The sequence below is a fragment of the Synechococcus sp. PCC 7336 genome (assembly GCF_000332275.1).
Classification (GTDB): domain Bacteria; phylum Cyanobacteriota; class Cyanobacteriia; order Thermostichales; family PCC-7336; genus PCC-7336.
Genome location: NZ_CM001776.1, coordinates 4,558,072 through 4,788,757, shown reverse-complemented (window position 1 = coordinate 4,788,757; position 230,686 = coordinate 4,558,072). Strand labels below are relative to the sequence as shown.

Below are 230,686 nucleotides of genomic sequence, written 5' to 3'. Positions count from 1 at the left end.
CCATGTTCGAGCTAGTTGAAGAACCGCTCGATCTGATGGTGGTGATTGGCGGATTTAATTCTTCCAACACCACCCACCTGCAGGAAATTGCCACCGCCAAAGGGCTCAAGTCCTTCCACATTGACGGTCCTGCCTGTATTCGCGACGACAATAGCATTCGCCACCAAACCCTGCACGGCGGCATTCAAATCAGCCAAAACTGGTTGCCCGCAGGTGCGATTGCGGTCGGGGTTACCTCGGGGGCATCCACTCCCGATCGCATGGTGTCCGATGCGATCGAACGGATTTTTCAACTCAAACAATAGGGCTTCTGCAGCCCTCCCTCCCCAAAACTCCTCGCCAATCTCGTCCGAGAGCTTGGTAGATTGAATCTGGCTCGGACTGACTCGGACTTAGGCCATGACAAAATCCACCTTTCACCGTCCTCCATCGGGGGCGCGGGATCTCCTCCCGCTGGACGTAGCGCAGAAGCAATGGGTGGAAAAACACCTCCGCCAAACCTTCCGGCAATGGGGCTATCGCCGCATTATTACCCCTACACTAGAGCGACTGGATACCCTTGTGGCCGGAGGAGCTGTCGATCCCGATACGGTGCTGCAGTTGCGCGATAGCGAAGGGACAACCCTGGGGTTGCGACCGGAACTGACCGCCTCGATCGCCCGTGCCGCCGCCACTCGCATGGCGGGTGCGGCCCTGCCCCTACGCCTCTACTACAACACCAATGTGTTTCGCAATACGCGCCACGAAAAGGAGTTTTTCCAGGCGGGGGTAGAACTGATTGGCGCACCGGGGTGGTTGGCCGATGCTGAAGTGATACTACTGTTGGCAGACTGCTTGCGGGCCTTGAATTTAGATAATTGGACGCTGATTTTAGGGGAGGTGAGCCTGACCCAAAGCCTGCTCGGTGCCATCTCTCCCTCCGCTCAGCCGCTGGTGCAGCGGGCCATTCTCGAGCTCGATCGCGTCGGTCTCGAAACTGCCGAAATTCCCGAGCGCGATCGCCAAGCCGCCTTGCAGGTGCTCGACTTGCGCGGTCAACCCCAACAGGTCTTCGCCCAACTGCAAGGGATGTCGTTACCCAGTCAGCAGCGACGGCGGGTGCGAGATCTCGAACGCTTGTGCGGGGTTCTGACCCAGCAGGAGGTGCCCCTCGTACTCGATCTCAGCCTGCTGGAAGGGTACCGCTACTATACTGGCATGATGTTCGAAGCAGTCAGCGGGACCGAACAATTGGGCTTGGGCGGTCGCTATGACTCGCTATTCGGTCTCTACAGCCCTGCAGGCGAACAACAGGCAGGGATTGGTTTTTCTCTCACTTTGGAGGCGCTGCAGCGGGTGTTGCAGTCTACGGGCCAACTGCCCGATGGCTTGACTGCACCCCAGACCCTGCTGGTGCCCCTCGACGCTGCCGCCGTCCCGGCGGTGTTGCGGCTGGCGGCGGAATGGCGATCGCAATCCCCCGAGCACAGCATTGAAATCGAATTATTGGGGGAGTTTGCCACTGCTCGGGGCAATCGCACCCCTGAAGAGATTGCTGCCTACGCCCGAACCTGCGGTATCGCCGAAATTACTTGGGTACAAGCTGACGGCAGCCACCACAGCACCACCACCCACCTGTCTGCCGTCACGCGCTTGCAGGAGGCCCTGTCATGACCGTCACTGTAGCTTTAGCGAAAGGGGAATTACTGGCAGGAGGGATTGCCCTGTTTCAACGGGTGGGCATTGACTTCAGCCAACTGCTCGACAAAAGCAATCGTCTTTTGCGAGTCACCTCCCCCATCAGTCCCGATGGCAATCGCTACGAAGCCCTGCTGGTGCGCACCCACGATGTGCCGGTCTATGTGGAATACGGTCAGGCTCAGTTGGGTGTGGCAGGTTACGACGTGTTGCGGGAAAAGCGAGCTCGTGTCGCTCAATTAGCCGATCTCAAGTTTGGCGGCTGCCGCATGTCAGTGGCGGTTAAGCAAGATAGCTCCTACACGTCTGCTCGGGACCTACCTCCCAACGCTCGTATTGCCTCCAAGTTTGTCAATTGTGCTGCCGACTATTTCGAGGGGTTGGATCTACCGGTGGAAATAATCCCCCTCTACGGGTCGGTGGAATTGGCTCCACTGACAGGAATGGCAGAGGCGATCGTCGATTTGGTGGCCACCGGCCGCACCCTACGGGAAAACGGGCTGGTGGAGCTGGAATGTATCTACGAGAGTACTGCCCGTTTAGTGGCCCATCCCATTAGCTATCGCGTCAACAGGGGCAACCTTGCCGCACTGGTGGCTCGCATTCGCGACAGCGCGATCGAGTCCAGCTACAGCAGTCTGCGTTGAGCAACCATCGGCTCGAACTGACTTATCGCGATCGCCTCAACGGCAATCGTTAGATTGAGCGATCGCTCGCACAACGTCTTTGCCCACCTCACTTGCCCTCCCGACCGGACGATCGCAGTGTCACTAATTGCTGCAATTCACTCTCATTCAGACTCTTGTCTAACGTCCGCAGAGGCGATTCAAACCAGATCGATCGCTGCGGGAACGGGATGGAGATGCCTGCGCGATCGAGGGCCTTTTTGAGTCGCAGGCGAAATTCTCGTGCCACCGACCATTGCTTGAGGGGTTGCGTATCGATCCAAATACGGATGGTGATGCTGTTGTCTCCAAAGGCATCCACCCCAAGCACTTGAGGGTCTTGGACAATCAGCTCTTTCCAGTCGGGATCGGCAGCCATGTCATTGGCCGTTTTGCCGATTGTGGCGATCGCGAGATCGAGATCGGTGTTATAAGCCACCTCAATGCTTAAATTGGCACGCGAAAACCCATTGGTCAGATTTTCGACAGTCGAGATATTGCCATTGGGAATCACAATCAAATTGCCATCGGCACTGCGCAGTCGCGTGACGCGCAAATTGAGATCCTCTACAAATCCAGCCACACCGCTCGTGGCAATCACATCCCCCACACTAAACTGATCTTCTAACAGAATAAAAAAGCCATTGATGACATCTTTGACCAAGCTTTGAGCGCCAAATGAGACCGCCAATCCCAAAATTCCAGCCCCTGCCAAGATGGGGCCGATGTTAATGCTGAGCACCGATAGACCCACTAGAATGCCGCCACCGACAATCGCGATCGTCGCAATACTTTTCAAGACCCCCGAAATGGTCTGAATGCGTTTGGACAGGCGATCGGAAGTGCTGTCTATCCTCCAGAGAGAGCCTTCGCTGATAGCGGCAAACAGCCGGTTAATCCCCACATAGCTCGACCGCAGCAAAACATAAACTACCAGGATAACGGCAGCGAGTTGAAACAGTGAGCCTTGAATCCAGCGCAGGGCAATTAACTGCAACGGTCGCGTTTGAACGAACAGCCCCAAACCATACAAAAGACCGACCAGCCAGATTGAAATTAGCGCGAGCTGAAGCCAAAACTGGAATAGATCGTCGTGCATTTGGATGCGTTTTTTCTGCTCCTCTCGGGCCTGTTCTGCCGCAACCCGCTTGACTTCGGTTGCTTCGTCAATATTGTCCGATGGGGGGGCTTCGAGATCTTCCGATGGCGCTAAATCTGCAGTTTCCTCTTCGAGTTGCGCGAGGGTGCGTTCGTGTTGCCGGCTCGATTGCTTTTTTAGCCAACAGATAAACAGACTCGATCCCGCTAAGCCCGCGACCAAAAGCCCTGCCACAATTCCCTGTCGAACGAGATAGCGGTGCGAGCGCTCCTGTCGAGCCCGCAATAATGCGGCATCTACACTTTTGACGATCTCTTGGGCTCTCACAGGCAAGGAAACCCCTGCGATCTGAGCATCCAGGTTCGTCACGCTCATGAGATATTGACCGTCCACTTCAATCACCAGAAAGCCGCGTCCATCCTCCCGAACGGCGCGGACCTCAGGTAGCGTCGGACTGGCAACGGCCTCGCGGGCGATCGCTCGCAGTTGCCTCTCAATTTGGCGAGCGCGGTTATCGGCTGGGGAAATGGGTTCGCTTTCCTCAGGACTGGTCATCGCTGCTGGGGCCGCCACTAAAATCACTTGGCGACCGTCGAAAACTACCCAACTGGTTTCAATCTCTGAATCGAACGACTCGAACCGCGGATTGACTAACTCGTCTAGCCCGAGATCGGGGAATTGGGCCACGAATTGAGGGGGATTGGCGGCAGGGGCAGGTTGCCAACTGAACGCCAAACTGGCGATCGCCCCCAGTAGTAAGCCCACAAGCCAACGTCGATCGCGAACTTTCATATTTCCACCCAAACAGATACCGATCCTGGCTGACAGACAAACTCCCCCCACCCAGACGGGTCCGAATATACCAGATGGGAAACCTGTTCGGTAATGTCGCGGTAGGCCGCATTGGGCCGAGCTACATCCATGCGCTTCATCCCTCCCGACCGATTGCTCATGGCCACCGCCATGGTTTTGGGGCGATCGCGATTGCCCCAGCGGGTCCACCCCACCAAATGGGACTCGTCAAAATAATCTCGCTGCTCGCCATAAGCGTAGTGGGTGCGGGCCTCCATCAAGCGATCGATGAACCACTGATGGGAATCCATCACGATGTGATAAGTGTGTCCGTCTCCCCCCCTTCCTTCATACTCCGCGCCATCATAATCGGCACAGAAAACACTGGGATACCCTCCCTGGCGCAGCAAGATGAGGGCATAGGCCAGCGGCTTGAACCAAGCTTCCACCACTGAGTCGTGTATCTCTAGCGGCTGGCTGTGGTGGTTGTCCACAAACGTGACCGCTCGGCTGGAGCATTCTTGCACTAGCGTTCCCCGAAAGATTTGGCGCAGATCGTACCGATCGCCTGCGCGACTGGCGTGGTGAAAGTTGTAGTGCAGCGGCACGTCCAGCAACGCCAAGCGGTGCTTTGTTTCGCCTAGAAACCAGCGCAGCGGCCCCACATCCCCCAACCAATATTCGCCAAAGTTGAACAGCGACTTTCCAGGCAACAGCCCTCGATCTCGAGCGGTGCGATCGAGGCTGTCGAGCCAAGCGGCGATCGCCTCAAACGGCAAATCGATCGCTGCATCCAACCGAAATCCGTTCACCCCCGTTACCTCTAAAAACCAGCGGCTCCACTCCGGCAGGCGATCGCGCACAATCCCCGATTCGCCGTGAAACACAATGTCGGCATAGACCTGCATTTGTTCGGCCTGCAGTGCCTTGACGGTCGCGGCCAATTCTCCCCCCTGGTTGTACTGCCGCAATGAGGCGGCGCTAGAACCGAAGTCAGGCGTTCCTGGGTGTAGCCACGCTTCGGACAACAATTCATCGAGACCGTCCATCTGACTGACGGTATGAGCCGGGGGCAACCAAAGGGCAGTGAATCCAACTGTCGCCAGCTGTGAAGCCCGATCGGCTAGCGATTGCCACAGCTTGTTGCTAGGGGGCGAGAAGCTGTGAAAGCACTGCAGCATAGTGCCGTTGATGTCAGACATACGATCGAACAGCAGAGGTGCCCAGCTATTATGACGCCTAGACCTCGCGATCGTCAGAATCGTTGCGAAAGCCAACCTCCTCGAAGGGCGTGCAACAATCTGTCAACTTCGGATATTCTCATCGTGCTTTTAGTCAGTCACCACAGTCGTAGAGTAGTCTGGTGTGCAATCGTATCGCGAGCTTCCCAAACGCATGAGCGATTACTACAAACCAGAGCACCTGCCCAACTTCAGCAAAATCGGCGAAGGTAATCCCGAGCTAGCCGAGAAGTTTTTTGCCTACTACAATTCAGTATTTGCCGGTGGAGCGCTCTCGAAGCGAGAAAAAGCATTGATTGCCTTGGCCGTCTCCCATACCGTGCAATGCCCCTACTGCATTGAGGCGTACAGCCAGGAATCGTTGCAGCAGGGGGCCGATCTGGAGGAAATGACCGAGGCGGTGCATGTGGCCGCAGCCATTCGCGGCGGGGCCTCGCTCATTCACGGGCTGCAAATGCTCGATCGCGTCAACCAGATCTCGATGTAAGCCAACCATTCATCTAAACCGCTTGAGGACCGTTTGCAATGGAAGATATCGTATCGACCCCAGCTTGGGCTTCTGTCGATCCTGCCGCGATCGATCTCGATTCGAGCGAGGCTGGACCCAAACGGATCCTGTCGCTATTGAGACGCCGATCGCCCCTGGCCTCCCCTCAACATCAACTGGCCGTCCTGCAGGAGCTAGAGATTGCCGAAAATAGCCAATCGAGTGACTTCAAGACTGCCTTAGCCAACAGCGATTGGGCACGGCTTTCCCCCGGTACTCTCGAAATTTTTCAGATCAACATCGGCAAGTTGTGCAACATGGCCTGCCGTCACTGTCACGTCGATGCCGGCCCCGATCGCACCCGCGAAAATATGGATCGCGCCACTATCGATGCCTGTTTGGCCGCCCTCGATCGCACGCAAGCCCATACCGTCGATATCACGGGAGGAGCTCCCGAACTCAACCCCCACTTCCGCTATTTGGTGGACCAATGCGTCGCCCGAGGCAAGCACGTTATCGATCGCTGCAACCTTACCGTGCTGCTGCTGCCGGGGCGACAGGATTTACCTGCATGGCTGGCGGATCGCGGTGTAGAAGTGGCTTGCTCGCTGCCCCACTACCGCCAGCGCAATACCGATGCGCAACGGGGGGACGGTACCTACGAGCAATCGATTGAAGCGCTCAAGCGACTCAATGCCGCTGGCTACGGTCAAGGAAACCCCAAACGACGCCTGACCTTAGTAACCAATCCCGTCGGCGCGTTTTTAAGCCGCGATCGAGAGCGCGCGGAGCAAGAGTGGAAACAAGGGCTAGAGCGCAACCACGGCGTCACGTTCGATCGCCTAATCGCCATCAATAACATGCCCATCTCTCGCTATTTGGAATGGTTGCAAGAGTCAGATAACTTGCAAAGCTATATGGAATTGTTGGTGAATGCGTTCAATCCGGGGGCGATCGAGGGGTTGATGTGCCGCAATACCCTCTCCATTGGCTGGGATGGCCGCATCTACGATTGCGATTTCAATCAAATGCTGGATTTGGAATTAGCATTGCCGGACAAACAGCGCCCCACCATCCACAATTTCGATCCAGAATTATTGGCCCAGCGAACTATTGTGACCGATCGCCACTGCTTTGGCTGCACGGCAGGGGCAGGCAGTTCCTGCGGCGGGGCAACTGAGAAGTAATTCATGGCTCCAGCTAAAATAGGCGGTTTGCAGCTAGAACTTCTGTATCCCGTTCGGCGGAGACTTCCTGTCGCCAAGCTCGAATGCCCCCAGCCAGACTGCTGGCATCTATACCGACTTCGGCCAAGTACTGCTGTGCCCGAGCGGACCGAACACCTCGCTCGCAATACAGCACTACCTCGGGTTGCTGTCCGGTTTCCCGTTGCACTTCTGCCACGAGTGCGCGCAATTGTTCTACTCCAGCCTTCGATCGCAATTGCGGCAGTGGAAGTAAGGCACTTTCGCCAATGCGATCGCGCTCGTATTCCCAACCAAAACGCACATCTACCAGCAGAATCGGTTGCGGCGCAGGGGTAGCAATTAGTGCGATCGCCTCGACCTCGGGCACGCCATTCGCATCAAACCGAGCCCGCACATCGTAGGCGGCTACCCCCGCAGAGAGTGCAGCAACGAGAACGGCTACGCTCAATCCGATGGTTAGGGGACGAGAGGTCCATTTCGTCACGGGCTTACCTCCAACTCCTGTCATGCCAGCAGATCGCGATCGCTGTTCGTGGGTACTCTCGCTAAGGTAGAATTCACCGGACGGAGATGTACTCAAGCACAGCCGACAGCCTAAACCTCCGTTCCGGTGCAATGAAATGTTAGGTGGCAAGCGAGAACCCTGTTTTTTGTCCCTCTGAGGAAAAGGTACTTGACGATACGGTAACGATGACATATGCTTATAGTACAACTCCCCAGTAATAGCTGGTTGGGTAGCCTAAATGGCTACCTCTAAGTTTAAGAAATTTAAAGTCTGCCCATTACAAGTTGGCAGGCTTTGTTTTTGGAAAGGCAAGCAACTTTGGCTAAACGTAGCATCATATATATAGATGGCTTCAATTTCTATTATGGTGCAGTCAAGGGCACTCCTCATAAGTGGCTAGATCTACAGAAATATTTCAAGCTGCTTAGACAGGCTGATGATATAAAAAAAATTTGGTACTTTACCGCAAAAGTCAGCGGAAACCAGCTAGCCAGGCAAGAAACCTACTTTGATGCGCTAGCCACTTTGCCGCTCATTGAAATGGTATTCGGGCTGTATAAACTCAAAACTTTGCGCTGCAAAATAAATGGGTGTGGCTATCAAGGCAAGAAATCCTATAAGGTTCCTGAAGAAAAAGGAACGGATGTCAATATTGCTCTACAAATGCTAGATGATGCATATCAAGGTGCCTGTGACCGCATAGTTCTTGTTTCGGGTGACTCCGATTTAGTACCAGCGGTGAAGCTAGTCAAGAAAAGACATCCAGCGATCAAAGTTACTGTCTATATTCCTGCGTCTGATCGTAGACGAGGAGCAGCAAGAGAATTGAGGCGGGTTGCTGACAAGCATAAAAGTTTACCAACAGTGCTGCTTTCAAAGGCTCAATTTCCTCAGAGTCTCACAGGAGCTTCAGGGCGAAACATCAGGAAGCCTGCAAATTGGTAGCCAGACACTAGATGAGAGTAGTTTGAGCCACCTAACATCACCTAGCGCAAGCTTCATCCTACTGGACCTCTAGGCTTCTCACCAGCCATGTCTTTTCGCCCACATGCCGGTCGCAATCCTCACTCGCTCGCCTTAGCTCGTCGCATTCGCGCTATACAGGTGTTTGGGGCTGCTGGGTTAACCTTCATTGCATCGTTTGTGCTCCACTACTATTTCCAGAACCTGAACGAGGCATTCAGGATCGTCGGGGAAACGCCCGTGCGGGTGCCTGTTTACGTTTATGCAATCTTTGCACTGCTGGCGATCTCTCAACTCGCTTACGGAGTTTTGCTGTGGCGGCAAGGCGATCGGGTTATCCAGGGGGCAAAGGGGGAGGAAGGCATTGCCGCCGAGCTCTCTCAACTCAAAACTGAAGGGTGGGCGATTGAGTACGGCCTCAAGATTCTGAGCGTGGGGGATGTGGATGTGGTGTGCCGATCTCCTCGGGGCAACGCCTATGCGATCGAGGTTAAATCCCATCGCGGCCACGTCATAAAAGACGGCGAGCGGCTGCGCAGGCAGTACGGTCAAGAGATCTACGACTTCGAGAACGATTTTCTGGCCCAAACGCTGAGGCAGGCAAAAGCGGTCCAGCAATTGAAGCAATGGCCATTTGTCACCCCTATTTTGGCTTTCTCGCGGGCCTCCGTCCGCATTGGACCGGGCAAGCTGCGCGGGGTCTATGTACTGCAGAAAAATCGCTTGGCGGATCTGTTGCGCGATCTAGGTTAGGTCGCGCCGGTTGCGGGCAAATGTCGAGGGGGTCAATGCATTGTCAGGCAAGCTTGCAGTGGGTTGATGCAGATCTATTCGATCTCTCGCATTTGCGCATCGTCAGGATTGAAGCCGTTGGGGAATTGAGTGTTGCGATCGTAAAGGGCATTGCGGAAGTTGGGCAACGGCGCGAGGGTTTCCTGAATTTGGGACTCGGCAATATCAGTGCCCTGAATCAGCGCTGAAATGAAGAGCATTTTGGCCAAATCTCGATCGTCGAGGTCGATCGCACCGTCAGGCTCGAAGAGCTGGTCTTCTTCCACCTCCGCTTGACGCATAATGGCTTCGCGAAGAACCTCCGCCCAGAGGGGAACCCCTGCGGCGATCGCACTGCCAATATCCTCCTGCCCCCACTCGATATCCCGCAGATCCGCCCCGGCTAAATTGGCCCGCTCGAAGTTCGTCCGCCGCAGATCCGCTCCCGCGAGATTGGCTCCGCGCAGATTGGCCCCCGAGAGGTTGGCTCCTGCCAAATTGGCATAGCGGAGATTGGCATTAGCCAGTTGGGCTCCCTCTAGATCGGCATCGACTAAATTGGCCGCCTGCAGATCCGCCCGCTCGAATTCTGCATCGATCAGATTGGCCCGATCGAGATCGGCCCCCTGCAAATCGACGCGGTTGAGATTGCAACCGGGGCAGTTGCCCGTTTTTTCCAATTGTCCGGTATCGTTGCAGGCTCCCAGAGCGATCGCCACTGCTGCCACCGCCAATACGGGCCAAGGTTTAGCACTCATAGCAGCTTCTCCTGCAGAATCTATCTCTACCTTAACGGGTCGACATCAGACCTACAGAGGCGATCGCGGCTCGCTTGCTGCGCGGTTGAGAACTCCAATTTACAGCAAGCAGCAATCGCCTCCTCCAGCCGGCGGCCAACACCAGCCTCAGCACGCGAATGGCATGCGATTGGGCATCTTGCCTAGGATGGGAATGATGCTGGAGTAAGGTCGTGCGAAATTTACTATTGGCGATCGTTGTATTGAGCTTATCGATCGCTCCGGCGATCGCTCGGACCGCCTTGGAGTTGCACCAGCAACTGGACCGTGCCGTAGGCGATCGAGCCTGGGGAGAGGCGATCGCCATTGTGGACGAGTTGATGGCAGCCGAGCCCGAGCGATGGGCAGAGCTGCAGGCATATCGCGATCGGCTCGAACAATTGGCTGCCGCGACTCCTACCCCAGTGCCCGAACCCGCTGAAACGCCGAGCCCTCAGATTTTGAGAGCAAATGTCGAACGCATCGAGGCAGCCGAGCTCGACCTCGGCAGTATCCAAATCCGACGAGTCCGCGTTGTCGCCACCGGCCCGCCCCCTCCGTTTGCAGGTCGTCCCCGCCGCAACACCTTCAGGCTCGGTTCGTCCTCGGGCATCCCCGCCAGACCCAGTGCCAGACAATACAACACCACATTTCCATCGGAATATACCGCCAGTGTGATGGTTGTGGCCCCTCGCGGCACTGAGGATGTAGTGCTGGAAGCAACGCTGCGCAGTGCAACAGGCCGCAGTCAGACCAGAAGGGCACGGTTGGGCGATCGCGATCGCAGCACCCTCACATTCACCTTTAGTGCCGCTGCAGTGTCCGCTCCCGTACGACTGGAGATTGCGGTCCCTGCCGCCAATCTGACGCGATCGTTCAGGTTGGATGTGCCCAGTCGCGACGAGCCCATTCGCCTCTAACAGCAGTAGGACGCAGCAGAAAACCCATCAGCTCGGGAAGCAGCAATGTTAGCTGCCTGCCCTCCAACCAGCAGCCAACATCGGCGTCAACACGCGAATGGCAGCGGCATATTGAGGATCGGTTTGGGTACCGATGTCGGCAGGCGTGAGATCGAGCTGGGCAATATCGGCGACAGTGAGTTCGACTTCCACATCGGGGTCGATCCCCACCTGATGAATATCCCGTCCTGAAGGAGTGCGATAGCGCGCCGTGGTGAGGGCCAAGCCCGCCCCCCCCGACAGAGCGTGAACCGCCTGGACAGATCCTTTGCCAAATGTCGTCGTGCCTACCAGTGTGGCGCGATCGTTGTCTTGTAGAGCACCGGCTAAAATTTCGCTGGCGCTGGCAGAACCGCCGTTGATTAAAACCACAATGGGCTTATCGGAAAGAGCGCGATTGTGGGCCAACACCTGTTCGCGCACCCCCTGGCGATCGACCACCTGCACGAGAGCCCCATCATCCACAAACATGCGGGCAATTTCAGTGCTGGAAAACAGCAGTCCCCCAGGATTGGAGCGCAGATCGAGCACGTACCCCTGCGCCCCGGCCTCCTCCAGCTCTTCCAGAGCGGCTCGCATCTCTCGGGCGGCGTTGCTGCTGAACTGAGAAATGCGAATGTACCCGATCGTGTCTGAGCCGATGCGACGCAGGTCGTGGCGAACGGCAGGTAACGAAATCACCTGGCGTACCATAGTGAAATCCAGTACTTCGCCCTGGCGGCGGACGGAGAGGGTGACGGATGTGCCCACCTGACCCCGAATCAGATTGACCGCTTCTAAGATGTCCATACCCTCTGTACTCACCCCATCCACAGCCACAATGGCATCCCCGCTTAAAATGCCTGCTTCCGCTGCCGGGAAGCCTTCGTTCGGGGCAATCACCACAATGTCTTCGGTGTCCGCATCTACCGCCAACTGCATTCCTACCCCCGTCAGTCGCCCGGAGGTTTCAATACGCATAGAAGCAAATGCATCGGGATCTAAAAAGCGCGTGAAAGGATCGTCCAGCGTTCCCAGCAGATCGCGAATGGTGTCGTAGGCGTCTTCGTCGGTGACGTACTCGCGCGCGAGTAGCTCGGCACGCTGCTGCAGCCAATCTTGACCGTTATAGCCAGTATCCACAAATTCTCGATTGACGAGCTGCCAAACCTCGTCCACGATCTCTTTAGGACTACTGCGCAATTCGGCCCAACTGGGGCTAGCCATCTGCATGCTCAGCAGGCTAGTCACGATCGCGATCGCCGCAAGTTTGAGGGGAGACATCGAGCTCATGGGGATGATGCTGGGGACTTCATGACTATCCTAGCGATTCGGCAATAGGGGGGCATACGCGAAAGTCCATAGTTTTGCGATGAGAAGATCTCGCCCTGGCTCGACGTGGGGGTCAATATAGAGATGAGAGTCAATATATAAGGTGTGACTATGGAGCTTCCCAATCTATCAGTGGATACGATTTGGGCCATTTTGAACGGCGATCTCGAAGACGAGGTGGTGAATGCTTTGGTCTGGAGATCGCTCAACTATAGCTACGATCCCGACACAGATCGGTGGGATGCATCAACTGCCGAGCCTCCTTGGCACGAGGTCGAAGCTCCCAACTTCATCGGCAGCCGCCCCGACACGATTGCGCTGACCCGCTCTATCCCAAAGGAATACAAACAACTCCTCAAAGAACGACTCGATTTTCAGGGCTACCAAGTCCACGAACTCACACCCCAAAAAACTCGGCGGGCGACTGCAGCGAATTGGCTACTCTTTCGCTTGACGGCGCAAATATCGCCTAGCGGCAAGGATGATAGTGACTAACGTTCAGCTTCAAAGAGATCCTTGATGCGTCGTTGAAACTCACAGGCCGTCTGATAAGGATTAGCCGCATACTTAATCGGCCTGCCGACAACAATATAATCCGCACCATTGAGAAATGCTGCTTCGATATCAACGGTGCGCTTTTGATCGTCAGTATTGTCGACTGGTCTTATACCTGGTGTGACGACCAAAAAATTTTTCCCTAAATCGCTTCTTAACTCCCTTGCTTCTAACCCAGAAGAAATAACACCGTCACATCCCAAGCTAAGAGCTCTTTTTGCTCTCGAAAGAACCAACTCTTCAACATCACACTGAAATCCCAAGTCATTCAGATCGCCCCTGTCTAGGCTAGTTAAGACGGTTACAGCTAAAATTTTTAATTCGCCTTTCGCTCGAACCGCTGCTTCCAAAATTGCATCGTTCCCATGCACTGTCGCAAATATGGCTCCCTTGTCTTTTAGCTGTTTAACAGCAGATCCAACCGTCTGAGGGACATCAAAAAACTTCAGATCGACGAAAACTTTCTTGCCGCGATCGACGAGCCAAGATACCATGTCATAGTAGCCGCCTGCCATGAACATCTCTAGACCGAGCTTATAAAATTCAACTGAATCTCCTAATGTTTCAACCATTGACTTTGCTGCTTCACGTCCATCAAAGTCAAGGGCAAATATTAGCCTTTCTTTAGTTTCAATCGGCTTCTCTGAAAGATAAGATTTTTGATTCATGAAGATTTTCAATAGCACTAAAAGTATGCTTTTTTGAAGAGCTACTCAGATTTGGTCGGAAGACAAACAAAAAGCTGCCGAATGGGGATAGTTTATCACTTTACCACAGGGAACAACCGACGACTGGGGATTAGGTTGGAGGTTGTCGACAGCATCACGCACCCTACAAGAGTGGCGCTCGCAATGTAAATCACTCGATAGGTATCCGAGAACAATTCTTCGTTAGACTCTATTTGGCTTCTCGGTACGCGACCGTTTGCCATTCTTCGATCGCCCCCACAGGCACCGCAATTGCCACATCTCCATCCAGCGTTGGCAAAACCAACTTCAACGGCGCATTCGCATCCACCTGCGACACAATGGCAGCAATATCGAATTGCCCCACATTCGCAGGCACGATATTATCCGCAAACACTCGCTCGGAGGCATCGGTCGCCACAAACGTTTGCCCGCGATAGTTCGTCAGCCTCAAGGCTTTTCCTCGCTGCACCTCCACCCCACCGGGAAACCCCACTAGCCGCAACAACATCCAAGCACTGCCATCGGGAAACGATCGTTTGAAGGCGATCGCCTGCCAAGGTCGTCCCGCATCGTCTTTAAGGGATTGAAACGACTTGTAGAGCATCTGCCCCGGAGCCTCTTGCACGAAATCCAGACGAGCGATCGCGGGCGAAGCCAGCCCATTCCAATAAACTGAGACCGTCAGTAGAATGGCGATCGCCCAGCAGACCCCGCACAAACTCCGCTGGAAACTCAAACAAGGCGCAAACTTGGTGGAGATACATACCATTTTGAAGCTCGGCAATCTTTCTCTATACACCTGTTGTACACCAGTTGAATGCCCTCGACAGCACGGGATGAGCAAAGGAGTTAGAGATATGGGGCAAATCAAATTTGAGCTGAGCCAGACAGAAATTTTCTAATTTTTTTCAATCTTTTTTGACATTTATGATAAGATTATTAAATGAGTAAAAGCAAAGAAAAGGCGCTCGAACAGACATATTAGGTAATCTTATGAAAATCGCCATCTTATCCCAAAAGGAATCGCTCTACTCGACTCGTCGCCTCAAAGAAGCTAGTGAAGAGCGCGGACATACAGTCAAAGTAATTGACTACTTGCGCTGCTATATGAATATTACTGCCCATAACCCTAAAATTATTTATCAAGGCGAACCTTTAGAAGATTTTGATGCAATTATTCCCCGCATTGGAGCCTCTCAAACCTTTTATGGAACGGCGGTGGTTCGGCAATTTGAAGTCATGGAAGTTTTTGTAGCCAATAGCTCTCAAGCGATCGCCCGTTCGAGAGATAAACTACGCTGTTTGCAAATCCTAACTCGCCAGGGAATTGGCTTGCCCGTGACTGGATTTGCCCACTCCACCAAAGATATCGAGGGTTTGATCGATACAGTGGGTGGAGCTCCACTAGTGATTAAACTGCTGGAGGGAACGCAGGGCATTGGAGTCGTGCTGGCAGAAACGAGATCGGCAGCTAAGTCAGTAATTGAAGCCTTTCGGGGCTTAGATGCCAATATTTTGGTACAAGAGTTTATTAAAGAGGCAGGAGGAGCCGATCTCCGCTGCTTTGTGGTGGGGGAAAAGGTAATCGCTTCTATGCAGCGTCAGGGTGCTCCAGGAGAATTTCGCTCGAACATCCATCGCGGGGGCTCGGCTTCTGCCATCAAGCTCACCCCAGAAGAACGCAGCACGGCAGTTCGGGCTGCCAAAGCGATGGGACTGCAAGTTGCTGGAGTGGATCTGCTGCGCTCCAACCACGGCCCTGTGATTATGGAGGTCAATTCTTCCCCTGGATTGGAAGGGATCGAGGCTGCAACGGGGGTAGATGTTGCGGGCAAGATCGTTGCATTTATTGAGAAAAATGCCGCTCCGGGGAACAAGCGCGATCGCGTCCAATACTGAGGCGTGAGTTGATGAAAGCCCCTGCCCCCATATTTGAAATTGCTGGAGTGACCGTGACTCCTGGCACCCAGCAGCGCTTCGAAATTCCTGTTGCCCGCCTGCCAACCCAGACGATGCTGTCTTTGCCCGTGACAGCGATCAATGGCCGCTACGAGGGGCCTCGACTGTGGCTGAGTGCCGCCATTCATGGCGATGAAATCAATGGTGTCGAGATTATTCGACAGGTTTTAGCTCGCATTAAGCCCAAACGACTGAGGGGTGCCCTGATTGCCGTTCCGATTGTGAACGTGTTCGGATTTATCGAACAATCTCGCTATCTGCCAGATCGGCGCGATCTGAACCGTTTGTTTCCAGGCTCGGCCAGAGGATCGCTAGGCTCTCGCCTCGCACACTTGTTCTTGCAAGAAGTGGTCAGCCACTGTACCCACGGCATCGATTTACATACAGCATCCCATCACCGCACCAACTTGCCTCAACTGCGGGCTGACTTACAAGATCCAGAGACCTATCGTTGCGCCCGAGCCTTTGGAACTCCCGTCATTATTCACGCCGCGACGAGGGATGGTTCCCTCCGTCAGGCAGCAGCCCATCGCGGCAATTCTATTTTGCTCTACGAGGGAGGAGAAGCTCTCCGCTTCGATGCCAAAGCGATTCGGGCCGGAGTAGAAGGCATTTTTCGGGTGATGTCAGTACTGGGAATGTACGAGTCAGACTTGAATGAGTTATCTAAACCTCCTCTGGAAGTGACCCAAACAAAATGGATTCGGGCTTCTCGCGGCGGTATTTTCCACAGAGAAGTAGAGCTGGGTCAGACAGTCGCCAAGGGGCAAACTTTAGGATTTATTTCCGACGCCTTTGGCGAAAAAAATGTCAAGATCCGTGCTTCTTTGCACGGATTAGTGATTGGTCACGCACAGAACCCCCTAACAAACCAGGGAGATGGTTTATTTCATTTGGCAGATTTGAGTCACTCTACATCAACTTAGGGCTTGTCAGTGAATCAGTTAGCGTGGAGAGCGATCGCCTAAGCCAACTCGGGGTCGGCAGACTTCTCTAAAGACTCGAATTCCAATACAGGCGAGAGTTCGACATTGAGACGACCGACACGAACTAACTGGGCGTAAGTCTCAGCTTCTACCGCTATCAACTCCTCTTTAAACCGCTCGTTCGCTAACTCCCGCAATGAGGGATATTCCTGCCGCAAGGTGTTCAGAGTAGCCTCGATTGCTTCAATTTGTCCCTTCACCAAAGAGGTCTGATAGCGGCAAACTTCAGTGTCGATGTCCTGTCGGTTGCGGGCTGCTTGCAAGTAGTCCAAGACGCGATTGAGGGCCACCAGCCGAGCCAGATTTTCAGTGTATTGAGACTGTAATGGTCCATCTCCCAAGAGATTCAATCGATCTAGCAGGGGCTTCACGGTCAGGCCCTCCACTAGCAATGTGAACAAAACCACACCGAACACGATCGCGAAAATCGTTTCTTGTTGGGGAATGACTGCTGGCACACTCAGGGCTAGGGCGATCGATACCGATCCCCTCAATCCCCCCCACCACAACACCGTTTGTTCGGCGAGCGGAATGTTTGACTTGGCAATGCCATTACTGATGGCCCCCAATCCATAGGTGGAGATCGCGCGGGAGGCCAAGGCAGCGGCGATCGCCACGGCGATGGGAACGATATTCTCTGCCAAACCGCTAAAGCTAATGCGATCGCCAATCAGCAAAAACACAATCGAGTTGACAAAAAAGGCAACAAAATCCCAAAACTCCGTCACCACCAGCCGCGTGCGCGGGTTCATGCCAATGCGGGAGCCAAAGTTGCCCAAAACGATCCCGACGGTGACCACTCCAATCACCCCCGAGCCCCCCAACTCCTCCACCAGCAGATACGTCCCGTAGGCTGCCACCAATGTGAGTGACTGTTCCACCATGGGCAAATCGAACCGTTGAGTGAGATAGGAAATGCCAAATCCCACCACGGCCCCAAGCCCCACCCCAACTCCAACCACCACCAGAAAACCGGAGATCGCCGACGCCACCGTAAATTCCCCCTGTCCGAGGGGGATGCCCACCAGCAGGCCAAAGGCTACAACCGCAACGCCGTCATTAAACAGGCTTTCCCCTTCCATCAAGACTGTTAGACGCTTGCTGGCCCCCAGCTCTCGAAACAGTGCAATCACCGATACGGGGTCTGTAGCCGAGAGACTGGCTCCAATCAGCAGGGCAATGGGTAGCGGCAAGGCCGCCCAGCGATTCAGGCCCAATCCGATCCCCAGCACCGAAATCACGACTCCGAAGATCGCATACAGCAGGATGGGTACCCAATCTTGCCTGAGTGCTTTCCATTCCAAATTCCAAGCCGCCTCGAACAGCAGGGGAGGGAGAAAGATTAACAAAATCAGCTCGGGGGACAGATCCACTAGCCGCACGTCCAAAAAGGCCAGACACAAGCCCACAATCACCAGCAATAGGGTGTAAGGCACCTGCCGCAGCCAATTGGAAAATCGAGATATCGTCGCAACGCTTAACGATACTGTCAGGACCAGCAGAAAGCGCTCTAACCCCCGTTCGACCGTGATTTCGGTGGCAGATTCTAGAACGTCTGGGGCAGCTTGGGCGAGAAAGAGAGGCAACATTGTGGATAGAGAATCGCGATAAACCGATGGACTGGAATAGAAGCGCTACAGTGAGTCTAGAGTGACGAGGCTAAGTCTGCCACTGCGCTCTCTACCGTATCGTCTCTGACAAGACTTGCTCCAGATATCTTTGTCTTCCCCTTCAATCTCTTGCCTGCCATGACTGAGACCCCGACTGCCCCCCAGCTGGCCATCGATGCCGATTTGCAAGCCAAACTCGATCGCCTCAGAGCTATCTTTACTGACATGGACCGCGTGCTGGTGGCCTATTCGGGCGGGATCGACAGCACGCTAGTGGCCAAGGTGGCACTGGATATGTTGGGGGACGATGTATTAGCCATTACGGCAGTTTCTCCTTCCTTGATGCCGGAGGATTTGGACGAGGCGATCGCCCAAGCGCAATTCATGGGATTGACCCACGAGCTGGCGAACACCCACGAAATGGAGAACCCCAACTACGCCAGCAACCCCGTCAATCGCTGTTACTTCTGCAAAAGCGAGTTGCACGACACCCTCAAACCGTTGGCCAAAGAGCGAGGATATCCCTATGTGGTAGATGGGGTCAATGCTGACGATTTGCAGGATTATCGACCGGGGGTGCAGGCAGCCAAGGAGCGGGGAGCGCGATCGCCCCTCGCTGAAGTGGGTATTACCAAACTGGAAGTGCGGCAATTGTCGCAATCTCTCGGACTGTCGTGGTGGGATAAGCCCGCTCAGCCCTGCTTGAGTTCGCGGTTTCCGTATGGCGAGTCGATTACGCTGGAAAAGCTGGCACGAGTGGCTGCTGCGGAACGATATTTGCGCAATCTGGGCTGGCGTCAGGTGCGGGTGAGATCGGAGCAGGAGACGGCTCGGATCGAGCTGCCACCCGAACGAATTGGAGAATTTGTGACATCCACCGATCTCGATGCCCTCGTGCAGGCGTTTAAGGCGGCTGGTTTCGCCTACGTTGCCCTCGATTTAGAAGGCTATCGCAGTGGTAAATTGAACCGAGTTTTGTCTTCAGAGCAGCGACAAGAGTATGTCAGAGCTTAGAAGTCGCGATCGCTAGCCTTACGGCTAATGCCTGCCGGCATTATGCTGGAGGGAACCTAAAGGAGAGGTGCCGATGGCCTTCGATTGGTTCCGACGCAAAAAAAAAGCCGAGCCCGAACAAGAATCCCAAAAAGCGCCCGATGTCGCACCATCGAGCAAAACTCAGCCTGCGCGCGAACCTGAAACCCAAGCGACTCCGGCTCCAGCTAGCAGCGAAGATTACTTAGCCTTCGCGAAAGCCGCCTACGCCAATCTCAAAACCAAAGAAGCCACCACTGTCGCTCCTTCTGCGCCAGCTCCTTCACCTGCAGTTGCGCCCCCCAGCCTGCCCGAGCTGCCCGCCACCCCCAAAGTTGCCGAGAGCCCCGAACCCGTTGCTGAAGCACCTGCTGCTGTAGATCCCGCGCCCGAGACAGACGAACTCAATCCAGAGATTGCAACAGTTGACTCTCCAGAGGCGATCGCCCCCGAACCTGTTGCTGCCCAAGAATCTGCGATCGCCCCCGAACCCACCACAGAGCAACTGACCGAACTGGCTGCCACTGCCACCGCATCTGCAGAACCCTCCGCTCCTAAAGCCTTCTTCGAAATGGCCCCCAAAGCCTCCGAACGGTTGGAGGTGTTGGAGGCAGAAGCTCTCGAAGAACCCGAGCCCGCAGTTGAGGCCCCCGAGCCCAGCCTGCAAGCTCCAGCAGCCACAACTTATGTGCCCGACTTTGACGATGGTTTTGTTTGGTCTGCCGAAGTGCTTGCTTCTCAGGGTCGCGGCATTGAGGAAATCACGGTTGAGGAAATCACTTGGCTGCAGAAACTGCGGCGCGGTCTGGGCAAAACTCGTCTGTCGCTGATTAACCAACTGAAAGGTCTGGTGGGTAAAGGCCCCATCAACGACGAAGCGGTCGAGGAAATTGAAGCCCTGCTATTGCAAGCAGATGTAGGCATTTCCGCTACGGATCGAATTGTGGAAGCCCTGCAAAATCGCATGCGCGACGAAGTACTTCCCCCCGAAGAAGCTGTCTCCTACCTCAAGCAATTGCTGCGGGAGATTCTCTCTGTGGGCGAGCCCAGCTTTGCTCCTCAAGAAGATGGACTCAATATTTGGTTGATGGTGGGGGTCAACGGTGCAGGCAAAACCACCACCCTCGGCAAAATTGCCAATCTGGCTCAAAAGTCCGGTTATAAGGTTTTGGTGGCTGCTGCGGATACTTTCCGTGCTGCTGCGGTGGAGCAGGTCAAGGTGTGGTGCGAGCGGGCGGGTGTGGAGGCGATCGCCAATCCCGGCCAAAATACCGATCCGGCGGCGGTGGTGTTTGATGCGATCGCGGCTGCTAGATCTCGCAATGTCGATCTGCTGTTGGTGGATACTGCCGGACGCCTGCAAAACAAGAAGAATCTGATGGATGAGTTGACCAAAATCCGCCGCATTGTGGATAAAAAAGCCCCCGACGCTAAAGTAGAGTCCCTTTTAGTGCTCGATGCCACCCTCGGCCAAAATGGTCTGCGCCAAGCCCAAGTTTTCTCTGAAGCTGCCAACCTCAGCGGTGTCGTGCTGACTAAGCTGGATGGCACGGCTAAGGGGGGGGTGGCGCTGGCTGTTGCTAATGAAATGAAGTTGCCCATTCGCTTTATTGGTGTGGGTGAAGGGCTGGAAGACCTACGCCCCTTTTCCAGCTATGAGTTTGTCGAAGCTTTAGTCAGTGAGTATTAAAAAGGGTTGGGTTAAGGCTCTTAAGTAGAGGTACTTAAAACTCATCCATGTTAAGATCTGGAGTTTTCAGGCATTGCACTCGGCCCCCTAAATCCCCCACCAGTGGGGGACTTGTGAGAGTCTGTTGGCTTCGCTCTACGCCTTTAATGTCCACGATTCACAGGGTCGTCTTCCTTGTCTCAAAACCCCAGCTAGTACTGTGCTCAAGTCCCCCAGAATGGGGGATTTAGGGGGCGAATGCAGTGGTTAACAGCGTTAGTGAGGGGGACTAAAAGGTGCCTCATTAAAACTACAGGTTTCTGACTGGGTTTGGTTTATATATATCCTAGAGAGTTCGTTATGATGGCAATCTCATACCATTCCTATGTAACCTTGCACTTAATTTTCCTGGATTATTACAGTGACTAGCCTATTGTGGCAAGTTTTCGGGCGATCTAGTGACGAATTATTAAGCGTAGCTTCATATAAGATTGGTATCAGATCAATACACTTTTTAATGAAAAACATAAAATGAAACCCTTACCCTATCAAACTATTGCCGACTAACTACTGTTGGGTCTATGAAGGAGGGAGGCGATATACCAAAGATTGGATCAAAATTAACATTTGGATTGGCATCAATACCCCCACTAGCATTCAGGTCTCCTTCAGTGTGAGCAATTCCAGAGAGTGATGAATTGGACTGCAAGTTTATGCCCCCCTTTGAAAGAATTGCAGCTTCAATACTTACTCCATTTGCAACGGTAACAGTGCTTTGGGAGGCAAAAACTGTATTAACTAAGTCTTCATTGGGATCGACAATTATACTTCCGCTTATGTTGATATCGCCCCTATTGCTTGCAAAAACTAATTCACCTGAGGCATTAAAATTGCCATTTAGACTTATTGTTTTGTCTGAAATAACATTGGAACCATCAAAGGTAGACACCCCATCGAAGGTGATTCCACCGTTGTTAGTGATGACTGTAGAATTTATTAAAGTCACATCATTAAAATTTATGTCACCACCTCTAAGCTCAATCATACAATTTTCGATTGTTGCTCCTGAGGGGACTGGAAGGCCACTAAAATCGAGGAATATCACCTCATTAGCAGAACAATTCAAGTTGCTTATCGCGGTCTCAAATTGAGTAGCACTATTTTGGGTGTCTAATGTGTTGTTGCCAGTAAACTCATTTCTAGAAACAGTCACTTGGGTGACACCATCTGGCAAAAGGTTCGTGGTCACTTCAGCGTGAGTTGGTACGACAACATCAATATCATCAACTCGAACACGAGGGCCATTATCCGTCCTGCCGGTACCATCTCCAATGTCGGCTGAACTTCTGCAGTACTCTACCGATCTAACATCTACATTACAATTTGTTGCATCAACTCCTGCTGTAATATCGATGGCCTCAAAAGGATCGAGAGCATCATTCATTCGAAATTCGCCATTTTTAAGATTGAATCCGTTATTGCCGTGAACTCCTACCGTAAGCATTCCACCACCATCTAGAGTGATAACTTTCTCGCTGATGATTTCATCTGAAAATTCCGGCGTAGAATCTGTATCTACAGTCAATTGAACTGTCGCATCGCTTTGAGAGCTCGTAATCCCTTCTGTATAGGTTGATGTAATGCGTATAAATGTAGTATCACCATCGACCAAAGTTGCCAGTGGTGTACTTACGGCAGCAGCAGCCACCTGAATCTGTCCGCTACCCACGTTGGATGGAACTGGGATCGCGGGCATCGCGTTAATGGCAGCAACAATAGCTACTTCTGTATCGTATGTTCCAGGGCTATCCACAAATGCAAGCGCTGCATCAATCCCTGAATCTGCTAGGTATTTGGCTTGGGTATTAGCTGAAATGTTACGAGCAATGTTCGCATTTGAAACCACTAACGAACTAGCTCCGGCCCCTAGAACAAGAAGCACTGCCATGATCAAGAGCGAGGTCACCAATAAATAGCCACGTAAGTTGGGGCGAGAACCGAGTTTAGGCAGAAATTGTTTAGAGTACATGAGATGTCTAGCTCCAATTGTGAAAGTGTCTCAAGTCTAGAAAATATCGACAAAGTCTAGTAGATCGAACACATATCAATCAAACCTGAGGGTTAAACAGTACAATATCTAGCCACTTCTCGATACGTCGGAATCTGGGGTCAAATGTTCCACCAGAGACATCAGGAGCGACTCCGGCAGGTAAATCAATGTCTACAGAATCATATGGATACTGACGGTCTAGTTCTGGCTGTACCGATCGACCTCTTAAATAGATACCGACACGGCGATTGGAGCCTGGCGTCATAGTAGATGTCTCCCAATCAAACCAGTTGGAACCATTAGACCAATACAGGCGAAAATCTTCGATGCCTTCAGCTACTTGACCTGCTCCTGCTGGATTGTCGATCGTGCATTCAAAGGGATCTGCTGGAGCAGCCACCATAGCATCTGAACTGGTACAGGTATAAGTATTATTTGCCCTCATTAAAGTGGGACGACCAGTGGCTGTTGCGCCTGTAATCCAGTAGCGAACGTAATCAATAGTAAAAGTTGTGGGAAAGATCTCATTCAGTGAAATAATTTGGATGCATCCACTGCCCATTGCATTACTCGAACAGGTTCCTCCATCATCTGCTGCAGCACCAGCAGCCAATCGAGTGACTGTCGGGAGTGGATTTGCCGGATTGCCAGTGTGGAAGGGCCAGCCACCTGCATTGAAGAGCTCTTCAATATTGTTTTGCAAGACAACTGGATTGGCACTTCCGGGCAAATTACCAACTCCGTTACCCAAGTAGCCCGCCAATCGAACATCGCTTTGGAGTAAGGCAGTGGCGACTTCAGTACTCTGGGTGACTGAAACAATCTGTTCGTTCGTGCGATAGCTAGTAACTCCCGAGGAAAACAATACCCCTAAAGAGGCCAACACAAAGCCCGACATAATCGTGGCTACCAATGCTTCAGCTAAAGTAAAACCTCGTGCCGTTGCTAGAAGCGCAAGTTTTAGACGCGGACGATTCACGTACATTGGGGAAGCTCCCGCAGACATTTCAACAAATCATGTTCAAGGCTTTCAAACAAGCGATCGCATGAGCGAGATCGCGGCAGTCGGACAGATGAAAAGGCAGGCAAACTCGGTATATAACTGCGAGTTGCTAAGGAACTCTTAACGTAGAAACGGTGTAAGGCTCTATAGAGCCATTTGGGTCAGTCACTGTAACGGTTAACTGCTCTAAATCAGTGCCGGCACCTGCACAAACCAAAGTAGCTCCAAACTGGCAGCCGGTTCGAGTGGCATTCACGATATAGCCATTCACGGTTGGATTAGGGGCTTGGCCAGATGCCAAAACTTCTATAGTTTCTCTTGCAATGATGGCAGCCTCTTGAGAATTTACTGGAGCGAGATTAGCACTCAAAGCTGTCGCCTGCATTCTTGTTGCAGCCAAGATTCCGAGGGATAAAATCACTATTGAGGCCATCACTTCGGTAAACGAAAATCCTTGGGTCGATCGATTTCGATTAGACAATATCATTGCTTTTGTACCCTCCCAGCAGTTCCACTAATAGTGAGTTGCTCAGCATTTCCATTAAAGTTAAGATTGATGCTTTGATTTGCCAATCCGCCCCCACACGATGCAGCCAAACCATTAGCCTGCCAAACTACGCCATCTGTGCTAGTGCCTGAAGTGTTCCAAATTACTGTCAGTCCGTCAATAGAATCATCCAGATCGAGTCGATCGATGATAGGGTTAGCTGGGTTATTACAAATCGGTGTGGTTGAATTAACGACTTCAGTTATGACCCTATTTGTTCCAGGCGAAAGGTAGACAGCCACAGGTTGATTGCGCCTGATAGCTTGAAATCGGCCTGCCTGGAGAACTCCACTCAGTTGGCTAGCAGCATTGTCTAATGCCAAGCGATCGCGACCAGAATTCCACCCTGCGAAAACCACTGTCGATAGAGTTGCCCCTAAGACAGCCAACACCGCTAATTCCAGCATGGTAAATCCCCTCTGACGAGGCAGACTTTTACCAACTCTCGAAACTTTCTTCTGCCAAAACCAGTTGAGATACACATTCATGCCGCTGCACCTGAAAATCACACTTCAAACCAACATTAGATAGTCCTCAAGGCAACAGGCGATAAATGACACTATTGCGGGGAGGATACCCATATCAGGCTATAAAGTTACTCTGTTGCGTTAATTTCTATGAGCTTTAAAGTAACTTATGCGTACTATGATATACGGATTGCTCTGATTCCCTGCTCAGTTCTTCCACTGAAAAGATATGAGATCTTCATACAGGTTTTAGTTATTCTCCGTAAGTTTATGGAAACATCACGCGATCGCGCTCCTTCTCGACTGAGCCACGATCGCAGGCAGCCCGATCGCCCGATCGCTCAAAAGTCTAAATCGGCTGTTAGCTCCTCTGCATCCGTAGCATCTAGCGAGTCCGGGGATTCGCAGGGAAGCCCCCGATCGCCTTTCAGTTGAATTTCAGTCACGCTTTGCTCGGCGGTAACCAAAAAATGGCGGCATTGCTCTGCTAAGTGCATCCCTTCTTCATAGAGCTGTAGCAACTCGGCTAAAGGGAGCGTGCCTCGCTCCAACAAGGTGGCGATTTTTTCTAGACGAGCCAGTTGCTCTTCAAAGGAAGGGGGAGTAGAGCTATTCAAGGATTTTGAATTCGGGGTTGGCAATCTCGTCAATCGTAGCGCGAGCAGTTTGGTTGGCGCGCAAGATTTCGAGGCGATCGCCACTGGCGAGTCGACGATCGGGGGCAAGCCACTGACCGTTACTGCGCAAGAGAGCGAAGCCCCTTTGCAAGGGGGCTAGAGGATTTAGAGTCTGGAGGCGAAGCGCTCCAGTATCGAGTTGTTGGCGTTTTCGCGTCAGGCCGAGGTGGATCGCAGCATCTAATTGAAGTTTGGCTTCGTCGAGCTGTTGTTGAGCGGTGTGGAGGCGATCGCCAATGGAGCGGAAGCCGTAACTGCGGGTCAGGGTTGCGAGGCGATCTCGATGGCGTTCTAGGGTAACGGCGACGCGATGGGCGAAGTGCTGCTGGAGGCTGTCGAGTTGCTGGAGAAGATCGGTTTGGGGATAGGGGGTAGCCAGTTCGGCGGCGGCGGTAGGAGTGGCTGCGCGGGCATCCGCAACAAAGTCGGCGATGGTGTAGTCGGTTTCGTGCCCCACTCCCGATATGATTGGGGTTTGGGCGAGATAAATGGCTTCAGCGACAGCGGGGGTGTTAAAGGCCCAGAGATCTTCGAGCGACCCGCCGCCGCGCCCGACAATAATCAGCTCGTTGCTCCCCTGTCGGTCGAGGGCAGTAATGGCGCGAGCGATTTCGAGGGGAGCGCGATCGCCTTGGACAGCAGTACCGACAAAGTTAATGTGGCAGGCGGAGAAGCGGCGGTTGAGGGTGCTGAGAATGTCTCGGATGGCGGCTCCGGTGGGGGAGGTGGCCACGCCAATCGTTAACGGCAGCGAGGGGAGCGGGCGTTTGCGATCGCGATCGAAGTAACCTCTATCGGCAAGATCTCGTTTGAGGGCTTCGAAGGCAAGATAGAGTTCCCCTTGTCCGAGAGGGGTGAGATGCTGGCAGTCAAGTTGATATTGACCTCGGGGAGAATAGATGGCGAGATCTCCCGTAACAATAACCTGCATGCCGTCGCCGGGTAAGAAGTTGAGCGGTCGACCGCGCCAGAGGGTGCAAGCCACCTGACCGCCTTCGTCTTTCAGGGTGAAGTAGCGGTGACCCGAACTGGCCCGCTTAAAATTGGAGATTTCGCCCGTGACTCGAACAGTCCCGACTGCATCGGTCAAGATCGCGGCGATCGCCTGATTGAGTTCTGTAACGCTGAGGGGCTGCATATGCTGAGGAGCTTTATGTCTGGGGCACTGGGGAACGTGTTTTACCATAGCCTCTCGAGCTGCAAGCGCGATCTTGTGGAGCGATCGCGCGTGGCACAGCGCTTCGCTCTGTCAAAACTTCGTCTCGAACTCCAACGACAGGCGATCGTTACCCTCAAAATCCGTCCCCGATCGCAGCAGCAGGCGATCGTTGAGGCGGAATCTCGTATTGAACCGCAGCGCTTCTTGCGTGTCGGTGAGACTCTGCTGAACTGAAACAGACACCCCCGCCCCCAAATCCTTAGCTGCTTCTAACCCCACCTCCAAACTGCCGCTTTCCCCCGTAAACGGAGCCACCCGCAGCTCGTCGAGACCAATCAGGTTGCCTATCGCATTCTGGGCCCCAAACACAAAGGTAGAGAGAGCAAAACCCGCAATACCGCCCTGACCGATGCCCCCCAAACTGGCTCCGCCCAGCAAGGCGACAATTTCGTCGGGAGTGCGATTGGGGGAGCTACTCAGTTGAATGATGTTGCGGTTAGCAGCATCGTTGCCAGCGAGTTCGCTGGCTCGCCCCTGAAGATCGGCCCGGATTTGAATGGTGTCCTGTTCGGTCAAATTATTGGGAACGCTAGTATCGCTGCTGCCGAGCGATCGCGTCACCACCCGTTCCTGCATTTCCCGCACTTCGGTGAAGACCCGCAGATCGAGCAAAGGATCGATGCCTCCAGCACGATCGAAAACAACGGTGTTGGTGCGACCGCGATCGACCCGCAGGTTAGTAATGCCTAAGTTGACATACCCCTGCCGAATATCAATCGTTCCTTCCGGCTGCACGTCGTCCGGGGTGCCATTCAGAATTAAGTCTCCACGAGCACTGAAGGCAAATAGTGGAATGCGGGCCACCTGAACCCGATCGTCCAAGGTCAGGGCTAACTGGTTGAAGCGAGGGGTCCAGGGTAGGGCTGGCTCTTCGGAGCGATTCGAGCCCGATGGAATTGAAATGGTACCGTCGCGGAGGGTAATTTCACCGCCCAGTTCTGGCGCGGTTAGGGTGCCGCCAATCGCCAGCAGGCCATTCACCTCTCCTTTATATAGGTCCGGTAGGTCCAGCTCGAGTTGCTCCAAAGTGACGGATAGGGGGGCTTCGTGGACTTGTAAGGCGCCGTGTCGATTGATGGCGAGCAGACCGCTGGCAGACACTCGGCCGTCGCTCAAACTGCCGCTGAAGGATTGCACGTTGAGGCGATTGGAGTTAAACGCGATCGCCGCTTGCAAGTGCTGAATGGGCTCGGGCAGGGCGCTGAGGGCCACAGTGGCATCATCCAGTTCGAGTTTGCCCCGCACGGTGGGGTCTTGCAGGGTGCCTCCCACCCGGATATCTAACTCTCCCCGTCCCGATTGCCAAGCGATCGCGTCCGTGAAGAAATTGACCAACCCCAACTGTTCGTCGCGGGCCGAGATGGCAAGGGAAATTTCCTGCGAGACGGGTTCGATATCTGTAAAGGGCAGAGGGGCGGGCAGAGTTCCGATCGCGGTGACTGCAGGGGGGGAGGGGATGGCGATGGGAACGTCTGCAGCCGCTGCAATGTGGCTGGCGGTCGGATCGGCAATGGGAAAGTCTGCCGACGCGACGATCGCTCCATCGAGATGCAACATGCCTTGGCGGTATTCAAACCTGCCCCCTGCAGCGTGGATGGATTTGTTGTCGATCTCCACACTTTCTAGGTCAAATTGACCGCTGGCAGCCGGATTGGCGAGGGTGCCACTAATATTGGCGACGGCGTCCAGTTCGCCACTGAAGCTGTAATCGCCTGGGAAGAAACGATTCGCCAGCGCGAGGGGGAAATTGCGTACCGTTAAATATCCCTGTTGGCGATCGTCGCCAAATTGACCCTCTAGAGAGACCACCCGATCGGCAGCACGGGCATTGAAAGCGTTCAGCTCCAGTTCCCCTTGTCGGTAGCGCCCTCGGGCGGCAAGGCGGTCTAGCTGAAACTCGGCTAAGTGCCACTCTTGTCCGTTCAGATCGAATTGGATGGCAGGGTTGTCGAGAGAGCCTGTCATGCGGACGGTGCCCTGAAAATCTCCCTGCAATTGAGACAGATCGGGAATTTGTCGATTCTCTAGAGCGGCGAGGCGAGCAGCATGTTGGCTGGCGATCGCGGTATAAGATTCGAGACGCTCGAGCAGCGATCTCGCGGCTAGCTCGATTCCGGGGACGACTAACGAGCTGGCAGACCCCAAGTCGGCACTGGGTAAACCGGAGATCGCATCCGTCCACTCCTGCCAGCGCAAGGCGGTTAAGACATTCTCTACCTTGCCATTCTCAGTCGCAATGGCGAGATCCACCTGCAGCGGGATATCGGCCAATTGCTGTCGGCGACCGCTGCGGATGACAACTTCACCGTCGGCGGGCAGACGGACAGAACCATTGAGGGTATACAGACTATCCAGCAAGCCCATCTGACCGTTGGCGATCGCCAGCGTCCCGTCGGCAAAGGTAAACTCGCCCTCCAGGCGATTGGCCTGAATGCCTCGCCAACTGGGATGGTTGGCACTAGCACTCCCCACCACCGTTCTGGCTGCCAAATCCACCACAAACTGACTGTCGAGGGTGCCCCCCCAGCCTTCTAGCATCACCCCATTCAGGAGCCCGAGGGGAAAGCGATTCAGGGTCGCGTCAAACCGATCGCCATTGCGTTGCCCTGCGGCAGTCGTTATCCCCCGCCGCAACACAAACGACTGAGGTGCCCAGTCAGCATCCAACTGTAGCGCAATCCGATCGCCACTCTCGTCTGCAGGGGCTCGACTGTCACGTAGGTCCAACAGCACGCCTGCGCTACCCGGTTGCCATTGCAATGGCCCCTGCAGCGACGCAAACTGCAACCCCGCCGCTTGCAAATTCTCCAGACCGAGCTGCCCCACCCACTGCAGTTCATCCGGCCTGCCTGTAGCTTTGCCTTGCAAGCTTGCGGTTCCTTCTAGCGGAAATCCTGCCGGGAATAGGGGCAGGCTGGCCAGTGGCAAATTCTGCGCGGAGAGGGCGAGATCGATCGCCCCGACTTGTTGCGTTTGGGCATCGAAGGGAATCGTCCCCTCAACCGTAACAGCCTCCAACCAGAGACCGTCCGACACCGCGAGGGTGGAACCATCCCAGGCCACTCGGGCGGAGACGGCACCGGCAAGGCGATCGATGCCATCTGGCAGTTCCATCGTCCCTTCCAGTTCTAGGCCGGCTAAATCGAGCCGAGCGCTGGACCCGCGCAGGCTGAAATCGCCCCGCACAGTTCCCGGCTGCTCCGGTACAAAGAAGTCGAGAGCCACCCCCTGCGGCATCACCCGAGCGCTGAAGGCCCGCCCCTCCCCGGTCAGCGGCATCACCACCGCCGACAGCGTCGCTGTTCCTCCTGCCAATTCCAGCTCCGCCTGCGGAATTGTAGTGGTGTCGTTCTGCCAGTCCAGACGCCCCGTCCCTTCGATCTCGCCGCCGCGTGCCTGCCAGTCTGCCGCGATCGCCGGTTGGTCGGCGACGGTCAGTATTCCTTGCGACGCAAGTGTCCCGAGGGACTTTGGCAACTCTGGCAACTCGTAGCTCGCCGCCACAGACCCGATATCTATGCCGGTCAGTTGAAAGGGGAAACGGGCGGGTTGCGAGGTCGAGAGCGGTATCGTGCCCCTGGCTCGAACTGTGCCTCCCCCCTCTAACTGCCCCACCATGTCGGTAAAGGCAACAGCGTCGCCCTCGACCGCAAAGTTACCCCTGTAGGTGGCGACAGAAAGACGATCGATGCTGGCAGGCGATCGCTGCTTGAAATGACCGGATAACCTCGGATTGACGACAGGACCGGTCAGCTCGGCCTCGCCCTCCAAAGAGCCTGCCACCGGGAAAGGTAGCTCCAAAGCGAAGGTATTCTGCAATTGCGATAGTGTAAGGCGATCGGAATGGCCCTGTAGGTGAAATTCTGCTGCGGCCAACTGAGTTTCGATCTGTTGGGGCGTCAGAGGTTGGGGGATTGTGACGGTGCCGCTGGCGGCAAAGGGAACCTGGCCGTACCGACCGGTAACCGCTTGCAAGGAGAGAGTCTGGCGATCGCTAAAGTTTAAGCGGCCATCGATCGATTGCAACCATTGCGGGACTGAAGTGACCGAAAAGCTCGCGTTTGCTACATCCACCCAGCCGCCCAAATCAAAGGGCTGTCCGGGCTGCCAACCGATCTCTACATTGAACTGAGCGGTTCCCCCATGCAGTTGGAAGACATGCTCGATCGGCAAGACTGAAAGCAGCGTAACGGGCAAGCGATCGCCCTTTAGCGTTAGCTGGACTTCGCGAGATTGCAGGCGAACGTCACCGTCTATTCCCACTGGGCGACCCTCGAATTTCGCGTCAACATCCAACGAGATCGCAGGATCTTTAGGCTCCCCTAAGGGCAGCAATACCCGCGCGCGAAGGCGATCGAACGGATAGGAGTTCCCCCCCAGCGACAGCAAGGTTACCTGTCCTCCCTCGACCTCAATAGCCACTTCAGAGAGAGGCAGCCCCTGCTCCGCTCCGTTTAGATCGAGATCGAAATCCATCCAACCGCGATCGAGGCTTTCCGCAATGAGGATATTGGGCTGATTGAGTTGTAGGGCGATCGCCAATTCCCGCCGCCACAGCCAGCGCCAGACATCTACCCGAATGTCGATACTGCGAATCGAGGCCAAATTTTCGATTTGGCTTTCTCCGACAGTCACCTGCCAAGGCAAAACCCACTGCAGCTCCCCCAGAGCAACCTGCCGCTGCAGCGAAGTCTCCAGTGCTTGCTCCACCTGAGGCACGACCGTACGCTCCACGTAGGAGCGAGCCCCAAGCGAGCCCCCCACGCAGACTGCGCTCACCCCCACCAAGCCCCCCGCACCGAGGCAGGACAAACGCCCCCCATGCTGTCGAACAATCTGGCAGCCATTGGATAGCAATTTGCCCGCCGCCCCCACTGCTTTATGCCATCGCTTCAACGTTCACCACCTTCCCGCCGAGTAAACCGACCGATCCCCTCCGCCGAGTCGTGCAACTTGGGAGGCTGGGAGATAAAGTCGAGGGGAGACTTTCGAGTAGACTCCATATATAGCGTAATATCAAAAAATAACCCCTATAGGTAGGGGGACTCTGCTAAACTTTGCTCAAGTCCAATCTTTTTGAGAGTTTGAGGACGGGGAGATTGGACCGATCGGGACTGAACGAGCACTCTCACGATCGCAATAATCTGTTACAAGGGTATGTAAAGAGGCATCGATCTAGATATTTAGGGCTGTTTGAAAGCTCGTCGCCTACCGGGCGAGCTTGTGGGATGCAGATTTGTTTACAAATTTCATCCGCATTTTCTCGAATATCCCCTGCAAGAGCTATGCTTCATGATGATAATTCAGTGTTTCCTTCAGCTGTGCGCTACTCCTTTCGGGCCGAACAACAAACGGCAGTTCATTTAGCCGGAACGCGATCGCAAGTGCGTGCGTTTTTGAGCAACCCCAGCAATTTGGTGGATGCATTGCTCGAAAGCGATCGCGTCAAACAGCTCGACGATCGCCACTTTCAGGTTTCGATGGCTCCCATTCAGGCACTCGGCACGCAAATTCAGCCGGTGGTCGAGTTACAAATCTTCACAGACCCATCCTCGCGGGTGAATTTATCGGCGGTGGGCTGTTGCATTCGAGGCAATGATTGGGTCGATCGCAATTTCGATTTGGAGTTTGAGGGAAGCTTGAGTCCCGATTTAAAGGTCAGCACCGCCAATCGCATTCGGCTGGCAGGCAATGCCAACCTCAGGGTTCACATTGGCGTCCCCCCTTTGCTGCAGTTCACTCCCCAAGCAATCGTGCGCACGGTGGGCAATACGATTACCCGCAGCGTGTTGACGGCGATCGAGCGATCGCTGTGTCGGCAATTGCCTGTCAGTTTCGAGCAGTGGCAACAGCGGGTGGAGATTGCCGAAAACGTTGAGATTTCTACTTTAGATCGAGGCGAAACGGCGAGCCCCCCCGTGTCGCGCAAGGCCAGTTAGCGATCTAAAGGGCTAATCTTCCCAATCGGGCAGGCGAGGCTGACGCGCCCAATCCATTTGGCTCACTTGTTGCCTGAGTTGTCTGAGAACCTTGGCACTGCCCACCTGCAAGGCCCGTTCCACTAACGCAGGAATCCAGTCTGCGATCGCAAGGTTGCCAAATGTGGGACTGCAGTTTGTCTCAATATAGCGATTGTCTTCGAGAACGTAGATCGCCAGCTTTCGATTCGCGTAAATCCACACTTCAGGAACCTGTAGCCCCACGTAGGCCTCTAGTGTGGTGATGGAGGTTACATCAGTTTCGATCGCGAGATCGGGAGGAGGATCGATATCGAGATTGATGCGATCGCAGTCTCGAACTCTGGCAGCGTTGTCAATATAAAAACAGGTATCGGGCTCTAGCCCCACAGCCATATCTCTGCGCTTGAATGTAGTTGCGCCGAAATCCTCCCAATCCCGTTCCTGGGCATCTAACAGTGCGGTTGCAATATATCCAATCATGCGGTTGGGGCGTTCGTGGGCTGGGAGGGGAGACATCAGTTCTAGGGTGTTGTGGCTATAGGCCATGCGGATGTTGCGACGATCTCCCAGCTCGGCCAAGATGGCCTCGAACTCCGGCCAAGTGATATTGGGGATGCGAATTTTGCTCCCTGGCTCCAGCTCGATCTGACTGACGGGTCTAGTCACAACCATGAAGTGACGCCTCCAGCGACAAGGGCTGGCGAGTGGCGATCGCCAACATACCCCTTCAAATTCAATTGTGGCAGATTTATCGAGATCGCTTCTTTAAGAGGGTGGCGGATAAACGATAGCCAAATTGTTGTTCGAAAACCGACTTTTTAAAATCCAAGGCCCATAATTCCAAGCTGCAATCGTCGTTCGAGCGAATGGGAGTCAGTCGTAGGTCCACCTCCTTTGCGCGATCGTCCACCTCGACATCCACCGACAGAATGGCAGGGGTGGGGCGACGGTGCAGGGCGGTGGCAAGACGCAATAGAGGACTCAGTTCGGAGACCATCTGGCGATGGTTGTCATCGGGCAAATTTTGAAACCCTTCGTGCCTCTTCTTGGGAGTAGATTTGCGATGGTAGCGGGCCAAATTGGCGATGGTCTCGATTTCCTCTTCGGTAAACCCCAAGAGTTCGCCGTTCCGAATCAGGTAGTAGGTATGTTTGTGGTGGGCCGAATGGCTGACGAAATGGCCGCAACTGTGCAATATGGCAGCCGCCCACAATAGCTCCCGAGCGCGAGCGCCCCACTGGTGCAGTTTAGCCCGACCCATCTGGTCGAACAGACTGAGGGCGAGATCGGCCACCCGTTCGGCAAACAGAATATCGACCCGATATTTTTTAGCCAACCGGTAGATGTGCCGCTGTCGCACCTGACTTTGGTATTGCAGGCGATCTTCGATCAGATCGTGGTTCAACATCCAGTCCACAATCAGCCCTTCCCGCAAGGCCCGCTCGCAGACAGAGATTTCGCTAGCTCCGAGCCGTTCCAAAATCTCCAGGAGCACCGCCGCACCGGCCACAATAATTTCTGCCCGACGTTCGCTCAATCCGGGCATCTTACTCCGTTCTGCCACAGTCATCTTGCGCATTTGGGCGATCGCTTTACGCAGGTCGTCAAGCTCAAAACTGTAACCTTGCAAGCTGGCGGGGGGCCCCTCGTGCATGTATCCGCTCACCATCGCCAAGGCTTCGATCGTGCCCGAGGTACCAATAACGCGGACGGGTTCTCCGGGCGCAAGTTTGTGGAGCAGGTCGCGAATCCCTTCCGCTGGCAGCTCTGCTTTGCCTCGGACATATCCTTGCAAGTGATGGAAGTCTTTACTGCTAGGAGGATCGCCAGAGATAAATTGCTGCGTCAGGCGCACTGCCCCCAGCTTGAGGCTGCGCAGGAAGAGGGGCTCTTCCCCCGTGCCGAGAATGAGTTCGGTCGAGCCACCACCAATATCGATGATGACGTGGGGGCGATCGTTTAAGGCAACAGCAGACAAGACTCCCAAATAAATGCGTCGAGCTTCTTCTCGACCGGAGATCAGGTCGATCTCGATGCCCAGCTCCCGCAGCACTCGTTCTAGAAAGACGTGACCGTTGGGGGCCTCCCGAACGGCACTGGTGGCCACCGCCACGATCGCCTCAGCTCGATAAGACTGGGCTAATGCTCGAGATCGCTCTAGGGCGTCAAATCCCCGTTGCATAGCTTCTGGGGTCAGGCATCCCGTTTCTGGGTCTGTTTCCCCCAGTCTGATGGTGGCCTTGTCTTTGGCAATCGTCATAAAGCTGGGAATCGCGGGATCGACTTTAACGATGAGGGTATGGATGGAGTTGGTGCCCACATCGATCGCCGCCATCACCCGCTGCTCTTGAATGGTGAGAGTCGTCAATGTCGGCAAGCTAACCAAGCTCGTGTCGGTAACCATAGCGAATGGTGTTGTGATGGAATTGAGTGAATCTTACCGTGCTATGTGGAGCGCGGGCCAAGATACGCAAATGTCGGGTATCGGAGCAACGCTATGACTGAGTCGAACCCAATCTCCCGAGGCCAAACCGATTCTGCGATCGCAAATGGAATCAAGCTCAAGAGATAAAAAATGACGATTTTAGCTGCCATTGTTTACTCTTTAAGAAAATTTCCCCTCCCATTCTAGCCATAGTCCAGTCAGGATTTTTGCCAAATACTTGTTTTTTCAGAAATAGTTGAATAAAAATTGCTAAGTTCTAGAAAAATGGGATTTTTGCTCGTTATGTTGGAGACAGAATTGCATATCACTTACTCAGGCTGAATGATGAAAGGTCTTCTAAGATATCTGTCGCGAATTCTCTGTGTTGCGATCGCCACGATTGGAGTGCTCTCATTGCTACTCGGCATGCCGGCGATCGCTCAAAACTCTGCTCCTTCGGACCCACCCAGCAGCCGTACTTCGGAGGCCGCTAGTTCTCCCACTGAAACGGACACTGAAACGGAGGCGAATCGGCCCCGGCAGACTGTTCGTGCGAATCGAGGCAGGGATCGGACTCCCCCTCACGTCTATAACTTCAGGGCCATGAAAAAGTACAACACCCAGACCTACCGCGAGGATACAGTCGGCCCGTACCGCGCAGATGAAGAGGAATAGGCGAGAGGAACGTAAAGGCTCACAGTCCCCCTCTCTCATTGCTGCCTCCTGGGCTAAGACCTCACCATAAATTTCAACGATTCTTTAGCTCTGCATAGCTCGTTTATGGCCCATACTTTGCCTATTGACTGCGACTCGTTACGATAAAACCGCTCGTAACTTCCTCGGAGCCATTTATTGAGCTGCTTTGGTTATCTGACTTAACTGATGACAGGCCCTAGGAATTCGCAATCCATCAAATTGGGCAGGAGCGCTAAATTGTAGTGTATGCTACAGCTTTGCCAGCTGCAGGCATGTAACTGTGCAAACCAAGTCAGTCGCTAGACAACCATGGGAATAGGGTTCAGTTCTCCATCGCACTATGACTGATACCGTGTAGAGATGAAATTATGTGGTTAAGAGAATACGATCCAGAAGATTTTTATGATGAACTATTTGTTGCCAAAGGTGTAGCACGACCTCAAGCAAAATCTTTAATTGAGTGGATGCAGAAGTTAGGTGTCGATCGCTTGGAGCGGCAGCGAAAAACAGCGGAGATTGCCCTACTTAAAATGGGTGTCACTTTTAATGTCTATGGCGACAATCGCGGTGTCGAAAAGGTTTTTCCATTCGATATTATTCCACGCATTATTTCCGCCCAAGAATGGCAGTGGCTAGAGGGGGGGCTGCAACAGCGAATTAAAGCCCTCAATCTTTTTCTAAGTGACATTTACGACGAGCAGAAGATCGTCCAAGATGGGAAAATACCGGCTGAGCCGATCCGTACGGCTTCTGGTTTTTGCCAGCCTTGTGTTGGTATTAAACCTCCTAGCGATACGTGGTGTCATATTGTCGGAACTGACCTAGTGCGAGATAGTGATGGGCGTTGGTATGTTTTGGAAGATAATCTCAGAGTGCCCTCGGGAATTTCCTATGTATTAGAGAATCGCCGGGTGATGAAAAGCACCTTTCCCGAAATTTTTCAAACTATGGCAATTCAAGCAATTGATGAATATCCCAGCTATTTACTAGAGACCTTATTGGGATTGGCTCCTGCCCACTTACCCGATCCTGCCGTGGTGGTTTTGACGCCCGGAATTTATAATTCAGCCTACTACGAACATTCTTTCCTCGCACAGCAAATGGGAATAGAGCTGGTGGAAGGAAGAGATTTAGTGGTAGTGGATGGTTACGTGCAGATGCTGACCACCCAAGGTTTGCGCCGAGTTGATGTCATCTACCGCAGAGTTGACGATGAATTTTTAGACCCCAAGGTATTTCGATCGGACTCTCTGTTAGGGGTTCCCGGTTTAATGGAGGTGTTCCGACAAGGCCGAGTGGCGATCGCGAATGCGCCAGGCACAGGAGTGGCGGATGATAAAGTGATTTATGCTTACGTTCCCGAGATGATTCGCTATTACTTGGGAGAAGAACCGATCTTAGACAACGTCCCTACCTATCTTTGCTGGCAGGACAAAGATAGAGACCACGTGCTCAAAAACTTAGATCGACTGGTTGTGAAAGCAGCCAATGAAGCCGGAGGGTATGGCATGCTAATCGGAACGCAAGCAACAGAAGCACAAAGGGCAGAATTTGCCCAAAAGATTATTGCTAGTCCGCGCAACTACATTGCCCAGCCGACACTCAGTTTATCCAGAGTTCCCACATTAATTGAGGGTGTGGTCGAGGGACGGCACGTCGATCTGCGGCCGTACGTTCTCAATCGCGGCAACGAAGTTTACGTTCACCCAGGGGGATTAACCCGCGTTGCCCTTAAAAAAGGCTCTCTTGTTGTCAATTCTTCCCAGGGTGGCGGCAGTAAAGATACTTGGGTACTCACTCACTAGGGATAGAAAGTATAACGATCGACAGCAGAACATCAAACAATCAACAATGCAAAACCAATGTTAAGTAGAGTAGCCGATTCGATTTTCTGGTTAAACCGTTATATAGAGCGAGCTGAGAATGTATCCCGTTTTGTGGATGTAAACCTCAACCTGATGCTCGATTTGCCATCAGATATCGATCATCAATGGGATCCTTTAGTCTCTATCACAGGAGATGTAGAACACTTTAACAAATACTACGAAGAAGCTAATGCTCGCAATGTCATCCGCTTCTTAACCTTTGATGAGGACTATCCCAATTCAATCATCTCCTGTTTAAAAGGAGCTAGAGAGAATGCTCGCTCGTGTCGCGAGACCATTTCCTCCGAAATGTGGGAGGAAGTCAACTCGTTTTACCTCATGGTCAAAGAAGCAGCGCCAGAGCAACCCTTGGACGATCTGCCGAGCTTTTTAAGTCAAGTCAAGTTGGCCAGCCACAGTTTTGCTGGGGTCATGGATGCAACCATGGCTCATAATGAAGGGTGGCAGTTCGGACAAATGGGAAGATTTCTAGAACGGGCAGATAAAACCACTCGACTTCTAGATGTTAAGTACTTTCTTTTGCTCCCTTCTGTCGAATGGGTGGGTACACCTTTAGATCGAATTCAGTGGATTTCATTGCTGAAATCAGCGAGTGCTTACGAAATGTACCGAAAATTCCAACATCGCATTATTCCCAGTAGTGTTGTAGAGTTTTTGGTTCTCAATCGCCAGTTTCCGCGCTCGATCTATTTCTGTCTCCATCAATCCGAACAATGCCTGCATGCAATCACAGATACTCCCATCGGAACTTGGTGCAACCGAGCAGAAAGATCTCTAGGCAAATTATGTGCTCGCTTGGGATATACTACAGTAGACGATGTGATTGAATCTGGTTTGCATGAGTTTTTAGATGAGATGCAAAGTGAAATCAATAGTGTAGGCGATCGGATCTATACCACCTTTCTGACTGTGGAGAATAAAGTTCTAAGTTAAGTCAAGATTATGATTGCAAAAATACAGCCAATTCTATTGGTAGAACTTATTCTTCATATTCTCTTCGATCTGTTCGCCTCCATTCAATGTTGTACCAAATTAGTCATCAAACCTCTTACACCTATAGCCAATCTGTCAGCTTAAGCCCACACCTCATCCGACTGCGCCCCCGCTCTGATAGTTGGCAAAGACTACACGATTTTTCCTTGTCGATCGCTCCTCAGCCCCAAGGATGCTCGGAATTCATCGATCTCGATGGAAATAACTTAACTAAAATTTGGTTCGATCGATCAACCAAGCAACTCGCCTTACAGGTTCTTGCTAAAGTAGAAACTCTGGAAACCAATCCATTTGATTACCTTGTAGAACCTTGGGCAACAACAATACCCTTTGATTATCCAAGTTCTATGCTGAAGCAACTGCAGGCTTACTTGCAACCTTATAGCCCCATGCCCGATGCTTCTGTCTTAGAGTTAGCTCGAGATCTCGTACATGAAGCACGAGAAGATGTGCTGAGTTTTCTCGCAAGCATCAACCAAAAGATTTATGCAAATTGCGATTATATTACTCGAGAAACTGGACAACCTTGGCCTGCTGGGCTGACGTGGAAAAAAAAGCAAGGTTCCTGTCGCGATTTTGCCGTTCTGTTTATGGATATTTGTCGAGCTGCTGGTTTGGCCACTCGGTTTATTAGTGGCTACCAAGAAGGCGATCTCGATCTCGATGACGGAGATTTACATGCCTGGGTTGAAGTTTATCTGCCAGGGGCCGGATGGCGCGGATACGATCCCACGCATGGTTTGGCGGTTTGCGATCGCCATATTGCTGTGGCTGCTTCTGCCTTGCCTAAATATACTGCGCCAGTTTCTGGTGCAGTCAATCCCGCTTCGGGTCTGAGGGGCGATCGGCAATTACTGTCCTCTACCCTGCACACGCAAATCTCGATTTCGAGGGTATGAGTACTGGCGACAGATGCCGATCGCCCCTGCCCATTGTGAGGGGTGAAGGGCAGGAGTAAAATTGACACCCAAAGAGTCGAATGACATTGCGGGGTATCGATTGTGAGATTGGCTATTTTTGGCGCAGGCGGTTTGGGTCGCTCGATGCTGGATCTCGTGCAGTACAAGCAAGGGATGCGGGCGGTAGCGATTTTGGATCGATCGGGATATGTGTTTAACCCCGCAGGAATTGCTCCCCTTGCTGCTGACTTTGCCGGCTGCGCTCTGCACCCCGACGGTCAGTTGTGCGATCGCGCCATCGACCAAATTCTCAGCGATCGCGGCGATCGGATCGATGCCATTTTCCTTGCCTTGCCCAACCTGCCCAATCACTTCATCCCGTCAGTCATCGATCGCATCATCGCCTCCGGCTACAAAGGGGTTGTCGCCGATGCCCTCAAGCGCACGTCGGCGATGGCAATGGTGCTAGAGCGCTCCAAAGCATTGCAGCAGGCAGAAATCACCTATATCGCGGGAGCGGGAGCGACCCCCGGCCTGCTGACGGCTGCAGCGGCGATCGCCGCCCAAAGCTATGTCGAAATCCTCTCAGTGGAGATCGAATTTGGCGTCGGCATTGCCAATTGGGACCAATATCGCGCCACCATCCGCGAAGACATCGCCCACATGGACGGCTTCGATGTGGAATCCGCCCGTGCCCTCTCGGATGAAGAAGTGAAAGCACTGCTGGATAAAACCGACGGCAAGCTGTACCTGTCTAACATGGAACATGCCGACGATCTGATGCTAGAGTTGGCAGGCATTTGCCCCCGCGATCGCGTCACCGTCGGCGGCATTATGGATACTCGCAATTCCCGCAAACCCTTGCAAACCAACGTGCAAATCAAAGGCATTACCTTTGAGGGCAAGGTCAGCACCCATACCTTTACCTTGGGCAACGAAACCAGCATGGCCGCCAATGTCAACGGTCCCGCGCTCGGGTATTTGAAAACAGCCCAGTGGCTGCACGATCGCCATCTCTACGGCTGCTTCCATGCCGCTCAGGTGATGCCCCAATACAGCCCCGTCGTGGCGACTAAGCTGCCTCAACTGCAAGCACTAGCCAGCGTCACCGCTTAAGCACCTTCTATCCCTAGCTGACATCCTTCCGACACGATCGGGAGGATTTTTTAGTGTGAAATCCCCAATTGACCTGAGTTCGATAGCTCTGCATTGCCCTCACCCCCGGCCCCTCTCCCGAGGGAGAGGGGAGAAATAGCCTCAAACCCTCAACCTACCGTTCAATTCCTCCAAAGACTTGACTGTTCGATGTCCCGAGCCAAGCGATCGATTTAAGTATCGATTTAAGTAATGTTTTACCGGTCAAAATCTGTGCATTTCTGGGCAGAGTAGATTCAGCGCACTCTCATGTAGTTTTCAATACTTCTTAAGGTGGCCGTTGCGTGATACTTCCTTCTCAGTAAGAACAAACTATTTATCTCTCCACTCGCAGCCCAACTGTCACTTCGCGGTCGGGCGATCGCAGCAGCACTGAGATTATCTTTGCAACTGGATCGGCGATTCCCATCCCTTCGAACTCCCACCCCTATGAGATTGACCGACTTTTTGCTCTCTAGCACGCTCTCCGCGATCGCCACCGTCTTACTGACCGTCCCCTTCACCGCCCGCAGTTGGGCCAGTCCCCCCCTTTCCCCAACGGAACTGGTGGCGGAGGTGGCAGACATCGTGGATGCCGACCATCTCAGTGCTCGCGCCAGCGATAGCGCTTGGGCACAACAGCGGCGAACCTTGCTATCGCGAGACTATGCCACCTCCGAGCAAGCTTATGCCGCCATTCACTCTGCTCTCCAATCTTTTGCAGACCCCTACACCTACTTTCTCGAACCCGAGCATTTCCAACACATGCGGATGGCCAGCCGAGGGGATCTGGCAACGGTGGGCTTGAGCTTGAAGCTTGACGAGCGGGGACGTCCAACGCTCGCCTCCCCTCCCCCAATCGATTCCCCCGCGTTTGCCTCGGGGCTGCAGCAATACGACATTATCTTGGCTGTGAACGACCGCAGTACTGCGGACCTGACTGTTTACGAAACGCTACGTCGCATTCGCGGCCATCGCGGCACCGCAGTCACCCTCGAAGTGGAACGGCAAGGAGGCGATCGCTTAGTCGTAGAGATGCAGCGGGAGGCTTGGCAGCGACCTGCCGTGAGTTACGAACTCCACCGCCAGGGGGATCGCGAGATTGGCTATATCCGACTGACCAAGTTTACCGACCGAACTGCTGCCGACATGCAAGAGGCGATCGACACCCTCGAAGCCCAGCAGGTAGACGCATACCTCTTGGACCTGCGCTCCAATCCGGGGGGAATGCTGGAGGCTAGTACCGACATTGCCGAGATGTTTCTCGATGGCGGCACGATTGTGACGCTAGAAAATCGCGATCGCGTCCGTCGGATTGTCGATCGCCGCGAGCCCCTGACCGATAAGCCCCTAGCAGTCCTGGTCGATCGCGGTTCTGCCAGTTCTAGCGAAGTCTTGGCGGGAGCACTCCAAGCTGCCGACCGGGCCACAATTGTGGGAACCCCCACCTTTGGTAAAGGCATTGTTCAAATGATGTACCTCCTATCCGATGGCTCCTGTTTGACGGTTACCTCCGCCCGCTATCGCACGCCAGACGGTCGCGACATCCACCAACAGGGACTGATCCCCGATTTAGAAATCGAACTGTCCGATTCTGCTCGGCTGCAGTTGGCCCGCGATCGCGCCGCCATCGCCACCCCCTCCGATACCCAATATGCTGCCGCAGTGCGAGCCCTGTTTGAAACGCCAGAGACGAGCGAGGTGCTGACGGCAGTAGAACTGGCCGCAGTACAGTAAAGACAACCCTTGCCCTGCCTGGGAAATAACCTACTGCCCCGCCCGAAATCTCGGTGAGAGAAAAAGCCCCGAGCAGGTTACCCTGTTGTTGTAAACTTTCTTCACGATTCGTAGCAGGAGGACCTCACCGATGAGCGTACAGTCCCCCGAGACTATCGCCCCCCATGGCGGTACGTTGGTCAATCGCATTGCCAGCTCCGAGCAGCGGGCCGAAATTCTCGCTCGGGCGGACTCCTTGCCGCGCGTGACCCTCGATGCCCGTGCCCAGTCGGATTTAGAGATGATCGCGATCGGTGGCTTCAGCCCTATTACCGGCTTTATGGGCCAAGCGGATTACCTCTCCGTCGTCACCGACATGCACTTGAGTGACGGTAACGTCTGGTCTATCCCCGTTGTCTTGCCCGTCACAGAAGCGATCGCCGACAGCCTCAGCATCGGTCAAACCATCGGCCTGCAAGACGCGACCGGTCGCCTGCTCGGCACCATGGAACTGAGCGAAAAATTCACGCCCGACAAAGAAAAAGAAGCCTTTTACGTCTACCGCACTAAGGAAGAGAAGCACCCTGGCGTTAAGGTGATTTACGAACAGGGCAACGTCAATTTGGCCGGTCCCGTCACCCTCTTGCAACGGGATCCCCATCCCCTCTTTCCCAGCTATCAAGTCGATCCTGCCGCCTCTCGTGCCGCCTTTACAGAAAAGGGCTGGGAAACCGTTGTGGGTTTCCAAACCCGTAACCCCATCCACCGCGCCCACGAATACATTCAAAAATGCGCTCTAGAAATTGTCGACGGTCTCTTCCTGCATCCTCTGGTGGGAGCCACCAAGAAAGACGATATTCCTGCTGACGTGAGGATGCAGTGCTACGAAATCATGATGCAGCACTACTTCCCCCAAGACCGCGTCATTTTGGCGATTAATCCCTCGGCTATGCGCTATGCCGGTCCTCGCGAAGCCATCTTCCACGCCCTCATCCGCAAAAATTACGGCTGCACCCACTTCATCGTCGGTCGCGATCACGCAGGCGTAGGCGACTACTACGGCACCTACGACGCCCAACATATCTTCGACGAGTTCCAGCCGGACGAATTGGGCATTATCCCCCTCAAGTTCGAGCATGCCTTCTTCTGCAAAAAGACGGGTACGATGGCCACCAGCAAGACCAGCCCCAGCGGTCCCGAAGATCGCGTGCATTTGTCCGGCACCAAAGTGAGAGCCCTGCTGCGAGACGGCAAGACCCCTCCTCCAGAGTTTTCTCGTCCCGAAGTGGCTCAGTTACTGGCCGAGGTGATGTCGGCTCGGGAAGCTTAGACACCCGGACCGAGCGGCGATCGCTGCTCTGTGCTGACTCGTCCCTGCTGGGAGGATAGCGGCGCGAGCGACAAATTGTAACCTCGATGACTGCTCTAAGCGGCAATTGTGAGTAATATACCTTCGATAATCTCCTCAGCCAATTGAGAAAATTTTCACGGCCACATGCTCCTCCGAGATAGATATCTGAGGGACAATATCGAGCATTTGCACTGGGTACTTTCAATCGCTTGCCAGGAGACTGACTATGTCATAAATTACTCGCTCCAGAGGCGTTTTCGATTGTACGCAATGCCAAAGAGTTCACGTTACTTTCGGTGCTGCTAATCGAGAAGCTGTGTTTTTAACTGCATTGTGACTGTGCTGTAGTATACAATTCAGTATCCTGACTGATGCAGCGAAAACTTTCAGCAGCGAAAAAATTGTCGATTTCGTCGAGCAATGCTTCCATGACAACCGCTTTACCCCTTCCCTCGCCGAAGGGCAGTATCCTGATTGTGGATGGCGGACCAGAAAATTTGCCTTTCCTCTCCGTCCAACTTGCGGCCACAGGTTATGAGATTCGCAAGGCAACCAGCGGAGAGATGGTACTCGGGGTATCGCGATCCGCTCCGCCCGATCTGATTTTGCTCGGCATCGAGCTGCCGGATATAGATGGTTACGAGGTCTGCCAACAACTCAAAGCTTCTCCCTCCACCCGAGAGATTCCAGTCATTTTTCTCAGCAGTTCGGTAGAATCCTTCGACACCGCGCGCGCGTTTGCAGTCGGAGGCGCTGACTACATTGCCCAACCAGTTCAGCTCGAGGAGGCGTTGGCTCGCATTCGCCACCAATTGGACTTGCGCGAGGCTAGGGCCGAGCTGCATTCCCTCAAGTCTCGCTCGGAGGAGCGAGTCTGGCAGCGCACCAGTCAGCTCCAAGCCCAAGTCGAACGGGAACGCATCCTCAACCGAGTCGTGCGCGTCATGCACCAGTCCCTCGACCTGTCAGAGATTTGCGCCACTGCCGCTACGGAGATTGGCCAGCGATTGCAGTTGGAGCGGGTGGAGATTGCGCAATATCGGCCCCAGGAAAGCCTCTGGCGCGGATTGGGCGGCTACCGCCGCGATCGCGATTCCTCAACTCCCGCCGGTTTCGAGATCCCTGACGAAAGCAATCCTGCAACCGAGAAGCTCAAGCAGTTGCAAAGAGTGTACATTCGCAATGGGAGCCGCTGCCGAAAGCTGGTTAGCCAGCCTCTAGCCCAGCAGTTTCCGGGGGCTTGGCTATTGTTGCCGCTACAGAGCGGGGCAGGAGTTTGGGGGAGTTTGGCTTTGATGCGAGAAGTGGGGCCTTCAGTCTGGCCGAAAGCGGATGTGGAACTGGCCGAAGCGCTGTCCGATCGCCTATCGATCGCCATTCAACAGGCGGAGTTGTATGCCCGAGAGGTTCAGCTCAATACCAGTCTAGAACAGAAGGCTGAAACCCTCGCGCAGCAATTTCAGCAGGCTTTGCGTTTCGAGACCGCTCGATCGACAATTGCCAATAAGATGCGCAACAGTCTGGACCAAACGCAGATTGTCCAAACCGCCGTGCAAGAGGTCGCGCAGGTGTTAGGAGTGCAAAACTGCTATGCGGGGCTGTACGACTTACAGCAACGCCGCGCCCAGGTGACTTACGAGTTTTCCACTTCCTCCTATTCCTACCGCGATCGCCGCATTGACATGGATTCTTGTCCCGAGATTTACGATCAATTATTACAGGGGCAGTCGTTTCAATACTGCCCGCTGCCGGTGAATGGCGGCCCGCCAGCGATCGCGAAATTGGCCTACCCGATCGCCGACGAGCGGGAGGTGATTGGCGATTTTTGGGCTATCCGCGCTGCTGGAGAAGCGTTTAGTGAATTGGAGCAGCATTTGGTGGCGCAGGTGGCCGACCAATGCGCGATCGCGGTACGTCAATCCCGTCTCTACCAAGCGGTCTGTCACCGCAGCGACGAACTCGAAGAACTCAATCGCTTGAAGGATGACTTCGTCAGTACCGTATCTCACGAATTGCGATCGCCGATTGCCAACGTACACATGGCCCTGACCATGATGCGCACGATTCGGTCTGAGAAAAAGCGAGAGCAGTATTACGCCTTGGCTTTGAGCGAATGCAACCGCCAGCTCGAACTGGTGGGCGATCTGCTCGATTTACAGCGATTGGAAGCCTATCGCTATGCCTTTCAGATTGAATCGATCGAGCTTCAGCCTTGGCTGGAGGAGATGCTGCTGGCGATCGAGGTTGAGGCTGGCAGCAATACTCAGCGCTTGATTGCGAATGTGCCGGAGATTTTTTTGGACTGCGATCGCGCCTGTCTGGCTCGCATGCTGCGGGAACTGTTACACAATGCGGTCAAGTACGCCCCTCCTGAGGGGGAGATTGACTTGACGGTCACAGAAACGAACGATCGCGTCTCTTTTGCAGTGCGCAATGGGGGCGAACTGCCTGCAGAAGCCTTACCCCGCCTGTTTGAAAAGTTTTATCGCGTACGCGACAGCGATCGCTGGCAGCACGGCGGCACGGGGCTCGGTTTGGCGCTAGTCGAGCAAATGGCAACACAATTGCACGGCAGCATCGCAGCCCAGAGTGCAGGGGGATGGATTACGTTCGTACTCGAGCTGCCAAAAATACAGCCGATCGCAGCAGCAGGCTCGGCCCTCGACCCATGACTGGCGAGCCGACGCAGCGGAGTGGTTCCTGCTGCAGGGGATTCGCTAGACTGAGGCAAGCTTAGCTCAACTGGGCAACTGAGGCTGATGAAGCGCCACCTGCGACAGTTAGAACACATCCTCAACCAGCAGCTCGATGCGCTGCACTGTCTCGCACGCGTGCAGCAAAAAGGCCCTATCTTAGAAGTGCTCGTGCGGCACATCCCCGGGGAAACCCTCAACAGCCAACAGCTCGCCGAAATCGTGCATGCCGCTCTAGATGCAGCCTTTGCCCCCGATATTCGCAAAGTCAATCTCTATGCCCAACCCCTGCGCGATCGCGATGGGGAGCCCAACTGGCTCGCATCGTTTTCTTACGAAGGCATTGACGATGATGAGTTCTCCAACCGTCGCGAGCTGCTGCGGCAAGACTTTATCACCTTTCGCATTATCCTCATTGCCCTTGGCATTTTGGCCGTCGGCCTCTATGTCTTCGACCCAACTCCCATCAATCTAATTCCCTCGATCCTTGCCCTGGGACTAGCCTTCGGCTTCACGCCCCTCAAACGGGAACTCGATCGCAGCGGTCGCCTCTTCGCTCAAAAAGTCTTGCTATTGGGGGGCAGTATTTTGCTGGGTATGTCAGTTGTGTTTTTGGTTCAAACCTTCACCGACACCCTCAGTCTGGTGGCGATCGCCCTTTTGCTCGGTTTGTCTGCCGTTCGCCTGGGCTGGCGCTCGTAGCAATTGCGTCGAACCTCTACGACACCACAACACCTCGTCAAAAGCTGCGGAACCGAGAACAAGACAGGCCAAAACATCTTCTGAAGGGGAAGCCCGACCGACTGAACGCACCCGCCCTAGAGCGCGATTCCAGTGTCAGTGCCCGCAAAAAATCTTCTTCAGCCAACTGCAATCGCTGGCGATTGCGCCGTTCCTGTCTCTCCTCTAGGCGATCGCGCCGTTCCTGAATGGAGGCTTGAAACTCCAGACGAGCCAAATCGGTGGAGTTCTGAGTCTGTAACTGCTGCTCTTGCTGTGCCAATTGTGCTTCCCGCCGATCTAAATCCTCTTCTCGCCGATCGAGCTCGGCATGAGCCCGCAGCAGTTCCAAATGCACGCGATACTCCAATAGGGATAGCGTCGGTCCTTCCTCTTCGGCGATCCGATCGACCATGCCGATGGCATAGTCCCAATCTTGCCGCACCACCGCCTGCTCCAGCAGTGCTCTAGAGGCTTCGTTAGCGCGAACGGGAAGTACCATCAGGACGGCTGCCACGATGCCGAGGGTCAACGATCGCTGAAACATGGCTTGAAGCTCCCAATCAACACAACTCTTGCAGACAGACACTCCCACTCTATTTCTATTGTGCGATCGCCTTGCCCAATCTAGGCTGCTCCATCCCGCAGCTTTAAAGATTCTTTGGAGAGCTGCGAGAAGATAAACCTGAGGCAATGGCAGCCTGAGAATGCCCGTCATTGAGTTGCATTCTGACGATCGACAGCCCGCGAAGAGAGCTCGGATCGGAGATACTAAAGATGCGCAGGACTCAACAGGATATCCTGACGCGATCGCATTGCACCTCTGAGTCGCTGCCAATGATTTGAAAGGAGGCAACATGAGTACTTCCCTTCACCATCCTTCTCGCCACCACCCTACCCCCGCCAATGCTCCTCGCCATTGGTACGGTACTCCGACTAGCGTTGGAGATTGGGACGAAATCAGGCTCTCTCCACAAGAGATGTTCGATGTTCGACCTCAGTTAGACATCGGTCGTGAGTACGATCCCGAGCGCCAATTCGACGACGAGGACGAGCGCCATTAGGGGAGCTGCGCTAAAGGGCTATTCAGCAGGCGGATAGCCTGCGGCAGAGAGGGTCTGACGGACTGAGAGTTCTGCTTGCTCTGGGGCGGCAAAGTCTGCCGAGAGGGCGATTTTGACCTGCTTGGTTTTCGGATCGGCGTCTACCGACGCTCCGGCATCGAGAGCGGCGATCGCCTGAGTGATGTTTTCTACGCACACCGCGCAAGCTAGTTTCGGCACGGTGAATTCTAAGACTGCAGCCATCAGTTTTGTATCGCTAACAATTTGCTCGCCATCATATCTCTGTTTTGGCTGGGGCGGCCGGGAAATTGAAGGGGTCTAACCTGAGTTCGAGAGCTCTGCATTGCCCTCACCCCCGGCCCCTCTCCCCAGGGAGAGGGGAGAAACAGCCGCAAATGCTGCTTGCTGGGTTTTGAGCCTCAAGTTACGGCTGATGCCACGCTTTGCGAGGGGGCTTGGGAATGAAGGGCAAGCACTTGTCGAACTGACATGTTCTAGGTTTGACCTGGCTGTATCGTTCGGGGTGGAGAGGGCGATCGCTAGAATGTCAGCGTGCCTTTCTTCGCTTTCCATATGCCAATTCCACAGAGTTTCCAGCCACTACCTCCCATCGACCCCGAGCGGGATATCAGCCAAAACCATTATTGGAGCTATCACGGTCTCGATCGCTTGCTGCAGTGCAAGCAGCCGGTGACGGCATCGCGGGATGAAGATCTATTTATCGCGGTTCATCAGATTTGCGAGTTGGCTTTTCACCAAGCGATTCTGGATTTGGAGCGGACTTTAGAGGCGATCGCTGCTGCTCTGCAAGATTCGGGCGATCCAATTATCAGCGATACGACTGAAGCTTGCTATTTTTTTCGTCGCGTCCTCGACCTCTACGCCATTGCCAATCGGGCTATGCCTACTCTGGGCACGATGCGCGCTTTTGTGGAATTTCGGTCTAGCATTGGCCCCACCAGCGGCTTTCAATCGGTCCAATTTCGCCGCCTCGAAATTATGAGTGGGGTGGGGGAGCCTTATTGGCGGGGCGGCACTCGCGATCGCGCGGGGAATTTGCATCCGGCTGAGCTGGAGTTCGAGCGTCGCTATGGCGATCGGGTGGGGGAGTGGTTCGAGCGCTATCGCGACTACAATCTGGTGTATTTTTTCGAGCAATTATGCGATCGCGCTGCTGGAGAGACTCGGACGGAGCGAATTGAGGCTCTCAAACGTCACGGATTTGCCAAGCCCTTGTTAGAGCAATTGGCTGATTACGATGAGCAAAAGCGTCGCTTTCACCAGGGACATTTGGGACTGGCCGTACAGCAACTGTCGAAAGTGGGAGTAGATACAGGGACGGGGGGGACTAATTATCGAGAGTATTTATCGAAATACAACCGTGAAGTAGCCCCTCTTTTTACTGGACTATAATCACACACCGACAAATGTCAATGCACTACTCTGTAGTGAAAAATCATCAAGCACTCCATCTAAATTAAAGAGTCGAGCAACTAAAACATGGCCTGTAGGAATACCATTGTCGATCTCAAATATTGCTGGCAGGGAGATAGATCCAAACAAATTTGTCTCGTATAGAATATCAACCCCTGATAGACTTCCATCCCCATTCGTGAATGGATCTAATGCAAACGATCCTTTAGAGCCCGATAATTGAATTCTATCTCCCTCAGCAGGATTAAAATCTTGTATGATTGCAGTTCTTGATTGATCGTATAAACGACCTTCAACTGAAGAAGACTCTATTAATTCAAAAGTATCTCCATCCTCACCTCCTACAAGGATATCGACAAACGCCTCCAATGGACGATCCATTATAAAACTTCTACCAATTGCTCGGAGTGTATCTTCGCCCTTGCCTCCATGTATGATATTGCTATCGTTTAAAGGATCGTTTCCAAAGAAATTCCCATTGATTAATAAGTCATTTCCATCATCACCTTGTAGGATATCCATCCCACCCCCTCCAATAAGGGTGTCACTATGGGAGCCTCCAACAAGGAAGTCGTCATTACTTCCACCAATCAAAGTGTCTCTTCCTGAGCCTCCGATTAAGGTATCTCTACCTATTTCTCCATATAGAAAATCTGCATCATTTCCACCAATTAGACTATCGTTACCAACTCCGCCGAAAAGAAAATCTCGCCCAGATCCTTCTTCGAGTGTATCTTCGGTTTGGTCATCTAAATAATTGCGATCGCCAAATAGAGTATCATTGCCACCTCCACCGACGATGGTGTCACTACCATCTCCTCCATATGCTGTGTTACGGAAAGTAGTTAAAATACCACCAACTATCTGGTCAAAGGTAAGTGAGAATGTGAATTGAGTGTCGAGAAGTTCTGCATTAAATCCAAGCCTAGATTCGACAAATAATAGATCGTTACCAGTACCTCCATCGATAATATCTACGCCAAGGCCCCCAATGATTTCATCATTTAATTGACCACCGAAGATAAAGTCGTCTCCACTTTCACCTCTTAGAAGGTCTTCACCAGCGCCAGCTTCAGATTCGTCATCTCCTAAGCCCATGCCTCCAGTGCGATCGCCAAAGATCCTATCTGCGTGAGAACCACCAGAAATTTCGTCGTTTCCATCGCCACCAAAAATGATATCGAGGTCAGCCCCGCCATCAATTACGTCATTTCCATCATCTCCAAAGATAGTATCTAGACCTCCACCTCCCCGGATGATATCGTCATTATCCCCTCCCTCAATGGTATCGTTTCCACCATTACCGAATAAAAGATCTTCACCCTCTCCGCCAAATAATTCATCGTTGTTAACTGTACCGCTTAGAGTGTCATTTCCTTCGAGACCATTTAAAGAAACTCTGCCGCTAAAGGCTCTGGCAAAAAGGCGATTATTACTTTCGCCACCAGTTAGATAGACTTCTTCAACTCCGATGAGTCTGTCGCGGCCAACTCCTATCAAGAAGCCATCAACTGCATCACTAAACAAATGGAAATTGACGTCGGCCTCCTCAATAACGCGATCTATACCTTCGCCACCATTGATTATGTCAGCCCCCAATCCTCCGCTCAATGTGTCGTTATTTGCACCGCCGCTCAAGTTATCAGCCCGCTGGCCACCAATGAGTAAATCTCGACCGAGACCGCCCTCAATCGTCACGTTGCCGGTAGTGAATGCAGAGGCATTAACAATCGAACCAGGCTCGTCGCCTGTGTCGCTATCCGCTTCACTATCTATAGTAATCCGAATTCGTTCGATACTCTCCAGCTCGTCCCGTTCGGCGATCGTTGCCAGTGGAGTTGCCTCAGGAAGTTCTCTCAGATCGAGTAGGTTCTCGATAGGCTCTACAACTCCTATCGCTAAAGCATCATCAGTCAGGACAAAATCTGTAGTGCCAGAAACTTCTAGGTAGTCTCTACCTTCGCCTCCTTCTAGGCGATCGTCTTGACTACTTCCTACTAGCGTGTCAGCTCCCCCTCCGCCACTGAGGGTTACACCTGAGACAGTAAATTCAGAAGCGTCTAAAAGATTCCCTCTTGCGCCACCCGACAACTGAACCTGTTCGATATCGATCAGTTGGTTGATTGTATCCCCACTAATCAATTCCCCATCAAGGAGATACTGATTCTCATTTGACTCGTGGTAAAGCAGATCGATGCCACCTCCACCATCGAGTACATCGCTACCTTCCCCATCTGTAAAGACATCATCTCCAGAACTACCAATTAACGTGACTTCGCCACTAAATTGCGAAATATCGAAGGTTCCGTTGATTGCAGCAAATTGGCTGAGAGTCAGACGAGCATTTTCAACTCCCGACAAATCACTGGTTAGAATTTCACCCGATATAGTCGTCAATGCTAGTACATCATCGGTCAATTCATAACGAATAAATTCCTCGTCAACGACGAGCGTATCGTTCCCAGATCCGCCTCGAATCTCTTCGGAACCTCCTGAGGTGCTAATTTCGTCGTTTCCCCTGCCGCCATCGAGAATGAGATCGCGATCGAATCCTTCAATCGTATCGTTTCCACTACCACCAAAAATTCGATCTTCTCCTCCTCTTCCTCTTAGTGAGTCGTCTCCTCCATTACCTCGAATAATTTCAGATCCAACACCGGCAAAGACTGTATCGTTGCCATCGCCTGCAAAGAATCTGTCGCGATCCCCTTCAAACGAAAGACTAGCAAAAAGAAGATCGTCTCCACTGCCACCAAATACTGTGTCATTACCTCGATCTAAGGTAACAGTATCGTCTCCACTTCCCAGATCGATACGATCGTCTCCATCACCTGCAAGAACATCATCATTTCCTCCTCCAGTTTTGATGGTATCATTTCCACCATTTGCTCTGATTGAATCGTCACCATCGTCACTAGTTTCCCCAAACTGACTGTCTCCAAAAAGCATATCGTCACCATCAAATGCAACGATAAAGTCACTACCATTGCCTCCAATCAGCGTGTTTTGGCCTACACCACTAGCAAAAATATCATCCTTTCCATCACGACCTTCAACTAGATTATCACCACCGTTAACAAAAATTCGATTGTTACCGTGATTGCCTAAAACAGTATCATTACCATCAAGGGCAAAGACATCGTCATCATTATTCCCTTCACCAACATCAACATAGTTATCGCCTTCACCAGCTGATATACTGTCTTTTCCTAGACCTCCAAAAATTCTATCACTGCCACTTTCTCCAAAGATATCGTCGTCACCATCACCACCAATAATGCTGTCGTCACCTTCTTCCCCAACGATAAAGTCATTGCCATCTCCTCCGTCCAGTGTGTCATTTTCACTTCCACCTCGAAAGAAGTCATTTCCTTCTCCACCCACAAGGAGGTCTGCACCGCCTTGGCCTTGCAAGTTATCGTTTCCACCTTCCCCCTTTAGAGTGTCATTGCCATCGCCAGCAAAAAATGCGTCACTATTAGGCGATCCTAAAAATTCATCATTTCCACCACCATTGTCTGTAATTAAGGTTTCAAGCTCTGCAGTAACGCCAGATGCACTATGAGTATTATCTGCACTGTCAGATGTCGTAACAAGAATCACAGTCACATTGGAAAGAGTATCAGTCTCTATACCATCAGTAACTGAGCCATCAGTTATGATTACAGAGCCGTTGAGAAAAACCTCACCATTGCCGTTCGACAATACATCATCACCTTGACCTCCTACTAATAGAGTAGGAACTTCTAAAGAGCCAGTTAAAGTGTCGTTTGCAGTACCGCCACGAAGAATGACTAAGCCTGTTCTATCGGGAAAAAACTGACTGTTAAGCGAGACGGCACTGATTGAAATAGGCCCTCCAACGTTAGTGACTTCAATAGCATCAAAATCAAAAACTAATCTTCCGTCTAATGCTGGTTCCAGCTCGAATTCGATTGGGTCGCCACTTGGAAAGAAAATACCTCCATTGCTCACAGAGGTATCGACGCTTGTGTTTATAGAGAGAAAGGTTTGATTGGAAGGCATGATGGTTCGCGCTCTATTGATTGTGGCAATCTAATGAAGTCCAGAAAAAATTACTTGCCCCTGGATTGATGATATTTTTTGACAGGAAGTCAGGACATTAGACCGAAAATATCACTCATGCGATCGTAGTAGCATCATTAGGAATACGGAGCGATGTTTGCTTTTTAGCAATGAGCTAATGCTTTTATGTAAAAATACTCAGATATCTGAAGCTCAGACTTGTTCGGTAACACTTGTGCTGAGATTTCTCAACTTTAAAATTGCTCAAAAAACAAACTTCGTAACGATCGCCCTCAGATCCCTCGCGTTTACCGATCGCCACCAACCCTAACTGGGCAAGCGCTAAGGTGTGGGGAATAATTGAGATGGTTGCGAGGATGTTTAAATGTTGGAGTTGATGAGTAGGCCAGTCAGAAGCCAATTGTTCAAAGCCTTGCTAGTGGGAGGCGCGATCGCCCTTTTCACCCTGCCCGCCGCCCGAGCAGAGATAATCCGGCGCTCTCGCAACATCCCAACCGACGACCCCGGACGCTTGGCTCCCTCCGCGCCCCCAGTCTCCACTCCACCAGCCGCATCCCCTCCGGTAGAAGAAGCATCAACCCCCATCACCCGCACAGCTCCAACAGCCGAGGAAGAATTACCCCCCATCGTCCCCGAAGCCCCGATAGAAACTGACGATCTCGCAATTGACTTCGAACCCCTGCCACCCGCAAGCCCAGGTGGCACAACCCCCTCTGGCAGCGGTCAACTCTCGCAAGCAGCCCTCGATCGCTGGCACATTCGCAATAATGTTTGCAATGGGGCACTGACCCCGCAAGAACTCAATTCGCTCTTTCCCAGCATCAGCAGTGCCCTCGTTCGAGAAGTCTGCCGCTAACTAGCGTCTAAAATGCGCACGTCCATGACGCTGCCTCGAACCAAATAGTCAAACGTTTCAATTTCAATCGGCACGCCAACCTTCACCTTGCTATTGCCCAACACCACGCCATCATCGGTAATGGAAGCATTGCCCGCTATCGTCAGTACAATATCCGCACTATAGGCTTCCTCTGCCAACCGCTGAATCTCGCCATTGGGCAACACCACCGGCACTTTGCGGCTGACATCTTCCACCCCCATCACCTCCACTTGGCCATAGGGCTGATTGCGAATAATCAGATTGGCCCTACTCCCCGGCTCGAAGATATCCATCGATCGCAAGCTCACCCGGCGGGCCATTATATCCACCTCTACCGCCTGAGTGGATCGGTTTCCCGATACTACCGACGCAGCCTGATTGCCCGGAAACAGAAACACGGCTGCCACCGCGATCGCCACGATGAGAACAGCCCCAAGATCGATAATGCTGACCTTGCCGAACAATCGCCCTCGATTATCAATCAATACCATCACAACCTCTCAAACGCACCAGTCCCAGTCTAATCGCCACCAGACAGGACGAGATAGATCTCGAACTGTGGCGGGGCGATCGCTCTGAAAGAACAATGCCCGCTACTCAATAACAGCAGCGGACAACGCCAGACGCATCGATTCAGTTAAATCTTTGAAGACGGGCCGAGCAACCACTCGATCGACACGAGTTAAAATTGAATATTGACAGATTTAGTGTAATTGAGAGTTCAGGTTCAGCATTTCTACCAGGAGGTCTGCCCGCTGCTTGTTGGAGTCAGACTGAATGGCAGCCCTGACGGCAGCGGCCTCAGAAGGGGCCAAAGACTCAGAGCCGAGGGCGTATTGCACAACTGCTTTGATGAGATCGAAGTCCATAGCTGTTTAACTCCAATGAGTGGCAATGGGTAGATTATGCCCCCTCTATTTAGGGGCGGATCTACGTGTACGCGCATAAGATTCTTGAAGTTCGAGTAAAGCAGTTGTTCCCATCTAGAGGTTACTCCTGCGCGCTCCTTCTATACGCCTGACATAGAACCGTGGTAACCACTATAAAGATGGTGTAAGGAAATGTCAAAGACTCCGTAATATTACTGAATAATTTTTTCGAGTTTAATTGAGATTACCTGGCTGGTGGCATCAAACGGCCACGGGCAAGGGAGCAGAAGTAGCCGGTAAGGTTCTGCCAACAGCAGCAGCGATCGCAGGCAAACTGTCAGCCAGGGCAGTCATAGCATCGAGAGATAGGGCTTGGCGAGCATCGGAGACAGAGCGATCGGGCTCGGGGTGGCATTCTACGATCAGGCCGTCGGCTCCACAGGCGATCGCCGCTTTGGAGAGGGAGGCCACCAGCTCGCGACGACCGGCGGCATGGGAGGGATCGGCAATGACGGGCAGGTGAGTGAGTTGTTTGAGGGCAACCACAGCCCCGAGGTCTAAAACATTGCGAGTATAGGTATCGAAACTGCGGATGCCTCGTTCGCACAGGACAACATTGGGGTTGCCGCTGCTCATAATATATTCGGCGGCCATGACAAATTCTTCTAGCGTGGCGGCCAGACCGCGTTTGAGCAGCACCGGTTTCTCGATCTGGCCCACCGCCTTAAGCAAGTCGAAATTTTGCATATTGCGGCTGCCAATTTGCAGCATATCGGCACAATCGGCGATCGCCTCCACCTGTTCGACCGCCATCACCTCGGTCACCACCGGCATGTCGTAGGCTCGTCCTACATCGCGCATAATCTCTAAGCCCGCTCGCCCCAAGCCTTGGAAGCTATAGGGCGAAGTGCGGGGCTTGAAGGCTCCCCCCCGCAGCATTTGGATCGGGCTGGGAGCTAGGTGGGCGGCGACAGCCTCCATTTGCTCGCGACTTTCGATCGCGCAGGGACCGGCAATGAGGGTGATGGCTTCTGTGCCGATGGCGAGGCGATCGGTAATGGCGATCGCGGAGGTGTGGCTGGGGGTTTGTTTGCGGGTCAATCGAGCGTCTTTCATGGTAAAGCCTCTGGATATTGGATGGTGAATCTGCAGGTTTAGCAATAAAAAAGCCCGGTACCGCAGGGGTCCGGGCAGTGGGTGCAAGCGTGCGACTGTCTACCCGGACCTGTGTCCGAACCAAAAGCAGAAGCCGCTAAAAAATCGGCGATCGCCGTCTCGAATGTTTGTCGTATCGGCTGAAGTCACGGAGAATTCCCTCTCTTAAAAACTGAAAAGACCCAAGCAAATGTGCGTTGGGTCCACCTGAAGCATGACTGATTGCAGCAACTTAGCTCAGGTGCCCTCCACAAACCAAAAGTTAAATCGAAAATTGTTCACGGATTGACCTGAGGCGATCGTTGCAACGTTAGTGCATTAATAATACCAACTCTAATTCGGAGATTTAGAACGGTCAAGAGAATATTTACCGTTCTACTGTCAGGGCAACCAGGGAAATTGGCGGAAATCGGGCGGGCGCTTTTCCAGAAAGGCTTGCTTGCCCTCGCTGCCTTCTTCATTCATGTAATAGAGCAGCGTGGCATTACCTGCTAGCTCCTGAAGTCCTGCCTGACCGTCGCAGTCGGCATTCAGTGCAGCTTTCAAACAGCGGATTGCCAGCGGACTCTTATTCAAGATTTCCTGCGCCCATTGAATTCCTTCCGCTTCCAGTTGCTCGACCGGTACGACCGTATTGACTAACCCCATTTGCAACGCCTGTTCGGCACTGTATTGACGACAGAGAAACCAGATTTCGCGGGCTTTTTTCTGACCGACAATGCGGGCGAGGTAGCTGGCCCCAAAGCCGCCGTCAAAACTACCGACTTTGGGACCCGTTTGGCCGAAGATGGCGTTATCGGCAGCGATGGTGAGATCGCAGAGCAAGTGCAACACGTGTCCGCCCCCGATCGCGTATCCCGCCACTAACGCGATCGTCACTTTCGGCATTGACCGAATTAACCGCTGCAAATCCAATACGTTCAAACGGGGTACGCCGTCATCCCCCACGTAGCCCGCTTTACCCCGCACGCTCTGATCGCCCCCCGAACAAAAGGCGTATTTGCCGTCGGTATGGGGTCCTGCTCCCGTGAGAAAAATAACGCCAATGCTGCGATCTTCCCGCGCATCGCAGAAGGCATCGTACATCTCGAAGACCGTTTTGGGGGTAAAAGCATTGCGCTTGTGGGGACGGTTGATGGTGACTTTCGCCATGCCATCAGCCTTGTGATACAGGATGTCGTCATAGGGTTTGCCGGGTTGCCAGTCCACTTGCTTCATGGGCGATCGCTGGGGTTGAATTCTAGAATCTTATCGCGGGATTCGATCGGACTCATGCTGTGGAGCTTTTCCCACGATCTGAGCTGCCTGCCATTGTCTCGCGAATCAACTGGGCTGTGGCTGCACTGGCACTGCGATCGCCCTCGAACTTTAGCATTTTCCTCATGGCGGCGATCTCTGCGGGCTTCTTCAACCATTGAGAGCCTAGATCTGCCAGTGTTTGGGGGGTGAGGTCGGCTTCGCGGCGGACGACGGCAGCACCGCTGCGGGCAAAGGCGATCGCATTCACATACTGATGATCTTCGGCTGCGTAGGGATAGGGCACCAAGATGGCCGGAGTCTGGGTTGCCCCCAGTTCGGCTAAGGTCATGGCCCCCGCGCGGCAGATAGCAAATGTGGCTCGCTGATAGAGGGCTGCCATGTCTTGCCAAAACGGAAAGTGCAGATATTGAGACGATTGGGGTGCCAATTCAGCAATGGCTGTCGCATCCAATTCCCCAGTTTGATGGACGATCCAAGCTCCCCGCTCGATCCACGCAGGCGCTGCTTCCACCACTAACCGATTGAGCCCGCGCGCCCCCTGGCTGCCGCCAGTCACCACAATCAAAGGAGCGTTGTCGGGAATGGGTAAATCGAGCGGTTGAGGTTGGCGAAACCGATCGCGCACCGGATTGCCCACGACCTTTGTGACACTTTTGGGCAGATAGTGTTCTGCTTCTGGTACCCCCAATGCCACCGACGTACACCAAGGGGCGAGCCAGCGGGTGACTTTGCCGGGAAGGGCGTTGGATTCGTGCAGAATCACCGGTAGCCCCAGCGATCGTGCTGCCAAGATGGCGGGAGCGGCAATATAGCCGCCTGTGGTAAATACCCCGGCAAACTGCCCCTGTCGCAATAGCCGACGCAGGTCTAGAACTGCGCCCCCCAATTGCCAGAGGGCTTTGAGCCAGCTCAATCCCGGTCGTCCTTGCAAGCCCGACATCGCGATCGTGTGGAGGGGATAGCGATCTCCAATTAATTGCCTTTCGAGGCGATCGGGTACGCCCAACCACGAGATCTCCCAATCTGGCAGACATTCCGCCACGGCAAGTGCGGGAAAGACGTGACCGCCAGTGCCGCTGGCGGCGATCGCGAGATGCGGTTGAGATGGGGGGGCTGCGGGCATTATCGATACAACCTCGAACAACTCCAGCAGGGCAAACATTCCCTCGGGATCGGATCGACGAGCAGAATTGTCATGCCGGTGCGGTATGGCTTTCACAATTGCACCATATCGTCCAGTGGTTGAGGTTGCTAAGATGCATTCAGAGAAATAGAGAGGTGAGCCTTTGCAATCGTCTACACCCGCAACGTCTTTCAGCCATTCCCTGCGCGCTTTGGCGATCGCCACTGGTTTAGCCTGTCTGCTGCCGCTGGTGTCCTCTCCCGCTCTGGCAGAGAGCGTCCCCCCTGTTTCCTTGGAGGCTGCGGTAGAAGCTGCGAGCGATGTTCCTGCAGAATTGCAACAGGCCCTCGACACCCTATTGGAGGCGGCTAACAATCGCGATTTGGAGAGGGTGATGTCCCTCTACAGCCCCAATTTCACCCATGGGGATGGTTTGACGCTAGAGGCGATCGAGACGGTACTGACGAATTTTTGGGATACTCATCCCGGTCTGACCTACGCAGCGACTATTTCGGACTGGAAAGCTGTGGATGATGGCATTGAGGCCACCATTGTGACGGTCTTGAGAGGCACTCAAGCCTCCGAGCGCGGCGATTTCCACTTGCAGGGCAGCAACACGGTTCGCAATTTCTTTCAGCCCGATCCCGACCAGCCCGATCGCCTCTTGTTAGTCAAACAGGACGTTTTGGCCGAATCTACCACTTTGACCGCAGGCGATGCCCCTCCCCATGCAACGCTCAACATTCCTGCGAAGGTGTCGGTGGGCTCGGTATTCGACGTAGAGGCGATTATTGAAGAACCGTTGGGGGACAGCTTGATGTTGGGAGCTGCGCTCGAAGAGCCGATTACTCCAGAGACTTATCTCGATAGCCCTCCCCTTCCCCTGCAGCCCCTTCAAGCAGGCGGCATTTTCCGCCGTGCCGATGCCCCCATCCGCCCCGGTTCGAAGTGGATTTCGGTCATGCTAGTAGGCGATGGCGGCATTTTAATTGAAGGTCGCCGCCTCGATATCGTGATTGGTCCGGTGGATTAATCCCAGCTCCAGTCTCCAGGGCACTGGTTCAGCTTGACAGGGAAAATCAATCAAACGCCTTTAGAGCAAGGATTACAGCTATTCACCACCAAAAACGCTAAGATCCTTTGATAGCAACCGTTTGGAGCTATTCATCACATCCAACGGAACCAGTGCCTAAATCCCAGCATTCGATAAAAACTGTCGAACAGAACGCAGCGCTCCTTTGTCAGTTGTTGGTTGTGGATGAGGTCTGTGAAAGACAGCTCGCTTGCCATTCAGGGCATATCGAACTCGCGAGCCTCGTCCTTCCGCCATTTCAGCCCCTAAAGCCAAGAGTAATTTCTCAATGTCGCTCCACTTCACATCCGAAGGGGTTGGCGTTGCATAAATTGCGATCGGAGTTTTGCGCTGCTTTGCATTCAGTCCCACAGAAAACACCTTTAATTGTTGACCGCTACTGAATTAACGTCAGTTCGACAGGTATCTGGCCCCCATCCCCTAACCCCTTCCCCCAAGTTTGATGCTGCTGGCGAAATTCATATTCCGAAACATTGGCCATTTGTCTAGATGCCTGTGGCCCCCTTCCCCTAACCCCTACCCCCAACTTTGGGGGCAGGGGAACAAGGCCCCGTAAGGATTTTCGGCTGTTTCTCCCCTCTCCCAAACTTGGGAGAGGGGCCGGGGGTGAGGGCCATGCAGAGGACTTGCACCATGCCAATATTTCTAAATGTTAAATTGGCCAGCAGTATCAAGTTTGGGAGAGGGGCTGGGGGTGAGGGCCATACAGAGCCATCGAACTCAGGTTGAATTAGGTGTTGGGCTCAATCGCAGCAGCACTCGAACATACCAAAACCTCCAACTCAAGCAAAACTTGCTGTGCCTATGGTGGCATAGGATGACACTGATAGTTGCATCTTCCGTTAAGAGACAAGCTCGATCTCAGCAATGGGATGCAAGACTACTCAACGCGACCGTAGATCGCGATCGCCTCCGACCTTCCCTCGCGCCGAGATAGCCACGCCCACATCTGATCGCCATAGGAAAAATGCCACCATTCTTTGGGATGGCGCTGGAATCCGGCGATCGCCATTACCTGATGCAGCAGTTGCCGGTGGCAATGGTAGCGCTGACTGTCGGGGTCGGAGCTACCCTCAAAATGAGCGGGGTGCGATCGCTCCGAGAGTTCGTCAATGGGCGAGCCCATCTCCACTTCGCAGCCCGATCCATCGACCAAGCTCAAATCCACCGCCGCTCCCGTACTGTGGGGAGGCGGTGTGGCAGGATTGGAACTGGGCCAAGCCCATAGAGCCAACACTTCATCCACAAGCTGCTGGTGCTGTTGCTCTGAAAGTTCCTCGGGGTCTAGCTGCCGAGCGTGCAACAACTGTCGATAGCTGTATTCCACCATGAAACGCTGCACGGCAATGGGACGATAGGTATCAAAAATCAGCAATTGCCAACCGGGCTGAAGCCGCTGCAGTTCCAATTGAGCTCGCTCCAAGCGACGCACCGCCCCCGAGCGCAGTTGGAAAGGCGATCGCCCCTGATAATCTGCCCCCAGAGCCCGATAGGGATGGGGCTCCAGCCGCTGTATCTGGGAGGGTAATTCGACCAGTGGCTCGCCGCAGTCTTCAATCGGAACCGCGTGATAGGGGCGCGTGGGGGTGGAGGCTGGGGCTTTCATCTGACAGCAGTTCGACGACTGCTCCGATCCTGCCAGCGATCGCCCTTCTGTAAAAAGATCCTTAAAATCAAATCTTCCGATCGCGGCTGAATCGAGCCTCAATCTCGAGCTTTAGGTAGCAGATTGCGAAACCAGAAGTCATGAAATCCCTTTTATATCAAGGTTTTGCAGTAGTTCGTCGATACACTCACCGAACGATTCCCCCACAATGGCCTGTAAAGGGATGGCTTTTCAAGCCCACTCGAACTTCGTAAACTACTGAAATTCCGTCGCAGTGCTCCGCCCATAGCCGAAGGCTTGGGGGGTGGTGAAGCGGCGGGCGACCCACACCGAGCAAAGTTTGGCTTGCGATGGGAATCCGCCAAAGCTAACATTGCTTTATCGCACGGCGACGGCCCTTGCAGGATATCCATAACTGGACTCCGAGAGCAGAAACGTGATTGATAGGGAGGTGGCGAACCCTTGCTGAAGCTTGAAAACAAGCTATGGGGTTCCTCAGCTAAATCGTGCTGAGGCTAAAACTTTGTGCGCAAGAGGTTGAACATACAGTTTTGTACTGGTTCTTCGTCGGCGGTGGGGCGCACCGTGGACGTTAAATTAAAATGCCTGCGGAGACGGTCTGGCGGGGAGTTAGTCATTAGACTGCTCTAGTTAAGGGTCTGTGAAACGGGAATCTCACTCCATACCCTTTAGGGTTGGTGGGAGAGCGTCAATGCAATAGCTGCTACAAGAGGTGAGACCTATGCTGACGACTCCTCCCCCTCCCGCGATCTCTCCCAAACAAATGAACATTCTCCGAGCTGTGACAGCTATGGCTTGGGCTGACGGAGTGCTAGAGTCCCAAGAAATTGTCACGATGGCCGACAAACTGTCGGCTGCCTTCGCCAGCAGTCCAGAGGATCGCGCCGCCCTCTCGACGCGCATTCAGGATTACTTCACTCAGCAGATTCCATTAGAGGAAGTACTGCCCCTGCTGCCGGAGGAAAGCGATCGCCGCCTCATTCTCAAATTGGGCTATCTCACCATCGAATCTAGTGCCCGCACTGAGGGGGAGCCCACCGTCAATCTGCAAGAGTTAGACGCATTTCACCATCTAGCGGAGCTCTTGCACTTACCTGCCGATGTGGTACACGAGGTGTCGGAAGAGGCGAAAGCCGAGCTGGGGGACAATGGAGCCGATCCACTCGAAGTGTTGGTAAACGGGTTCTCCCGCCACTATGCCTAGGGCTCGTTCCCGTGGGGCGAGTTGGCAACGATACGGTTAGGGGAACTATTTCTCCTGAGCGTTAGCTGCTTTGACTGCGCTTAAGAAGAAGGCCGCTGTGGCAGGGATACCTAAAGCTAAGAGGACGTAATTAGCCAGCGTGCCAAATTTGGGTGCTCCATAGGCGAGTTCGAAGATGCAGCCGGTGACTCCGACGCCACAGAAACAGGCTCCGAAGAGCAGGAGACTACTTTTTGCGTTCACGGGTTTGACAGGACTCGATAAAAGGTTAATTCTTTTCAGGGTAGCAGCGGTGTGTGCGAGCTTGACGAACTTCTTTTCACCCGTGCCAAACTTAGCGTCCGCCGATTGCGCTTACTCTTTTCGGGATGTAGCGGTTTTATACAAACTGTACAAATCCTGACCGTCTTCGCCATATTCGGCCATGCCCCAGCGATATTTGACTCGGAAAGGTCTTCCCTCAGCGCCCGTAAACTCGTGCTGCTGCAAGTCTTGCAAAATAGCCGATAGGCGGCGTTGGCCCTCAGAACGGTTCATATCGTAGGTGCATACCACCAACGTTTCGTCTTCCCAGCGAGTCACAATATCCTCCTGCCGCAACCCCTGCTGCAACCCTTCGGTCAAATATTTCAAGACCTGATAGCAGATGGCGCGCCCGTGGCGCTGTTGCAGGCGATCGAAGCGATCGATCGAGATGGTTCCCAGACTTAAGGGTTGGCGATGGCGACTGGCTAGATACAAGAGGCGAGACAATTCGCGAATGGAGCGGCGGCGACTCATTCCCCCCGTCAAACTATCTACCCCTCCGCGCAGGCCGCGATTGGGCGATCGCTCCAGTTGCGAGAGTACCCGCGCCACTAATTCCGGCTCGGAGATCGGTTTGCGGACGTAGTCGCCACCGCCCACTGCAAACAGTTCGTGGATGTCGGCGGGGGTGACGCTATCTGATAGGAACAGTACGGGCAAATCGCCCCATTGAGGATCGTTACGCACCACCTGACATAAATCGATGCCTGTCAGGTTCGGCATCTCCACATCCAAAATCAGCAGGTTGGGGGCTGCTTTCACTAAAACATCCCAAAACTGGGCCGGATCGTCTAGCAGAATGAGCTTGAACCCCCACGGCTGCAGCAGAGTGCGAACAGTATCGAGCACCTGAGGATCGTCATCTACCACCACAATCTTGGCCTCATCAGTGTTCGCGTCTTGCAACACTTGGATGACGGTTTCTAAAACGCGGCGGGGTACGACAGGCTTTTGCAGAAATCCCTGTCCCCCCAAGCGAGCCACCTTGACGCGAGCAGCAAAATCATCCTCAGCCGTAAACACGACCACCGGGATAGCAGTCTCTCGCGTCGATAGCTCTTCTAGCAACGTAAAGCCAGTTTCTGCGGTATCGGGAAAGCCCAGATCGAGCAAGATGGCATCGGGAGGCTGGAGCGCGATCGCCTTTCGAGCCTCAGCAATGCTGGAGGCCACCTCTGGCTGCAACCCCCAGGCTGCAGCTTCGCGTCGGACGAGGCTGGCCAAATGAATGTCGTCATCCACCACCAACAGACTGGGTAAATTGCCCCCTGCTGTTTCGGCAATTTTGGGGTTGGGGGGCTCGGCGATCGGTGTTGCGGAGTTGGAGGTAGCTACAGTCAATTGTTCTAAGGCTTGCTTGAGCTGTGCCAGAGAACCTTCCAGTTGGGCGATCGCGCTCGGGTCGAGGGGGCGATCGGGGGTGAGGGCCTGTTGGATGGTGCGGGCCAACTGAGAGCTGTAACTCAAACCAAATGCTCCGAGGGAGCCGACGAGGGTATGAGCTTCTTGCTGGGCTGCTTGTCGGCTAGTCGGATCGCATACGTTACTGGCAATCGCGGCGATCGCCATTTGCACATTGGCCAATCGCTGCTGAATTTGAGCCTCTGCCTGCTCCCAAATATCGGCTAACTCGCCATCAATTTGCTCGGCAGGCACCTCTGCAACTGTTTGTGTCGCAGGGGGACTCGGCGGCAGCTCTTCTTTGTCGGGGGGCTGGCGGAAGCGGTAGCCCAAACCGTACACCGTTTCGATTAGATCGGCGGGGGCACCCGCTTTTTTGAGTTTTTGCCGCAAACTTTTGATGTGGGCTCGCACGGTGTTTTCTGCCGGGGGTTCGTCAAACGACCAGAGCAGATCGAGGATGGCGCTTTGGCTGTAGATGCGACGCTGGTTGCGCATGAACAGTTCGAGGATGCCGTATTCTTTACGGGTGAGGGAGATGGGTTTGCGATTGTAGGCCACCTCGCAAGAGACCGTGTCGAGGGTGAGATTGCGCCATTCCAGCACGGGCATGAGGGTGGAACTGCCCCGCCTCAGCAGGGCTCGGATGCGGGCTAGCAGTTCCGGGATGTCGCAGGGTTTAGCGACGCAATCATCGGCACCTGCATCTAATGCCGCAACGCGACCGTCATCGGCACCTGCTTCCGACAGCAACATGACGGGGGTTTGGTTGCCGTGCGATCGTAACTTCTCGCACAGGTGAATGCCATCTAGGCGTGGCAAATCCACTTCGGCTAATACCAAGGCGTAGTCAAATGCTTCTACCAGATTGAAGCCCTCCTGTCCGTCTGTCGCGCGTTCGATCGCATAGTTCTCTCCAGCGAGTGCCGCTTCTAAGCGACTCGCAAGGACTTCATCTCGTTCGACTAGCAGGATTTTCACAGGTAATTCGCTGTCAGGACACTACGTCTATCGATCTTGGGTAGCAGGGTAATAGGCACACTCTACACTTCACCTCCTGGAAAAATTCAACACTAATGTCCGACCGCTGGATCGATCTTGCCAAATTATTTTGTGAAAAATTTATATCAACTTCATAAAAACATCAATGGACTGAACAGGCACATGGAGGGCACCTACTGGGCTGCTCTCCAAGTTTCTAGGGCAGCGGGCAGAGGCGCGAGCGTCTCTACTGTAAAGTTCCGCTCGGCGATGAGACGATTGAGCCGCTCGACGCGGCGGCGATTGCTGGGGTGACTGGAGAAAAACGCTAGGGCGCGCGCATCGCTTCTGCCCTCGAAAAAGTCAGTTGCCCCCCCTGCGTGACCGTATACCTGCTGGAGCAGTTGCAAGCCAAATTCATCGGCAGCTCGCTCCTGCCCCTGCGAAAACTGCGCTTGGGCGATCGCCGCTCCAGCCTGCCCCACCTCAGCTTGTAGAATATCGAGATTTCCCAATGCCAGTGACAGGGCAACTTGCCAAGCCATTGCTCGCCCCAAACGGCGCAGGTGGTCGCGATGGGCAAAATGTCCCAATTCGTGCCCCAAGACCATCATCAGCTCGTTTTCCGATGCCACTGTCTCCAATAGGCCGCCGTAGATGACTACCACGTCGCCGGGAACGGCAAGGGCATTGACGAGCTCGCGATCGGGAATAAACAGTAGCTCCACATCTCGCTGCGGCCGTTCGGGATCGACCCACTGCGCTTCCATGCGATCGAGCAATTGATTGAGGGAGGCTTGCACCGGTCCCCCCTCTGCCTCAGCCCTGAAAGATCGGGTCACGACCTGGCCCAACTGCGCTTCCCATTCCGGCGGGATTGTTAGAGCGAGCCGCTCGGCACTACTCAAAAGCAGCCACGCGACCAAAGCGATCGCTAGGGCGATCGACAACCCGATTGTCGCCACTACCCCCACTAGCTGTCTGAGCTTGGGGGGCGGGTGGCGATTCGGCTGATAGGTGGCTGTACCGGGGGGAAGTTGAAGGCTCACAGGACTCGAACTCTAATTATTATTTTTCTGCGGGCGGAATGGATAGAGGAAATTCATCAAAGACCCTAAGTGGCGCGATTGCACCCACAATCGACCTCGGCCTCGGAAGCGACAGACCAAGCCTTCTCCGCCAAATATTGCCGTCCGCAACCCTTTAAACGACAAACCTCCCAAAACCTCGACGGAATAATCTAGCGTGTCTTCAAATGCCACCACATAGCCCGTATCTACCACGTATTCCCCCTCCACGGGGATTTCCAAAATGGCTCCGTAAGAGCTAAACCAAAAGTCTCCCGTGCCACAAGCCCGAATTAAGAAGATGGACTCGCCGCTAAAAAACCCCCGCATTCCCTGAAATTTGGTATCTAATTCAATGGTGGGGTCGCAAGCCACAAATCCCGATGACTGCACCATCAAAGCATTGCCTTCCAGCTTGTAGTGGTGAATGTCTCCCGGTATCCCCGGCGAGAGAAACAACATGCCCGATCGCTGCTTTGTACTAAATTCGCTCACAAACAGCGATTCTCCCCCCAACACGCGCCCGAGCCCCTGCCATAATCCGCCGCGCACCTTTGACTTCATGTCGATCCAGGGGTCCATCGCTGCCATGGCACCTGATTCCACCAGCATAGTTTGGTTCGCTGCCAATTGCATGCGCAGCATGCCGTAGGCGGGGGCGTGTTCCACTTGGAAGGGGGTAGACACGAGATCGCTCCTTGGGATTGGGTCGAGAGCAGGGGGAAGAATGGAAATTAGCGGGGGGGAAGTTGACTGCCGATCGTTCTGCCAAAGACACCAGGATTGTGGGTTTGGCAATAGAGGCGGCCCTGCCCTTCAAAATGGCAGACGAACCCTTCTCCGCCTGCAAAGGCCCCCAGCCAACTGGAATTGACCTTGCCAATGGTGAAGTTCAAGCTGGGTTCGAAGGCGACAATGTGGCCCGAGTCAACCGTGTGCTCTCCGTTCACCTCCATCTCATAAATGGCTCCGAAGCTGGAAAGTAGGACTACGCCACTGCCGGTGACATTCAGCCAAAATAACGACTCGCCCGCGAACAAATTCTTGAGCCCGCGCACTCCCACATCGATATTGACAAAGGGGGTGCTAGCTAAATAGCTACTGGACTGCACCACCAATCCTGCGGGCGTTAACTCGCAGGCAGCAATATCTCCAGGGAGTTTGGGGGCTAGATAGATTTCCCCCGGTTGGCTGGTGGTGTTGAAGGTACTTAAAAAGAGAGATTCCAACGCGAGGACTCGCTTGAGTCCTCCCCACAGCCCGCCCCCTTTGCCCTGCAGCAAGGTGGTATTGGCTTCCAGATGGCCACTCATGGCAATCATGGCTCCAGCTTCGGCCACAATCTGCTCGTTGCGATCGAATGTGATGTGGGCCACGGTGCTATCGGGCTGGTTTAAAACGTCAACCTTCACAAATGCGTTCTCCTAGGGAAATGCGATCGACGGGATTGTACAGGGGATAAAGACAAGGACAAAAGAGCGATAACAAAAGACCGACTACCACCATCGCCTGCGTCTCCCGCTTGTCATGTTGACTTTGGGTCTCAGAAATTTCAATAAACCGCTCGTACTGCGGGATTGCAAGTAGATAGAGCCGCGCCCCCGCAAGCGAGTGACCAATCCTTCTCCAGATGTGAGCGAGCTCAATAGACCGCCAGCCAGTTTGGGACTCAATCTGATGCCGGGATCGTAAGCAACGAGATGCCCCGAATCCACAATAAATTCGCCGTCAATACGGCGATGGGTGAGACCGCCATATGCGCCGAAGAAAACAAGACCGCGACCGCTCAGTTTGAGCCGGAATAACCCTTCTCCACCAATCCAACTAGCGAATCCGGCCCATTGAACCCCCACCTTGACGCCTGTGGTGTGGGCGATGTAGGCACCGGGCTGCAGGCAGATGGAGTTGCCGTTGAGTTGCAGGCGCGAAATGTCCCCAACGGTGGATTGGGTGAGGACCACCTGGAGGGGTAGGGCGGTGGGGTTGGTGAAGGTGTTGGCAAAGAGAGATTCTTTGCCAAAAAAGGCCTTAAGAAAGGCCGAGCCAATACCCCCAAACCATTGCGCTTTGACTCTGAGGGCAGAGTCCATGCTGGCCATGGCTCCCGCTTCGGCCATAATGCTCTCGCCGGGGTCCAGGGTCACAAAGACGGTGGAAAAGGCGGGTTTGTATTGGATGTCGTATTTCACGATGGATGGATCTCGGCTCGATTGCGGGAAGGGGTTTGGGAAGTCGGAATCGGCTTTTTTGCAAGGGATGGGCGGGTTAGTGCTTCCTGCCGCCGATCCCTTGGCTCTTGCTCGGGACTTTCAACGAGGGACTGCAAGTTCTATCACAGTGAAGATTACCCACAGACGGGGAAATCCAGTCGCTGAGGATCGATTTGGCGGGCGTGACAGGCGTGAATTCGATAACGCGGAAGCGCTATATTGCGGACAAAGCTATCGCCTCAGTTAGAACGCATGTCCCTAACTCTGTTTGATATGGGTCGCTTGATTGCCGCTTCCCCCAATATTCAGGGAGGCCGCCCAATGATTGCCGGAACGGGAACTTCGTTTGGACGGATAGTTGCTCTGTACAAGCAAGGCTACAGTCCAGACGAAATCGTGACTGACAAAGACTATTTGACGCTAGCCCAGGTATATGCGGCATTGGCCTACTATTATGCCAACCGACCCGTCATCGAGCAGGATTTAGTGGAAGAGTCTGCAGAGTATGACAGATTGGCATCTCAGGCTCCATAGACCCTGCTATGACAGCTAAACCAAGTCTAGTCAGAAACCTGTAGTTTTAATGGGGCACCTTTTAGTCCCCCTCACTAACGCTGTTAACCACTGCATTCGCCCCCTAAATCCCCCATTCTGGGGGACTTGACGACAGTGCTAGCTAGGGTTTGGAGACTGGGAAGACGAACCGGCCAATCGCGGTCATTCAAGTTGTAGAACGAAGCCAACAGACTCTCACAAGTCCCCCACTGGTGGGGGATTTAGGGGGCCGAGTGCAATGCCTGAAAACTCCAGGTCTTAACATGGATGAGGTTTATTCGCTTTTATTTGGACGAGGATGCCACGAGTAAACGCCTATTGCAGGCGCTACGCAATCGGGGGGCAGATATCTTGTCTGCACTCGCACTCTAGACGATCGCCGCCCGTTCTGGATGGGATACAGCTCGACCAGATTCGCGCTCGAAGAAATGGAGGCGATCGCCCTGCAGCCGCCACCCTACGCGCTCTCCCGGGCGATATCCCAGCTCTGGAGCGACAATGACTTGAATCGATCGCCCTGCTTCGAGTTCGGTTGCCACAATTGTTTGTGCCCCCAGCACTTCGACAGTCTGCACAGTACCTATCAAATGCGCCTCCTCTGGGATGGCGGGCATGGCTCGCTCCGGTCGAAATCCTAACGTCAGGGGAGTATGGGGGGGGAGCTGCGAACTCCAGAGCTCGTTCGAGCTCAACGGCTGGCGCAAATCGGAACCGCGCAGCTCTCCATTAGCATCGAGGGTGACGGGCAGGAAGTTCATGGGGGGGGAACCGATGAACTGAGCCACAAATTGATTGGCCGGTTGGCGGTAGAGATTGAGCGGGGTATCCACCTGTTGGAGATAGCCGGAGCGCAGCACGGCAATGCGATCGCCCATCGTCATGGCCTCAGTTTGATCGTGGGTGACATAAATGGCGGTGGTTTCTAATTGGCGTTGCAGCCGTACAATCTGCGATCGCGTTTCCAGCCGCAATTGCGCGTCCAAATTCGACAGTGGTTCGTCTAACAAAAACACCTGTGGATTGCGAGCCATGGCGCGACCGAGGGCCACCCGCTGCTTTTGTCCCCCCGAGAGTTCTTTCGGCTTGCGCTGGAGCAGAGCATCGATTTGCAATTGCTTGGCAATATCGCGGACGCGCAGGTCGATGGCCCGATGTTGATGGCTTCGCTCGGGGGAGAAGGGATTGTGCGATCGCCGACCCTGTCGCCGCAGCCCGAACGCCAAATTGTCGTACACGTTCAAATGGGGATACAGCGCATAACTTTGAAACACCATGGCAATATCGCGGGCTTTGGGGGGCAGGTGGGTGACGGGGCGATCGCCGATCGTCACTTCCCCTCGGGTGGGCGATTCCAGTCCGGCCACAATGCGCAGCAGCGTACTTTTGCCGCAGCCCGAGGGACCGACCAATACCATAAACTCGCGATCGCGGATCTCCAGATCGATGGCGTGTAGCGCTGGAGTGCCCCCAAACGACTTTTCGATGCCCTCCAATCGAACCGCTGCCATCTCCACACCTCAAGTTGACAGAATCTCCACCTATGCAGGACTAATGTATCGAAACAATCCCCCAGAGCGGGGGATGCCAGCAGGCGATCGAGGATTGGGGCTGTGGATGGGGGTTCTAGTCTTCTTCAGAAAAACTGCCACCGTTCCAAACCCACAGAATGCCGTAGCCGATAGCAATACCGCCGACGGTCAGGGCGAATGCTAAGCCTGCAATCGAAAAGATTTCACCAGCCATTGACGTCAAGATCCTTGAATGCGATTCGTACACCAGCATAAAGGGTTTCCTGCCCGTTTACCTGGACCGAGGTTCGCCTTCCTCCAGCGCGCGGAATTCGGGGCTGTTGAGTTCGTAGTCGGGTTGCTCGATCAGATCGCGTTCGGTGGTATAAATGGCTTCGTCTTCAGCAAACACCTCTGTACCGGCAAACTGGCGGGCAAAGGCGATCTTGTGGCGCAGGGCTTCGTCAGGGGTTTCCAGTTGTTCGAGCCAAGTGCGGCGATCGCGATTGCGAGCCTCGACCTTTTGATTTCGGTGCTTGAGTGCAAACCAACGAATCGTTGGTGTTGCGAGAAATAGCAAGCCGTAGAGGGCCAGCAATGCAAAGACCAGGACGATTGGCCCCGGAGGAATACTGAGAATATCGGCCAATTGGAAACTGTATCCTTGCAACCCCAGCCACAGCAGGAGGTTGACGCCGCCGAGGCTGCCAATGAGTGTCAGTTGACCGGAAGTGGCCGAGCTAAAGTTCCAGTCAAATTCTTTCAAATAGGCCGGTATGTTCTGCGCTTGCCGTTCTGCGGCAGCACTTTGCAACTCTGGAAATCGATAAATGATGTCGCCGCGATCGCTAACTTCCGGTTGACCATCGTAGTTAATCAGCACGGGCAGCATATAATCTTCGTCTTCCACCACCTGTTCGTTCTGGGGGGATACGTCCGAGTAGGGTAAAACTTCTTCGGCGGTAATGACACCGCCGTTATGGGCAATGCGATTGGAGATCGCCCGATCGCGGCGCTCCTCTAGATCTTCGTTGGGGTTGCCGTCGCCGAATAGGAAGGAATAGACCGCTTCCAAAAAGTTCAGTTTGGAGTCTTCGCGAGGGTGCGAGCGCGAGCGCCGCTGGTGAGGCGATCGGTAAGGGCGAGGGGAGAAGAAGGGGTTGCCCATCCACAGATTGGGGATAAAGACAAAGCCACCACCGCCACTGCGACGGCGGCTGTCTCTGCGGCCATCCTTTTGGCTGGAGGCAATCAGAATGGTAATGACAATGACGGCCAGGGCGATCGACACCACCAGCACAATCCCGAAGGAGAGGCGCAAGCCATATAGGAATCCCTGCCACAGCTTGCGTTTGAGGGCAGCCAGTTGGCTTTGCCGCTGTCGGCGCTGCAGCTCGTTGCGGTAGTGGCGATCGAAGCGGTAGGCAATGTCGCCGCTTTCAGCCACCTGTAGGTGACCGCCTGCATCGCGAGCAAGCGAGAGTAGTTCTTGACGGGTATCGGCCAGCGACAGTCCTGTTTCTGCTGCCACGTCCCCAACCGTAACGCGCCAATCCAGTCGATCGACAGCGTCCATCACCATTGTGCGCGGTGAAGCCACAGCGGCTCTCCTTGCTAGTTGCGAATCTCTTCTCCCATTGTAGTTGGAGCTTCAGCCAGTCACTGACCGCCCCCGTTGGGCACAAGATGTTTAGAGGTGCTTTTGAAAATCTTCTAGGCTGGTGGCGTCCAAGGCAGCATCGACAAGTTCTTCTAGTCGTTCTGGATTGTCGATCGCCTGTAGCGATGCCGAGACGGCTTGAGGAAGCGGCCCAAATTGACGGGACAGGAGTCGGACGAGCATCCGCTGCCCCTCTTCAGCTTTACCTTCAGCTTTACCTTCAGCTTTGCCCCTAGTCTCAGCTTCGCTCAGCCAATCCTTTAATAGGGGAGACTCCATCAGATCCAACATTTTTTTGCTCCTGAGGAATTCTTCAATTACACCCCGCCCGCTTGGCTGGAGCGAACTCAACAGCACCGCCACCGCGAGCAAATCCTGTTGTCTCGACTTTAATTCTACTCGCTCGGAAATTGCCGCTTCACAAGCCTCAAGCCGCTGCTTCAGATTGTTCGGCGGTCCCATCAGGGGTACCAAAGGGAGAAGACCGGGGCGATCGCTGGCTAAAATCGCCGCTGGATCTTGCTCCCACAGCCTGACAATCCGAAATTGCACTCGCATCCCGCCACATTCGTAGACATCGGGCATCTCCCGAGCCGCTTTGCTGTCCTCCAGCAATATCAAGATCTGAGTGGGTGCTTTGCCACAGTTAAGTAAGATAAACAGCGAATATTCAGCCATGCGCAGCGGCATCTCTGCTAGAGGCCGACGCTGAAATTCGATGTGGAGAATGCCGCTCCCCCCATCGGAAGTGGTATAGCGTATAACAAAATCTGCTCGTCGCTCGCGAGAGGCAAATACCGGATTGACGATCTCCTCCACCCCAGCCGTATCGTCCAGCAGCCATTGGAGAAAGTCCTGGCTGTAATCGCCGACTAGACTGCGCAGGTTGATGTCGTACTCATTTCGACTCATCGGGTATAGACTAAAGGTTTGGGGCTCTCATTTCAGAGCGCTCTACCGAGCTTTTCGCTAGCAGAGCGACTCCCCGCAAAATCGAGCCCAGCCCAATCACTCAAGCTCTGCCCAGTCGCGCAATAGAGACTGTCGGCGGGGATGGCGCAGCTTGCGCATGGCTTTAGCCTGAATTTGCCGCACCCGCTCGCGGGAAAGGCTGTAGAGATCGCCAATTTCTGCCAAGGTGTGGCTGCGACCGTCGGCCAGACCAAACCGCAACCGAATAATGTCTCGCTCGCGAGAAGAGAGATGCTCCAGTAAATCGTCCACCTGCTCCGAGAGCAGATTGAGATCGATGCGATCGTCCGGCAGTAACTCGTCAGGATCTTCAATCAACTGCATCAACTCTGTGTCTTCCTCTTTGCCCACTCGCGTGTGCAGCGATAGTGTGCGTCGTCCCGCATCCATCACCGCATCGAGTTTATCGGGGGTTAGATCCAGTGCTGCAGCGATTTCTTCCTTGGTGGGTCGGCGACCGAATTGCTGGGCCAGCTCCCGTCGAGCTTTTTTAACCTGATTGAGTTTTTCCACCATATGGACGGGCAGGCGCACCGTGCGAGATTGGCTGGCGATCGCCCGCGTAATCCCCTGTCGAATCCACCAATAGGCGTAAGTAGAAAACTTGTAGCCGCGTTCGTAATCGAACTTCTCTGCCGCCCGCATCAAGCCAATCGACCCCTCTTGGATCAAGTCTAAAAATGGCACGCCACGGTTGAGATACTTCTTAGCGATGGAGACAACCAGACGCAGATTGGCCCGGACCAACCGCTGCTTTGCTTGCTCTGCGGCCTCGCCTCCCTGCACGATCGTGCGGGCTAACTCCACCTCTTGGCTGGCGGTGAGCAATGGATAGCGCGCCATTTCCCGCAGGAACAATCCGACCGAATCCTGCTCGGACCGCTGCGATCGCGACATCTTGGAGGAGACATTGACCGTAACCCGATTCCGGTTGGGAGAAGTATTCAACTCACAGGCTGCAGGAGTAGACATATTGAGTTCTCCCTAGAAAAAGATTCAAATGGGGCGACCTAGCAAGTTCTCAAACGGATACTGCTGGGGGGGGGGCACTGGCAAAGTAATTCAGCCCGATACCCGATACGGGGGCAGATCGACAACTTTGCAATAACTTCATCTTAGTCAACGGAAGCTGAAACCGTTGTAAATGCAATTACAGATTGGCTTCAATCCGAGGAAATAGATTGAGAACTATAGATTTTGTTTACATTTCGACGAAGTTCTATACAGTCTAGCAAATGATTTTGAGAGGCTGAGGCTCTCCCTCGTTCTAGCTGCTTTTGGGATTATATCGGTTCATGGCCGCCGGGACATCTTGGCGCAGACACAATTCGATCGCATCTGCCGAGGTATCGATGAGCTCGGGCAAATGGGCTTTTTCCTCGGGGGTGAAGCGACCCAGCACGTGTCCTATCGCATCGCGATCGCCATCGGGAGCCCCTACCCCCAGCCGCAAACGGGGAAAATTTTGCTGGCCCAAATGTTGAATGATGGACTTCATGCCGTTGTGCCCCCCCGCCGAGCCCGACAGCCTCAACCGCAGCCGCCCAAAGGGCAAATCCATATCGTCGTAAACCACTAGCACCGATGCGGGATCGAGCTTAAACCAATCGATCGCCGCCCGCACCGACTGGCCGGACAGGTTCATATAGGTTTTAGGTTTGAGCAGGCGCAATTTGCCTGCCGGCCCCACCCCTTCGCCATAATCTCCCTGAAAGCGCTTTTCTGGATTGAGGGGAATTTTCCAGCGATCGCTGAGGCGATCGATCGCCATAAACCCGCAGTTATGGCGCGTATCAGTATATTTTGGGCCGGGATTGCCCAGTCCTACGATCAGTTCAATCGCCATTCACCTCAATCGCCATGCAACTAGAGCTTACTCCGCAAACTCTGCATCGATGACGCCACTCTCGGCAGTCGTCACAGCCTGCTGGGCCGCAGCAGGAACTTGAGGCTTGAACTGGAACAAACTGTAGACCGTATTGCGGCGAATGTCGGTCATCATGTCCAAGAACTGTTGGTAGCCCTCATTTTTATACTCGATCAGCGGATCTTTTTGGCCGTAACCGCGCAACCCCACAGATTCACGCAGTGCGTCCATCTGCTGCAGGTGCTCTCGCCACAGGGTATCGATCTGCTGCAGGAGGAAGAAGCGTTCGGCATCCCGCATCAAACCAGGCCGGAAAGTATCCACATAAGACTCTTGGGCTTCATAGGCTAACTGGATCTGTTCCGCGAGATACTCGTTCATATCTTCAAAGCCCAACTCTTCGATGTCGCTGGCTTTGAGCTGATTCAACTGAGGCACAAACTCCTTTATCTTGCCGACTAATTTGTCCATCTCCCATTCTTCGGGGGGTAACTCGGGATTGACATAGGCCCGCACCACCTCCTCCATTGTCATGCGGCAGTATTTCAGCATCTGCTGTTTGAGGTTGTCCCCTTCCAGAGCGCGACGGCGCTCGGCGTAAATGGCCTTGCGTTGATTGTTCATCACCTCGTCATATTCGAACACCTGCTTGCGAATGTCGTAGTAGTAAGTCTCGACTTTCTTTTGAGCGTTTTCCAAGCTACCGGTGAGCATGGGGTGTTCGATCGGCATGTCATCCTCGACCCGGAACATGTCCATCAAGCGGCCAATCCGATCGCCGCCAAAAATCCGCAACAGATTGTCTTCCAAGCCCAAGAAGAAGCGGGTGGAACCGGGGTCTCCCTGGCGAGCGGAGCGGCCCCGCAGCTGATTGTCAATTCGGCGCGACTCGTGTCGCTCGGTGCCAATGACGTGTAAGCCGCCCAGATTCACCACCTCTTCGTGCTCGGCATCGGTAATGACTTGGTAATCGCTGCGAATCTGTTGGAAGGCTTCCCGCAATTGCAGCACCACCGGGTCGTTCACGGGGGCTTTCTCGGAGGCGATCGCCAAAATCTCCTCTACTTGCAGTTCCGGTACGCGGTTGGCACCGTATTTCGCCACGGCGGCTTCTACCGCCCGATCCAATTGCTGGCTGGCTTTATCGGAGAGTTCGCAGGGGTAAAACTCGGGGGCGATCGTCCAATTTTTGGGCTTCTTGCCTGGGCTGAACCCCTTCTTCTTACCCCGTCCGGCTCCAGCCGCGCCCGACATCGGGTCGTTCGGGTCGAGCTGGATTAACTTGGGCATCAGCCGCTCGCGCACCTTCAGACGAGCCATAAAGTCGGCATTACCGCCCAAGATAATGTCTGTGCCCCGTCCCGCCATATTGGTGGAAATCGTTACTCCCCCCTTACGACCCGCCTGCGCCACAATCTCGGACTCGCGCTCCACGTTCTCCGGCTTAGCATTGAGGAGATTGTGGGGAATCTTCATTTGGGTCAGGATAGCCGAGAGCGTCTCGGACTTTTCCACGCTGGTGGTACCGACCAAGACGGGCCGTCCCTGCTCGTACATGTCCTCGATCTCGTTCGCCACCGCGATCCATTTGGCTTGCTCGTTTTTATAGACCACATCGGGGGCATCTCGCCGGATATTCGGCTCGTTGGTGGGAACGACCGTCACTTCGAGGTTATAAGTCTTGCCAAATTCTGCTTCTTCAGTCTTCGCGGTCCCCGTCATACCCGATAGCTTGGGATAGAGCAGGAACAGATTTTGATAGGTAATGGAGGCGAGGGTCTGGGTCTCCTTTTGGATAGGGACGTGCTCTTTCGCTTCCAAAGCCTGGTGCAGGCCATCGGACCAACGGCGTCCCGCCATTACCCGACCCGTAAATTCATCGACAATCACCACTTCTTTATTGCGGACGATGTAGTTGACGTCTTTGGTAAACAGCTCCTTTGCCTTCACCGCATTAAAGATGTAATGGGCCCACGGATCTTTCGGATCGAACAGGTCGGTCACACCCAACAGCTCTTCGGCTTTCTCAAAACCTTCGTCCGTCAAGATGACATTGCGGGCTTTTTCGTCAACTTCGTAATCGTCTTCGTCCTCTAGCTGGCTGGCAATTTCAGCCGCTTGCATGTATTTCTCTGTGGGACGCTCCACCTGGCCGGAAATAATCAGGGGCGTGCGGGCCTCATCTACCAAAATGGAGTCTACTTCGTCAATGATGCAGTAGTTGAAGGGGCGCTGCACCACCTCCTGCATGGTGGTTGCCATATTGTCGCGCAGATAGTCGAAGCCCAACTCGCTATTGGTGCAGTAGGTGATGTCGCAGGCATAATTGCGTTTCTTTTCGCTAGGGGGCATGCCGTTTTGAATCAAACCCACAGAGAGGCCCAAATAGCGGTGTACTTGCCCCATTAACTCGGCGTCGCGGCGGGCCAAATAATCATTCACCGTCACAATGTGAACGCCTTTCCCCGTCAATCCGTTCAGATAGGCGGGCAGGGTGGATACCAGGGTTTTCCCTTCCCCCGTTTTCATCTCGGCAATTTCGCCCTTGTGCAGCACCATGCCGCCAATCAGTTGGACGTCGTAGTGCCGTAAGCCCAAAACGCGCTTGCCAGCTTCCCGCACGACCGCAAAAGCTTCTACCATCAAATCGTCAAGTGGCTCGCCACTGTCCAGGCGCTGCCTGAACTCGGTGGTTTTCGCTTTCAACTGTTCGTCAGACAGAGACGCAATCTCGATCTCCAAAGAGTTGATGAGTTTGACAGAGGGTCGATATTGACGAACTTTGCGTTCGTTCGGATCGCCCAAAATTTTCTGAAGCGCTTGGATCATGTTGGATAGGGGATTGCTGAGTCTCGATGGGGCTAACCACTGCGGCGATTGTAACACTCTAGCTCTTGCGAAAGCGTTGTCTCTCAAGGCTTAGGCGGTTCGCCGACAACAGCGATCGCGATTCCATTCGAGCTTGCAGCTCGGGCCAGTGGGCGATCGCAGTCTTTCGTACGGATTTCCGTCGCTGGGGGACGGTTGTCCGAATTTTCAGGTGTTAGCTGGCCGGTGACAAAAAGGATTTAGTCAGCATTTAGGCGCAAAAATCCTGTGGGGCTCGGACTGTGACCCAGGGTGCCGTATCCCCTGTGCCAACCGACCGACTGGCTGGAATTTTCCGGCATTCTCGGGCGGCAGGGCAATCGTAAATCTGCTAAACTGCGCAAAATCCCGTACGGGCTCAATATCTACTCGCCCAATCCAGGCAAATTCAGCAGATTGGGCAGCTAACATAGAAAGGTACACGCACGGATAGGCTTAGGCGCGGTTACTGCAATGACAAATCGAGACCCCGATTCTCGCAAGTATCAATCTCCACGCCAGCGGCAGCCCGAGCAGCAGCCACCTCGGCAGCCCGAGCAGCAACCCCCTCGCCCCCCCGAGTATCAACCTCGGCGGCCCGAGTATCGAGGGCGGCCCGAGCAACCTCTCAGACCTCCCCTACAAGGCTCTCGATACCAACCGCAGAGACAGTCGCAAAGGCAACCGCAGCCGAACCGCGAGTTGCAGGAAAAAACGCGGGAATGGAAAAGTTTTGACGCGCTGCCTCCGGCACCAAAGATTGCCTATCCCAGAATCGACACCCGTACCCAAACGGAGTCTCAAACTGATACTGCCACCCACTTAGCCAGCTTGAAAAAGCGGGCGGGGGCCTTTGCGATCGATTTTGGCATTGGCTTGGGGGTGTCTTACTTTGCTCAAGCACTGGCGGCTTTAGGGGGCGGCGGTGCCGAGGCAATCGGGGTGATGGGCTATGGCGCGTTTTTTGCCACTTGGATGGTCAATCGCGGCTATTGGCAATCGCGCACGGGGCAAAGCGCGGGCAAGTGGGCTTTAAATATTAAAACGGTCGATACCCAAACTGACGAACCTCCCTCTCTGATTCGCTCTGTGGCCCGCGAAGGCGTATCTTCGCTGCTAATTGCCACCGAGGCATTGGGAGTACCGCTAGTGGCTGACAGCCTGTTTGCCATTTTTGATAAGGAAAAGCGCCAAAGCCTGCACGATCGCGCTGCCCGCACGCAGGTGATTAACTGCGAGGAAGGCTACCAACTCGACGAGAAACTGGCTGAGTTTTTGGAAGAGGGCGAAGCGGGCGAGTTTGTCGAGGACGTGAAAGGAGCTCTGGGAGATCTGGTTTCGCAAGTGGGAGAGGACGAGTCCGTGCGGGATGCTGGCAAAAACGCCAAGACTTTAGGGCGGAAAGCTGGCAAGCAAATGCGCAACTGGGTTGAAAATTTGCAGGATAAGCTCGATAATCTATGATTGCGTCTAAAAATCGAGTAACCCATGGCTAAAGCGAAGGGCGTTCGCATTGTGATTACGCTGGAATGCACTGAATGCCGCACCAACAACAACAAGCGGTCTAACGGTGTGTCCCGCTACACCACGATGAAGAATCGTCGCAACACTACCAGTCGGTTGGAGCTGAAAAAGTTCTGCACCCACTGCAATACCCATACGGTTCACAAAGAAATTAAGTAGCTGCAGCCTCTGCTAGCACGATCGCGATCGGCAAGATTGTTATCGTGTGGGTTTAGCGGCTCATTCAGTTGCACTATACCTTTGTGCCCATTTATTCACGACCTGTTAGAGAGTTATCGATGGCCTACTTCCGCAAGCGGATGTCCCCGATCAAACCGGGCGATCCAATTGATTATAAAGACACCGAACTGCTCAAGAAGTTCATCACCGAGCGCGGTAAAATTTTGCCCCGCCGCATTACCGGTTTGACTGCTCAGCAACAGCGGCACTTGACGGTTGCCATCAAGCGAGCCCGCACGATGGCAATGCTGCCCTTCTTGAACAAAGAGGGCTAGGACTCAGTCTGCAATTGACACAGCCCGAATAAACCTGCTAGAGCGGACATTAGATCCTTAGGCAAACGACCCATGCTGCAGCTCAAATTCTGGCCAAGCCACTGGCCGCAAGTCAGTGCGATCGTGGCAGCGAGTGTTGTTCTCTGGGGATGCGGTCCCGGGCAATTTCAAACCCCCCGCCCGACAGTGGGCGGACAGGGGCTCAACAGCGTTTTCACAGACAGTGCCCCTGCTTTGAGTGCTGACGGTCGCTATGTGGTGTTTTCGTCGTCGCGGGTGGGCAGCGATAATATCTATCTCTACGATCGCCAAGCCCGACGGTTGCTGGAATTGCCTAGGCTGAACTCAGAAGAAGACTCTGCCACCTCCCCCGATATCAGTGCTGACGGTCGCTATATCGTGTATGTGTCGAGCGAATTGGGCAAATCAGAGGTGTTTCTCTACGATCGCGAAACCCGAGTGAGAGAAAACATCAGCCGTCGCCGCCCCGGTGACGTTCGCAATCCCACGATTTCTCCCGATGGCCGCTATATTGCTTTCGAGACCAACGGTCAGGGACAGTGGGATATCGAAATCTTCGATCGACAAATCGTCTCCCCTCCCACGCCTGAAAACTAGCCCTCCTCCAACACCGATCTTTTGCCAACACCGATCTTTCGCCAACATCTAAGTTAAGTGCGAGCCGACAGCCGCTTGAGAAATTGCTGCATCAAACCGATCGCTGCTGCGGGAAGCTCGTGGCCAGCATCCAACTCGAAATAGTCTAATGGCACCTCGAGGGCCTCTAAAATCCGTTTGGCTTGATGGGCATAGTCCAATAACACCACGGGGTCTCGCTTGCCGTGGAGCATCAGCACGGGCGGCGGAGGGGAGGAGCGATCGCGCAGTTGGGGCGATCCGGTTAAAAATCCACTCAAACAGATCGCCCCAGCCAACCTGGGTTCTAGCTCCAATCCAACTTTGAGGGTCATAGCTCCCCCCTGGGAAAACCCCAACAGCACTGTTTTGCTGATAGGGATGCCGGAGTGTCGTTCCAAATCCAACAGCCAATTCCGCAGCAAGCGAACGCTGACCTCTAGACCATTCCAATTATTCAGATCGAACCAAGCGCGCCCCCCTGTCGTCTGGGGATGGGGAAACGGCGCATTGGGAAACCAAAAACGACAGTGAGGCAACCCCAAGGAGGACGCTAGCGGCATAAAACCCCGGGCATTGTCTCCCCAACCGTGCAAACAGACCACTTGAGCGATCGCCTCAGACTCACTGCTCGAGGGGAATTGCGGGGCAAGCTCGAGCGCCTCTAGCAATTGGGTACTCTCGCCTGTCATACTCCTTCGATCCTCGCGCTACAGCCCTTACCAGATTAACGCCCTGGCAGGTGTTTCAGGACGGACTCTCTAGGATCTGCGGCTTTAGGTCAATGGGCTTGACAGCCCCCTAACGTTAAAGAAGCCTTAAAGAAACGGCGATCGCAGATTGTGGCGATGTTAACGTGAATCCACGATTGTCCTAGCTCGAGCTGCTGCAGGCTTCCCTGCCTTTAGGGGGTGCGGTAAATCTAGGGTTGTGAAATTCACGGCACAATTGCTATGGCTTTGTTGAATTTTTGTAACAGACTTCACGGACTGATTGCTCGGTCAATCGCAGAGTCTCGTTAGTGATTTTACGCTTTTGAGTTATTGTTTACAGCAAGATTGTCGTAGAATCGAGATATAGAGAAACGGAGAACTCTAGCAATCTTCATCTAATGAAAATGCTATCTCCCAATCTTTCAACCTTTCTTGAGGAAAGGATTTGCTCGCGCAAACGGAGGAGGCATCCTAATGCTAAAGCTGGTTGTTCAAGGTAGAAACATTGATATTACAGATGCCATTCGCCAATATGTCCACGAGAAAATAGAACGAGCCGTCAGTCATTTTTCCCATCTTGCTAGTGAGGTTGATATTAATTTATCTGTCGAACGCAATCCCCGCATTAGCAATAGTCATTCAGCTGAAGTTACCCTATATGCCAATGGCAAGGTAATCCGCGCTCAAGAAAGTAGCGAAAATATGTATGCCAGTATCGATCGCGTTTCGGATAAAATAGCTCGTCAGTTACGCAAGTTTAAAGAGCGTAACGGGCGCGATAAAACTAAGCACCGCCCTAAAACCTCTGTAGCAGTGAGCCAACAGCCCCTCAACACCGCTCCGAATCTCGATCGCGAACCCGAGCTTCCTCCCGAAATTGTGCGCTCTAAATACTTTGCGATGCCGCCCATGAGCGTGAGCGACGCGCTCCATCAACTCGACTTAGTCGATCACGATTTCTTTGTGTTCCGCAACGCCGACACTGACGAAATCAACGTTATCTACGAGCGCAATCACGGTGGTTATGGCGTAATTTGTCCGCGTAAATAAGACTTTTCGCACCATTCGATCGAGCTATTGAAAAGAGGGAGCTACAGCCTGCCGAATCGACGGTGGCGTTCTTGATAGCTGAGCAGAGCTTTGTGGAAAGCAGCGCGATCGAAATCTGGCCACAACGTACTGGTGAAATACTGTTCCGTATAAGCCATCTGCCAGAGCAGATAATTGCTCAGCCGCTGTTCGCCACTCGTACGAATGAGTAGATCGGGATCTTCGAGATCGTGGGTATAGAGATGTTGGGCAAACAACTTCTCGTCAATCTCTGCTGGATTCAAATTCCCCTGCTGCACTTCTAAAGCGATGCGCCGACAAGCTCTCACAATCTCTTCTCGGCTGCCGTAGTTGATGGCAACCGTAAACTGCACTCCCTGATTGTGGGCCGTAGCTTGCATCGCCCCAGCAATTTCTGACTGCAGCGAAGGGCGCAACTGAGTGCGATCGCCCACAAATCGAATGCGGACATCCTCCCGAATCAGCTCCTTCAACTCTGCCCTCAGCACTCGCTCGAACAGCACCATCAAAAAGTCAACTTCTTCCAGCGGGCGACCCCAATTCTCTGTCGAGAAGGCGTAGGCGGTCAGGGCAGGAATTCCCCAATCTTTAAAACAGCGCAGCAGTGCCTTGAGGGCATCCACACCTTTGCGGTGTCCCATCACCCGAGGCGCTTGGCGCTGCTGAGCCCAACGGCCGTTGCCATCCATGATCACGGCAACGTGTCGCGGCAGGCTGCTCGCATCTAGGTCAGAAGGTAAATCGGTCAGCAGACTTGAAGGGGCAGTCATTCTTTTGACAGCGTCTCCCGCACGACAGAGATCAAACGGCGGGACGAACCGACAATGCGATGGGTCCAACCTTTCCAAGATACCGGCATCGTCCCAGTTTCTAGCTGTGGTTGTAGGTATTTCACTAAGAGTTCCCGCAACTGCGCACTGGTTAACGGGCGCTCTAACCGACCCGCCTCGGCTAAAGAAATCGACCCCGTCTCTTCAGATACCACAATGCACAAACACCGAGTCTGCTCGGTAATACCCATTGCGGCTCGATGTCGGGTACCCAATTGGCGGGAGGCGACGCGATCGGACATCGGCAAAATGACACCTGCCGCCTTGAGGCGATCGCCCTTGACCAATACGGCCCCATCGTGGAGCAACGTGGAGGGTTGAAAGATGGTTTGCAACAACTCTTTCGAGAGATTTCCTTGAATCGGTACCCCCGGTTCGGTAAAGATCCGAGCATCGATGGGCTGTTCCAATTCAAGCACAATCAGAGCGCCAATACGGTTTTGGGAGAGTTCGCGCACGGCTTGAACCAGTTCGTCAATTGCATTTTCTGCCCGCCGACTATTGCTGGCTGCAGAGGGTTTGCCTAAAACGGGCAAAAACTCAAACCAATCCCCCCGGCCCAATTGCTCCAGCAACTTGCGCAATTCGGGCTGAAACAACACGGCCAGTGCCACGGCGGCTCCGATCACAACTGCATTGAGTACTTGATGCAGGATGGTGAGGGGACGGGTGATAGAAGACAGCAATAACAGTAGAACATACCCCCTGACCAGCCAGACGGCTCGGGTTTTGCGGGTGACATACAAGGCAAAACAAATCAGCAGGATGACTAACCCCCAGTCCACCAGCATTGCGGGCGAAATTGAGAGGTTTAGAGATCGCAACCATGCTGAAAAAGCCCGGAACATGGGCGACGATTCCTTACCGTGCGCGCGCGGTCAACCGAATCGGCAAACGATCTTGACGCACGAGATCTGAATATGTTTCCCGTTCGATAATCGTGTCTGCCCGCCCCCCATCGACCAAGAGAGCCGCAGGACGGGGAATGCGGTTGTAGTTAGAAGCCATGCTGTAGTTGTAGGCACCGGTAGCGAGCACCGCGAGAATATCGCCAGGGGCGATCGCTGGCAGTCGAACATCTTTGAGGAGCACATCCCCCGATTCGCAGTGCTTGCCCGCCACTGTCACGGTTTGGACGGGGTCGGCGTTGGGTCGGTTGGCGATCGCCGACGTATAGGCAGCTTGGTAGGTGATGGGGCGAGGATTATCGGACATGCCCCCATCTACAGACAAGTAGGTGCGAATCTCGGGAATCTCTTTGCTGCCGCCGACGGTATAGGCCGTGATCGTGGAGGAGCCGACGAGGGAGCGACCGGGTTCGCACAGAACTTTGGGCAGGGGCAGTCCCGCGAGATCGAAGCTTTGCTTGATGCCCGCACTAACCGCTTGCACCCATTCGTCAATTGATGGGGGGTCGTCTGCTTCGGTATAGCGAATGCCCAAACCGCCCCCCACGTTCAGTTCGGTGGGGTCGAGACCGTAGCGTCGAGCTTTCAACCAAAACTGGACCATTGCGTTACCCAGATCGGTATGGGGTTGCAGCTCGAAAATTTGGGAGCCGATGTGGGCGTGCAACCCGACAAAGGCGAGCTGAGGAACTTGACTGAGGCGTTCGAACAGATCGTCCAAAGCGTTGGGATCGAAGCCAAATTTACTATCTAGGTGACCTGTCCGAATGTACTCGTGGGTGTGACACTCAATGCCGGGAGTGACCCTTACCATCACCCGCACGGGCTGTTGCTGTCCCTGGGCCAAATGCGTCAACATTTGGAGTTCGTGTAGGTTGTCCAGCACGACTGTTGCACCTGCATCGATCGCCAATTGCAATTCCGCTGCAGATTTGTAGTTACCGTGCAGGTAAATGCGATCGCCCGGTACCCCTGCTTCTAGCGCGGTATACAATTCGCCCCCAGAGACGACATCCAACCCCAGCCCTTCCTCAGCCACCAGTGCGCAAATGGCCTTGCAGTTCCAAGCTTTGGAGGCGTAGAGCACCAAGGCTTTATCGGCTTCGTCACTGTAATGGCGGCTCCAACTGTCTCGATAGCTGCGGCAGCTTTGGCGAATGGTGGTTTCGTCAACAATATAAAGAGGGGTGCCGTATTGAGTGGCAAGCTCCACGACATCGCAGCCGCCAACCTCTAGATGGCCAGCGGCGTTGATGGTGGCGGTAATGGGATAGAGAGACTGATTGGGAGATGCGGCGATGGTGGGGAGGACGGGCAGGGCTGGAGTAGAAACCATGGGTGAGTGCAAGCAGGTTGAAGGCTGAAGGACGAGACGACATCGATTGGTGCAAATGCCACCGACACCCATAGTGTAAGAGGAAATCCCGACATTTGGAGCTGATTTTAGGGAGCTGAGATTGGAGTTCGGGAATTCAGATTTCAGTGACTATTGCACCGATACAGCAGGCGGGCGAGCGGGTGGGTTGGGAACACCGCGTCGGACAAATAACTGCATCAGCAAAAATCCCAGACTGAAGGAGCCCACCAATAGCGAGAGCGCAACTAACATCCATATCCAGACAGGAGTCGTGTTGCTGCGATGGCGATCGCGGGCTTTGGCGTACAAGCTTTCGTAATCGGAGAAATCGGGTAACTCGGCAGTGGGGTCTTCCCGAAATGGCTGCATTAGTTCCTCAAATGCTTGTAGTTGGGGATGGCCTGCTGGAGGTGAGGAGTCGTTGAATCTGTCTGGGAAGAAAGGAGCTTGCAGAGTGGGGGCTGGCTGGTGCTGTTGAGGAGTTGGGAGAGGTAAAGAATGGTGTCGGATGGTCTGTCGCTGGTGTTTTTGGTGTTCGTGCTGGCGCAGTCGCGATAGAAAACTAAAGTCGGGTTGAGCAGTTGGAGGGGGGGGCGATTCGAGATGGGTTGAAGCAGGGGAGATCGAACTGAAAGAGGGAAGTGCGATGGGGGGTGGAGTCACCGCTGCCACGGCCTCGGTATCAGTCGGGGGTTTAGGAAAATCTGACTGGGGGGAGATGTCTGGGAGAGAGGGGGACAAGGCATCGGCATATCGCTCTCGCATGGCGGACAGTTCTGCTAGCAGTTGCTGGTGGCGATCGCGCAATTGGGCGTGGGTATGCTCGTGCGATCGCAGTTCTGCCAGCAATTGGCGATAGGCATGTTGGGATACGGCGTCATCCGATGAGTCCTGAGGCAGCGATCGGCGGTGGAGATGGGGCAGTTGTGGGGCACCCGAGTTGGGAACCGGCCGCAACGGAATGCTCGGTTGCGGCTCTGGCACCGAGGGCTGTCCCTCTCGGCCAGAAGTTCGTCGGCGAGCTGCAGACCGTCGCTCGGCTTGATTTCTCGGCAACTCGTAGGTCATACGCGATCGCTCTCCACTGCTGATTGAGCCCGCTGTCGGCGGAAACCAAATCCTTCGCGATACAAACGACAAAGGATACTTGTTCCATCGGACAGAACACTCTATATAGTGCATATCTGCTGAATACAGTCAGCATAGCCTCTACATATGGAGTAGGAAAGTGCGAGAGGCAATTGTTTCGACAGAGGGGATCGAGGATGTAACCTATGCTGCTGTAGGAATATAGTCTGCCACTGGAGAGAGCTGCCATCCGGTTTTGCCATCTAGTTCCAGTACTGATTGGTGATAGTCCAATAGGGTGGGGCGATGGCCGACACTAATGTAAACAATTCCTCTGATTTTGAGGAGGTCGTAGAGGCGGCGTTCATTGTGAACGTCCAGTGCGCTAGTAGATTCGTCGAGAATGGCGTATTTTGGCTGAGTTATCAGAACGCGGGCAAAGGCTAGCCGCTGCTGTTCTCCTAAAGACAGTATGCTGGACCAATCGGATTCAGTATCTAGGCCCCCCACGCGATCGGGCAAGCTCTCTAGATTGACAGCTTTAAGAGTGACGGAAATCTCATCTTCGGAGATTTTGGCAGGATCGTTGGGATAGACCAATTGATCTTTTAAAGTTCCCAACAGCATGTAGGGCTTCTGAGGTAAAAAGATCATCTCGCCGATGTCTGGTCGGGCAATTGTACCTTTTCCATTAGTCCACAATCCGGCGATCGCTCGCAAGAGCGAACTTTTTCCGCAACCGCTGGCCCCCATAATGAGCAAGCTTTCGTTACCCGCGATATCTAGACTTAAACCTGTTACTAAGGTTTGTTCTGAATTGGGGGTTCGCAGTGTCAGATTTCGAAGGGATAAGCTTGAGGCATATCGGGTTTCGATTTCGCTATTGTGGTGTTCTTGCGAACTGATGTGTGGATCTTCCAAACGCTCGTAAAAGGCTCCCAGACGATTGATGCTAGCGGCAAAACTAGCAATACTTTCAATCCGATTAGTTATCAAGGAGAGTGCTCCTAGCACTTGACTAAATGCGATGGAAGCCTGGACAAAAGTACCAAAATCTTTTTCGCCAGCAAAGTATAGTGGAGCAACAATTAGATAGGGAACAATGCGTGTGAAGTAATTATAGCCGTACTGAAACAAGTCGATAATCGATTGCCAAATAATTAGCAGATCGAAGTTTTTTAAGGCTTCTACTAGGCGATCGATTACCTGTTTTCTTTCAAGATTCTCTCCTCGATAAAATGCAATCGACTCAGCATTGTCGCGAACGTGGACCATGCCGTATCGGAAGTTGGCTTCTAGACGAAGTTGATCGTAGTTGATACCAATTAGCTTGCGACCGGCAATAACGGCGATCGCTGTCCCGAGAGCAGCATAGATCAATAATCCTGCCGTCAAGGCTTTAGAGATGCCATAGAGGATTGCTGTAAATGAAATCAGCGTCAAAATTGAGTCTAAAACATCGAGCAAAAACGACAGGGTGACAGAAGTAAAAGATTTAACATCCTCAGTTACCCGCTGATCTGGATTGTCAATTTCCGTGTTTGATGAGTTAGAATCCAGCTCGTAGTAAGCTCTTTGATTGAAGTAGCGTCCTAAAAAGTGATTGGTCATCCATTCACGCCAGTACAGCCCCAATTTCAGTCTTGTATATCGGTAAATCACTAAAATTGGGATCGCTGCGATAATAATACCGGCATAAATGAAAAGAAATTGCCAGAAGGTTTCTTGTTCTTGTTGATTGAGGGCAGTATCGACAAATCGAAACACGAAACTAATTGTGACGTTGATACCATTGACGGCAAACGAGAGAAATAGCAAAAAACTGAGTAACAGCCACTGCCTCCAGCGCTGCTGCAATTGCTTGTATCGGGAAGCAAAAACCAATCCACTGCCAAGCAATCCCCCTGCCGCAATATAGAGTGCAGGAGAGGATATTAAGCCTTCAACTCGCTCTACCAAGTTCGAGGCAACATTATTAAAAAACTCGGGAAAGATTGTTCGGCCGCCTAGTGTCAGGCCAACGGTAAGAAAGAAGGTAAACGAGACAACGGCCACGATCGCTGTCACCAGAAGTCCGGCAAACGTCAAAACGCTACCTTTGCCTGTGGGGTAGAAATAGGGCTGCGCAATTTCGACAAAGCGATCCCAAAGCTGTTTATCGAAGCGGAACTTGGCTTGAGGTTCGGGGGAGGCAGTCATAGGCGGCTAAAATTCAGATCTCCACAAACATAGCAAAGGGCGTAGGTCTGGTGGGGTGGGCATTGATGCAAGATGTCTCGCGGCGTAGAGTTGTTGGGGACTTTGAGAAGGATGCTCGGAGACGGAGGGTAACAACAAAAGTCGCGGCCAGACTGTTCCGAATCTAAAGGAAGGCTTTACAATCATAAATGTAACGTTAGGTTACAAGATTGCTTGCAGTCCCAGGTTGACTGTGAGTGCCGATGGCGATCGCCCCAACGGGCTAGACGTTGTTGGCGTTTGAATGTTGTGTGTCCTCAATCGTTTCTGTGCTTTCAAACCTATGGATCTCCAGCTCCCCGACCCCATCGCGACGGTATTGACCTTTGTCCACCCCCTGACGATGTGGATTCTGCTAGCAATGGCCGTCTACGCCCTCAAGCTAGGGCTCAAGATTCGCAAGCTGCGGTCTGCCAAGGGGGAAGAGAAAAAGGAATTGCTTCAAGCCAAGCCCGCTCAGAAACACTTTGCCCTCGGTGCCGTTTATTTAGCCGCGATCGTGGTCAGTACCGTCGGAGGCATGGCCGTCACCTACATCAACAATGGCAAGCTGTTTTTTGGCGCTCACCTACTAGCGGGACTGGGCATGATGACGTTGGTAGCCTTGGCCGCTTCAATGTCGCCCTTCATGCAACAGGGCAAACAATGGGCTCGCAACGTCCATGTTGTCTCTAACATTGCCATGCTGGGCGTTTTTGGCTGGCAGGCGGTGACCGGCATGCAGATCGTACAAAAAATACTGGGGATATAGCGTAATCCAGTATCGTTTTTTGTTTGGGTTCCGACGACGTTTCCGAGCTCGAAGATTTAGATAGACTGCTAAAGCAATTGGGATAGGCTGTAACTACTCCTATAGTTGGGCTAGTTGGTCTACACAGATGAAGGTGAAGGAGGCTAGGGAAGCAATCGCGCGGGAACTGGAAGGGCTTTCAGAAAAGCAGCTTCAAGAAGTTCTGCACTATGCCAGATCGCTACAGCAGCAATCGTCCTGCAGCGACAAACAGCGCAGTCTCTATGGCATCTGGAAAGACTTGGATATTCATTTGAGTGAAGAAGACGTTACCGAAATGCGACGGGAAGCATTGGTGCATTTCCCGAAGGAGTTCTCTGGGTGAGAAGATAAGAGCATCGCAGATCGGGACCATCTGGTCAGAAGTTTTGAGATTTCCCCTTATCCTATTTGGAATTCAGTCATACACCCAGCAAGCGATTGGGCAACAGCTAGTCGACAAAGCTATTCAGCCGCAACGCACAAGGCTTTTAACGCCACTTGCAACCGCTCTAGCGCTAGGTCGATTTCTGCCGCAGAAATATTCAAAGGTGGCAGGAAACGCACGACATGCTTGCCTGCAGGCACGAGTAGGAGTCCGGCGGCGATCGCCTGCTGCACCACATCTCCAGCAGCAACTTTGACAACCAGCCCATTAATCAGACCCCAGCCCCTAATGCCTTCAATCAGCGCGGGGAACTGTTCGGCGATCGCTTGCAAGCCCTGGCGCAATTGCTGCCCGCGCTCGCGGGCGTTGTCGAGTAGGCGATCGGACTCAACCGTGCCAACCACAGCTAGCCCCACCGCACAAGCGAGGGGATTGCCCCCAAATGTACTGGCGTGATCTCCAGGCTGGAATACGTTGCAGGATTCTTTGCACAATAAGGCTCCAATCGGAAACCCACCCGCTAAGCCTTTGGCAAGGGTAAAGACATCGGGTTCGATATCCAACTGCTCGTACCCCCACCACTTGCCCGATCGCCCCACCCCCACTTGCACTTCATCCAGCACGAGCAGGAGGTTGCGGTGGCTGCATTCTTGACGCAGCCATTGGAAATAGGCGCGATCGCCAGGGACCACTCCCCCTTCTCCCTGCAAAGGCTCGATCAAAACGGCACAAGCGCGATCGGCATAGCGATCCAAGACCGCTCTGGTGCCCTCGATATCGTTGAAGGGAATATAATCAAATCCAGAAACGAGTGGCTCGAACCCCTGACGATACTTCGGCTGACCCGTGGCCGTGATGGTGGCCAGCGTGCGACCGTGGAAGCTAGAATGAGCCGTCAGAATCACCGGTTCTTCGATATGGAGAACGGTGTGGGCGTATTTGCGGGCGAGTTTGATCGCCCCTTCGTTGGCTTCGGCTCCCGAATTGCAGAAAAAGACTTTATCGGCGCAGGAATGCTGCGTCAGCCATTCCGCCAACTCCCCTTGAGGGCGAATGTAGTAGAGGTTAGAAACGTGGTGCAGCGTTTCCATTTGGCGAGTGACGGCTGCCACCATAACGGGGTGGGCGTGCCCCAGCGTGCAAGTGGCGATGCCGGCGACACAATCGAGATACTGCTTGCCATCGCGATCCCAAACCCAGCTTCCTCGACCTCGTTCTAAGACCAACGGATAGCGACCGTAGGTCGCCATGACATGTTGGGCAAACAGATCTGAGGTAGCTTGTGGCTGTACCGCCAGGGAAGGGGATTGACCCATAGGACCATCCAGAAATTCGGTCCACAAATTTTAGCACTGAGCTTTGAGTTACAGAATAGATACCGATAAAAATACCGTTTTGCGCAAGCCGAGTAGCGGAGATATCGCGAATGAATGCAGGAAAAAGGGACTTGACGAATTCATTAGAAGTCCTCCGTGTCCTCCGCTGACAACATTGTCTCCACATCGCCGAGCATGTGCTGCACTTGCTGCCGCTGCGATCGCCGCGAGGGTTGGCGATATCGACTGCTCAAGCGGGGTTCGGACACCTTGCTGCCCCGTTTTGTTTTGTATTTCACCCCTTGCTCCCCATCGGCAGACTCTCGCTCCTGCCCTTCCCGCTCCAAGACTTCTGCCAAAAATAGCTTGTAATACTCGTAGCGCTCCCAGTCTAAGGCTCGCACTTGACAGTCCGGCTCGGAGGTGTGGGCGCAGTCGGCAAATTGACAGCGATCGGGGCGATCGCCCACTTCGGGAAATTGGCGAATCAGGCTGCTGGAGTCGCAAGCATCCAGATCGATGCTATTAAATCCGGGGGTGTCGGCAATCCATCCCCCTGTGGGGAGTTCGAATAACTCGACGTGTCGGGTGGTATGTCGCCCGTGCCGCAGCCGTCCCGAGACCGCCTGAGTGCGCAATTGCAAGCTGGGCATCAGAGCATTGAGCAGGCTGGATTTGCCAGCCCCTGAAGCCCCTGCCATGACCGAAATTTTGCCACTACAGGCTGCTTGCAATCCCTCTAAGCCCTCCCCTGTGACTGCACTCACTAGCAGGGGCCGATACCCCCAGGATTCTAGGCGATCGCACCACTGCTGCCGCTCGTCCTGCCGGACCAGATCGCATTTGTTCAAACACACCCAGACATCCAGTTGGCTAGCCGATGCTTGGACCAAAAATCGGCTGAGTTGCAAGGGATCGGGGGCAGGATCTGCCAGGGCGCAGACAATCAGTGCCTGCTCGATATTGGCCACAGGTGGTCGGGACAGAAAGGTTTGCCGGGGTAAAACTGCCGCGACGATCCCCCGCTGATTGCCCCACTCGGGCTCTTCAATAGCGACGCGATCGCCCACAGCCACGTTCTGTCCCAATTTTTTGAGCAGGGCGCGGCGGGTACACAGCAGTTCGCTAGCAGGCCAATGGGCTGCATCGTGCAGGCTGACGCGATAGTAATTGGCTTGCACCGCAAGTACTGTACCGAGTAAGAGGTTCTCTCGCTGACTGGAGATCGAGGGAGTAGGGACGGCATCGTTCACGATTTCACCATCTTCGACTCGTCTGTATCGCGGCCCCGTTCTGCCAGCAGCATGAAATATCCGTCCGGCTGTTCCTCTAGCTCGACAACCCGGTGGCCGGCCACCTCTAAGCTGGAGGGCACCTGTTGAATTGGCTCTCCGGCATCCAGCCACACTTCTAGGCGATCGCCCACTGCCATCTGCTCTAGGCGCAATTTGGTGCGAACAAAATTGAGCGGACAGGGGACGCCTCGCAGATCTAGCGTTACCACGTCAGTACCCTCGCAATGGCGATCGCCTGCGGAAGCTCAGTTCTCAGTCTCGACCTGCAATTAGCTATCGGAACAGTCCTCCTAAAAAGCGACCGCCCCCTTTATCCGTGCTCTCTCCCCGCAGTTCTGCGAGCTGATGCAATAACTCTCGTTCCTCAGCACTTGTCCGGGTTGGAATCTCGACCACGAGGGTAATCAGATGATCGCCTCGGGCGACTGGATTGCCTAACTTGGGCACCCCTTTCCCCTCCAAGCGCAGAACAGTCCCTGGCTGCGACCCTGTCGGCACCGTTAATTCTTCTTCTCCGTCAACCGTGTTGACAAGGATGTGCGCCCCTAAAATCGCCTGTAAATAGCTCACGCTGACCTCTGACAGAATATCGATCCCGTCCCGCTGAAATTCGCGATCGGGCTCGATAAACAGATAGACGTACAGATCGCCTGAAGGGCCGCTGCGCCGACCGGCATCCCCCTCTCCCGAAACCCGCAAGCGAGTGCCACTGTCGACTCCCGGTGGAACCGTGATGCGCAATTTCTTGTTGGTCTGTACCTGGCCTTCGCCACCGCAGTTATCGCAGAAATCTTCAATTACCTCTCCGGCACCGTTGCAGGTGGGGCAAATGGTGAGTTGGGTGAAGCTGCCGAAAGGGGTGCGAGTGGCTCGCCGGACCTGACCGGCGCCGCCACAGGTGGGACAGTTGGTGGGACCGGAGCCCTCGCGAGCGCCACTGCCGCGACAGACGTCGCAGACCTCTAGATGGCTGATGCGAATTTGCTTTTCGCCCCCAAACACGGCATCCAAAAAGTTGAGCTTGAGGTCGAAGCGCAAGTCGTCACCGCGCACGGGACCGGACCGCCGCCGCCCCCCCGCTGCTGCCCCGCCAAAATTGGTGAAAAAGCTTTCGAAGATATCGGCAAAGCCGCCCATATCTCCCAGATCTTGGAAGCCCGCCCCAGCCGCCGCGCCCCCCACGCCGGCTTCGCCAAACTGGTCGTAGCGAGCTTTAACCTGCGGATCGGAGAGCACCTCGTAGGCGCGGTTGATTTCTTTAAAGAGTTCTTCTGCCTCGGGCTCTTTGTTGACGTCCGGGTGATACTTGCGGGCTAACCGCCGATAAGCACGCTTGATATCTTCTTTAGAACTATCGCGGGATACTCCCAGTAGTTCGTAGTAGTCGCGGGCCATAGGCGGTCTCGAAACAACTCAACTAGAAATGGATAGAGGGAATGCGAACTCAACTGAATGCCAACCCCAGGTAAGTGACGGAGAGCGATCGCGGGGTCGCTAGATTGGCTAGACAGCATGGCGGCGCGCTAGCTTCGATCGCGAGAATGGAGCCAGTCACACAGCCTATCTGACACTATAACTGTTAATAATTGTATCTCTCCATGTCCGAGTCGCGATCGCGTCATTGCAGATCCGAACTGTAGAGGTTGGCTCCTGCTTCTGTTAGGACATCGCGCAACTTTGCCATAGCAGTGTCGAGAGAGCTTGCGTCGTTGTTGCCATTGCCGATCGCCTGCTTGAGGCCGACGGCAGCAGCTTCGAGGCGATCGCGCAGTCCGGCATTGAGGCTGCCGTTGCTGTCTTGCAAAGTGGCTTCGTAATTGTAAAGCAGACTATCGGCTTGGTTGCGCGCATCGGCCAATCGCTGTCGGTTGCGGTCTTCTTCGGCATAGGCCAAAGCCTCTTGGCGCATGCGCTCCACCTCTAACGGACTGAGGCCGCCCGTATTGCTAATGGTGATGCTCTGCTCCAGATTAGTGCCTTTATCGCGAGCCGAAATATCCAGGATGCCATTGGCGTCAATATTGAAAGCCACTTCGATTTGGGGGACGCCCCGGGGGGAGGCTGGGATGCCGGTGAGTTGGAATTTACCCAAGGTTTTATTGTCTTTAGCCATCGCCCGCTCCCCTTGCAGGGCATGGATCTCCACCACGGTTTGATTGTCAGTGGCGGTGGAAAACACTTGTGTTTTGCTGGTGGGGAGGGTGGTATTGCGCTCGATAATGCGGGTAAACACGCCACCGAGGGTTTCGATGCCCATGGACAGGGGGGTGATATCCAGCAGCAAGAGATCTTTAACTTCCCCCCCCATCACCCCGGCCTGGATAGCGGCCCCGAGGGCAACGGCTTCGTCGGGGTTGACGGAGCGATCGGGAGTCTGTCCGCCACAAAAGTCTTTAATGGCTTGCTGTACGGCAGGAATGCGGGTGGAGCCTCCGACCAAAATAACGCGATCGATGCGATCGAACATTATACCTGCATCTTCTAGCGCCTGCTTGGTGGGTTGAATGGTGGCCTGCACGAGGTCTTTGACCAGCTCCTCAAATTGCGATCGCAGCAATTCCATTTCGAGGTGTTTGGGACCAGAGTCATCGGCAGTGATAAACGGCAAGTTAATCAAGGTGGAGGTGGTGCTCGATAGCTCCACCTTGGCTTTTTCGGCAGCTTCTCGCAGTCGCTGCAAAGCCATGCGATCTTGACTGAGGTCGATCGATTCCTGTGCTTTAAATTGTTCGATCAGCCAAGCGACCAAACGCTCGTCAAAATCATCGCCCCCCAAATGGTTATTGCCAGAGGTGGCCTTGACTTCAAAGACACCATCCCCCAGTTGCAGCACCGATACATCGAAGGTGCCGCCCCCCAAGTCGAAGACTAGGATGTGTTGCTCTCGATCCTGCTTATCCAAACCGTAGGCAAGCGCAGCAGCAGTGGGTTCGTTGATAATGCGCAAGACCTCTAAGCCAGCAATAGTGCCTGCATCTTTGGTGGCTTGTCGTTGGGAATCGCTGAAATAGGCCGGTACGGTGATCACCGCCTGCGCGACCGCTTCTCCGAGATAATTTTCGGCATCCTGCTTGAGCTTTTGCAGGATCATGGCAGAGATTTCTTGGGCGGTAAAGGTGCGATTTTGGATCTCCACTTCCACCGTATCGTCGCGACCTCGGGCTGTATTGTAGGAAACACGACTGCGCTCTTGCTCCGTGTCTTCCCAGCGGCGACCGATAAATCGCTTAATACTGAACACCGTATTTTCGGCATTCGTGACCGCTTGACGCTTGGCTAACTGACCGACCAGACGCTCGCCATTTTTGGTAAATCCGACAATGCTAGGGACTGTTCGCCCCCCCTCAGCACTGGCAATGACTACCGGTTGGCCGCCTTCTAGTACTGCGACGCAGCTATTTGTCGTTCCGAGATCGATGCCAATAACTTTGCCCATAATGTGCTCGATGAACGCCGATGTGGCTAACGCGCAGAGGTGGTCGGTAATGGCTGTTTCAAGCGCTGGAACAAGTCATGGCGACTGGGGCAGGCTCAAAATGCCTCGAATTGAACTTAGAAATTGAACTTAGAAGAACTTAGAAATTGAACTTAGAATTAGTGTCGAAAGCCGCAACAGCAGCTAGAAATCGTTCACTTCTCAGCATTACCACTGAACTCCATCAGAAGTTTACCCCTGTTCGGCTTCAGACCTCACATCGTCTCCCTCTGAAACGTCTTCAGATTCGCTGCTGTCCGTCGAATCTGTTTCGCCAGCGGAACTTTCTTCCTCCCGATCGGCAGGGGCAGCCACAATGACCATAGCGTGACGCAACACTTCGTCTCCCAAGAGATAGCCCGGTTGGAATTCCTGCAGGACCGTGCCCTCCGGGCTCTCGGCGGTGGGTTGCTGCATCATGGCTTCGTGCAGGTTGGGGTTGAAGGGCTCGCCTACGGTTTTCATGCGAGAAACCCCCATTTTTTTGAGCCCCTCTACTAGCAAGCGGTAAACGCTTTGGTAGCTCTCGTGGATACTCTTTTCGCGATCGGTTTCCACCTTGATGGCTTGTTGAGCGCGCTCGAAATTATCCACCACAGGCAGGACGTCAAGAATAACTTTCTGCTGCTCTCGCCAACTGAGTCCCTCTTTTTCCCGCTGCGTTCGCTTGCGGAAATTATCGAAGTCTGCATAGAGTCGCATGTAGTTATCTTCTTTCTCGAGCACCTGTTGCCGCAATGCATCAATTTCTTGCTTCATCTTGGCGATCTCGGCAGCATTGGGATCGTTTTCAGGCGAGGTCTGCTGGCCAGAGGCATCTGGCTCCGAAACTGCCTGAATCAGCTCTTCTAATTCCGCTTCGTCCAAATCTTCTTCGTCTTCCAGTTCTGGATAGGTAGATTCTGGCGGCACGGGCTTCTTTTCTTCTTGAGTCATCTGTCGAGGGTTGGGTTCGTCATTAACTCTACGTCAATCCTGACGCAGTAATAAAGCTGGCTTCTATTGTATCTGCGGAATGCCGTCTTGCCGCCTAGCCTGCAAATTGTCTGATGAAATCAGTGTCGGCGGGCATAATATCGAGTGCGACCGAACCGTAAAATAACTTCGATCGCGCCAATTGAGATTGCCACAGGGGAGTTATGTACGCATACGACTGCATTATTGTCGGTTCTGGGCCAGCGGGCGGTTCGGCAGCCTATCATCTGGCTAAGCAGGGACGGTCGGTATTGGTCGTCGAGAAAGCAGCTCTCCCCCGCTACAAGCCCTGTGGCGGCGGTGTCTCGCCAGTGGTGGGCGAATGGTTCGATTTCGACTTTTCTCCCGCTATTTCCCTGACAGTGGATACGATTCGATACACCTGGAAAATGGGCGCTGCCGTCGAAGCTGAGATCGCAGCGGCAGAGCCGATCTGGATGGTGCGACGGGATGTATTCGACCACTTTTTAATCCAGCAGGCTCGACAGCAGGGGGCGGAGCTGCGGGATGAGACGGAGGCTCGAGGCATTGAGTTTCAGAGCGATCGCTGGCAGGTCAGTACCCCCGACGGTCCTGTCTGGGGGCGCTATCTGATTGCTGCCGATGGGGCGAAAGGGCCGATGGCGCGGTGGTTGGGATTTAAACAGCGCAAGGCGCGCTTTGGCGGCGCGATCGAAGCCGAAGCTCTGGGGGATGTGGCCGCACCAACTACCGCCCATTTCGAGTTCGGCATGGTGAAAAACGGCTATATCTGGAATTTCCCCAAAGCCGACGGCTATTCCATTGGCATTGGCACATTCCGAGGCGGGCAGCGGCAGCCCCTGCAGGAGATTGCGACTGAATACTCTCAGATGTTCGATGTGGATTTTAAAGGGGTGCAAAGATACGGCCACCCGCTGTGGCTGTGGGATGGCGATCAAACCCTCCACACCCAGAATGCCGTGCTGGCAGGGGAAGCCGCCTGTGTGGTCGATCCCTTCACTGCCGAGGGTATTCGCCCCTCGATCTTCAGCGGACTGAAAGCGGCTGAAGCGATCGACGCTGCTCTATCGGGCTCTAGCTCCGCTCTCGAAGCCTACAGTCAAGTGATGCAGGAGGAGTGGGGCAGCGAAATGGTGTGGGCACAGCGGCTTGCGAATCTGTTTTATCGCGTCCCCGGCATCGCCTATAAAATCGGCGTCCGCAGCCCCGGAGCGACTCAAAAGATGGTGAAGATCTTGTGCGGCAAGCTGCGCTACAGTGACGTTGCCAGCAGCGCGATCGCCAAGCTCAGCCGCAGCTTAATTCCCGGCAGGAGGTAGGGCGCGGGTTTCGTGGGCTATACTGTAGAGATACCGAGGGGCTGTAACGGTTTCGACGCGTTAGCGAAAGTTCCTTTGTGATTCTGGTCGGGATTGAGCTTATCCCGTAAATACAGGCTCGAGCACATTAAGTGCCAACAACATCGTTGCTTTTTCTCGTAAGGCCTCTGCAGTAGCAGTCGCTTAAGTCGAACACTTTTCGATCGAGGACTGATTCGTCACTCCGCTAAGCGGATTCAGTCAAAACCCCAGCGGATGCTGCTAGTAAACTCCTCCGGTAGGTTACTGGTTCAAGACTAAACTGGAGCATCCCACCGCCGGGGATAAGCGGCGGTTCCCGTTGTGAGGATTAGAGCAACTACGCCAGTGAATGAGTGAAGGGTGATTAACTAGTGCGGACACGGGTTCGACTCCCGTCAGCTCCATTTTCCTGTAGGAATGCCAGTCCCTTTGCGTTGCTGCCTGTCCCGAAAGCAGCTCGACCCTGATGGATTGCTATAAAATCTGGTGGACGTGTTGGGGTCAATCGGATGGCAACATCTGAGCTGGTGCAACGAATTCGAGAGTTGCAAGATCTGCTGCAGCGGGCCAGCGTCGCCTATTACGCGCTGGATGCCCCCTTTATGGAAGACGGCGTTTACGATCGCCTCTACCGCGAACTGCTCGATCTCGAAGCTCGCCATCCCGATCTCGTTACGCCTGACAGCCCCACCCAGCGTGTGGGGGAAAAGCCGGTCGAAAAATTCGAGTCAGTCCGCCATCGCATTCCCCTGTTCAGTCTGGATAATGCCTTTAATGGGGAGGAATTGCAGGATTGGGAAGCCAAGTTGTTGCGGGTGCTGGGGTTAAACAGCGACCAAAATACATTGGAGTACGTCTGCGAGCTCAAGATTGACGGCTCGGCCCTGGCGCTGACCTATGCCGATGGCATCTTCACCCGAGGGGTGACGCGGGGGGACGGGCAAGCGGGCGAAGAGATTACTCAAAATGTACGCACCATTCGGTCCGTACCGCTGCGACTGTCTGCCGAGAATCCGCCGCCAGTGCTCGAAATTCGGGGGGAAGTCTATCTGGCGGATGCGGAGTTCGAGCGCATCAATCGCGAGCGAGAAGCTGCAGGCGATCCTCCCTTCGCCAATCCCAGAAACTGTGCGGCGGGAACCCTGCGGCAACTGGATAGCCGCATTGTGGCCGATCGCAAACTTAGCTTTTTTGCCTACACCGTTCACTTCCCAGAAGGCTGGCAGGGGGGCGACTTGCCCAAAACCCAGTGGGAGGCGCTGGAATTATTGCGATCGCTCGGGTTTGCCGTCAACCCCAACCGCAAACTCTGCACCTCGCTGGCAGAAGTCCAAGCCTATTTTGACGAATGGGACGATCGCCGCCGCCCTCTGCCCTACCAAACCGACGGCGTGGTGGTGAAAGTGAATTCCTTTGCCGTTCAGCAGGAATCGGGCTTTACCCAAAAAGCGCCCCGCTGGGCGATCGCCCTCAAATATCCCGCTGAGGAAATGCCCACCCGCATTCTCAATATCCAAGCCAGCGTGGGACGGACGGGGGCGATTACGCCTGTGGCGGAGTTGGAGCCGGTGCAGTTGGCCGGGACGACAGTGAGTCGTGCTTCGCTGCACAATGCCGATCGCCTCAACGCCCTCGACGTTCATATTGGCGATACGGCGATCGTGCGCAAAGCCGGAGAAATCATTCCCGAGATTGTGTCTGTGCTCGCGGAACTGCGTCTGCAGGGGGCCGAGCGCTATCATCTGCCCAGCCATTGCCCCGAGTGCGAGACCGAGGTGGTCCGTCCTGCTGGAGAAGCGATTACCCGCTGTCCCAATCCCGTTTGTCCGGCGCGGGTGCGGGGGCAGATCGAGCATTGGGCTAGCCGCAACGCTCTCGATATTGAGGGATTGGGTCAGTCTTTGGTGGAGCAACTGACTCGGACAGGGTTGGTGAAGTCAGTGGCGGATCTCTATCGCTTGCAGGTGGAGGATCTGGTTGGCTTGGAACGGATGGGTCAGAAATCCAGTCGGAACTTGGTGGAGGCGATCGCTAAATCCAAGCAGCAACCTTGGCATCGGCTGCTCTACGGCTTGGGGATTCCGTTGGTGGGGACTGTGAATGCCAAGACGCTGACTCAGCATTTCAGCGATGCAGCGAAACTGCAACAGGCGACGCCCGATGGGATTGCGGCTATTTACGGGATGGGGCAGGAGATCGGACAGGCGATCGCCACTTGGATGGCCGATCCGGCCCATCAGGAGCTGTTGAGTCAGTTGCGGGAGCTGGGCTTGCAGTTGAGTGCTGTTGAATCGGAGGCGTCAACTCTTCCTGCCGTTTTTGTCGGGAAGACGTTTGTGATTACGGGGACGTTGCCGGGGCGATCGCGTCCGCAGATGAAGGAGTGGATTGAGCTGCGGGGGGGCAAGGTGACTGGCAGTGTGAGTCAGAAAACGGATTATGTGGTGGTGGGGGCCGATGCGGGCTCGAAGTTGGCGAAGGCGGAGCAGTTGGGGGTGACGACTTTGGATGAGGCGGGGGTGGAGGAGTTGGCGGCAGTGCTGGCGCGATAGGAGCTCTCTTGCCAGTGGCGATTGCTTCTATTCTCAACCTGAGTTGGATGGCGCTGCATTGCCCTCACCCCCGGCCCCTCTCCCTTGGGCTATCCATTAGGCAAAAGTAGCTGAACCATAGACAGGCACTAGCTTTGAGAAGCCAGTTGAGCCCCTTCAAGCAAATGGTGGAGTTTGGTCAGCCCTCGCCAAAGCGTCTTCAATCCAGGGTTGCCATCGCCCTTGCGAGCCAAGAAGCCTCCCAATCGAGCAATCCACAGCATTGCCTGTTGCAGAGTGGGTGGCTTTTGAGAGCGACTTTTCGGCACAAACTTGCGTCGTAACAGCCGCCATTCAGCAGGCTGTAAAACGAGCTCACAGGAGGCTTGCGGGGTGAGTCGAGCGCGGTAGGTCAGCCACATCAATCGCCAAGCTACAACGTTGTAGGTTGCCAGAGCCTTGAGCAAGCGCTCATAGCTTTGCAGTTGGAGCTGTTCGATGCCACAGCCACTTTTGAGGGTGAAGTGAAACCGCTCAATCAGCCAGCGGTAGCTATACCAGCGGATGCACTGACAGACCTGCTCGAAGCTCTCAACTGGCAAGCTGGTCAGCAGAAACCAGCGAATCGGCTGAGCGCCATCATCAGGGGGGACGGTTTCTTCCACGAAGATGGCATTGAGGCGCACGGGCTCTAAGCTCGCGGCTTTGAGGTGATGCGATGGCACCTCCAGCGTCACCGCCATCGCCCGCACCTGCAACTGGGCAATGCGGGCCGCTCGCTTGGGATTACGCTGCACTTGCAGGCTCATCGCTCCCAAGACTGGGGCTTGTTCGAGGGTGGGGATGAACTTGCCCAGCTCGTGGCTAAGTTTGCGATTGTGCCTTGCGCGGATGAGTAACTCCCTGTTGTCCGCACGGGGATGGGCAAACAGTTCGAAGATGTCTGCTTCTCGATCGCCAATATGAACCACTTGCTCTTGGCCCGCGAGCTCTCGCTCTACGGCTGCGAGAGTTGCTATCCAGCGATAGCTTTCCTTTTGCTCGATGGGAGTCACTGAGCGTTTTTCTTTCTTCCCGCGCCGCTGTTTGCGATTCCAGATGAATTGACTCAACAGACCTAAGGGTTCTCCCTCGCCGCTCACCGCAAAACAACTGTGGACTTTGATTCCCTGTTGATGGCTTTGATTGATGAAGCCCAGCCCTTCGGTCTGGGGGTGAGTGGTGAAGTCGAAATCCGTTGTGTCTTGAATGGCCAGCACCGTCTTGCCCGTGAGGGCCCGCCTGACCACTCCATCACGATGACTGTCCAGAATGCTGCTCGTGCTCACCTTCGGGTTGGCCCAAAATCGATAGGTTCCTTGGGCCACTGAGGCATTCCCACTCGCCTGAGGCACGCTCGCTGTGGGCTGCTCACTCAAGTCTGTGACGATCTGCCCCAACCGCTTTGCATGTCGCAAATCGGCGAAGTGGATCGGGTTGATTTCTTGGCTGACCCAATCTTGCATGGTTTCTCTCCCTCCGGCTACAACTGCTTCAGTCTCTACTGCAGTTTATAATCCAGTCACAGTAAGCTCTCCATCGACTTGTGCCTAATGGATAGCCCTTGGGAGAGGGGAGCAACAGCCTCAAACCCGCAATCTACCGTTCGGTTCCCCTTCCCCCAAATTACGGCTGACGCCACGCTTCGCGAGGGGGGAAGGGGCTAGGGGATGGGGGCCAGACACCCGTCGAACTGACGTTCCCAACAGAATCGGCATGGCATCTGTAGCCCAATTTCAGTTAATTGGTATGACATCAATTCGACAAGCGTCTCACCCGACTCTCCAACGCCTTCCCCAAATTCTGAGAGCAAGGGAACCATAAAGCAGCGAGTTTCAGTCTCTTTCTCCCCTCTCCCTCGGGAGAGGGGCCGGGGGTGAGGGCCAATGCAGCGCCATCCAACTCAGATGGAAGTGCATAGATCGCCCTTGCTAACACCGTTGAATTTTCAGCCCCAAACAATGGAGCTCAATCGCTCACTTTCGCCTCCTCAGCTTGCTACGGTATCACTTTCGCCGTCAGAGAAGTTAGCGAATAACTCCTGTACTTGTTCGACGGTAACGCCTAGTGTTTCGGCAACTGTGGATATAAGGCTGTTGTCTTGGGTGGATTGGTAGAAACGAGCGAGATTGCGGAAAGAAATGCCGAGACCGTTTTGGTCATTGAATTCTGCGGTGATTTGCAAGTCCTGCATATAGTTGACTTTCGCTTCTTCTAATTCGCCTAACGCTTCAGCCACTGCACCACCTGTCGCCACTGGGCTTTCCATGGCTTTGCGTTCGAGTTGGTCCTGTCCCATCGACTCACAACCTGCTTATCCGAGATAGAGTGCGGATAGTACGGCAGCGAAAAGGACTTGAGATCACTGTGTTTGGAGGCCTTCCATTTTCAGGTCAGGGTGGCGATCGCATCGTCAGTAAAGCTGTGACTGCAGCGATCGCCGCCCTGTTCGAGCGCACCGAAAAACTCGAAGCTAACGTGCGGGCAGAGCCTGTTGCCAAGTTGCTACAGGGGAGTATCGATAGCTTTGAGTTAATTAGCAATAGCATGCTGATGTACAACGGCTTGCGGATCGAGTCGATGGAGCTTTACCTGCAATCGGTGGCGATCGACTTCGGCGCGATCTTCCAAGGCCAGGTGAAATTGCGCCAGCCGACCCAAGCAACGATGCGCGTCGTTCTGACTCAGGACGACTTGACGACCTCCTTCAATACGCCATTTGTCATCGATAAACTGCAGCGGCTGCAGTTTCGCGAGCAGCCCCTCCACTTTCAAAACACTGAGATGACCCTCAATGACGACAAGTCACTGCGCATTCAGTCTCAGATTCAGATCGGCAATGCTGGAGAGCCTGTCGCAGTAGACTTTACGGCGCGCTTGCAGACAGAAGACAGGCGGAAAATTCGGTTTGTCGATGTGACCTATGCTGGCGAGGCCGCAGCCGTAGAGTTGGGGCAGGCGATCGTGGCACATGTCAACCAGTTATTGGACCTGGATAAGTTTGCTCTAGATGGCACGCAGTTGCGTGTCGATCGCGTACGACAGCAAAAACAACAACTCATTTTCTACGGCATCGCTCAAATCGAGCGCTTTCCTCGCAGAGATAGTAAATCTGCCGCTTAGCCGGCACTGCCAGTCTAGAATTCCAGCATGTTTGAACGCTGAAGCAAGCCCTCGATCGCCTCTCGATCGCCCAAACTCCCCTGCGCCCCCATCCCCGTCACCGCGATCGCCCCTGCTGCATTGGCAAACCTCACCGCCCGCTCCACCCCCATCCCTTCTGCTAATCCCACCGCCAACGCCCCACAAAACCCATCCCCCGCCGCAGTGGTATCCACCGCCTCAACCGCATAGGCAGACACCTGTCCTTCACCCCCCCGATCGGACCACACCGCTCCCCGCTCGCCCAGCGTGACGATCGCCGTTTTTGCCCCGCGATCGCGCAATTCTCGGGCCGCCGCGAGGGCCGCCTCGCGATCGCTAATTTCATCCGTCCTTCGGCCCGTCAACAGTGCCGCCTCGCTCTCGTTTGCCACGAGGTATGTCACTTGCTGTAGCACCTCATCCGCAAGGGGCTGTGCTGGAGCAGGATTGAGCAATACTGGAGCATCGTGTTGGGCGGCGGCGATCGCCGTTGCCACCGTCTCCAGCGGGATCTCCAATTGCAGCATCAACAGATCGGCCCGGGCGATCGCTGACAAATTGAGGCGCTCGGGCAGCAGTTGAGCATTTGCGCCCGGACTGACCACAATAGAATTCTCGCCGCGATCGTCCACCACAATCAATGCGATACCACTCGGTCCGGCGATCGCTGCAACCGCAGCCGTATCTACACCTGCGTCGCTTAAAGCTTGCAGCAGTTCTCGCCCAAACCCATCCTCACCCACGAGAGCGTGCAACTGCGATCGCCCCCCAGCCCGCGCCACCGCCACCGCCTGATTGCCCCCTTTTCCCCCCGGAAAAGTTTGGTAGGGACCGCCCAAAATCGTTTCCCCCGGCAGAGGATGGCGCGGCACCCGCACCACCACATCCATATTCAGGCTGCCAACCGTTAGAATTTGAGCTTGCATCGGCCCTCTCAAGTCGTTGAAGCGATCGCCGCCAACTCGAATCTAGCGATTTTCGCATCGGCCACCCTCTATGCTAGAGAACAGCATCCTCGATTGGGGCAATACTGCAGTGACGGTCTGCCCTCCTTTCCGTTCCTTATCTCCCCGTTCCGATCTCGTTCTATTGTGATTGCCGCCAATATGGAAATTCGCCGTCGCGCTCCTGCCCCCCCTGTTGAAGTGGATATCCTGACCTACCAAGTCAAACTGCCCGAGGCAGAGCCGCGCCACATTCTCGAAGAAATTGTCTGGCACAAAAATCGGGAAGTCGATCGCCTGCGAGCACAAGTCCCCTTGGCTCAGTTGCGCCAGCAGGTGGCCGCTGCGCCAGCCCCGCAGGATTTCGTGGGAGCCTTACGGAATTCAGCGGATGCCGTGGCTCTGATTGCCGAGGTCAAGAAGGCCTCCCCCAGTAAAGGGGTGATTTGCGAAAACTTCGACCCAGTGGCGATCGCCCAAGCCTACGAGGCCGGGGGGGCCAGTTGTCTGTCGGTGCTGACAGACCAGAAGTTTTTTCAGGGCAGTGGCGATTACCTGCGCGACATTCGAGCGGCAGTGGATTTGCCTATCCTCTGTAAGGAGTTTATTCTGTTCCCCTACCAGCTCTTCTGGGCGCGATCGCTCGGTGCCGATGCGGTATTGCTGATTGCTAAAATTCTCAGCGACTCCGATTTAAAATACTTTCTCGCCATTATCGAGCGATTGGGCATGGCTGCCCTGGTGGAAGTTCACACTCTGGCCGAACTCGATCGCGTTTTAACCCTTGACGGCGTTCGGTTAGTGGGCATTAACAACCGCAACTTGACCGACTTCACGGTCGATCTCAGTACCACCGCCGAGATCGCGGCCGAGCGCAAGCAGGCGTTGGTCGAGCGCGACATCCTACTGGTGGGCGAATCTGGCATTCACACTCCAGACGACCTTCGCTTTCTACAAGCCCGAGGGGTGCGTGCCGTCTTGGTGGGAGAGTCGTTGGTCGCGACCGCCGATCCAGCCGCCGCCGTGCGATCGTTATTAGAGACATCCGCATGAACCAAATTCCCATTCCGGCCCACGTTCACTACGAGATGCTGCTAAAAATTTTGGAGCAGCAAACCTCTCCGGCAGTGCAAGATCGAGATTATGCCAACCGCGCCCGCACGCAGGAGCTGATCGTCGCCGTGCGCAAAGCCCTCAGTCTGCAGCGCAGTTTAGAAGCAGATTGGCAACAGCGGGGCATCGACCTCGACTACCGCTGGTCGGGAGGAGAACCTCAGTAGAGGTAAAGACATAACACGACGGCTGAGGCAGGACTTGCCATCGTCCACAAACTTGACGCAACCCTAACTCTTTGATGACAATTCAAAAGGATTGCCCACAAGGATCGATTGACAGCATTGCCCTTGACTTTCTGTAGGATGCTCGCTTGCTGCAATCGCCACTGGTTCGACAAGATACTTCAATCGTTACGAGGATTCCCTTCATGACCCTATCGGTCGGTACCCCCGCTCCGGCATTTACGGTAAAGGACACCAATGGCAATAGCGTCTCTCTGTCTGACTTTGCAGGCAAAACGGTGGTGCTGTATTTCTATCCCAAGGACGATACCCCCGGCTGCACCAAAGAAGCCTGTAGCTTCCGCGATAACTATAGCGACTACCGAGGCAAAGACATTGTTGTGTTGGGGGTGAGTTTGGATGACTCCGACTCTCACCAAGCCTTTACCAACAAATACGGCCTGCCCTTTCCCCTCTTGGCAGACACTGAAGGTGCCCTGACTCAGGCTTACGACGTAGATGGCGGCGGCTATGCCAAGCGCGTCACCTATGTAATCGATGGTGACGGTCAAATTATTAAAGTCTACGATTCGGTGAAGACCGATACCCACGCTAGCGATATTTTGGCAGACTTGGGTCTGTAGGTTGCCACAATGGCGATCGCCGTCAGCCCCAACTGCCCTTCGGATCGTTCGCATGCTGCAATTTGATGAAAATCAGGATTTGCCGATCGCTCAGCGTCAGTCGATGGCTGCGCCTGGAACGGCCAAGGTGAGTCCTCGTATGTTGATGTTTGTGGGCGGAATAGGAGGATCGATCGCCGTTGTTGCTGCTGTTCTGCTGGCTGGCTTCAACGGGAGTTCTGAGGATGGGGCGGGAGTCGATCGCGCTGCGGTGGATGTTACCCAGACAGCGAATGCGGTAGAGGCGGTATCCCGCCAGCCCAGTTTGCTATTGGGGCACTTTGCGTATGAAGAGGCACCTCGAGAGGATCTCGTTGCTGTGGGTACGTTTAGCGGGCGCACTGAGACATTGCGATCGGCGGCAGCCGAGAGTTTCGGACAGATGCGGGCAGCAGCGAAACAGGATGGGATAGAACTGGTACCAATTTCGGGATTTCGGTCGATCGAAACCCAAGAATTCCTGTTTTTTGAAATTGCCCAGTCGCGGGCGTTGCGGCCTCAGGAGCGAGCAGCAGTGAGTGCGCCCCCCGGCCACAGCGAGCACCATACTGGCTATGCCATCGACATTGGCGACGCCGCCCGCGCCCAAACCCATTTTGAAGTGACTTTTGAGTCCACCCCTGCGTTTCGCTGGCTGCAAGCCCATGCCGCTCGCTATGGATTCGAGCTGTCGTTTCCCAAAAATAACGGGCAAGGAGTGAGTTACGAGCCTTGGCATTGGCGGTTTGTAGGGGATCTCGACAGCTTGGGAACTTTCTATGCCGATCGCCCTCCGTCTACTGAGATTGGGGAGTAACGTACGGTCTCTCGCGATGGAACATTCTCTCACAACAGCGCTCAAGGAATGGGATGTGGCCGTGCGGGCTCTGGCGGCGGGCGACACGATTCTGCTGTTGCGCAAGGGGGGCATTCGAGAGGAGGGAGGACAATTTAAAGTCGAGGGCGATCGCGTTTTGCTCTATCCCACCTACGAACATCAAAAGCCCCACCTGCTCAAACTGGATTATGCCGCTCGCGTCCAACCCGTCCCCTCTGGCTGGCATCCCCAAACGGTAGAGATTTCTGCTTGGGCAGACATTACCGAGATTCTCGCGATCGACGAGGCTGCCCCCCTCGCGCGCCTGCTCCCCCACCACATCTGGAACGAACAATTTGCCACGGAACGCTTTAACTGGAAGCCTCGCCAGCCGCTTTACCTGCTGCTTCTGCAGGTGAGCAAACTTCCCCAACCCATCCACATTCCCTACTGTTCCGAGTATGGCGGCTGTCGGTCTTGGCTCGACTTGGCGGCATCGATGGCTCTGACAGGCAGCGAGAGGGTTTTGAGTGATGGGGACTACGATCGTCGGGTGGATGCGATTCGAGGTGCGATCGCCTAGCTGAGTGCTAGGTCTCTTGGCGATCGAGGTTGTCCTTTCCTACTGATGCGGCGGCTTGGAGGGCGTCTAGAAACGAGTGTTATGCTGGCGATACGTGAAAAAAGCTGGGTTGATGGACGCAGAACTGAAAGAAACTTTCGAACAGGTGGGCCAAATCTTGACGCAATTGGCCGATCGACAGGATCGGTTCATGCAAGGGTTCGAAGAAATCCGACAAACCCTCGCCCAAACGGATCGGCGACAGGATCGGGTCATGCAAGGGTTCGAAGAAATCCAACAAACCCTCGCCCAAACGGATCGGCGACAGGATCGGGTCATGCAAGGGTTCGAAGAAATCCGACAAACCCTCGCTCAAACGGATCGGCGACAGGATCGGGTCATGCAAGGGTTCGAAGAAATCCAACAAACCCTCGCCCAAACAGTTCAGAGACAGGAGCAGATAGAGCAAAGACAAGAGCAGGTGGAGCAAGGGTTCGAGGGGATTCGAAAGATCCTGGCTCAGACGGCCGCAGGTCAGCGAGACAACAGCCACCTGATTGGACAGCTCGCCCAGATGCAATTAAGTCACGAGGAAATTCTGCAAAGGATCGAGCGTGTGACGGAGAGTAATGCTCGTGCAATTCAAGCGTTGTCCGATCGCGATCGCTAACTTGAAATTCCATTTCAGAGATCGTTTTCCCCCAGCCCCACTAAACCGCCAATGTCGATCGCGGCTGCATCTGCTCGAGCCAGAACTGCGACAGTGCGGGCAGCCACTTCCAATTGTTGAAATACTCCGGTCCGTCCCCGAAGGCCACCAGAATGTAGGGCGGGCGATCGGGCAACTGAATCAGCGCACAATCGTGCCGACTGAAACTCGTCTCTCCGGCCTTCGACCACAGTTGGGCATCGAGGGGCAAGGCTTCCCCCAAAAATCCCTGGATTTGGTTGTCAGGATCTCCGATATAGGTGGCTGGATCTAAATCCCGTTTCATCAAACCGAGGATGGCCTGCGATCGCTCTGGAGACACCGCCTGACCGGTCACAATCGAGTGCATCAACCAAGCTGTCCCGTTGGTTGTCAGCCTATTGCGATTGTTGAGCTCGTAAGACTGGCGATCTCGACCGTAAGGACCATCGGTCCAAGTCTTTTGACAAAAGTTTCCGGGCAACCCCAAGGCGTGAAAGTAGCGGTTGAGAACATTGCGCCGATCCTGCCACAGTTGAAAGGCGATCGGAGAGAGTTCCGGTCCTGAAGTTGTGCCCGTGAGGATGTCGAGCAGATAACTGGTGGCGTCATTACTGGAATGGACGATCGCGCTATAGCGAGACCGATCGAGCTCTGCCGAAGGGGTCAGTTTGCCCGCATCCTCCCAAACATAAGAAGCCACGACATAAAAAAGTTTGATAATACTAGCGGGATAGATCGGGCGATCGCCGTTGTGGTGCGCCCAAGTGGTCGGTCGAGCGCCCAGGTCGATCGCTGTGATTGCTAGGGTATCGGGATGAACCCCCGGCTGACCGTCGCGATCGCCAAATTGTTCCACCAAATGGGCTATAGCCCGATCGAGCAAACTCTGTAGAGTGGCATCCACAAAGCTAGGCAGTACCTTCTCCTGCATTTGAATTCCCCCTCCTGCCCATGACCCTTCTTTACCAAAGTGTAGCGAGCTTAGACCTGTTCGAAAGCCCGAGTTGCAGCAGTCTCGTCACCCAATGTTGGCCCGGTCGCTATTTCCACCAGTTGGAGGAGGACAGTGGCACGGCAGCGACGCCGATTCAATTGTTGGAAGACGGCTATAGCGGCTACATCGCAACTGCAGCTCTATCCGACCCCGCCCAAATAGCATCCGTCACGACACCTCCTGCCGCAGTCGCCCCCCTCACAAGTGCAGAGATCGAAGCTCGCCTCCAGACGGCACTCGCTTATGCCGCTGCCGCCAGCCAACAGGCCAATCGATATTTATGGGGAGGTACGGTCGGTCCGAATTTCGACTGCTCGGGCTTAGTCCAGCGCAGTTTTGCTGCAGCGGGCATTTGGCTGCCGCGCGATTCCTATCAACAGGCGGATTTTTGTCAGACCCTTTGCGAGGGCATCCCCACTGAGTCCGCTCTGGCCGACTTTCGGGCTGGCGATCTGATCTTCTTTCAATTCGATCGCCGCGTAGACCATGTTGCAATCTATTGGGGGGACGGCCGCTATTTGCACAGCTCGGGACCCGAGCGGGGCCGCGATGGCTTAGCTTGGGATCTGGTTTTGCCTGCCGCAGAAGATGCGATCGCCTGCCGGTACCGTCAACATATTTGTCGAGTGGGTCGCGTCAGCCGCAGCTTGCCTTTCCCCATACCGCGCTGAACGGTGGAGGATGGGGTATCAATAGAGAGCTGCGCGGACATTGCCGGAGATTGAATGGGTGGAGTCGAAATTGGCTGAGTCAAGGGAAAAGGCGAAGGACGTTCCCCTCTCGTGGAGGCGGGGACTGTGGACAATTGGGCTGTTGTGGATCGCGATCGCGATCGCCGATCGCCTCTGGTTTGCCCTCGATCGCTCCGTTCCCACTTGGGATCCAGCCGATTATCTGATGGGATCGCTGAGATATTGGCAAGCCCTGCAAACTCCCGAGTGGCTGTCGGGGACTTGGTGGCACGATTTCTGGCAAGTGCGCTCGAAAATCCCTCCCCTAGCCTACGTTGCTGCAGCGCTAGTGCAGATGGCGATCAGGACGGGACCGGAGCAGGCCACCTATGCGCTGCTGTTGTTTAGTGCTGTGTTGTTGCTGTCCGCCTACGGGCTGGGTGTCCTCTTGTTTTCCCCTGCGGTTGGGGTGTGGGCTGCAGCTTTGTGTGCGTTGATGCCGGGACTCTATCGTTTCCGGCTGGAGTTTTTGCTGGACTATCCCCTGACGGCGGCGATCGCCGCTAGCTTTTGCTGTTTGACTCTCTGGCGATCGACCGATCCTAGTTTGCGATCGCGCCTTCCCCTCGAACCTAGTCCCCAGGCATCTGATGGCCCTGCATTGCCCTCACCTCCGGCCCCTCTCCCTGGGGGAGAGGGGAGCAAGAGTCTGAAACCCGCAATCTACAGCTCGGTTCCCCTTCCCCCAGAATTACGGCTGACGCCACGCTTCGCGAGGGGGGAAGGGGTTCGGGGATGGGGGCCAGACGCTGGGGGCTTACTCAGGCAATGGCTGGCGGCGATCGCCTTTGGGCTGTCCCTCGGGTTGGCTTTGCTGACCAAACAACCGGCACTGTTTTTTTTGGCGCTGCCGATGCTGTGGTTGGGGGTGGCGGCGTTGGTGCAGCGGGCTTGGGGGCGGTTGCTGCAACTGTTGGCGGCAACGTTGCTCTCGGCAGTGGTGTGGTGGCCGTGGTATAGCACCAATTGGTTTTTAATGCTGACGGCGGGGAAGCGGGCCACGATCGATTCGGCAGCGATTGAGGGAGACCCAGTGTTGACTTCACTGGATGCCTGGACGTTTTATCTCGAGGTCTTGCCCGCGCTGGTGTCTTGGCCGCTGTTGGGGGTATCGCTGCTGGGGTTAGTGCTGGCGGCAGGATGGCACCTGGCAAAACGGCGATCGCTCCCGAGAATAGGGGCACAATCCCGCTGGCTGCTGGTTTTTCTGGTCGGCGGCTACGTAATGTCCTCCCTCAATGTCAATAAGGACGGACGCTATATTTTGCCGCTGCTGCCCGTGGTGGCGGTCGTCTCGGCCTGCGGTTTATTGGCCTGGGGTCGCCAGCGATGGGGACGGCAATTGCGCTGGGCCTTGGCTGTTGCAATGGCGATTTTGAGTGGGATTTATCTATTTCCCCTCGTTCCTGCCCAGGCGATCGCCAGCAGGTCCGGTTTGGGATTGCGGCATTGGCCCGAACTGGCAGGGGGATGGCCCCATGCCGAGGTTGTGGAAGCGGCGATCGCCGCCGAACCTTATTTGCAAGCCAATATTGGCGTGTTGCCCTCAACTCCGGGCGTCAATCAGCATAATGTCAATTACTTTGGGGCATTGCAAGGTTTTCGCGTCTACGGACGGCAGGTGGGGGTGAACGATCGCGATCTCGGGCAAGATGCCCGCTCCATGAGCTGGTTCTTGACCAAAACGGGCGAGCAAGGATCGGTGCCTGCCCCTCAGGCGGAGATGGTGCAGTTAGTGGAAACGGGGGGAGAGTTCGACCTGCAGGATAGTTGGGAACTGCCACGATCGCGAGGCACCTTAAAACTCTATCGACGCGGCGAGCCATTTGTGACAGTGGAGGAGATGGGGCCGGTTTCTGCTGATGGCGATCGCATCCGGCTCGAATCCATCGAGATCCCTGCTACTGCTCCGCCCGGTCAGCCGGTACCGGTGACCTATTTCTGGTCGGGACCGGCAGAACAATTGCAAGGGGCGATCGTGCTGTTGCAATGGCAATTGGTGGAATCCGATCGCAACTCGCTTGAGGCGCAGGCGGTTGCAGAGGGTTCGACAGCATGGCTGCACGATCGCGGTTTGGGAGCCGGTCGCCTGCTCCTCCCTCGGGACTCCGATCGAAACTTTCGAGTGCTAGATCGGACAGCCACGCTGCCGCCTGCGAATGCGATCGCGGGCACCTATACCCTGCAGGCGAGCTATCTCAACCGCGCAACCGGCGAAAGCTATCCGCTCGCTGTTCCCGATGTCTCATTCCGCATCGATCCGGCGGCAACTGCCTCTCCTGCCCCCGAGGTGGATCTGCCGACTCAGTTGCGTCAATTAGCGAGCTCGTTGCGACAGGGGGATCTCGATCTCGTCTTTCGAGAGGTGGGCCGCATCAACCAATACGATCCCACCCAAGACTATTTAGAACAAGCCGCTTTAGCTCTAACCTATCGTTTGGAGCAGCAGCCCGATAATCTGGATTGGATTTACGCTTTGGCGTTAGCCCGCGTGCAACAACAGGACGTATCCGGCGCTCTCGCCGCCGTGCAAAAGACCACTCAATTCGACCCCAAAAATCCCTACGCCCACGCCTACCTCGCCTTCGTCCGCCTGTATCAGTGGAAACCCAACGCCGCCCAACCCTCCATCGACTCCGCCCTAGCCCTCGACCCCTCCATCCCAGAGTTTCAAGCCCTTAATGGTGTCGCCGCCCTCATGCGGGGGAATGCGATCGCCGCTTGGAAAATCGCGCGCCCACTCCTATAAAACCTCTGTCAGTAACTTCTGCTGCCATTCACCGCATCCCCGTTACTTTCCCCATCTCTGGTCGTGACTGGCAAGCAGTCTGCAAACTTATCCAAACCCGCCCCTCAGCCCCACCCAAAACCGCCACTAGCCTGAAGTTCCTCTTTGACAAAAGCTCGGAACCTTTGCTGTGCAAGTAACGAGGCCATTTTGCGAACTGGGCTACTGGCTACATTACAGCGTCACCTCCAGTCAATCTAAAGCTCGCTGTTGTACCCGAGTCGGCTGGGTCAACTTGTCAAACGTCAGCTTTTCCCCTGGCAAACCTGAGTTCGATGACTCTGCATGGCCCTCACCCCCGGCCCCTCTCCCCTCGCGAAGCGTGGCGTCAGCCGTAAGTTTGGGAGAGGGGAGAAACAGCCGAAAATCCTTACGGGGCCTTGTTCCCCTGCCCCCAAAGTTGGGGGTAGGGGTTAGGGGAAGGGGGCCACAGGCATCTAGACAAATGGCCAATGTTTCGGAATATGAATTTCGCCAGCAGCATCAGAATTGGGGGAAGGGGCTAGGGGATGGGGGCCAGACACTTGTCGAACTGACGTTGGCAAATTCGGTTGCACCTGATTTTTGGCAATCGTGGCCAAATCTGCCAGGAGGGTCTGAAAACTATGTACCGGCAAATTATCCTCCGTCCGCTTCTTTCGAGCTTTGGCCTTAGCCCGCACAGAGGAACACATGGGCTTGAACGCGCTTGGCTAAGCGATGGTCAATCGGCCTCACCTCGAGCAGTTTATTCAGAAATCTCGCCAGTTCTGGTTGTGACTGGCCTGCATCCTCCAGGAGATGACCCAGTTGAATAGTGCGAAGTTTGCCAGGATGGCTCGGAGGGCGATCGCCGCTGTAATGCCCGAAAGATTCCTTAAATCCCAGCGCGTTCCGGTCGCATTCTGTATCTAGCGCTCTAGAATGGGGTATCGGCAAGATCGCCGCTATCCATATTTTGCATGCTGCTAGAGGTGGCTGTTGTTATGGCCCTCAAAACTGCCCGAGTTATCGACCTGCTCGATCGCAAGCACGATGCATTTGCCAACTTCGATTCGGATGCGGTGTATCGGCGGCAGCTCTATCAGAAAGCCCTCAGACAGCTATTGGATCTCAATAGCTTGGCGATCGCGCAGCGATTGGCTGGGGAAACGGCTCCAGGAGCATTGCCCACTTCGGAATGGGATCGCTATCGACATTGGCGGGTGCCCTTTAAGGCGAGATGGAACAATCGAGAAGAGAGTTTGAAATGGGTGGGCGACACGATTGAGGGAGTGCCCACCTTTGCTGTAGATGGCTCCCAGCTTTGTTTGGGGAAAGATGTCTCGATTCCGGTGGCATTGGTGCAGGTGGGGTGGTACGAAAATCATCACTGCCAGGCGGGGAGTTACGACAAAGATATTTGGCTGGAGGTGTTAGCCCCCGACGATTTGGAAGCCAGCAGCAGTGGCGAGCCGCGCGAGCAGCGGGTCCACCTGCGCCGCTTTCAGTTGGAATGCGATCGCCTCGTTCAATACTTACGAGATCGCGCTGGATGCGATCGCTGTCTGACCTTTTTTGACGGAGCGTTGGTGGCGACATTTGCAGAGGCTTACGACCCTAGCGTTCGCAAGACTTACGTGCAATCTCTCCTGCCGCTGTTACGGGCGAGTGAAGACAATCGCGTGCCGTTAGTGGCCTATGTGGATACCACCTATACCCGCGATTTGACGGCGATGTTGAAGCACCTATTCGACCTGCCGGATGCGCCGCAAATTCACGATGCCCAATTGATCGATTCGATGCTGAAATGGGGCGATCGCACGCCATTATTCATCTGCGCGCGCGGCGGCTCTCAGCGGGGGCAAGACAGCATTTTGACCGATTACGCAGAAATGCGCGATCGCGTTGGATTTATCTATCTCAAAACCAATGGCGACAACTATCCCGTCCGCCTCGAACTGCCCCTGTGGATGCACGAAGCGGGGTTGTTAGATTGGGTCGTTGACATCGTCCGCTGCGAGGTCATTATTGGGAAGGGATATCCCTATGCAATTGAAACAGCCGATCGAACAGCAGTGTTGCGGGCAGAAGATCGCAGTACGTTTATGCGGGTGTTGCAGGATTGGTCGCAGCGGCACGAATTGGACTTGCGGCTGTCGCGCAAGATGACGAGTAAATTGCGGCGGAGACGGGTGCGATGAAATTGGGCAAAGTGGTGAAATCGCATAGCCACTGCGATTATGTGGTGCAGGTGGACGATCGCCTGGAGGTGTCCGACCCGCCAACAGGGAACGATTACGGCTTCGGCAGTTTTGTCAAATTAGAGATCGAAGAACCCGATCCGGTCTATGCCGTTGGGGTGGTCTACAACACGCAATTATTCAATCCCTCCTTTCTCAATACCGGCCCCCGTCTGTCCAGCGATCCCAGCCCAATTTTTGCCCCCGACTTACAAACTGAAATTCGCACGCTGCTCAATGTGGCGCTGATCGGCACGATGGAGTTGCCTGCCGAAGGGGATTTTGACGAGCAAGCTTACGGAACGCAGGGAATTCCTCGCTATGTGATTCCGGTGAATACTTGCGTCTATCGCATGGAAGAAGAAGAGATTCACGACTTCCATCGCGATCGCGCCGAAAATCCACAATTTACTTACTATGGCCTGCTGCTCAACAATGGCGGGCCGTTTGCGCAACAGTTGATTTGCCAGGTGTTGGATGAAGTGAGCGGATCGTTTTTTGGCAGCCAGAAGCGAGCACTTGAAATTCTCAGCCGAGAGCTGTCCTGGAAAATTACGATGGGAGCAATGCGGTGATTCACGCGATCGAGCAGGAGCGGGTCATTGGCACCGTCAAAGGTCCGGGGGATACCGCCAATCAATATGTGTTTATCACGGCTGACAGTCGCTTGGTCAAGGTGGGCGAATATGTCTACTACAACACGCCAGATGGCAAAAAGATTCTGGGAAAGATCTCGGATCTAGCACTGATCGATCACTTGCCCGATCGCATTTTTTCCGATACGGATATCGACCCGAGTGCGATCGCCTCTCTGGTGGGTTTCTTCCATCCCAATCCCGAAATTTACTCGGTGTCGGTGGATGTAATTGGCTACTTTCACGCTGCACTGGGGTTTATGAACCCCCGTCAGGCTCCCGAACCGGGGGCCAAGGTGTATCTTGCGCCGGATGAGATGTTGCGCAATGTGCTGAATAAGCGGGCGGATGACGAGGTGGGGGGGGCTGCGATTGGCAGCCTGCTGCTGCGGGGAGAGGGGACGGTGCCGGTGGTGTTGGATGTGAAGGAGTTGGTGAGTACGCATCTGGCGATTTTGGCGGGGACGGGCTCGGGGAAATCGTATACGGCGGGGGTGTTGCTGGAGGAGTTGATGCTGCCGAAGAACCGGGCGGCGGTGTTGGTGTTCGACCCGCATGGGGAATATCACACGATCTCAACGGTGATGGGGCATCCGGCGTTTGAGGGAGAAGATGGCTATCAGCCGAGGGTAAAGGTATTGACGCCCGACGAGGTGCGGATTCGGGTGTCGTCGTTGAATTTTTACGACATTTTGACGCTGTTGCCGGAGATGTCGGAGCGGCAGAAGGCATTTTTGGAGAAGGCGTTTTTGCAGACGACGCAGTTTAACGAGCATCGTTGGACGATTCCCGATTTGATTGACACGATTAATTCTCTCGATTCGGGGGAGGACGGGCAGCAGGGGTCTTCGGCGGCGGCGTTGGAGTGGAAGTTGGAGAAGATCGAGCGATCGCCTTATTTCAGCAATCACGAGCATTCGGTTGCGCCTGTAGATCTATTCGAGCCCGGTCAACTGACGATTTTGCAGATGAATGAGATTAATCAGGAAGAGCAGCAGGTGTTGGCGGCGGCGGTGTTGCGGCAGACGAATCAGGCGCGGATGAATACCCATAAGGAGAAGGTGAGCGAGGGGGATGAGAATTATTTGCCTTGTCCGGTGTTTATTTTGTTGGAGGAGGCGCATCGGTTTGCTCCGGCGCACGAGCCTTCGCGCTGCAAGCAGGTGTTGCGGACCATTTTGAGTGAGGGGCGCAAGTTTGGGTTGGGGGTGGGGTTGATTACTCAGCGTCCGGGCAAGTTGGATTCGGATATTTTGTCGCAGTGTATGAGTCAGTTTTTGATGCGGATTGTGAATCCGATCGATCAGGAGAATTTAAAGCATGGTGTGGAGGCGGCGGGGCGGGATTTGTTGAGTGAGTTGCCTGCGTTGACAAAGGGGCAGGCGATTATTGCGGGGGTATGTGTGAATACGCCGGTGTTGTGTAAGATTCGGCAGCGGTTGACGAAGCATGGGGGGGAGACGTTGGATGTTTTGGGCTTGTGGCAGGGTCATTTTCAGGCTCATCGGCGGAATGGGAGAAAGGCGAAGGCTGCGCCGCCTAAGCCGAGGGCGATGCCTCAGACGATTGATGGGATTAGTATTGATTGAAGAATGTAGGAATCATGTCTCGTGCAACTCGACTTTTGGTCTCTAACATGGCATACAGAATAACGCAAAAGATACTCTCGGCAATCGAACGAGAAATAACTGGAGACACACCTGTCAGGTACAACTCTATCGAATTTCTCAAAATAGAGTATATATATCCAATAAAACTACTGTGTGCTGGCTTGGATGTTATTGGCAAAGGATATATGAAGTTTAACCTCACAAGTTTTTTGGGATTATGCCTCCTGGCGCTTGTGTTTTCCAGATATGAGCCTACGGCATCGAAAGATATATATACAGGCTTTGTGATTCAGCCCCTTTTGATTTTATTTGGTTTAATTTTACCTTTTCTGGTATCTGTTTTCTCTACACTTACATCTCGAATTTTCTCAAAAAGACAGAAAAAGTGTGTCGATTGTGTTGTCCATATCTTAAACAGAGAAAACACTTCTGTCGATCAATTAAAGCAAGTTAGAGCAAATATTGAGGAGATCGAGAGACGAATATTCAAGCCTCTTTCAATCGCCTTAAGAACATTTCTGGCGATATTCTGGACTGGGCTGGTATATATTTTTTCAAACAGCATTCAGCCTTATCTTATAGAAGAGCGAATTCAAAACTGGCTGGAGTACAGTAACCTTAAGTCTGTTGTACTCTCTATAAGCTTTGGTTTTATAGCGATCTCAACTCTATATTTGCTGATCGAAAGCTATTTGAGAATTAATGATATGATTTTTCGATCTGCACAATTAGGTTGTAATGAGTATGAATTCCACCTATATAATAAATAAGCAAAACTAAACATGTCCAAATTGAAAGCTTTAGTCTTGAGGATAGATCGATAGAGATCTCTAGCTGAAGAGTTGGCGATTTCGCACGTCTCACTAGCGCTGTCAATCGCTGCATCTGCCCCCTAAATCCCCCACCAGTGGGGGACTTGGCCACGATTTTGGGTTATCGTTGAGAGGTTTTGGGGAAGGGAGCGGGGCTTGAAAGGCGATCGCGATCTGCACTGCTCGTGTACTTTCTTGAAGTCTCCTCTAGCCACTTAGATAGTTAGCATAGCTACGCGCGAAACAAAACGATCCACAAACACTAAACAAGCCGAAGAAAATCTCTCGCAAGTCCCCCAGAATGGGGGATTTAGGGGGCGAGTGCAAAGCATCAAAACACCTAGCCGATCCCTCCAAATCCCAATCCCTCCACAATCCTCTCTACAACCTTATCCAAATTCTCCATCACCTCCTCATTCCCAAACCTCAACACCCGATACCCAAATGTCTCCAGTTTCTCTGTCCTAGCCGTATCATATTCCCCACGGCTGTCATGAACACTGCCATCAACCTCAATAACCAAACGGCAAGCAGGACAATAAAAGTCAACGATAAATCCTTGAACGGGATGCTGGCATCGAAAACGCAAGCCGTTTATCTGTCTATTTTTAAGCGCATTCCACAAACGGACTTCAGCAGGAGTGAGACGCTGACGAAGTTCTCGGGCAGCTTGGATGATTTCTGGAGAGTTGCCTCGAATGCGATCGCCTTTTCGAGGCATCAGAATTCACCGTGTTTTGTGTTTATATTGCCCGATTAGCTTTGCACTATGGCCCCCTAAATCCCCCACTAGTGGGGGACTTGGCCACAATTTTGGGTTGTCGTTGAGAGTTCTTGAAGAAGGAATGAGAGATTGAAGGGCGATCGCGATCTGCATTGCTCGTGTACTTTCTTGAAGTCTCCTCTAGCCACTTAGATAGTTAGCATAGCTACGCGCGAAACAAAACGATCCACAAATACTAAACAAGCCGAAGAAAATCTCTCGCAAGTCCCCCAGAATGGGGGATTTAGGGGGCGAGTGCAAAGCATCAAAACACCTAGCCGATCCCTCCAAATCCCAATCCCTCCACAATCCTCTCTACAACCTTATCCAAATTCTCCATCACCTCCTCATTCCCAAACCTCAACACCCGATACCCAAATGTCTCCAGTTTCTCTGTCCTAGCCGTATCATATTCCCCACGGCTGTCATGAACACTGCCATCAACCTCAATAACCAAACAGCAAGCAGGACAATAAAAGTCAACGACAAATCCTTGAACGGGATGCTGGCATCGAAAACGGAAACCGTTTATCTGTCTATTTTTAAGCGCATTCCACAAACGGACTTCAGCAGGAGTGAGACGCTGACGAAGTTCTCGGGCAGCTTGGATGATTTCTGGAGAGTTGCCTCGAATGCGATCGCCTTTTCGAGGCATCAGAATTCACCGTGTTTTGTGTTTATATTGCCCGATTAGCTTTGCACTATGGCCCCCTAAATCCCCCACTAGTGGGGGACTTGGCCACAATTTTGGGTTGTCGTTGAGAGTTCCTGAAGAAGGAATGAGAGATTGAAGGGCGATCGCGATCTGCATTGCTCGTATACTTTTTTGAAGTCTTCTCTAGCCACTTAGACAGTTGACATAGCTGCGCACGAAACCAAACGATCTACGGCTCTACCGGACCCAGTATGCTAGTTCCATGCCAAAGCTGCTCAAAGCCTTGCCAGCAATGGATTAGACGGTAAAACATACCTCTTTATGGTCAAGATCTCATGAAAGCCTTACCTAACAAGGCTTTTGGACTCTTTAGGACGACGGACAGCATAGCCAGAACCGATGAGCCCGATCTACAAATACTAAATAAGCCGAAGAAAATCTCTCGCAAGTCCCCCAGAATGGGGGATTTAGGGGGCGAGTGTTTAGGAGGCAAGTTCGCGCCAGGGCTGTTGATGTTTAACCATGGCGTTAAGACTGTTCAACAGTTTGTGCGCACAAGCAATCAGAGCCACTTTCTTCGCCTTCCCCGCTTTCAATAGTTTTTGGTAAAACGCTGCAATCACCGGATTATGCTGCACGGCAACCAAAGCTGACATATACAGCGCCGAGCGCACAATCGCCCGTCCTCCAACCATCCGCCGCTTGCCTCGCAGTTTGCCACTATCCCGGTTGAACGGAGCTAGACCCACCAAGCTGGATAGCTTCTTGCTGCTCAGTTGACCTAATTCCGGCAGCGTCGAGACCGACACCGTGGCCACCACCCGCCCCACTCCAGGCACACTCATGAGTAACTCATAGCTTGCCTGGAAGGCTCGCACTCTTGACGCAGTTGGTCAATCTCCTTATCGAGCGCTTCGAGCCGCTGCTTGAGCTACTCGATATGAGCCTTGATGTCGGCTTGGGCTGATAGATTGTGGACACTGTGAAGACGTCGGCGCTCATCATTCGTCATCTGCACCACCTGCTGGCGGCGATGGACCAAGTCAGATAGAGCTTGCTCTAAGTCTGGGGCTAATGCCTGAGGGGTCGGTTGCAAGGCTTGAGCAAAGTGCGCCAGCACCTGAGCATCAATGCGATCGGTCTTGGCTAGACGGCCACAAGCTTTGGCAAAATCACGCGCCCGTTTGGGATTAATCACAGCCACTGAGAAGCCAGCTTGTTGTCACTGTTTGACCACTCCCCTTTCCATTCCACCGGTTGATTCGAGCACCACTCGCTCAATCTGATGCCGACTCAGTTGCTCGACTAACTCGCCCCAGCCCAAGACGTGATTGCCCACTTGCCAGCTCTCATCGGCTGGACGCATGGCGATATCTAGGCTGGCTTTACTGACATCGATTCCGACCCATTGGCCCTCTGTTGTGACTTTCATGATCCAGACGCTCCTACTCCGTGATTGAACGCATTGTTTGTCATCCCATCCATCACTCGACCTTGGACAATTCGGGTTCTTGACCCTGGCGATTTTTCGAGTTGTCGATGCATGAGTCAAGCAGCGACCTTGACTAAATCACGGCGTTCTACACCTAGGGGGCTAGCGGTCTACTGCTCTCTTCCAAGATACAAGGGGGCTAATGCAGTGGTTAACAGCGTTAGTGAGGGGGACTAAAAGGTGCCTCATTAAAACTACAGGTTTCTGACTAGGCTTGGTTTAACATCAATAGCCTGTGGGGCTTTGAGGTGAGATTGTTGAACTCGTGAAGACAGATTCTATCTTTTACCGGCTGTTCGCAGTCTATCCCGCCAGCTTCTTCGAGCTGGTCGGCTTACCGGCTGAAGAGACCCAATCCTACCGGTTTGATTCTGTGGAGGTGAAGCAGACAGCCTTTCGCATCGATGGTGTCTTTCTCCCCCTCGGCCCCCAGCACCCCATATTGTTCTGTGAGGTTCAGTTCCAATCGGACCCCAATCTCTACAAGCGACTGTTCTCAGAGATCTTCCTCTACCTTCGCCACGAAAGCTCTACCGTCACTTGGCGAGCGGTGGTGTTGTTTGCCCGCCGCAGTATCGAACCCAGTAACAGGATTAATTACCAGCCCCTATTGGACAGTCCTTACGTGCAGCGACTGTATTTGGATGAGCTGGAGGAAAAAGAAGAAACTCTGGGGGTAGGAAGAGTGCGATTGGCGATCGAGTCGGAAGAGGCTGCAGGCGACCGTGCCCGCCAATTATTGGCGAGAGCCCAGCAGGTGACTGATGCGGTCCTGCGGCGAGAGATCGTAGAATTGATTGAGATTGTGCTGGTGTATAAGTTCCCTCGTCTGAGTCGAGAGGAGATTGAAGCTATGTTGGGTTTGAGCGATTTGAAGCAGACTAAAGTCTACCAAGAAGCCTTAGCAGAAGGTCGCGAAGAAGGCCGCGAGGAAGGAATTCATCAAGGATTGCTGCAGGTAGCGAGGGAGATGTTGGCGAATGGCATGTCTGTCGATCGAGTAAGCCAATTGACGAAATTGTCGAGGGAAGAAGTTCTGCAGCTCGAACAATCGATCGCTGAAGGATAGTTCGAGCTGAGTTTCACTCAAAGCCCTCGCGAAGCATGGCATCAGCCATCATTTTGGCAGAGGGGACCAATCAATAGGGTTTCGAGTGGCAGCCAGACATCAGGCTAGGTCAGTCCCATTCATACTCTTGAGGGTTTCTTCGCGGATCAGTTCGAATACCTGACGGTTTAAATGGGTAAATTCGGGGGTCAGCATGTCGTCGATATGGCGGGGACGCTGCAGGGGAATCTCGACTTCAGCCTTAATGCGGCCGGGTTTCACGCCCATGACTAAAATACGATCGCCCAAAAAGACCGCTTCCTCAATATCGTGAGTCACAAACACAATCGTGGTCTTGCACTCATCCCAAATGTCGAGCAACAACTCTTGCATCATGTGTCGAGTTTGGGCATCCAGGGCGGCAAAGGGCTCGTCCATGAGCAGAACGGAGGGAGAGTTGACCAGAGCCCGAATAATGCTGGCCCGCTGCTGCATCCCTCCCGAAAGCTGGTGGGGATAGGCATTGCGGTAATGGTATAATCCCACGCGGTTGAGATAGTTATTGACGATTTCTCGTCGCTCTGCTCTGGGAACGCGCCGAAACTTCAAGCCCAGTTCGACATTTTGAAAGGTTGTTTTCCAGGGCAAAAGGGAATATTGCTGAAACACAAAACCACGATCGGCCCCAGGCTTAGTGACCTGACGGCCATCTACCGCCACCGAGCCTTGGGTGGGGGCCACAAAACCGGCGATCGCGTTCAGCAATGTAGATTTCCCGCAGCCCGAAGGGCCGAGCAAACAAGCAAACTCTCCCGGTCGGACTCGAAACTGGACCGATCTGAGGACTTCATTCAGTCCGCCTCGATGCTTAAACGAAATAGATAAGGCCCGAACTTCTACTAACCCTTTCGTCAGATTTAAGGAAGAAGCTGGAATAGTTTGTAAAACGTTTTGAGTAATCATTCTCTATCTCAGACATGCAATGGCAGACATCGATCGACCCCACAAACACCTATACCCCTTTCTTCTCCAAAGTTCTCCAGGGCATCAGGCTAGCCATGACGCGATCCACGACCCAAGAACTCAAGGCCCCCATTAAACCAATCGCCAGCATACCCATGACAATCGGCGGGAAATTAGAAGTAACGTAGGATTCCCAGGTGATATAGCCAACGCCATAGCGACCGGCCAAGATCTCGGCAGTCACTAAACAAAACCAGGCATTACCCATGCCAATCGTCAAGCCACTGGCAATGCTCGGCAAAGCTCCCGGAATCACGATGTCTTTAAACACATCCCAGGGTTTAGCCCCCAAGCATTGCCCCACCCTCAGCAGCACTGTATCGCCGAGCATACTCTCTACCCCCCGAATGGTCGCGATTAGAATCGGGAAAAACCCCCCAATAAACGTGATATAAATCATGCCAGATTCGGCAGACGGGAACATCAATATGGCTAGCGGAATCCAGGCTACAGCGGGTATGGGGCGCAAGATTTCTAGAGGGGGGAGCAATAAGTCTTCCACGGTTTGGAAGGAACCGATCGCAATTCCTAAGGTGACCGCTAACGTGGCGGCGATCGCGTAGCCAATCAGGACTCTAGTAATACTCGATCTAAAATGGACGAACGGATCGTCAGAGAGGAATTCAATTGTGGCTGAAAATACCTCGGTCGGTGATGGGACAAATTGAAAATTAATCAGCAGATTAAAGTTGGCGATGCAAAGAATTTGCCAAATCCCAAAAAAGAGAATCAGCGACAGAGTTCGACGCGCCAGCTTATTTTTAGCAAGCTTGAATCTCAAGCTCACGAGAGCCTGATGCATACTCTCAAGCAATTCGGCAGTGGCAGGGGAGGTTTTGGACAGCGTCATAAGCAGAGCCAAGGTCAGAAATTGAAGAACCTCACAGAGCCAATCGCTTTGAGGGAGCCACTGACTCTAGCAAGGTAATCGAGTTCAATCGGCCAAAGTGTAATGGAGAACACCTACTCAGCCAGATCCCGGTTGGCGATTTCCTGACTGGCAGTGACAGCCTCCTGCAGAGCTCTGAAGTCAGTCACTTCAGCCCCCACTGAAGCCGCATAGCTGTCGGCATCCTCTTTCAGCAGGAACGCAGAAATTTCCTCGCCATCGCGGACGTAGTAGGAGTTTTCAGCAAAGAGCTTCCAGCCATTCTCGCGATCGTGGACGAACATGACATCCGCTGCTTTGCCCTCATCCAGCAACTGTGCCAAGCCACCGATCATGTTTTGAATCGAAGCGAAGTGAGTGACCGTTTCTTCTCCTTGAACCCAAAACTGTGCCGCCATCTTCGGATCTTCAATCGGTTCGCTGGTCAAGGCATCACTACCTTCAATCTGATAGTTTTGACCGGCAGCAACCACTTCGTCGTAGCCGAGCCCCATCTCTGCCATCGCCTGCGTGAGGAAGCTCTCGTCCACCCAGCCATTGACATCTTCGGGATTGATACCTTCGTCAACTTTGCCTAAAGAAATCAAGGTGGCAATGCTACTTTGCAGCGCTTCTAAATGAACGGGACGAATGGTGGGATCTAAAGGCTGTAAACCAGAAGGCCCTAAAAACATATAGACCACTTCTTTATCGATGCCAGACCAATCTTCAATCTGGGCTGAAATGGCTTCGGGACTGTCGCGAAATGTCTGATTAGCCTCAAGCATTGCTTTGAGGAAAGCAACCACAATTTCGGGATGCTCTCGGGCAAAATCGCTACGCACTACAATGCCGTGTAGGGTCGGGACGCCGGTTTGAGCGCCATCAAAGATCTTTCTGGCAAACCCTCGGAAGGGGAATAGTTCCCCAAACGGCACAAAATCTGCATGAGCGTCAATTTGTCCCGTGCGCAGACTGGTGCCACCCACCTCTGGGGCTTGACTGATCAGTCTGACATCATTTTCTGGATCGATTCCAGCATCTTGAAGAGCCTTGAGCACCATCCCGTGGGCAGCTGAACCAAATGGAACAGAAATCGTCGCACCCTCTAAATCTTCTAACGACGTTACATCGCTAGCCTTGGGCACGACAACTGCGTTCCCCGCACCATTTGGGCTGTAGGCTAACGTACCGATGTAGATTGATTCGATGTCACTTTCCTGGCGAAAAGTAATCATATTAATTACAGCAGGGAAATCCCCCATCAAGCCAATATCGATCTGATTGGCCAGCATCTTATTGGTGATGGGCGGGCCAGAAGTATAACTCGACCACTCGATGTTGTAGTCGACTCCTTCATACTGACCGGTGGTGGGTAGGTACTTTTCTAAGAGTTCTAATTCGCGAACGGTTGCCCCCCCCACGGCTGTGTTAATAACTTGGTCTTGCGTTCCAATTGAAATACGGATTGTTTCAGCACTGACACTGAATGCTGTAGCACCAACAATCAATAGCGATATAGCAAGACCGCGAGCCCCTTTCAAGCACCTTGTCGCAATCATTTTCTTCTCTCAAAGCCGTTAGAGTTGAGCCCATTGAATCGGCATTCACTCGATGACTTTGTGATACTCGATACCGATCGCCGCATTCAGCCATAACATTGATTTTTCGAGCGATATCTAAAACTTATTTATAGCGATCTCTCAGAAGTTCGTAGCCATAACTGGCATAAGAAGATACTTGCATGTCGTCTTCTCGGTTTGTTTGAGATGGAGCGCGGCTCGATTGAGCGATAAAGTTTAGTTTTTAACGGTTATTCAAGGACGCCGAAGCGCCCTCACCCCCGGCCCCTCTCCCTAGGGAGAGGGGGGCAACAGCCAGGAAACAGGAAACTCTATTTTTCGTCTGGTTTCTCTGCTCTCGGCATTGGGGGGAGGGGATTGGGGGATGGGGGTAGTCCGCGATTAAACTCACGTTTTTGAGTATAGATATCCGATGCGCTGCTCGTGGCATTAGAGGATGCTCCTAAGCTACCCTTTTCGGGCTGTATCCCTTTCAGTGATGGAGCGGCCCCGCCCGTTAAACTGCGAGTCTGACTCCCAAGACAATCAGCAGTAGAAACAAGAGTCGCTCGAACCGTTTTGGGGAGAGCTTTTGGTGGATTTTACTGCCGATGAATGTGGCCGAGAGTACGGCTGGCAATGCAGCGAGATAGAGCTGAAAGATCTGTAACGTCCACAAGCCACTGAGACCGTGACTGGCGGCGATCGCCAAACCGGTCGGGAAAAAATAGCCTTGCAGAGTCGCTCGAAACTGCTCTGGAGGCCAGCGACGCAATGTTGCATAAGTGATGATGGGTGGACCGTTGGTATTGTAAGCACCGCCCAAAACCCCGGCGATGAAGCCAAACAGATAGCCCCAAAGAGGACTCTTTAAATCGGGCAACTTTGCTCCTATTAACCGATACAGTCCAAACAACACTAAGAATCCGCCTAAGATTCTCAACACTAACGATTCGGGGACAATTTTGAGCAGCAGGAGTCCAATCGGTATGCCGATGAGGCTCGCGATAAACAGTTGGCGAGCAGCTTTAAAATCGATCGCGCTCCAGGTCGAAACAAAGATTGCCAGTGCCGAACTCGTCGCCACGAGTGCGAATAAAGGGGTCGCCATTTTGACCCCTAAGCTCAGCGATAACAATGGCATGGCAATTAGTGCATCGCCGAATCCAAAGGTGGCACGAATTAGGGTGGCGAAAAAGAAGATGGCGAGAGTCTGCAACATGCTCCGAGCGGGTGAGGCGATCGCCGCTAACCAGGAACGATCTCAATCGAGCGGACTAGCCTCCAGGATTGATTTCGGTCACGAGCAAACGGTAGCGCGGTCCCGTGCCCGAGCCAAGCAGATTGCCGACATAAACTTCGTAGCGACCTGCCGCCCACGGGCCTTCAATATAGGGATTGAGGCCGGAAAAACACAGGGCGCTGCCGTCGGGGGCGACGATCGCGATCGAGGTTTCTTCAGAGCTTTCCACACCGATGGCCAAATAGGTGAACGGACTCTGCAAATTGACGGCGTGATCGGGGGTGGTATCCACAAATCCAGTGCATTTTCCTGTCGGCGTTGTTACGACTCCAACAATCTGATTTGCAGCCATTGGACCGCCCACAACGCCAGTGCCCACCTGCGGATCGGGCTGAAACCCCGGATTGACTGAAATGTCGCAATAATCAAAGCCGCAGGCAGAAGCCTCTGGGGCAAAGGGATCGACGAGCGATGGGTTGTTGTTGTCGGGGTTGTCTTTAATTGGGTCGAAATTATCGACGACATCCCCGTTATCGCGGTCGAATACGCGCACGATCGCAATGAGTGCCAGCGCCAGCAAGACAGGTGTCCCCACAAAAATGGCCAGAATCCGGGGCAGTTTGGGGGTTGATGGGGAGCTGCTGTGGGGCTGGCTGCCGCTCGGACTGGCGGCTGGCGGACGGTAGGGAATGTTGCCGGGGGCGATGGGGGAACTGTTGTTGGACTCGCCGCTATTCGCTGGTGGGGCAGGAGCACTGGCCACCCCCGCTGCAGGATAATCGCTGTCTAGTGTGGTTGCGGGAATGCCGCTGGTTTCGGCGATGGTGGGGGGGATGGTGCTGCGATCGCTCTCGAAGGTGGTTGGGGGTACGGTCGCAGTACCCAAGCTCTGTTGCAGGTCGCCGAGCATCTCGTCAGCGCTGCTGTAGCGATCGCTTTGCAGGGGTTGAATCGCTTTATTGAGCACAGCGGAGAGCTGCGGGCTGACGTTGATATTGGTTTTGGGGCTGCGCCATTCCACCGCTCCAGTGCTGGGATTGGTGGGCAGGCTTTGCGGTCCTCGGGCGGTGAGGGTATAGATGGCGGTCATGCCCAAACTGAACAGATCGCTGGAGAAAACCGGGCGGCCGATCGCCTGTTCGGCAGACATAAACCCGAGGGTGCCGATCGTGATGGAGCGAGAGGCAGCCGTGCCATCGCCAGTCAGTGGCTGACCCAGCGTTTCTTTAACAGCCCCAAAGTCGATCAAGACCGGGACGCCGTCACTCGCCCGCAAGATAATATTGTCGGGTTTGATGTCGCGGTGAATGACCCCTTCTCGGTGGATATAGCAGAGAACCGGCAGGGTTTGCACCAGCAGGCGGTAGGCTTCCATCTCGCTCGAGGGGCCGGAGGTGGCGATTTTAGCGGCGAGGGTTTGGCCCTCAATATATTCCTGAACTAGATAGAATTTATCCCTTTCGGCAAAGTAGGCATAGAGTTGGGGAATTTGGGGATGGTGCTGGCCCAGCTTGTCGAGGGTAGCCGCTTCCTGTTCGAAGCGCTTGAGCACCTGCTCCACATCGACGTTTGGGAGCGGTTTGAGTTCTTTAATCACGCAGCGGGGTTTGGAGGGCAACTGCGTATCTTCGCCGAGATAGGTTTTGCCAAAGCCCCCCTCCCCTAGGTTTTGAATGACGCGGTAGCGATTGCTCAATAGCATGGCCTATCCCCAAACTCGGTCACTAGAGATACTCGATACAACAATGGCGGCAATGGCAGCGATCGCATCCACCTTACAACCAGCGACCGCCAAAAAATCGCCAGCGGGGAAACAGGATCCGCATCAGGCTTTGGGAAGCGACAAACACCGACAGCCACACCAGGCTGTAATGCAGCCAACTAAACTGAAACGGAAAGACGACCCACAGTACCAATCCTTCCCAAATACCGGCGAAGAGCTGGAGGGCGGCAGGCCAGTCGCGGTCCCAGCGAAATTTTTGCATGAGGGTATAGAGAGCATCCCAGCCCAAGCCGAAGATAAAGGCCGCCATCAGAATCGCAATGGCGTTAATCCCGAAGGGAATGGAGACAATCAGGCCAAACGTCCAAAATAGGAGGCTGCGGGTTTGCCAGCGGCCTAGCAGAGTGGGGGTCACGGGCTAATCCTCCGACGATCGGGCGCTTGGTTGGCCGCCCATGCCAGCCACTGGCAGAGGGAACCCCAGCCGTTCAGGCGGGTAATGCTAGGGGCACCCGACTCGACCATGTTATCGAGCACCCGCTGGCAGGCATATTGCAAGCCTAGAAAGCTATCGACGGCAGCATAAGGGCCGCCGAAGGCGATCGCCCCGATCGCATAGATGCGTCCGCGCGCTTGGCGCAGGGGCGTAATTTCAAAATCATTGGCCACGGCAATCCGCTTGCGGGGGTTGAGGGGGAGCTGATAGCGATCGACCAGATCTGCCAGCATGGGATTGAATTTCACCTCCGCGTCGAGTCCGGTGGCGTCGATGATGAAGTCGGCCTCGATCTCCCGCTCCCCCGCCTCTTCTTTGACTCGGGTCATCGTGCCCCCAGCAGGATTGGGTTGCACTGCAGTGACAGTGGCAAAACGAATCGAGTACCATCCCTGCGACAGAGAGCGTTCGGTCAGTTCTCGCCAGTCGCGTCGATCGGCGGTGGTGGTGCCTCCCCAGACTTTAATCAGGTCGTCTCGCGTCCGCTCGTCGGTTTGCTCCAAGACATCCCGCAAATCTCCGCCCCAGCATGCTTTGGGCCAGTTAAAAGGTTGAAATTCGAAGTGGTGGGCGACGCTGCGTTGCGCCCAGCGATAGCGATTGCCTTTGGGTTTGGGCGATCGCATTAAGTGCAACACCCGTACGTCAGCCCCCGTCTGCTGGCGGATTTCAGAGAGTCGCTGAATGATGCGAGAGGCCACGATGCCTCGCCCCCGCAACAGCACCGTACCGCCCGATTGGGCCAGTTGTTGGTAGACGTGGCTGCAATCTTCGTAGGCATTCACCACTGACTTAAAGTCGCCGTAGGTTTCGCGGTAGGTTTGCAGGTCGGGCAAAAACTGGATTTTGGGATAGCCGGTGGCGACGAGTACGTAACGGGCCAAAAGGAAGGCCGGATCGCTGCGATCTTCCGATTGGGCGTAGGCGATCGCGTAGCGGCCATCGGTGGTCTGACGAATGGATTTGACGCGACCGTAGCGCCAGATGCGATCCCAACCAATTCGGTTCGCTTCGCGATCGATCGAGTCGAACACATTGCCCGCGCGGGGGGTGTAGGTTTCGACAAATGTGGGTTCGGCAAACACCTGCCACAGATAGCGCGCTGCAGTGGCAATACTGCCGTGGGTCAAGTCGTGACAAGCTTCGCGCAGGGCATAACTGGGCCAACCCCAGATGTTGTCGGGGCAGGAATCCGAGTTGGAACGCAGGCGTTCGTGTAAGGGAATTTGGGAATTGAGACAGAGGCGTTTGTAGTTGTCGTAGGGAGCTTGCCCGCGCATGCCCAAGGCTGCGATGCGATCGACAGCGGCACCAAAAATGCGCAAATAATCGGCCCAAATATAACTGCCCAACCCCCCTCCGACGGTGGCGAAGTCAATTTCGGCAACCGGTAAGCCGCTAGCCGCGAGCTCTGCTGGGTCGATCTGTCGATCTTCTAGCAATTCCCGAGAGCTGCGCAGGCGGCGGACGAGGGGCCTGGGTTGGCCTGTCGAGGCGGCGATGGGGGGAACCTCTGCCGTACCAGCGGCGCTCGCGTAGCTGACCTGAATGGCATAGGGGCCTAGCTGCACGACGGCTCCACTGGATAATTGCGTTTGCTGAATCCGCTGTCCGTTGAGGTAGGTGCCGTTACGGCTGTTGCGATCGATCGCCATCAGGCGATCGCCCTGCCAGTCAATCAGCAGGTGGTAGCGAGAAATATTGGTGTAGTCCAGAACAATGGGGTGGGTGGAGCGGTCTCCAAGGGTGGCAGGCAAAGCACTCGCCACTCTGCCCAAGACGATCGGCGCCCGACAGGTTGCTTGGCGCGCCAGCCCCGTATCGGGCTCGGTCCAACTGAGTGTAATGGCGATCGTGCCGGACATATTTTACCTGCCTATCTCAACTGCAATCATGAACGAGCTTGACTGAATGCGGCAATCATGGATTGCATTTCTTAAACGTTGACAGAAAAACCTGCTACATTCTGTAAATCCTCGTAAAAAAGCAAATTTAGCAGTCTAATCGGCGACAAAGGTGCTGGTGATGAGATAGCCATCAAATTTGCAAATCCAGCCCAATTGTTTGGCTTCTTCTAGCTCGTATTTGTGGCCGTTGGGGCAGGAGAACAGGCGATCTTTAACGCGATCGAGGATGGACTCGGCAGCCTCGATAGGGGTTGCTGGGGTTGGCTGGGGGATAACGGCTGGGGGCTCGGCATCCGGGCTCGGCGGGGCTTGATGCGGATTGGTGGGGGGCATGGGACTGTCGAACTGAGGCGATGCCAGATTGCCTGAAGGGGGAGAGGGATCTGCAGGGGGGGAAATCAGGGTGGGTTGTTGGCCGGGGGAGGGCTCAATGATGGTTTCTGGAACGGCGGCGATCGCTTCGACGACGATCTCGACTCGACCCAGACGAATGAGACTGCCCTGCCGGAGCCGCAGGCGATCGCCGACTAACTGACCGTCCACATAGACGGGGTTATTGGGTTTGAGATTGCGCAGATAAAAGCCATATTGACTGGTGTCGAGGGCGATCTCGGCGTGGCAGCGGGAGACAGTGCGATCGCGATCGGTGACCGAAGGCAGGACGAGATGGCATTGCTCGGGGTCGCGACCGATGCGAATGCTGCCTTGGGGTTGTGTGGCTCGATCGAGATCGACGGTGCGGGTCACCCGGAGATCGGCTTCTGTCCAAGCAAAGGTAATGTGGCTCACGATGTCCCCTTTGTGTTGCGCAGTGTGTGGCCCTCACCCCCGGCCCCTCTCCCAAGGGAGAGGGGAGGGGCAGCCTTGATAAGGAGATTCAAGCATGGTAGGCATCGATGGCTCAGTGACTGCGATCGCTGACTTCGGGGGAACGGCTGCAGAGAAACTGAATTGCTCCCGGTTCTTCGGGTGACATTTCCTGTCCCAGTCCCAACCAACCACTGCCTTTCAATACCAATTCTTCCCAACGGACGAAGGTGGGTTGCTCGGAGTCGAGATAGACGAAGGTACCGTTGGTGCTGCGATCGATCAGGACGATTTTGTTGCGGCGAAATTCAATCCGAACGTGTTGGCGGGAGACCAGATCGCGGTTGACCCTGAGATCGTTCTCTTCCACCCGACCGATGGTTAAACTGGGGCGATCTCGATCCACCCGTTCGGTGCGATCGCCCAAGCGCACTTCTATGGCGGCACAGGTTTGCTTGGCTGTGCCCACCTCGAATCGAGCAATGGTGAGTCCTTCTTTTTGCCAAATCAGTTGCCACGCTTCCACTTGTTCCCGCTTGCCTTTGACGAACAACTGCCCTACGGGGCGGGTCATCTCTTGCCATTGAGGCGGCAATGTCTCAATCGTCTCTCGGGTGGTCAAAATTTGATTGACATTGGCATCTTCGGCTAGGCGGGCGGCGATGTTGACGGCATCCCCAAACAGATCTTCGTCTTGGGCGATCGCGGAGCCGCAGTTTAAACCCACCCGCAATCCCGAGCGAATCGACCCCGCTCGGAAGTAGTCGGTCAGTTGGGCTTGCATTTCGCAGGCGGCTCGACAGGCGTCTTCGGGGCGATCGAAGGCGGCCATAATGCCATCTCCCAAGAGTTTGAGGGGTTTGCCATTGCAATCTCGCACGATCGCGCTCATTTGCATTAACGATGCTCCAATGGTGCGCTGGGCGTCGCGATCGCCCAGTGTTTCGTAGAGGGTCGTGCTGTTGCAGATATCTGCAAAAAGGACGGTTATGCGATCGTTCACTGAGGCCACCGGTTACCGATCGGCTGGGAGCGATCGGTCTTTGCGCTCAGCCTAGCAAGTTCGGGCTGCTTGTCGATAACTCAATCTTGCAGGTGCAGGAGGATCGCTCGCTCGAATAAATACCTGAGTTGGATGGCTCTGGCCCTCACCCCCGGCCCCTCTCCCCAGGGCTATCCATTAGGCAAAAGTAGCTGAACCATAGACAGGCACTAGCTTTGAGAAGCCAGTTGAGCCCCTTCAAGCAAATGGTGGAGTTTGGTCAGCCCTCGCCAAAGCGTCTTCAATCCAGGGTTGCCATCGCCCTTGCGAGCCAAGAAGCCTCCCAATCGAGCAATCCACAGCATTGCCTGTTGCAGAGTGGGTGGCTTTTGAGAGCGACTTTTCGGCACAAACTTGCGTCGTAACAGCCGCCATTCAGCAGGCTGTAAAACGAGCTCACAGGAGGCTTGCGGGGTGAGTCGAGCGCGGTAGGTCAGCCACATCAATCGCCAAGCTACAACGTTGTAGGTTGCCAGAGCCTTGAGCAAGCGCTCATAGCTTTGCAGTTGGAGCTGTTCGATGCCACAGCCACTTTTGAGGGTGAAGTGAAACCGCTCAATCAGCCAGCGGTAGCTATACCAGCGGATGCACTGACAGACCTGCTCGAAGCTCTCAACTGGCAAGCTGGTCAGCAGAAACCAGCGAATCGGCTGAGCGCCATCATCAGGGGGGACGGTTTCTTCCACGAAGATGGCATTGAGGCGCACGGGCTCTAAGCTCGCGGCTTTGAGGTGATGCGATGGCACCTCCAGCGTCACCGCCATCGCCCGCACCTGCAACTGGGCAATGCGGGCCGCTCGCTTGGGATTACGCTGCACTTGCAGGCTCATCGCTCCCAAGACTGGGGCTTGTTCGAGGGTGGGGATGAACTTGCCCAGCTCGTGGCTAAGTTTGCGATTGTGCCTTGCGCGGATGAGTAACTCCCTGTTGTCCGCACGGGGATGGGCAAACAGTTCGAAGATGTCTGCTTCTCGATCGCCAATATGAACCACTTGCTCTTGGCCCGCGAGCTCTCGCTCTACGGCTGCGAGAGTTGCTATCCAGCGATAGCTTTCCTTTTGCTCGATGGGAGTCACTGAGCGTTTTTCTTTCTTCCCGCGCCGCTGTTTGCGATTCCAGATGAATTGACTCAACAGACCTAAGGGTTCTCCCTCGCCGCTCACCGCAAAACAACTGTGGACTTTGATTCCCTGTTGATGGCTTTGATTGATGAAGCCCAGCCCTTCGGTCTGGGGGTGAGTGGTGAAGTCGAAATCCGTTGTGTCTTGAATGGCCAGCACCGTCTTGCCCGTGAGGGCCCGCCTGACCACTCCATCACGATGACTGTCCAGAATGCTGCTCGTGCTCACCTTCGGGTTGGCCCAAAATCGATAGGTTCCTTGGGCCACTGAGGCATTCCCACTCGCCTGAGGCACGCTCGCTGTGGGCTGCTCACTCAAGTCTGTGACGATCTGCCCCAACCGCTTTGCATGTCGCAAATCGGCGAAGTGGATCGGGTTGATTTCTTGGCTGACCCAATCTTGCATGGTTTCTCTCCCTCCGGCTACAACTGCTTCAGTCTCTACTGCAGTTTATAATCCAGTCACAGTAAGCTCTCCATCGACTTGTGCCTAATGGATAGCTCCCCAGGGAGAGGGGAGCAACAGCCTCAAATCCGCAATTTATCGTTTTATTCCCTTTTCCTCAAACTTACGGCTGACGCCACGCTTCGCGAGAGGGGAAAGGTTTAGGGGATGGGGACCAGACATCTGTCGAACTGACGTAATCAATGGATCGTTGCTGCGGATGAGTCATATCTCGCTGCAGTGCAGTGATATCTCAGTGCGTTGGAGTGATATCTCGCTGCGGTGGAGCCCCCTGCCAACACAACAGCAGTCGCGCCTCCACTGAGAGCTTCATCCTCTTCCTCTGGCAAGCCCAAATCTCTTGCCTTGCGCTGCCAATACTGCTTCTCTCGGGCAATCGCAAAATCTAACAACTGCTCGCGATCGCCAATTCTCTCCCCCAACACCGCCGCCAACGCCGCCGTATATTCCTGCCGCACCCAATCCGACTGCGCCGCAGACTTCGACCACATCAGCCAAACCAGATCGGCCCCTTCCACCTCCCGCCGCAATTGCTCCGGCCAAGCCGAACCCGCCAGAATACTGTCGCGATCGAAAAATACCGTCGCCCCAACCCCCCGCAACACGCGAGTGCGCTCTTTAGCCCAACACTCATCCTCACGCGCATAGCTAATAAAAACTTTGCCAAACGGGCGATCGGCTAACCCACTCATACCGTCACAATTTATCCGCCGCGAATGCCTCCAAAATAGCAGGCAAAGCCTCAAAAACCACCCCAACCGGCGATCGCCCTCAAAGCTTTACACCCAAAACGACCTGACAAGTGCCAGTCCCTCACACAGCCATTGCTTCCTCCCCGCAGCGTCAACCATAACTGCAGGAGCAGAAAAGCAAAAAATTACGTCCGCTTCTTCCTCCCCTCTCCCAAGGGAGAGGGGCCGGGGGTGAGGGCATGCAGGCATCGGTCAACCCTGAAAAGCTAGCAAACCCATACCTTCCAAGCCTCGCGAGCCCTCGCAGCAAAGCGATCGATCGAATTGTCCCTAAGCTAGATCGAACAACAGCAACTCAGACTCCTCACTAGCCTGCACCGTCAGCGTTCCAGCCGCCGCGATCGCCGCACCATCCCCCTCAACTAACGGCAATCCATTCAGCGCGATCGCGCCGCGAACCACCTGCAGCCAAGCGTAGCGATTCTCATTCAACTGGTGCGCGACCTTTTGTCCTGCCTCTAAAATCGCAGCAAAGATGCGAGCATCTTGATGAATGGTGACAGACCCATCCCGACCGTCTGGAGAGACGATCTCTCGCAACTGATTGAGCTTCTCCGCTCGCGAAAACAGCTTCTGCTCGTACCCCGGCTGGAGCCCCCGCCGACCCGGCTCGATCCAAATTTGTAGAAACCGCACGGGATCGGTTTTCGAGTGGTTGAACTCGCTGTGCAACACCCCCGTACCCGCAGTCATGCGCTGCACGTCGCCCGGGAGAATGGTGGAGCCGTTACCCATACTGTCTCTGTGATCGAGACCGCCTTCGAGCACGTAGGAAACAATTTCCATATCGCGGTGGCCGTGGGTACCAAACCCCGCCCCCCCATCGACTCGATCTTGGTTGATGACCCGTAGAGCCCGAAAGCCCATGTGCTCGGGATCGTAGTAGTTGGCAAAAGAGAAGGTGTGATAGGAGTCGAGCCAGCCGTGGTTGGCATGGCCGCGATCGCCAGATTTACGCAGAGTAATCACGGTCACCTCCTGGCAGATATCCGTGTATCCGTGGGTGAGGGGAATGCAGTCAAGATTTTAGAGTTTAGCGTGGCTGCCGTCGCAATAGGGGGCATTGTCAGTGTGCTTGCAATTGCACAATGCCACTTTGGCAGTCTCTTCTAGGGCAAATTCCTGGGGTGCAAACTCAGTGCCGGAATGGGAGCCGTCACAGAAGGGCTGACTGCCGGACTGACCGCAAGCACACCAATAATAGGTGCCGGATTCTAGAGTTGTCACGCTGGGCTTGCGATCGGCAATAACGGGTTCGCTCATGAATTTCTGTCCTGAAAGATGGGGTAAATTCGAGATCGGGATATCGCGTTTGCAGTTGGCGAATTCCCATGCATTCAATCTACAATGACACAGAGAAAAGTGTAAGTATGCACTTTTTAGTAAGGTACTTACCCAAAAGAAACTATTGAGCCAAAACAAAACTATTGAGGCCCATCCGATGGCGAATTCGTCAGGCCCAACTGAAAAAGCCTCCTGCCCGGTGGAGATTGCCCTCAAGGCGATCGGCGGGCGCTGGAAAGTGTTGATCTTGCGAGAACTGTTTGAGGGCACGCGGCGGTTTAACCAACTCCACCGCGCCCTGACCGGCATTACGCAAAAAATGCTGACCCAGCAACTGCGCGAGTTGGAAGCGGATGGCATCATCCATCGGGAGGTGTACAAACAAGTGCCCCCCAAAGTGGAATATTCCCTCACAGAAGCGGGTCGCCAGTTGAAGCCAGTGTTGAATGCGATGCATCAGTGGGGGCTGGATCGTGCCAGCGATCGCGACCTGCCCCTGCCCGATCTGCGCGCTATTTAGACTCCGGCAACATGTGCTTCTGAATGAAATTGGTGTAGACCTCCGCCGCCAAGAAGGCCTCGTTGTGCAGAATCTTTTGGTGGAAATTAATCGTCGTGGGCACGCCGGTAATGGCACATTCCCCCAAGGCCCGCCGCATGCGTTGAATGGCCGACTGGCGATCGGGTCCCCAGACGATCAGCTTGCCGATCAGGGAGTCATAGTTGGGGGGGATGGAGTAGTCGGTATAGATATGGGAATCGACCCGGACGCCGGGGCCGCCGGGAGGGAGATAGGCGCTGATTTTGCCGGGGTGGGGGCGAAAATCGCGATCGGGCTCTTCGGCGTTGATGCGGCACTCGATCGCGTGACCCATCAGCGGCACATCTGCCTGCTTCCAGCGGAGTTTCTCGCCCCGCGCCACCCGCAATTGCTCGGCAATTAAGTCAAGGCCAGTAATCATTTCGGTGACGGGATGTTCCACCTGAATGCGGGTATTCATCTCCATGAAGTAAAAGTTACCGTGTTTATCCACGAGGAACTCGACGGTGCCCGCTCCGACATAGTTAATCGCCTTGGCCACCCGCACGGCAGCCTTTCCCATTGCCTGTCGCAGGCGATCGGTCAGGGCGGGGCTGGGGGCTTCTTCCAGCAGCTTTTGGTGGCGGCGTTGGATGGAGCAGTCCCGCTCGTGCAGGTGAATGGCGTTGCCGTAGCTGTCGCTCAAAATTTGAAATTCGATGTGGCGGGGGTTTTCGACAAATTTTTCGATGTAGACGCCCCCATTGCCAAAGGCGGCTTCGGCTTCCCCTTGGGCAGTGCGCATCATGCCCAGCAGGTCGTCGGCACTCCAGGCCACCCGCATACCGCGACCGCCGCCGCCTGCGGTGGCTTTGATGATGACGGGGTAGCCAATCGCTTCTGCAGTGGCGATCGCCGCTTTGTCCGATTCAATCAGGCCGGGGCTGCCGGGGACGGTGGGTACTTTGGCGGCCTGCATGGTGGCGCGGGCGGTGGCTTTGTCTCCCATGTTGCGAATGTTTTCCGGGCGCGGCCCCACAAAGGTGATGTTGTGATCGGCGCATATTTCGGCGAAGCGGGCGTTTTCGGCTAAGAAGCCGTAGCCGGGGTGGATGGCGTCAGCTCCGGTGGTGAGGGCGGCGGAGATAATGTTAGGGATGTTGAGGTAGCTGCGGTTGCTGGGGGGCTCGCCCACGCAGACGGCTTCGTCGGCCAGTTGGACGGGAAGGGAGTCGCGATCGGCAGTGGAATAGACGGCAACGGTGGCGATTCCCAGTTCGGCGCAGGTGCGAATGATGCGAAGGGCGATTTCGCCACGATTGGCGATCAGTAGCTTTTGAATGGGTTGAACGGTCAATGCCCTGCGCCTGATTGGGACAGTCATAAATCCTAGCACGCGGGCTGGGCTGGAGGGGAGTTTTGGGTTATTGGCGGCGCGTCAGGATATTGGGCTGGGGATCTCTGGCTGGGGGTGGTGTCTTTAAATTAGGCGTTTGGCATGAAAGTTCAAGTGGTTATTTTCGATGGGTTTGACGAGTTGGATGCGATCGCCCCTTTCGAGGTGTTGAGGACGGCGGTGGAGATGGCTGCGGTGGAGTTGGAGTTGGAGTACGAGCGGAGAGGGACAGTTTGGCGACGGTAGGGGCTGAGGGGCGATCGCGTTGGGTGTGTTAGTTTCTGGGTGGCTGGTTAGGATTCAAGACGATGGCTGAGTTAACGATTGCGGTTCCCGATGAATGGATTGAGGCGCTGGAGCAAGTAGATCGCGAGTTGCTTCAGGCGATTGTTCTGGGGGCTTTGAAACAGCATTTGAATCGGGACGTTGTGCCGTTCGACATTAGTCAAACCAGTACTTGGGAGTTGTGTGGGGCAATTGAGGTACCTGCTAGAGAGGGCGAAGTGGGCGATCGCCGGGAAGAAGGAACGACTAACTATGCTGAATCGGTTGATGATGTTCTGTACGATCGCCTGTGACTCGTGCGGTTCTGGTCGATACGTCTGCTTTAATTGCTTTTTTTGTGGGCTCGGAACAGCATCACAGGGCAGTGCGAAATTATTTTGGGGCTTCCTGCAACACCAGTGTTCATCGATCTGACATAGAGGCGATCGCCGCTCGCACATTGGCCAAACAACAGCGCCCCTGAGGGTTATTCACCTCACAACCGCACTGACGAGCTTTAACGCGCTCGGAGATGAATTCACACACATCAATGGGATCGCTCTGGGCGATCGCCTGCCGCATCCGCTGCCGCGTCCAACCAAAGCAATAGCAAACCGGCACATCTTCCCCCCCCTCTTTTTGGCAAACCGGCACTTTCACATCAACCGTTGTGAAGGTCTGCCCCTGTGGCGAAAAATAGACCACCTCGCAGGCGGGGCTAGAACAAAAACTATAGGATTGTTGAGGCTCGAAATGTATGAGAGCAGCAGGGCTGAGTAGACTTTTCAGGGTAATCGGCTGCACGGGTTGCCCCAAACTGCCATCAATCGGACAAATCCTTTGAGTCCGGGACGGTTGAGACACGCTACAACATTCACTCATCTCAAATCTTCTCCTTGCTTGCCAGACTCCTGGTAACAATAACGGCGGTAGCGAAAATACGAAACAATTGAGAGCCCGACCATGACTCCCAGCGCAGGCAGCAAAACGAAATCGAGATATCCAACCCAAGCACTCAATCCCACAGCTCCAAACACCACCACTAGGATTGGGGTGAAACAACACAAAGCCACAAAGACGGTGCCAGAAATACTCGCCTGTAGAGCAGTCTTAGGATTCACGGTCTAGGTCCTCTAGCGCAATGAAATTCATGATTGGATCTGGATAGCTCCAGTAGGTAGTGAATAGCAGACAAGATCTCGTCAACCCGATTCAGATTCAGGAAGTAATGGTTCGGAAGGCAACCGCAATCCAGTCTGCTCGGCAATTTTTCGAGCTAAACACTTAAAGTCTCCATAAACATTCTTGACTGCATAAACGTGGGCACCGATCGCTCCGTCTGCAGGCTTCAGATAAAAAATTGGCTTGCGAGCCTCTTGAGCCATTGGCATCAGGCTTTGGTAATGTTTGAGTAATGCCAAGCAGTTTGGATCGTCAGCCAAAGCTACATTTGCTTTTCCATGTTTCAGAGCAACTTTATCGTTATAAATCTGGGGGATTCTCACGATCCAGCGTTGAAACGCTTTGACCGGCCGATCGAAGCGAACCCCATGTTGTAGAACAACATATCCTACAGGCTGCATTTTACCTTGTGGCAGATATAAATCTGGTGCTGGATTTTTCCTATATCTCTCTTGCCACTCCTCTCGCCATCGTTGCAGGGTCGGTCCTAAATTCTTCAGTCCCTGCAATGAAAATAGATCCGGCGACAGTGGAACTACAACATAATCGGCCGCAATTAAGGCTGCACGATTGATGGCTCCCAGATTAGGCCCTAGGTCAACCAAAACAACATCGGCACTACAGCTTTCTCTGGCTTTCGACAATAGTCGCCAGAAAGCAGAAATAATTCGAAAAGATCGCTCCTTTCGATCGAGACATCCCGGCCATTCAGCAGATAGATCGTCTTCAAATCCAGACAGTTGCAAATCTCCAACCAGAAGGTGCAATCCATCTTCGATCCTTTCTAATTGTGGCCCTGCAATGTCACCAACACCTCTAATCAGAGGTCGAATACATCGATAGACAGTATTATATGAATCATCTTCTTTCTCCCAAATTTCTTCCAATCTATCCTCATCCAAGAATGCAGCCGTAAGATTTGCTTGAGGATCGAAATCGGCTGTCACCACTCGCAATTCTAAATCGTGATACATCCACGCTAAATGATAGACAAGTGATGTTTTTCCAACTCCTCCTTTGTTGTTAAAGAAGGCAATAACTGGGATATTCATGGATGCCTCTTCACGATCGCCGACATGTAGGAATCACCAAATAAAAATTCGACAGGAGGACTGCCATTCTTCTCTAACTGTTTTTGAGCAGTTGGAATTCCTATTCCAAATCTCTGCACGTACCCCAAATTCCTCATCGCCTCAGCTAGATGCGGATTGCGATAATCGGTAATTCCCGTGCCAAAATTCCGTTCGTTAACTTGACCAAAAGGTCCGCCTGGGTTCTGAATCTCGATGCGATTTTCAAACCAATATAGCCGTATAGGAGCATTCGTTGCTTCGTAAGAGCGGTGCATAACAGCATTTCGGACCAATTGTTGTAACGCTACGATCGGATAGTCGGGTTGCCTAAGCTCGATGGGTTGCGTTGAAATATCTGAGGATACTGAAATATTAGCTTGAAGAATTTCATCCAATAATCGAAGTAAGCCTATCAAGGAGCCATTGATTTCCTTCTGATTGCGAATTGGATCGGTTAATTCCACTCCGGCAAATCTGACAAACTGAATGTACGCTCCAGGAATAAATTGTCTGGGCTCTTTACCCACCACCAAGATTCCCAGCATGGTTGGGTCCATTTCTGGCTCTGGTGTGACAAACCTTAGAGATGTGAGCTGTTGCTCGACCGATCGTTGGTTTTCTTCCAAAACATCTGGTGCTAGCGCTGATGTTAAATATTCTCTTTGAAAGAGTTTTAAATTCAGATCTTCGATGCGGGCGGATGGAAAAGGCCGCAGGTCAAATGGTAAATCTTTTGCTCGCCGCCTCTCATTTAAGCGGCGCTCTTCCTCTGGAGTTGCGATCGCACGACGAGGACCAACCCGAATCCAAGTACGACCTTTAAATCTAACGGGAGGAGCATCAGATGGCTCAACGATCGCGATCGCCAGCTCGCACCCACTGATAACTTTTTTGCCAATAGTCAAGACTGGCAATGGCAAGATATTGCCATCCGATCGCATATCGGCAAGAGTCCGAAGCAGTTCGTCAGTAATGGGTAAATCAGCACACTCACCGTCATCGTGAACCCCAATGAAAATCACTCCGGGCTGCCCATGATTTGGCAAGTCATTGGCAAAAGCACAAATTGCCTGCCGGATTTTGGCGGGATCTGAAGCCGAAGCCTTACGCTCGATCCTGTCAGATTCCAAATCTTGCAAAAGTGTGGTTAGCTCGCGGTCATCCATACGGGGGAGGGGTCATCCAGCTTTACTCAATCATACGCATTGATTTGAGTCGCGCGTGTGCCTTGCGGCCAAAGCTAGATATAGCGACCTCTTGCATGACGAGAGGTGAGTTTAGTCCCGATCGCGATGAGCCGCTCAGCAACTGATACTTTTGCCCAGCTAGCCCCCAGACTTGATGCTTCACTAAGCTCGCAATCGAGACCACAATGGATCGATAGACCCCACGACTCATCGCCCATGTCCTTCCTACCCATCGTGCGCGCAATGGGGCAAATGCCCCTTGCCGACGACCTGCAATCTAAACTCGCCACCCACGGCACCCTCCCCCTCAGCGGTCTAGCCCGCATCCCTAAAGGACTGGTGGCTTCCGCCCTCGCACAGAAGGGCGATCGCCCCCTGCTGGTCATCACCGCCACCCTCGAAGAAGCCGGTCGCTGGTCCACCCAACTGGAAGCAATGGGCTGGTCTACCGTCCACTTCTACCCCACCACCGAAACCTCCCCCTACGAACCCTTCGATCCCGAAGACGAACTGGTCTGGGGCCAACTGCAAGCCCTGACCGACCTCGCCGCCCACCCCGATCGGCTGGCGATCGTCGCCACCGAACGCGCCCTCCAACCCCACCTGCCCCCACCCGATGTCTTCCGCAACTTCTGCTTTCGGCTGCAACCGGGAGATACCTTAACTGTGAAAGAACTGAGCGATCGCCTCAGCCGCCTCGGCTACGAGCGCGTCTCCTTAGTAGAACGAGAAGGCCAATGGAGCCGTCGGGGGGACATCATCGACATCTATCCCGTCTCCGCCGAATGGCCCGTGCGCTTGGAGCTGTTTGGCGACGAACTGGAAAAAATTCGCGAATTCGATCCGGCCACACAGCGATCGCAAGACAGCATTCCCACCATCACCTTCACCCCCACCAGCTACAGCGCCGCCATCCTGCCAGCCCTGAGGGAATGCGCCGACCTCCACCCAGACATTCAGACCATCCTAGAGGGGGAAGAATCACCGCAGGGACTGAGACGCTTTTTGGGACTAGCATTCGATCGGCCTGCCAGTCTGGCGGATTATTTGCCGGAAAATGCGGTGGTGGCGATCGACGAACTGGATCAATGTCGCGCCCACAGCCAGCAGTGGGTCGAGCACATCGACGAACAGTGGGACTCTATTCAAGCTGCACAACCCTATCTCTCTCGGCTGCATCGCGACTTCGACGCCTGCGCCAAAACCCTAGACAAATTCCAGCAGATCCACCTCTCCGAACTGGTCACAGAAGACTCCGGCCTAGATCTAGCCAGCCGATCGCTACCCTCCATCCCCCATCAATTCGGTCAACTGGCCAAAACCTTGCGGGATGAAATGAAGCGCCACCAGCGGGTGTGGATTGTGTCCGCCCAGCCCTCTCGCTCGGCTGCCCTGCTGCAAGAACACGACTGTCCCGCACAATATGTGCCCAATCCGAATGACGTTCCGGCGATCGATAAATTGGGAGCCGATCTCACCCCCGTCGCCCTCAAATATTCCGGCCTAGCTGAAGTACAAGGCTTCATCCTGCCCACCTTCCGCACCCTGCTGGTGACCGATCGCGAATTTTTCGGCCAACATTCCCTCTCCACCCCCAGCTACGTTCGCAAACGCCGCCATGCCGTCTCCAAACAGGTAGACCCCGATCGACTCAAGCCGGGGGACTTTGTCGTACATAAAAACCACGGCATCGGGCGGTTCCTCAAGTTGGAGAGCATGACCCTCAATCAGGAAACCCGCGAATATTTAGCCATTCAATATGCAGACGGGACGCTGCGGGTGGCAGCCGATCGCCTCAACACGCTGTCGCGCTTCCGCACCACTGGCAGCAAGCAGCCCGTCCTGCACAAAATGCAGGGGAAAACTTGGGAGAAAACCAAGGGTAAAGTTCGCAAAGCCATTCAAAAAGTGGCCTGCGATTTGCTGGAACTCTACGCCAAACGGGCGGAACAACGGGGATTTCCCTATCCAGGCGATTCCCCCTGGCAGCAGGAGATGGAAGACTCTTTTCCCTATCAACCCACCCCCGATCAGCTCAAGGCAACCCAGGATGTGAAACAGGACATGGAGAGCGATCGCCCGATGGATCGTCTCGTCTGCGGCGATGTCGGCTTCGGCAAAACAGAGGTGGCGCTGCGGGCCATCTTCAAAGCAGTCACCTCCGGCAAACAAGCCGCCCTGCTCGCCCCCACCACCATCCTGGCTCAACAGCACTACCACACCCTGCGGGAACGCTTTGCCCCTTACCCGATCGAAGTGGGACTGCTCAACCGCTTTCGCACTGCCGGCGAACGCAAGGATATTCAACAGCGGCTGGCAACCGGCGAACTGGATATTGTGGTGGGTACCCATCAACTGTTGGGAAAATCCGTCAAGTTCAAAGATTTGGGTTTATTGGTGGTGGACGAGGAACAGCGCTTTGGGGTGAACCAAAAGGAGAAAATCAAAGCCCTCAAAACCCAAGTGGATGTGCTTACTCTGTCGGCAACGCCGATTCCGCGCACCCTCTACATGTCTCTGTCTGGCGTGCGAGAAATGAGCCTAATTACCACGCCGCCCCCTTCCCGCCGTCCGATTAAAACCCACTTATCCCCCTACGATGCCGAGAAGGTTCACGCAGCGATTCGGCAAGAGTTGGACCGAGGCGGACAGATCTTCTATGTGGTCAATCGCGTGGAGGGGATCGAAGAAATTGCAGCCCGATTGCGCTTGATGATCCCCAGTCTGCGTATTGCGATCGCCCACGGCCAAATGGCGGAAGGGGAACTGGAAGCCACCATGATCGCCTTCAACAACGGCGAGGCGGACCTGCTTGTCTGTACCACCATCATCGAGTCCGGTCTGGATATCCCGAGGGTGAATACGATTCTGGTGGAGAATGCCGAATTCTTTGGTCTGGCGCAGCTCTATCAATTGAGAGGTCGGGTGGGTCGGGCTGGCATCCAAGCCCATGCCTGGTTGTTTTATCGCCAGCAAAGCAAGTTGACCGACGATGCCCGCAAGCGCCTGCGGGCCATTCAGGAGTTCACGCAATTGGGGTCTGGCTATCAACTGGCCATGCGAGATATGGAAATTCGCGGTGTGGGCAATCTGCTCGGTGCCCAGCAATCCGGCCAGATGAATGCGATCGGTTTCGACTTATATATGGACATGCTGAACGAGGCGATCGCCAAAATTCGCGGTCAAGAAATTCCCACTGTGGATGACACGCAGGTGGATCTCAATCTGACTGCCATGATTCCCACCCGCTATATTGCCGATGCCGATCTGAAGATGTCGGCCTATCGCGAGGTGGCCGCTGCCAACTCGCGGGCGGAACTCAAAGGCATTGCGGCAGACTGGGGCGATCGCTTCGGTCCCCTACCCAAACCCGTGCAGGAACTGCTGCGGGTGATGGAACTCAAATACGTGGCTAAATCTCTCGGCTTCGCGCGCATTAAACCGGTGGAAGCTCATGTCATTCTAGAAACCGCGATGGAGGAACCCGCTTGGGAAAGGCTCAAAGAGGTTTTACCGAACCACCTCCAAGCACGATTTGTCTATCAACCGGGTAAAGTCGCCGTCCGTGGCTTGGGGTCGCAGCCTGCAAACCAGCAGCTCGAATTCTTAATTCAGTGGCTGGATAAGATGTCAGCGGCGATCGGGGAGACGGTCTCGACTGTCAATTAAATACGGAATCTTATTTTCTGCTTTAAGTCTGGCAATCCAGCCGCCACAGAATCCGTTAGAGCTAGCTTTTGTCAAAGAGGAACTTCAGACTAGAGTTTGAATCAGGTCCCAGAATCTATTGAATCGATATCAGCTCTTCTGCTGTTGCAAGCCGATAAGTTGTGCTGCGCCCCTTTCCGGCATTCCGAACGAAAATACCTCGTTCGAGAAAGTCGCGGATGTCCCGTAAGGCAGTGTCTTGCGAACACTTGGCAATCTTGGCGTACTTTGATGTACTCATAAAACCTTTGAAGCCATCGAGCATCCGATTCAGTATTAGACGTTGTCGCAGATTGACGGGACGCAGATTGACGTATGACCAAACCTGCGTTTTGTAGAGAACCCTTGCCAGCGTCTCTTCAGTACTGTCAATCGCTCGCCCAAGACAGCCCAAAAACCAATCGAGCCACGCAGTAACATCGAGCGTTCCGCGCTGTTGTCGCTCGAGCCACTTATAGTAGGTTGTTCGTTCAGCTTCAATTTGTGCTGACAGACTGTAGAAGCGATCTGATGTGCCATCTGCTCTAGCCAAGGCCATATCGACGATCGCTCGTGCAATCCGGCCATTTCCATCCTCAAAGGGATGGATAGTCACAAACCACAGATGTGCCAGACCTACTTTCAGTACAGGATCGATAGCCGTTCTGCTCTCAAACCAAGCCAGGAAAGCGGAAATCTCTTTGGGGATGCGCGTTGCCATCGGCGCTTCAAAATGTATTTGCTCTTGACCAATCGGACCAGAGACAATCTGCATAGGTCCAGCAGTTTCTGGTCGCCAAGCTCCTACTGTAATTCGGTGCATACCACTGCGTCCGGTTGGAAATAGGGCGGCATGCCAGTCAAACAAGCGTTCCTCTGTCAGGGGATTGGAGTGGAGCTGGGTTGCATCGAGCATTACTTCTACAATCCCTTCCACATCTCGGTTCGAGGGGACTAGCCCCCCGATATCTAACCCAAGTCTTCTTGCAATCGAAGAGCGCACTTCTTCCGAATTGAGGGCTTCACCCTCGATGGCAGATGACTTCACTACGTCATTAGTCAAGGTACTGAGGCTTGCTTCTCGCCGCAAGTCGAATCCAAGATTTTCCATGCGCCCAAGCAAGCGTCCTTGCTGATAGCGAATGTCGGCCAGCTTGGCGGATAGAAGGGAATCATCCCAGGTAAACTCAGGCCATTCCTTTAGCTCATGTATCCAAGTCATAATCACCGCTTCTAATGCGGCGATTATAGCGAATCAGAGTGGCAACGGCGAGTAATTCACCGCAAAAGTTACGGTGAATAAAGACCGCAATCACCGCATCGAATGAGGCAAGCGGTTCGACTTGAACAAGATACTCCCTTTCCGCTCTAAGACTGCCTACCCAAAACTGGTTGAAAGTCTTACTGTGATTAGATCGATACTAGATAGTCTTCCGCCGGGATGGGAGTAGCTGTCTGTTAAACCTTATTCCATATCGAGTTGCTGCCCTTATCCCCCTACAGTCCTGATTTCATGCCAGTGGAACATCTGTGAAAATGGCTGCGGGAGGATGTCACCTATCATGCTTATTATCCCAAAAATCCGAGTTGATTGAGCAAGTCCAGTGCTTCGAGCAGCGCATCAATGCCGATCCCCTTGTCCTTGCCGACCGTCTTTGGGTCACTACACACCTCAACCCCAAGGTCGAAAAACTACGGGTCTCTGCTTAGACGGGGTTTGATAGATGGCTTTAAGATATGCGATCGCCCCTATGTCGCGGTGCGCAATAGTTTATTCTTTACAGTAAGGCTTCTTCTGACGTAATTATCAAATCTCTGTCTAGGTGATAATAGTGAGAACTCCAATAAAGAAGCTGTACCCGATCGCGGGCATTACTTTGAGCATTGCCATTTTGATAGCGCCAGTAGCCCTTGCTCATTCCGGCGGAACTAATAGCGATGGCTGCCACAGGCGGCGGAGCAATAATACCTATCACTGTCACTAGCTATTGAGCAATAACTATGTTGATGAGAATGATTGGAACGGGCCTTCTGCTTGCCGGAATGTCTGCCGCTGCTGTACCTGTCAATGCTGAACCAGATCTTGACACTCTTTGCACTAGCTTTCCTCACAACAGCCGTTGCGAAGGCTACGAGCCAACCTTTGAGGAGGATGGTCGTGAAGTAACTGCTGATGGTTATCGCATTGTCAATGAAGGAGACTGGAGGACCGCCTTTAGCAGTGGTAGGTCGATTCCGTGGAGCGAACCAGTGATGGTTCGAGATGATTTCGACGGCGATTATTTAGCAGTGCTCGATCGCAACTATGACGGAAGCTTGACGTGGGGGAACAAGGATGCTGGAGTGATTTCCAACTGGAGCCGCAACTATATAAGAGTCGTCGCTTACACCCGAGAGAGACAGTGCGGTTTTTGGTCTTGCAACACCAACGAAACAGTCCAAGAAACCAGTCGTCTGCGTGTGAAGGTTGGGGATACCGTCTACAACTTGGAGGGGGTAAACGGGAACTTTCCTGTCAGTGAAGAGTTAGCTGCAGCATTACGCAATGCGCCTCCAGGTGAGGCCAAGATCCGGATCTCCATTGAAGGCTCTGGTGCATCAATTGATAACGACATTGGCCTCGATACCGTGGAAGCTTGGCGAGTGGTCTATGCAGCGGAGTAACTGCTATCTGCTCTCGAATCGCAAAGGTTGTTTAGGTGGAGGCGAGACTGGTGATCCAATTAATTGGTTTGGCTATTGCGGTACCTTCATTGGCTGGAATGCTAGCCCTAGCTTGGGCGATGGACCTAGAGATCGAGCCAGAAATGAGCAAGTCAAAGCGTAGGAACTGGGCTAAGACGGTTCAGCTTGCCTCTTATGTTGGAATCACGATCGAGCTAGCCCTAGCACTGATGTTGCTTTTTTACCCGGTAATTATAGATTCGCAGGCAAGTCAAGCATTAGATCGAGTACGCGCAAGAGAGCAATTGCAGGAAAGCGAGTTTTGGCAAGAGTTCGACTGGGGAGAGTGAAGGTTAAAGAATGGCGCTCTAGACAGACCAGATTAAGCCCCCTCGCTACTGACCATGACTGTATCCCGCAACCTGCTTCTCGCGATCCTTCTAACCATCTCCACCAGCGCGATCGCGGCAGCCAGCTCAGAGAACATCGCCCAACCCACCGATCGGGAAGCCTCCATCAGCTAAGCTCGAAAAAACTGAGTACGCCCAACATGACCCCCGAGATCAGAGAAGAACTGGACAGGCTGGAAAGAATCGCCTCCCTCAATCTCCAGACCAGCACCAATAATCTCGAAGCGATCGCCCGACAGGACAGGCAAATCGCTCGACAGAGTGAGCAAATTTCTCAGCAGAGTGAGCAAATCGCTCGGCAGGGTGAGCAAATTTCTCAGCAGAGTGAGCAAATCGCTCGGCAGGGTGAGCAAATTTCTCAGCAGAGTGAGCAAATCGGCCAACTAAGGGAAGCACAACAGCGCACAGACAGGCAAATCGACAGATTACTTGAGGCGCAAGAGCGATCTCAAACGCAAATTGACATACTGGCGGAATCAATGGGCCAGCTCAAGCGGGCCGTGGATTACCTGCTGAGCAAGGATTGAGTGGTGCGATCGCCCTTACCAACTTCAAGCTCTATCAATTGAGAGGCCGGATGGGTCGAGCTGGCATCCAAGCCCATGCCTGGTTGTTTTATCGCCAGCAAAGCAAGTTGACCGACGATGCCCGCAAGCGCCTGCGGGCCATTCAGGAGTTCACGCAATTGGGGTCTGGCTATCAACTGGCCATGCGAGATATGGAAATTTGCGGTGTGGGCAATCTGCTCGGTGCCCAGCAATCCGGCCAGATGAATGCGATCGGTTTCGACTTATATATGGACATGCTGAACGAGGCGATCGCCAAAATTCGCGGTCAAGAAATTCCCACTGTGGATGACACGCAGGTGGATCTCAATCTGACTGCCATGATTCCCACACGCTATATTGCCGATGCAGATCTGAAGATGTCGGCCTATCGCGAGGTGGCCGCTGCCAACTCGCGGGCGGAACTCAAAGGCATTGCGGCAGACTGGGGCGATCGCTTCGGTCCCCTACCCAAACCCGTGCAGGAACTGCTGCGGGTGATGGAACTCAAATACGTGGCTAAATCTCTCGGCTTCGCGCGCATTAAACCGGTGGAAGCTCATGTCATTCTAGAAACCGCGATGGAGGAACCCGCTTGGGAAAGGCTCAAAGAGGTTTTACCGAACCACCTCCAAGCACGATTTGTCTATCAACCGGGTAAAGTCGCCGTCCGTGGCTTGGGGTCGCAGCCTGCAAACCAGCAGCTCGAATTCTTAATTCAGTGGCTGGATAAGATGTTAGCGGCGATCGGGGAGACGGTCTTGACTGTCAATTAAATACGGAATCTTATTTTCTGCTTGAAGTCTGGCAATCCAGCCGCCACAGAATCCGTTAGAACTAGCGCGATTCTCCAGTTCGCCTTCCTCGTCTCCAAACCCCAGCTAGCACTGTCGTCAAGTCCCCGGCTCGACTGAGTTTGCCGAACGTCCAGAATGGGAGATTTAGGGGGTGAATGCAGTGCTTAGCAGCGTTAGTGAGAGGGACTAAAAGGTACTTTATTAGGACTATCCTTCTTCTGTCATATTGGGATAAGCTCGATAAATTGATAGATAACTTTTTTAGGATTGAGCTACTTGAAAAAAGAATGCTACTCGCCTGTAATAGCTGTTCTGTAAGGATTTGAGGATTTCATCTCTGCATTTGCCGTCAGTTTGACGATCGGATTTAAAGTTGTGGAAAGCTTTTACCCTTGAATATAGAGCTCTCTTATGAATAAGAATAAACCCTCTAGTCTTTGCCCCGTATACATCTGGAGCTTATATTTATATTTTCTCCATACCATCTGTATAGCGGATATTGGCTCCATCATGACTGACTTGACAGAAGAGGGATAGACCAAAAAATTTCGAAAATAGTACCGTTGCCAAAACGGGTCCAATGATAAATAAAGGCGAATTTCATGCCAAGCAACTGCAAATGTTACGCCATTTGCCACGTCATCTCCTGACCTGCCCGTAAGGGCACAAGCCCGGATTCAGTAAATGGCACTTCATCGGGAATACGCCAGGTTGTTTTGGCCAAGGTGATTTGTTCGGTATTGCGCGGGAGTTGATAAAAATCTGGACCATAGAAGCTGGCGAAAGCTTCAAGTTTATCCAGTGCATCAGCATGCTCAAAAACCTCTGCGTACAACTCCATCGCGTGCAGAGCCGAATAGCAACCCGCGCAGCCACAGGAATTTTCTTTGCTGTCGCGGGAATGGGGGGCACTATCGGTGCCAAGAAAAAACTTAGGATTGCCAGATATTGCTGCCTGCAGAAGTGCCTGGCGATGCTCCTCACGTTTCAAAATGGGCAGGCAATAAAAGTGGGGGCGAATGCCACCTTTGAATAGGCTGTTGCGGTTAAACAATAGATGTTGTGGCGTGATCGTTGCAGCAATGTTGTGGGCAGCAAGGACAAACTGCACAGCATCAGAGGTGGTAATGTGCTCGAGCACCACGCGTAGGTTGGGAAATCGCTGCTTGAGGGGAAGCAACTGTTTCTCGATAAAGACTTTCTCGCGATCGAACATATCAACATCTCGATCGGCCACTTCCCCGTGCAGCAATAAGGGCATGTCTACTTGCTCCATCGCTTTAAAGACGGGATCGCACTTGCGAATGTCCGTCACACCGAAGTCTGAATTAGTCGTTGCACCGGCTGGGTAGTACTTGACCGCTTTGACAAACTGGGATGCCTTGGCCGCGATAATGTCTGCAGGACTTGTGTTGTCAGTGAGGTAGAGCGTCATCAATGGCTCAAACTGTTTGCCAGCCGGAATTGCTGCGATGATGCGATCGCGATAGGCTGCAGCATCAACTACTGAGCGCACTGGGGGCTTCAAATTCGGCATGACGATGGCGCGGGCAAACTGACGCACTGTGTGTGGTAAAACCGCTTTCAGCGCTGCGCCGTCGCGTAGATGCAGATGCCAGTCGTCGGGTCGGGTTATGGTGAGCTTTTGCATCCTCCAATCATAAAACAGCTAGCAATGTGGCGAGGACGCGAGGAATTTAGGTGTTTTCAGGTTTTTAGGCTTGGTTCAAAACCTGGTAATTTTGGGTAACACTTTAAGGACGGGGCAGATCGAACAAAAGCTTACCTGGTGGCGGTTGGAGGTTTTGATAATTAACCGAAAGTGTTACCCAGCGTTGAACCATGCCGCAAATCATAGGGGGTAGGTTCATGAGCATTTGTAACCTTGACCCTACGACAGTCGATGCAACACATCGACATTTTTTTGCCGGTTCGTTAGTTAAAACTCCAGGAACGAGGCGATCGCCAAAATTCGCGGTCAAGAAATTCCCACTGTGGACGACACGCAGTGGAGGCTCACGTCATTCTAGAAACCGCGATGGAAGAACCCGCTTGGGAAAGGCTCAAAGAGGTTTTACCGAATCACCTCCAAGCGCGATTTGTGTTTCAACCGGGGAAGGTCACGGTGCGGGGCTTGGGGTCGCAGCCTGCCGGTCAGCAGCTCGAATTCTTGATTCAGTGGCTGGATAAGATGTCAGCGGCGATCGGGGAGACGGTCTCGACCGTCAACTAAACTCGGTGGGCGATCGCTCTCTGGCTGCTGCTTCCCTCTCCCAATATTAAGGCTGACGCCACGCTGAATTCGCGCTACCCGAGAGCGAGATGGCTATCTACCCATCTGCGTTTATTAGCAGTCTTTGGAAGAAATATGACAGGATGTTTACAATCTGTTACATTTATATATAGCGGCTCAATCGACCGATGCGAATCTATCGCTCCCGATCGCCGCCTGCCATACGGTGCCACTGACCGACCAGCACGAGTACTCTCTCGAAACCTACTCTTGAGCTCGACATCTTCAGTACTTTTGCCAATGTCCCCCAATCGAGTGATTCAGCCAGTGGTTTGCCGTTGACATTCAATCCGAGAGAAGAGCGTTCCATACCTTATCTCTCACTAACGCGACCTAAGGTGGTCTGATGAATAACAATATTCGCCTGGGAAACCTATTTGGCATCCCGTTTTACGTTAACCCCTCCTGGTTTTTGGTGCTGGGGTTAGTGACTTGGAGTTATGGTAGCGGCTTAGCTGCCTTCCCCAGTCTGAATGGTCTTTTACCCTGGCTGTTGGGTTTACTGACAGCATTGCTGCTGTTTGCTTCAGTCTTGGCTCACGAGCTGGGCCACAGCGCTGTGGCTCTGCAACAGGGCATTGGGGTGAAGTCCATTACCCTGTTCCTATTCGGTGGCTTGGCGAATTTAGAAAAAGAGTCCGATACCCCTCTGGGGGCCTTTAATGTGGCGATCGCCGGACCGCTGGTGAGCTTGCTGCTGTTTATCCTACTCTCGGTCATTTTGGCGATCGCGCCTCTCGCGGGTCCGGCCGCTGCGATCGTCGGCTTGCTAGCCAGTATTAACCTGGCTTTAGCCGCATTCAATCTGATTCCTGGCTTGCCCTTGGATGGCGGTAACGTGCTTAAAGCAGCCGTCTGGAAGCTGACGGGCAATCCCTATCGCGGCATTCGATTTGCCAGCCGCGTAGGTCAGCTGATCGGTTGGACTGCCGTGATTTTCGGCTTACTCTCCGTGCTGGGGCTGAGTTCGGTGGGCAGTGTGTGGACCCTACTGATTGGTTGGTTCCTGTTGCAGAATGCCAGCCAGTCCGCGCAGTCGGCCACGCTGCAAGAGCAGTTGTCTGGGTTTACGGCGGCAGATGCAGTGGTGGCTGACAGCCCGACGATCTCGGCTGAGGCGACGTTACGCGAGTTGGCTGACGAGCTGGTTTTGACGGGCAATCGCTGGCGTCGGTTCGTGGCGACAGATGCAATGGGTCGATTAGTCGGGACGATTTCTGTCAGCGAGCTCAAAGCTCTGCCCAGTAGCGACTGGCCCTACACGCAGGTGAAAGAGATCGTGCAGCCAATTGACCGAGCGGCAATCGTGCCCTCCGAGCAGCCTTTGCTCGACGTGGTACAGCGCTTGGAACAGCAACAGCGATCGGAACTGTTAGTGGAATCTAGCGACGGCATTTTACTGGGACTGTTGGAAAAAACATCGATCCAGCAGCTCTTATCTCGACAAACTCAAGTCCATCCTGCTTGATGGCTTTGAACTGGAGTTGAACGCAACCCTCGACTCGGGCAATTTGAATCGAGAGTTCTCAGGGCTTAGATCCATTGAGGGAGATCGCGAGGTCTCCCTTTTCTGTTCGGCAGCCCGCAGGTGAAGACACCTCCGCCAGGGCGACGCCTCGGTACAATGCCAAGTGCGATCGAAAACGTCCTAACTGGGGATCTAGATGCCGAGAAATCGCAAAACCTTCGAGCAACAATCCCTCAAACTCCCCGTTGTCTTGGCGGCAGGATCCCTCACAACGATGGCAGGGGGCGTGGTGGCACCGGTTATACCAGACGTCGTGCAGCAATTGGCCATCGATCCAGTCCTGGCAGGCAATCTCGTCAGTATGCATTGCCTGACAATCGCGGTCCTCAGTCCGCCATTGGGGATCTTGGCAGATAAAATCGGGCCGCTGAACGTCTTGCTCCCCGCTCTCGTCTTCTATGCCCTATTTGGAGCGGCGGGAGCTTTGATGCCGAGTTTTTGGCCGTTATTGGCGACGCGAGCTCTGCTTGGGGTCGCCAGCGGCGGGATTGCGGCAGGTAGCTTGGGGTTACTGGGGTCGATCTACGAGGGGGAAGCGCGATCGAAGGCGATCGCCTATGCAGCCAGTATCTTAACCATCACAGGAATTGTCTTTCCGCTATTGGGAGGCTGGGTCGGTTCGTTCAACTGGCAGTTTGCCTTCTATCTTTACGGGCTGGCGCTACCGTTAGCCCTCTTAGCCCTCTATACGTTCGAGCGAAAAGTCCCCCCCCATGCAATCAAAGCGGGCTCGAACGAAGGACTGCGCGGGGTATTGGGCCGTGCCGAGATTCAGAAACTCTTACTCACCCTCAGCCTTGCCTCCGTGGCGATGTATGCAGTGGTGATCTACGCGCCCCTCTATCTCCGAGAGACGTTGGCGATCGGCACGACGTTGAATGGGGTGGCTCTGGCCTCGCGAGCCGTCGGAGCCGCCTTAGTCTCTGCCTTTGGGGCCAAGCGTTTGGCTAAAAAGTGGGGAAAAGCCCGAGCAACTGCCTTAGGGTTCGGTCTGATGGCAGTGACGCTGTGGACTATCCCTATCCTGAGCTTATATCGCTGGATTTTATTGGCAGCAGTATTGTTTGGGGCTGGATTCGGTTTGGTGCTTCCCAATCTGTATGACACCTTGGCCAATCTGGCGCCGGATAAACTGCGTTCGAGTGTGTTGGCAGCAGGAACGGGGGCGGGCTTTTTAGGCCAATTTCTATCCCCTATTCTGCTCGGGCCAGTTCTGGCTGTGGGCGGCTTGGAATGGACCTTCTATGCAGCGGGTGGTGTGGCGATCGCTGCCGGATTCTTATTGTTCGTTCCCGCCACATCCACTTGATTGCTGCACTCTCGCGATCCTCAGTCAGCTTGCACGTACACTTTCTGCGAGGGAGTCAAGCAATTGACAAGCCCCGATCTAGACCTACGTCAGTTCGACAGGTATCTGGTCCCCATCCCTTAACCCCTTCCCCCCTCGCGAAGCGTGGCGTCAGCCGTAAGTTTAGGGGAAGGGGAACAGAACGGTAGATTGCGGGTTTGAGGCTGCTTCTCCCCTCTCCCAAGTTTGATGCTGCTGGCGAAATTCATATTCCGAAACATTGGCCATTTGTCTAGATGCCTGTGGCCCCCTTCCCCTAACCCCTACCCCCAACTTTGGGGGCAGGGGAACAAGGCCCCGTAAGGATTTTCGGCTGTTTCTCCCCTCTCCCAAACTTGGGAGAGGGGCCGGGGGTGAGGGCCATGCAGAGGACTTGCACCATGCCAATATTTCTAAATGTTAAATTGGCCAGCAGTATCAAGTTTGGGAGAGGGGCTGGGGGTGAGGGCCATACAGAGCCATCGAACTCAGGTAGACTTGTCATATTTTGTCGGGGTTAGCTACTTTTTCACGGCAAGCGCAAAATCGATGTGCTGAAGGCAGCGAGATCTATTAATTTGTATTCCAGGGAGTCAAATTGATCTTGCAATTGTGCTAGCGAGCGATCGCCTTTGTTTGGACGATCGGGACAATTCTAGAGCAAAAATGTATTATTTTGAACAAGTGTAGGGATGGGGAATTTACTGTGCCCAATCAGTCAGATGCATCGGTTCAATTGTTACCTTTATCGCAGGCAGAGACGTCGTGGCGGAGATCGATTCGCTTATTGGCGACCGATATGGACGGTACCCTCACCCAGGCAGGGCGCTTGGACTCATCTTTAATCAATGCCTTAGAAATTCTAGTGTCTAGGGGAATTCAAGTGCTGTTGGTCACCGGTCGGTCGGCGGGTTGGGTGAGTGGGTTAAAAACTTACCTTCCCCTGGCTGGGGCGATCGCTGAAAATGGCGGAATTTACTATCACGGCGGTCAGGAGGATACCGGTCGCTTACTGACGCCGATCGCCAATCGAGCTGCCCATCGAGACAAACTTCGGGCCATTTTCCGACTACTGCAACAGGAGTTTCCCTATTTAGTGGAATCGTCCGATAACGCTTTCCGGTTGACCGATTGGACATTCGAGAATCGCCACATCAAACCTCAAGAGCTCGATCGAATGCGGGTTTTGTGCCATCGGGAGGGATGGGGGTTTACCTATAGCTCGATTCAATGTCATATCAAGCCACTAGCGCAGGAAAAAGGGGCAGCTGTGCTGCAAGTGGCGAAGGAGTTATACGGCGAGCTGTCTGCCGAGCAAATCGTGACGGTGGGAGATAGTCCCAATGACGAAAGCTTATTCTGCTCGAATGCGTTTCCCCATTCAGTGGGTGTAGCCAATATTTTGCACTATACGGGCGCGATGGCGTGCTATCCCGCCTACGTGACTGCTGCTGCTGAAGGGGCAGGATTTTGCGAGTTGTCAGATTGGCTGTTGGAGTATTGAAGGCTGGGGCGGGCAGGCGGTGCGCTCGTCTCGATCTCGATGAGACTGTTTTGCCGTCGATGGAGAATTCCCCCCAACTGGCGATCGAGGTAGGCGCTTGCAGCTTGCACAGTGGGATTGCAGGGATAGGCAAGGCGGTTCGATGATGACCTACCTGTAGCTGCTGACTGAGCTTCTGGCTGCTGTTCGAACCTTCTTCGAGGAGTGGTACAACAAAGTCAACTGCGCTGAGAGATTCCGTTGGCTGATGCATCTCCTCCCCAAACCGTCGATCGCCACCTCGATCGCATTCAACTTTTGTTTGAAGGAGGTCTCTACCGACAAACCCTCGACGCGATCGCCACCGCCCTCGAACAGCACCCTTATGCCGAACCCCTCTGGCTGTGGCAGGCGATCGCCACCGACGCCATTGGCAACACAGAAGCGGCGATCGAAACCGTCCTTCCCTTAACCAACAGTCAGGACGCCGAAATTCGCAAACAAGCCAACTATCTGGCGAGCATCTGGAGCGCCCCCAGGCTAGAACGACCCCAAAACTGGAACGCTAGAGTCGAAAATCTCGACCGACTGGGCGATCGGCAAGAATTCGTCCGCGGTAAAGCAGCATCTGCTCCGACAACCCCCTCGCCATCGTTCACCGAGCCCCCGCGCCCTTCCGCTAACGACCCCAAACCCTTCCCCTTTTGGCGCACCTTAATATTCATAGGCGCAGCAACCCTCGCCACCACAATCTTATTCGCAGCTCTAAACTCTTAGCAGCATCGCGGCCAAGCCCAATTCCTGAAAGTTGAGATTTGTTAGACTGAGCCTTACAGAGCAACAAAGCTCCCCAATCCCTCAATCGCACCACCGACCGAAGGAAAGCCTCCATGTCGCCAACCCTGCTGCAAACTCGAGAACTGCCCCAACTGCAATATCGCTTTACTCCCCAATCCTTCGATAGCACTTGGGCCGCTCCCCTCTCCACTCTGCTCGGTCTCGGACGAGCTGCAGGTGCAGCCTTCGTCGAATTCTTCTTAGAACGCACCAACTACATTAGCTGCCTAGCTGAAGAGGAACGCATCACCAGCATTTCCCCTAGCCTCTCCACAGGGGCGGGCGTGCGCGTTTTTAAAGGTCGAGCTGATTGCTATGTCAGCACCAACGATCTTTCCTTCAACGGCCTCAAAGCTGCCCTCGAAAAAGCCCTCTCCATCATGGGTCTCGACATCCCCAGCCCCAACGCCTTCGTTCCCGAAGTCAATCTAGAGCCGCTGCGGGACTACGCTGTTGCTAAAGGGAAAGAGGCTTGGCTGCCCGCCTGCAGTTCCATGCAGGAAATGGGAGATATTCTGCTGTGCGGCACCGACGAATTGCAAAAACAAGCAAAACACACCCAATCCCGTCGAGCCGTTTACTTTCGCGATTGGCAAGAAGTCATGGTGGCCGCCAGTGACGGCACCTTTGCCCGCGATATCCGCCTGACCCAATCGGTGGGCTACAGCCTCTTGTGTGCCGACGGCGAACACCGTTCCTCCATCGGTCGCCGCGACGGCAACACGAGCGATCCCAGCTTCCTGCGCAGTTGGGATTATGCGTCTGCCGCTGCAGATGTTGCTGAATCGGCGGGCCATATGCTCTATGCCGACTACGTCGAATCGGGCACTTACCCGATCGTGATGGCCAATCAATTTGGTGGCGTCATCTTCCACGAAGCCTGCGGCCACCTGCTGGAGACCACCCAAATCGAACGGGAAACTACGCCGTTTGCCGACAAGAAGGGCGAGAAAATTGCCCACGAAAGTCTGACAGCCTGGGATGAAGGCATCTCTGCCGAAGCCTTCGGCACTGTCGATATGGACGACGAGGGGATGCCCGTACAGCGGACGTTGCTGATCGAAAACGGCATTCTCAAAAACTTCATTAGCGATCGCGCGGGCGAAATGCGCACCGGTCACCCCCGTACCGGTAGCGGTCGCCGTCAGGGCTATACCTACGCAGCCGCCAGCCGCATGCGCAACACTTATATCGGTGCGGGCGAGCATTCCGTCGAAGATCTGTTTGCCTCAATTGATCGAGGCATCTACTGCAAGAAGATGGGGGGTGGCAGTGTGGGGGCAACTGGAGAGTTTAACTTCGGCGTCGACGAAGCTTATACCATCGAGAATGGCAAGTTGGGCAAGCCCCTCAAGGGAGCTGTGCTGATTGGCGATGCCAGCGACATCATGAATAAAATTTCGATGTGTGCCAATGATGTCGATCTGGCGGCTGGGTTCTGCGGTTCCGTCAGCGGCAGTATTTACGTCACTGTCGGCCAGCCCCATATTAAGGTTGACAGCATTACGGTTGGGGGCCGCTAGGCGCGAGTTTGGTTTGGAGGGCGATCGCTGATGGGCTCCGTTCGAGATCTGGCGATCGCCTGTTAAATATTGCAAGGTTCGGGCGTAGTGCAGTTTGATAAGATGGGAGCCAGCCGCGCGGGTGTAGTTCAGTGGTAGAACGTCAGCTTCCCAAGCTGAATGTCGTGAGTTCGAGTCTCATCACCCGCTTACAGACAAACCATTTATTGCAGCGGTCTGCTGGGCTCTTTAGGAACTATTCAGCCACCAAGTCAATATTTTTTCTGCCCGGATACTGGTTGTTCTGAGGGCGATCGATCGCCCTCTGTGGCAGCGATCGCCAAGAGCGTGCCTCCAGTGGTAGCCACTGGCAAAATCGCGAGATTCAAGACTGGAATCGAAAACACGAGAAAGCTCGCGAGCCCGAAACCCGCTAGTAAGGCAATATTTTGGCCGACAAAGCGCAGTTTTCGCGCCAACAGATATCCTCGCAACCCCAAGGCGGGGTCCACCATATCTAATGCGGTCAGAAAAATAGCGATCGCCACCGACAGTACTGTCCCAATTCCCGGTGCAGCCACACCGATCGCAATTAAGGCCACCAAGACCGACATTTGAAACCCAATCAGCTCGAACAATCCCCTGACGGTGGCCCACAACCCCAGCCCTTCATCAGTCACTGTCCCCCGCACCAGCCGTTCGGTGTGCATCGCAATGGCATCTCGAAAGGGACCGGCCACAATCCCGACCAGGGGCAGAAATAAGAGGTAAGCCACGAGCAGAAGGGCGATCGCCACCACCGAGCTACCCACCACTTCTGCGAAAGCAGTCAGCCATTGGGGCAGAGCCGCTAGCCATCGATCCAGCCAGGACCCCACCAAAGTGACGCCGAACCACAAGAGTGCTGCAAAGCTTCCACCAGTCAGAGCAATGGGGACTAAGCCGAGCAACTGCAGGCGGGGCGATCGCACAAACAGGCACAATCCAGCCCAGCCAAATCTGAGGCCCGTGCAAAATTGGTAGATAGGGCCGCGCTCGGGCTGGTAGTTGGCTAGCGCGGGAATAGACACTGGCTGGGACCGCGCGGGATGAGAACTTGGCATACCAGTAACAATCATACTGAACGACTGGCAGAGAGCGGGTCCAAATGGGTGGAGCCTTCCCTTCCTCCTACAATGCAGCAAACGGCATGCCCCAAAAAAAGCCCAGGTGGGTTAGACCTGGGCAAAAGCGACATTCATGTTCCAGCTTCTATTTGACCAGGAGACTGTGAAGGATTTGTGGAGTCTTTCACTTCCTTGGCAATGGGTCCGATCGCGCCAAAAAAAGCCCAGGTGGGTTAGACCTGGACGAGAGCGACATTCATGTTCCAGCTTCTATTTGACCAGGAGACTGTGAAGGATTTGTGGAGTCTTTCACTTCCTTGGCAATGGGTCCGATCGCGCCAAAATAAAGTCCAGGCGGGTTAGACCTGGACGAGAGCGACATTCATTTCTAGATTCCATTGGACCAGGAGATTGTGAAAGATTTGTGAGTGGGTGAAATTCTCCTCGGGCCGATGCTCCCGTGTGGACTCGATCCGAGCTCTATCCGAGCAGCTCCTGCTGCAGTTGCAGCCATTTCCCAATATCCTCCTGCACCTGCAGCGGAATTTCCCACGGAAATAGATGGGCGGTGTTGGGATAGGCAATCCACTGCGATCGCCCCAAAGCTCTAGCCGTTTCTGCACTCGCCTCGCAGGTAATGTGGCGATCTTCCGACCCTGCCAGGACTAATGCAGGCATCTGTAATGGAGGCAGGCGATCGAGGCAACTGTAGCGATTTTGCAGAGCGCGGGAAAGGGCGCGATGGGCGTGGCGAGAGGTTTGTAAATAGGCGGGAACGGCAGCGCGAGCTAAATAGCGATAGGCCGTGGGGGTATGTCGTTGGATGAGATAGCGAAATAGCGATCGCTTCCCCGCCGTTTCGACAATCCACTTTTGCCCCGGAAACACCCAATTCAGCAATCCGGCGATCGCCGTCCAAACGTTATCTGCCATCGAGATGGGCGGGTGGTTGCTGCGGGGGCGGGCCGCAGTCGCGACGAGCACGAGCCCCCGAATGCGATCGGGATAGCGAATCGCCAGTTCCAGCGCCAAAATGCCCCCCAACGACCACCCCAGGATGAGGCATTGCTGGATGTTGAGGCGATCGAGTAGAGCGATCGAATCGTCTAGATGGGTTTCCAGCTCGTAGCTGTCTTTCACCTGACTGCGACCGTAGCCGCGTAGGTCGGGGGCGATCGCCCACCTTTGCGAGGCCAAAAAATCCCCAAACACTTCCATCGCCGCACCATTGCCGGGATGGCCGTGCAGCATCAGGACTGGTAGGGAGTCCCCGTCGGGACTCCCCCACTGGCGATAGTGCAGTTGGATGGGGATTGCGGGCATTGGCACTCCTGCCTTCGAGCAGCCGAAGCTCTTGTGAAACAAGGGTTATCAGCATCCGAGCGCGGGCATCGGAGGGATGCGATCGCGATCGCAGTGAAAGGGAGATAGCGATCGCGGTGGGGCTCGGTAAAGATTCGTACCTTAGACTCATCAGCTTAAACCCCTCACCTGAAAGGAGTCTGTGATGAAATCTATCAAACTATTCGGTTCTGTCTTAACTGCTTTTGCCCTAGTCTCCACCTCCCCTGCAGCCTTTGCAGGCGACTGGAGCGACGCGATCGCCGAAGATCCCCATTCCTTCTGCAGCGATGTCGGCTTGGGCCACAACATCGACAGCAGCAGCGGTTATTACGCCGACAGCAACGAAGGTTCTCGCGCTCAAAACAACATCTTTGAATCTCACACTAACGTCAGCGGCGCTAACGCTTCCGCATCCTCCTCCTATCGCCACACTGAAGGCGGCGGCGGTGGCGGCGTCAGCTTCTTGGGCATCGGCGTCAGCGGTAGTGGCCGCAGCGAAAGAACTACTCGTACCTCTAACGAGCGGGAAAATAACTGGGATAACACCTACGACCGCTTTAGCGACACTAGCACCACCACGACTTGGGCTAACGGTCGGGAATTTGGCTTCGAGCAAACTTCTGCTGAGTTGGTGAGCGGCAGCAATTGCGATGCCGTCGTCTTGGGGGCCGCCCAAATCGAAACCACTCGCATGCAAACCGAAGCGATGGTGGAAATCAGCACGCAAAACAACACCAACAATCTACTGCACGACCTACTGAACTAGTCCGGCTCAGTGGGGGGGAGAGCCTACTGCCGCGAGCCGGTCCTTTTCGAGCTCTCTCCCCCACTCTCCAATTCTCGCCCTCTTTCACCCCGCCATCCTTACCCCTGGAGTCCCCCATGTTGCGTTCCAGCCTATGCCGCCTCGCCCTTGCCCTTTCCTTAGTTGGCGCATCCGCACTGCCCGTTCTAGCGCAGCCGTTTGAAACCAGCATTCGTCAAAATCGAACTTCCCCAGCGGCGATCGCTGCTGACGCTGCCTTACTGCCTGCCTCCACTGCCGTGCTGGTCACACTGCCCGAAGTGATTGTGGACGTGGGCCAAGGGGACGCCTACCCCCTCACAGTCCCCTCGATGCAACCCCTCTACAACCGTTACGGCCAAGAGCTAGTGCCCGCCAACTCTGCCGTCAGCATTCGCATCCAACCGGAGGATGGCGGAGCCTATATTGTGGCGGAACATATTATCGTCAATGGCCGAGTGGTTCCCCTGCAAGCCCGCAGTTCTTTCCTCCCCGGTCAAACCATTACTCGTGCTGCCGCCGACCAAATGGCCCATCGCAACCGTACCGTCTTTGGCAACCTCGGCGTGGCTGTTGCCGGAGCTAGCGGTACCAATCTCTCCACCGTCCAACGGTCTGGTTTCTTAGGCTCGGCTTTCGGCACAGTGGTGGGCTTGAGCAGTCCCGACAAGCTGCGCCTGGTTCGCATTCAACCGGGCTCCGTCCAAACACTCACCTTACAAGTGACCACCAGCATTCCCGCTGCGGCCTCAGCCCTGGCTCCCCAGACGTCGGCAACCTCTGTGCCCACATCCCCAACTCCCCGATTTGAATTCCGCAATAGCTTGGAATATAACGATCTGCTGGATGCGCTGCTGCGCGCCCATGTCGCTGGCGAGGTGGCATACGGCAAAGCTCGAGAACTGATTGCGGCGGCTGACGAATATGCCGTCTCTCAATTGGGGCTGTATCCCTTAGCTGGAATCCGGGCTCGCGTGACCGAGACGTTTGGATATGTCTACCGGATCGACAGCGATCGCCTCGCCCGCGCCATCGTCAGTCGCTAGACGCGATCGAAGTACCGCAGTGTGGCAATCCAGTCGCAACACTAAACTGGCACTGCTTCGGCAAGCTGCTTCTCAGAGGTGGCGATCGCCGGAGCAGCGCCATAGACCTCAGCACTATTATTGGGGCTTTCCTGCAGCAGAACCTTATGCAACTCGACCCCTAGCTTGCGGATGGGGGCAGAGAGTAGGTGGCGAATGTGGAGAGCAATATTTTCGGCTGTGGGAACCACCTCGGCGAAATAGGGAATGTCTTTATTGAGGAAGGTATGGTCGAAGGGCTTGACGACATGGGTTTCGATGGCATTCTGCAGGGCGACGAGATCCACAACCATGCCAGTGCGAGGATCCATGTCCCCGACCACCGTAACTTCTAGAAAGTAATTGTGGCCGTGACCGTGGGGGCGGGCGCAGAGACCGTAAATGTCAGTATTTTCTTCGAGCGACAGTTCGGGACGCGCCAGTCGGTGGGCGGCACTAAAGTGAGTCTTGATGGTGAGATAGGATTCCATTCCATTGCCTCGATACTCTGCCCACAATTCGGGATCTTCATTGACTCGCACGCTCGTCAGGGGGAGGGCATCAGCTAACCGCCTCCAAATGGATCGGGCCAGACATTCCGTTGTCGGCAAGGTTTGCTCGAACTCCGGCCATACTTGATTGAGATAAGAAAAATTGAGGGGTTCGATGACTCGCGATCGCAAGATCTGTTTCACATCCGAGAGGTTGAGCACCATGCCGTACTCATCCACCTCCCCCTTCATGCCCACATGGAGTTCGTAGTTGTGGCCGTGGCCGGGAAAGTTCGCAGCTAAACCAAATCGAGCGCGGTTGTCTGCCTCCGACAACTCCGGCAGCCAATAGCGATGACTGGCGGCAAATTGAGCGCGGCGATAGATAACGCAATCCATAAATTAAGCGTTCCAGACTGGATACAAAGATTTGTAAACCTGCTTCAGTGTAGGCCACTCTTGCAATCCCGAGCAACCGCGATCGCGGCAGTGGATGCGAACAACTGCTCGGATACATAATTAAGAAAGTATTAACATCGCTTGGCGTCAAATCGTGTCAGCCTGCTTTTCAGTTCGTCAGTCTCCTCTTCGAACCTTTGAATTTGCTTTACTGCAAGCCGGACTTGCGAGATTTCTCGCAGGTTGCTTAGATCCGTTTTTACGAGCGGGAGAGAAAAGTTGTGTTGTCAAGTAGTTTTTCTCTGGGTACCGTGACTCTAAGTTGTCAATCCTTTCCCCCTGGATGCTAGTTGTGCTGCAGTTCCTCGAAGCACTACGGCAAAGTTATTTTTATATGCACGAAACTTACATTCACCACCCCACATTTGGTTTGCTCTACAGTCTTTGCTCGATTGGAGAGACCCAAGGATTGTTTACGACTCTGTATGCTCAGCGTCTATTTTTCCGCGCCACAATCGATCCCAGCCCGCGCGAGCAGGCTATATTCGAGCCCATTAGCCGCTCTGAAGCGCGACAAATTATTGAGGAGACTCTGCGAGACTTGCGTCGTACAGGGGCAAATGAGAGATTCAGCACTTTGCAGCAGGTGTACCGGAGTACGTTTATGTAGAGTTTCCGAGTCTACCCCCCGATCTGAGACATCGTACGACTGTATCGATCGCGGGTGCCTCGATCGCGATCTTTAAAGTGAATCTCAGCTTTTTCGCTTAACAACTGGCGTACCCGTTCGCGCAGGCGATCGGGGGGGTACCCCTTTCTCAGGGAAGCTTTGAGATCGATCTGGCCGGACTCGTTCAGCAGGCAGGGGCGCAGCCAGCCATCGGCAGACAGGCGAATGCGATTGCAGTTGTCGCAGAAACAGTCAGACATTTGGCTGATGAAGCCGAGGGTACCTTTGGCCTGGGGAATGCGAAAGATGTCGGCGGGACCGCTCCCCCGGACGCTGGCGCTTTCCAAACCGTATTTGGCCCGGATGCGCTGGCGTAAATCGGCGGAATCGATCCAGCCTTTATCAGAGAAGAGAGTGCTGTTACCGATGGGCATGAATTCAATAAAGCGGACGTGCCAGGCGCGATCGATCGAGAGGGCGGCTAGCGCTTCTACTTCCCGATCGTTGACGCCCGGGATCACGACTACATTGAGCTTGAGGGGATCGAACCCCACATCGTAAGCCGCTTGAATGCCTGCCCAGACGTTGTGCCATAAGTCCCGACCGGTAATCTGGCGGAAGGTGTCGGCGTTGAGGGAGTCGAGGCTGATGTTGATGCGGCGCAGTCCGGCATCGTAGAGGGCGCGGGCTTTATCAGCCAAGATAAAGGCGTTGGTGGTCAGGGCTAAGTCGACGAGGCCGTCGAGACGGCTGAGGTCGCTGACAATTGCGATCGCATCTTGACGCAGCAGTGGTTCTCCCCCAGTCAATCGAAACCGATTGAACCCCAACGGCATAAACACATCCCGCACCAAGCTGACAATTTCTGCACGGGTGAGTAGGACATCCCTGTCCAGCCATGCCATTTCCTCATCGCCGGGCATGCAGTACTGACAGCGAAAATTACAGCGATCGATCAGGCTGATGCGTAGGTAGTTAACGTCTTTCATACCAAGACTCTGGGGGAGATCGCAGTGCTGTCAGCTTAAAGATGAACTATTTGAGCTTGGCTTTCATCCTAGCTGCAGCTTTTGCAGGGAGACAACTGCCAAGCTATTCTCGACAGCCGCAACAAATTGAATTGAGGCGATCGCCCGCACAGGTCAGTCTGAGAGCTGCGATCGCAAGACAGACAAATCCTCCAGTCTCCCCAGAAAGCCCTGCAGGAGATCGAGATGGGCAAGGAGAGATTCGAACTCTCACGGGTTTCCCCGCCGCATTTTGAGTGCGGTGCGTCTACCATTTCGCCACTCGCCCAGCGGCAACCTATATTACCCGATCGCCGTCCCAAAACCCAACTGCTTCGAGTCGAGATCGGAGCGGTGCAACCGAGGTTGGCAGTACAGTGAAACAAGCCACCGTCACAGACTCCCAACTTTCCCCCATGCCCACCTTTGCCCCCAACCCATCCTCCCTGTCAGCAGCGATCGCCAGCAACCGACAGCACACCCTAGCCCGCCCGGTGGCGGTCAGCGGCACCGGGCTTCACACAGGAGCTGCAGTGACCTGCCACCTCCAACCGGCTCCAGCCAAGACCGGACGAACCTTCGTACGGGTAGACCTAGAAGGACAGCCCGCCATTGCAGCCAGTCTCGCGAATGCTGTCCCGGCTCAACTGTCCACACTCTTACAACAGGGAGAGGCGCAGGTGCGCACCATCGAACACTTGATGGCGGCGTTGGCGGGGTGCAGTGTCGATAATTGTCGCATCGAACTGAACGGGCCGGAGGCACCGATTTTAGATGGGTCGGCGCTGCCTTGGATAGAGGCGATCGCCGAGGCGGGCATCGCCGCACAAGAGGCCGAACGGGTGCAGATCGCGATCGCGCAACCCCTGACAGTCTGGGAGGGAGATGCATTCGTGAGTGGGGTGCCCAGTCCTCAAACCCGCTATACCTACGGCATTGATTTTGCCAATTGCCCTATTGGCGAGCAGTGGTTGAGTTGGGTGGAGGGGCCGGAGCAGTTTCGGGAGGAGATCGCCCCCGCTCGTACGTTTGCCACCGAGGTCCAAGCCCGCCAAGCTCTGGAATTGGGCTTAATTAAAGGGGGCAGCCTAGAGAGCGCGATCGTCTGTAACGAGCGGGAATGGCTGACACCATTGCGATTTTCAGACGAGCCAGTGCGCCATAAACTGATAGATTTACTAGGAGATCTCAGCCTCGCGGGTGTGCGTTGGCAGGGACATTTTATTGCCTACAAAGCAAGCCACACCCTGCACGGTCGCTTTGCCCAACAGCTTCTGGCCGACGCGAGCAGATTGACCTCGCGCAGCTGATGGCTGAGACCGATCGCTAACGTCGGTATTCGTTTCGCCGCGCCAACCGCTCCAGACTGGACTCGATCTCGAATCTTTGCATCCGCTCGATCCCGATTGCTGGATGGGCGCTTGGACGACAGCCAAGCGAATTGCATTTCCCCATATCCGCTGCCGGTTCGAGTCCCCCATCCGAATTCAACCCTTTGCCGTGACTGCTGCTTTTTCTGCGCCCGAAACATCTTCCAAGCCCGCTGAGGTTGTGTATACAGCCGAGCAAATTCAGGAGATTTTGCCCCATCGCTATCCTTTCTTGCTCGTCGATCGCATCACCGAGTTCGTGCCGGGGCAGCGGGCAGTCGGCCTCAAAAACGTTTCTTTCAACGAACAGTTTTTCCAGGGCCACTTTCCCGGCCGTCCGATTATGCCGGGGGTGCTGATCGTCGAAGCGATGGCTCAGGTGGGGGGAATTATCCTGACCCAAATGCCCGGTGCAGAAGGACGACTGGCTTTGTTTGCCGGGATTGACGGCGTGCGCTTTCGCCGACCGGTGGTACCGGGCGATCGCCTGATCATGACCGTTGAAGTGCTGACCATTCGTCGCCAGCGGATTGGCAAAATGGCTGCTAGAGCAGAGGTGGATGGCAAGCTAGTAACAGAAGGGGAACTGATGTTCTCGCTGGTGGATTGATCCCCCCAGAGCCGAACTGTAGACCTGCAGGTACCGTGGAGTGGCACCGTTAAGCTAACTATGACATCTGTGTCTTCGTCCCAACGCATTCATGCCACTGCAACGGTTCACCCGCGAGCGGAGATTCACCCCACCGCCGAGGTGGGGCCGGGTTGTGCGATCGGCGAACACGTTCGCATTGGGGCAAGCACCAAGCTCTATCCCAATGTGGTGGTGGATGGCTGGACGGAGATTGGGGCAGAGAATCTGATTTATCCGGGGGTGGCGATCGGGCTGGAACCGCAGGATTTGAAATACCGGGGGGCTCCCAGTCGAGTGGAGATTGGCGATCGCAACTGCTTGCGGGAATGCGTGACGATCAATCGGGCCACTGAAGAGGGGGAGGTGACTCGCCTGGGGAACGATAATTTGCTCATGGCCTACACTCACGTGGCCCATAACTGCGACATTGGCGATCGCGTCATCATGGCCAATTCCGTCGCACTGGCCGGACACATTCGCATTGAGTCTCAAGCGCGCATTAGTGGTTTAGTAGGGGTGCATCAATTTACGCATATTGGCAAATTGGCGATGGTGGGGGGTATGGCTCGCATCGATCGCGACGTTCCCCCTTACATGATGGTGGAGGGCAATCCCGGTCGCATTCGCGGTCTGAACTTGGTGGGTCTCAAACGGGCGGGACTCCGATCTAGCGATCCCGAGTTTAAGCAATTAAAAGAAGCTTACCGGCTGCTGTATCGCAGCCGTCGCAAACTGGAGGATGTCTTGCAGGAGTTAGCCACCTGGCCGTCAGAGGGCGAGTATGTCGCCGAACTGCTGCGCTTCCTGAAAAGCTCGATCGGCGATCGCGATCGTCGCGGCCCGCTGCCCAGCCGCGATACCGACAAGAAGGGCGAAGCGTAGCCGATGCCCCGAGTCTTTGTATGTACTGGCGAAGTATCTGGCGATTTGCAGGCGAGTCATCTGATTCGTACGTTGTTGCGCCTGCGCCCCGAGCTAGAGGTGGTGGCAGTGGGAGGCGATCGGATGGCAGCGGCTGGAGCGCAGCTACTGCACAACACCACCGGCATTAGCTCCGTCGGTATTTTAGAAGCTTTGCCCTTTATCGGCCCGACCCTCTGGCTGGAGTGGAAGGTGAGTCGCTATCTGCACCGCAATCCCCCCGACCTGGCCATTTTGGTGGATTATGTCGGGGTCAACCACCGCATGGGGGATCGGCTGCAAAAACTGGGCGTCCCGGTGGTGTACTATATTGCGCCACAGGAATGGGTGTGGACCTTTACCCCCAAGCTCACCCATCGATTGGTGGCCTTCAGTCGCCTGATTCTGGCGATCTTTTCTGCTGAAGCAGAGTATTACGCGCAAGCGGGGGGCAATGTTCGTTGGGTGGGGCATCCCTTAATTGACATTTTGCAATCGCCCCCCTCTCGGGCTGAAGCCCGAGCCCGTTTGGAGATGGCCCCCGACGCTCGAGCCATTGCCATCTTTCCTGCTTCGCGCCCGCAGGAGCTGCGCACGGTGCTACCCACCTTATTGCAAGCGGCCCAACTGCTACAAGCCAAGCTGCCCGATGTGGAGTTTTGGGTGTCGCTGTCGCGCCCCGAGTTTCGCCGGACGATCGCCAAACAAGCCAAAAAACTGGGGGTGGAGATTAAATTTGTCGAACGAGATACTCCTACCGTCCTCTCTGCTGTCGATCTCGTTCTGGCTAAATCCGGTACTGTCAACCTCGAAACCGCTATTCGCGGGCTGCCCCAAGTGGTCATTTACCGCGTCAATCCCATCACCTACTGGATTGCCAAATACATCCTCAAATTCTCTGTCCCGTTTGTATCGCCTCCCAATTTAGTGTTGATGCGACCGATTGTGATGGAACTACTGCAGCACGCAGCCCAACCGGAAACGATCGCCACCGAGGCGATCGAGCTACTGAGCGACCCCCGCCGCCGCAAAACCCTCCAACAGGACTACGCTCAGTTGCGCGCTGCTTTGGGGCAAACCGGAGTTTTGGAGCGGGCGGCGTCAGAAATTTTGGGGCTATTGGATCGTGGAGCTAGTGGATCTCTTCAGACTCGGCGCGGCTGAGCATCGATTCTTGCCGTTGTGCGTCCTGTTGCCGTTGCTTGGCACCCAGCTCGCGGGCACTGGCATCCACTTGGCGATCGCCCTTCTCACTCTCTAATTCAGACTCGGCGCGACCGAGCATCGACTCTTGCTGGTGCCGATCGTGCTGGCGCTGCTTAGCGGCGAGCTGGCGCGCTTGCTCTTGGGGATTCATCGGAAACCTCAATACAGTAACAGTATCTACAGATACATTTTCGAGGGGTTTCCTTGGGGATCGGGCAATTCTGTCATACAACGTCAATATTCGACGTCTTTGTCAACAGATACTCCTCTCCCCAATCTTTAAGGCTCTGCCGTCGCCAACGGCACCCATTGGCCCGCAGCAACAGAGGTTCCGACATCCGATGGCGCAGATACGGAGAAGGAGTTGTAGTCTACGCGGGGAAAATAGTGCAGGCGGTTGAGGGGCCAAAACCGGACGAAGGTGCGGCCAATAATATTTTCCTTCGGCAAAAAGCCCCAGATGTGAGAATCTTGGCTGTTATTGCGGTTGTCGCCCATGACGAAAAAGCGATCGGGGGGAACCACAATCGGATCGCTCCGGTTTGCTCCCCTCCCGAGGGGAAAGCCGCGCAAATCTCCCAGCACCGTCAAATCTTCAGGATAGCTACCGTTCAGCTTGGGGGGCTCGGCAGTGTAGGTTTCGGGCAAGAGCTCGCCATTGACATAGAGCCCTTCATTCAAGCGAATTTCAAGCCGATCTCCCGGAATCCCCACTACCCGTTTGATAAATGCATCCTGGGTGCCCACGTGCTCGGGGGGAATAAACACCACAATGTCTCCCCGTTGGGGCTCGCGAAAGCGATAGCTGATCTTTTCCACCACGAGGCGATCGCCGATCTCCAGCGTCGGTACCATCGATTCGGATGGAATCCAGCGGGCTTCGGCCACAAAGAACCGAATCACAACCGTCAGCACGACCGCCGTCAAGATCGTGGTGAGATTTTCATTGTTCCACAGCGTGTTGGACGGCCCTTGGGAAGACTCGGACCGACTGGAAGATGGCTTTTGCTGGGGGAGGTCAGTCGCCGTTGAATGGCGTTCGGCATCTCCGTTGGGGTTGGGGTCAGAGGGCATATATTTCTCAGGCGGTTGCAAGGGCTCGGTTCTACCAAGTTATTATTATCGCATTTGAGGTCAATCGCTTGCGCCCGCTCTAGTCATCCGGTTCGTACATCGCCTCGAACTCTGCAGCCGTCATGCAATAGGCGTCGGCAAAACCCTCGTCGTTGTAAACCACATAATCGCCTGCTCGATAGTGGGAGCGACCTTCTTTGGTGGTCACGCTGCCCGCTTGGCTGGCAACCTCGGCCCAGACGGGGGTTATCTTGAGATAAAGCCCTGGCTGCAACTGCCGATAAGTGCGCTCGAATACTGCGCGATCGACCGTATAGATTTCGCCGCGATTGTTGACGATCCAGTCCCCTCGCTTGCAGTGCTGTAGGTCGCCCCACTTGCGATAGACAAAGCCTTCCGTATCGAGATCGAGCGGTATGGCAATTACGGCGAGGTCGGGCTTTTTACGATATCGGCGGGGCTTTCCCATAAATGCTCGCAATCCTGAAGCTCACGCCCTCGGAGCTGGCGAGGTAAAGTGCTCTTCGAGTAAATCCGAGACAGATTGGGCCTTGACGTGGCTGTAACGCATCTTGCCGGGCATAATCAAGTTCGGTCCGGCTTTGCATTTGCCCATGCAACTGGTGGCCTTCAGTTTGACGCGATCGCCTAACCCAGCCTCGGCAATCCCGCGCTCCAGTGCTTGCCAAACGGCAGCGCCTCCCCGTTTGCAACAGCTAGACTTTTGGCACACACGGATGCATTGGGGCTTGGCAACGTCTTCGGCGTCTTCTCGAGAACGTGCGGGCTCGATCGCCTGCGACCAATGGCCGTTGGCGTGGCCGGGGGTTGCGATCGCCGAGAGAATATCTTCTGCCTTCAATTTGACGCGATCGCGTTTGAGATCGACCTTTTTCTTGCCCCTCACCTGCAGTAGCGCTCCGGGCACCAACAGATCGGCACAGTAATAACGCAAGCGTTTGGGTAGCTTAATATAAACTTCTTCGCCGGAGACGGCTAGATAAAATCCTTTGATTTTGAAGCCATCTTCAATGGCAAATCGCGCGAAGCGACCAGTGATGGCAAATCGAGATGTTGGGGTGTGCTTGCTCATATCGACAGGAATTCAAGGGGTGAGGGCTCAATCCCGCTCAGCGGACTTGCTTGCGAGTCAAATATTTCCAAGTACGGGCGGGAATCTCGGCAGGACGTCGGGCCGCGCGAATGAGCTGGCGGTCTGCCCATCGGTAGTGAACGCACAATTTGAGATCGGGGCAAGCAATGCAGCAGCGATCTCGATCGCCCGCCCGTACGCCCCCCAAATAAATGTCGGTCCAATCGCCTCGATATTCCTGCCGTACTAGCAAGGTATCGGCAGGCTTATGCCGCGCAGTCGGGAGAAGTCTGACGCCAGCAGTTTTCCAGCCAGTCCACCAACTCGGCTCGACCGGCTCCAAACTGACGAAGGACGCTGCGTACTTGAAGAGCTGCCACACTGTTATTCACCTCGACGTGCAAGTGACCGTCTGCAGAACACACGGCGGGAATGGAAAGCTCCAAAAGCCGTCTTCTAATCCGCCAGCGATCGCTCCTGGGCACTTCGATCGCCTGCAGCTTATTCTCGGGTTCGGAGCTAGTTAACTCCATCATTCGAACTCTCCGACTAACTTCAAAAGGGTCCTATTGCAAAACGGGTTCGACATCAAATCTCACCAGTATGGCTGGGGCATGGAGTACCGACGGAAGAGCTCGAATCAAATGCACTAACCTCAGTCGAAGCAAACTTGCTGACTAGCGGTTGAGCCCCAAAGTGAGGCTATCTTGCGCCAAAAAGTGCTCCAGATGAATGGCGCGATCTTCTGTTTCGAGCAGGATGCCCTCCAACAGGTATCGCGTGGCGCGATCGCCCAAGCTTTCTGCTTGAGCTGCCTGAGATCTCAAGACTGAGACGATTGTTTGCTCTGCACCGAGGTCGTGCTCGACCATAGCGCGACAGGCAAAAGCGCCCTCCACCTCGGGCTCGAAGCAGCACAACTCAGCCAGCTTGGCAAAGCTGGCCACCGGCACACCTCCCAAACCATTCAGCCGTTCTCCAACCGAATGGACGTGGCCGCGCACCTCGTCGTAGCTTTCTTCGAAATACTGGTGCAATTGGTAAAACTCCGTCCCCTCCACCACAAAATGATGTTTTTGATACTGAAGGTACAGAGCTTCGAAACTGGCCAGAAGGATATTGAGCCCTTCGCATACGGGAGTAGTAATCTCCCTGTCCAGTCCGATGGGATTATCCCGAACGATATCAAGTGCGTGAATGATAGCGGTGTTATTTGCCATGATTGACCTATGCCCAGCGACGTACACGCCATTGATAGCAAAAGCGCTCTAAACATGTCGAACTTCAGGCTATCAGAGACATCACTTAATAGCAATAGTTTGCATTAAGATTCTTCCCCTCTTTCTGAGAAAGGATGCATGCTACTGTGAAATCCTTGCGGCGATCGCGCTCTCAGTCTTTCCTCTGCGATCGTTCTACTGCTTGCGGCATAAGGGATGTAGGCATCACAGCACTCTGTTGTGGCTATTTTGAGACTTTTGCCTTCGAAGCCTGTATCTCAGCTTGTTGCAAAGTTTTTTTATCGCAATTGAAATGTGATGTCTATCACATCAAAGTTGACCCACCCATGAGTTGCAAGTGCTTTGCAACAAGTTTGCTGTGTCAGCACCGGCTCGCATACCGGCTCGCTGGTGCTGTGCTGCAACTAAGCGGGCGTGCCAGCCTGCGGTCAATTTGCCATCGATAAATTCGGCTCGATCGACTAGCTTGTTAGCGGTGTCTAACTCACTGGCACTCAAAACTCCTGCAATGCACAAAATCATCTGGCGATTCCCTCAGGACGCGATCGCGCCACAGCATCTTACCAAGATAGGAACAGCTTGCAACAAGTCTCAAAGACTGCTGTTTATTAACAAAAAATTTCACTCTAGATTTTGGCCGGCAGACAATTCCGCCAGCTGCTCAAAGCTCTGACTTCCTTTGCCAGTCAAGAAAAGCCAATAATATGTATAGTTTGTGCCAGAAAGAAAATCAAACAATATTGCGACTATCCTCAAGCATGTGATTTACTCTTAGATGAAAATCACTTTTATTAACAGCGCATTGAACTAAACGCAGGTTAGCAACCCAATGCGTTAGGGTGTGCTGTTCTATGTGAGGAGAAAAAATTGATGTTTTTCAATCGAGAGCGTGCTTTGCTCACTGGCTGTCTGAGCTTGGGAGCAATCGCCCTGACCTTCACTGAGCCTGTACGAGCTCAAACCCAGCAATTTGCCCAGGTTACCTCTGTCTCTCAACTCTCTGACGTACAGCCCACCGATTGGTGGTTCTCGGCACTACAGTCTCTGGTGGAGCGTTACGGCTGTATTGCCGGTTATCCCGACGGCACCTATCGGGGCAACCGAGCTCTCACCCGTGGCGAGTTTGCTGCGGGTTTGAACGCTTGCTTGGATCGCATCAACGAGTTGATTGCCGCTGGCTTAGCCGATAAAGTTTCCCGCGAAGATCTAGCCACCGTTCAGCGCCTGCAAGAAGAATTTGCGGCCGAACTGGCGGCATTGAACGGTCGCGTTGACGCGCTGGAAGCCAAGACTGCCGAGCTGGAAGCCAATCCTCTGGGGTTGAACGCGACCACTAGTCAGATCGAGTTTGGGCTGGCTACCGGTATTTTCGCTGCCAGCGAACCCGGCGATGCCACCAACAATGCCACCATTCCCTACGAGCTCAACATAGACTTCAGAGCCTCCTTTACGGGAGAGGACGTCTTTCAGATTCGCCTGCAAGCTCGGGAAATCGACTTTTTTGAAGGCGATCCAGTGGGTTTGATCTTCGGTCCCGATGGTTCTGGCGCTGGTTCCGATATCAATGACGATGTCAATTTGGAAGACACCTTTTATAACTTCCCTCTCTTTAACGGTCGCGTCAACGCAACCTTCGGATTGACTGATATCACTCCTGGAGACACCTTTGTTTTCGGCGTTCCGTTTGATGCCCTGTCTGACTTCGCCGATCTGCCCGACGCGACCTATGACGGAGTCGGCGACACCACTCTTGCCTTCACCTGGGAAATCGTTGAAGATCTCTTCTTCATTTCCTACGGTTATGGAACCGATGCAGCATCTGACTCGACCTTTGGGTCTGGTTTCTTTGCTGGGCCGAGCGTTCACGCTGCTGAGGCGGCCTTCAGTCCGGCTGATAGTTTGTTGCTGGCAGTGGCCGGTGCTTTTCAGGCTGGAGGTCAAGGGGTAGGAGATTCAGAGGAGGATTTCGCCGCCGTTTCTTTCGGTGCAACGTGGGAAATCAGCCCTACAGTCATCTTCTCAGCGTGGTACGCTCGCACGTTTTCTGAGGATGATGGCACTGATGACTTCGATGACTTCTTGGTTGGCTTTGCCTTCCTGGACTTTTTCATCGAAGGGTCGAATGGCGGCTTTTTAGTCGGTAGCCCCGACACGGCCGTATTTGCCTCTATCGAAGATGATGATTTTGATTTCCCCTTCTTGGCCGAGATCTACTACACCTTCCCGGTCACCGACAACATCAGCATTACCCCTGGTGTCTACTACATCACCAATGCAGATGGCGACGACGACATCATAGTGGGTGGCGTACGCACGACCTTCAGCTTCTAGAGATTGCGTAACTTTGTTGCGATCGCTAACTGGCTACCCATCTCGCAACTCCTTACCCCTTTTCCGGGGTAAGGAGAGATTGCCAAAGAGCGAGGGGAAGGTATCAATCTGCTTATTGATAACTGTTCACTCTAGGGTGGTTTTCAGATAGAGGATACAAAGCCCATTTTTCCATCGAGAACCTCTGCGTTCCTTTAAAGCCAGAGGTACCGTTAGCAACATGGTTCTCAATAGCTCCACGAGGAATCTAATCCGTCAACCAATCAATTCTCTCAGACTCCCTATCAGTAGAGAGAATCAGGCGATGGCTGTTGAGGATATGGAGAAGAGCTTCCAAAAAATATTGCGATTAATTCTCAAATCTGTGGTTTACTCTTAGATGAGAATATCTATTATTAAGGATGCGTTGGCTGGATGCGGCTGGGCAGTTCAATGCATCCAGGTCCGCTGCACTATGTGAGGGCATTGAGACATGCGCCAGAGAATCGAGATTTGGACTGGTATCGGTACGTTTGTGTTTGCGGGTGTCAGCCTCGCAATATCCCCCACTTCGATCGCGGCTGAGATCGATACTGAAGAGACTCTCGAAATAGGACTGGGCGATCGCCACGACATTACGATAGACAAGACTGATGCACTGTCAGGGCTACTGATAGCGCAAGGCGGTGAAGGTGGCGAAGAGGGTGCGGAGATTTCTGCCAACCCCAACGAAATGGCTGACCCCGAGTTAGGCGTTGCGATCGCCACTGACTTTACCGACAAAGTCATCATCCCGACCTATGAGGCGCTGGTAGAAGAGGCTGGCAAGCTAGAAACTGCTGTCACTACATTCACCCGCAATCCTACTGAGGCCACTCTGGAAACTGCTCGCAGCACCTGGATTGAAGCTCGCTTTCCTTGGGAACAGAGTGAATCCTTTGCCTTCGGTCCAGCCAGCTCTCTCGGCTATGACGGCGATCTCGACGACTGGCCCGTTAACGAAACGGATGTGCGAGCCATTCTCGCCAGTGACGACGAGCTGACTCTGGAGTACGTAGAAAATCTACAAACCACCGAGAAAGGATTTCACACCATCGAGTTCTTACTCTTCGGTTTAGACAACGATAAATCGCTGTCAGACTTTAGCGATCGCGACCTCGAATTTTTGGCTGTGCTGGCACCTGCCTTTAACGCCACCGCCACCGAACTGCTCCAAAGCTGGGTGGATGGAGTTGAAGGCAATCCACCTTACCGCGAAGTCCTAGTCACCGCTGGCGATGATGACAATCCTGCCTATCTGACTGCTCGGGCAGCGGTGGTGGAAATTGTCGCTGGCATAATGGGCGCACTGGACGAAGTGGGCAACGAGAAAATTGGCGATCCCCTCTCCACTCAAGCAGCAATCGGCTTTGAAAGTCGATTCAGCCATACCTCGGTGAACGACTTTAGAAACAACATGCTCGGCATCAAGTTTGCCTATGAAGCCTCCATCGAAGGCGGCGAAGGTGGCGAGGGCACTACCAGCCTGAGCGATCTAATCGCCAGTGTCGATCCCGATGTGGATGCCGAGTTCCGCGCCAAGCTGGATGCAGCCATTGAGGCGATCGAGGCGATTCCTATCGGCATTGAAGCTAAGCTGTCTCAACCCGCTGCCTTTGCCCAATTGTCTAGGGCTCAGATAGCCGTGCTGGCTGCCCTCGAAGTGGTTGAAGATGACATCTTGCCCATTGTCCAGAGTTAACTCTGGCGAACTGCACAGTTCGTCAAGGGAACTGCGCGTATTTGAACAATAGTGCAGCCATTGCGAGATTTATCATCATGCTCCCTGTTGTCTGGCGTCGCACAAAGCAGAAATTATTTAAGCTCGTCTCTCTGACTGTTCTGCCAATTGTGGTAGGCATAGTATTGTCGCACTTCATTGATTCCCCCGTCTCCGCCTCCGATCCTGTCCCCGACTCGCAGGAGGCGATCGTCGCCTTGGCTGACATCCCCTTAGCGGGTGGCGAGACCACTACGTTCATTCGCAGCTCCCATGCCTACGAACAACCCTCAGCCAATCTCAGTGAAGAACTGATAGATCTCCATACAGAAGGAGATGTGGCTTTCGAAGCTGTTTTCGTCACAGCCCCAGCCACTGTTAATCCCGGCTTGGGGCCGCACTTCAACAATACGACTTGTGCGGGGTGTCACATTCGCAATGGTCGCGGCTTGCCCGCCCAAGGTCAACTTCTGGTTCGCGTCAGTCAGGATGAAGCGATCGCCGGATCGCCAACCACCACCACTCACTATCAGGCCGAGCCTACAGCTCCAGGCGATAACACTCCCCCCGTACCTGGATTGGGCACTCAAATTCAGGACCGAGGCATCTATGGTGCTCCCCCCGAAGCTACGGTCGAACTCGAATGGATCGAGAGTATGGGGCAGTACGAAGACGGCACTAGCTATAGCTTGCGATCGCCCAAAGCCCATATCCGCTTGGCTGATGGCAGTCCGCTACCCGATACCGTCAAAACCTCTCTGCGTTTGCCTCCGCCCGTGTTTGGCTTAGGGTTGCTAGAGGCGGTTTCCGAAGGAGACATTTTGGCAATGGCAGACCCTGAAGACCTCGATGGCAATGGTATTTCCGGTCGCCCTAACACCGTCTGGGATGTTCGGAAGCAGTCTACTTCCCTAGGACGGTTTGGCCTTAAGGCCAACCAACCCAATCTCTTGCAGCAAAGTGCCGCTGCCTATCTTGGCGATATGGGTGTAACCAGCCCCATGTTTCCTTCAGCCGATGGCTCCAGCGATATCGATGCAGACACTCTCAAAACTGCTACCTTCTACGTTCAATCGCTGGCGGTTCCCGCGCGTACATTATTAAACGATCCAGTGGTCCAACGGGGCGAGCAACTGTTCGATCGCGCCCAATGTACGGCCTGCCACATTCCTACACTGCGCACCAGCACCCACCCCGAGTACACAGAACTCTCGAACCAAACCATTCACCCCTACACCGACCTGTTGTTGCACGATATGGGCGCAGGCTTGGCAGACAACCGTCCCGATTTTGAGGCGACTGGTAGCGAATGGCGTACTCCGCCCCTTTGGGGCATTGGAGTGACTCAAACGGTTTTGCCTTACGCGAAGTACCTGCATGACGGTCGGGCACATACATTGGAAGAGGCAATTTTGTGGCACGGTGGCGAGGCCGAACAAGCAAAACAAGCGTTTCGAGAGATGCCAGAAGGCGATCGTCAAGCGATCGTCAGATTTCTGCGCACCCTATAGAGCCCGTGGAGAAAAAACAGACAGACCCCAGTTTGAATTGGGGTTTGTTCCTCAATCCCGAAATTCTAATACGAAGAAGCAGGTTTTTGAGTTTCTTCTGGCGTCATTGGGTTAAACCTCGACCCACATGCGCATGAGGTTGGTGTGGCTTTTAGAGATGAGGTCGACCTCTGGAGTTTTCAGACATTGCACTCGGCCCCCTAAATCCCCCACCAGTGGGGGACTTCCGAAAGGTTATTGGTTTCGTTCCACAACTCTAATCATCGCGATCGCCGATCGTCTTCTCAGGCCCCCAACCCTAACTGGCACTGTGCTCAAGTCCCCCAGAATGGGGGATTTAGGGGGCGAATGCAGGACTTGACAGCGTTAGTTGGAGGAACTCAAAAGCGCAATTCAGACAGAAACAGCCCGGGCGGGCACCCAGGCTGTTTCTATAACCGGTTCGAAAGTCTCTCCAGAGGCAGGCAAATGCGCTGTCTAAAGAGTGGCTATCTCCCGAACTCTAACAAGCGCTAGCTTCAGAAGCTGAAGGTCGTCTGAACGCCACCCACAATGATGTCATCGTCATCGCCATCTACATTGGTGATGTAGTAAACCCCGGGGGTGATGGTGATGTTATCGGTGATGGGGAAGTTGTAGTAAACCTCTGCATAGAAGGGGAAGTCGCCATCGTCATCTGCAATCAGATTAGCAGTTGCACTGTCGGGACTGCCGACAACGACGCCACCATCAGCCCCTTCGATGAACAAATCGGGGAAGGCAAAGCCAGCCAAGAAGTCATCGAAGTCGTCGAAGCCACCACTCTCAACGAAGGTACGTGCGTACCAACCCGAGAAGATAACTGCAGGGGTGATTTCCCACGTCACGCCGATGGAAGCCGCTGCAAAGTCCGTGTCGGCAAACAAAGGAAAACCGGTGGGAGCCCCTGCTTGACCGCGAGCGGTGAGTGCTCCAGCCAGTGCCACTATCAAGGTATCGGTGGGAGTGAAGGCTAGTTCTGCAGCATGAACGGTCGGTCCAGCAAAGAAGCCACCGCCAAACACCGAGCTTGCTGGACCATCAGTGAAGTCATTCGGATCGCCAGCACCAAAGCCGTAGGAGACGAAGAATAAATCTTCGATCGCTTCCCAGGTAAAGGCAAGGGAGGTATCGCCAACGCCGTCATAGACCACATCGGGTAAGTCGGCAAAGTCAGACAGGGGCTGGAAGGGCACGCCAAAGACAAAGGTGTCTCCCGGGGTGGTGTCGTTCAAGCCAAAGGTGGCATCGACACGACCGTTGAAGAGGGGGAAATTGTAGAAGACATTCTCTAGGTTGACATCATCGTTGATATCAGACCCAGCCCCAGATACCGCCGGCCCGAACAGGAAGCCAACCGGGTCGCCGTCAAACTGCGAGACTTCCCGAGCTTGCAGGCGAATGCGGAAGAGATCTTCACCCGTAAAAGAGGTGTCGAAATCGACGTTGATTTCGTAGGGGATGATGGCATTGTTGGTGGCACCGCCGGGTTCGCTAGCTGCGAAGATGCCGGTGGTCACCTGGAATCCGAGCTTACTAGTGGTAGCGTTCAACCCCAGAGGATTGGCTTCTAGTTCAGCAGTCTTGGCTTCCAACGCATCGACGCGACCGGACAGCGCAGCCAACTCGGCCGCAAACTCTTCTTGCAGGCGCTGAACGGTGGCGAGATCTTCGCGGGAGACCTTGTCAGCCAAGCCGGCGGCAATCAACTCGTTGATGCGGTCCAAGCAAGCATTCAAACCTGCCGCAAACTCGCCACGGGTGAGGGCGCGGTTGCCGCGATAGGTACCGTCGGGATAACCGGCAATACAGCCGTAACGCTCGACTAAAGACTGCAACGCCGAGAACCACCAATCGGTGGGCTGCACGTCAGACAGTTGAGAGACGGAAGTAACCTGGGCTAGCTGTTGAGGCCGAACCGTTTGAGCTTCTGCAGACCCACCGAAGCTCAGGGCGATCGCCCCCAAGCTCAGACATCCAGCCAGTAAGGCTCGTTGCTGATTGATAAACAACATTATGTGCTCCTCACAGTAAACAAACTCAATTCAAAACTGAGTAGCTTCTATTGTAGTGCTGCTATTACCGTTATGGGATCGTAGCATTCTTTTTTTTTGGTAAGAGTAAAACTTATCGTGCCTTAACTTCGGTCTTACCGGATATACAGAGAAAACAGGCACGCGGGTGCTAATTGAAAGTAAATAGCGATAAGAGCGCAAGCCTATCAGTACGGGTCTGAATTCGGACATCTGAATTCGGACATCTGAATTCGGACATCTGAACTCGGACGGCGGGCGGCAGAGATGGGGCCGATCGCGCATGGGTCTCTATCGAACTCCATTCGAACAGAGAAAATATTGATTGTTTAACGGATGACCTGTTTTCTGTTCTCCTGCAGCGAGGACCTTGCGTGGGTCGAATCGAAAAGCCCGCTCTATTTCCTACACGAGCTATTTGTCTCTCAGGCGGCTGGGAACAACGCCTGCAGGGAGGCTGCCACCTGTCGGGCAACAACCTGAATTCCCGATTCAGGGGTTCGATCGCCTGTCAGTAGCGCTCGGCGAATCTCTCCCGACGATAACTCAATTTATCTCGAACCTCTTAACATTTGTCGAAGTAGGCACGAACAAAAATGAATACATTAAACGTAAATCTAAAGAATACAAGCATTTTCTCGACAGAGAGAGTCGATCTAGTATCATGGGCTTTCAGTAGAGGTAGTTGGCTTTTATGCTTGCCCGTATCAGTAGTGCAAGTATCTATTCCTCCAATTGCCTAGAGTTGGTGTTGTATAAGCTGAGGATTGTTATTAACGGGGCGATCTTGTCTGTATATTTACTGCTCTTTGTCTGGGGATATACCTATATGAGTGGGTATGAACTTTGAATATAGGCCAATTCGAGTATTTTTTTGACTAGACTGTTTGTCGGATGACTTAGCAATCGCCTGAGATCGCCTGCGATCGGGGTCCGATTCTCGCGGTCGATGGTGAAGGCTGAGTTGGGCATCTTATCTATCTATGGTTTGGGAGTTAGCCAAATATGCTGAAAGAGTTAACCAGAGAAGACTTTTCGGATTGCCTGAAGGAAAAGTTTTCATTGGCTCTAGACGATCGCCCTCCGCTTGAATTCGAGTTAATCGATGTGAGCGACTTGCCCTCTCGTCCAACGTCTGGGGGGTCGAGTGCCAACTTGCGCAGCCAGCCTTTCTCTCTCTTGTTTTTGGGGCCGAGCGAACCTTTGCTCGATCAGCAGATCTATCGTCTCCAGCACGACCGTATCGGTGCAGCAGATATCTTTCTCGTGCCGGTTGGGGCCGATGCTGAGGGGGTTGAATACGAGGCGGTTTTCACCTAGTCGAGCGAGCGGTTGTGATTGTGAGGACCTGAATGCCCAGTCAACATCGAGACAGTTTGGCCACTGGCGATCGCCTCGAAACATCGCAGGAGGGGCGATCGCTTCCCATTGCCACTGCCCTGCTGCAGCAAAGTTCGCAGTTAGGCGATCGCGAGATTGGATTTAGGGCGATCGCCTGCCCGGATGACGAGCCCTTTTTAGCCCGCGTTTATGCCAGTACCCGCGCCGAAGAAATGGCGATGGTGGATTGGAATGACGAGCAAAAGGCTGATTTTCTGCAAATGCAGTTCCACGCTCAGCACAGTCATTATCAAGAACATTATGCTGATGCCGAGTTTCTGATTATTTGCGCAGGCGATCGCCCCATCGGACGACTCTATATTGCTCGCTGGGAGGACGAGTTTCGCATTATCGATATTGCACTGCTGAGTGCCGAGCGCAACCGAGGCGTGGGCTCGGCCATTCTGACGACAATTTTGTCGCAGGCTCGGCAGGAAGGGTTAGCGGTTCGAATTCACGTCGAGCAGTTTAACCCGGCGATGCGCCTCTATCGCCGACTGGGGTTCGATCGAATCGGCGACGCGGGTGTCTATTACTTGATGGAGTGGTTGCCATCCATTCATGTTTCCCACTTCAATTGACCCCAACACTATCCCTTTTGGAGAACTTAACTGATGTCTGAACCTTTTTTGGCAGAAGTCCGAATGGTGGGATTTAATTTTGCCCCTCGGGGTTGGGCTTTTTGCGACGGGCAGATCTTACCTATCAACCAGAACCAGTCGCTCTATTCGTTGTTAGGCACCACTTATGGGGGCGACGGGCGCACATCGTTTGCCCTGCCCGACTTGAGGGGGCGCACCCCCATTCATGTCGGTGCGAGCAATGGGACCAGTCATCGTCAGGGGCAAAAAGGGGGCGAGGAGACACACACACTGAGCGCCGCTGAAATGCCACAGCACAGGCACACGGTGGAAGTATCTAGCACTCTAGTTAACGCTCAGACCCCCATCGGTAACACCTTGGGTGACAATCTATCGACCCCTTATGCACCTAGATCGACCAACATTGCCAATATGGCTTCTGGCGTCATTGCCAACGTGGGTGGAGGGCAGGGGCACGAAAATATGCAGCCCTACCTCGCGGTTAACTTCTGTATTGCCCTGCAAGGTCTATTTCCCTCTCGCAATTAAACATCAGCAGGAGAACTTGGTATGAGCGAACCATTTGTAGGTGAAATCCGCATGTTTGCAGGCAATTTTGCTCCCAGAGGTTGGGCCTTTTGCGATGGTCAATTATTAGCTGTTTCGCAAAACGATGCCCTCTTCAGCCTGCTCGGTACCATTTATGGTGGCGACGGGCGCACGACCTTCGGTCTACCCGATCTGCGGGGTCGCATTCCTATCCATGCAGGTAGCGGCCCCGGCTTATCCCCTCGCAGGCTAGGTTCAAAAGCCGGGTCTGAGACGGTGACTCTCACGGTGAATCAGTTGCCGTCGCATACCCACAACATTATCGCGACCGACAATCAAGGTACCGAACGCAATCCGACTGGCAATATCGTGGCTCGGTCTGGTGGAGATATCTACCGGCAAGCAACACCTGATGGAGCAATGGCAAGCAGTATCGTCACGAATGTGGGTGGCAGCCGCAGTCACACCAACCTGATGCCGACTCTCTGCATTAACTTCATCATTGCTCTTTTTGGCATCTATCCATCCCGTAGTTGAGAAAAACCTATGTCAGAACCCTTTATCGCTGAAATCCGTATCTTTGCAGGCAACTTTGCCCCTCGCAGTTGGGCTTTCTGCAATGGACAGCTTTTGCCTATTTCCCAGAACACGGCTCTGTTTTCGCTGATCGGCACGACCTATGGTGGCGATGGCCGCACCACAACAGCTCTGCCCAATTTACAGGGGCGTGCGCCCATGCATCCGGGGCGAGGTCCCGGTCTCACCGCACGTCGATTGGGCCAAAGAGCTGGTGTTGAAACTGTCACCCTGAGTGAGGCACAAATGCCATCCCACAGCCACACGATGATGGCGGTGACACCCAGTCAGTTCACCGCAGCTAATTCTCGCGACCCTGTAACTCGTGCGTTTGCTGGCGTTGGCTCGGGGCAAGCCTACCAGAGTAATTCAAATAGTAATTTTGTCGCTATGGATCCTGACATTTTGCCAAACGCTGGCGGCAGTCAAGCCCACAACAATCTGCAGCCTTTTCTGGCGATAAACTTTATTATTGCCTTGCAGGGTCTGTACCCATCGCGGAGTTGAGGATTTTATCCTCAAGCGAGGGGGGCATTGCCTTTTGAACTAGATTTACTTTCCATTGCTCCCCTCTCCCAAATTTGGGAGAGGGGCTGGGGGTGAGGGCCAGATCTGTAGCGGTATTAATCAGAATTGGTATAAGCCACCTGGATCGCAGGGCAACCTACGGAGTTGCACAAGTAGCATTCGTATAGTTAACAAAAGTCGGGTCCAAAACAGCGTCTCCGGCGACGTTATTCAGCTCGACAAAGGAGAGCACTGCTGCCGCATCATTGGCGGCACCCATAAAACCCTGGAGCTGGAAGGTATTGTTGACAAACTGCTGCAGTGCATACTCGCCATTCGCAGGCACATTGGGTATTGAGACATCGTTGCCAGTTATATTGACGCACAAGGTACTGCTCTCGCCAGCGTCGCCATTCCCAGCCTGCAGGAAGATGCCGTTGGTTAAAAAGCCCGTGTTTGAGTTCACGATCGTGTTGTTCGTAACCGTGGCCGACAGCGTACCGCTGCCACTCTCTGCCTCCAGCTCAATGCCGCTGCCGTTGGTCGAACCAGACAGCGTGATATTGTTGTTGTCGATCGCAACCACCATTAAACCGTCTCCTTGCTGGACAAACTGGATACCCACAATAGAGCCGCCAGTGATGGTGTTATTGGAGGACGTGCCTGAAACTGTGGCAGTGTCTCCTGCGGAGATATTGATGCCGGAGGGTTCCGCACCTCCTGTTTCGCCCACCGTGATGTTGTTGTTGTCGAACACAAATTGGAAGCTAGCGGTGTCTGTGATGCCACCGACAATGCCTGAGAACTGTTGATCTACCCCTTGCAGGAATTGACTATTCTCAACTCTGGTTTGCACATCGCTGTTGCCACTGACGGCATAGTTGATGGCATTGGCTGCATTGCGCTCGAAGGTGGTGCCCGAAATCCGTGCGTCGAGATTGGCGTTACCGGAGGTCTGGATCAGTAGACCGCTGGTCTGAGTTGTTCCTGGAGTGAGACCGAGGCCCAAGATTCTGCCACCTATGATGGTCAGTTGGTCGGGATTCGCCAGATTGCCAGGGTCGGTGGCTCCGGTGTTGTTCACAAAGATATTGTGGGTGCCCGATTCCAGAACGTCGGTATTGGCGATCGTGTTTGCCGTCCCGGCAGCAGCAGTCCCTCGCAGGTCGACCAAGAAGATACCGTGCTCGTTCAGCCCATTGCCCGCGCTTTGAATCGTGCTGTTGGACAGGTCGAAGTCCGTCACGTTGGTGGCAAAGATGCCGTGGTCTTCAGTGGTTCCGCTAATGCTTAAGTTATCAATGTCAACATCGATGATGTCGGTCAGCTCTAATGCCGCGTTGGTGTTGGCTGCTGTATCGGTTGTATTGGCGTTCAGCAGCGTCATGTTGTTGAGGGTGACATTGTTCGTATTCTCAATGCGGATGCCATTGGTGGTGGTGTTTTGAATGGTGCCGCCCGAACCATCAATACTGCCGCTGCCCGTGACGGTGAAGAAACCGGTAGTGCCGCCGTTACGAATGAGAATGCCTTCGCTGCCGCCGCTGGCTGAAATGCTCTGGAAGGTGACGCCGCTGGCACCCAATGTGGTGCCGGCCAGGTTCAGGCCAATCCCATTGGTGGTGTTAATCGTGTTGCTAGCACCCGTTACATTGACCGTACCGCCACCTATAGCATTGAAGCCCGTGCCGCTGGCGGTATCAATATCTAGACCGCCGTCAAAATTAACCGCTGTACTCGTATTGTTCGTCAGATTAATCGCGGTTGCCGTGCCGGTATTTGCAATAATGGCTCCATTGAAGTCCACGGTACCGCCAGTCTTGTTACTGACAGCGACTGTGCTCGCTGCATTGGTTTGACTGAGGGTGCCTTCATAGGTCACATTCGCCGTGCCGCCGTTGACATTAAAGGCGGTGCCGCTCGAACCGCCGATGCTGCCGCCATTCGCCGCGAAGCTGCCCGTCGTTCCAACCAAGTTCACACCGTTGGTACCGCCGCCAGAAGAGAGACTGTCGAAGGTTACCCCCAGATTGCCCGAGGTGCCCACATTGAAGCCGCCACCCAGGGTGTTGTTCAGGCTGACCTCGCCGATCGTCAGGTTGCCGACTGCAGCACCGCTAATCCCAAAGCCGGCTGCATCGCCGATATCCAGGCCGCGAATCGTATTGCCTGCAGCCAGGGAAATGCCGTCGCCACTGCCATTACTAATGGTGGGTCGGATGCCGTTGATGGAGGGTAAAGAATTGCTAAACGCAGCCAACGTAATGCCAAACTCCGCATCGAGGGTTGTGCCCGCGACTCCTTGCCCGAGCAAGGTTTGGTTGTCTTGCAGGATAATGCCGTCGGTGTAGGTGCCCGCTCCAGTTGCCAGGAAGATGTTGTCACCGACACCAGGGTTATTGCCCGCGCCATTATTCACTGCATTGAAATCGGCGATCGATGTGAAGGGGTTGGCTAATGTGCCATCGCTAGAGCCGCCTGTGCCGCTGTCAATAAACCAGATTAAGTCGCTCACCGCGAGGGTCACTTCTGCAACGTCAAAGCCCCCGCCGTTTTCAAGGGTGTAGAAGAAAGAGTCGGTGCCTGTGAACCCTGCCCCCGGATCGTAGGTGAACGTGCCATCGCTATTGAGGACAACAGAGCCGCCGTTGCTGGTTGAGACAGTGTTTGCGCCGTTAGCTACTGTACCGCCAGCAGTGCCCGCAGTCGCGCCAAAGCTAGTCAGGGTAAAGGCATCGCCAGTGTCGTTGCCGAGCAGGCTGCCGCTAAAGTCAACATCAATGCCGATGTTACCGGTGACATCAAAGGCATCTGCAACAGCATCGGGGGCTGCGACTAACGGCAAGAAGTTGTTGGGATCGTTGAGATCGGCTTCAGATACGCCCCGAACCAACGCGAGCGGGATGATTCCACCCGCTCCATTTGCGCCTGTGGGATCGATGGTGATGTAGGTACCGAAGGATACTTCGAAGAAGTTCACAAAACCCGAACCGAGCGCCCCTTGTCCCGTCACGCCTAAACTACTCAGCAGGTCTGTTAAGTCAATCAGATCGGCTTCATCGGGCAACCCGGCAGATGCGGTGGTGAAGTCTGTAATGGTGTCGATGCGATCGGAGAGTGAGGTATACACAAACGTATCGTTACCGCCATTGCCTGTTAGAAGATCGCCCGAGCCAAAGCCCGTAATGATATCGTCGGCAGTGGCAACTGTTCCAGCCATGACATCGGCTTCGGAGAAACCGCCCAAGACATCCACTCCGGCTGTACCGTCAATAATGTTAGGACTACTCAATACTGAAAAAGAGGATAAGGTTAACGTTTCAGTTGAGAGTTGTAAGGACGATCCCGAGGAATGACCCCCGGCGAGATCTATCGACGAGTTATCGAGATCGAATGGCCCTGCGGGGATGTTTGAGGTGCCGTTGACTGAGCGATCGAGATTCATCGCGAGTGGATAGGAAGTGGTAGGAAGAGCAGGCATGATGTTCCTTGCAGCGGAGGTTTAGCAATATTTGCGTAAAAATATTTCGGGAGCTTGTTTGGCCAATTGGCCCAAGTCTCTCTAAACGTTGGCAAGACTTTAGGGAAAAGCCAGACCCTTTGCGAGTGAAAAGGAAGGGGGAAATGCCTAGTTTGTTTTGGCCGATCGCCTCTTCTTCAAACCGCAGCCCATTCCAACCGCGAGCAGGCTTCCCAGGATTGTGAGAGGCTCGGGAATCTTAGCCGCAGTCCAGGTGGAGCTGGAGCTCCCCGTCAAGTCACCGAACACAATGGTTCCGCCCAATGTGGGCGCAGCGGGTCCACTATTTCCGTCCAACGATATGGATGCCCCTAGAGCTGTGAAACCCGACCAACCAGGAGCCACCAGCCCAACTGATTCGTTTGTCAGCTCTGCTGCGGGATTGGTGGGATCGAAAAAGATGTCTTGGACCGGAAATCCAAATAGCTCTGTAAAATCCTCTAAAACAATCGCCTGAAGAATACCTCCCCCAAAATCCAACTCGAAATCCAAGGCGGTGACGAGAAAGCCATTGCCATTAGAGTTGGATTGCCCCAAGTCCAGTTCAATGGTTCCGCCGCCGCCAAAATCTCCTTGGAAGTCAAAACTCCATAGAGATGCGGCGCGAGTGGGTGAAATATCGACTACGGCTAAGGCAAAGACGACACCAGAAGTGGCGATCGCCAACTGACTGATTGAGCGATTCATAATATCGAAGATGAAAGACAGCGGTTAGCAAAAGCGAAGCAAACAAAAGACCAGCATCGAATGTCAGCAGCCGGTGCTGAAGGGATTGCAGCAGAGTTGAAACGCAATAGCTGAGTGAAATTCCCGAGCAGTCAGCAGCACGAGCTGGCACGGGTAACAGATCTAGAAATAGGATTCAAATACTGGCCAGTGAGGAGCAAAGCACTGATGTCAAAGTACATGTGGAGGGTATCGAAAAGACATCGATACTGAAAAAATCACACATAGGCTTAGAATACTGCAAAAACGGTCAATCCGTGTTTTTACGTAAAAAAGATTCGCAAATGCGGGAAATACTGAGCCAGACCTAGATTGGCGGCAAATTGGGAGCAAACTCAGGCAAGAAATCGTTAGATCGATCGCTTTTCGCAACACTTGGGAGGCTATTTGGGAACCGGTCGGCTCGAAACATCAACCCGATGAAATTGACCAACGGTTATGGTGTTGCACAAGTAGCATTCGTATAGTTAACAAAAGTCGGGTCCAAAACAGCGTCTCCGGCGACGTTATTCAGCTCGACAAAGGAGAGCACTGCTGCCGCATCATTGGCAGCACCCATAAAGCCCTGGAGCTGGAAGGTATTATTGACAAACTGCTGCAGTGCATACTCGCCATTCGCAGGCACATTGGGTATTGAGACATCGTTGCCAGTTAGATTGACGCACAAGGTACTGCTCTCGCCAGCGTCGCCATTCCCAGCCTGCAGGAAGATACCGTTGGTTAAAAAGCCCGTGTTCGAGTTCACGATCGTGTTGTTCGTAACCGTGGCCGACAGCGTACCGCTGCCACTCTCTGCCTCCAGCTCAATGCCGCTGCCGTTGGTCGAACCAGACAGCGTGATGTTGTTGTTGTCGATGACCACTGTCACAGAGCCATCTCCATCCTCGACAAACTGGATGCCCACTGAAGAACCGCCCGTGATGGTGTTGCCCGAGACGGTGCCCGAGAGAGTGGCGGTGTCACCCGCCGAGATATTCACCCCAGAGGGCTCTGCGCCACCGATTTCTCCCACCGTGATGGTGTTATTGGTGAATGAGAACACCATGTTAGCGGTGCCCGTGACACCGCCGACAATGCCCGCAAACTGTTGATCGGCCCCCTGCAGGAACATACTATTCGCAACAGTGGTTTGCACATCGCTGTTGCCGCTGACGGCATAATTGATGGCATTCGCTGCATTGCGCTCGAAGGTGGTGCCAGAAACCTGTATGTCGAGATTGGCAGTCCCAGAGGTTTGGACTAGCAGGCCACTCGTCTGAGTTGTTTGGAGCGGATCGAGACCAAAGCCTAAGATTCGACCCCCCGTGATGGTGAGCTGGTCGGGGTTCGCCAGATTCCCTGGGGCGGTGGCACCGCTGTTATTCACAAAAATATTGTGAGTTCCCGACTCCAGCACATCAGTATTGGCGATCGTGTTCGCCGTCCCGGCAGCAGTGGTCCCTCGCAGCTCGACTAAGAAGATGCCATGTTCGTTCTGCCCATCGCCTGCGCTTTGAATCGTGCTGTTGGCCAGGTCGAAGTCTGTCACGTTGGTGGCAAAGATGCCGTGGTCGGCGGTGGTGCCACTGATACTTAAGTTGTCGATATCGATATCGGACACGTTCGAGAATTCGACCGCTGCATTGCAACCGGTAAAGGTGGTGCCGTCGCATGTGCCTATCCCGCCACCGTCTGTTGTGTTGGCGTTTACCAGCGTCATGTTGTTGAGGGTAATGTTGTCCGTGTTCTCAATGCGGATGCCATTGATGGTGGTGTTTTGAATGGTACCGCCAGAGCCATTGGTGGTGCCGGTGCCAGTGACGGTGAAGAAACCAGTGGTGCCGCCGTTATTGATGACGATGCCTTCGCTGGCACCGCTGGCGGAGAGGCTCTGGAAGGTGACGCCACTAGTCCCCAATGTGGTGTTGGTAATGTTGAGGCCGGTGCCGGTGGTTGTGCTAATGGTATTGCCCGGTCCTGTGATGTTGAGGGTGCCTGCGTTGTTGGTCAAGAAGCCTGTGCCGCCTGTATTGGTGATGTTGACACTGCCAAAAGTCTTCGTGCCTGCAGTGTTCTGAAGACTCACGCCACCACCGGCCGAGTTGGTGACATTGACATCTGTCAGCGTGGCATTAAACGTGGGGCCGTTCACATCAATTCCCAAGGCCCCGATCGCATCCACTGTGCCAGTCGTAATGGCAAGGGTTCCAGCTCCGCTCCCCACAATGCCCCGCCCGCCATTGGTAAAGAAATCGAGGTTGGAGAAGCTGGCGCTGAAGCCTGCACCGTTACCGGTGAAGGCGAGGGCGTCGTTGTCGAGGCGATCGCCCACACCCGTGCCCAAATCGACGGTATTGGTGAAGTTGACAGCACCGCCCGTGTTGCCGATCAGATCGATGCCATCGCTGTCATTGCTATCGGCGATCGCCCCACTGAACGTCACCGTACCGCCCGTGCGATTGCTGACATCCACCGAGTTTTGCGAACTGTTGGTAATGGCGGCGGCAATGTTGACATTGCCCGAACCGCCGTTGATGTTGACCGCATCGCCTGTAGTCGTAGTGGTTGCGCCGATCGTACCGCCATTGATATTCACAGCATTGGTATTGCCTGCGATCTGAATCCCTGCGCCCGTGGTGCCGTCGATATCAACTGTGGTGAAGGTAATTGGGCCGTTGGCTCCGTTTAAGTTAATCCCTGCGCCCGAGGTGTTGTCCACTGTAGCGCTGGCAAAGGTGAAGGTAGCACTTGAGGAGGCAATGTCGATGCCGTTAATATTGGCACCGCCCGTACCATTGACGCTCGCGTTGCCGCCGCTAAACGTGCCCCCCGCCACAGAGTCGATGTCGATCCCTTCGACCCCTACCCCTGCATTGTTGGCCACGATCGTGTCGAAGCTAATGCCGCTGCCACCAATCGTAATTCCGTTCAACTCCACAGCGGTCGCGTCGGCCGTATTGACAGTATTGGTGCCCGTAACGTTAACCGTACCGCCGTTGCTGGCCGTAAACCCTGCATTCGTGGCGATCGTGTCGAGATCCAGGCCACCCGAAAAGGTAATCGTACTGCCCGTATTGTTGTCCAGCAGGATGCCCGTACCGTCCTCGTCGATCGCCCCACTGACGGTGACTGTACCGCCCGTGCGATTGCGGATATCCACCGCGTTTTGCGAGCTGTTGGTAATGGTTGCTGCAATGGTGACATTGCCCGAACCGCCGTTGATATTGACCGCATCGCCCGTGGTGCTGGCGATACTGCTGCCAGTACCCACTAATAAATCGCCAGTCACATCGGTCAAACGAATTCCGTTATTCCCTGCCGAGGTTACCGTTGTAGTGCCCGCGTTCACCTGCTGAATGCCTACCGTAGCAGTGTCGGAATCGAATGTAACGGTGTCGAAGGCGATCGCATCTCCCCCGCCAGCACTGGCCGTATTGCCCAAGAAACGAGTCACAGTGGTGGTGCCGCCACCCGATCCGTCAAGCTCGACGCCATCTCCCGTACTGCCACCCGTCAATGTACTGTTGGCGATCGCCACTTCTGCATTACTCGTAAAGCTGCCGTTCACAGCATCGCCAGTGACATTGGAAATTTGCACCCCTTCCAGAATGGCATCGCCACCCAGCGCCACAGTGCTGGCAGAATTGCTGCTGAGCGTAGGAGCCAAACCGGGGGTGGGGTTGGAGATCGTCGTTGCGCCCAGATTGGTGAGGACATTGGTTGGGGCAGAACTGGTCAACCCTAGTGCCGTCAAGTCGATCGCGTCAATGACGGCAAAGCTGACTAAAGCCTGACCGCTATCCAGATTCAGCGCGAGCTCCATCCCTTGGGCAGCGGAAGTGGCATCGATGGTATCCTCCGTCATGCTTGTGCTGCGGTTGACCAGTGCAATCACATCGGCAGTGGCAGCTTCTGCGCCCGCGACGCTGCCAGGATTGGCGAGGCTGCCGTCGCCATCGCCATCGGCATCGACGTAAAACACCGAAATCCCCTCAATGGCCGAGACATCGGACCCGGTAAAGTCGCCGATGTCGAGCAGGTTGTAAGTGCCGTTGGCAGGGTTGAGCCCCGTCACACTCGCCGCGACGGTGGCATTGGTAATACTGCTGGCCGTATCGACTGCCCCTTCGCCATCGCCAAACGTAAACGTGGCATTAGCATTATCGATACGAATGCCGGTGCCAACGTTGTCGATCGAACTGCCCGTATCGCTGGTGAAATCCATTAACCCTGTCGAGGCGTTTTCACCAATATCGATCGAGCTATTGCTGGTGCCGTCCAGGTCGATGCCGATGCCCGCGCCGGTGCCGCTAATGCTGGCGGTAGTAGCACTAAAGTCGGACTGGGAACCGTTGAAATCAATGCCGGTATTGTTACTGCTTAACCCCGTGATACCGATCGCGCCAAAGGCGATCGTGCTGCCAGTGTTATTTCCCTCAATATCAATTCCAGCCACCCCGACGTTGTTTGCCAAACCCGAAATCGTGGTGTCGCCAAATGCGATCGTTCCGGCAGAGTTATCGGTAATGCGAATAGCATCGTCTTGAGTATTGGAAACATCGACGGCTCCCATACCACCCGTCAAGGAGATCGCACCCGTATTATTGGCAATATTAATTCCAACTCCACCCGAACCGTTGACGGTTGTCGGGCCGTTAAAGGCGATCGCGCCAGCATTATTTTGAATGTCAATGCCCGTGCCCATTGGATTGGTCACAGAAACAGCCGTTCCGGCAGAGAAATCCACACTGGCCCCAGCACCCACATTCTGGATAGAAATGGCTGTACCCGTACTTCCTGTTGAGGAGACAGACGGGCCGGTGAACTGAATTTGGCCGCCCGAGATCGCACTATTACCGCCAATATTGACCGCAGGACTGCTACCGGTTGCTGTGACAGATCCTGAAATTGCGATATTCCCAGATGTGCCGTCAATTTCAACCGCTTGCGAGCCATTAAAGGTATGGACAATATCCGCCCCAAAATCGATCGTTGCAGAGCCATTCGTAATGTCTAGAGCATCTGAGCCCCCTGAATGCGTGGCACTTCCCCCCGAGACGTCGATCGTGCCCGCATTATCGGTCAGCGCATATGCGTCGGAAACACTTGTCGAGACCGATAGATTGTTCGTTGCAACCGTACTGCTGGCCGCCTGATTTTGAACTAAGAAACCGAAACCATTAGAGATGGGGGCTGCTCCGCCAATCGTGCCGCCGTTGACGGTGACGTTGTTGGTTGGATCGAGAATAGAAATGCCTCTATCATTTGTCCCATCGATATCAACTGTGGCGAAGGTAATATTGCCGTTGGCTCCAGATAGGTCAATCCCATCATCACCCGTGTTGTCGATCGTGGCACTGGCAAAAGTGAAGCTTGCCGATGAATTGGCAATGTTAATCCCGTCACCGGTTCCGGTCGTTTGGGCGATCGTGGCTGCGCCACCATTGAACGTACCGCCGGTCACATTATCAAGATCGATCCCGTCAGCCGCGAGGGCATTCGCGCCCGTGCCCGTTGCCTGAATGGAGTCGAAGTTTATTCCACTCCCGCCAATTTCGATGCCGTCCAGTCGCAGTGCATTGGCTGCTGCACCCGCCACAGTAATGGAGTTGGTGCCCGCCACATTGACCGTGCCGCCGCCCGTCGCAGAGAAGCCCGTGCCTGTTGTGGTATCGATGTCGAGGCCGCCATTGAAGTTGATGGTGGCACCCGGATTGTTCGTCAAGTTAATGCCAGTCGCCGTGCTGGTATTGGCAATAATGGCCCCATTAAAGTCTGCCGTACCGGCAAAGTCCGAGATCGCCACCGCACTGGCCGGATTGTTTTGGGCGATCGCGCCGTTAAACGTAATGGCCGCATCCCCCATCGTGACGCGGAAAGCCTCGCCACCAGCGTTCGAAATGTCGGCAGTAATATCGAAGTTGCCGGTGGGGTTCTCTAACAAAATACCGTTGCTAGAAGAATTATCGAGCGTCGTGCTCGTCACTGTGACGCCGACGCCATCCCAATTGAGCAACTCGATGCCGTTGGTGACATTGGCGATCGCCACATCGTCAATCGTGCCCCCCAGTCCGCCATCGCCAAAAATCCCGACACTGTCGCTCCCCCCCAAGCTGTCATTAATGGCAAAGCCACTCAGAGTATTGTTATCGGCTAGCGTCACCACCGGATTGGCACTGCTGTTAAACAGCACCGGACGGCCTAAATCGGCGATCGGGAAATTGAGGATGGTAATGCCACTGGCGTCGCCAATGCCCAATAGCTGCTGATCGTCGCGCAGTGTGAACGAACTGCCCGTGCCCCCTACCGTGTCGATCGTGCCAACCAAGAACAACACATCGCCCTCGCTAGCAGGACCGCTGGTGTCGGTGGCTTGGGCAACGGTAAGGGGATCGGTTGGGGTGCCCGCACCGTCTGTACCATCTCCATTGACAAAAAAGAGATTGAGGGGCTGGGCAGGACCGCCAGGGCCACCAGGATCGCCAGGACCACCAGGGTCACCAGGGACTGGAACGATCGGTTCAACATCGCTCGTCACGAGGGTGGTAATGGCGGTATTGGGGGAGATGAAAATACTCGATCGCGTCGGTCGGCTAAACAAGCGAGACAACGTCAGCGCCCGTTGGTTGCGATCGCTTTCGCCAGAGTTTTCCCCAGTTTGGGCGATTGGGCTGACCTTCGGCGACAGGGCAGCAAGATTCAGATTCCCGCTATTCTCCTCCGTTTCAGTCAGCAGTTGAGTCTCATCCCCAGCATCCGAGGGAAACTCCCCCAACGGAATCGTCAACCCCACAAACCCGGTCGTATTGGTGCCCCGCTCATTGTCGGACAGCACCGTGGCTCCAGCGTAAAACCGATAGCCATTCTGACCGAAGGCATTCTCCCATTCATACTGCAGCCGTCCCTTCGGACCCTCAATCGTGGGGGCATCGTCCGCCCAAAAATTGAAGTAGCCGCCATAAAAGCCAAGGCTCATATCGCCGGTCACAGGCTGGCGGTAACCCACCTCAAAATCCACCCCCGTTAGCGCCCGTTCGCTGACGCTCAGGAGCACTGGATTGAGCTGAGTGCCCTGCAAAACAAACGCGGATTGGGAGGCAATTTCCTCTTCGTCATCCAGCGGCAAAAACCCATTGACCCGAAATTCGAAGCGGCGGTTGAGGACCTCGGTCCCCAGCGAAAATTGCGTGAAAGAGTTGTCGTTTTCGGTGAGGGTGTGGTCGAAGTAGCCGTAGATGCCCCACACCCAAGGGTCGAGGGCATCGAGAGCACTGACGACTCGCCGATATCCCATGCCCAAGCTGAAATCGAAGTCTGCACCGCTGCCAACCGTCGCCTGAGCATCGGCAAACAGGAACGAGGACCCGTCTTGAAGTACTGGAAAGCGCAGACTGAAGCCCCCTAGCGAGTCGATTTCGCCCGACACCACTGCTGTATCTAATAAGGGCGGTATGGGGGTGAAGCCGAGCTCGGGATCTGCTGGCTCGGCGGCTAGGTCGGCAGCGGATTTTGAAGTGCGGAGCGAAGAGGCGAGCGCCCCTATCTCTCGATCGCTGGCCGGCTCCTCGACATCAGCCACTTCCTGCGTGGATTGTTCCTCGACCAAATCGAACAGGGTGAGGGGGCGTTCCCGATTGACGTTAGAGTCTTCAACCAGATCGAACAGAGTGAGGGGGCGATCGCTCTCGGGGCTGAATGAAGCTGATGCCGCTGGGATGAGCTCTCCGGCACTGGCGCTAGCAACCCCAATACAGGTCTGGGCGATCGCCGCCAATAGCCACGGTTGCCGAGATAAAATCGATACCTTCGCCATAGTTGTGCCTATTGGCTAAAAAATCTACTGAAACCCTACTGAAATCTCTCGCACAATGCACCCCCGATATTGCTAGTCGAGAAATGCGGTAGCGTTGTCCCCACTGGATCTAGAGGTCACGGACAGACAGCGAATGGCTGGAATAGACCGTGTTTAGACGCTCTCAGTATGTGGAGTAAGAATAACTTGATTTTATCGATCCTTCGAGTAATTCAAGACATTTCTTTAGGATTTTTCGATCCTGAGGGCGAGGGTATGTTTTGAGTTTACTGAAATCTCAGATCCAATCCTTCTTTTCGAGCTCTCAAGTCGTAATACAATGCGGTCTCAATCACTTGCCAAAATGGCAATATCGCTATGTTAAAAGTCATTCAATCTAGGTCAGATGGAGACTTCTGCTCGGCGGCGGGCAAGGCTAGGGGGCGATCGCGTTCGAGCCCTGCCGAGCGCCAGATCGTTAGGGGCAGGCTCAGAAGTCCCAACAATGCAACCGCGATCGCCACAATCCACACCATCGTTCGATTGGGCCGATAGAGACCCGACTCAATTTGACGATAGGCACGATTGTATTCCCACAATCCCAGCCCAATAATGCCAATCCCGATCGCCACCATAACCGCCCCCAATAGGGTAGTAGCAGTACCAGCAACGCGGCCATTGACGCCCTCAGCAGCAAGACTGAGTTCTCGGATAAACAAGGAAAACCGTGCTAGGGCCAAGCCAATCCCAATCAGAGAGAGAGAAGTTCTCACCCAGGCTAAAAACGTCCGTTCGTTGGCTTGATGCTCGCGCTGTCGGTCATCTCCAGGCACGCTCTCCTCCAACGGACGTCAACTCCGAACTGACGCTATCTACCACGAGGTGTAAGCCAGTTGTGCGGCAGTCGCTCGAATCGCAGTTGCGTTGTCTGCGAGTTGGGCACAAGTATCCCAAGTCCCCTCAACCAGCATTTGCTGCGGTCCTGCCTTCATCTCTACGCCGATTGTGCGATCGCCATAGCTGACCTGCAACTGCTCCACATCCACGACGAGCTCCAATTGAGGGTTAGCGACGATCGCCGCCTGCAAAGTCTCGACCTCAGCATGGGAAGCCGCGACGCAGGGAATCCCCATGGCCAAACAATTCCCGAAAAAGATCTCGGCAAAGCTTTCCCCCACAATCGCTTCAATCCCCCAGCGGGCGATCGCCTGAGGCGCGTGCTCTCGACTGGAACCACAACCAAAGTTGGCATTGACCGCCAGAATCTTGGCACCTCGGTACTCGGGGCGATCGAAGGGATGCTCGCCCCCCATTGCCTGACGATCGTCTAAAAACACCTGCTGGCCCAAGCCGTCAAACGTGATGCAGCGCAAAAAACGGGCCGGAATAATGCGATCGGTATCGATATCGTTGCCCGCCAGGGGAATGCCCCGTCCGGCGATCGCCGTCACTCGATGATTCATACCGTCACCCCTTCAGCTATTAACTCGCGCACGTCCGCCACTTCCCCTTTGACTGCTGCCGCTACCACCATGGCCGGACTCATCAGTAGGGTGCGACCAGTGGCCGATCCCTGACGACCTTTAAAGTTGCGGTTAGAAGATGAAGCGCCGATCTGATCCCCCACCAACTTGTCGGGGTTCATGGCCAAACACATCGAGCATCCCGGATTGCGCCATTCAAATCCCGCCTCCAGAAAGATTTTATCTAACCCTTCCGCTTCCGCTTCCTGCTTGACCTGCTCCGATCCGGGCACGATAAAGGCTTTGACCCCTGCAGCCACATGACGGCCCCGTGCCAATCGGGCTGCCTCCCGCAGATCGCTCAAGCGCCCATTGGTACAGCTACCCACAAAACAGACATCCACCTTTGTGCCTCGAATCGGTTGACCGGGGGTGAGGTGCATGTAGCGATAGGCTTCCTCGACGGTGGCGCGCTCTTCTGTTGCAAATGCCTCGGGGGCTGGAATCGACTCATTCACCCCGATCCCCTGGCCGGGGGTAATGCCCCAAGTCACGGTGGGCGCAATGTCCTGGGCTTTGAAGGTGACAATATCGTCGTATTCGGCATCTGCATCGCTGCGCAAACGATTCCACCAGGCCACCGCCTGCTCCCAATCAGCCCCCTCGGGCGCAAACTCGCGACCTTTGAGGTAGGCATAGGTAACCGCGTCGGGATTGACGTAGCCGCAGCGCGCTCCCCCCTCAATGGACATATTGCAAATCGTCATTCGTTCTTCCATCGACATGGCCTCGATGGTGCTGCCCGCATATTCGTAGGCATATCCCACCCCCCCTTTAACGCCAAGTGTGCGAATAATGTGCAGAATGACATCCTTGGCATAGACCCCCAGACGCAACTGACCGCTGACTTCAATGCGACGCACTTTCAACTTGTCGAGGGCGAGAGTTTGAGAGGCCAGCACGTCCCGCACCTGACTGGTGCCAATGCCAAAGGCGATCGCCCCCAAGGCCCCGTGGGTGGAGGTGTGGCTGTCGCCACAGGCGATCGTCATTCCTGGCTGCGTCAGCCCCTGCTCGGGGGCAATCACGTGGACGATGCCCTGCCGGCCCGAGCCCACGTTATAAAAACGAATGCCAAACTCTCGACAGTTCTGCTCCAGAGCCTGCATCATTTCTTCAGCCAACACATCCTGCAGCGGGCGGGAGACATCTTCAGTGGGCACAATGTGATCGACTGTTGCCAGCGTGCGTTCGGGCATCATCACTGCGAGACCTCGCTCTCGCAACATGGCAAACGCCTGCGGGCTAGTGACTTCGTGAATCAGGTGAAGGCCAATCAGCAGCTGCGTTTGACCGGAAGGTAAGGTGCCAACCGCGTGGGCATTCCACACTTTGTCGAACAATGTCCCTTGACTCATGGCAGATTAGCGGCTTAATGGGGTTTTGTAGCACCATATACTAACAGATCTCGGCAGTTTGCATGACGTACGCCCGAGGTTGAATCGCCTTCACCGCTCGGTTGGGTAAAGTCGGCTGAGGCTGACTTGAAGCCCTCTTTTTTGTTGTTTCTGATGCTTCGGGGTTATCTGGGATGGTTGCTGTAATTCGAGAATTTGAGGCAAAAGATTGGGTTAAAGTGCGCAATTCCCTCGACGGCCAGCAAGCTGTACTGATTTGGACGGGGGCAATCTATGCGTTGATTCCAGAGGAAAAGAAAAAGAAACTGTTTAATATTGTGGGCATGAGTGCCAGTCGATGTATTGCCCGCGAGAATAATAGTTGGGACTTCACTTCAAGAGAACTCACTTACTATTTAGATCCCGATACAGACGAGATCCTGCATCAATGGCAGAATCCCTGGACAGACGAGACTTTGACGGTTATGCATGTCGCCAACAATCCCGTACAGGGCTGTTTTAAAGGCAAAATTCCGGCCAAGGTCGATGGAGAGATAACCACTTTTGCGTTTGACTTGTTTTCCCAATATCCCAATCCCTTAGGTGAGGATGAAAGATTTGCAGATTATAGTCCCAATCCCACTTACCAAGCTGTCGAACTGTTCAAATTGACTGTACCAACCCAAGAATTACTAGATCCAGATCGAGTCTCGGTGTCTAGTGTCATCCTGAGTTGGGATCGAATTGGCCCTTGGGTTCCTTGGATGAAGATGGGCAATAGGGTCGGACAACTGATCTATAGTGCCAGTGGGTCTAAAGTCCATAACTTTTCTGACTGGCCACAGCTACTCCAAGACGAAGTCAACCATCGCATCCCCTTGTTTAAAGAAGCTCCGAAATCATTTTTAGAGGATCGGGAAGACATCACCTCTTGGAAGTATTTTAAAAAGCACTTTGAAGCCTACTTGGCTGGCGATCGCTTTCCAATTCCAGAATTCGATTGAGGCCGATTGCTACCCTTCTATCAATGTCCAGAAATAGCCGTCGGGGGCAACGAAGGAGAAACTCCGCTCGTCAAACTCGTTGAGCGCAATCTCGGTCACATCCCGCGCAGCACTGGCCTTGACCCGCTCGAAATAGGTCTCTAGATTGGGAACGCGATAGGTATACAGCGATAGCCCCAAACATCCCGGTCGAGAGCTGCCGTGGCGATCGGCCAATGGGGTGGAATCGGGAAACCGGACAATGTAAAGCCTGCCGGGGCGTGCGGCCCAAATGTCAGACGTGGAGGAGCGGGGTTCGTCAAAGGCGGTCACAACGATCTGTTCGCCGGGTTGAAGATCGAAAAATTGTCGGGCGGCTGCGGAACTGTCGTAGGTCGTTACGGCATCGTCACGAACTCGAAGTAGCCCTAAGACGCGATCGTAAAAGAGCAACGTTTCCTTACTGTCATCTCGAACGATCGCCCCCATATGGGTAATCTGACTCGCCTTCAGCAGGGAATTCGGATTGATTTTGCCGTAGAAAGGCATCGTGTAGTTGAAGCGCTCGAATAAGACTTGGCGCGTCAGGGGTTGCAGGAGCATCATCTCCCGCACGCCAACTGCGGGGCTCACAAATGGAATCGCTTTTCCCTCCCGTTGGTAAATCACTTCCCAGAAAGACTGAGTGTACTTGATGGGATAGCCCGCAGCTTCGGCCTCTTCAGCGTGATTCAATAGGTTCAGAACATCATCCGTTAAGCTGGTTGCCCAGCGGTTTCCCTTCACTTTCATTGAGTCCATCCCCAGCCCGTCATTCATCGGCTTATCCCAAACCATCAGACGGATGAGTCCGCAATCGGCATCTTGATGGAAGAGTCGAATCGACCGCAAGGCTGAGTTCGAACCATACAGTTCTTTGGCTGCACCGTTAGCAAGACTGCCCACCTGGCCGATGCGATAGCCAAACTGCTCCCAATACTGAATCTGCGGGACGGGCTCCCGCACGCCAATACAGACTTCGTAGATGCCTGAAATGGAAGGAGTTTGCGTTTGGGTCATCGCGATCGCCTCGTGAAGGTTAGCAGGACTAACAATTGAAGGAACGACAGTCTATTGGGGCGATCGCCCTTCTAATTCGACTTGCCATCGCTGCCCAGGTATTCTCGATACGCCACAATTTTGTCATCTCGGATATCGAAAGAAACCGCGATACGATTTTTGTAGGGCTCGCCCCACATCTGTCCCTCATCCCGAAACTCGAAGACCACCGTTGTTTCATTGCTAGTAACGCGATCCAGTGTCAAAGACAGACCGGGGCTGAAGACTTCTGTGACGTATTCGAAAAACTCTGCCGCTCGTGCTTTACCCACGTTTAAACCGTGGAATTTGCCAATGGGGAACCAGAAGCTGAAATCGTCGGCGAGCATGTCTTCAAACGGCTGCCATTCCCCTGTGGCTAGAGCTCGGGTAAAGTGCTCGAAGGCCCGCTGTCCGACTGCCAAAGTGTGTTGTTGTGCATCTGTCGGCATCCCAGCGATCTCCCCAGCAGTCAGAGTTTCCGTTCAGCCTTCGCTTGCTCGGCTTACAAAGGCGCATTCCGTTAACGTCAATTCGACAAGTGTCTGGCCCCCATCCCCTAGCCCCTTCCCTCAAAATTGGGGGAAGGGGAACAGAACGGCAGATTGTGGGTTGGAGGCTGTTTCTCTCCTCTCCCAAAATTGGGAGAGGGGCCGGGGGTGAGGGCATGCAGAGCCATCGAACTCAGGCCGTTAGATTCGATTATAGAATCCTGCCGAGAGGCGATCGCGCTACCGCCAACCTAGCTGTTGTTAGCAGTCCGAGGCCACCCCAGAATAGTTAAATTATCCCCAGGTTCGCCGACACAATGGAGGTATGAATGAAGGATTATTCAGAGGACTCGGAGTTGAGCGGTGATAGAAAATTGTGTACGTGTTTAGGGACCATCATCCGTCCGCTCCAGCGAAGTGTTAGGCAGCACTGTGAGCGCAGGTGACTGATTTTTTTGTGCCACTTTGATAAGAAATCTTAGAGCTTCATTGACTGACTCTGCGCTAGGAAATATCTCTGCTACATCTGGTTCTAGACGAACTATTGTTCCACCAAAGCTCTTACGTTCCGGACCTAGTCTTCTCACGCGCAAATTCTTCAGATCGTATTCAGCTCGAAGATCGTCTTCCATCTCTAAGTCAGTCTTCTTCATATGCTTCACGCTCCAATCTAGTACCTTCTCTAGAACTAATGATGCGAATTGAATTTTTTCTCTCTGTATACGAGACAATTAACAACCGTCCTCGATCGGATTCACCAACGATTAGGTAGCGTTCTTCATCATCTGAGTGGTCTGGATCGTAGAAATCGGCATAAAGTGTATCGTTGAAGACTGTTTTTGCTTCGTCCAATGATACTCCATGTTTTGAAAGATTGCTGGCTGCTTTGTTGTCATCCCACTCAAATTGCATAATGCTATTATAGCAAGTCTGTTAATACCTCAATATTCTTCGTTCTTTGGGAAGAGAGATGTCGGATGATTTTGCAGCCTAACGGTTTGCGCTTCGCAGGCGACAAATAAGGTCTGATTCAGTATCAAACTCCGTCTAAACAGAGACCCGTAGTTTTGAGAATGTGTCTATTAGACCTTCTCACTAGCACTGTGGTTCGCTGCATTAGCCCCCTAAATCCCCCATTCTGGGGGACTTGAGTACAGTTCCAGTTGAGGGTTGGGAGGCGGGGAAGGTGATGGAGATCGTGATGATTAAAGTTATAGAACGAAGCCAATAGACTCTCGGAAGTCCCCCACTGGTGGGGGATTTAGGGGGCCGAGTGCAATGCCTGAAAACTCTAGATCTCAATCTGGATGGGGTTTAGTATGTATCAACCGTCCTGTACAAGCGCTGGTTAGGTACTGTCTCAGCACCAACTTAGATCTTCACCATAAGATCGGTTTCAGGCGCGAGAAACAGTCTGAACTTTGATATCTACACGCAATTTTTTACGAAGGATATTGAGAATAGTAGTTAGATTATCCATCGTAGGATTACCTTTTGCAGATAACATTCGGTGAAGACTTTTACTTGGCTTAGATGTTTCAATTGCCAATTCTTCAAAACCTACAGTTGCATTGACAAGATCTCTTAATATGAGTCTTGAAGTTTCTGGTTCACCGTTGAGAAAAAGGGAAACAGCTTCATCAAGTAGAGCTGCTGCAAATTTAGGATCTCGTTGGACTCGTGCATTAACTGTTTCTTTGAAATCTCTTGTTAATTTCACGATCTTTTCCTCTTTTTCCTCTGCTTTTTTTTCAGTTTCTTTTTGTGTTGTTGCTTCCCTTTCAGGGATAGAGAGTTGCAGACTCATCATTGAGGTTGTAGGGATTTACCCCCCATTCTAGCTACTGTTGATGGGAGAGTATCACTGCAGAGTCCAATTCAGAACATTCACCTCACTAATACTAGAAGCCACATAACTATTTAATAGACGGACTCATTCCGCATAATACCCCTTAGATAGGTGATTAGCGAGAAATATTCTGCATAACATCCCAATTTGAGTGATTAGCGCGACAAGCTATCCGCATAATACCCCTTAGATAGGTGTTTAGGCGGAAACTTTCAGTGGATTTCAGATCCGAAAGTGGCATTTTGTCCGCCTAACATGCCCGAACAGGTAATTAGCCAGATTGGGGCCAAGCTGTCGCTTATGCCACACCAGATGCCAACTGAAGGCAGGACAGCCAGAGCATCCTTTCCCCGACCCATAATGGCTAGAGCACCGATCGCTTCAGGCTCTAACGTCAGGCTGAGCTCCTTGCTGCACAAAGTGTCGCGGCTTAAGTGGATAGCCCTTTAACAGACTGAATATCGTGCTTTCGATCGCCTTCAACCCCGTCAAAGATCCGCGAATCAGCGCGATCGCCCCGAATGGGCGACGCATCATACTGAAGGCGAGCGGGAGTGGAGCTAAGTTGCCAGCAGTATCCACAGCCCTATTGAGATCGGGCAAATCGCGATCGCAACCATCGCTCACCACCCGCAACATGGCCACGTCCACCTGTCGGCGGGAGAGGACATCGAGGGTGGCAAATCCTTCCATTTCAATAATCTCGCCGCCGTAGCGATCGCCCAATCGCTGTTTTTCACTGGCCCGACAAATAATACGATCGCCACTCAAACTAGTCACCTGCGCGAGCGGATTCTCGTCCCCCTGACGCTGTAGCGTTTGACGAATCTCCTGCGAGAGCTGGCGATCGAAGGCGAGTGGAGCTGGACTCGATTCAGAAGGATTGGCAAACACCGGGATGCTGGTGTGGCACAGGACGCGATCGCCCGCCCGTAACTGAGGGGTGAGGCTGCCGCACAGACCCACCAATAGCACTCGCAAGCGGCGATCGGGCGAGCGGGGGAGCGGCAAAGAAGCGGTTTGCAGGTATTGCTTGACGGGGCTGGGGCCGACGGGGATGGAGATCGCGGGCAGGTCAGCTTTAGCTCGCTTCAATCCCTGCACGACGGCAGTATATTCAGCCCCTTGGGGCACCAGGATGGCATCTAGTTCCACTTGTCTCCCTCTTGCCTGAAGGCGATTATTGCAGTTCGCTATATCACTGCAGATGCTAGCGCTCTGTCCTCGTGCAAGTAACAGTTTGAACTCGGGAACAGTATGGCAAGGTGAGGAGCATTTGTGTAGCTGTTGCCGTTGCTGCAATTGAAGCGCTCGGGTCTCTGCACGGCAGGCTGGGATGGCGCAATTACGTCAAACAGACTGCCGGAATGCCTTCCGATTTGTACTGAAAGAAGGCGTTACTTGCCTTGCGGGAAACGATACAATCAACGGTACTTGCGGGCAGCAGCTGCGCGTTTGCACGATGGGAAGATCTAATTTGGCCAAACTGCAACGGCAATTCAATATTTCGCGGTGGGCGATCGCTCATCCCTGGCTCACAGTCGGCACCTGGATTGCTATAGCCCTAGCTGGACTACTGTCCTTCAGCTCTCTACGATACGCCCTGTTCCCCGACATCACTTTTCCCGTCACGGTCATTACCGCCTCAGCCCCCTACGATACGGCGTTACAAATAGAGGCGCTGCTGACCGACCCGATCGAACAGCAACTGATCTCCCTCGATCGGCTCGAAAATCTGCATTCGTTTGTCTATCCCCGTCAAACGGTCATTAGCGCTGAGTTTGTGCTGGGAACCGATTTGGATGAGGCGAAGCAGACGGTGGAAACGCTGTTGGAGGATACCTACCTGCCGGATGAAGCGGACGTACAGGTGATTCCTTTTAACCTGAACGAGTCTTCTGCGATCAGCTATGCTCTCCACAGCAAAACCAATTCTTTAGTAGAACTGTCTGCAACAGTCCGGCAGGAGATCGTTCCTGCTCTAGAATCGATCCCTGGCGTATTGCGGGTTGAGTTATTAGGGGGACAGCTACCAGATGGGACGCCCAACGTTCTCCCCACACAGGCTGCGACAACTCCCACCCTGGTTCGGTTTAACGGTGACGATGCCTTAGCGATTCAGGTCATTAAGCAAGGTCGGGCCAACACCCTCGACATCGTGGAGCGGGTGCAGAAGCAGATTGCAATCCTGCAGCAGCGGTTACCCGATGTCAGCATCAATTTGGCCGCCAGTCAGGCTGATTTCATTCGAGAAGCGACCCAGTCCACCATCGACTCCCTCGGGTTGGCGGTCATTTTAGCGGTTGCTGCCATCATTGTGTTTTTGCGCAACTGGCGCGCCACGGCGATCGCCGCTCTCACCATTCCCCTGTCTCTGATGGGGGCGTTTGTGGCGATGGCAGCATTTGGATTCAACCTAGAGACCATCACCCTACTGGCCTTAGCGCTAGCCATCGGTATTGTGGTAGACGATGCCATTGTGGAAGTGGAGAATATCAGCCGCTATTTGGAGAAAGGCTACTCTCCAGCCAAAGCGGCGATCGCGGCCACCGCCGAGATTGGTTTGACCGTTTCTGCCACCACGCTCACGATTGTGGCGGTGTTCCTGCCCATTGCCTTAATGGGGGGGATTTTGGGCCAATTTTTCAAGCCCTTCGGCCTGGTGGTTTCCACTGCGGTTCTGACCTCCCTTTTGGCCGCTCGGACCTTGGTACCCGTGCTGGCGGTGTGGTGGTTGGGCCCTAGCCGTAAAGAACCCCGTCAAACCCCAGCTCTCCTCTCCCGGCGCTTTGGACTCTGGGAGCAAATACTGCGGCAGTATCGCTGCTTGTTGCAATGGTCCCTCAACCATCGCGGTGGGGTGCTGAGTTTAGCCGTCGCCAGTTTGGCGGTGGGGTTAGCGTTGCTTCCCTTTGTCCCGCAAGGATTCATTCCTGCTCTCGATCGGGGCGAGTTCAATGTGGCCTACAGCATCAATGGCCTGCGCCTATCGAACGAGCTGGCTGCAGATGGGACCGAGGGGATTGGCAGCGATCGCCTGCCCGAATTTGAAGATTTGCCCGAAGACATTGCCCAATACCTAACTGAGAATGGCCTCGTCGAGCAGTACCTCGCCAGTTTGGAGGCATCGAAATCGGGAGACCCCGTGCTGCTCCCCGTACCGCCAGAACTGTTGCTGCGCGAATCGCAGAAAGTGGCCAGCGAGCTAGAAGCGACGGTGGTACCGTTCCCCGATGTGGATTCGGTGCTGACGCTGGTGGGCTATCGGGGCGAGATTAACGGCGGCAAACTGCGGGTCAAATTGGGCGGCGATCGCCGCTTGCACACTGCGGCCATTCAGGATCGACTGCGACAAACGCTGCCCCAGTTGCCCAATGTGGAGGTGGGGGTAGAAGATATTCAATTTGTGGAGACGGGGGATGAAAAGCCCCTGCAGTTAGCGTTATTCGGTGACGATTTAGAAAAACTCTATGCTACTGCCGCTGCAATTCGCCAGAAAATGGCCCAACAGCCGGAGTTTGCCGATATTGCCATCACGGGTATGGGCAGCAATCGTTCGACGATTTCAGAAATCGAACACCGCGATGCCAAGCGAGCCGCGTTCGTGCGGGCGAACCTGCGGCCCGGTCGGGCCTTAGGCAATGCAACGGAGACAGCCTTAGCCATTGCCAAACCCCTTTTGCCGGAGGGAGTAACGCTTGATTTGACGGGAGACTCGGCTGCGATCGCCACGGTACTGGGCAGTTTTAGCCGCACCCTCGCCCTTTCCATCGCCTGCATGTTTCTGGTTCTGCTGATTCTATTCCGACGCTGGACCGATCCAATGGTGGTGCTGCTGTCGCTGCCGCTGGCGGTGGTGGGGGCCGCGATCGGCCTGCTCGTGGCCCGCAGCGATTTCGGCATCATTTCAGTCATTGGGGCGATTTTCTTGCTGGGGCTGCTGGATAAAAATGCAATTTTGATTGTGGACTATACCAATCAGTTGCGACAGCGGGGACTCTCCCGCACGGAAGCCCTCCTAACTGCCGGTCCCGTGCGGTTGCGGCCCATTTTGATGACCACGGCTTCTACAGTCTTGGGAATGCTGCCGATCGCTTTGGGGTTGGGGGCAGGGGCAGAATTGCGATCGCCGATGGCGGTGGCCATTATTGGCGGTTTGTTGACCTCAACGGCTTTGAGTTTGATTGTGGTGCCGGTCCTGTATGCTGTGCTCGATGATTGGACTCGGGTCGGGCGCAAGCAAGACGCTCGGGGATAAAGAACCTATGCGAGCATTTGTGACGGGCGGCACCGGCTTTGTGGGCGCGAATGTCGTTCGTTTGTTGCTGGAGAAAGGGGTAGAGGTTCGAGCTCTGGCCCGCGAGCGGAGCCGATTGGATAACCTCGGCGATCTCGATGTCGAGATCGTCCGTAGCGATCTCAACGACGAGCATTTGAGTCAGCATATGCGCGGCTGTCAGGTGCTATTTCACGTAGCAGCCCGCTATTCGCTACTGCAGCGCGATCGCGAAGCCCTCTACCGCGATAACGTGCTCGGCACGCGCAACGTCCTCGCAGCAGCTCGCACGGCGGGAGTGGAGCGAGTGGTTTACACTAGCTCGGTGGCGGCGATCGGCGTTAAACCCCACGGCGCCGTGGCGGACGAAACCCATCAGTCGCCTGTGGAAACCCTCATCGGGCATTACAAACAATCCAAGTATTGGGCTGAGCAGGAAGCACTGGCAGCCGCGCGGACGGGCCAGGATGTTGTTATCGTCAACCCCTCCACCCCCATCGGTCCTTGGGATATCAAGCCCACCCCCACCGGAGACATTATTCTGCGCTTCCTGCGCTGCCAGATGCCCGCTTATGTCAATACCGGCCTCAACTGCATCGACGTGCGGGATGTGGCAATGGGGCATTGGCTGGCATTAGCGAAGGGACAGAGTGGCGATCGCTATATTTTGGGCCATCAAAACCTCAGCCTCAAAGAACTGCTCGATCGCCTCTCCAAATTAACTGGCTTGCCAGCCCCCCAATACCAAGTACCTATCTGGCTGCCTTTAGGGGTAGCCTGGTTTGAAGAGACTGTTTTGGCCCCTCTGGGCAAGGTCCCATCCATTCCCATCGACGGCGTCCGCATGTCTGCCGAGCCAATGTATTACAGTTCTGCCAAAGCGGTGCGAGAATTAAAATTACCCCAATCGCCGCTCGATCGCGCCTTAACTGAGGCAATTACTTGGTTTTCCGAACGCGGATATGCAAGAGTGAGGCGATCGTAATTGTGGGCAGTCTCATGCAATCGAGCCGCTATTGCGGATCGAGCTCGGCAAGTTTGTGAAGGAGTGAAGCTTTATGGCCGTTAACATTCAACAGGCAGTCTCTGTCGGTAAGTACCTGGTTAGCCAACGTCTGAAAGGGCGCAAAAAATATCCGCTGGTGCTCATGTTAGAGCCCCTATTTCGCTGCAACTTGGCCTGTCCTGGCTGCGGCAAGATCCAGCACCCCAACGAGATTCTGCGCCAGAATCTCAGTCCCGAAGAATGCTTCGCTGCAGTAGAAGAATGCGGTGCTCCCGTCGTTTCCATTCCCGGCGGCGAACCCCTCCTCCACCCTCAAATTGAGGAAATTGTGGCGGGCTTAGTGGAACGCAAAAAATTTGTCTACCTGTGTACCAATGCGATCCTGTTAGAGAAGAGCCTGCACAAGTTCGAGCCCTCCGACTACCTCACCTTCAGCATTCACCTAGATGGCTTGGGCGAGCATCACGATAAAGCTGTCGATCGCGATGGCGTCTTCGAAGTTGCTGTCAAGGCCATCAAAGCCGCTAAAGCTAAAGGCTTCCGTGTCACCACCAACACCACGATCTTCGATGGTGCCGACCCCAAAGACGTGCAAGCGTTCTTCGACTACGTCACCGAATTGGGGGTCGACGGCATGATGATCTCCCCCGGCTACAGTTACGAATGGGCTCCCGACCAGGAGCACTTCCTGCAGCGGGAACAGACCAAAGCCCTCTTCCGCGAGATCTTGTCCCCCTTCAAAGCGGGGGAGAAACAGTGGAGTTTCAACCACAATCCCCTCTTCCTCGACTTCCTGACGGGCGAGAAAGATTACGAATGCACCCCTTGGGGCAGTCCCAGCTACAGCGTGTTGGGCTGGCAAAAGCCCTGCTATCTGCTCAATGAAGGCCATTACGAGACCTTCCAAGAGCTGATGGAGGACACCGAGTGGGAAAACTACGGTCGCGCCAGCGGCAATCCCAAGTGTGCCGATTGCATGGTTCACTGCGGCTACGAGCCCACTGCGGCTGAAGATGCAATGGCACCTAAAAATATGGTGCGCTCTTTAGGCAGCGTCTTGGGCTTAGCCAAGTAGTCGATACGAGCACGATGCTGAGAGGATCCCCTCGATCGCCTGCCGTATTTGTTCGGGTCGTGACTGCTCACCTCACTTCCCGTCTGCTCTGGCACCCCGAGCCGCTCGACACAGGCCAACCTCAACCGACCGTTCGGCGACGAAATGCCCCCAACGTCACTTCTTTCACCAACGCCATCACAGCACTGCGGGTGAGCTTTTCTTCCCCCCGCTCTAGCGCATCTAGGGTGGCGTGAGCCAGGGCGAGGGGGATGCGGCAGAAATTCAGGGTCGGACCGATGGGCAGGGCTTCGGTGTAGCGATCGGCAAGGGAGAGGTTATGGCGGGCGTAGTCCTGCATGTGTTTCACCGACCAGTTGTCGGGGAAGAAGTCAACGCCTCGACCGCTATCTTCTTTATAGTTGCGCAGAATATTCACCGATTGCAGTCCGCGACCGAAGCCTAAGGCCAAGCTGCGATCGGTTTTGGTGCCGTCGTGCCACTGCCACAGATCCGACAGCAGCAATCCCACCGCCCCCGCCACGCTAAAGGTATAGCTATCGAGATCGGCCTTGGTATGGATCGTCCAATTCACATCTGCCCAGTGGGCCATGCGATCGGCCATCGCAGCCGTCGCATCCCAAATGCGGGGGGCCACGTCTGCCGGTGCCAACAAAGCCCATTCTCCCAATCGCAAGCTGACCTCCGGCAATACTTCTCCATAACTGGCCAACCCCAGCTCGAAATCGCTCGCAGTAGTCCCCTCTGCCGCTGCTTGCAAATTGAGGCTGACTTGGCGTAAAAGTCTGGCTTTAACGTCATTTCCCAGATCGGGACGATCTTCAATTTCATCGATCGCTCGCATGCATAAATAGGCAGACGAAACCGCTTCTAAGAGGCCGTCGGGCAATCGACTAATGGGGATAAAAAACGTTCTGCTAGTCTTTTCAAGAATGTCTAACGCACTCTTACGCGCATCCATTCCTTTCTCCTCACACAAACTAATGTCACTGAACTTACAATCCTCGATGACACAACACCAGTACAAATGCTTACTTATGCCTGTGGGGGCTGTGCCTGAAGGCAAGCTTACACAACAATGACCCTGTTGCGCAGGGAGTCCGGTCGCGGGCTAGCAAAACCCTTGTGGGGAGCAAGCCCCCCAGTTCAACTAGGCCCGCAGCACCGATCGCCTTTGGGATAACTCTGCTGCCAACAGAATGGCTGCCCGCAAACTGCGATCGTCAGCACAGCCCCGTGCCGCGATATCGAAGGCGGTGCCGTGATCGGGGGAGGTACGGACGAAGGGCAAGCCAATGGTGACGTTCACGGCTCGATCGAAGGCCATCAGCTTAACGGGAATGAGTCCTTGATCGTGATACAGCGCTAAGTAGGCATCGGCGCTAGCCCGTCCTGTCTCGTACCAAGCCCGTCCGGGCTCTACCCAGATCGTATCGGGCGGTATCGGGCCGCGCGCCTGGGGATGAGCCGCGATCGCTTCTGTCAGCCAATCCACTTCTTCGCGCCCCAACTGGCCCCCTTCGCCGCTGTGGGGGTTGAGACCGGCAACGGCGATTGTGGGATCTGAAATGCCAAAATCCTGCTGCAATGTTTCTGCCAGCAGATCCAGTTTCCAGCCCACCAATGCGGGGGTTAGGGCTTGGGGCACTTGGCAGAGGGGGATATGGGTGGTGGCTAGCAATACGATCGCCCGCCATTGGGTCAGGGGCGAGCGGGCCACAAACAGCATGCCAAATCGATCGGTTTGGGCGGCACCAGCTAAGACTTCCGTTTGTCCGGGATAGCGATGGCCCGCTGCCGCCCAGGCAAACTTGGCGATGGGAGCGGTGACAATGCCATCAAACTCTCCAGCCAATGTGCGATCGATCGCGGTTGAGAGATAGGTAAAACTAGCGGCACCGCTAGCGCGATCGCCAATCCCGAGGCTGATGGATACGCCGGTCTGGCAATCCAGAATCGCGAGGTCGTCGGGATGGGCCAGCGGATTTTCGACTGCAGTCTGGAGCCGTTGGTAAGCTGCTTGTAGGATGTCGCGATCGCCCACCACCACAATGTCGGCCACGGCCCGCACAGAGGGCTCTGCCAAAGCTTTTAAGATAATTTCTGGACCAATTCCGGCAGGGTCTCCTAGGGTCAGAGCCAAGCGCGATCGCCGTAACGATTTCATCAATCGCAATCCAATGATGCTCGCGTGGCGTTACCCGTGACGGGGTTTTGTCCGCTAGCCATTTCGCACAGCTCGGCTTGGGTATCGCTGCGCAACAACGCATCGGTAAAATCTGCTCCCTCAATCCGGGCGCCCTCAAACTGAGTCAGCCACATGAGGCTCTCCTCAAAGATCGTTCCCCTCAAATCTGCATCTCTCAAATCGGAGGTATCTAATGTCGCCGCTGTGAAGTCGGCCCCCTTCAAGTTCGCTTGACGCAAATTGACCCCAAACATATTCGTGCCCACACTGTAAGCATTGCTAAAGTCAGCTCCCCGCAGATTGGCTTTCACAAACGAATCGCGCGAAATATCCATCCCGGCAAAATTACGCCCTTGCAAGTCTTCTTTGTCGTACTTCTCAGCCAGAACCGGTCCCGCAACGCCAATCCAGATCGCCAGCGCGATCGCGGCGATCGCCCCAACGCGCCAAAATTGGCTCCGACACCGGGTACCGTCACGCCAGTAGGCATCGAGGGATCGCAATCTCGGCAATATTCCCACACAAGCTCGCACAACCAAGTCTCCTCACCGCAGGATCTATACTCATTGTTATCAATTCTAAGCAGTTTGGACGACCGCTCGTCACAGCTAGCAACATGCCGAAACCATCTGCTAACAATCCGACATCCAACAATACCGATATTGGCAATACAGGCGAGCAACTGGTCTGCCGAGCACTGCAGCAACGTCAGTGGGTCATTGTGGCACAGCAGTGGCGCTGCCGCTGGGGAGAGTTAGATATTGTGGCTCGCCGAGGCGATCGGCTGGCATTTGTGGAGGTTAAAACCCGCAGCCCCCGCAATTGGGATAGCGACGGTCGCTTGGCGATCGCGCCTCGCAAACAGCAAAAACTCGTGCGGGCAGCCCGCGCCTTTCTGCAAAAACACCCTCAGTATGCCGAGCTGGCCTGCCAATTTGACGTGGCTCTGGTCAAACGGCGATCGAGCCAGCAGTACGAGCTGGAAACCTATTTGCCTGCTGCCTTCGACGCTTCAGCACAATCCTGAGCAACATCAGTTCGACAGGTGTCTGGCCCCCATCCCCTAACCCCTTCCCCCCTCGCGAAGCGTGGCGTCAGCCGTAATTTTGGGGGAAGGGGAACCGGACGGTAGATTGCGGGTTTTATGCTGTTGCTCCCCTCTCCCAAACTTGGGAGAGGGGCCGGGGGTGAGGGCCATCAGAGCCAATGGCTCCCTTTGGGCTTCTACTAACTGAAGTCAGGTTTAGAAGCTGAAGGTGGTCCGAACGCCGCCAACGATAATGTCTTCATCGTCACCGTCTACACTGGTGATGTAATAAACCCCTGGGGTAATACTGATGTTATCAGTCACGGGGAAGGTGTAATAGATCTCGGCTAAGAAGGGAAAGTCACCGCCATCCACGCCAATAAACGTGTCGGGGCTACCAACCGCAAAACCACCGTTGGAGCCTTCGATAAATAGATCTGGGAAGGCAAACCCAGCTAAGAATTCATCGAAGTCGTCACCCTCTTCAGAAAATTGGCGAGCATACCAAGCAGAGAAGATCGCAGCAGGTGTAATTTCCCAGGTCACGCCGAAGGAAACTGCGGCGAAGTCTTCACCATTTTCATCGTCCGCTTGACCGCCAGCAGAGGCAGAACCAGCTACCGCTAGCAACAAATTGTCAGTCGGGACAAAGGCAACTTCAGCAGCGTGAACGCTCGGCCCAGCAAAGAAACCGGAACCAAATGTCGAGTCAGACGCTTCATCGGTGCCGTAACCGTAGGACAGGAAGAAGAGATCTTCAATGACTTCCCAGGTGAAGGCGAGGGTGGTATCGCCCATGCCATCGTAAGTGATGTCGGGTAAGTCAACAAAGTCCGACAGAGCATCGAAGGGAACGCCGAAGACAAAGGTGTCGCCAGGTGTAACGTCGGTTAAGGCAAAGGTGGCATTGACGCGACCGTTAAACAGAGGGAACTCGTAGAAAACATCGTCTAAATTGACATCGTCGTTGAGATCGTCAGAAGGAGCACCGGAACCGGTCCCGAACACAAAACCAACCGGATCGCCATCAAACGTAGGCGCTTCAGCAGCTTCTAAACGAATACGGAAGCGATCCTCGCCAGTAAAGGAGGCATCGAAATTGATCCGCAGCCGGTAGGGGATGATGGCATTGTTGGTGGCACCATCGGGCTCGCTAGCCGCAAAGATACCGGTAACCACCTCGAAGCTGAGCTTGCTAGTCGCCGCGTTCAAGCCTAGAGGGTTCGCTTCTAGTTCGGCAGTCTTGGCTTCTAGAGCATCAACGCGACCGGAAAGAGCAGCTAACTCAGCCGCAAACTCCTCTTGCAAGCGCTGAACGGTAGCCAAGTCTTCACGCGATACTTTGTCGGCTAAGCCAGCGGCGATCAGCTCGTTGATACGGTCCAAGCAAGCATTCAAGCCAGCGGCAAACTCGCCGCGAGTTAAGGCGCGGTTGCCGCGATAGGTACCGTCGGGGTAACCTGCAATACAGCCATAGCGCTCCACCAAAGACTGCAGCGCAGAGAACCACCAGTCGGTGGGTTGCACGTCAGACAGTTGAGAGACAGACGTTACCTGAGCAAATTGCTGGGGCTGGGTCGTTTGAGCACGAACTTCGCCACTTGTAACAAAGGCAGCGCCTACGGCAGCAGTACCTGCCAGTAGGGTTTTCCAAGTAAATACGGACATTGATTGTTTCCTCAATCCTCACACGGTCTTGCCGAGAGTAAATTCTGACTCAATTGGTGTAAGTCTTTACCAAGTGGTTCACATTAATTTACTTATGCAAGTTTAAGCCTTATCTTAGACGACTCCAAGCTGGCTCGAGCACATGACAGTGGGGGTTTACTGACATTTGCCAGGATCTATTAAACCTTCTGCTGAGGGCAGAGGCCATATACCTGGTGCTCGGATGCATGAATGACTGAGTAATGGCTCTAGATATGGCTTTAAACAAGAGAAGTCGCTGAGATCTTCCTGCGGAATTGCGGTTCGCGGCTTGCGATACTCGGGCCAACAAGGAGCGACTGGCCGATCGCCCGAGATCCAAACTTGGCGGCAGGCTGCGCAGCAATACTTCTTAATGGCTGGGATCTGAGAGACACTCGAAGACGCTGGTAGACTGCTGAAAGAGCAATGCAGATTCTGCTTTTCAGCATCTGCCGCCAACCCAGTTTTCTAGGTTTGCAAAACAAAACATTATGGTTGCCACTTCCCCTCAACAATCCGATACACAAGCTCGGGTTCCCACGGAAACGATTCTGACGCCTCGCTTCTATACCACTGACTTCGAGGCGATGGCGAATCTAGATATTTCCGATCGCGCAGAGGAGTTTGAGGCTCTATTGGAAGAGTTTCGGACGGACTACAATCGCCACCACTTCGTGCGAGGTGAAGAGTTCGATCGGTCTTGGGACGAGCTAGACGATCGCACTAAAAAGCTGTTTGTGGAATTCTTAGAGCGCTCTTGCACGGCTGAGTTTTCGGGTTTCCTACTTTATAAAGAGCTGTCTCGCAAGCTCAAGCACACCAGCCCCGTGCTGGCAGAATGTTTTCTGCTCATGAGCCGCGATGAAGCCCGCCACGCTGGCTTTTTGAATAAGGCGATGGCCGACTTCGATTTGGCTCTAGACTTGAGCTTTTTGACCAAAAATAAGCAATACACCAAGTTCGCCCCCCGCTTTATCTTCTATGCCACATACCTATCGGAGAAGATCGGCTACTGGCGCTACATCAAAATCTTCCGCCACTTAGAGCAGCATCCCGAGAATCGCATTTACCCAATTTTCAATTTCTTCCAGAACTGGTGTCAAGACGAGAGCCGTCACGGCGATTTCTTCTCGTTGGTGATGCAGAGCCAGCCCCGTTACCTCAACAATTGGCTGGCAAAATTGTGGTGCCGCTTCTTCCTGCTGTCGGTCTACGCCACGATGTATCTCAACGATGTCGCCATGCGTCCCGAGTTCTATCAAATTTTGGGGCTCGATCCGAAGGAATACGACTTGGATGTCATCCAGTGGACCAACCACGATTCCTCTAAGGTGTTTCCAGTAGTGTTGAACGTGGAGCATCCCGAGTTTGAAGCCTGCTTGGATCGCTGCGTGGCAAACGTCCATCGCATGCGGGAAGTGGATGGGTCTAACGCGCCCGAGGTCGTGAAAGGACTGCGGAAGCTGCCTCTGTACGCGAGTAGTGCTTGGCAGTTTATGCGTCTTTTCGCCATGAAGCCAATCGAAAGTCCAGTGGGTAAAAAGTACCAGACCAACCGTCAATCTGGAGTTCGACCGGCAACGGCATCCTAAGCTCGGCTTCTCGGAAGATGTCTTGCGGGAAGTCTTCTGTCGAAGCCCATCCATTGAACATTCGAGATGGCATTTCGAGCAGCCCTGCCTTTAGGGCTGCTTTAGGTTTGTTATGCTGACAAACACGCATTTGACGAGTTGAGAGGAGTATGAATCCGACAGCCAATCTCACTCCAGCACTGGTTTTAGCCGCGATCGCCATGTTGGCTTGGGGGCTCATTCGAGCCCGCCGACAGGGCAAGGCTGGCCTTTTGGCCTGGTTGCAAAGTCTGGCGTTACTATTGCCGTGGTTGATTTTTTTGGGATTGTTTGCCACCAATATCTATTTGGGGGCGGCTGGATTTGTGCTGCTGTTGGCGATCTCCACCGGGATCTACATTGGGGTGGGTCGTCTGGCGCGGGAAGTGGCCCGAGAGGAGCAGGACGCCCGGAAATCGTTCGAAGCTCAATTCAAATCCGAAGCCGTGCCGCCGACGGCGAAGGCTGATGTAGAGGCGGATACCCCTGTTGCGGCAGAGGGTGCAGCAGTTTCGGAAGCGGGGGATGCCTCGCTAGAACGGAGGCGATCGCGCATTTCGGCCGAGGACTTGGCTGCAATCCAATCCATTTTTGGCATCGATACGTTCTACGTCACTGAAACCTTGCCCTATGGGGATGGGGCAATTTTTCAAGGAAATTTGCGTCAGGAGGCGGCCTTGGCAGTGGCAAGGTTGCAAGAGAACTTGCGACAGGCGGTGGGCGATCGCTACTGGCTCTATCTGGTCTACGACCCAACCGATCGACCTGCGGTGGTGGTGCTGCCGGATGCAACCGTCAACTCAGCGACTCCCCCGTCGGTCGCGGCACTGGCTGGAGTGTTGTTTGTCGCCTCCAGCTTGGCAGTGATGGAGTTGGCGGCCAACGTGTCGGGTTTTAGCTTGGGCTCGGCTCCTCAGCGCTGGCTCGAAACCCTGCCATTTGCTTCAGCCATTATCGGTATTGTGGTCTTGCACGAGTGGGGGCACCGCTGGATGGCGGCACAATACGGGGTGCGGTTGAGTCCGGCGTTTTTGGTGCCGACATTGGGGTTAGGTACCCTCGGTAGTTTGAATCGGATCGAATCTCCCGTTCCCAGTCGCCAAGGACTCTTCGATATTGCGATCGCCGGTCCGGCCCTGGGATTTGTGCTCTCTTTGCTGTTTGCGATCGTTGGCTTGTGGCTATCGGGACATCCCGGCGATATTTTCCTACCCAGTTCGATCTTGAAGTATTCGATCTTGATGGGGGCACTCTCTAAAGCGATCTTGGGCAGTCAACTACAGGCGGAAGTGGTGGGCCTGCATCCGCTGGTATTGGTGGGTTGGATGGGTTTAGTCATTAACGCGCTCAGTCTGTTGCCAGCGGGGCAATTAGATGGCGGTCGCATCGTGCAAGCGGTGTACGGACGGAAGATGGCTCGACGGGCCACATTTGTGACGATCGCCCTGTTGTGTCTGGCGGCCTTTAGCAACCAAATTGCGCTCTACTGGGGGCTGCTGGTGATTCTGGTGGCTCGCGATGGCGAACGTCCTCCCCAAGATGAAATCACTGAAACTGACGGCCAGCGCGATGCCCTCGCCCTCTTGGCATTATTTCTGATGGCCATGACTTTGTTGCCGATTGCCCCCACATTGGCAGGACAATTCGGCCTTGGTGCCCTCTAGGGTAGAGCTGCTGCTCGTAAGATGGGGAGGCTCGCCTGCTTGCTGTCTGCCGATGCCCAAATGGTTTAACACTGCTGGTCCTTGCAAAGCAGATATTCACTACATGCTCTCCCCCCTGGCTAGGCTTCCCCAAGTCCATCGGACGATCGCGCAGCAGGGCTACTTTGTCATCCATGCCCCCCGGCAAACTGGCAAAACTACTGCGATGCTGGCGCTGGCACAACAGTTGACTGCCAGCGGGCAATACACTGCCGTGATGGTCTCAGCAGAAGTCGGAGCCGCTTTTCCCCACGATCCGGGAGCAGCTGAAGCGGCCATTCTCGATGCTTGGACTAATGCAGCAAAATTTCGGCTTCCCCCCGATCTCCAGCCTCCACCGTGGCCTCCAGCTGCTGCAGGACAGCGCCTAGGTCAGGCATTGAGTGAATGGGCACAGCATTCTCCCCGTCCCCTCATAGTCTTCATTGATGAAATTGATTCCTTACGGGACGAAACCCTGATTGCCGTCTTGCGGCAATTGCGCTCGGGCTATCCCAACCGCCCTCAAGGATTTCCCCATGCTCTGGCACTGATTGGGGTACGAGATGTGCGGGATTACAAAGTGGCCTCTGGGGGCAGCAACCGCCTCAACACCGCCAGCCCTTTTAATATCAAGGTGGAATCCTTGACCCTGCGCAACTTTACCCAGGCGGAAGTGGCCGAGCTATACGGGCAACACACTGCTGAGACCGGACAAGTTTTTGCAGCCGAAGCCATCCAACGGGCCTTTGAGTTGACTCAGGGGCAGCCTTGGTTGGTGAATGCCCTGGCCCGACAAATGGTGGAAGTTCTTGTGCCGGAGCCGCAACAGGCGATCGCCCCCGAACAGGTGGAGCAAGCCAAGGAAATTTTGATTCAACGACAGGATACTCACCTGGATAGTTTGGCCAGTATTCTGCTCGAAGACCGGGTCAGAGCCATTATCGAACCCATGCTAGCCGGTCGGGAATTGGGGGACATCCCCAGTGATGACGTGCAATTCCTGATTGACTTGGGCTTGTGTCGCATCAGTCCACAGGGAGGGCTGGAGATCGCTAATTCCATCTACCAAGAGGTATTACCTCGGGTACTCAGCCGGACTGCGCAAGCGTCCTTACCGCAAATTCCTCCCAGTTGGTTAACCCCCGCAGGAACACTCGACCCGCAGCAACTGTTGCAGGCGTTTCTGAGCTTTTGGCGGCAGCATGGGGAACCGCTACTCAAAAGTGCGCCTTACCACGAGATTGCGCCCCATCTGGTGCTGATGGCGTTTTTGCATCGGGTGGTGAATGGCGGCGGTACGCTGGAGCGGGAATATGCCATTGGGACCGATCGAATGGATCTGTGTCTGCGCTATGGAGATGTCACGCTGGGGATGGAGTTGAAGGTGTGGCGAGAGGGTCGTCCCGATCCCCTCAAGGCGGGGTTGAGGCAGTTGGATCGCTACCTGGCTGGGTTGGGACTCGATACGGGCTGGCTGGTGATTTTTGACCGACGTGAAGGACTGCCTCCGATTGCGGAACGCACGATGACTGAGCAGGCATTGACGCCAGGCGATCGCCAGGCGATCGTGATTCGGGGCTGAGGGGCGATCGCCCAGAACCAGGGATCTGCCGTTGCTCGTAAGATGGAGAAGATTTCCTGCTGGCTGTCTGCCGATGCCCAAATGGTTTAACACTGCTGGCCCTTGCAAAGCAGATATTCACTACATGCTCTCGCCTCTGGCTAGGCTCCCCCAAGTCAATCGGACGATCGCGCAGCAGGGTTACTTTGTTATCCATGCCCCCCGGCAAACTGGCAAAACTACTGCAATGTTGGCGCTAGCTCAACAGTTGACGGCTAGCGGGCAGTATACCGCCGTCATGGTATCGGCAGAAGTCGGAGCCGCTTTCCCCCACGATCCAGGGGCGGCTGAAAAAGCCATCCTCGACGCCTGGAAAGATGACATCGCCTTTTGGCTGCCCTCCGATCTCCATCCGCCCGATTGGCCTGCGTCTGAGCCGGGGCGACAGATTGGAGCAGCGCTGAGTACTTGGGCGCAACAGTCCTCGCGTCCGCTGGTTGTATTCATTGATGAAATTGACTCACTGCAGGATGAAAGCTTAATTTCCGTATTGCGGCAGCTACGCAATGGCTATCCGAAGCGACCTCAAGGATTCCCCCATGCTCTGGCACTGATTGGGGTGCGAGATGTGCGGGATTACAAAGTGGCCTCTGGGGGCAGCAACCGCCTCAACACCGCCAGCCCTTTCAATATCAAGGTGGAATCCTTGACCCTGCGCAACTTTACCCAGGCGGAGGTGGCCGAGCTATACGGGCAACACACTGCCGAGACCGGACAAGTTTTTGCAGCCGAAGCGATCCAACGGGCCTTTGAGTTGACTCAGGGGCAACCCTGGTTGGTGAATGCCCTGGCCCGACAGATGGTAGAAGTTCTTGTGCCGGAGCCGCAACAGGCGATCGCCCCCGAACAGGTGGAGCAAGCCAAGGAAATTTTGATTCAACGACAGGATACTCACCTGGATAGTTTGGCCAGTGTGTTGCGAGAGGAGCGCGTGCGCGCGGTTATGGAACCGATGCTAGCTGGGCAAGAATTGGGGGATGTTCCCAGTGATGACCGACAGTTTTTGATTGATTTGGGCCTAGTCGTACGAAATCCCGCTGGAGGGCTGACCCCAGCAAATCCGATTTACCGAGAAGTGTTACCCAGGGTATTAGCCAGCGGCTCGCAGGATAGCTTGCCTGCGATTCACCCCAGTTGGTTAACCCCCGCAGGAACACTCGACCCGCAGCAACTGTTACAGGCGTTTCTGAGCTTTTGGCGGCAGCATGGGGAACCGCTACTCAAAAGTGCGCCTTACCACGAGATTGCGCCCCATCTGGTGCTGATGGCGTTTTTGCATCGGGTGGTGAATGGCGGCGGTACGCTGGAGCGGGAATATGCCATTGGGACCGATCGAATGGATCTGTGTCTGCGCTATGGAGATGTCACGCTGGGGATGGAGTTGAAGGTGTGGCGAGAGGGTCGTCCCGATCCCCTCAAGGCGGGGTTGAGGCAGTTGGATCGCTACCTGGCTGGGTTGGGACTCGATACGGGCTGGCTGGTGATTTTTGACCGACGTGAAGGACTGCCTCCGATTGCGGAACGCACGATGACTGAGCAGGCATTGACGCCAGGCGATCGCCTGGCGATCGTGATTCGGGGCTGAGGGGCGATCGCCCAGAACCAGGGATCTGCCGTTGCTCGTAAGATGGAGAAGATTTCCTGCTGGCTGTCTGCCGATGCCCAAATGGTTTAACACTGCTGGCCCTTGCAAAGCAGATATTCACTACATGCTCTCGCCTCTGGCTAGGCTCCCCCAAGTCAATCGGACGATCGCGCAGCAGGGTTACTTTGTCATCCATGCCCCCCGGCAAACTGGCAAAACTACTGCAATGTTGGCGCTAGCTCAACAGTTGACGGCTAGCGGGCAGTATACCGCCGTCATGGTATCGGCAGAAGTCGGAGCCGCTTTCCCCCACGATCCAGGGGCGGCTGAAAAAGCCATCCTCGACGCCTGGAAAGATGACATCGCCTTTTGGCTGCCCTCCGATCTCCATCCGCCCGATTGGCCTGCGTCTGAGCCGGGGCGACAGATTGGAGCAGCGCTGAGTACTTGGGCGCAACAGTCCTCGCGTCCGCTGGTTGTATTCATTGATGAAATTGACTCACTGCAGGATGAAAGCTTAATTTCCGTATTGCGGCAGCTACGCAATGGCTATCCGAAGCGACCTCAAGGATTCCCCCATGCTCTGGCACTGATTGGGGTGCGAGATGTGCGGGATTACAAAGTGGCCTCTGGGGGCAGCAATCGCCTCAACACCGCTAGCCCTTTCAATATCAAGGTGGAATCCTTGACCCTGCGCAACTTTACCCAGGCAGAAGTGGCCGAGCTATACGGGCAACACACTGCCGAGACCGGACAAGTTTTTGCAGCCGAAGCCATCCAACGGGCCTTTGAGTTGACCCAGGGGCAACCCTGGTTGGTGAATGCCCTGGCCCGACAGATGGTAGAAGTTCTGGTGCCGGAGCCGCAACAGGCGATCGCCCCCGAACAGGTGGAGCAAGCCAAGGAAATTTTGATTCAACGACAGGATACTCACCTGGATAGTTTGGCCAGTATTCTGCTCGAAGACCGGGTCAGAGCCATTATCGAACCCATGCTAGCCGGTCGGGAATTGGGGGACATCCCCAGTGATGACGTGCAATTCCTAATTGACTTGGGCTTGTGTCGCATCAGTCCACAGGGAGGGCTGGAGATCGCTAATCCCATCTACCAAGAGGTATTACCTCGGGTACTCAGCCGGACTGCGCAAGCGTCCTTACCGCAAATTTCTCCCAGTTGGTTAACCCCCGCAGGAACACTCGACCCGCAGCAACTGTTGCAGGCGTTTCTGAGCTTTTGGCGGCAGCATGGGGAACCGCTACTCAAAAGTGCGCCTTACCACGAGATTGCGCCCCATCTGGTGCTGATGGCGTTTTTGCATCGGGTGGTGAATGGCGGCGGCACGCTAGAGCGGGAATATGCCATTGGGACCGATCGAATGGATCTGTGTCTGCGCTATGGAGATGTCACGCTGGGGATGGAGTTGAAGGTGTGGCGAGAGGGTCGTCCCGATCCCCTCAAGGCGGGGTTGAGGCAGTTGGATCGCTACCTGGCTGGGTTGGGACTCGATACGGGCTGGCTGGTGATTTTTGACCGACGTGAAGGACTGCCTCCGATTGCGGAACGCACGATGACTGAGCAGGCATTGACGCCTAGCGATCGCCAGGCGATCGTGATTCGGGGCTGAGGAGCAAGCTAATTTCACCTGCTGCAGTTTGGAATCTCAAATGATCTACCGTCGTTTTGGCAAAACCGAACAACAGCTCTCTCCGTTTTCGTTAGGGACGATGCGACTGGTCGATTGTCCTGAAGCTGTTGCGACCGAGACGGTCGTGCGGGCGGTGGAGAGGGGCATCAATCATATCGAAACGGCACAAGCCTATGGCATCAGCGAAGCGCGGCTTGGCAAAATCCTCGCCACAGAACTCGCCAGCCAGCGCGATCGCCTCACCATCACCACCAAACTCGCCCCCACTCTGTCGCCCCAAAAATTGCGGGAGGGCTTGGAGCGATCGCTAGAACGCCTGCAACTGGACTCGATTGATAACTTTGCATTTCACGGGATTAATCTGCCAGACCATCTCCAAGCTGTTATGGAGGGGGGCTTAGAGGTGATTCAACAGGCAATCCGTGAGGGACTGGTGCGGCATGTGGGGTTTTCGACCCACGGTTCGTTAGAGCTGATTTTGGCGGCGATCGCCACCCAGTCATTCGAGTTTGTCAATTTGCATTATTACTACTTCAACCAACACAACCAAGCCGCCATCGAGTTAGCTCGCCAAAACGATATGGGAGTGTTTATCATTTCCCCGGCGGACAAGGGGGGAATGCTGTACCGTCCGCCCCAAGTGCTAGAACAGCTCTGTCAGCCTTTCAGCCCGTTGGAATTTGGCTATCGCTTTTTACTCGACGATCCCGCCATTCATACCCTCAGTTTGGGGGCCGCAGACCCAGGAGATCTGGATGCGGCACTGGCATCTCTCGAACCGTCAGAGGCATGGGAGCAGCGGGGAACGGCGATCGCGCAAACGTTAGAAGAAACCCTACAGCAGAAGTTGAGCACCGATCGCTGCGCCCAATGTCACGAATGCCTTCCCTGTCCGGCGGACATCAACATCCCCGCAGCCCTGCGCCTGCGCAATCTAGACGTTGCCTTCGATATGACCGAATACGCCCAATATCGCTACAACATGTTTGAAAAAGCCGGTCATTGGTTTTGGGGACAGAAAGGCGATCGCTGTACGGAATGTGGCGACTGTTTGCCCCGCTGCCCCGAACAGCTCGATATCCCCAAATTACTGTTCGACACCCACGATCGCCTCAACATTCGGACGATCCGCCGCTTGTGGGAGTAGTGCAAAGAATCTACTGCAAAACCCTGTGTATACGAGGTCAAGCAGTTCTAGGACAATCAGTATTTAAACCTGTAGGATGAGAAACACCAATGCAACTAGGAAACATCAAACTACCCACTGGAAAAGTCGATTGTTTTTGTCAAAAATGGCAGGTTACCGAGCTAGCCTTATTTGGCAATAACAGCTTAAAATTCAGGATTTCCCGAGAAGTTATCTATAATGCTGCAGACAGTTGAAATAAACTAAACCTCATCCATGTTGAGACCTGGAGTTTTCAGGCATTGCACTCGGCCCCCTAAATCCCCCACCAGTGGGGGACTTCCGAGGGTCCATTGGCTTTGTTCTCCAACTGTTCGTCACTGCGATCGCCTTCCCAGCCTCTCAACTCCAACGAGCACTGTACTCAAGTCCCCCAGAATGGGGGATTTAGGGGGCGAATGCAGCGATTAACTGCACCCGTGGGAGGAACTCAAAACTACGGGTTTCAAGCTAGATTCGGTTTATCTTTCTTGCCTGAAAATCTATTCCAGGATACCTGCTAACAGTTGCTCTCTTGACAATCCTCATTGCAATTTTAGCGCGACTTGCTCTACCCTCAGTGTCCTTCAAGCATCTTCGATCAACTGGAGATTTACTACATCTTTCAATTCAAATTAGCCTTCCTTTCAATGATTCCTCTAGACTTTATTTCTTTAAGTAAATCTAAGGCTTCATCATCATATTCCTCAGCAAGTCTTTCTAGGTCGTCAGCTGACTGTGAGACGATTTTTCTTAGTTTATTTGCCTTGTCTAGCTTTAAGTCAAAATCCTGGAGTGTTGATTCAATATCGACAAAAATTTCTTTATATTCATCAGGCGGATTCTTGACCCATGAATCAAATTCTTTGTTTCTCTCAACTAAAATTACGAAGGCATCTTTCCACGATTGCTTACGACGCATATCTAATTTTCTGAAATCCTGATACTTTGATTTTAGCTGATTCGTGCTTTCAACTTTTGCTAGTTTATAGACTTTTTGCTTTAGCTCAGCCATTTTCATTTTGGCTTGACCTCGATTATGCCTAACTTTAACTGTTTGCGAAGTCGAGCTAATTCTTCCTCAAGAGACTCTTTCTGCTCGATCGAACGATCTAACTTATTACGAAGCTCCTTGTTCTCAACTCTAGCTCTTTCAAGTTTCTCCTTATTTCTTTTTGCATGGGAAACTCTTCCACCTAATCTCTGATTGTTCCTGCCTAGCTCTTCCCTTCTTTTTACCTCACTCTCGTATTTCTTCTGTAGTTTATCAAATTCTTTCTCTAGCTCTTTATATGCGCCATCTTTTGCACTGTCCGATCTCAAAGCTTCATTTTCTGCCTCTAGAGCTAGAATACGATTTTCGAGCCTTCGTATCTCGCTGTCCTTTCCGAAGAGTTTCTCCTGTAGCTGTCTAATTAGTCTTCCAAGCCTGGACCTTTCTCTTTCAAGTTCATAGCAGGCATCTTCGAGTTGATTTGCTTTTTCTCTTAGGAGTCCCGATCTACGCTGCAATACTTGCGCAGTACATTGATATTTAATTACAGCAATGACCTGACTTCTTTCAGGTTCTTCTAAAATCTGCACTTCATTACTAACTCGTAACGAGTCATAGTTGGTGCATTCATGTCGAAGTTCTTGTGTAGGGATATGATCGGGTGCAGATATAAGAGGGGCATTCTTTAGCCTGACCCTCTTGTGCCAGTAATCAAATAATTCCTTGCTGTCGCTAATATCATTCATATCTAAAATGGCAATCTAATTGCATTATATTCGCGTATCACTCCACAACAGATCGATGTGAAATTATCTGTTGTTAGTAAGCCTCCCGAAACTATTGTGCCCTGAATCACACCCATTATAAAGACCCCCAGCCGTTAATGACTGGGGTCTAGCTGCAGTTCCGTACCGATCTATCGGTTATACTGAGCCGCAGAGGCTTACCGGAATTGGCTTACCATGAGCTGAAGCCGTACCGCTCCAGAATGACGCAATGCCTCAGGTTCGACAGCAGATTTCATCATTTCAGCTTCCCGCTCTCGCCCAACACCTAACCGAGACAACCTCCCTAGCATTAGCCCGCAGCATCGAACAACTGGAACTGCCAACCGCGCTACTGCCCGAGCCCATTCCCACAACGTTTGTGCGACGCGGTCGAGGCCCGCTGCCGATCCTGCTGCTGCACGGCTTCGATAGTTCTGTGTTTGAATTTCGGCGACTGTTGCCCCTGTTGGCCGATCGCACTCAAGTGTGGGCTGTAGATTTACTGGGGTTTGGCTTCACCGATCGCCCCCAATCCCTGGCCTTTACACCGCAAGAGATCCTGACGCACCTCTATCACTTTTGGCAAGAGGCGATCGGCCAGCCGATGGTATTGGTGGGCGCGTCGATGGGTGGGGCAGCGGCAATCGACTTTGCCCTGACCTATCCCGACTCAGTCCAACAGCTCGTGTTGCTGGATAGTGCTGGGTTTGCCAAGGGGGGCAGCGAAGCGAAGTTAATGGTGCCGCCGCTCGACTGGCTCGCTTCGGAAGTGTTGCGGAATGGTTGGGTGCGCGATCGCATTAGCAAACTGGCCTACCACGATCGCGCCTTTGCTTCTCGCGATGCAGCCATCTGTGCGGCCTTGCATCTAGAATGCGAAGGCTGGCGGCGGGCAACGATCGCCTTTGCCAAGAGTCGCGGCTATACGTTTTTAGCAGACCGCATTGCTCAACTCGAACCCGAAACGTTAATTATCTGGGGGGAAAACGATCGCATTTTGGGCAGGCAAGATGCGGCCAAGTTCGAACAGGCGATCGCCAACAGCAACCTGCAGTGGATTCCTGACTGCGGCCACGTCCCCCACTTGGAAAAGTCGCAGGAAACCGCCGAGTCTATCCTCGCGTTTGCGGGCTTGGCAGATTAGACAACAAAATCTAGCCCCACATCCAGCCAAGTGGCTTGCATGATGGTGGCGCTGGTGGAGACATAATCGACCCCCAATTCGGCGACGCTGCGAATGCGTTCGAGAGTGATGTTGCCCGAGGCTTCGGTTTTGGCTCGACCTGCCACAATCTCCAGGGCTCGGGCCATCGGCTCCAGCGGCATATTGTCGAGCATGACGATATCGGCTCCAGCGGCGATCGCTGCTTCCACTTGCTCTAACGTTTCAGTCTCGACTTCGATCGCGAGGGGGTAGGGGGCGCGTGCCCGCACGGCTCGGACTGCGGCAGCGATGCCTCCAGCGGCCAGGATGTGATTGTCTTTGAGCATGACGGCGTCATCTAAGCCGAAGCGATGATTGGTACCCCCTCCGACAGCAACGGCATATTTTTCTAAGTCCCGCAGCCCCGGTCGAGTTTTGCGGGTATCCACCAGTTGTGCGGGTAGATCGGCGATCGCCTCTACATACTGCCGTGTCAGCGTGGCAATCCCGCTCAAGTGTCCCAATTGATTGAGCGCCACCCGCTCCCCCATTAGCAAAATTGCGGCGGGCGCACTGACTCGGGCTAAGACGGTTCCCGCTTCGCAGGCAGTCCCTTCCTCCACCAACGCTTCCCATTCAATGGCGGGGACTTCGTATTCTTTGGCTACCTGTTGCCAGACCTTGCGAGTAATGGGGAGTCCGGCGACAAGGCCCGATCGCTTCAGACAAATGCGGGCGGTCCAGTGGGGGGATCGAGCGGGGTCGGGGAACAGGCTGAGGGTAGTGCGATCGCCCCGTCCCCAGTCTTCGCACAGCCAGTTGTGGATGAGGGAATTCAGGAGAGTAGGTGGCGGTAAGGGGACGGGCATGTTGGGCACGTAAAGACCGACTGGCAGACTAACGCGGGGCAGAGACGGAAGCGACCCATCGAACGGCAGTCCAATTTAGGTGATTAGTGAGGATATGATACCAGTTCTCGACTCTAGGCGTATGTCAAGATACGCATCAGAAGAGGGCATGAAATGGAGCTTATCGATCCCTGAGAAGTTCGTTAGCATGAAGGGGGGCAGCAGACTCGGCATTGCCTTCAAACGAGCCTCCCATCCCCCGATTGGAACCACTCACAGGGAGGGAACGGAGATCGTGGTTGGTAAATCTTCGCTTGCAAGGCAAGGGGAAGGGGACAACAATCGCGATGTGGCCAGCTATTGGTGGGATAGCCCCGCTGCGGCTTCGGTTGAGAAACCTCGCGAGCCCTATCTTACCGAGTCGAGACCTCTATTTATGCGGCTGTTAACAACATTACCGGAAGTGTTGTTTTTGCCCAGTACTCTGTCAACACCGATGGACAGTTTGCTGGGTCTGGGGCTGCGATCGCGAGCCTTTGTCCGCGAACCACTGGCGGAGTTACTGAAAGTAGCGTTTGCACTGCTGTTGTGGTCGGACGCGATCGAACAGTCCGCACTGCTGGATAGCACCACAACGGTGGCGAACTGAGATGCGATCGCCAATTTGGCAGATGGCCCTACCGAGAGCGTGCCACCGTTGTTTCGAGAGCTGACCGCTGCCCCCTTCAGCCAAGAGAGTGTGCTGAGTCACTGTTGAGTTGAGTCCGGTTCAAAACGATTGAAATTCGACCTTTTGCATTGCAAGGAGAAGTGGCATTCAGATATCGAGCAGGGAGAACGCCTAAATGACTACCGCGAAATTTGTCGATCGCATTGAAGCAGGCCAATTGCTAGCGGTGCGGCTGCAAGCTTATGCCAACCATCCCAATGCAATTGTGTTGGGCTTGCCTCGGGGGGGCGTGCCAGTGGCGTTTGAGATTGCAACAGCCTTACACCTGCCTTTAGATATCTGTTTGGCGCGCAAGCTGGGGGTGCCGGGGCAGGAAGAATTGGCGATGGGGGCGATCGCCCCTGGCGGCATCCAGTGGATTAATTGGGACTTAGTCAGTCAACTGGGCATTTCTGCAGCGGCAATTGAGCCCGTGTTGGAGCGGGAGCAGCAAGAACTCGCTCGCCGCGAGCAACTGTATCGGGGCAATC

210 protein-coding genes, 2 tRNA genes, 1 other RNA gene and 3 pseudogenes (2 of these 216 running past the window's edge) are annotated in these 230,686 nt (G+C 54.2%); 99 read left to right on the top strand and 117 right to left on the bottom strand.

The window, feature by feature from the left end; all coding sequences use genetic code 11:
- The 3 genes from SYN7336_RS22665 to hisG all read left to right on the top strand — a co-directional run.
- A protein-coding gene (locus SYN7336_RS22665) for a 4-hydroxy-3-methylbut-2-enyl diphosphate reductase (protein WP_026101244.1) crosses the window boundary here: on the top strand, positions 1 to 305 show its final stretch. Its footprint begins 943 nt before the window's first position; only the last 305 of its 1,248 coding nucleotides appear in the window; the start codon falls outside the window, past its left edge; it ends in the stop codon at positions 303 to 305.
- 94 nt (positions 306 to 399) lie between these two features.
- Positions 400 to 1,653 carry an ATP phosphoribosyltransferase regulatory subunit gene (locus tag SYN7336_RS27380; RefSeq protein ID WP_051039863.1) on the top strand — a complete coding sequence of 418 codons (1,254 nt, stop codon included), beginning with the start codon at positions 400 to 402 and terminating at the stop codon, positions 1,651 to 1,653.
- On the top strand, positions 1,650 to 2,324 hold the full coding sequence (hisG, locus tag SYN7336_RS22655; protein WP_017328236.1) for an ATP phosphoribosyltransferase: 675 nt from the start codon (positions 1,650 to 1,652) through the stop codon (positions 2,322 to 2,324). Before SYN7336_RS27380 ends, hisG begins: the two co-directional genes overlap by 4 nt.
- A gap of 88 nt (positions 2,325 to 2,412) precedes the next feature.
- Here hisG and SYN7336_RS27375 read toward each other — a convergent pair whose 3' ends face one another.
- Both SYN7336_RS27375 and SYN7336_RS27370 read right to left on the bottom strand, forming a co-directional pair.
- Entirely contained in the window at positions 2,413 to 4,233 is a 1,821-nt protein-coding gene (locus SYN7336_RS27375) for a mechanosensitive ion channel family protein (RefSeq protein WP_017328235.1), read from the bottom strand.
- Positions 4,230 to 5,435, bottom strand: a complete 1,206-nt coding sequence (locus tag SYN7336_RS27370; RefSeq protein ID WP_017328234.1) for a hypothetical protein — start codon at positions 5,433 to 5,435, stop codon at positions 4,230 to 4,232. Before SYN7336_RS27370 ends, SYN7336_RS27375 begins: the two co-directional genes overlap by 4 nt.
- A gap of 193 nt (positions 5,436 to 5,628) precedes the next feature.
- Between SYN7336_RS27370 and SYN7336_RS22640 the strand changes: the two genes are divergently transcribed.
- Together SYN7336_RS22640 and arsS are read left to right on the top strand one after the other, a co-directional pair.
- Positions 5,629 to 5,961: an arsenosugar biosynthesis-associated peroxidase-like protein gene (locus tag SYN7336_RS22640; RefSeq protein WP_017328233.1), complete on the top strand. Its 333-nt coding sequence runs from the start codon at positions 5,629 to 5,631 to the stop codon at positions 5,959 to 5,961.
- Between the two features lie 38 nt (positions 5,962 to 5,999).
- Complete coding sequence (gene arsS, locus SYN7336_RS22635) at positions 6,000 to 7,148, top strand: arsenosugar biosynthesis radical SAM (seleno)protein ArsS (RefSeq protein WP_017328232.1); 1,149 nt, start codon at positions 6,000 to 6,002, stop codon at positions 7,146 to 7,148.
- Positions 7,149 to 7,161: 13 nt separating this feature from the next.
- Here arsS and SYN7336_RS28435 read toward each other — a convergent pair whose 3' ends face one another.
- On the bottom strand, positions 7,162 to 7,653 hold the full coding sequence (locus SYN7336_RS28435) for a rhodanese-like domain-containing protein (protein ID WP_017328231.1): 492 nt from the start codon (positions 7,651 to 7,653) through the stop codon (positions 7,162 to 7,164).
- 339 nt (positions 7,654 to 7,992) lie between these two features.
- On the opposite strand from SYN7336_RS28435, the gene SYN7336_RS27360 reads away from it, so the two are divergent.
- Both SYN7336_RS27360 and SYN7336_RS22620 read left to right on the top strand, forming a co-directional pair.
- The gene (locus SYN7336_RS27360; protein ID WP_071590918.1) at positions 7,993 to 8,619 is read left to right on the top strand and encodes an NYN domain-containing protein; all 627 of its coding nucleotides are present in this window, start codon (positions 7,993 to 7,995) and stop codon (positions 8,617 to 8,619) included.
- An 87-nt stretch (positions 8,620 to 8,706) separates the two neighbouring features.
- Positions 8,707 to 9,390 carry a nuclease-related domain-containing protein gene (locus SYN7336_RS22620; RefSeq protein ID WP_017328229.1) on the top strand — a complete coding sequence of 228 codons (684 nt, stop codon included), beginning with the start codon at positions 8,707 to 8,709 and terminating at the stop codon, positions 9,388 to 9,390.
- 74 nt (positions 9,391 to 9,464) lie between these two features.
- Here SYN7336_RS22620 and SYN7336_RS28430 read toward each other — a convergent pair whose 3' ends face one another.
- A complete protein-coding gene (locus tag SYN7336_RS28430) occupies positions 9,465 to 10,166 on the bottom strand; it encodes a pentapeptide repeat-containing protein (protein WP_017328228.1) in 702 nt (233 codons plus the stop codon).
- Between the two features lie 212 nt (positions 10,167 to 10,378).
- On the opposite strand from SYN7336_RS28430, the gene SYN7336_RS22610 reads away from it, so the two are divergent.
- The gene (locus SYN7336_RS22610; RefSeq protein ID WP_038026204.1) at positions 10,379 to 11,104 is read left to right on the top strand and encodes a hypothetical protein; all 726 of its coding nucleotides are present in this window, start codon (positions 10,379 to 10,381) and stop codon (positions 11,102 to 11,104) included.
- 48 nt (positions 11,105 to 11,152) lie between these two features.
- On the opposite strand, the gene SYN7336_RS22605 is transcribed toward SYN7336_RS22610, so the two are convergent.
- Positions 11,153 to 12,415, bottom strand: a complete 1,263-nt coding sequence (locus tag SYN7336_RS22605) for a S41 family peptidase (protein ID WP_026101242.1) — start codon at positions 12,413 to 12,415, stop codon at positions 11,153 to 11,155.
- Between the two features lie 150 nt (positions 12,416 to 12,565).
- On the opposite strand from SYN7336_RS22605, the gene SYN7336_RS22600 reads away from it, so the two are divergent.
- Positions 12,566 to 12,949 (top strand): DUF1823 family protein, encoded by a 384-nt coding sequence (locus SYN7336_RS22600; protein ID WP_017328225.1) that lies wholly within the window; start codon positions 12,566 to 12,568, stop codon positions 12,947 to 12,949.
- On the opposite strand, the gene pyrF is transcribed toward SYN7336_RS22600, so the two are convergent.
- Positions 12,946 to 13,677 (bottom strand): orotidine-5'-phosphate decarboxylase, encoded by a 732-nt coding sequence (gene pyrF, locus SYN7336_RS22595; protein WP_026101241.1) that lies wholly within the window; start codon positions 13,675 to 13,677, stop codon positions 12,946 to 12,948. The two genes, SYN7336_RS22600 and pyrF, sit on opposite strands and share 4 nt — an antisense overlap.
- 229 nt (positions 13,678 to 13,906) lie before the next feature.
- The gene (locus tag SYN7336_RS22590) at positions 13,907 to 14,467 is read right to left on the bottom strand and encodes a DUF3122 domain-containing protein (RefSeq protein ID WP_017328223.1); all 561 of its coding nucleotides are present in this window, start codon (positions 14,465 to 14,467) and stop codon (positions 13,907 to 13,909) included.
- A gap of 224 nt (positions 14,468 to 14,691) precedes the next feature.
- Here SYN7336_RS22590 and rimK point away from each other — a divergent pair, with 224 nt between their 5' ends.
- Together rimK and SYN7336_RS22580 are read left to right on the top strand one after the other, a co-directional pair.
- Positions 14,692 to 15,597 (top strand): 30S ribosomal protein S6--L-glutamate ligase, encoded by a 906-nt coding sequence (rimK, locus tag SYN7336_RS22585; protein WP_017328222.1) that lies wholly within the window; start codon positions 14,692 to 14,694, stop codon positions 15,595 to 15,597.
- Between the two features lie 11 nt (positions 15,598 to 15,608).
- Positions 15,609 to 16,583 (top strand): succinylglutamate desuccinylase/aspartoacylase family protein, encoded by a 975-nt coding sequence (locus tag SYN7336_RS22580; RefSeq protein WP_017328221.1) that lies wholly within the window; start codon positions 15,609 to 15,611, stop codon positions 16,581 to 16,583.
- 38 nt (positions 16,584 to 16,621) lie between these two features.
- Here the strand turns inward: SYN7336_RS22580 and SYN7336_RS22575 are convergent, their stop codons facing one another.
- A complete protein-coding gene (locus tag SYN7336_RS22575) occupies positions 16,622 to 18,232 on the bottom strand; it encodes a sodium:proton antiporter (protein ID WP_017328220.1) in 1,611 nt (536 codons plus the stop codon).
- A gap of 159 nt (positions 18,233 to 18,391) precedes the next feature.
- Between SYN7336_RS22575 and larE the strand changes: the two genes are divergently transcribed.
- Together larE and ftsY are read left to right on the top strand one after the other, a co-directional pair.
- Positions 18,392 to 19,267 (top strand): ATP-dependent sacrificial sulfur transferase LarE, encoded by an 876-nt coding sequence (gene larE / locus SYN7336_RS22570; protein ID WP_017328219.1) that lies wholly within the window; start codon positions 18,392 to 18,394, stop codon positions 19,265 to 19,267.
- Positions 19,268 to 19,340: 73 nt separating this feature from the next.
- On the top strand, positions 19,341 to 20,975 hold the full coding sequence (gene ftsY, locus SYN7336_RS22565) for a signal recognition particle-docking protein FtsY (RefSeq protein ID WP_017328218.1): 1,635 nt from the start codon (positions 19,341 to 19,343) through the stop codon (positions 20,973 to 20,975).
- 532 nt (positions 20,976 to 21,507) lie between these two features.
- On the opposite strand, the gene SYN7336_RS22560 is transcribed toward ftsY, so the two are convergent.
- The 7 genes from SYN7336_RS22560 to SYN7336_RS22535 form a co-directional block, all read right to left on the bottom strand.
- Positions 21,508 to 22,983, bottom strand: a complete 1,476-nt coding sequence (locus SYN7336_RS22560; protein WP_017328217.1) for a hypothetical protein — start codon at positions 22,981 to 22,983, stop codon at positions 21,508 to 21,510.
- A 79-nt stretch (positions 22,984 to 23,062) separates the two neighbouring features.
- Complete coding sequence (locus SYN7336_RS22555) at positions 23,063 to 23,989, bottom strand: PilW family protein (RefSeq protein WP_156820288.1); 927 nt, start codon at positions 23,987 to 23,989, stop codon at positions 23,063 to 23,065.
- A gap of 127 nt (positions 23,990 to 24,116) precedes the next feature.
- Positions 24,117 to 24,494, bottom strand: coding sequence for a prepilin-type N-terminal cleavage/methylation domain-containing protein (locus SYN7336_RS31360; protein ID WP_156820287.1), 378 nt, complete (start codon positions 24,492 to 24,494; stop codon positions 24,117 to 24,119).
- Positions 24,491 to 25,042 (bottom strand): Tfp pilus assembly protein FimT/FimU, encoded by a 552-nt coding sequence (locus SYN7336_RS22550; protein ID WP_038026202.1) that lies wholly within the window; start codon positions 25,040 to 25,042, stop codon positions 24,491 to 24,493. The genes SYN7336_RS31360 and SYN7336_RS22550 overlap by 4 nt, the downstream gene beginning before the upstream one ends.
- 320 nt (positions 25,043 to 25,362) lie before the next feature.
- A complete protein-coding gene (xseB, locus tag SYN7336_RS27350; protein ID WP_017328214.1) occupies positions 25,363 to 25,638 on the bottom strand; it encodes an exodeoxyribonuclease VII small subunit in 276 nt (91 codons plus the stop codon).
- On the bottom strand, positions 25,631 to 26,836 hold the full coding sequence (xseA, locus tag SYN7336_RS22540) for an exodeoxyribonuclease VII large subunit (RefSeq protein ID WP_017328213.1): 1,206 nt from the start codon (positions 26,834 to 26,836) through the stop codon (positions 25,631 to 25,633). The genes xseB and xseA overlap by 8 nt, the downstream gene beginning before the upstream one ends.
- A gap of 111 nt (positions 26,837 to 26,947) precedes the next feature.
- Entirely contained in the window at positions 26,948 to 31,813 is a 4,866-nt protein-coding gene (locus SYN7336_RS22535; protein ID WP_038026201.1) for a translocation/assembly module TamB domain-containing protein, read from the bottom strand.
- A gap of 425 nt (positions 31,814 to 32,238) precedes the next feature.
- Here SYN7336_RS22535 and SYN7336_RS22530 point away from each other — a divergent pair, with 425 nt between their 5' ends.
- Positions 32,239 to 32,856, top strand: a complete 618-nt coding sequence (locus SYN7336_RS22530; RefSeq protein WP_227498565.1) for a DUF1997 domain-containing protein — start codon at positions 32,239 to 32,241, stop codon at positions 32,854 to 32,856.
- 12 nt (positions 32,857 to 32,868) lie between these two features.
- On the opposite strand, the gene SYN7336_RS22525 is transcribed toward SYN7336_RS22530, so the two are convergent.
- Together SYN7336_RS22525 and SYN7336_RS22520 are read right to left on the bottom strand one after the other, a co-directional pair.
- A complete protein-coding gene (locus tag SYN7336_RS22525) occupies positions 32,869 to 33,549 on the bottom strand; it encodes a Uma2 family endonuclease (RefSeq protein WP_017328210.1) in 681 nt (226 codons plus the stop codon).
- Between the two features lie 76 nt (positions 33,550 to 33,625).
- Positions 33,626 to 35,281 carry a Ppx/GppA phosphatase family protein gene (locus SYN7336_RS22520; protein ID WP_017328209.1) on the bottom strand — a complete coding sequence of 552 codons (1,656 nt, stop codon included), beginning with the start codon at positions 35,279 to 35,281 and terminating at the stop codon, positions 33,626 to 33,628.
- A 366-nt stretch (positions 35,282 to 35,647) separates the two neighbouring features.
- Here SYN7336_RS22520 and SYN7336_RS27345 point away from each other — a divergent pair, with 366 nt between their 5' ends.
- The 10 genes and pseudogenes from SYN7336_RS27345 to SYN7336_RS22470 all read left to right on the top strand — a co-directional run bounded on the left by SYN7336_RS27345 (position 35,648) and on the right by SYN7336_RS22470 (position 47,372).
- Positions 35,648 to 35,977 (top strand): hypothetical protein, encoded by a 330-nt coding sequence (locus SYN7336_RS27345; protein WP_156820286.1) that lies wholly within the window; start codon positions 35,648 to 35,650, stop codon positions 35,975 to 35,977.
- A gap of 389 nt (positions 35,978 to 36,366) precedes the next feature.
- The gene (locus SYN7336_RS22510) at positions 36,367 to 37,803 is read left to right on the top strand and encodes a circularly permuted type 2 ATP-grasp protein (RefSeq protein ID WP_017328207.1); all 1,437 of its coding nucleotides are present in this window, start codon (positions 36,367 to 36,369) and stop codon (positions 37,801 to 37,803) included.
- A 57-nt stretch (positions 37,804 to 37,860) separates the two neighbouring features.
- Entirely contained in the window at positions 37,861 to 38,817 is a 957-nt protein-coding gene (locus tag SYN7336_RS22505; protein WP_026101237.1) for an alpha-E domain-containing protein, read from the top strand.
- Positions 38,818 to 38,903: 86 nt separating this feature from the next.
- Positions 38,904 to 39,137, top strand: a pseudogene (locus tag SYN7336_RS32540) (transglutaminase N-terminal domain-containing protein); the annotation flags it as partial.
- 87 nt (positions 39,138 to 39,224) lie between these two features.
- Positions 39,225 to 39,776, top strand: coding sequence for a transglutaminase family protein (locus SYN7336_RS32535; RefSeq protein WP_227498706.1), 552 nt, complete (start codon positions 39,225 to 39,227; stop codon positions 39,774 to 39,776).
- Positions 39,777 to 39,878: 102 nt separating this feature from the next.
- Positions 39,879 to 40,892: a saccharopine dehydrogenase-like oxidoreductase gene (locus SYN7336_RS22495; RefSeq protein ID WP_227498564.1), complete on the top strand. Its 1,014-nt coding sequence runs from the start codon at positions 39,879 to 39,881 to the stop codon at positions 40,890 to 40,892.
- 468 nt (positions 40,893 to 41,360) lie between these two features.
- Complete coding sequence (locus SYN7336_RS22490) at positions 41,361 to 42,647, top strand: S41 family peptidase (RefSeq protein WP_017328203.1); 1,287 nt, start codon at positions 41,361 to 41,363, stop codon at positions 42,645 to 42,647.
- Positions 42,648 to 42,777: 130 nt separating this feature from the next.
- Positions 42,778 to 43,956: a sulfate adenylyltransferase gene (gene sat / locus SYN7336_RS22485; protein ID WP_017328202.1), complete on the top strand. Its 1,179-nt coding sequence runs from the start codon at positions 42,778 to 42,780 to the stop codon at positions 43,954 to 43,956.
- A gap of 449 nt (positions 43,957 to 44,405) precedes the next feature.
- Positions 44,406 to 46,649, top strand: a complete 2,244-nt coding sequence (locus SYN7336_RS28425) for an ATP-binding protein (protein ID WP_017328200.1) — start codon at positions 44,406 to 44,408, stop codon at positions 46,647 to 46,649.
- A gap of 87 nt (positions 46,650 to 46,736) precedes the next feature.
- Positions 46,737 to 47,372, top strand: coding sequence for a hypothetical protein (locus tag SYN7336_RS22470; RefSeq protein WP_017328199.1), 636 nt, complete (start codon positions 46,737 to 46,739; stop codon positions 47,370 to 47,372).
- 37 nt (positions 47,373 to 47,409) lie between these two features.
- Here the strand turns inward: SYN7336_RS22470 and SYN7336_RS22465 are convergent, their stop codons facing one another.
- A complete protein-coding gene (locus SYN7336_RS22465; RefSeq protein ID WP_026101236.1) occupies positions 47,410 to 47,937 on the bottom strand; it encodes a hypothetical protein in 528 nt (175 codons plus the stop codon).
- A 310-nt stretch (positions 47,938 to 48,247) separates the two neighbouring features.
- Between SYN7336_RS22465 and SYN7336_RS31355 the strand changes: the two genes are divergently transcribed.
- The gene (locus SYN7336_RS31355; protein ID WP_156820285.1) at positions 48,248 to 48,454 is read left to right on the top strand and encodes a hypothetical protein; all 207 of its coding nucleotides are present in this window, start codon (positions 48,248 to 48,250) and stop codon (positions 48,452 to 48,454) included.
- An 18-nt stretch (positions 48,455 to 48,472) separates the two neighbouring features.
- Here the strand turns inward: SYN7336_RS31355 and SYN7336_RS22455 are convergent, their stop codons facing one another.
- The gene (locus tag SYN7336_RS22455) at positions 48,473 to 48,697 is read right to left on the bottom strand and encodes a heavy-metal-associated domain-containing protein (RefSeq protein ID WP_017328198.1); all 225 of its coding nucleotides are present in this window, start codon (positions 48,695 to 48,697) and stop codon (positions 48,473 to 48,475) included.
- 330 nt (positions 48,698 to 49,027) lie between these two features.
- Between SYN7336_RS22455 and SYN7336_RS22450 the strand changes: the two genes are divergently transcribed.
- Positions 49,028 to 49,867, top strand: coding sequence for a tryptophan 2,3-dioxygenase family protein (locus tag SYN7336_RS22450; protein WP_017328197.1), 840 nt, complete (start codon positions 49,028 to 49,030; stop codon positions 49,865 to 49,867).
- On the opposite strand, the gene SYN7336_RS31350 is transcribed toward SYN7336_RS22450, so the two are convergent.
- Positions 49,868 to 53,914 (bottom strand): calcium-binding protein, encoded by a 4,047-nt coding sequence (locus tag SYN7336_RS31350; protein ID WP_017328196.1) that lies wholly within the window; start codon positions 53,912 to 53,914, stop codon positions 49,868 to 49,870.
- A 397-nt stretch (positions 53,915 to 54,311) separates the two neighbouring features.
- Here SYN7336_RS31350 and SYN7336_RS22440 point away from each other — a divergent pair, with 397 nt between their 5' ends.
- Positions 54,312 to 54,791, top strand: a complete 480-nt coding sequence (locus SYN7336_RS22440) for a hypothetical protein (protein WP_156820284.1) — start codon at positions 54,312 to 54,314, stop codon at positions 54,789 to 54,791.
- Here the strand turns inward: SYN7336_RS22440 and SYN7336_RS22435 are convergent.
- The 5 genes from SYN7336_RS22435 to murG form a co-directional block, all read right to left on the bottom strand.
- On the bottom strand, positions 54,788 to 55,303 hold the full coding sequence (locus SYN7336_RS22435; RefSeq protein WP_017328194.1) for a DUF4330 domain-containing protein: 516 nt from the start codon (positions 55,301 to 55,303) through the stop codon (positions 54,788 to 54,790). The genes SYN7336_RS22440 and SYN7336_RS22435 overlap by 4 nt on opposite strands.
- A 213-nt stretch (positions 55,304 to 55,516) precedes the next feature.
- Positions 55,517 to 55,681, bottom strand: a complete 165-nt coding sequence (locus SYN7336_RS31825; protein WP_017328193.1) for a hypothetical protein — start codon at positions 55,679 to 55,681, stop codon at positions 55,517 to 55,519.
- A 261-nt stretch (positions 55,682 to 55,942) separates the two neighbouring features.
- Complete coding sequence (gene aroF / locus SYN7336_RS22425; RefSeq protein WP_017328192.1) at positions 55,943 to 56,797, bottom strand: 3-deoxy-7-phosphoheptulonate synthase; 855 nt, start codon at positions 56,795 to 56,797, stop codon at positions 55,943 to 55,945.
- 420 nt (positions 56,798 to 57,217) lie between these two features.
- Positions 57,218 to 58,054, bottom strand: a complete 837-nt coding sequence (menB, locus tag SYN7336_RS22420) for a 1,4-dihydroxy-2-naphthoyl-CoA synthase (RefSeq protein WP_017328191.1) — start codon at positions 58,052 to 58,054, stop codon at positions 57,218 to 57,220.
- A 52-nt stretch (positions 58,055 to 58,106) separates the two neighbouring features.
- Positions 58,107 to 59,219 carry an undecaprenyldiphospho-muramoylpentapeptide beta-N-acetylglucosaminyltransferase gene (gene murG / locus SYN7336_RS27335; RefSeq protein WP_156820283.1) on the bottom strand — a complete coding sequence of 371 codons (1,113 nt, stop codon included), beginning with the start codon at positions 59,217 to 59,219 and terminating at the stop codon, positions 58,107 to 58,109.
- A gap of 163 nt (positions 59,220 to 59,382) precedes the next feature.
- Between murG and SYN7336_RS22410 the strand changes: the two genes are divergently transcribed.
- Positions 59,383 to 60,252 carry a hypothetical protein gene (locus SYN7336_RS22410; protein WP_156820282.1) on the top strand — a complete coding sequence of 290 codons (870 nt, stop codon included), beginning with the start codon at positions 59,383 to 59,385 and terminating at the stop codon, positions 60,250 to 60,252.
- A gap of 156 nt (positions 60,253 to 60,408) precedes the next feature.
- Here SYN7336_RS22410 and SYN7336_RS32530 read toward each other — a convergent pair whose 3' ends face one another.
- Positions 60,409 to 60,663, bottom strand: coding sequence for a type II toxin-antitoxin system HicA family toxin (locus SYN7336_RS32530; RefSeq protein WP_038026196.1), 255 nt, complete (start codon positions 60,661 to 60,663; stop codon positions 60,409 to 60,411).
- 529 nt (positions 60,664 to 61,192) lie between these two features.
- On the bottom strand, positions 61,193 to 61,918 hold the full coding sequence (locus SYN7336_RS22400; protein WP_017328187.1) for a M15 family metallopeptidase: 726 nt from the start codon (positions 61,916 to 61,918) through the stop codon (positions 61,193 to 61,195).
- A gap of 742 nt (positions 61,919 to 62,660) precedes the next feature.
- On the opposite strand from SYN7336_RS22400, the gene SYN7336_RS22395 reads away from it, so the two are divergent.
- Positions 62,661 to 63,143: a TerB family tellurite resistance protein gene (locus tag SYN7336_RS22395; protein WP_017328186.1), complete on the top strand. Its 483-nt coding sequence runs from the start codon at positions 62,661 to 62,663 to the stop codon at positions 63,141 to 63,143.
- Positions 63,144 to 63,188: 45 nt separating this feature from the next.
- On the opposite strand, the gene SYN7336_RS22390 is transcribed toward SYN7336_RS22395, so the two are convergent.
- From SYN7336_RS22390 to SYN7336_RS27325, 6 genes are all read right to left on the bottom strand, one after another.
- The gene (locus SYN7336_RS22390) at positions 63,189 to 63,386 is read right to left on the bottom strand and encodes a hypothetical protein (protein ID WP_017328185.1); all 198 of its coding nucleotides are present in this window, start codon (positions 63,384 to 63,386) and stop codon (positions 63,189 to 63,191) included.
- A gap of 111 nt (positions 63,387 to 63,497) precedes the next feature.
- Complete coding sequence (locus SYN7336_RS27330; protein WP_017328184.1) at positions 63,498 to 65,831, bottom strand: response regulator; 2,334 nt, start codon at positions 65,829 to 65,831, stop codon at positions 63,498 to 63,500.
- Positions 65,832 to 66,025: 194 nt separating this feature from the next.
- On the bottom strand, positions 66,026 to 66,880 hold the full coding sequence (locus tag SYN7336_RS22380; protein WP_017328183.1) for a M48 family metallopeptidase: 855 nt from the start codon (positions 66,878 to 66,880) through the stop codon (positions 66,026 to 66,028).
- A 12-nt stretch (positions 66,881 to 66,892) separates the two neighbouring features.
- Positions 66,893 to 67,585, bottom strand: a complete 693-nt coding sequence (locus SYN7336_RS22375) for a TIGR00266 family protein (RefSeq protein ID WP_017328182.1) — start codon at positions 67,583 to 67,585, stop codon at positions 66,893 to 66,895.
- Between the two features lie 47 nt (positions 67,586 to 67,632).
- Entirely contained in the window at positions 67,633 to 68,310 is a 678-nt protein-coding gene (locus tag SYN7336_RS22370; RefSeq protein WP_017328181.1) for a TIGR00266 family protein, read from the bottom strand.
- Between the two features lie 84 nt (positions 68,311 to 68,394).
- Positions 68,395 to 69,087 (bottom strand): TIGR00266 family protein, encoded by a 693-nt coding sequence (locus SYN7336_RS27325; protein ID WP_017328180.1) that lies wholly within the window; start codon positions 69,085 to 69,087, stop codon positions 68,395 to 68,397.
- A 273-nt stretch (positions 69,088 to 69,360) separates the two neighbouring features.
- Here SYN7336_RS27325 and SYN7336_RS22360 point away from each other — a divergent pair, with 273 nt between their 5' ends.
- Positions 69,361 to 69,642, top strand: a complete 282-nt coding sequence (locus SYN7336_RS22360) for a DUF433 domain-containing protein (protein ID WP_017328179.1) — start codon at positions 69,361 to 69,363, stop codon at positions 69,640 to 69,642.
- 389 nt (positions 69,643 to 70,031) lie between these two features.
- On the opposite strand, the gene SYN7336_RS22350 is transcribed toward SYN7336_RS22360, so the two are convergent.
- From SYN7336_RS22350 to secA, 7 genes are all read right to left on the bottom strand, one after another.
- Positions 70,032 to 71,171, bottom strand: a complete 1,140-nt coding sequence (locus SYN7336_RS22350; RefSeq protein WP_017328177.1) for an ABC transporter ATP-binding protein — start codon at positions 71,169 to 71,171, stop codon at positions 70,032 to 70,034.
- Positions 71,172 to 71,286: 115 nt separating this feature from the next.
- The gene (locus tag SYN7336_RS33155) at positions 71,287 to 71,406 is read right to left on the bottom strand and encodes a PetM family cytochrome b6-f complex subunit 7 (RefSeq protein WP_017328176.1); all 120 of its coding nucleotides are present in this window, start codon (positions 71,404 to 71,406) and stop codon (positions 71,287 to 71,289) included.
- A gap of 57 nt (positions 71,407 to 71,463) precedes the next feature.
- Positions 71,464 to 72,771 (bottom strand): hypothetical protein, encoded by a 1,308-nt coding sequence (locus SYN7336_RS22340; RefSeq protein WP_227498562.1) that lies wholly within the window; start codon positions 72,769 to 72,771, stop codon positions 71,464 to 71,466.
- A 90-nt stretch (positions 72,772 to 72,861) separates the two neighbouring features.
- Positions 72,862 to 73,743: a DUF4351 domain-containing protein gene (locus SYN7336_RS22335; RefSeq protein ID WP_017328174.1), complete on the bottom strand. Its 882-nt coding sequence runs from the start codon at positions 73,741 to 73,743 to the stop codon at positions 72,862 to 72,864.
- A 96-nt stretch (positions 73,744 to 73,839) separates the two neighbouring features.
- Complete coding sequence (locus SYN7336_RS27315; protein ID WP_038026194.1) at positions 73,840 to 74,775, bottom strand: RNA polymerase sigma factor RpoD/SigA; 936 nt, start codon at positions 74,773 to 74,775, stop codon at positions 73,840 to 73,842.
- Positions 74,776 to 75,070: 295 nt separating this feature from the next.
- On the bottom strand, positions 75,071 to 75,649 hold the full coding sequence (gene pth / locus SYN7336_RS22325) for an aminoacyl-tRNA hydrolase (RefSeq protein ID WP_017328172.1): 579 nt from the start codon (positions 75,647 to 75,649) through the stop codon (positions 75,071 to 75,073).
- 27 nt (positions 75,650 to 75,676) lie between these two features.
- Positions 75,677 to 78,499, bottom strand: a complete 2,823-nt coding sequence (secA, locus tag SYN7336_RS22320; protein WP_017328171.1) for a preprotein translocase subunit SecA — start codon at positions 78,497 to 78,499, stop codon at positions 75,677 to 75,679.
- Positions 78,500 to 78,991: 492 nt separating this feature from the next.
- Here secA and SYN7336_RS27310 point away from each other — a divergent pair, with 492 nt between their 5' ends.
- The 4 genes from SYN7336_RS27310 to SYN7336_RS22295 all read left to right on the top strand — a co-directional run bounded on the left by SYN7336_RS27310 (position 78,992) and on the right by SYN7336_RS22295 (position 81,153).
- Positions 78,992 to 79,981 carry an RDD family protein gene (locus tag SYN7336_RS27310; RefSeq protein ID WP_017328169.1) on the top strand — a complete coding sequence of 330 codons (990 nt, stop codon included), beginning with the start codon at positions 78,992 to 78,994 and terminating at the stop codon, positions 79,979 to 79,981.
- A gap of 24 nt (positions 79,982 to 80,005) precedes the next feature.
- A complete protein-coding gene (gene rpmG, locus SYN7336_RS22305; RefSeq protein ID WP_017328168.1) occupies positions 80,006 to 80,200 on the top strand; it encodes a 50S ribosomal protein L33 in 195 nt (64 codons plus the stop codon).
- A gap of 119 nt (positions 80,201 to 80,319) precedes the next feature.
- Positions 80,320 to 80,535, top strand: a complete 216-nt coding sequence (gene rpsR, locus SYN7336_RS22300; protein WP_017328167.1) for a 30S ribosomal protein S18 — start codon at positions 80,320 to 80,322, stop codon at positions 80,533 to 80,535.
- 72 nt (positions 80,536 to 80,607) lie between these two features.
- Complete coding sequence (locus SYN7336_RS22295; protein WP_017328166.1) at positions 80,608 to 81,153, top strand: TolB family protein; 546 nt, start codon at positions 80,608 to 80,610, stop codon at positions 81,151 to 81,153.
- A gap of 53 nt (positions 81,154 to 81,206) precedes the next feature.
- Here the strand turns inward: SYN7336_RS22295 and SYN7336_RS22290 are convergent, their stop codons facing one another.
- On the bottom strand, positions 81,207 to 81,863 hold the full coding sequence (locus SYN7336_RS22290) for an alpha/beta hydrolase (RefSeq protein ID WP_017328165.1): 657 nt from the start codon (positions 81,861 to 81,863) through the stop codon (positions 81,207 to 81,209).
- A gap of 495 nt (positions 81,864 to 82,358) precedes the next feature.
- Here SYN7336_RS22290 and hpf point away from each other — a divergent pair, with 495 nt between their 5' ends.
- Positions 82,359 to 82,934: a ribosome hibernation-promoting factor, HPF/YfiA family gene (gene hpf, locus SYN7336_RS22285; RefSeq protein WP_017328164.1), complete on the top strand. Its 576-nt coding sequence runs from the start codon at positions 82,359 to 82,361 to the stop codon at positions 82,932 to 82,934.
- Positions 82,935 to 82,975: 41 nt separating this feature from the next.
- Here the strand turns inward: hpf and SYN7336_RS22280 are convergent, their stop codons facing one another.
- The 5 genes from SYN7336_RS22280 to SYN7336_RS22260 all read right to left on the bottom strand — a co-directional run bounded on the left by SYN7336_RS22280 (position 82,976) and on the right by SYN7336_RS22260 (position 89,317).
- Positions 82,976 to 83,725, bottom strand: coding sequence for an isoprenyl transferase (locus SYN7336_RS22280; protein WP_017328163.1), 750 nt, complete (start codon positions 83,723 to 83,725; stop codon positions 82,976 to 82,978).
- Complete coding sequence (cdaA, locus tag SYN7336_RS22275; protein ID WP_017328162.1) at positions 83,722 to 84,576, bottom strand: diadenylate cyclase CdaA; 855 nt, start codon at positions 84,574 to 84,576, stop codon at positions 83,722 to 83,724. The genes SYN7336_RS22280 and cdaA overlap by 4 nt, the downstream gene beginning before the upstream one ends.
- A gap of 70 nt (positions 84,577 to 84,646) precedes the next feature.
- Complete coding sequence (gene lysA, locus SYN7336_RS22270) at positions 84,647 to 86,029, bottom strand: diaminopimelate decarboxylase (RefSeq protein WP_017328161.1); 1,383 nt, start codon at positions 86,027 to 86,029, stop codon at positions 84,647 to 84,649.
- 150 nt (positions 86,030 to 86,179) lie between these two features.
- The gene (locus SYN7336_RS22265) at positions 86,180 to 87,118 is read right to left on the bottom strand and encodes a hypothetical protein (protein WP_017328160.1); all 939 of its coding nucleotides are present in this window, start codon (positions 87,116 to 87,118) and stop codon (positions 86,180 to 86,182) included.
- Positions 87,119 to 87,322: 204 nt separating this feature from the next.
- A complete protein-coding gene (locus tag SYN7336_RS22260) occupies positions 87,323 to 89,317 on the bottom strand; it encodes an ABC transporter ATP-binding protein/permease (protein WP_017328159.1) in 1,995 nt (664 codons plus the stop codon).
- A 322-nt stretch (positions 89,318 to 89,639) separates the two neighbouring features.
- Between SYN7336_RS22260 and SYN7336_RS22255 the strand changes: the two genes are divergently transcribed.
- Positions 89,640 to 90,107 (top strand): DUF4079 domain-containing protein, encoded by a 468-nt coding sequence (locus SYN7336_RS22255; RefSeq protein ID WP_026101230.1) that lies wholly within the window; start codon positions 89,640 to 89,642, stop codon positions 90,105 to 90,107.
- A gap of 133 nt (positions 90,108 to 90,240) precedes the next feature.
- Positions 90,241 to 90,471 carry a DUF2281 domain-containing protein gene (locus tag SYN7336_RS22250; RefSeq protein ID WP_227498561.1) on the top strand — a complete coding sequence of 77 codons (231 nt, stop codon included), beginning with the start codon at positions 90,241 to 90,243 and terminating at the stop codon, positions 90,469 to 90,471.
- Between the two features lie 119 nt (positions 90,472 to 90,590).
- On the opposite strand, the gene SYN7336_RS22245 is transcribed toward SYN7336_RS22250, so the two are convergent.
- The 6 genes from SYN7336_RS22245 to grpE all read right to left on the bottom strand — a co-directional run bounded on the left by SYN7336_RS22245 (position 90,591) and on the right by grpE (position 97,535).
- Positions 90,591 to 91,829 (bottom strand): aspartate aminotransferase family protein, encoded by a 1,239-nt coding sequence (locus tag SYN7336_RS22245; RefSeq protein WP_017328156.1) that lies wholly within the window; start codon positions 91,827 to 91,829, stop codon positions 90,591 to 90,593.
- A gap of 143 nt (positions 91,830 to 91,972) precedes the next feature.
- Entirely contained in the window at positions 91,973 to 93,082 is a 1,110-nt protein-coding gene (gene rsgA / locus SYN7336_RS22240; protein WP_017328155.1) for a ribosome small subunit-dependent GTPase A, read from the bottom strand.
- A complete protein-coding gene (locus tag SYN7336_RS27305) occupies positions 93,079 to 93,333 on the bottom strand; it encodes a sulfurtransferase TusA family protein (RefSeq protein WP_017328154.1) in 255 nt (84 codons plus the stop codon). Before SYN7336_RS27305 ends, rsgA begins: the two co-directional genes overlap by 4 nt.
- Before the next feature lie 64 nt (positions 93,334 to 93,397).
- A complete protein-coding gene (gene dnaJ, locus SYN7336_RS22230; RefSeq protein WP_017328153.1) occupies positions 93,398 to 94,519 on the bottom strand; it encodes a molecular chaperone DnaJ in 1,122 nt (373 codons plus the stop codon).
- Between the two features lie 223 nt (positions 94,520 to 94,742).
- Positions 94,743 to 96,560: a molecular chaperone DnaK gene (gene dnaK, locus SYN7336_RS22225; protein ID WP_017328152.1), complete on the bottom strand. Its 1,818-nt coding sequence runs from the start codon at positions 96,558 to 96,560 to the stop codon at positions 94,743 to 94,745.
- 231 nt (positions 96,561 to 96,791) lie between these two features.
- Positions 96,792 to 97,535, bottom strand: a complete 744-nt coding sequence (grpE, locus tag SYN7336_RS22220; RefSeq protein ID WP_017328151.1) for a nucleotide exchange factor GrpE — start codon at positions 97,533 to 97,535, stop codon at positions 96,792 to 96,794.
- A 203-nt stretch (positions 97,536 to 97,738) separates the two neighbouring features.
- On the opposite strand from grpE, the gene SYN7336_RS22215 reads away from it, so the two are divergent.
- The 3 genes from SYN7336_RS22215 (at position 97,739) to ligA (ending at position 101,448) form a co-directional block, all read left to right on the top strand.
- The gene (locus SYN7336_RS22215) at positions 97,739 to 98,875 is read left to right on the top strand and encodes a geranylgeranyl reductase family protein (protein WP_017328150.1); all 1,137 of its coding nucleotides are present in this window, start codon (positions 97,739 to 97,741) and stop codon (positions 98,873 to 98,875) included.
- A gap of 37 nt (positions 98,876 to 98,912) precedes the next feature.
- Positions 98,913 to 99,303: a transfer-messenger RNA gene (ssrA, locus tag SYN7336_RS29375) on the top strand.
- 102 nt (positions 99,304 to 99,405) lie between these two features.
- On the top strand, positions 99,406 to 101,448 hold the full coding sequence (gene ligA / locus SYN7336_RS22210) for an NAD-dependent DNA ligase LigA (protein ID WP_017328149.1): 2,043 nt from the start codon (positions 99,406 to 99,408) through the stop codon (positions 101,446 to 101,448).
- Between the two features lie 128 nt (positions 101,449 to 101,576).
- On the opposite strand, the gene SYN7336_RS22205 is transcribed toward ligA, so the two are convergent.
- The 3 genes from SYN7336_RS22205 to SYN7336_RS27300 form a co-directional block, all read right to left on the bottom strand.
- Positions 101,577 to 102,932, bottom strand: a complete 1,356-nt coding sequence (locus tag SYN7336_RS22205) for an IS4 family transposase (protein WP_017324427.1) — start codon at positions 102,930 to 102,932, stop codon at positions 101,577 to 101,579.
- A gap of 120 nt (positions 102,933 to 103,052) precedes the next feature.
- Positions 103,053 to 103,184, bottom strand: a complete 132-nt coding sequence (locus SYN7336_RS32800) for a hypothetical protein (RefSeq protein WP_255346687.1) — start codon at positions 103,182 to 103,184, stop codon at positions 103,053 to 103,055.
- A 272-nt stretch (positions 103,185 to 103,456) separates the two neighbouring features.
- Positions 103,457 to 103,765: a hypothetical protein gene (locus SYN7336_RS27300; protein ID WP_017328148.1), complete on the bottom strand. Its 309-nt coding sequence runs from the start codon at positions 103,763 to 103,765 to the stop codon at positions 103,457 to 103,459.
- A gap of 68 nt (positions 103,766 to 103,833) precedes the next feature.
- Here SYN7336_RS27300 and SYN7336_RS22195 point away from each other — a divergent pair, with 68 nt between their 5' ends.
- Positions 103,834 to 104,589 carry a DUF2993 domain-containing protein gene (locus SYN7336_RS22195; protein WP_017328147.1) on the top strand — a complete coding sequence of 252 codons (756 nt, stop codon included), beginning with the start codon at positions 103,834 to 103,836 and terminating at the stop codon, positions 104,587 to 104,589.
- Positions 104,590 to 104,603: 14 nt separating this feature from the next.
- On the opposite strand, the gene rbsK is transcribed toward SYN7336_RS22195, so the two are convergent.
- Positions 104,604 to 105,536: a ribokinase gene (gene rbsK, locus SYN7336_RS22190; RefSeq protein WP_017328146.1), complete on the bottom strand. Its 933-nt coding sequence runs from the start codon at positions 105,534 to 105,536 to the stop codon at positions 104,604 to 104,606.
- A gap of 180 nt (positions 105,537 to 105,716) precedes the next feature.
- Here rbsK and trpC point away from each other — a divergent pair, with 180 nt between their 5' ends.
- From trpC to SYN7336_RS22160, 6 genes are all read left to right on the top strand, one after another.
- Positions 105,717 to 106,607 (top strand): indole-3-glycerol phosphate synthase TrpC, encoded by an 891-nt coding sequence (trpC, locus tag SYN7336_RS22185; protein WP_026101228.1) that lies wholly within the window; start codon positions 105,717 to 105,719, stop codon positions 106,605 to 106,607.
- The gene (locus SYN7336_RS22180) at positions 106,604 to 106,834 is read left to right on the top strand and encodes a DUF5340 domain-containing protein (protein ID WP_017328144.1); all 231 of its coding nucleotides are present in this window, start codon (positions 106,604 to 106,606) and stop codon (positions 106,832 to 106,834) included. Before trpC ends, SYN7336_RS22180 begins: the two co-directional genes overlap by 4 nt.
- 203 nt (positions 106,835 to 107,037) lie before the next feature.
- Positions 107,038 to 107,475, top strand: a complete 438-nt coding sequence (locus SYN7336_RS22175) for a peroxiredoxin (RefSeq protein ID WP_017328143.1) — start codon at positions 107,038 to 107,040, stop codon at positions 107,473 to 107,475.
- Between the two features lie 52 nt (positions 107,476 to 107,527).
- The gene (locus SYN7336_RS27295; RefSeq protein WP_017328142.1) at positions 107,528 to 108,310 is read left to right on the top strand and encodes a D-alanyl-D-alanine carboxypeptidase family protein; all 783 of its coding nucleotides are present in this window, start codon (positions 107,528 to 107,530) and stop codon (positions 108,308 to 108,310) included.
- 16 nt (positions 108,311 to 108,326) lie between these two features.
- The gene (locus SYN7336_RS22165; RefSeq protein ID WP_017328141.1) at positions 108,327 to 108,893 is read left to right on the top strand and encodes a DUF1802 family protein; all 567 of its coding nucleotides are present in this window, start codon (positions 108,327 to 108,329) and stop codon (positions 108,891 to 108,893) included.
- 112 nt (positions 108,894 to 109,005) lie between these two features.
- The gene (locus SYN7336_RS22160; protein WP_038026193.1) at positions 109,006 to 109,542 is read left to right on the top strand and encodes a hypothetical protein; all 537 of its coding nucleotides are present in this window, start codon (positions 109,006 to 109,008) and stop codon (positions 109,540 to 109,542) included.
- Between the two features lie 40 nt (positions 109,543 to 109,582).
- Here SYN7336_RS22160 and SYN7336_RS27290 read toward each other — a convergent pair whose 3' ends face one another.
- Positions 109,583 to 110,494: a serine hydrolase gene (locus SYN7336_RS27290; protein WP_017328139.1), complete on the bottom strand. Its 912-nt coding sequence runs from the start codon at positions 110,492 to 110,494 to the stop codon at positions 109,583 to 109,585.
- Between the two features lie 20 nt (positions 110,495 to 110,514).
- Between SYN7336_RS27290 and SYN7336_RS27285 the strand changes: the two genes are divergently transcribed.
- Both SYN7336_RS27285 and SYN7336_RS22145 read left to right on the top strand, forming a co-directional pair.
- On the top strand, positions 110,515 to 111,228 hold the full coding sequence (locus SYN7336_RS27285) for a C40 family peptidase (RefSeq protein ID WP_017328138.1): 714 nt from the start codon (positions 110,515 to 110,517) through the stop codon (positions 111,226 to 111,228).
- 70 nt (positions 111,229 to 111,298) lie between these two features.
- Positions 111,299 to 114,037: a phospholipid carrier-dependent glycosyltransferase gene (locus SYN7336_RS22145; RefSeq protein ID WP_071590917.1), complete on the top strand. Its 2,739-nt coding sequence runs from the start codon at positions 111,299 to 111,301 to the stop codon at positions 114,035 to 114,037.
- A 476-nt stretch (positions 114,038 to 114,513) separates the two neighbouring features.
- On the opposite strand, the gene SYN7336_RS33150 is transcribed toward SYN7336_RS22145, so the two are convergent.
- A complete protein-coding gene (locus tag SYN7336_RS33150; RefSeq protein WP_017328136.1) occupies positions 114,514 to 114,750 on the bottom strand; it encodes a hypothetical protein in 237 nt (78 codons plus the stop codon).
- Between the two features lie 291 nt (positions 114,751 to 115,041).
- Here SYN7336_RS33150 and SYN7336_RS22135 point away from each other — a divergent pair, with 291 nt between their 5' ends.
- Genes SYN7336_RS22135 through SYN7336_RS22120 form a run of 4 tightly spaced genes read left to right on the top strand, consistent with a single transcriptional unit; the run spans position 115,042 to position 119,292 of the window.
- Positions 115,042 to 116,238, top strand: coding sequence for a DNA double-strand break repair nuclease NurA (locus SYN7336_RS22135; protein ID WP_026101226.1), 1,197 nt, complete (start codon positions 115,042 to 115,044; stop codon positions 116,236 to 116,238).
- Positions 116,235 to 116,852, top strand: coding sequence for a hypothetical protein (locus SYN7336_RS22130; protein WP_017328134.1), 618 nt, complete (start codon positions 116,235 to 116,237; stop codon positions 116,850 to 116,852). The genes SYN7336_RS22135 and SYN7336_RS22130 overlap by 4 nt, the downstream gene beginning before the upstream one ends.
- A complete protein-coding gene (locus SYN7336_RS22125) occupies positions 116,849 to 118,501 on the top strand; it encodes an ATP-binding protein (RefSeq protein WP_017328133.1) in 1,653 nt (550 codons plus the stop codon). The genes SYN7336_RS22130 and SYN7336_RS22125 overlap by 4 nt, the downstream gene beginning before the upstream one ends.
- Positions 118,502 to 118,515: 14 nt before the next feature.
- Positions 118,516 to 119,292, top strand: a complete 777-nt coding sequence (locus tag SYN7336_RS22120) for a hypothetical protein (RefSeq protein WP_156820281.1) — start codon at positions 118,516 to 118,518, stop codon at positions 119,290 to 119,292.
- Positions 119,293 to 119,674: 382 nt separating this feature from the next.
- Here the strand turns inward: SYN7336_RS22120 and SYN7336_RS29370 are convergent, their stop codons facing one another.
- From SYN7336_RS29370 to SYN7336_RS32505, 5 genes and pseudogenes are all read right to left on the bottom strand, one after another.
- Positions 119,675 to 120,055: an endonuclease domain-containing protein gene (locus SYN7336_RS29370; protein ID WP_071590839.1), complete on the bottom strand. Its 381-nt coding sequence runs from the start codon at positions 120,053 to 120,055 to the stop codon at positions 119,675 to 119,677.
- Positions 120,056 to 120,371: 316 nt separating this feature from the next.
- Positions 120,372 to 120,752, bottom strand: a complete 381-nt coding sequence (locus SYN7336_RS29365; protein ID WP_071590838.1) for an endonuclease domain-containing protein — start codon at positions 120,750 to 120,752, stop codon at positions 120,372 to 120,374.
- A gap of 482 nt (positions 120,753 to 121,234) precedes the next feature.
- Entirely contained in the window at positions 121,235 to 121,597 is a 363-nt protein-coding gene (locus SYN7336_RS32515) for an IS110 family transposase (RefSeq protein WP_017328129.1), read from the bottom strand.
- A gap of 86 nt (positions 121,598 to 121,683) precedes the next feature.
- Positions 121,684 to 121,959, bottom strand: a pseudogene (locus tag SYN7336_RS32510) (transposase); the annotation flags it as partial.
- Positions 121,960 to 121,974: 15 nt separating this feature from the next.
- Positions 121,975 to 122,184: a hypothetical protein gene (locus tag SYN7336_RS32505; protein WP_017328127.1), complete on the bottom strand. Its 210-nt coding sequence runs from the start codon at positions 122,182 to 122,184 to the stop codon at positions 121,975 to 121,977.
- A 325-nt stretch (positions 122,185 to 122,509) separates the two neighbouring features.
- On the opposite strand from SYN7336_RS32505, the gene SYN7336_RS22100 reads away from it, so the two are divergent.
- A complete protein-coding gene (locus SYN7336_RS22100; RefSeq protein WP_017328126.1) occupies positions 122,510 to 123,313 on the top strand; it encodes an Rpn family recombination-promoting nuclease/putative transposase in 804 nt (267 codons plus the stop codon).
- 99 nt (positions 123,314 to 123,412) lie between these two features.
- Here the strand turns inward: SYN7336_RS22100 and SYN7336_RS22095 are convergent, their stop codons facing one another.
- From SYN7336_RS22095 to SYN7336_RS22030, 13 genes are all read right to left on the bottom strand, one after another.
- Positions 123,413 to 124,255, bottom strand: coding sequence for an ABC transporter ATP-binding protein (locus tag SYN7336_RS22095; protein WP_017328125.1), 843 nt, complete (start codon positions 124,253 to 124,255; stop codon positions 123,413 to 123,415).
- Positions 124,256 to 124,304: 49 nt separating this feature from the next.
- Positions 124,305 to 125,165: an ABC transporter permease gene (locus tag SYN7336_RS22090; RefSeq protein ID WP_017328124.1), complete on the bottom strand. Its 861-nt coding sequence runs from the start codon at positions 125,163 to 125,165 to the stop codon at positions 124,305 to 124,307.
- A gap of 113 nt (positions 125,166 to 125,278) precedes the next feature.
- Complete coding sequence (locus tag SYN7336_RS27275; RefSeq protein WP_038026188.1) at positions 125,279 to 126,745, bottom strand: ABC transporter substrate-binding protein; 1,467 nt, start codon at positions 126,743 to 126,745, stop codon at positions 125,279 to 125,281.
- Positions 126,746 to 127,262: 517 nt separating this feature from the next.
- On the bottom strand, positions 127,263 to 127,967 hold the full coding sequence (locus SYN7336_RS22080) for a sulfite exporter TauE/SafE family protein (RefSeq protein WP_017328122.1): 705 nt from the start codon (positions 127,965 to 127,967) through the stop codon (positions 127,263 to 127,265).
- A gap of 55 nt (positions 127,968 to 128,022) precedes the next feature.
- Complete coding sequence (locus SYN7336_RS28420; protein WP_017328121.1) at positions 128,023 to 129,690, bottom strand: serine/threonine-protein kinase; 1,668 nt, start codon at positions 129,688 to 129,690, stop codon at positions 128,023 to 128,025.
- 73 nt (positions 129,691 to 129,763) lie between these two features.
- The gene (locus tag SYN7336_RS22070; RefSeq protein ID WP_017328120.1) at positions 129,764 to 130,126 is read right to left on the bottom strand and encodes a hypothetical protein; all 363 of its coding nucleotides are present in this window, start codon (positions 130,124 to 130,126) and stop codon (positions 129,764 to 129,766) included.
- Positions 130,123 to 132,072, bottom strand: a complete 1,950-nt coding sequence (locus SYN7336_RS22065; protein WP_017328119.1) for an FHA domain-containing protein — start codon at positions 132,070 to 132,072, stop codon at positions 130,123 to 130,125. The genes SYN7336_RS22070 and SYN7336_RS22065 overlap by 4 nt, the downstream gene beginning before the upstream one ends.
- Positions 132,073 to 132,207: 135 nt before the next feature.
- Positions 132,208 to 132,903 carry an FHA domain-containing protein gene (locus SYN7336_RS28415; protein WP_017328118.1) on the bottom strand — a complete coding sequence of 232 codons (696 nt, stop codon included), beginning with the start codon at positions 132,901 to 132,903 and terminating at the stop codon, positions 132,208 to 132,210.
- Between the two features lie 112 nt (positions 132,904 to 133,015).
- Complete coding sequence (locus tag SYN7336_RS22050; protein WP_017328117.1) at positions 133,016 to 133,924, bottom strand: adenylate/guanylate cyclase domain-containing protein; 909 nt, start codon at positions 133,922 to 133,924, stop codon at positions 133,016 to 133,018.
- Positions 133,925 to 134,133: 209 nt separating this feature from the next.
- Positions 134,134 to 135,489: an IS4 family transposase gene (locus SYN7336_RS22045; RefSeq protein WP_017324427.1), complete on the bottom strand. Its 1,356-nt coding sequence runs from the start codon at positions 135,487 to 135,489 to the stop codon at positions 134,134 to 134,136.
- A gap of 239 nt (positions 135,490 to 135,728) precedes the next feature.
- Positions 135,729 to 136,241: a toll/interleukin-1 receptor domain-containing protein gene (locus tag SYN7336_RS22040; RefSeq protein WP_017328116.1), complete on the bottom strand. Its 513-nt coding sequence runs from the start codon at positions 136,239 to 136,241 to the stop codon at positions 135,729 to 135,731.
- A gap of 330 nt (positions 136,242 to 136,571) precedes the next feature.
- Complete coding sequence (locus SYN7336_RS22035; RefSeq protein ID WP_026101224.1) at positions 136,572 to 137,270, bottom strand: pirin family protein; 699 nt, start codon at positions 137,268 to 137,270, stop codon at positions 136,572 to 136,574.
- Between the two features lie 57 nt (positions 137,271 to 137,327).
- Complete coding sequence (locus tag SYN7336_RS22030) at positions 137,328 to 137,564, bottom strand: CDGSH iron-sulfur domain-containing protein (protein WP_017328114.1); 237 nt, start codon at positions 137,562 to 137,564, stop codon at positions 137,328 to 137,330.
- A 178-nt stretch (positions 137,565 to 137,742) separates the two neighbouring features.
- On the opposite strand from SYN7336_RS22030, the gene SYN7336_RS22025 reads away from it, so the two are divergent.
- Positions 137,743 to 138,105 carry a helix-turn-helix domain-containing protein gene (locus tag SYN7336_RS22025; RefSeq protein WP_038026187.1) on the top strand — a complete coding sequence of 121 codons (363 nt, stop codon included), beginning with the start codon at positions 137,743 to 137,745 and terminating at the stop codon, positions 138,103 to 138,105.
- On the opposite strand, the gene accC is transcribed toward SYN7336_RS22025, so the two are convergent.
- Positions 138,098 to 139,489 carry an acetyl-CoA carboxylase biotin carboxylase subunit gene (gene accC, locus SYN7336_RS22020; RefSeq protein ID WP_051039860.1) on the bottom strand — a complete coding sequence of 464 codons (1,392 nt, stop codon included), beginning with the start codon at positions 139,487 to 139,489 and terminating at the stop codon, positions 138,098 to 138,100. The genes SYN7336_RS22025 and accC overlap by 8 nt on opposite strands.
- A gap of 114 nt (positions 139,490 to 139,603) precedes the next feature.
- Here accC and SYN7336_RS32075 point away from each other — a divergent pair, with 114 nt between their 5' ends.
- Together SYN7336_RS32075 and SYN7336_RS22010 are read left to right on the top strand one after the other, a co-directional pair.
- Entirely contained in the window at positions 139,604 to 139,747 is a 144-nt protein-coding gene (locus SYN7336_RS32075) for a hypothetical protein (protein WP_017328111.1), read from the top strand.
- A gap of 62 nt (positions 139,748 to 139,809) precedes the next feature.
- A complete protein-coding gene (locus tag SYN7336_RS22010) occupies positions 139,810 to 140,079 on the top strand; it encodes a hypothetical protein (RefSeq protein ID WP_017328110.1) in 270 nt (89 codons plus the stop codon).
- A 109-nt stretch (positions 140,080 to 140,188) separates the two neighbouring features.
- Here SYN7336_RS22010 and SYN7336_RS22005 read toward each other — a convergent pair whose 3' ends face one another.
- From SYN7336_RS22005 to SYN7336_RS21990, 4 genes are all read right to left on the bottom strand, one after another.
- Positions 140,189 to 140,647, bottom strand: a complete 459-nt coding sequence (locus SYN7336_RS22005; RefSeq protein WP_026101223.1) for a copper chaperone Copz family protein — start codon at positions 140,645 to 140,647, stop codon at positions 140,189 to 140,191.
- Complete coding sequence (gene merF / locus SYN7336_RS22000) at positions 140,644 to 140,886, bottom strand: mercury resistance system transport protein MerF (protein ID WP_017328108.1); 243 nt, start codon at positions 140,884 to 140,886, stop codon at positions 140,644 to 140,646. Before merF ends, SYN7336_RS22005 begins: the two co-directional genes overlap by 4 nt.
- Before the next feature lie 81 nt (positions 140,887 to 140,967).
- A complete protein-coding gene (locus SYN7336_RS21995; protein WP_017328107.1) occupies positions 140,968 to 141,999 on the bottom strand; it encodes a ParA family protein in 1,032 nt (343 codons plus the stop codon).
- On the bottom strand, positions 141,996 to 143,186 hold the full coding sequence (locus tag SYN7336_RS21990; RefSeq protein WP_017328106.1) for an ATP-binding protein: 1,191 nt from the start codon (positions 143,184 to 143,186) through the stop codon (positions 141,996 to 141,998). The genes SYN7336_RS21995 and SYN7336_RS21990 overlap by 4 nt, the downstream gene beginning before the upstream one ends.
- Before the next feature lie 237 nt (positions 143,187 to 143,423).
- Between SYN7336_RS21990 and mfd the strand changes: the two genes are divergently transcribed.
- Complete coding sequence (gene mfd / locus SYN7336_RS21985) at positions 143,424 to 146,876, top strand: transcription-repair coupling factor (RefSeq protein WP_017328105.1); 3,453 nt, start codon at positions 143,424 to 143,426, stop codon at positions 146,874 to 146,876.
- Positions 146,877 to 146,991: 115 nt separating this feature from the next.
- On the opposite strand, the gene SYN7336_RS21980 is transcribed toward mfd, so the two are convergent.
- Positions 146,992 to 148,116 carry a Fic family protein gene (locus SYN7336_RS21980; protein ID WP_017328104.1) on the bottom strand — a complete coding sequence of 375 codons (1,125 nt, stop codon included), beginning with the start codon at positions 148,114 to 148,116 and terminating at the stop codon, positions 146,992 to 146,994.
- Positions 148,117 to 148,717: 601 nt separating this feature from the next.
- Between SYN7336_RS21980 and SYN7336_RS33145 the strand changes: the two genes are divergently transcribed.
- The 5 genes and pseudogenes from SYN7336_RS33145 to SYN7336_RS21955 all read left to right on the top strand — a co-directional run.
- On the top strand, positions 148,718 to 148,879 hold the full coding sequence (locus tag SYN7336_RS33145) for a YHYH domain-containing protein (RefSeq protein WP_369791866.1): 162 nt from the start codon (positions 148,718 to 148,720) through the stop codon (positions 148,877 to 148,879).
- 58 nt (positions 148,880 to 148,937) lie between these two features.
- On the top strand, positions 148,938 to 149,558 hold the full coding sequence (locus SYN7336_RS27260; RefSeq protein WP_038026184.1) for a hypothetical protein: 621 nt from the start codon (positions 148,938 to 148,940) through the stop codon (positions 149,556 to 149,558).
- 50 nt (positions 149,559 to 149,608) lie between these two features.
- Positions 149,609 to 149,908 (top strand): hypothetical protein, encoded by a 300-nt coding sequence (locus SYN7336_RS21970; protein ID WP_156820280.1) that lies wholly within the window; start codon positions 149,609 to 149,611, stop codon positions 149,906 to 149,908.
- A 200-nt stretch (positions 149,909 to 150,108) separates the two neighbouring features.
- Positions 150,109 to 150,495 (top strand): hypothetical protein, encoded by a 387-nt coding sequence (locus SYN7336_RS21960; protein ID WP_017328100.1) that lies wholly within the window; start codon positions 150,109 to 150,111, stop codon positions 150,493 to 150,495.
- A gap of 26 nt (positions 150,496 to 150,521) precedes the next feature.
- Positions 150,522 to 151,289, top strand: a pseudogene (locus SYN7336_RS21955) (TRCF domain-containing protein); the annotation flags it as partial.
- Positions 151,290 to 151,932: 643 nt separating this feature from the next.
- On the opposite strand, the gene pyrC reads toward SYN7336_RS21955, so the two are convergent.
- A complete protein-coding gene (gene pyrC, locus SYN7336_RS21945) occupies positions 151,933 to 152,961 on the bottom strand; it encodes a dihydroorotase (RefSeq protein WP_017328097.1) in 1,029 nt (342 codons plus the stop codon).
- A gap of 357 nt (positions 152,962 to 153,318) precedes the next feature.
- Here pyrC and SYN7336_RS21940 point away from each other — a divergent pair, with 357 nt between their 5' ends.
- Positions 153,319 to 153,543 carry a hypothetical protein gene (locus SYN7336_RS21940; RefSeq protein WP_017328096.1) on the top strand — a complete coding sequence of 75 codons (225 nt, stop codon included), beginning with the start codon at positions 153,319 to 153,321 and terminating at the stop codon, positions 153,541 to 153,543.
- 196 nt (positions 153,544 to 153,739) lie between these two features.
- Here SYN7336_RS21940 and SYN7336_RS31340 read toward each other — a convergent pair whose 3' ends face one another.
- The gene (locus SYN7336_RS31340) at positions 153,740 to 153,913 is read right to left on the bottom strand and encodes a hypothetical protein (RefSeq protein ID WP_156820279.1); all 174 of its coding nucleotides are present in this window, start codon (positions 153,911 to 153,913) and stop codon (positions 153,740 to 153,742) included.
- A 36-nt stretch (positions 153,914 to 153,949) separates the two neighbouring features.
- Here SYN7336_RS31340 and SYN7336_RS21935 point away from each other — a divergent pair, with 36 nt between their 5' ends.
- The 6 genes from SYN7336_RS21935 (at position 153,950) to SYN7336_RS21905 (ending at position 160,490) form a co-directional block, all read left to right on the top strand.
- Positions 153,950 to 155,071 carry a site-2 protease family protein gene (locus tag SYN7336_RS21935; protein WP_017328095.1) on the top strand — a complete coding sequence of 374 codons (1,122 nt, stop codon included), beginning with the start codon at positions 153,950 to 153,952 and terminating at the stop codon, positions 155,069 to 155,071.
- A 196-nt stretch (positions 155,072 to 155,267) separates the two neighbouring features.
- Entirely contained in the window at positions 155,268 to 156,440 is a 1,173-nt protein-coding gene (locus tag SYN7336_RS21930) for an MFS transporter (RefSeq protein ID WP_017328094.1), read from the top strand.
- Between the two features lie 724 nt (positions 156,441 to 157,164).
- Complete coding sequence (locus tag SYN7336_RS21920; RefSeq protein ID WP_017328093.1) at positions 157,165 to 157,962, top strand: HAD-IIB family hydrolase; 798 nt, start codon at positions 157,165 to 157,167, stop codon at positions 157,960 to 157,962.
- Positions 157,963 to 158,202: 240 nt separating this feature from the next.
- Positions 158,203 to 158,718, top strand: coding sequence for a hypothetical protein (locus SYN7336_RS28410; protein ID WP_017328092.1), 516 nt, complete (start codon positions 158,203 to 158,205; stop codon positions 158,716 to 158,718).
- A gap of 113 nt (positions 158,719 to 158,831) precedes the next feature.
- Complete coding sequence (locus SYN7336_RS21910) at positions 158,832 to 160,301, top strand: TldD/PmbA family protein (RefSeq protein WP_017328091.1); 1,470 nt, start codon at positions 158,832 to 158,834, stop codon at positions 160,299 to 160,301.
- Positions 160,302 to 160,418: 117 nt separating this feature from the next.
- Positions 160,419 to 160,490, top strand: a tRNA-Gly gene (locus SYN7336_RS21905).
- A 62-nt stretch (positions 160,491 to 160,552) separates the two neighbouring features.
- On the opposite strand, the gene SYN7336_RS21900 is transcribed toward SYN7336_RS21905, so the two are convergent.
- A complete protein-coding gene (locus SYN7336_RS21900; RefSeq protein ID WP_017328090.1) occupies positions 160,553 to 161,350 on the bottom strand; it encodes an EI24 domain-containing protein in 798 nt (265 codons plus the stop codon).
- A 516-nt stretch (positions 161,351 to 161,866) separates the two neighbouring features.
- Entirely contained in the window at positions 161,867 to 162,709 is an 843-nt protein-coding gene (locus SYN7336_RS21895; RefSeq protein WP_017328089.1) for an alpha/beta fold hydrolase, read from the bottom strand.
- 184 nt (positions 162,710 to 162,893) lie between these two features.
- Here SYN7336_RS21895 and SYN7336_RS28405 point away from each other — a divergent pair, with 184 nt between their 5' ends.
- Together SYN7336_RS28405 and SYN7336_RS27245 are read left to right on the top strand one after the other, a co-directional pair.
- A complete protein-coding gene (locus tag SYN7336_RS28405) occupies positions 162,894 to 163,496 on the top strand; it encodes a hypothetical protein (protein ID WP_017328088.1) in 603 nt (200 codons plus the stop codon).
- A 116-nt stretch (positions 163,497 to 163,612) separates the two neighbouring features.
- The gene (locus SYN7336_RS27245; protein ID WP_017328087.1) at positions 163,613 to 164,560 is read left to right on the top strand and encodes a hypothetical protein; all 948 of its coding nucleotides are present in this window, start codon (positions 163,613 to 163,615) and stop codon (positions 164,558 to 164,560) included.
- A gap of 41 nt (positions 164,561 to 164,601) precedes the next feature.
- On the opposite strand, the gene SYN7336_RS21880 is transcribed toward SYN7336_RS27245, so the two are convergent.
- Positions 164,602 to 165,468, bottom strand: coding sequence for a 6-carboxytetrahydropterin synthase (locus SYN7336_RS21880; protein ID WP_017328086.1), 867 nt, complete (start codon positions 165,466 to 165,468; stop codon positions 164,602 to 164,604).
- Between the two features lie 343 nt (positions 165,469 to 165,811).
- Between SYN7336_RS21880 and SYN7336_RS21875 the strand changes: the two genes are divergently transcribed.
- Positions 165,812 to 166,138: a PII-interacting protein PipX family protein gene (locus SYN7336_RS21875; RefSeq protein ID WP_017328085.1), complete on the top strand. Its 327-nt coding sequence runs from the start codon at positions 165,812 to 165,814 to the stop codon at positions 166,136 to 166,138.
- Between the two features lie 11 nt (positions 166,139 to 166,149).
- Here SYN7336_RS21875 and moaA read toward each other — a convergent pair whose 3' ends face one another.
- Entirely contained in the window at positions 166,150 to 167,127 is a 978-nt protein-coding gene (gene moaA, locus SYN7336_RS21870; RefSeq protein ID WP_017328084.1) for a GTP 3',8-cyclase MoaA, read from the bottom strand.
- A 226-nt stretch (positions 167,128 to 167,353) separates the two neighbouring features.
- Positions 167,354 to 167,434: transfer RNA gene (locus tag SYN7336_RS21860), tRNA-Leu, on the bottom strand.
- A 127-nt stretch (positions 167,435 to 167,561) separates the two neighbouring features.
- On the opposite strand from SYN7336_RS21860, the gene lpxC reads away from it, so the two are divergent.
- The 4 genes from lpxC to lpxB all read left to right on the top strand — a co-directional run bounded on the left by lpxC (position 167,562) and on the right by lpxB (position 171,210).
- Complete coding sequence (gene lpxC / locus SYN7336_RS21855; protein ID WP_051039945.1) at positions 167,562 to 168,455, top strand: UDP-3-O-acyl-N-acetylglucosamine deacetylase; 894 nt, start codon at positions 167,562 to 167,564, stop codon at positions 168,453 to 168,455.
- Between the two features lie 190 nt (positions 168,456 to 168,645).
- Positions 168,646 to 169,125: a 3-hydroxyacyl-ACP dehydratase FabZ gene (gene fabZ / locus SYN7336_RS21850; protein WP_051039944.1), complete on the top strand. Its 480-nt coding sequence runs from the start codon at positions 168,646 to 168,648 to the stop codon at positions 169,123 to 169,125.
- 60 nt (positions 169,126 to 169,185) lie between these two features.
- Entirely contained in the window at positions 169,186 to 170,028 is an 843-nt protein-coding gene (gene lpxA / locus SYN7336_RS21845) for an acyl-ACP--UDP-N-acetylglucosamine O-acyltransferase (protein WP_038026181.1), read from the top strand.
- 3 nt (positions 170,029 to 170,031) lie between these two features.
- Entirely contained in the window at positions 170,032 to 171,210 is a 1,179-nt protein-coding gene (gene lpxB, locus SYN7336_RS21840) for a lipid-A-disaccharide synthase (protein ID WP_017328080.1), read from the top strand.
- Here lpxB and SYN7336_RS21835 read toward each other — a convergent pair.
- The 8 genes from SYN7336_RS21835 to SYN7336_RS33140 form a co-directional block, all read right to left on the bottom strand.
- Positions 171,179 to 171,403: a hypothetical protein gene (locus SYN7336_RS21835; RefSeq protein WP_017328079.1), complete on the bottom strand. Its 225-nt coding sequence runs from the start codon at positions 171,401 to 171,403 to the stop codon at positions 171,179 to 171,181. The two genes, lpxB and SYN7336_RS21835, sit on opposite strands and share 32 nt — an antisense overlap.
- A 128-nt stretch (positions 171,404 to 171,531) precedes the next feature.
- Complete coding sequence (gene lepB, locus SYN7336_RS27240; protein WP_017328078.1) at positions 171,532 to 172,326, bottom strand: signal peptidase I; 795 nt, start codon at positions 172,324 to 172,326, stop codon at positions 171,532 to 171,534.
- Between the two features lie 79 nt (positions 172,327 to 172,405).
- Entirely contained in the window at positions 172,406 to 172,795 is a 390-nt protein-coding gene (locus SYN7336_RS21825) for a hypothetical protein (RefSeq protein ID WP_017328077.1), read from the bottom strand.
- A gap of 21 nt (positions 172,796 to 172,816) precedes the next feature.
- Positions 172,817 to 173,419 carry a (2Fe-2S) ferredoxin domain-containing protein gene (locus SYN7336_RS27235; RefSeq protein ID WP_017328076.1) on the bottom strand — a complete coding sequence of 201 codons (603 nt, stop codon included), beginning with the start codon at positions 173,417 to 173,419 and terminating at the stop codon, positions 172,817 to 172,819.
- A gap of 37 nt (positions 173,420 to 173,456) precedes the next feature.
- Positions 173,457 to 173,672 (bottom strand): hypothetical protein, encoded by a 216-nt coding sequence (locus tag SYN7336_RS29355; protein WP_071590837.1) that lies wholly within the window; start codon positions 173,670 to 173,672, stop codon positions 173,457 to 173,459.
- Between the two features lie 13 nt (positions 173,673 to 173,685).
- Positions 173,686 to 173,955 (bottom strand): Asr1405/Asl0597 family protein, encoded by a 270-nt coding sequence (locus SYN7336_RS29350; protein ID WP_071590836.1) that lies wholly within the window; start codon positions 173,953 to 173,955, stop codon positions 173,686 to 173,688.
- 141 nt (positions 173,956 to 174,096) lie between these two features.
- A complete protein-coding gene (locus SYN7336_RS21810) occupies positions 174,097 to 174,639 on the bottom strand; it encodes a Dps family protein (protein WP_017328074.1) in 543 nt (180 codons plus the stop codon).
- A 330-nt stretch (positions 174,640 to 174,969) separates the two neighbouring features.
- Positions 174,970 to 175,182, bottom strand: a complete 213-nt coding sequence (locus tag SYN7336_RS33140) for a hypothetical protein (RefSeq protein WP_017328073.1) — start codon at positions 175,180 to 175,182, stop codon at positions 174,970 to 174,972.
- Positions 175,183 to 175,530: 348 nt separating this feature from the next.
- Here SYN7336_RS33140 and SYN7336_RS27230 point away from each other — a divergent pair, with 348 nt between their 5' ends.
- The 3 genes from SYN7336_RS27230 to SYN7336_RS21790 all read left to right on the top strand — a co-directional run bounded on the left by SYN7336_RS27230 (position 175,531) and on the right by SYN7336_RS21790 (position 180,240).
- Positions 175,531 to 176,991, top strand: a complete 1,461-nt coding sequence (locus SYN7336_RS27230; protein ID WP_017328072.1) for an iron uptake porin — start codon at positions 175,531 to 175,533, stop codon at positions 176,989 to 176,991.
- Between the two features lie 472 nt (positions 176,992 to 177,463).
- Complete coding sequence (locus tag SYN7336_RS21795) at positions 177,464 to 178,711, top strand: imelysin family protein (RefSeq protein ID WP_017328071.1); 1,248 nt, start codon at positions 177,464 to 177,466, stop codon at positions 178,709 to 178,711.
- Positions 178,712 to 178,875: 164 nt separating this feature from the next.
- Positions 178,876 to 180,240, top strand: coding sequence for a di-heme oxidoredictase family protein (locus tag SYN7336_RS21790; protein ID WP_227498559.1), 1,365 nt, complete (start codon positions 178,876 to 178,878; stop codon positions 180,238 to 180,240).
- Positions 180,241 to 180,758: 518 nt separating this feature from the next.
- On the opposite strand, the gene SYN7336_RS21785 is transcribed toward SYN7336_RS21790, so the two are convergent.
- Entirely contained in the window at positions 180,759 to 182,273 is a 1,515-nt protein-coding gene (locus tag SYN7336_RS21785; RefSeq protein ID WP_017328069.1) for an iron uptake porin, read from the bottom strand.
- Positions 182,274 to 183,296: 1,023 nt separating this feature from the next.
- Between SYN7336_RS21785 and SYN7336_RS21780 the strand changes: the two genes are divergently transcribed.
- Genes SYN7336_RS21780 through SYN7336_RS21760 form a run of 5 tightly spaced genes read left to right on the top strand, consistent with a single transcriptional unit; the run spans position 183,297 to position 185,884 of the window.
- Positions 183,297 to 183,611 carry a hypothetical protein gene (locus tag SYN7336_RS21780; protein ID WP_017328068.1) on the top strand — a complete coding sequence of 105 codons (315 nt, stop codon included), beginning with the start codon at positions 183,297 to 183,299 and terminating at the stop codon, positions 183,609 to 183,611.
- A gap of 32 nt (positions 183,612 to 183,643) precedes the next feature.
- Positions 183,644 to 184,252, top strand: a complete 609-nt coding sequence (locus SYN7336_RS21775; RefSeq protein ID WP_017328067.1) for an N-acetyltransferase — start codon at positions 183,644 to 183,646, stop codon at positions 184,250 to 184,252.
- 33 nt (positions 184,253 to 184,285) lie between these two features.
- Positions 184,286 to 184,801 (top strand): phage tail protein, encoded by a 516-nt coding sequence (locus SYN7336_RS21770; RefSeq protein ID WP_017328066.1) that lies wholly within the window; start codon positions 184,286 to 184,288, stop codon positions 184,799 to 184,801.
- Between the two features lie 21 nt (positions 184,802 to 184,822).
- The gene (locus SYN7336_RS21765; protein ID WP_017328065.1) at positions 184,823 to 185,338 is read left to right on the top strand and encodes a phage tail protein; all 516 of its coding nucleotides are present in this window, start codon (positions 184,823 to 184,825) and stop codon (positions 185,336 to 185,338) included.
- 9 nt (positions 185,339 to 185,347) lie between these two features.
- Positions 185,348 to 185,884, top strand: a complete 537-nt coding sequence (locus SYN7336_RS21760) for a phage tail protein (protein WP_017328064.1) — start codon at positions 185,348 to 185,350, stop codon at positions 185,882 to 185,884.
- 157 nt (positions 185,885 to 186,041) lie between these two features.
- Here SYN7336_RS21760 and SYN7336_RS21755 read toward each other — a convergent pair whose 3' ends face one another.
- The 6 genes from SYN7336_RS21755 to leuC form a co-directional block, all read right to left on the bottom strand.
- The gene (locus SYN7336_RS21755; protein WP_083885847.1) at positions 186,042 to 189,365 is read right to left on the bottom strand and encodes an Ig-like domain-containing protein; all 3,324 of its coding nucleotides are present in this window, start codon (positions 189,363 to 189,365) and stop codon (positions 186,042 to 186,044) included.
- A 147-nt stretch (positions 189,366 to 189,512) separates the two neighbouring features.
- On the bottom strand, positions 189,513 to 190,091 hold the full coding sequence (locus tag SYN7336_RS21750; RefSeq protein ID WP_017328063.1) for a PEP-CTERM sorting domain-containing protein: 579 nt from the start codon (positions 190,089 to 190,091) through the stop codon (positions 189,513 to 189,515).
- 475 nt (positions 190,092 to 190,566) lie between these two features.
- The gene (locus SYN7336_RS21745) at positions 190,567 to 197,922 is read right to left on the bottom strand and encodes an inverse autotransporter beta-barrel domain-containing protein (protein ID WP_020480094.1); all 7,356 of its coding nucleotides are present in this window, start codon (positions 197,920 to 197,922) and stop codon (positions 190,567 to 190,569) included.
- A 371-nt stretch (positions 197,923 to 198,293) separates the two neighbouring features.
- Entirely contained in the window at positions 198,294 to 198,734 is a 441-nt protein-coding gene (locus SYN7336_RS21740) for a YidH family protein (RefSeq protein ID WP_156820275.1), read from the bottom strand.
- 39 nt (positions 198,735 to 198,773) lie between these two features.
- Positions 198,774 to 199,364: a 3-isopropylmalate dehydratase small subunit gene (gene leuD / locus SYN7336_RS21735; protein ID WP_017328061.1), complete on the bottom strand. Its 591-nt coding sequence runs from the start codon at positions 199,362 to 199,364 to the stop codon at positions 198,774 to 198,776.
- Positions 199,361 to 200,782 carry a 3-isopropylmalate dehydratase large subunit gene (gene leuC, locus SYN7336_RS21730; RefSeq protein ID WP_017328060.1) on the bottom strand — a complete coding sequence of 474 codons (1,422 nt, stop codon included), beginning with the start codon at positions 200,780 to 200,782 and terminating at the stop codon, positions 199,361 to 199,363. The genes leuD and leuC overlap by 4 nt, the downstream gene beginning before the upstream one ends.
- 173 nt (positions 200,783 to 200,955) lie before the next feature.
- Here leuC and SYN7336_RS21725 point away from each other — a divergent pair, with 173 nt between their 5' ends.
- Positions 200,956 to 201,765 carry a DUF1838 domain-containing protein gene (locus tag SYN7336_RS21725; RefSeq protein ID WP_017328059.1) on the top strand — a complete coding sequence of 270 codons (810 nt, stop codon included), beginning with the start codon at positions 200,956 to 200,958 and terminating at the stop codon, positions 201,763 to 201,765.
- A gap of 9 nt (positions 201,766 to 201,774) precedes the next feature.
- On the opposite strand, the gene SYN7336_RS21720 is transcribed toward SYN7336_RS21725, so the two are convergent.
- From SYN7336_RS21720 to SYN7336_RS27225, 6 genes are all read right to left on the bottom strand, one after another.
- Positions 201,775 to 202,803, bottom strand: coding sequence for a VOC family protein (locus tag SYN7336_RS21720; protein ID WP_017328058.1), 1,029 nt, complete (start codon positions 202,801 to 202,803; stop codon positions 201,775 to 201,777).
- A 71-nt stretch (positions 202,804 to 202,874) separates the two neighbouring features.
- On the bottom strand, positions 202,875 to 203,273 hold the full coding sequence (locus SYN7336_RS21715; RefSeq protein WP_017328057.1) for a nuclear transport factor 2 family protein: 399 nt from the start codon (positions 203,271 to 203,273) through the stop codon (positions 202,875 to 202,877).
- Positions 203,274 to 203,698: 425 nt separating this feature from the next.
- Complete coding sequence (locus SYN7336_RS21710; RefSeq protein WP_026101216.1) at positions 203,699 to 203,965, bottom strand: hypothetical protein; 267 nt, start codon at positions 203,963 to 203,965, stop codon at positions 203,699 to 203,701.
- Positions 203,952 to 204,224, bottom strand: a complete 273-nt coding sequence (locus tag SYN7336_RS29345; RefSeq protein WP_071590835.1) for a BrnT family toxin — start codon at positions 204,222 to 204,224, stop codon at positions 203,952 to 203,954. The genes SYN7336_RS21710 and SYN7336_RS29345 overlap by 14 nt, the downstream gene beginning before the upstream one ends.
- Positions 204,225 to 204,708: 484 nt before the next feature.
- On the bottom strand, positions 204,709 to 205,122 hold the full coding sequence (locus tag SYN7336_RS21700; RefSeq protein WP_017328054.1) for a DNA-binding protein: 414 nt from the start codon (positions 205,120 to 205,122) through the stop codon (positions 204,709 to 204,711).
- Positions 205,123 to 205,542: 420 nt separating this feature from the next.
- Complete coding sequence (locus tag SYN7336_RS27225; protein ID WP_017328053.1) at positions 205,543 to 206,316, bottom strand: hypothetical protein; 774 nt, start codon at positions 206,314 to 206,316, stop codon at positions 205,543 to 205,545.
- A gap of 307 nt (positions 206,317 to 206,623) precedes the next feature.
- On the opposite strand from SYN7336_RS27225, the gene SYN7336_RS21690 reads away from it, so the two are divergent.
- From SYN7336_RS21690 to hpnH, 3 genes are all read left to right on the top strand, one after another.
- Positions 206,624 to 209,419 (top strand): efflux RND transporter permease subunit, encoded by a 2,796-nt coding sequence (locus SYN7336_RS21690; RefSeq protein ID WP_038026176.1) that lies wholly within the window; start codon positions 206,624 to 206,626, stop codon positions 209,417 to 209,419.
- A gap of 7 nt (positions 209,420 to 209,426) precedes the next feature.
- Positions 209,427 to 210,422 carry a hopanoid-associated sugar epimerase gene (gene hpnA, locus SYN7336_RS21685; protein WP_017328051.1) on the top strand — a complete coding sequence of 332 codons (996 nt, stop codon included), beginning with the start codon at positions 209,427 to 209,429 and terminating at the stop codon, positions 210,420 to 210,422.
- A gap of 73 nt (positions 210,423 to 210,495) precedes the next feature.
- A complete protein-coding gene (gene hpnH, locus SYN7336_RS21680; protein WP_017328050.1) occupies positions 210,496 to 211,518 on the top strand; it encodes an adenosyl-hopene transferase HpnH in 1,023 nt (340 codons plus the stop codon).
- A 121-nt stretch (positions 211,519 to 211,639) separates the two neighbouring features.
- On the opposite strand, the gene SYN7336_RS21675 is transcribed toward hpnH, so the two are convergent.
- The 3 genes from SYN7336_RS21675 to SYN7336_RS21665 all read right to left on the bottom strand — a co-directional run bounded on the left by SYN7336_RS21675 (position 211,640) and on the right by SYN7336_RS21665 (position 214,239).
- Positions 211,640 to 212,479: a squalene/phytoene synthase family protein gene (locus tag SYN7336_RS21675; RefSeq protein WP_017328049.1), complete on the bottom strand. Its 840-nt coding sequence runs from the start codon at positions 212,477 to 212,479 to the stop codon at positions 211,640 to 211,642.
- A gap of 189 nt (positions 212,480 to 212,668) precedes the next feature.
- The gene (gene pdxA, locus SYN7336_RS21670) at positions 212,669 to 213,685 is read right to left on the bottom strand and encodes a 4-hydroxythreonine-4-phosphate dehydrogenase PdxA (protein ID WP_017328048.1); all 1,017 of its coding nucleotides are present in this window, start codon (positions 213,683 to 213,685) and stop codon (positions 212,669 to 212,671) included.
- Positions 213,685 to 214,239, bottom strand: coding sequence for a pentapeptide repeat-containing protein (locus tag SYN7336_RS21665; RefSeq protein WP_156820274.1), 555 nt, complete (start codon positions 214,237 to 214,239; stop codon positions 213,685 to 213,687). Before SYN7336_RS21665 ends, pdxA begins: the two co-directional genes overlap by 1 nt.
- Positions 214,240 to 214,322: 83 nt before the next feature.
- On the opposite strand from SYN7336_RS21665, the gene SYN7336_RS21660 reads away from it, so the two are divergent.
- Entirely contained in the window at positions 214,323 to 214,733 is a 411-nt protein-coding gene (locus tag SYN7336_RS21660) for a YraN family protein (protein WP_017328046.1), read from the top strand.
- A 216-nt stretch (positions 214,734 to 214,949) separates the two neighbouring features.
- Here the strand turns inward: SYN7336_RS21660 and SYN7336_RS21655 are convergent, their stop codons facing one another.
- Positions 214,950 to 216,401 carry an iron uptake porin gene (locus SYN7336_RS21655; protein ID WP_017328045.1) on the bottom strand — a complete coding sequence of 484 codons (1,452 nt, stop codon included), beginning with the start codon at positions 216,399 to 216,401 and terminating at the stop codon, positions 214,950 to 214,952.
- A 512-nt stretch (positions 216,402 to 216,913) separates the two neighbouring features.
- Between SYN7336_RS21655 and acsF the strand changes: the two genes are divergently transcribed.
- The 6 genes from acsF (at position 216,914) to SYN7336_RS21625 (ending at position 225,715) form a co-directional block, all read left to right on the top strand.
- Positions 216,914 to 218,014: a magnesium-protoporphyrin IX monomethyl ester (oxidative) cyclase gene (acsF, locus tag SYN7336_RS21650; RefSeq protein ID WP_017328044.1), complete on the top strand. Its 1,101-nt coding sequence runs from the start codon at positions 216,914 to 216,916 to the stop codon at positions 218,012 to 218,014.
- Between the two features lie 149 nt (positions 218,015 to 218,163).
- The gene (locus SYN7336_RS21645) at positions 218,164 to 219,696 is read left to right on the top strand and encodes a site-2 protease family protein (protein ID WP_017328043.1); all 1,533 of its coding nucleotides are present in this window, start codon (positions 218,164 to 218,166) and stop codon (positions 219,694 to 219,696) included.
- Positions 219,697 to 219,748: 52 nt separating this feature from the next.
- Complete coding sequence (locus tag SYN7336_RS21640; RefSeq protein WP_017328042.1) at positions 219,749 to 221,299, top strand: ATP-binding protein; 1,551 nt, start codon at positions 219,749 to 219,751, stop codon at positions 221,297 to 221,299.
- Between the two features lie 73 nt (positions 221,300 to 221,372).
- Entirely contained in the window at positions 221,373 to 222,923 is a 1,551-nt protein-coding gene (locus tag SYN7336_RS21635) for an ATP-binding protein (protein WP_017328041.1), read from the top strand.
- A gap of 73 nt (positions 222,924 to 222,996) precedes the next feature.
- Entirely contained in the window at positions 222,997 to 224,547 is a 1,551-nt protein-coding gene (locus tag SYN7336_RS21630; protein ID WP_017328040.1) for an AAA family ATPase, read from the top strand.
- Between the two features lie 40 nt (positions 224,548 to 224,587).
- Positions 224,588 to 225,715 carry an aldo/keto reductase gene (locus SYN7336_RS21625; RefSeq protein ID WP_017328039.1) on the top strand — a complete coding sequence of 376 codons (1,128 nt, stop codon included), beginning with the start codon at positions 224,588 to 224,590 and terminating at the stop codon, positions 225,713 to 225,715.
- 643 nt (positions 225,716 to 226,358) lie between these two features.
- Here SYN7336_RS21625 and SYN7336_RS21610 read toward each other — a convergent pair.
- Together SYN7336_RS21610 and SYN7336_RS21605 are read right to left on the bottom strand one after the other, a co-directional pair.
- Entirely contained in the window at positions 226,359 to 226,754 is a 396-nt protein-coding gene (locus SYN7336_RS21610) for a hypothetical protein (protein WP_017328036.1), read from the bottom strand.
- Positions 226,751 to 227,473, bottom strand: a complete 723-nt coding sequence (locus tag SYN7336_RS21605; RefSeq protein ID WP_017328035.1) for a hypothetical protein — start codon at positions 227,471 to 227,473, stop codon at positions 226,751 to 226,753. The genes SYN7336_RS21610 and SYN7336_RS21605 overlap by 4 nt, the downstream gene beginning before the upstream one ends.
- A 250-nt stretch (positions 227,474 to 227,723) precedes the next feature.
- Here SYN7336_RS21605 and SYN7336_RS21600 point away from each other — a divergent pair, with 250 nt between their 5' ends.
- Entirely contained in the window at positions 227,724 to 228,638 is a 915-nt protein-coding gene (locus SYN7336_RS21600) for an alpha/beta fold hydrolase (RefSeq protein ID WP_017328034.1), read from the top strand.
- On the opposite strand, the gene nadC is transcribed toward SYN7336_RS21600, so the two are convergent.
- The gene (gene nadC, locus SYN7336_RS21595) at positions 228,635 to 229,507 is read right to left on the bottom strand and encodes a carboxylating nicotinate-nucleotide diphosphorylase (protein ID WP_017328033.1); all 873 of its coding nucleotides are present in this window, start codon (positions 229,505 to 229,507) and stop codon (positions 228,635 to 228,637) included. The genes SYN7336_RS21600 and nadC overlap by 4 nt on opposite strands.
- A gap of 274 nt (positions 229,508 to 229,781) precedes the next feature.
- Between nadC and SYN7336_RS21590 the strand changes: the two genes are divergently transcribed.
- Positions 229,782 to 230,135 (top strand): hypothetical protein, encoded by a 354-nt coding sequence (locus tag SYN7336_RS21590; protein ID WP_156820273.1) that lies wholly within the window; start codon positions 229,782 to 229,784, stop codon positions 230,133 to 230,135.
- Positions 230,136 to 230,331: 196 nt separating this feature from the next.
- Positions 230,332 to 230,686, top strand: partial view of a phosphoribosyltransferase gene (locus SYN7336_RS21585; RefSeq protein WP_017328031.1) — the 5' portion only. The gene runs 344 nt beyond the window's last position; only the first 355 of its 699 coding nucleotides appear in the window; it begins with the start codon at positions 230,332 to 230,334; the stop codon falls past the right edge of the window.

Coding starts and splice junctions, on each gene's coding strand:
- SYN7336_RS31825 (WP_017328193.1), bottom strand. CDS start 55,681: ATGGACTTCGATCTCATCAAAGCAGTTGTGCAATACGCCCTCGGCTCT.
- SYN7336_RS21640 (WP_017328042.1), top strand. CDS start 219,749: ATGCCCAAATGGTTTAACACTGCTGGTCCTTGCAAAGCAGATATTCAC.
- rbsK (WP_017328146.1), bottom strand. CDS start 105,536: ATGCAAGCTCAAATTCTAACGGTTGGCAGCCTGAATATGGATGTGGTG.
- SYN7336_RS32535 (WP_227498706.1), top strand. CDS start 39,225: ATGCTGAAGCAACTGCAGGCTTACTTGCAACCTTATAGCCCCATGCCC.
- SYN7336_RS22290 (WP_017328165.1), bottom strand. CDS start 81,863: ATGACAGGCGAGAGTACCCAATTGCTAGAGGCGCTCGAGCTTGCCCCG.
- SYN7336_RS21875 (WP_017328085.1), top strand. CDS start 165,812: ATGCTAGTTGTGCTGCAGTTCCTCGAAGCACTACGGCAAAGTTATTTT.
- dnaK (WP_017328152.1), bottom strand. CDS start 96,560: ATGGGCAAAGTTATTGGCATCGATCTCGGAACGACAAATAGCTGCGTC.
- SYN7336_RS28405 (WP_017328088.1), top strand. CDS start 162,894: ATGAAATCTATCAAACTATTCGGTTCTGTCTTAACTGCTTTTGCCCTA.
- SYN7336_RS22600 (WP_017328225.1), top strand. CDS start 12,566: ATGGAGCTTCCCAATCTATCAGTGGATACGATTTGGGCCATTTTGAAC.
- SYN7336_RS21980 (WP_017328104.1), bottom strand. CDS start 148,116: ATGACTTGGATACATGAGCTAAAGGAATGGCCTGAGTTTACCTGGGAT.
- SYN7336_RS31360 (WP_156820287.1), bottom strand. CDS start 24,494: ATGATATTGTCTAATCGAAATCGATCGACCCAAGGATTTTCGTTTACC.
- SYN7336_RS22160 (WP_038026193.1), top strand. CDS start 109,006: ATGGACGCAGAACTGAAAGAAACTTTCGAACAGGTGGGCCAAATCTTG.
- SYN7336_RS21910 (WP_017328091.1), top strand. CDS start 158,832: ATGTCGCCAACCCTGCTGCAAACTCGAGAACTGCCCCAACTGCAATAT.
- SYN7336_RS22440 (WP_156820284.1), top strand. CDS start 54,312: ATGAGTAGGCCAGTCAGAAGCCAATTGTTCAAAGCCTTGCTAGTGGGA.
- SYN7336_RS22260 (WP_017328159.1), bottom strand. CDS start 89,317: ATGACTGCCTCCCCCGAACCTCAAGCCAAGTTCCGCTTCGATAAACAG.
- SYN7336_RS21765 (WP_017328065.1), top strand. CDS start 184,823: ATGAGCGAACCATTTGTAGGTGAAATCCGCATGTTTGCAGGCAATTTT.
- SYN7336_RS21755 (WP_083885847.1), bottom strand. CDS start 189,365: ATGCCTGCTCTTCCTACCACTTCCTATCCACTCGCGATGAATCTCGAT.
- nadC (WP_017328033.1), bottom strand. CDS start 229,507: ATGCCCGTCCCCTTACCGCCACCTACTCTCCTGAATTCCCTCATCCAC.
- SYN7336_RS21775 (WP_017328067.1), top strand. CDS start 183,644: ATGCCCAGTCAACATCGAGACAGTTTGGCCACTGGCGATCGCCTCGAA.
- trpC (WP_026101228.1), top strand. CDS start 105,717: ATGGAAATTCGCCGTCGCGCTCCTGCCCCCCCTGTTGAAGTGGATATC.
- SYN7336_RS21600 (WP_017328034.1), top strand. CDS start 227,724: ATGCCTCAGGTTCGACAGCAGATTTCATCATTTCAGCTTCCCGCTCTC.
- pyrF (WP_026101241.1), bottom strand. CDS start 13,677: ATGAATCAAAAATCTTATCTTTCAGAGAAGCCGATTGAAACTAAAGAA.
- SYN7336_RS21795 (WP_017328071.1), top strand. CDS start 177,464: ATGCGCCAGAGAATCGAGATTTGGACTGGTATCGGTACGTTTGTGTTT.
- SYN7336_RS22255 (WP_026101230.1), top strand. CDS start 89,640: ATGGATCTCCAGCTCCCCGACCCCATCGCGACGGTATTGACCTTTGTC.
- SYN7336_RS27380 (WP_051039863.1), top strand. CDS start 400: ATGACAAAATCCACCTTTCACCGTCCTCCATCGGGGGCGCGGGATCTC.
- SYN7336_RS21720 (WP_017328058.1), bottom strand. CDS start 202,803: ATGACCCAAACGCAAACTCCTTCCATTTCAGGCATCTACGAAGTCTGT.
- SYN7336_RS22040 (WP_017328116.1), bottom strand. CDS start 136,241: ATGAGTGGGTTAGCCGATCGCCCGTTTGGCAAAGTTTTTATTAGCTAT.
- SYN7336_RS22280 (WP_017328163.1), bottom strand. CDS start 83,725: ATGACTGCCCCTTCAAGTCTGCTGACCGATTTACCTTCTGACCTAGAT.
- SYN7336_RS22580 (WP_017328221.1), top strand. CDS start 15,609: ATGAAAGCCCCTGCCCCCATATTTGAAATTGCTGGAGTGACCGTGACT.
- SYN7336_RS21610 (WP_017328036.1), bottom strand. CDS start 226,754: ATGAAAATGGCTGAGCTAAAGCAAAAAGTCTATAAACTAGCAAAAGTT.
- accC (WP_051039860.1), bottom strand. CDS start 139,489: ATGACTGTCCCAATCAGGCGCAGGGCATTGACCGTTCAACCCATTCAA.
- SYN7336_RS27290 (WP_017328139.1), bottom strand. CDS start 110,494: ATGCAGGAGAAGGTACTGCCTAGCTTTGTGGATGCCACTCTACAGAGT.
- lepB (WP_017328078.1), bottom strand. CDS start 172,326: ATGCCCTCTGACCCCAACCCCAACGGAGATGCCGAACGCCATTCAACG.
- SYN7336_RS22490 (WP_017328203.1), top strand. CDS start 41,361: ATGAGATTGACCGACTTTTTGCTCTCTAGCACGCTCTCCGCGATCGCC.
- SYN7336_RS21630 (WP_017328040.1), top strand. CDS start 222,997: ATGCCCAAATGGTTTAACACTGCTGGCCCTTGCAAAGCAGATATTCAC.
- SYN7336_RS22360 (WP_017328179.1), top strand. CDS start 69,361: ATGTCCCTAACTCTGTTTGATATGGGTCGCTTGATTGCCGCTTCCCCC.
- pdxA (WP_017328048.1), bottom strand. CDS start 213,685: ATGAAATCGTTACGGCGATCGCGCTTGGCTCTGACCCTAGGAGACCCT.
- SYN7336_RS27245 (WP_017328087.1), top strand. CDS start 163,613: ATGTTGCGTTCCAGCCTATGCCGCCTCGCCCTTGCCCTTTCCTTAGTT.
- acsF (WP_017328044.1), top strand. CDS start 216,914: ATGGTTGCCACTTCCCCTCAACAATCCGATACACAAGCTCGGGTTCCC.
- pyrC (WP_017328097.1), bottom strand. CDS start 152,961: ATGCAAAAGCTCACCATAACCCGACCCGACGACTGGCATCTGCATCTA.
- SYN7336_RS21635 (WP_017328041.1), top strand. CDS start 221,373: ATGCCCAAATGGTTTAACACTGCTGGCCCTTGCAAAGCAGATATTCAC.
- grpE (WP_017328151.1), bottom strand. CDS start 97,535: ATGACTCAAGAAGAAAAGAAGCCCGTGCCGCCAGAATCTACCTATCCA.
- SYN7336_RS21770 (WP_017328066.1), top strand. CDS start 184,286: ATGTCTGAACCTTTTTTGGCAGAAGTCCGAATGGTGGGATTTAATTTT.
- mfd (WP_017328105.1), top strand. CDS start 143,424: ATGTCCTTCCTACCCATCGTGCGCGCAATGGGGCAAATGCCCCTTGCC.
- SYN7336_RS21605 (WP_017328035.1), bottom strand. CDS start 227,473: ATGAATGATATTAGCGACAGCAAGGAATTATTTGATTACTGGCACAAG.
- SYN7336_RS21745 (WP_020480094.1), bottom strand. CDS start 197,922: ATGGCGAAGGTATCGATTTTATCTCGGCAACCGTGGCTATTGGCGGCG.
- SYN7336_RS22350 (WP_017328177.1), bottom strand. CDS start 71,171: ATGGCAGCGGTTCGATTGGAGGGCATCGAAAAGTCGTTTGGGGGCACT.
- SYN7336_RS22025 (WP_038026187.1), top strand. CDS start 137,743: ATGGCGAATTCGTCAGGCCCAACTGAAAAAGCCTCCTGCCCGGTGGAG.
- SYN7336_RS22455 (WP_017328198.1), bottom strand. CDS start 48,697: ATGGCTGCAGTCTTAGAATTCACCGTGCCGAAACTAGCTTGCGCGGTG.
- SYN7336_RS22205 (WP_017324427.1), bottom strand. CDS start 102,932: ATGCAAGATTGGGTCAGCCAAGAAATCAACCCGATCCACTTCGCCGAT.
- SYN7336_RS21995 (WP_017328107.1), bottom strand. CDS start 141,999: ATGAATATCCCAGTTATTGCCTTCTTTAACAACAAAGGAGGAGTTGGA.
- dnaJ (WP_017328153.1), bottom strand. CDS start 94,519: ATGGCCCGCGACTACTACGAACTACTGGGAGTATCCCGCGATAGTTCT.
- SYN7336_RS22590 (WP_017328223.1), bottom strand. CDS start 14,467: ATGGTATGTATCTCCACCAAGTTTGCGCCTTGTTTGAGTTTCCAGCGG.
- SYN7336_RS21930 (WP_017328094.1), top strand. CDS start 155,268: ATGCCGAGAAATCGCAAAACCTTCGAGCAACAATCCCTCAAACTCCCC.
- SYN7336_RS21655 (WP_017328045.1), bottom strand. CDS start 216,401: ATGTCCGTATTTACTTGGAAAACCCTACTGGCAGGTACTGCTGCCGTA.
- SYN7336_RS22395 (WP_017328186.1), top strand. CDS start 62,661: ATGCTGACGACTCCTCCCCCTCCCGCGATCTCTCCCAAACAAATGAAC.
- SYN7336_RS28430 (WP_017328228.1), bottom strand. CDS start 10,166: ATGAGTGCTAAACCTTGGCCCGTATTGGCGGTGGCAGCAGTGGCGATC.
- SYN7336_RS31350 (WP_017328196.1), bottom strand. CDS start 53,914: ATGCCTTCCAATCAAACCTTTCTCTCTATAAACACAAGCGTCGATACC.
- SYN7336_RS22510 (WP_017328207.1), top strand. CDS start 36,367: ATGTGGTTAAGAGAATACGATCCAGAAGATTTTTATGATGAACTATTT.
- SYN7336_RS22470 (WP_017328199.1), top strand. CDS start 46,737: ATGAAGCGCCACCTGCGACAGTTAGAACACATCCTCAACCAGCAGCTC.
- SYN7336_RS21715 (WP_017328057.1), bottom strand. CDS start 203,273: ATGCCGACAGATGCACAACAACACACTTTGGCAGTCGGACAGCGGGCC.
- lpxA (WP_038026181.1), top strand. CDS start 169,186: ATGACATCTGTGTCTTCGTCCCAACGCATTCATGCCACTGCAACGGTT.
- SYN7336_RS22335 (WP_017328174.1), bottom strand. CDS start 73,743: ATGAGTCGAAATGAGTACGACATCAACCTGCGCAGTCTAGTCGGCGAT.
- SYN7336_RS21725 (WP_017328059.1), top strand. CDS start 200,956: ATGGTTGCTGTAATTCGAGAATTTGAGGCAAAAGATTGGGTTAAAGTG.
- SYN7336_RS27285 (WP_017328138.1), top strand. CDS start 110,515: ATGACCCTTCTTTACCAAAGTGTAGCGAGCTTAGACCTGTTCGAAAGC.
- SYN7336_RS21675 (WP_017328049.1), bottom strand. CDS start 212,479: ATGGATGCGCGTAAGAGTGCGTTAGACATTCTTGAAAAGACTAGCAGA.
- SYN7336_RS22265 (WP_017328160.1), bottom strand. CDS start 87,118: ATGACCTACGAGTTGCCGAGAAATCAAGCCGAGCGACGGTCTGCAGCT.
- SYN7336_RS22550 (WP_038026202.1), bottom strand. CDS start 25,042: ATGAATGTGTATCTCAACTGGTTTTGGCAGAAGAAAGTTTCGAGAGTT.
- SYN7336_RS27370 (WP_017328234.1), bottom strand. CDS start 5,435: ATGTCTGACATCAACGGCACTATGCTGCAGTGCTTTCACAGCTTCTCG.
- SYN7336_RS21895 (WP_017328089.1), bottom strand. CDS start 162,709: ATGCCCGCAATCCCCATCCAACTGCACTATCGCCAGTGGGGGAGTCCC.
- SYN7336_RS32505 (WP_017328127.1), bottom strand. CDS start 122,184: ATGAAAGTCACAACAGAGGGCCAATGGGTCGGAATCGATGTCAGTAAA.
- menB (WP_017328191.1), bottom strand. CDS start 58,054: ATGAAGCAAGTGGACTGGCAACCCGGCAAACCCTATGACGACATCCTG.
- rpsR (WP_017328167.1), top strand. CDS start 80,320: ATGGCCTACTTCCGCAAGCGGATGTCCCCGATCAAACCGGGCGATCCA.
- SYN7336_RS22005 (WP_026101223.1), bottom strand. CDS start 140,647: ATGAGTGAATGTTGTAGCGTGTCTCAACCGTCCCGGACTCAAAGGATT.
- murG (WP_156820283.1), bottom strand. CDS start 59,219: ATGCCCGCAGCCCCCCCATCTCAACCGCATCTCGCGATCGCCGCCAGC.
- SYN7336_RS22120 (WP_156820281.1), top strand. CDS start 118,516: ATGTCTCGTGCAACTCGACTTTTGGTCTCTAACATGGCATACAGAATA.
- arsS (WP_017328232.1), top strand. CDS start 6,000: ATGGAAGATATCGTATCGACCCCAGCTTGGGCTTCTGTCGATCCTGCC.
- SYN7336_RS33140 (WP_017328073.1), bottom strand. CDS start 175,182: ATGATTTTGTGCATTGCAGGAGTTTTGAGTGCCAGTGAGTTAGACACC.
- SYN7336_RS22465 (WP_026101236.1), bottom strand. CDS start 47,937: ATGTTTCAGCGATCGTTGACCCTCGGCATCGTGGCAGCCGTCCTGATG.
- SYN7336_RS22605 (WP_026101242.1), bottom strand. CDS start 12,415: ATGAGCTCGATGTCTCCCCTCAAACTTGCGGCGATCGCGATCGTGACT.
- SYN7336_RS28420 (WP_017328121.1), bottom strand. CDS start 129,690: ATGCTATTGAGCAATCGCTACCGCGTCATTCAAAACCTAGGGGAGGGG.
- SYN7336_RS21710 (WP_026101216.1), bottom strand. CDS start 203,965: ATGAAGAAGACTGACTTAGAGATGGAAGACGATCTTCGAGCTGAATAC.
- SYN7336_RS22065 (WP_017328119.1), bottom strand. CDS start 132,072: ATGTCCGGCACGATCGCCATTACACTCAGTTGGACCGAGCCCGATACG.
- rimK (WP_017328222.1), top strand. CDS start 14,692: ATGAAAATCGCCATCTTATCCCAAAAGGAATCGCTCTACTCGACTCGT.
- SYN7336_RS22575 (WP_017328220.1), bottom strand. CDS start 18,232: ATGTTGCCTCTCTTTCTCGCCCAAGCTGCCCCAGACGTTCTAGAATCT.
- SYN7336_RS21625 (WP_017328039.1), top strand. CDS start 224,588: ATGATCTACCGTCGTTTTGGCAAAACCGAACAACAGCTCTCTCCGTTT.
- SYN7336_RS21935 (WP_017328095.1), top strand. CDS start 153,950: ATGAATAACAATATTCGCCTGGGAAACCTATTTGGCATCCCGTTTTAC.
- SYN7336_RS27300 (WP_017328148.1), bottom strand. CDS start 103,765: ATGGGACAGGACCAACTCGAACGCAAAGCCATGGAAAGCCCAGTGGCG.
- SYN7336_RS31355 (WP_156820285.1), top strand. CDS start 48,248: ATGAGTACTTCCCTTCACCATCCTTCTCGCCACCACCCTACCCCCGCC.
- SYN7336_RS32515 (WP_017328129.1), bottom strand. CDS start 121,597: ATGAGTGTGCCTGGAGTGGGGCGGGTGGTGGCCACGGTGTCGGTCTCG.
- SYN7336_RS32075 (WP_017328111.1), top strand. CDS start 139,604: ATGAAAGTTCAAGTGGTTATTTTCGATGGGTTTGACGAGTTGGATGCG.
- SYN7336_RS22400 (WP_017328187.1), bottom strand. CDS start 61,918: ATGAAAGCCCCAGCCTCCACCCCCACGCGCCCCTATCACGCGGTTCCG.
- larE (WP_017328219.1), top strand. CDS start 18,392: ATGACTGAGACCCCGACTGCCCCCCAGCTGGCCATCGATGCCGATTTG.
- SYN7336_RS22620 (WP_017328229.1), top strand. CDS start 8,707: ATGTCTTTTCGCCCACATGCCGGTCGCAATCCTCACTCGCTCGCCTTA.
- secA (WP_017328171.1), bottom strand. CDS start 78,499: ATGATCCAAGCGCTTCAGAAAATTTTGGGCGATCCGAACGAACGCAAA.
- SYN7336_RS22180 (WP_017328144.1), top strand. CDS start 106,604: ATGAACCAAATTCCCATTCCGGCCCACGTTCACTACGAGATGCTGCTA.
- SYN7336_RS33155 (WP_017328176.1), bottom strand. CDS start 71,406: ATGGCTGGTGAAATCTTTTCGATTGCAGGCTTAGCATTCGCCCTGACC.
- SYN7336_RS21760 (WP_017328064.1), top strand. CDS start 185,348: ATGTCAGAACCCTTTATCGCTGAAATCCGTATCTTTGCAGGCAACTTT.
- leuD (WP_017328061.1), bottom strand. CDS start 199,364: ATGAATCATCGAGTGACGGCGATCGCCGGACGGGGCATTCCCCTGGCG.
- SYN7336_RS27375 (WP_017328235.1), bottom strand. CDS start 4,233: ATGAAAGTTCGCGATCGACGTTGGCTTGTGGGCTTACTACTGGGGGCG.
- lysA (WP_017328161.1), bottom strand. CDS start 86,029: ATGGTTTCTACTCCAGCCCTGCCCGTCCTCCCCACCATCGCCGCATCT.
- SYN7336_RS22080 (WP_017328122.1), bottom strand. CDS start 127,967: ATGTTGCAGACTCTCGCCATCTTCTTTTTCGCCACCCTAATTCGTGCC.
- rpmG (WP_017328168.1), top strand. CDS start 80,006: ATGGCTAAAGCGAAGGGCGTTCGCATTGTGATTACGCTGGAATGCACT.
- SYN7336_RS29350 (WP_071590836.1), bottom strand. CDS start 173,955: ATGATGGAGTTAACTAGCTCCGAACCCGAGAATAAGCTGCAGGCGATC.
- SYN7336_RS21750 (WP_017328063.1), bottom strand. CDS start 190,091: ATGAATCGCTCAATCAGTCAGTTGGCGATCGCCACTTCTGGTGTCGTC.
- SYN7336_RS22175 (WP_017328143.1), top strand. CDS start 107,038: ATGACCCTATCGGTCGGTACCCCCGCTCCGGCATTTACGGTAAAGGAC.
- SYN7336_RS32800 (WP_255346687.1), bottom strand. CDS start 103,184: ATGCCGATTCTGTTGGGAACGTCAGTTCGACGGGTGTCTGGCCCCCAT.
- ligA (WP_017328149.1), top strand. CDS start 99,406: ATGGCAACATCTGAGCTGGTGCAACGAATTCGAGAGTTGCAAGATCTG.
- pth (WP_017328172.1), bottom strand. CDS start 75,649: ATGGCGATTGAACTGATCGTAGGACTGGGCAATCCCGGCCCAAAATAT.
- SYN7336_RS28425 (WP_017328200.1), top strand. CDS start 44,406: ATGACAACCGCTTTACCCCTTCCCTCGCCGAAGGGCAGTATCCTGATT.
- SYN7336_RS31340 (WP_156820279.1), bottom strand. CDS start 153,913: ATGGAACGCTCTTCTCTCGGATTGAATGTCAACGGCAAACCACTGGCT.
- SYN7336_RS22520 (WP_017328209.1), bottom strand. CDS start 35,281: ATGGTTACCGACACGAGCTTGGTTAGCTTGCCGACATTGACGACTCTC.
- SYN7336_RS22010 (WP_017328110.1), top strand. CDS start 139,810: ATGGCTGAGTTAACGATTGCGGTTCCCGATGAATGGATTGAGGCGCTG.
- SYN7336_RS22560 (WP_017328217.1), bottom strand. CDS start 22,983: ATGTACTCTAAACAATTTCTGCCTAAACTCGGTTCTCGCCCCAACTTA.
- SYN7336_RS21780 (WP_017328068.1), top strand. CDS start 183,297: ATGCTGAAAGAGTTAACCAGAGAAGACTTTTCGGATTGCCTGAAGGAA.
- SYN7336_RS22215 (WP_017328150.1), top strand. CDS start 97,739: ATGTACGCATACGACTGCATTATTGTCGGTTCTGGGCCAGCGGGCGGT.
- SYN7336_RS21960 (WP_017328100.1), top strand. CDS start 150,109: ATGACCCCCGAGATCAGAGAAGAACTGGACAGGCTGGAAAGAATCGCC.
- ftsY (WP_017328218.1), top strand. CDS start 19,341: ATGGCCTTCGATTGGTTCCGACGCAAAAAAAAAGCCGAGCCCGAACAA.
- SYN7336_RS22045 (WP_017324427.1), bottom strand. CDS start 135,489: ATGCAAGATTGGGTCAGCCAAGAAATCAACCCGATCCACTTCGCCGAT.
- sat (WP_017328202.1), top strand. CDS start 42,778: ATGAGCGTACAGTCCCCCGAGACTATCGCCCCCCATGGCGGTACGTTG.
- SYN7336_RS22295 (WP_017328166.1), top strand. CDS start 80,608: ATGCTGCAGCTCAAATTCTGGCCAAGCCACTGGCCGCAAGTCAGTGCG.
- SYN7336_RS27230 (WP_017328072.1), top strand. CDS start 175,531: ATGTTTTTCAATCGAGAGCGTGCTTTGCTCACTGGCTGTCTGAGCTTG.
- SYN7336_RS27315 (WP_038026194.1), bottom strand. CDS start 74,775: ATGTCTACTCCTGCAGCCTGTGAGTTGAATACTTCTCCCAACCGGAAT.
- SYN7336_RS21660 (WP_017328046.1), top strand. CDS start 214,323: ATGCCGAAACCATCTGCTAACAATCCGACATCCAACAATACCGATATT.
- lpxB (WP_017328080.1), top strand. CDS start 170,032: ATGCCCCGAGTCTTTGTATGTACTGGCGAAGTATCTGGCGATTTGCAG.
- xseA (WP_017328213.1), bottom strand. CDS start 26,836: ATGCAGCCCCTCAGCGTTACAGAACTCAATCAGGCGATCGCCGCGATC.
- SYN7336_RS33150 (WP_017328136.1), bottom strand. CDS start 114,750: ATGTGTTCCTCTGTGCGGGCTAAGGCCAAAGCTCGAAAGAAGCGGACG.
- leuC (WP_017328060.1), bottom strand. CDS start 200,782: ATGAGTCAAGGGACATTGTTCGACAAAGTGTGGAATGCCCACGCGGTT.
- SYN7336_RS21825 (WP_017328077.1), bottom strand. CDS start 172,795: ATGGGAAAGCCCCGCCGATATCGTAAAAAGCCCGACCTCGCCGTAATT.
- SYN7336_RS22130 (WP_017328134.1), top strand. CDS start 116,235: ATGAAATTGGGCAAAGTGGTGAAATCGCATAGCCACTGCGATTATGTG.
- SYN7336_RS29370 (WP_071590839.1), bottom strand. CDS start 120,055: ATGCCTCGAAAAGGCGATCGCATTCGAGGCAACTCTCCAGAAATCATC.
- SYN7336_RS21645 (WP_017328043.1), top strand. CDS start 218,164: ATGAATCCGACAGCCAATCTCACTCCAGCACTGGTTTTAGCCGCGATC.
- SYN7336_RS21700 (WP_017328054.1), bottom strand. CDS start 205,122: ATGATGAGTCTGCAACTCTCTATCCCTGAAAGGGAAGCAACAACACAA.
- hisG (WP_017328236.1), top strand. CDS start 1,650: ATGACCGTCACTGTAGCTTTAGCGAAAGGGGAATTACTGGCAGGAGGG.
- SYN7336_RS22640 (WP_017328233.1), top strand. CDS start 5,629: ATGAGCGATTACTACAAACCAGAGCACCTGCCCAACTTCAGCAAAATC.
- SYN7336_RS22030 (WP_017328114.1), bottom strand. CDS start 137,564: ATGAGCGAACCCGTTATTGCCGATCGCAAGCCCAGCGTGACAACTCTA.
- SYN7336_RS21835 (WP_017328079.1), bottom strand. CDS start 171,403: ATGAATCCCCAAGAGCAAGCGCGCCAGCTCGCCGCTAAGCAGCGCCAG.
- SYN7336_RS21690 (WP_038026176.1), top strand. CDS start 206,624: ATGGGAAGATCTAATTTGGCCAAACTGCAACGGCAATTCAATATTTCG.
- hpf (WP_017328164.1), top strand. CDS start 82,359: ATGCTAAAGCTGGTTGTTCAAGGTAGAAACATTGATATTACAGATGCC.
- SYN7336_RS21990 (WP_017328106.1), bottom strand. CDS start 143,186: ATGGATGACCGCGAGCTAACCACACTTTTGCAAGATTTGGAATCTGAC.
- SYN7336_RS22435 (WP_017328194.1), bottom strand. CDS start 55,303: ATGGTATTGATTGATAATCGAGGGCGATTGTTCGGCAAGGTCAGCATT.
- hpnA (WP_017328051.1), top strand. CDS start 209,427: ATGCGAGCATTTGTGACGGGCGGCACCGGCTTTGTGGGCGCGAATGTC.
- lpxC (WP_051039945.1), top strand. CDS start 167,562: ATGCCCACCTTTGCCCCCAACCCATCCTCCCTGTCAGCAGCGATCGCC.
- SYN7336_RS22505 (WP_026101237.1), top strand. CDS start 37,861: ATGTTAAGTAGAGTAGCCGATTCGATTTTCTGGTTAAACCGTTATATA.
- moaA (WP_017328084.1), bottom strand. CDS start 167,127: ATGAAAGACGTTAACTACCTACGCATCAGCCTGATCGATCGCTGTAAT.
- hpnH (WP_017328050.1), top strand. CDS start 210,496: ATGGCCGTTAACATTCAACAGGCAGTCTCTGTCGGTAAGTACCTGGTT.
- SYN7336_RS22555 (WP_156820288.1), bottom strand. CDS start 23,989: ATGTACGTGAATCGTCCGCGTCTAAAACTTGCGCTTCTAGCAACGGCA.
- SYN7336_RS22450 (WP_017328197.1), top strand. CDS start 49,028: ATGCCAATTCCACAGAGTTTCCAGCCACTACCTCCCATCGACCCCGAG.
- SYN7336_RS21785 (WP_017328069.1), bottom strand. CDS start 182,273: ATGTTGTTTATCAATCAGCAACGAGCCTTACTGGCTGGATGTCTGAGC.
- SYN7336_RS22090 (WP_017328124.1), bottom strand. CDS start 125,165: ATGACGCTGTCCAAAACCTCCCCTGCCACTGCCGAATTGCTTGAGAGT.
- aroF (WP_017328192.1), bottom strand. CDS start 56,797: ATGAAAGACGCTCGATTGACCCGCAAACAAACCCCCAGCCACACCTCC.
- cdaA (WP_017328162.1), bottom strand. CDS start 84,576: ATGCTGGTGGACTGGGGGTTAGTCATCCTGCTGATTTGTTTTGCCTTG.
- SYN7336_RS27345 (WP_156820286.1), top strand. CDS start 35,648: ATGAAAGGTCTTCTAAGATATCTGTCGCGAATTCTCTGTGTTGCGATC.
- SYN7336_RS27260 (WP_038026184.1), top strand. CDS start 148,938: ATGTCTGCCGCTGCTGTACCTGTCAATGCTGAACCAGATCTTGACACT.
- SYN7336_RS21810 (WP_017328074.1), bottom strand. CDS start 174,639: ATGGCAAATAACACCGCTATCATTCACGCACTTGATATCGTTCGGGAT.
- SYN7336_RS21880 (WP_017328086.1), bottom strand. CDS start 165,468: ATGGATTGCGTTATCTATCGCCGCGCTCAATTTGCCGCCAGTCATCGC.
- SYN7336_RS22095 (WP_017328125.1), bottom strand. CDS start 124,255: ATGATTACTCAAAACGTTTTACAAACTATTCCAGCTTCTTCCTTAAAT.
- SYN7336_RS27295 (WP_017328142.1), top strand. CDS start 107,528: ATGCTGCAATTTGATGAAAATCAGGATTTGCCGATCGCTCAGCGTCAG.
- SYN7336_RS27310 (WP_017328169.1), top strand. CDS start 78,992: ATGACAAATCGAGACCCCGATTCTCGCAAGTATCAATCTCCACGCCAG.
- SYN7336_RS22525 (WP_017328210.1), bottom strand. CDS start 33,549: ATGGTTGTGACTAGACCCGTCAGTCAGATCGAGCTGGAGCCAGGGAGC.
- SYN7336_RS22135 (WP_026101226.1), top strand. CDS start 115,042: ATGGCCCTCAAAACTGCCCGAGTTATCGACCTGCTCGATCGCAAGCAC.
- SYN7336_RS29345 (WP_071590835.1), bottom strand. CDS start 204,224: ATGCAATTTGAGTGGGATGACAACAAAGCAGCCAGCAATCTTTCAAAA.
- SYN7336_RS22165 (WP_017328141.1), top strand. CDS start 108,327: ATGGAACATTCTCTCACAACAGCGCTCAAGGAATGGGATGTGGCCGTG.
- SYN7336_RS27275 (WP_038026188.1), bottom strand. CDS start 126,745: ATGATTGCGACAAGGTGCTTGAAAGGGGCTCGCGGTCTTGCTATATCG.
- SYN7336_RS27235 (WP_017328076.1), bottom strand. CDS start 173,419: ATGAGCAAGCACACCCCAACATCTCGATTTGCCATCACTGGTCGCTTC.
- SYN7336_RS29365 (WP_071590838.1), bottom strand. CDS start 120,752: ATGCCTCGAAAAGGCGATCGCATTCGAGGCAACTCTCCAGAAATCATC.
- SYN7336_RS22245 (WP_017328156.1), bottom strand. CDS start 91,829: ATGGGTCAATCCCCTTCCCTGGCGGTACAGCCACAAGCTACCTCAGAT.